220 protein-coding genes, 4 tRNA genes and 1 pseudogene (2 of these 225 cut by a window edge) are annotated in these 225,852 nt (G+C 69.3%); 147 read left to right on the forward strand and 78 right to left on the reverse strand.

Annotated features, from left to right (window positions below; all coding sequences use genetic code 11):
• The 4 genes in view from RBS12_RS05260 to RBS12_RS05275 are tightly spaced (at most 45 nt apart) and all read left to right on the forward strand, a layout consistent with a single transcriptional unit that may run on beyond the window.
• Nucleotides 1–590: the 3' portion of a D-aminoacylase gene (locus RBS12_RS05260; protein ID WP_307965027.1), read on the forward strand. Its footprint begins 1,123 nt before the window's first position; 590 of the gene's 1,713 nt are visible here — the last part of the coding sequence; the start codon falls outside the window, past its left edge; it ends in the stop codon at nt 588–590.
• Nucleotides 583–1,245 carry a bifunctional 4-hydroxy-2-oxoglutarate aldolase/2-dehydro-3-deoxy-phosphogluconate aldolase gene (locus RBS12_RS05265; protein ID WP_307965028.1) on the forward strand — a complete coding sequence of 221 codons (663 nt, stop codon included), beginning with the start codon at nt 583–585 and terminating at the stop codon, nt 1,243–1,245. Before RBS12_RS05260 ends, RBS12_RS05265 begins: the two co-directional genes overlap by 8 nt.
• Nucleotides 1,245–2,636, forward strand: a complete 1,392-nt coding sequence (locus RBS12_RS05270) for a gluconate:H+ symporter (protein ID WP_307965029.1) — start codon at nt 1,245–1,247, stop codon at nt 2,634–2,636. Before RBS12_RS05265 ends, RBS12_RS05270 begins: the two co-directional genes overlap by 1 nt.
• Nucleotides 2,637–2,681: 45 nt before the next feature.
• The gene (locus RBS12_RS05275; RefSeq protein ID WP_307965030.1) at nt 2,682–3,752 is read left to right on the forward strand and encodes a Gfo/Idh/MocA family oxidoreductase; all 1,071 of its coding nucleotides are present in this window, start codon (nt 2,682–2,684) and stop codon (nt 3,750–3,752) included.
• Nucleotides 3,753–3,841: 89 nt separating this feature from the next.
• Here the strand turns inward: RBS12_RS05275 and RBS12_RS05280 are convergent, their stop codons facing one another.
• A complete protein-coding gene (locus RBS12_RS05280) occupies nt 3,842–4,324 on the reverse strand; it encodes a Fur family transcriptional regulator (protein WP_307965031.1) in 483 nt (160 codons plus the stop codon).
• Between the two features lie 166 nt (nt 4,325–4,490).
• Between RBS12_RS05280 and RBS12_RS05285 the strand changes: the two genes are divergently transcribed.
• The 3 genes from RBS12_RS05285 to RBS12_RS05295 are packed head-to-tail and all read left to right on the forward strand — an operon-like array spanning nt 4,491 to nt 7,474.
• Nucleotides 4,491–5,258, forward strand: coding sequence for an alpha/beta hydrolase (locus tag RBS12_RS05285; RefSeq protein ID WP_307965032.1), 768 nt, complete (start codon nt 4,491–4,493; stop codon nt 5,256–5,258).
• A 30-nt stretch (nt 5,259–5,288) separates the two neighbouring features.
• Nucleotides 5,289–6,170: a zinc metalloprotease HtpX gene (gene htpX / locus RBS12_RS05290; RefSeq protein ID WP_307965033.1), complete on the forward strand. Its 882-nt coding sequence runs from the start codon at nt 5,289–5,291 to the stop codon at nt 6,168–6,170.
• A 32-nt stretch (nt 6,171–6,202) separates the two neighbouring features.
• The gene (locus RBS12_RS05295) at nt 6,203–7,474 is read left to right on the forward strand and encodes an MFS transporter (protein WP_307965034.1); all 1,272 of its coding nucleotides are present in this window, start codon (nt 6,203–6,205) and stop codon (nt 7,472–7,474) included.
• A gap of 119 nt (nt 7,475–7,593) precedes the next feature.
• On the opposite strand, the gene RBS12_RS05300 is transcribed toward RBS12_RS05295, so the two are convergent.
• Entirely contained in the window at nt 7,594–8,079 is a 486-nt protein-coding gene (locus tag RBS12_RS05300) for a YajQ family cyclic di-GMP-binding protein (protein ID WP_307965035.1), read from the reverse strand.
• Nucleotides 8,080–8,262: 183 nt separating this feature from the next.
• Here RBS12_RS05300 and RBS12_RS05305 point away from each other — a divergent pair, with 183 nt between their 5' ends.
• The 7 genes from RBS12_RS05305 to RBS12_RS05335 all read left to right on the forward strand — a co-directional run bounded on the left by RBS12_RS05305 (nt 8,263) and on the right by RBS12_RS05335 (nt 13,690).
• Nucleotides 8,263–8,577, forward strand: a complete 315-nt coding sequence (locus tag RBS12_RS05305; protein WP_307965036.1) for a hypothetical protein — start codon at nt 8,263–8,265, stop codon at nt 8,575–8,577.
• Nucleotides 8,578–8,682: 105 nt separating this feature from the next.
• Nucleotides 8,683–8,764: transfer RNA gene (locus tag RBS12_RS05310), tRNA-Tyr, on the forward strand.
• 251 nt (nt 8,765–9,015) lie between these two features.
• Nucleotides 9,016–9,477, forward strand: coding sequence for a MarR family transcriptional regulator (locus RBS12_RS05315; RefSeq protein WP_307965037.1), 462 nt, complete (start codon nt 9,016–9,018; stop codon nt 9,475–9,477).
• Nucleotides 9,474–10,688 carry an MFS transporter gene (locus tag RBS12_RS05320; protein WP_307965038.1) on the forward strand — a complete coding sequence of 405 codons (1,215 nt, stop codon included), beginning with the start codon at nt 9,474–9,476 and terminating at the stop codon, nt 10,686–10,688. Before RBS12_RS05315 ends, RBS12_RS05320 begins: the two co-directional genes overlap by 4 nt.
• 79 nt (nt 10,689–10,767) lie before the next feature.
• Complete coding sequence (trxA, locus tag RBS12_RS05325) at nt 10,768–11,142, forward strand: thioredoxin (protein ID WP_307965039.1); 375 nt, start codon at nt 10,768–10,770, stop codon at nt 11,140–11,142.
• 125 nt (nt 11,143–11,267) lie between these two features.
• Nucleotides 11,268–12,959 carry an AMP-binding protein gene (locus RBS12_RS05330; RefSeq protein WP_307965040.1) on the forward strand — a complete coding sequence of 564 codons (1,692 nt, stop codon included), beginning with the start codon at nt 11,268–11,270 and terminating at the stop codon, nt 12,957–12,959.
• Between the two features lie 158 nt (nt 12,960–13,117).
• A complete protein-coding gene (locus RBS12_RS05335) occupies nt 13,118–13,690 on the forward strand; it encodes a dihydrofolate reductase family protein (protein WP_307965041.1) in 573 nt (190 codons plus the stop codon).
• A 31-nt stretch (nt 13,691–13,721) separates the two neighbouring features.
• Here the strand turns inward: RBS12_RS05335 and RBS12_RS05340 are convergent, their stop codons facing one another.
• Nucleotides 13,722–14,714 (reverse strand): 3-methyladenine DNA glycosylase, encoded by a 993-nt coding sequence (locus RBS12_RS05340; RefSeq protein ID WP_307965042.1) that lies wholly within the window; start codon nt 14,712–14,714, stop codon nt 13,722–13,724.
• A 140-nt stretch (nt 14,715–14,854) separates the two neighbouring features.
• Between RBS12_RS05340 and RBS12_RS05345 the strand changes: the two genes are divergently transcribed.
• On the forward strand, nt 14,855–15,253 hold the full coding sequence (locus tag RBS12_RS05345) for a VOC family protein (RefSeq protein WP_307965043.1): 399 nt from the start codon (nt 14,855–14,857) through the stop codon (nt 15,251–15,253).
• Nucleotides 15,254–15,262: 9 nt separating this feature from the next.
• Here the strand turns inward: RBS12_RS05345 and RBS12_RS05350 are convergent, their stop codons facing one another.
• The 3 genes from RBS12_RS05350 to RBS12_RS05360 all read right to left on the reverse strand — a co-directional run bounded on the left by RBS12_RS05350 (nt 15,263) and on the right by RBS12_RS05360 (nt 21,635).
• On the reverse strand, nt 15,263–19,264 hold the full coding sequence (locus RBS12_RS05350; RefSeq protein WP_307965044.1) for an error-prone DNA polymerase: 4,002 nt from the start codon (nt 19,262–19,264) through the stop codon (nt 15,263–15,265).
• 86 nt (nt 19,265–19,350) lie between these two features.
• Nucleotides 19,351–20,952 carry a DNA polymerase Y family protein gene (locus RBS12_RS05355; RefSeq protein ID WP_307965045.1) on the reverse strand — a complete coding sequence of 534 codons (1,602 nt, stop codon included), beginning with the start codon at nt 20,950–20,952 and terminating at the stop codon, nt 19,351–19,353.
• Nucleotides 20,949–21,635, reverse strand: a complete 687-nt coding sequence (locus RBS12_RS05360) for a hypothetical protein (protein WP_307965046.1) — start codon at nt 21,633–21,635, stop codon at nt 20,949–20,951. Before RBS12_RS05360 ends, RBS12_RS05355 begins: the two co-directional genes overlap by 4 nt.
• A 127-nt stretch (nt 21,636–21,762) precedes the next feature.
• On the opposite strand from RBS12_RS05360, the gene RBS12_RS05365 reads away from it, so the two are divergent.
• From RBS12_RS05365 to RBS12_RS05375, 3 genes are all read left to right on the forward strand, one after another.
• Nucleotides 21,763–23,148, forward strand: a complete 1,386-nt coding sequence (locus RBS12_RS05365; RefSeq protein ID WP_307965047.1) for a cystathionine beta-synthase — start codon at nt 21,763–21,765, stop codon at nt 23,146–23,148.
• Between the two features lie 11 nt (nt 23,149–23,159).
• On the forward strand, nt 23,160–24,329 hold the full coding sequence (locus RBS12_RS05370; protein WP_307965048.1) for a cystathionine gamma-synthase: 1,170 nt from the start codon (nt 23,160–23,162) through the stop codon (nt 24,327–24,329).
• A gap of 89 nt (nt 24,330–24,418) precedes the next feature.
• A complete protein-coding gene (locus RBS12_RS05375; RefSeq protein ID WP_307965049.1) occupies nt 24,419–25,357 on the forward strand; it encodes a cytochrome b/b6 domain-containing protein in 939 nt (312 codons plus the stop codon).
• Here the strand turns inward: RBS12_RS05375 and RBS12_RS05380 are convergent.
• Nucleotides 25,332–25,733, reverse strand: coding sequence for a hypothetical protein (locus tag RBS12_RS05380; RefSeq protein ID WP_307965050.1), 402 nt, complete (start codon nt 25,731–25,733; stop codon nt 25,332–25,334). The genes RBS12_RS05375 and RBS12_RS05380 overlap by 26 nt on opposite strands.
• 173 nt (nt 25,734–25,906) lie before the next feature.
• Between RBS12_RS05380 and RBS12_RS05385 the strand changes: the two genes are divergently transcribed.
• The 9 genes from RBS12_RS05385 (at nt 25,907) to RBS12_RS05425 (ending at nt 34,627) form a co-directional block, all read left to right on the forward strand.
• Nucleotides 25,907–27,466 carry an ATP-binding protein gene (locus RBS12_RS05385; protein ID WP_307965051.1) on the forward strand — a complete coding sequence of 520 codons (1,560 nt, stop codon included), beginning with the start codon at nt 25,907–25,909 and terminating at the stop codon, nt 27,464–27,466.
• On the forward strand, nt 27,463–28,137 hold the full coding sequence (locus RBS12_RS05390) for a response regulator (protein ID WP_307965052.1): 675 nt from the start codon (nt 27,463–27,465) through the stop codon (nt 28,135–28,137). The genes RBS12_RS05385 and RBS12_RS05390 overlap by 4 nt, the downstream gene beginning before the upstream one ends.
• Nucleotides 28,138–28,219: 82 nt before the next feature.
• Nucleotides 28,220–28,867 (forward strand): MOSC domain-containing protein, encoded by a 648-nt coding sequence (locus RBS12_RS05395; protein WP_307965053.1) that lies wholly within the window; start codon nt 28,220–28,222, stop codon nt 28,865–28,867.
• Between the two features lie 307 nt (nt 28,868–29,174).
• Nucleotides 29,175–31,259 (forward strand): DEAD/DEAH box helicase, encoded by a 2,085-nt coding sequence (locus RBS12_RS05400; protein ID WP_307965054.1) that lies wholly within the window; start codon nt 29,175–29,177, stop codon nt 31,257–31,259.
• A gap of 278 nt (nt 31,260–31,537) precedes the next feature.
• Nucleotides 31,538–31,609: transfer RNA gene (locus RBS12_RS05405), tRNA-Thr, on the forward strand.
• 56 nt (nt 31,610–31,665) lie between these two features.
• Nucleotides 31,666–31,739: transfer RNA gene (locus tag RBS12_RS05410), tRNA-Met, on the forward strand.
• A gap of 132 nt (nt 31,740–31,871) precedes the next feature.
• Entirely contained in the window at nt 31,872–32,558 is a 687-nt protein-coding gene (locus RBS12_RS05415; RefSeq protein WP_307965055.1) for an SGNH/GDSL hydrolase family protein, read from the forward strand.
• Between the two features lie 90 nt (nt 32,559–32,648).
• On the forward strand, nt 32,649–33,698 hold the full coding sequence (locus RBS12_RS05420; protein WP_307965056.1) for an acyltransferase: 1,050 nt from the start codon (nt 32,649–32,651) through the stop codon (nt 33,696–33,698).
• Nucleotides 33,699–33,709: 11 nt separating this feature from the next.
• Nucleotides 33,710–34,627 carry an aldo/keto reductase gene (locus RBS12_RS05425; RefSeq protein ID WP_307965286.1) on the forward strand — a complete coding sequence of 306 codons (918 nt, stop codon included), beginning with the start codon at nt 33,710–33,712 and terminating at the stop codon, nt 34,625–34,627.
• A 21-nt stretch (nt 34,628–34,648) separates the two neighbouring features.
• On the opposite strand, the gene RBS12_RS05430 is transcribed toward RBS12_RS05425, so the two are convergent.
• The gene (locus RBS12_RS05430; protein WP_307965057.1) at nt 34,649–35,554 is read right to left on the reverse strand and encodes an NAD(P)H-binding protein; all 906 of its coding nucleotides are present in this window, start codon (nt 35,552–35,554) and stop codon (nt 34,649–34,651) included.
• Between the two features lie 218 nt (nt 35,555–35,772).
• Between RBS12_RS05430 and RBS12_RS20210 the strand changes: the two genes are divergently transcribed.
• On the forward strand, nt 35,773–36,039 hold the full coding sequence (locus RBS12_RS20210) for a PadR family transcriptional regulator (RefSeq protein ID WP_373886480.1): 267 nt from the start codon (nt 35,773–35,775) through the stop codon (nt 36,037–36,039).
• Nucleotides 36,040–36,064: 25 nt separating this feature from the next.
• Entirely contained in the window at nt 36,065–36,646 is a 582-nt protein-coding gene (locus RBS12_RS05435; protein ID WP_307965058.1) for a hypothetical protein, read from the forward strand.
• A gap of 126 nt (nt 36,647–36,772) precedes the next feature.
• Here the strand turns inward: RBS12_RS05435 and RBS12_RS05440 are convergent, their stop codons facing one another.
• Complete coding sequence (locus RBS12_RS05440) at nt 36,773–37,996, reverse strand: ROK family transcriptional regulator (RefSeq protein ID WP_307965059.1); 1,224 nt, start codon at nt 37,994–37,996, stop codon at nt 36,773–36,775.
• A 130-nt stretch (nt 37,997–38,126) separates the two neighbouring features.
• Here RBS12_RS05440 and RBS12_RS05445 point away from each other — a divergent pair, with 130 nt between their 5' ends.
• The 12 genes from RBS12_RS05445 to RBS12_RS05500 all read left to right on the forward strand — a co-directional run bounded on the left by RBS12_RS05445 (nt 38,127) and on the right by RBS12_RS05500 (nt 48,294).
• A complete protein-coding gene (locus tag RBS12_RS05445) occupies nt 38,127–39,827 on the forward strand; it encodes a glycoside hydrolase family 13 protein (protein ID WP_307965060.1) in 1,701 nt (566 codons plus the stop codon).
• Nucleotides 39,828–39,906: 79 nt separating this feature from the next.
• Nucleotides 39,907–40,344, forward strand: a complete 438-nt coding sequence (locus RBS12_RS05450) for a pyridoxamine 5'-phosphate oxidase family protein (RefSeq protein WP_307965061.1) — start codon at nt 39,907–39,909, stop codon at nt 40,342–40,344.
• 113 nt (nt 40,345–40,457) lie between these two features.
• Nucleotides 40,458–40,643 carry a hypothetical protein gene (locus RBS12_RS05455; protein ID WP_307965062.1) on the forward strand — a complete coding sequence of 62 codons (186 nt, stop codon included), beginning with the start codon at nt 40,458–40,460 and terminating at the stop codon, nt 40,641–40,643.
• Between the two features lie 62 nt (nt 40,644–40,705).
• The gene (locus RBS12_RS05460; protein WP_307965063.1) at nt 40,706–41,590 is read left to right on the forward strand and encodes a CoA ester lyase; all 885 of its coding nucleotides are present in this window, start codon (nt 40,706–40,708) and stop codon (nt 41,588–41,590) included.
• Between the two features lie 7 nt (nt 41,591–41,597).
• Complete coding sequence (locus RBS12_RS05465) at nt 41,598–41,837, forward strand: hypothetical protein (protein WP_307965064.1); 240 nt, start codon at nt 41,598–41,600, stop codon at nt 41,835–41,837.
• A gap of 10 nt (nt 41,838–41,847) precedes the next feature.
• A complete protein-coding gene (locus RBS12_RS05470; protein ID WP_307965065.1) occupies nt 41,848–42,297 on the forward strand; it encodes a MaoC family dehydratase N-terminal domain-containing protein in 450 nt (149 codons plus the stop codon).
• Nucleotides 42,297–42,752: a MaoC/PaaZ C-terminal domain-containing protein gene (locus RBS12_RS05475; RefSeq protein ID WP_307965066.1), complete on the forward strand. Its 456-nt coding sequence runs from the start codon at nt 42,297–42,299 to the stop codon at nt 42,750–42,752. The genes RBS12_RS05470 and RBS12_RS05475 overlap by 1 nt, the downstream gene beginning before the upstream one ends.
• A gap of 69 nt (nt 42,753–42,821) precedes the next feature.
• A complete protein-coding gene (locus RBS12_RS05480) occupies nt 42,822–43,886 on the forward strand; it encodes a UDP-N-acetylmuramate dehydrogenase (RefSeq protein WP_307965067.1) in 1,065 nt (354 codons plus the stop codon).
• Nucleotides 43,883–44,584, forward strand: coding sequence for a helix-turn-helix domain-containing protein (locus RBS12_RS05485; RefSeq protein ID WP_307965068.1), 702 nt, complete (start codon nt 43,883–43,885; stop codon nt 44,582–44,584). The genes RBS12_RS05480 and RBS12_RS05485 overlap by 4 nt, the downstream gene beginning before the upstream one ends.
• 49 nt (nt 44,585–44,633) lie before the next feature.
• Nucleotides 44,634–45,815, forward strand: a complete 1,182-nt coding sequence (locus RBS12_RS05490; RefSeq protein ID WP_307965069.1) for an acyl-CoA dehydrogenase family protein — start codon at nt 44,634–44,636, stop codon at nt 45,813–45,815.
• A gap of 205 nt (nt 45,816–46,020) precedes the next feature.
• Nucleotides 46,021–47,145 (forward strand): winged helix DNA-binding domain-containing protein, encoded by a 1,125-nt coding sequence (locus RBS12_RS05495; protein WP_307965070.1) that lies wholly within the window; start codon nt 46,021–46,023, stop codon nt 47,143–47,145.
• Between the two features lie 189 nt (nt 47,146–47,334).
• Nucleotides 47,335–48,294: a hypothetical protein gene (locus RBS12_RS05500; protein ID WP_307965071.1), complete on the forward strand. Its 960-nt coding sequence runs from the start codon at nt 47,335–47,337 to the stop codon at nt 48,292–48,294.
• 95 nt (nt 48,295–48,389) lie between these two features.
• On the opposite strand, the gene asd is transcribed toward RBS12_RS05500, so the two are convergent.
• The 3 genes from asd to RBS12_RS05515 all read right to left on the reverse strand — a co-directional run bounded on the left by asd (nt 48,390) and on the right by RBS12_RS05515 (nt 51,359).
• A complete protein-coding gene (asd, locus tag RBS12_RS05505) occupies nt 48,390–49,517 on the reverse strand; it encodes an aspartate-semialdehyde dehydrogenase (RefSeq protein ID WP_307965072.1) in 1,128 nt (375 codons plus the stop codon).
• A gap of 175 nt (nt 49,518–49,692) precedes the next feature.
• Nucleotides 49,693–50,931: an amidohydrolase gene (locus RBS12_RS05510; protein WP_307965073.1), complete on the reverse strand. Its 1,239-nt coding sequence runs from the start codon at nt 50,929–50,931 to the stop codon at nt 49,693–49,695.
• Complete coding sequence (locus tag RBS12_RS05515; protein ID WP_307965074.1) at nt 50,928–51,359, reverse strand: ester cyclase; 432 nt, start codon at nt 51,357–51,359, stop codon at nt 50,928–50,930. The genes RBS12_RS05510 and RBS12_RS05515 overlap by 4 nt, the downstream gene beginning before the upstream one ends.
• A 171-nt stretch (nt 51,360–51,530) precedes the next feature.
• Here RBS12_RS05515 and RBS12_RS05520 point away from each other — a divergent pair, with 171 nt between their 5' ends.
• A complete protein-coding gene (locus tag RBS12_RS05520; RefSeq protein ID WP_307965075.1) occupies nt 51,531–53,750 on the forward strand; it encodes a helix-turn-helix domain-containing protein in 2,220 nt (739 codons plus the stop codon).
• 16 nt (nt 53,751–53,766) lie between these two features.
• Here RBS12_RS05520 and RBS12_RS05525 read toward each other — a convergent pair whose 3' ends face one another.
• The 6 genes from RBS12_RS05525 to RBS12_RS05550 all read right to left on the reverse strand — a co-directional run bounded on the left by RBS12_RS05525 (nt 53,767) and on the right by RBS12_RS05550 (nt 60,546).
• Nucleotides 53,767–54,339 (reverse strand): dihydrofolate reductase, encoded by a 573-nt coding sequence (locus tag RBS12_RS05525; RefSeq protein ID WP_307965287.1) that lies wholly within the window; start codon nt 54,337–54,339, stop codon nt 53,767–53,769.
• A gap of 5 nt (nt 54,340–54,344) precedes the next feature.
• Nucleotides 54,345–55,199, reverse strand: coding sequence for a thymidylate synthase (locus RBS12_RS05530; RefSeq protein WP_307965076.1), 855 nt, complete (start codon nt 55,197–55,199; stop codon nt 54,345–54,347).
• 9 nt (nt 55,200–55,208) lie between these two features.
• Nucleotides 55,209–56,228, reverse strand: coding sequence for an NUDIX hydrolase (locus tag RBS12_RS05535; RefSeq protein ID WP_307965077.1), 1,020 nt, complete (start codon nt 56,226–56,228; stop codon nt 55,209–55,211).
• Between the two features lie 2 nt (nt 56,229–56,230).
• A complete protein-coding gene (locus tag RBS12_RS05540) occupies nt 56,231–58,459 on the reverse strand; it encodes an RNA degradosome polyphosphate kinase (protein WP_307965288.1) in 2,229 nt (742 codons plus the stop codon).
• A 163-nt stretch (nt 58,460–58,622) separates the two neighbouring features.
• The gene (mshD, locus tag RBS12_RS05545) at nt 58,623–59,606 is read right to left on the reverse strand and encodes a mycothiol synthase (RefSeq protein WP_307965078.1); all 984 of its coding nucleotides are present in this window, start codon (nt 59,604–59,606) and stop codon (nt 58,623–58,625) included.
• A 244-nt stretch (nt 59,607–59,850) separates the two neighbouring features.
• Entirely contained in the window at nt 59,851–60,546 is a 696-nt protein-coding gene (locus RBS12_RS05550; RefSeq protein WP_307965079.1) for a response regulator transcription factor, read from the reverse strand.
• 89 nt (nt 60,547–60,635) lie between these two features.
• Here RBS12_RS05550 and RBS12_RS05555 point away from each other — a divergent pair, with 89 nt between their 5' ends.
• From RBS12_RS05555 to RBS12_RS05575, 5 genes are all read left to right on the forward strand, one after another.
• Nucleotides 60,636–61,382, forward strand: a complete 747-nt coding sequence (locus RBS12_RS05555) for a permease (RefSeq protein WP_307965080.1) — start codon at nt 60,636–60,638, stop codon at nt 61,380–61,382.
• A 247-nt stretch (nt 61,383–61,629) separates the two neighbouring features.
• The gene (locus RBS12_RS05560) at nt 61,630–62,259 is read left to right on the forward strand and encodes an FABP family protein (protein WP_307965081.1); all 630 of its coding nucleotides are present in this window, start codon (nt 61,630–61,632) and stop codon (nt 62,257–62,259) included.
• A gap of 78 nt (nt 62,260–62,337) precedes the next feature.
• Nucleotides 62,338–63,465: a glycine cleavage T C-terminal barrel domain-containing protein gene (locus RBS12_RS05565; RefSeq protein WP_307965082.1), complete on the forward strand. Its 1,128-nt coding sequence runs from the start codon at nt 62,338–62,340 to the stop codon at nt 63,463–63,465.
• A gap of 109 nt (nt 63,466–63,574) precedes the next feature.
• Nucleotides 63,575–65,167: an MDR family MFS transporter gene (locus tag RBS12_RS05570; RefSeq protein WP_307965083.1), complete on the forward strand. Its 1,593-nt coding sequence runs from the start codon at nt 63,575–63,577 to the stop codon at nt 65,165–65,167.
• A 9-nt stretch (nt 65,168–65,176) separates the two neighbouring features.
• Nucleotides 65,177–66,007, forward strand: coding sequence for an aldo/keto reductase (locus RBS12_RS05575; protein ID WP_307965084.1), 831 nt, complete (start codon nt 65,177–65,179; stop codon nt 66,005–66,007).
• Between the two features lie 47 nt (nt 66,008–66,054).
• On the opposite strand, the gene RBS12_RS05580 is transcribed toward RBS12_RS05575, so the two are convergent.
• From RBS12_RS05580 to RBS12_RS05615, 8 genes are all read right to left on the reverse strand, one after another.
• Entirely contained in the window at nt 66,055–66,321 is a 267-nt protein-coding gene (locus tag RBS12_RS05580; RefSeq protein WP_307965085.1) for a hypothetical protein, read from the reverse strand.
• Nucleotides 66,322–66,565: 244 nt separating this feature from the next.
• On the reverse strand, nt 66,566–66,889 hold the full coding sequence (locus tag RBS12_RS05585; protein ID WP_307965086.1) for a hypothetical protein: 324 nt from the start codon (nt 66,887–66,889) through the stop codon (nt 66,566–66,568).
• Entirely contained in the window at nt 66,864–68,297 is a 1,434-nt protein-coding gene (locus RBS12_RS05590) for a hypothetical protein (protein ID WP_307965087.1), read from the reverse strand. Before RBS12_RS05590 ends, RBS12_RS05585 begins: the two co-directional genes overlap by 26 nt.
• A complete protein-coding gene (locus RBS12_RS05595; protein ID WP_307965088.1) occupies nt 68,294–69,034 on the reverse strand; it encodes an ABC transporter ATP-binding protein in 741 nt (246 codons plus the stop codon). The genes RBS12_RS05590 and RBS12_RS05595 overlap by 4 nt, the downstream gene beginning before the upstream one ends.
• A gap of 40 nt (nt 69,035–69,074) precedes the next feature.
• A complete protein-coding gene (locus RBS12_RS05600) occupies nt 69,075–69,329 on the reverse strand; it encodes a hypothetical protein (protein ID WP_307965089.1) in 255 nt (84 codons plus the stop codon).
• A gap of 127 nt (nt 69,330–69,456) precedes the next feature.
• Nucleotides 69,457–69,765 carry a LysR family transcriptional regulator gene (locus RBS12_RS05605; RefSeq protein ID WP_307965090.1) on the reverse strand — a complete coding sequence of 103 codons (309 nt, stop codon included), beginning with the start codon at nt 69,763–69,765 and terminating at the stop codon, nt 69,457–69,459.
• 56 nt (nt 69,766–69,821) lie between these two features.
• Nucleotides 69,822–70,526, reverse strand: a complete 705-nt coding sequence (locus RBS12_RS05610) for a GNAT family N-acetyltransferase (RefSeq protein ID WP_307965091.1) — start codon at nt 70,524–70,526, stop codon at nt 69,822–69,824.
• Nucleotides 70,527–70,562: 36 nt separating this feature from the next.
• Nucleotides 70,563–71,588: a 6-phosphofructokinase gene (locus RBS12_RS05615; RefSeq protein WP_307965092.1), complete on the reverse strand. Its 1,026-nt coding sequence runs from the start codon at nt 71,586–71,588 to the stop codon at nt 70,563–70,565.
• Between the two features lie 201 nt (nt 71,589–71,789).
• Here RBS12_RS05615 and RBS12_RS05620 point away from each other — a divergent pair, with 201 nt between their 5' ends.
• From RBS12_RS05620 to RBS12_RS05645, 6 genes are all read left to right on the forward strand, one after another.
• Nucleotides 71,790–72,359, forward strand: coding sequence for an XRE family transcriptional regulator (locus RBS12_RS05620; protein ID WP_307965093.1), 570 nt, complete (start codon nt 71,790–71,792; stop codon nt 72,357–72,359).
• A gap of 145 nt (nt 72,360–72,504) precedes the next feature.
• Entirely contained in the window at nt 72,505–73,509 is a 1,005-nt protein-coding gene (locus RBS12_RS05625) for a sugar ABC transporter substrate-binding protein (RefSeq protein ID WP_307965094.1), read from the forward strand.
• Between the two features lie 5 nt (nt 73,510–73,514).
• The gene (locus RBS12_RS05630) at nt 73,515–75,047 is read left to right on the forward strand and encodes a sugar ABC transporter ATP-binding protein (RefSeq protein WP_307965095.1); all 1,533 of its coding nucleotides are present in this window, start codon (nt 73,515–73,517) and stop codon (nt 75,045–75,047) included.
• Nucleotides 75,044–76,141, forward strand: coding sequence for an ABC transporter permease (locus RBS12_RS05635; RefSeq protein ID WP_307965096.1), 1,098 nt, complete (start codon nt 75,044–75,046; stop codon nt 76,139–76,141). Before RBS12_RS05630 ends, RBS12_RS05635 begins: the two co-directional genes overlap by 4 nt.
• On the forward strand, nt 76,138–76,371 hold the full coding sequence (locus RBS12_RS05640) for a hypothetical protein (protein WP_307965097.1): 234 nt from the start codon (nt 76,138–76,140) through the stop codon (nt 76,369–76,371). The genes RBS12_RS05635 and RBS12_RS05640 overlap by 4 nt, the downstream gene beginning before the upstream one ends.
• Complete coding sequence (locus tag RBS12_RS05645) at nt 76,364–77,743, forward strand: amidase (RefSeq protein ID WP_307965098.1); 1,380 nt, start codon at nt 76,364–76,366, stop codon at nt 77,741–77,743. The genes RBS12_RS05640 and RBS12_RS05645 overlap by 8 nt, the downstream gene beginning before the upstream one ends.
• A gap of 17 nt (nt 77,744–77,760) precedes the next feature.
• Here RBS12_RS05645 and RBS12_RS05650 read toward each other — a convergent pair whose 3' ends face one another.
• Genes RBS12_RS05650 through RBS12_RS05660 form a run of 3 tightly spaced genes read right to left on the reverse strand, consistent with a single transcriptional unit; the run spans nt 77,761 to nt 80,044 of the window.
• Nucleotides 77,761–78,063, reverse strand: coding sequence for a PspC domain-containing protein (locus tag RBS12_RS05650; protein WP_307965099.1), 303 nt, complete (start codon nt 78,061–78,063; stop codon nt 77,761–77,763).
• Nucleotides 78,064–78,120: 57 nt separating this feature from the next.
• A complete protein-coding gene (locus RBS12_RS05655) occupies nt 78,121–78,474 on the reverse strand; it encodes a hypothetical protein (protein WP_307965100.1) in 354 nt (117 codons plus the stop codon).
• 1 nt (nt 78,475) lies between these two features.
• A complete protein-coding gene (locus RBS12_RS05660) occupies nt 78,476–80,044 on the reverse strand; it encodes a PspC domain-containing protein (RefSeq protein WP_307965101.1) in 1,569 nt (522 codons plus the stop codon).
• A 126-nt stretch (nt 80,045–80,170) separates the two neighbouring features.
• Here RBS12_RS05660 and RBS12_RS05665 point away from each other — a divergent pair, with 126 nt between their 5' ends.
• Both RBS12_RS05665 and RBS12_RS05670 read left to right on the forward strand, forming a co-directional pair.
• Nucleotides 80,171–81,478, forward strand: a complete 1,308-nt coding sequence (locus RBS12_RS05665) for a PspC domain-containing protein (RefSeq protein WP_307965102.1) — start codon at nt 80,171–80,173, stop codon at nt 81,476–81,478.
• The gene (locus RBS12_RS05670; RefSeq protein ID WP_307965103.1) at nt 81,475–82,128 is read left to right on the forward strand and encodes a response regulator transcription factor; all 654 of its coding nucleotides are present in this window, start codon (nt 81,475–81,477) and stop codon (nt 82,126–82,128) included. Before RBS12_RS05665 ends, RBS12_RS05670 begins: the two co-directional genes overlap by 4 nt.
• Before the next feature lie 44 nt (nt 82,129–82,172).
• On the opposite strand, the gene RBS12_RS05675 is transcribed toward RBS12_RS05670, so the two are convergent.
• Both RBS12_RS05675 and RBS12_RS05680 read right to left on the reverse strand, forming a co-directional pair.
• On the reverse strand, nt 82,173–83,081 hold the full coding sequence (locus RBS12_RS05675) for a diacylglycerol kinase family protein (RefSeq protein ID WP_307965104.1): 909 nt from the start codon (nt 83,079–83,081) through the stop codon (nt 82,173–82,175).
• 5 nt (nt 83,082–83,086) lie between these two features.
• Nucleotides 83,087–84,292 (reverse strand): pyridoxal phosphate-dependent aminotransferase, encoded by a 1,206-nt coding sequence (locus tag RBS12_RS05680; RefSeq protein ID WP_307965105.1) that lies wholly within the window; start codon nt 84,290–84,292, stop codon nt 83,087–83,089.
• A 317-nt stretch (nt 84,293–84,609) separates the two neighbouring features.
• Between RBS12_RS05680 and RBS12_RS05685 the strand changes: the two genes are divergently transcribed.
• The 9 genes from RBS12_RS05685 to rplL all read left to right on the forward strand — a co-directional run bounded on the left by RBS12_RS05685 (nt 84,610) and on the right by rplL (nt 91,188).
• Nucleotides 84,610–84,682, forward strand: a tRNA-Trp gene (locus RBS12_RS05685).
• Nucleotides 84,683–84,778: 96 nt separating this feature from the next.
• Nucleotides 84,779–85,045, forward strand: a complete 267-nt coding sequence (gene secE / locus RBS12_RS05690; protein ID WP_307965106.1) for a preprotein translocase subunit SecE — start codon at nt 84,779–84,781, stop codon at nt 85,043–85,045.
• A 98-nt stretch (nt 85,046–85,143) separates the two neighbouring features.
• Nucleotides 85,144–86,001, forward strand: coding sequence for a transcription termination/antitermination protein NusG (gene nusG, locus RBS12_RS05695; protein ID WP_307965107.1), 858 nt, complete (start codon nt 85,144–85,146; stop codon nt 85,999–86,001).
• Nucleotides 86,002–86,135: 134 nt separating this feature from the next.
• Nucleotides 86,136–86,567 (forward strand): 50S ribosomal protein L11, encoded by a 432-nt coding sequence (rplK, locus tag RBS12_RS05700; protein ID WP_307965108.1) that lies wholly within the window; start codon nt 86,136–86,138, stop codon nt 86,565–86,567.
• Between the two features lie 139 nt (nt 86,568–86,706).
• Nucleotides 86,707–87,414: a 50S ribosomal protein L1 gene (gene rplA, locus RBS12_RS05705; RefSeq protein WP_307965109.1), complete on the forward strand. Its 708-nt coding sequence runs from the start codon at nt 86,707–86,709 to the stop codon at nt 87,412–87,414.
• Nucleotides 87,415–87,603: 189 nt separating this feature from the next.
• Nucleotides 87,604–88,689, forward strand: coding sequence for a GNAT family N-acetyltransferase (locus tag RBS12_RS05710; RefSeq protein ID WP_307965110.1), 1,086 nt, complete (start codon nt 87,604–87,606; stop codon nt 88,687–88,689).
• The gene (locus RBS12_RS05715; RefSeq protein WP_307965111.1) at nt 88,686–89,879 is read left to right on the forward strand and encodes a hypothetical protein; all 1,194 of its coding nucleotides are present in this window, start codon (nt 88,686–88,688) and stop codon (nt 89,877–89,879) included. The genes RBS12_RS05710 and RBS12_RS05715 overlap by 4 nt, the downstream gene beginning before the upstream one ends.
• Before the next feature lie 250 nt (nt 89,880–90,129).
• A complete protein-coding gene (gene rplJ, locus RBS12_RS05720; protein WP_307965112.1) occupies nt 90,130–90,735 on the forward strand; it encodes a 50S ribosomal protein L10 in 606 nt (201 codons plus the stop codon).
• A 75-nt stretch (nt 90,736–90,810) separates the two neighbouring features.
• Nucleotides 90,811–91,188, forward strand: a complete 378-nt coding sequence (rplL, locus tag RBS12_RS05725) for a 50S ribosomal protein L7/L12 (protein ID WP_307965113.1) — start codon at nt 90,811–90,813, stop codon at nt 91,186–91,188.
• A gap of 101 nt (nt 91,189–91,289) precedes the next feature.
• Here the strand turns inward: rplL and RBS12_RS05730 are convergent, their stop codons facing one another.
• Together RBS12_RS05730 and RBS12_RS05735 are read right to left on the reverse strand one after the other, a co-directional pair.
• A complete protein-coding gene (locus tag RBS12_RS05730) occupies nt 91,290–91,775 on the reverse strand; it encodes a YbaK/EbsC family protein (RefSeq protein WP_307965114.1) in 486 nt (161 codons plus the stop codon).
• 22 nt (nt 91,776–91,797) lie between these two features.
• Entirely contained in the window at nt 91,798–92,991 is a 1,194-nt protein-coding gene (locus tag RBS12_RS05735) for an acetyl-CoA C-acetyltransferase (protein ID WP_307965115.1), read from the reverse strand.
• Nucleotides 92,992–93,393: 402 nt separating this feature from the next.
• On the opposite strand from RBS12_RS05735, the gene rpoB reads away from it, so the two are divergent.
• The 8 genes from rpoB to RBS12_RS05775 all read left to right on the forward strand — a co-directional run bounded on the left by rpoB (nt 93,394) and on the right by RBS12_RS05775 (nt 110,692).
• Nucleotides 93,394–96,894 (forward strand): DNA-directed RNA polymerase subunit beta, encoded by a 3,501-nt coding sequence (gene rpoB, locus RBS12_RS05740; protein WP_307965116.1) that lies wholly within the window; start codon nt 93,394–93,396, stop codon nt 96,892–96,894.
• Nucleotides 96,895–96,949: 55 nt separating this feature from the next.
• Entirely contained in the window at nt 96,950–100,852 is a 3,903-nt protein-coding gene (locus RBS12_RS05745) for a DNA-directed RNA polymerase subunit beta' (RefSeq protein WP_307965117.1), read from the forward strand.
• Between the two features lie 875 nt (nt 100,853–101,727).
• Complete coding sequence (gene rpsL / locus RBS12_RS05750; RefSeq protein WP_043119407.1) at nt 101,728–102,102, forward strand: 30S ribosomal protein S12; 375 nt, start codon at nt 101,728–101,730, stop codon at nt 102,100–102,102.
• Complete coding sequence (gene rpsG, locus RBS12_RS05755; protein ID WP_307965118.1) at nt 102,102–102,572, forward strand: 30S ribosomal protein S7; 471 nt, start codon at nt 102,102–102,104, stop codon at nt 102,570–102,572. Before rpsL ends, rpsG begins: the two co-directional genes overlap by 1 nt.
• A 90-nt stretch (nt 102,573–102,662) precedes the next feature.
• Nucleotides 102,663–104,777, forward strand: coding sequence for an elongation factor G (gene fusA, locus RBS12_RS05760; RefSeq protein WP_307965119.1), 2,115 nt, complete (start codon nt 102,663–102,665; stop codon nt 104,775–104,777).
• A 201-nt stretch (nt 104,778–104,978) separates the two neighbouring features.
• Nucleotides 104,979–106,169 carry an elongation factor Tu gene (gene tuf / locus RBS12_RS05765; protein WP_307965120.1) on the forward strand — a complete coding sequence of 397 codons (1,191 nt, stop codon included), beginning with the start codon at nt 104,979–104,981 and terminating at the stop codon, nt 106,167–106,169.
• A 151-nt stretch (nt 106,170–106,320) separates the two neighbouring features.
• Nucleotides 106,321–110,532 carry a hypothetical protein gene (locus RBS12_RS05770; RefSeq protein WP_307965121.1) on the forward strand — a complete coding sequence of 1,404 codons (4,212 nt, stop codon included), beginning with the start codon at nt 106,321–106,323 and terminating at the stop codon, nt 110,530–110,532.
• 34 nt (nt 110,533–110,566) lie between these two features.
• The gene (locus tag RBS12_RS05775) at nt 110,567–110,692 is read left to right on the forward strand and encodes a hypothetical protein (RefSeq protein ID WP_307965122.1); all 126 of its coding nucleotides are present in this window, start codon (nt 110,567–110,569) and stop codon (nt 110,690–110,692) included.
• Nucleotides 110,693–110,698: 6 nt separating this feature from the next.
• On the opposite strand, the gene RBS12_RS05780 is transcribed toward RBS12_RS05775, so the two are convergent.
• Nucleotides 110,699–112,129, reverse strand: a complete 1,431-nt coding sequence (locus RBS12_RS05780) for a family 1 glycosylhydrolase (protein ID WP_307965123.1) — start codon at nt 112,127–112,129, stop codon at nt 110,699–110,701.
• A 430-nt stretch (nt 112,130–112,559) separates the two neighbouring features.
• Between RBS12_RS05780 and rpsJ the strand changes: the two genes are divergently transcribed.
• The 25 genes from rpsJ (at nt 112,560) to RBS12_RS05905 (ending at nt 126,888) form a co-directional block, all read left to right on the forward strand.
• Nucleotides 112,560–112,868 carry a 30S ribosomal protein S10 gene (gene rpsJ / locus RBS12_RS05785; protein ID WP_043119398.1) on the forward strand — a complete coding sequence of 103 codons (309 nt, stop codon included), beginning with the start codon at nt 112,560–112,562 and terminating at the stop codon, nt 112,866–112,868.
• Between the two features lie 21 nt (nt 112,869–112,889).
• On the forward strand, nt 112,890–113,540 hold the full coding sequence (gene rplC / locus RBS12_RS05790; RefSeq protein WP_307965124.1) for a 50S ribosomal protein L3: 651 nt from the start codon (nt 112,890–112,892) through the stop codon (nt 113,538–113,540).
• Nucleotides 113,541–113,544: 4 nt separating this feature from the next.
• Nucleotides 113,545–114,168 carry a 50S ribosomal protein L4 gene (gene rplD / locus RBS12_RS05795; RefSeq protein WP_307965125.1) on the forward strand — a complete coding sequence of 208 codons (624 nt, stop codon included), beginning with the start codon at nt 113,545–113,547 and terminating at the stop codon, nt 114,166–114,168.
• The gene (rplW, locus tag RBS12_RS05800) at nt 114,165–114,473 is read left to right on the forward strand and encodes a 50S ribosomal protein L23 (protein WP_307965126.1); all 309 of its coding nucleotides are present in this window, start codon (nt 114,165–114,167) and stop codon (nt 114,471–114,473) included. The genes rplD and rplW overlap by 4 nt, the downstream gene beginning before the upstream one ends.
• Before the next feature lie 30 nt (nt 114,474–114,503).
• Nucleotides 114,504–115,343, forward strand: coding sequence for a 50S ribosomal protein L2 (gene rplB, locus RBS12_RS05805; protein WP_307965127.1), 840 nt, complete (start codon nt 114,504–114,506; stop codon nt 115,341–115,343).
• Nucleotides 115,344–115,355: 12 nt separating this feature from the next.
• Nucleotides 115,356–115,637 (forward strand): 30S ribosomal protein S19, encoded by a 282-nt coding sequence (gene rpsS, locus RBS12_RS05810; RefSeq protein ID WP_043119392.1) that lies wholly within the window; start codon nt 115,356–115,358, stop codon nt 115,635–115,637.
• 57 nt (nt 115,638–115,694) lie between these two features.
• Nucleotides 115,695–116,060, forward strand: a complete 366-nt coding sequence (gene rplV / locus RBS12_RS05815; protein ID WP_138414232.1) for a 50S ribosomal protein L22 — start codon at nt 115,695–115,697, stop codon at nt 116,058–116,060.
• Nucleotides 116,061–116,894 (forward strand): 30S ribosomal protein S3, encoded by an 834-nt coding sequence (rpsC, locus tag RBS12_RS05820; protein ID WP_307965128.1) that lies wholly within the window; start codon nt 116,061–116,063, stop codon nt 116,892–116,894.
• A complete protein-coding gene (gene rplP / locus RBS12_RS05825; RefSeq protein ID WP_307965129.1) occupies nt 116,895–117,311 on the forward strand; it encodes a 50S ribosomal protein L16 in 417 nt (138 codons plus the stop codon).
• A 2-nt stretch (nt 117,312–117,313) separates the two neighbouring features.
• The gene (rpmC, locus tag RBS12_RS05830) at nt 117,314–117,661 is read left to right on the forward strand and encodes a 50S ribosomal protein L29 (protein ID WP_307965130.1); all 348 of its coding nucleotides are present in this window, start codon (nt 117,314–117,316) and stop codon (nt 117,659–117,661) included.
• Complete coding sequence (rpsQ, locus tag RBS12_RS05835) at nt 117,658–117,960, forward strand: 30S ribosomal protein S17 (RefSeq protein ID WP_307965131.1); 303 nt, start codon at nt 117,658–117,660, stop codon at nt 117,958–117,960. Before rpmC ends, rpsQ begins: the two co-directional genes overlap by 4 nt.
• A gap of 415 nt (nt 117,961–118,375) precedes the next feature.
• On the forward strand, nt 118,376–118,744 hold the full coding sequence (rplN, locus tag RBS12_RS05840; protein ID WP_307965132.1) for a 50S ribosomal protein L14: 369 nt from the start codon (nt 118,376–118,378) through the stop codon (nt 118,742–118,744).
• A 3-nt stretch (nt 118,745–118,747) separates the two neighbouring features.
• A complete protein-coding gene (gene rplX / locus RBS12_RS05845; protein WP_307965133.1) occupies nt 118,748–119,110 on the forward strand; it encodes a 50S ribosomal protein L24 in 363 nt (120 codons plus the stop codon).
• Nucleotides 119,110–119,688, forward strand: a complete 579-nt coding sequence (rplE, locus tag RBS12_RS05850) for a 50S ribosomal protein L5 (RefSeq protein WP_307965134.1) — start codon at nt 119,110–119,112, stop codon at nt 119,686–119,688. Before rplX ends, rplE begins: the two co-directional genes overlap by 1 nt.
• A gap of 87 nt (nt 119,689–119,775) precedes the next feature.
• Nucleotides 119,776–120,174, forward strand: coding sequence for a 30S ribosomal protein S8 (rpsH, locus tag RBS12_RS05855; RefSeq protein WP_307965135.1), 399 nt, complete (start codon nt 119,776–119,778; stop codon nt 120,172–120,174).
• A gap of 19 nt (nt 120,175–120,193) precedes the next feature.
• Nucleotides 120,194–120,730 (forward strand): 50S ribosomal protein L6, encoded by a 537-nt coding sequence (rplF, locus tag RBS12_RS05860; RefSeq protein WP_307965136.1) that lies wholly within the window; start codon nt 120,194–120,196, stop codon nt 120,728–120,730.
• Between the two features lie 2 nt (nt 120,731–120,732).
• Nucleotides 120,733–121,116 carry a 50S ribosomal protein L18 gene (gene rplR, locus RBS12_RS05865; RefSeq protein ID WP_307965137.1) on the forward strand — a complete coding sequence of 128 codons (384 nt, stop codon included), beginning with the start codon at nt 120,733–120,735 and terminating at the stop codon, nt 121,114–121,116.
• Between the two features lie 38 nt (nt 121,117–121,154).
• On the forward strand, nt 121,155–121,805 hold the full coding sequence (rpsE, locus tag RBS12_RS05870) for a 30S ribosomal protein S5 (protein WP_307965289.1): 651 nt from the start codon (nt 121,155–121,157) through the stop codon (nt 121,803–121,805).
• Between the two features lie 3 nt (nt 121,806–121,808).
• Nucleotides 121,809–122,015, forward strand: coding sequence for a 50S ribosomal protein L30 (gene rpmD, locus RBS12_RS05875; protein ID WP_307965138.1), 207 nt, complete (start codon nt 121,809–121,811; stop codon nt 122,013–122,015).
• Complete coding sequence (gene rplO, locus RBS12_RS05880) at nt 122,015–122,485, forward strand: 50S ribosomal protein L15 (protein ID WP_307965139.1); 471 nt, start codon at nt 122,015–122,017, stop codon at nt 122,483–122,485. The genes rpmD and rplO overlap by 1 nt, the downstream gene beginning before the upstream one ends.
• A gap of 294 nt (nt 122,486–122,779) precedes the next feature.
• Entirely contained in the window at nt 122,780–124,099 is a 1,320-nt protein-coding gene (secY, locus tag RBS12_RS05885) for a preprotein translocase subunit SecY (protein ID WP_307965140.1), read from the forward strand.
• A complete protein-coding gene (locus tag RBS12_RS05890; protein WP_307965141.1) occupies nt 124,096–124,680 on the forward strand; it encodes an adenylate kinase in 585 nt (194 codons plus the stop codon). The genes secY and RBS12_RS05890 overlap by 4 nt, the downstream gene beginning before the upstream one ends.
• Before the next feature lie 99 nt (nt 124,681–124,779).
• Entirely contained in the window at nt 124,780–125,607 is an 828-nt protein-coding gene (map, locus tag RBS12_RS05895; RefSeq protein WP_307965290.1) for a type I methionyl aminopeptidase, read from the forward strand.
• Nucleotides 125,608–125,689: 82 nt separating this feature from the next.
• Nucleotides 125,690–126,616 carry an NADP-dependent oxidoreductase gene (locus RBS12_RS05900; protein ID WP_373886482.1) on the forward strand — a complete coding sequence of 309 codons (927 nt, stop codon included), beginning with the start codon at nt 125,690–125,692 and terminating at the stop codon, nt 126,614–126,616.
• 71 nt (nt 126,617–126,687) lie between these two features.
• A complete protein-coding gene (locus tag RBS12_RS05905; RefSeq protein ID WP_307965142.1) occupies nt 126,688–126,888 on the forward strand; it encodes a hypothetical protein in 201 nt (66 codons plus the stop codon).
• Between the two features lie 109 nt (nt 126,889–126,997).
• Here RBS12_RS05905 and RBS12_RS05910 read toward each other — a convergent pair whose 3' ends face one another.
• The 3 genes from RBS12_RS05910 to RBS12_RS05920 are packed head-to-tail and all read right to left on the reverse strand — an operon-like array spanning nt 126,998 to nt 130,250.
• Nucleotides 126,998–128,344, reverse strand: a complete 1,347-nt coding sequence (locus RBS12_RS05910) for an ABC transporter substrate-binding protein (RefSeq protein ID WP_307965143.1) — start codon at nt 128,342–128,344, stop codon at nt 126,998–127,000.
• Between the two features lie 59 nt (nt 128,345–128,403).
• Complete coding sequence (locus RBS12_RS05915; protein WP_307965144.1) at nt 128,404–129,309, reverse strand: carbohydrate ABC transporter permease; 906 nt, start codon at nt 129,307–129,309, stop codon at nt 128,404–128,406.
• A complete protein-coding gene (locus tag RBS12_RS05920; RefSeq protein ID WP_307965145.1) occupies nt 129,306–130,250 on the reverse strand; it encodes a sugar ABC transporter permease in 945 nt (314 codons plus the stop codon). The genes RBS12_RS05915 and RBS12_RS05920 overlap by 4 nt, the downstream gene beginning before the upstream one ends.
• A 214-nt stretch (nt 130,251–130,464) precedes the next feature.
• On the opposite strand from RBS12_RS05920, the gene RBS12_RS05925 reads away from it, so the two are divergent.
• From RBS12_RS05925 to truA, 9 genes are all read left to right on the forward strand, one after another.
• Entirely contained in the window at nt 130,465–131,484 is a 1,020-nt protein-coding gene (locus tag RBS12_RS05925) for a P1 family peptidase (RefSeq protein ID WP_307965146.1), read from the forward strand.
• Between the two features lie 173 nt (nt 131,485–131,657).
• Nucleotides 131,658–132,512 (forward strand): type IV toxin-antitoxin system AbiEi family antitoxin domain-containing protein, encoded by an 855-nt coding sequence (locus RBS12_RS05930; protein ID WP_307965147.1) that lies wholly within the window; start codon nt 131,658–131,660, stop codon nt 132,510–132,512.
• Nucleotides 132,513–132,848: 336 nt separating this feature from the next.
• A complete protein-coding gene (gene infA, locus RBS12_RS05935; RefSeq protein ID WP_011775571.1) occupies nt 132,849–133,070 on the forward strand; it encodes a translation initiation factor IF-1 in 222 nt (73 codons plus the stop codon).
• A gap of 64 nt (nt 133,071–133,134) precedes the next feature.
• A complete protein-coding gene (gene rpmJ, locus RBS12_RS05940; RefSeq protein ID WP_011775570.1) occupies nt 133,135–133,248 on the forward strand; it encodes a 50S ribosomal protein L36 in 114 nt (37 codons plus the stop codon).
• A gap of 184 nt (nt 133,249–133,432) precedes the next feature.
• The gene (rpsM, locus tag RBS12_RS05945; protein ID WP_307965148.1) at nt 133,433–133,810 is read left to right on the forward strand and encodes a 30S ribosomal protein S13; all 378 of its coding nucleotides are present in this window, start codon (nt 133,433–133,435) and stop codon (nt 133,808–133,810) included.
• A gap of 34 nt (nt 133,811–133,844) precedes the next feature.
• Nucleotides 133,845–134,249, forward strand: a complete 405-nt coding sequence (gene rpsK / locus RBS12_RS05950) for a 30S ribosomal protein S11 (protein ID WP_043120112.1) — start codon at nt 133,845–133,847, stop codon at nt 134,247–134,249.
• A 127-nt stretch (nt 134,250–134,376) separates the two neighbouring features.
• The gene (locus tag RBS12_RS05955) at nt 134,377–135,387 is read left to right on the forward strand and encodes a DNA-directed RNA polymerase subunit alpha (protein ID WP_307965149.1); all 1,011 of its coding nucleotides are present in this window, start codon (nt 134,377–134,379) and stop codon (nt 135,385–135,387) included.
• Nucleotides 135,388–135,451: 64 nt separating this feature from the next.
• On the forward strand, nt 135,452–136,054 hold the full coding sequence (gene rplQ, locus RBS12_RS05960; RefSeq protein ID WP_307965150.1) for a 50S ribosomal protein L17: 603 nt from the start codon (nt 135,452–135,454) through the stop codon (nt 136,052–136,054).
• A gap of 69 nt (nt 136,055–136,123) precedes the next feature.
• On the forward strand, nt 136,124–137,074 hold the full coding sequence (truA, locus tag RBS12_RS05965) for a tRNA pseudouridine(38-40) synthase TruA (protein WP_307965151.1): 951 nt from the start codon (nt 136,124–136,126) through the stop codon (nt 137,072–137,074).
• 66 nt (nt 137,075–137,140) lie between these two features.
• Here the strand turns inward: truA and RBS12_RS05970 are convergent, their stop codons facing one another.
• Nucleotides 137,141–138,790, reverse strand: a complete 1,650-nt coding sequence (locus RBS12_RS05970) for a PAS domain-containing sensor histidine kinase (protein WP_307965152.1) — start codon at nt 138,788–138,790, stop codon at nt 137,141–137,143.
• A gap of 127 nt (nt 138,791–138,917) precedes the next feature.
• Between RBS12_RS05970 and RBS12_RS05975 the strand changes: the two genes are divergently transcribed.
• Nucleotides 138,918–139,751 (forward strand): response regulator transcription factor, encoded by an 834-nt coding sequence (locus RBS12_RS05975; RefSeq protein ID WP_307965153.1) that lies wholly within the window; start codon nt 138,918–138,920, stop codon nt 139,749–139,751.
• Between the two features lie 42 nt (nt 139,752–139,793).
• Here the strand turns inward: RBS12_RS05975 and RBS12_RS05980 are convergent, their stop codons facing one another.
• The 19 genes from RBS12_RS05980 to RBS12_RS06070 all read right to left on the reverse strand — a co-directional run bounded on the left by RBS12_RS05980 (nt 139,794) and on the right by RBS12_RS06070 (nt 154,971).
• Complete coding sequence (locus RBS12_RS05980) at nt 139,794–140,225, reverse strand: Hpt domain-containing protein (RefSeq protein WP_307965154.1); 432 nt, start codon at nt 140,223–140,225, stop codon at nt 139,794–139,796.
• Nucleotides 140,226–140,255: 30 nt separating this feature from the next.
• Nucleotides 140,256–141,155, reverse strand: a complete 900-nt coding sequence (locus RBS12_RS05985) for a type II secretion system F family protein (RefSeq protein ID WP_307965155.1) — start codon at nt 141,153–141,155, stop codon at nt 140,256–140,258.
• 9 nt (nt 141,156–141,164) lie between these two features.
• A complete protein-coding gene (locus tag RBS12_RS05990; protein WP_307965156.1) occupies nt 141,165–142,097 on the reverse strand; it encodes a type II secretion system F family protein in 933 nt (310 codons plus the stop codon).
• Complete coding sequence (locus tag RBS12_RS05995; RefSeq protein ID WP_373886484.1) at nt 142,088–143,539, reverse strand: CpaF family protein; 1,452 nt, start codon at nt 143,537–143,539, stop codon at nt 142,088–142,090. The genes RBS12_RS05990 and RBS12_RS05995 overlap by 10 nt, the downstream gene beginning before the upstream one ends.
• The gene (locus RBS12_RS06000; RefSeq protein ID WP_307965157.1) at nt 143,536–144,729 is read right to left on the reverse strand and encodes an AAA family ATPase; all 1,194 of its coding nucleotides are present in this window, start codon (nt 144,727–144,729) and stop codon (nt 143,536–143,538) included. The genes RBS12_RS05995 and RBS12_RS06000 overlap by 4 nt, the downstream gene beginning before the upstream one ends.
• Entirely contained in the window at nt 144,726–145,481 is a 756-nt protein-coding gene (locus tag RBS12_RS06005) for an RcpC/CpaB family pilus assembly protein (RefSeq protein WP_307965158.1), read from the reverse strand. Before RBS12_RS06005 ends, RBS12_RS06000 begins: the two co-directional genes overlap by 4 nt.
• A 52-nt stretch (nt 145,482–145,533) precedes the next feature.
• Nucleotides 145,534–146,574, reverse strand: coding sequence for a pilus assembly protein TadG-related protein (locus tag RBS12_RS06010; protein WP_307965159.1), 1,041 nt, complete (start codon nt 146,572–146,574; stop codon nt 145,534–145,536).
• Entirely contained in the window at nt 146,562–146,933 is a 372-nt protein-coding gene (locus RBS12_RS06015; RefSeq protein WP_307965160.1) for a pilus assembly protein, read from the reverse strand. The genes RBS12_RS06010 and RBS12_RS06015 overlap by 13 nt, the downstream gene beginning before the upstream one ends.
• 83 nt (nt 146,934–147,016) lie before the next feature.
• Nucleotides 147,017–147,211, reverse strand: coding sequence for a Flp family type IVb pilin (locus RBS12_RS06020; RefSeq protein WP_307965161.1), 195 nt, complete (start codon nt 147,209–147,211; stop codon nt 147,017–147,019).
• Between the two features lie 320 nt (nt 147,212–147,531).
• Nucleotides 147,532–147,717 (reverse strand): Flp family type IVb pilin, encoded by a 186-nt coding sequence (locus RBS12_RS06025; protein ID WP_307965162.1) that lies wholly within the window; start codon nt 147,715–147,717, stop codon nt 147,532–147,534.
• An 11-nt stretch (nt 147,718–147,728) separates the two neighbouring features.
• Nucleotides 147,729–148,607, reverse strand: a complete 879-nt coding sequence (locus RBS12_RS06030) for a type II secretion system F family protein (protein WP_307965163.1) — start codon at nt 148,605–148,607, stop codon at nt 147,729–147,731.
• Between the two features lie 10 nt (nt 148,608–148,617).
• Complete coding sequence (locus RBS12_RS06035) at nt 148,618–149,559, reverse strand: type II secretion system F family protein (RefSeq protein WP_307965164.1); 942 nt, start codon at nt 149,557–149,559, stop codon at nt 148,618–148,620.
• 8 nt (nt 149,560–149,567) lie between these two features.
• Complete coding sequence (locus RBS12_RS06040) at nt 149,568–151,094, reverse strand: CpaF family protein (protein WP_307965165.1); 1,527 nt, start codon at nt 151,092–151,094, stop codon at nt 149,568–149,570.
• Nucleotides 151,091–152,299 carry an AAA family ATPase gene (locus RBS12_RS06045; protein WP_307965166.1) on the reverse strand — a complete coding sequence of 403 codons (1,209 nt, stop codon included), beginning with the start codon at nt 152,297–152,299 and terminating at the stop codon, nt 151,091–151,093. The genes RBS12_RS06040 and RBS12_RS06045 overlap by 4 nt, the downstream gene beginning before the upstream one ends.
• Entirely contained in the window at nt 152,296–153,054 is a 759-nt protein-coding gene (locus RBS12_RS06050) for an RcpC/CpaB family pilus assembly protein (RefSeq protein ID WP_307965167.1), read from the reverse strand. Before RBS12_RS06050 ends, RBS12_RS06045 begins: the two co-directional genes overlap by 4 nt.
• Before the next feature lie 67 nt (nt 153,055–153,121).
• The gene (locus RBS12_RS06055) at nt 153,122–154,144 is read right to left on the reverse strand and encodes a pilus assembly protein TadG-related protein (RefSeq protein WP_307965168.1); all 1,023 of its coding nucleotides are present in this window, start codon (nt 154,142–154,144) and stop codon (nt 153,122–153,124) included.
• Nucleotides 154,132–154,527, reverse strand: a complete 396-nt coding sequence (locus tag RBS12_RS06060) for a TadE/TadG family type IV pilus assembly protein (protein ID WP_307965169.1) — start codon at nt 154,525–154,527, stop codon at nt 154,132–154,134. Before RBS12_RS06060 ends, RBS12_RS06055 begins: the two co-directional genes overlap by 13 nt.
• A 61-nt stretch (nt 154,528–154,588) precedes the next feature.
• Nucleotides 154,589–154,777 carry a Flp family type IVb pilin gene (locus RBS12_RS06065; RefSeq protein ID WP_307965170.1) on the reverse strand — a complete coding sequence of 63 codons (189 nt, stop codon included), beginning with the start codon at nt 154,775–154,777 and terminating at the stop codon, nt 154,589–154,591.
• Nucleotides 154,771–154,971 carry a Flp family type IVb pilin gene (locus RBS12_RS06070; protein WP_307965171.1) on the reverse strand — a complete coding sequence of 67 codons (201 nt, stop codon included), beginning with the start codon at nt 154,969–154,971 and terminating at the stop codon, nt 154,771–154,773. The genes RBS12_RS06065 and RBS12_RS06070 overlap by 7 nt, the downstream gene beginning before the upstream one ends.
• Before the next feature lie 478 nt (nt 154,972–155,449).
• Between RBS12_RS06070 and rplM the strand changes: the two genes are divergently transcribed.
• Nucleotides 155,450–155,893: a 50S ribosomal protein L13 gene (gene rplM, locus RBS12_RS06075; RefSeq protein ID WP_307965172.1), complete on the forward strand. Its 444-nt coding sequence runs from the start codon at nt 155,450–155,452 to the stop codon at nt 155,891–155,893.
• Between the two features lie 38 nt (nt 155,894–155,931).
• Nucleotides 155,932–156,435, forward strand: a complete 504-nt coding sequence (rpsI, locus tag RBS12_RS06080; RefSeq protein ID WP_307965173.1) for a 30S ribosomal protein S9 — start codon at nt 155,932–155,934, stop codon at nt 156,433–156,435.
• A 230-nt stretch (nt 156,436–156,665) separates the two neighbouring features.
• On the opposite strand, the gene RBS12_RS06085 is transcribed toward rpsI, so the two are convergent.
• The 3 genes from RBS12_RS06085 to RBS12_RS06095 are packed head-to-tail and all read right to left on the reverse strand — an operon-like array spanning nt 156,666 to nt 161,645.
• Nucleotides 156,666–158,618 (reverse strand): glycosyltransferase family 39 protein, encoded by a 1,953-nt coding sequence (locus RBS12_RS06085; RefSeq protein ID WP_307965174.1) that lies wholly within the window; start codon nt 158,616–158,618, stop codon nt 156,666–156,668.
• Nucleotides 158,506–160,401, reverse strand: coding sequence for a glycosyltransferase family 39 protein (locus RBS12_RS06090; RefSeq protein ID WP_307965175.1), 1,896 nt, complete (start codon nt 160,399–160,401; stop codon nt 158,506–158,508). The genes RBS12_RS06085 and RBS12_RS06090 overlap by 113 nt, the downstream gene beginning before the upstream one ends.
• A complete protein-coding gene (locus tag RBS12_RS06095) occupies nt 160,401–161,645 on the reverse strand; it encodes a glycosyltransferase (RefSeq protein WP_307965176.1) in 1,245 nt (414 codons plus the stop codon). The genes RBS12_RS06090 and RBS12_RS06095 overlap by 1 nt, the downstream gene beginning before the upstream one ends.
• A 276-nt stretch (nt 161,646–161,921) precedes the next feature.
• Here RBS12_RS06095 and glmM point away from each other — a divergent pair, with 276 nt between their 5' ends.
• Nucleotides 161,922–163,271, forward strand: coding sequence for a phosphoglucosamine mutase (gene glmM, locus RBS12_RS06100; RefSeq protein WP_307965177.1), 1,350 nt, complete (start codon nt 161,922–161,924; stop codon nt 163,269–163,271).
• Between the two features lie 224 nt (nt 163,272–163,495).
• Nucleotides 163,496–164,572, forward strand: coding sequence for a methyltransferase (locus tag RBS12_RS06105; protein WP_307965178.1), 1,077 nt, complete (start codon nt 163,496–163,498; stop codon nt 164,570–164,572).
• Between the two features lie 63 nt (nt 164,573–164,635).
• Here RBS12_RS06105 and mscL read toward each other — a convergent pair whose 3' ends face one another.
• The 3 genes from mscL to coaA all read right to left on the reverse strand — a co-directional run bounded on the left by mscL (nt 164,636) and on the right by coaA (nt 166,940).
• Nucleotides 164,636–165,025 carry a large conductance mechanosensitive channel protein MscL gene (mscL, locus tag RBS12_RS06110; RefSeq protein WP_307965179.1) on the reverse strand — a complete coding sequence of 130 codons (390 nt, stop codon included), beginning with the start codon at nt 165,023–165,025 and terminating at the stop codon, nt 164,636–164,638.
• A gap of 83 nt (nt 165,026–165,108) precedes the next feature.
• Complete coding sequence (locus tag RBS12_RS06115) at nt 165,109–165,969, reverse strand: M15 family metallopeptidase (RefSeq protein ID WP_307965180.1); 861 nt, start codon at nt 165,967–165,969, stop codon at nt 165,109–165,111.
• 5 nt (nt 165,970–165,974) lie between these two features.
• Nucleotides 165,975–166,940, reverse strand: coding sequence for a type I pantothenate kinase (gene coaA / locus RBS12_RS06120; protein WP_307965181.1), 966 nt, complete (start codon nt 166,938–166,940; stop codon nt 165,975–165,977).
• Nucleotides 166,941–167,001: 61 nt separating this feature from the next.
• Between coaA and glmS the strand changes: the two genes are divergently transcribed.
• A complete protein-coding gene (gene glmS / locus RBS12_RS06125; RefSeq protein WP_307965182.1) occupies nt 167,002–168,879 on the forward strand; it encodes a glutamine--fructose-6-phosphate transaminase (isomerizing) in 1,878 nt (625 codons plus the stop codon).
• Nucleotides 168,880–168,888: 9 nt separating this feature from the next.
• On the opposite strand, the gene RBS12_RS06130 is transcribed toward glmS, so the two are convergent.
• The gene (locus RBS12_RS06130) at nt 168,889–169,449 is read right to left on the reverse strand and encodes a DinB family protein (RefSeq protein ID WP_307965183.1); all 561 of its coding nucleotides are present in this window, start codon (nt 169,447–169,449) and stop codon (nt 168,889–168,891) included.
• A gap of 109 nt (nt 169,450–169,558) precedes the next feature.
• Between RBS12_RS06130 and RBS12_RS06135 the strand changes: the two genes are divergently transcribed.
• Nucleotides 169,559–169,909 (forward strand): holo-ACP synthase, encoded by a 351-nt coding sequence (locus RBS12_RS06135; RefSeq protein ID WP_307965184.1) that lies wholly within the window; start codon nt 169,559–169,561, stop codon nt 169,907–169,909.
• A gap of 23 nt (nt 169,910–169,932) precedes the next feature.
• On the opposite strand, the gene RBS12_RS06140 is transcribed toward RBS12_RS06135, so the two are convergent.
• Nucleotides 169,933–170,229, reverse strand: coding sequence for a hypothetical protein (locus RBS12_RS06140; RefSeq protein ID WP_307965185.1), 297 nt, complete (start codon nt 170,227–170,229; stop codon nt 169,933–169,935).
• A 188-nt stretch (nt 170,230–170,417) separates the two neighbouring features.
• On the opposite strand from RBS12_RS06140, the gene RBS12_RS06145 reads away from it, so the two are divergent.
• Together RBS12_RS06145 and RBS12_RS06150 are read left to right on the forward strand one after the other, a co-directional pair.
• On the forward strand, nt 170,418–171,848 hold the full coding sequence (locus RBS12_RS06145) for an NAD(P)H-hydrate dehydratase (RefSeq protein ID WP_307965186.1): 1,431 nt from the start codon (nt 170,418–170,420) through the stop codon (nt 171,846–171,848).
• Between the two features lie 181 nt (nt 171,849–172,029).
• Entirely contained in the window at nt 172,030–172,590 is a 561-nt protein-coding gene (locus RBS12_RS06150) for a hypothetical protein (protein WP_307965187.1), read from the forward strand.
• Between the two features lie 52 nt (nt 172,591–172,642).
• Here the strand turns inward: RBS12_RS06150 and galE are convergent, their stop codons facing one another.
• Together galE and RBS12_RS06160 are read right to left on the reverse strand one after the other, a co-directional pair.
• The gene (gene galE / locus RBS12_RS06155) at nt 172,643–173,656 is read right to left on the reverse strand and encodes a UDP-glucose 4-epimerase GalE (RefSeq protein WP_307965188.1); all 1,014 of its coding nucleotides are present in this window, start codon (nt 173,654–173,656) and stop codon (nt 172,643–172,645) included.
• Nucleotides 173,656–175,074, reverse strand: a complete 1,419-nt coding sequence (locus tag RBS12_RS06160) for a sugar transferase (protein WP_307965189.1) — start codon at nt 175,072–175,074, stop codon at nt 173,656–173,658. The genes galE and RBS12_RS06160 overlap by 1 nt, the downstream gene beginning before the upstream one ends.
• A 414-nt stretch (nt 175,075–175,488) precedes the next feature.
• Between RBS12_RS06160 and RBS12_RS06165 the strand changes: the two genes are divergently transcribed.
• The 12 genes and pseudogenes from RBS12_RS06165 (at nt 175,489) to RBS12_RS06220 (ending at nt 189,882) form a co-directional block, all read left to right on the forward strand.
• The gene (locus tag RBS12_RS06165; protein ID WP_307965190.1) at nt 175,489–177,264 is read left to right on the forward strand and encodes an ABC transporter ATP-binding protein; all 1,776 of its coding nucleotides are present in this window, start codon (nt 175,489–175,491) and stop codon (nt 177,262–177,264) included.
• A 14-nt stretch (nt 177,265–177,278) separates the two neighbouring features.
• The gene (locus RBS12_RS06170) at nt 177,279–178,223 is read left to right on the forward strand and encodes a glycosyltransferase family 2 protein (RefSeq protein ID WP_307965191.1); all 945 of its coding nucleotides are present in this window, start codon (nt 177,279–177,281) and stop codon (nt 178,221–178,223) included.
• Nucleotides 178,220–179,233, forward strand: coding sequence for a glycosyltransferase (locus RBS12_RS06175; protein ID WP_307965192.1), 1,014 nt, complete (start codon nt 178,220–178,222; stop codon nt 179,231–179,233). Before RBS12_RS06170 ends, RBS12_RS06175 begins: the two co-directional genes overlap by 4 nt.
• On the forward strand, nt 179,230–180,318 hold the full coding sequence (locus RBS12_RS06180) for an RNA-binding protein (protein ID WP_307965193.1): 1,089 nt from the start codon (nt 179,230–179,232) through the stop codon (nt 180,316–180,318). The genes RBS12_RS06175 and RBS12_RS06180 overlap by 4 nt, the downstream gene beginning before the upstream one ends.
• The gene (locus tag RBS12_RS06185) at nt 180,315–181,019 is read left to right on the forward strand and encodes an acylneuraminate cytidylyltransferase family protein (RefSeq protein ID WP_307965194.1); all 705 of its coding nucleotides are present in this window, start codon (nt 180,315–180,317) and stop codon (nt 181,017–181,019) included. Before RBS12_RS06180 ends, RBS12_RS06185 begins: the two co-directional genes overlap by 4 nt.
• Nucleotides 181,016–183,259: an N-acetylneuraminate synthase family protein gene (locus RBS12_RS06190; protein WP_307965195.1), complete on the forward strand. Its 2,244-nt coding sequence runs from the start codon at nt 181,016–181,018 to the stop codon at nt 183,257–183,259. Before RBS12_RS06185 ends, RBS12_RS06190 begins: the two co-directional genes overlap by 4 nt.
• Nucleotides 183,250–184,353, forward strand: a complete 1,104-nt coding sequence (locus tag RBS12_RS06195; protein WP_307965196.1) for a glycosyltransferase family 4 protein — start codon at nt 183,250–183,252, stop codon at nt 184,351–184,353. Before RBS12_RS06190 ends, RBS12_RS06195 begins: the two co-directional genes overlap by 10 nt.
• Nucleotides 184,350–185,507, forward strand: coding sequence for a hypothetical protein (locus RBS12_RS06200; RefSeq protein ID WP_307965197.1), 1,158 nt, complete (start codon nt 184,350–184,352; stop codon nt 185,505–185,507). Before RBS12_RS06195 ends, RBS12_RS06200 begins: the two co-directional genes overlap by 4 nt.
• The gene (locus RBS12_RS06205; RefSeq protein WP_307965198.1) at nt 185,504–186,580 is read left to right on the forward strand and encodes an acyltransferase; all 1,077 of its coding nucleotides are present in this window, start codon (nt 185,504–185,506) and stop codon (nt 186,578–186,580) included. Before RBS12_RS06200 ends, RBS12_RS06205 begins: the two co-directional genes overlap by 4 nt.
• Nucleotides 186,581–187,067: 487 nt before the next feature.
• Nucleotides 187,068–187,427 (forward strand): annotated as a pseudogene (locus RBS12_RS06210) (glycosyltransferase); the annotation flags it as partial.
• A gap of 352 nt (nt 187,428–187,779) precedes the next feature.
• The gene (locus RBS12_RS06215) at nt 187,780–188,718 is read left to right on the forward strand and encodes a glycosyltransferase (RefSeq protein ID WP_307965199.1); all 939 of its coding nucleotides are present in this window, start codon (nt 187,780–187,782) and stop codon (nt 188,716–188,718) included.
• 51 nt (nt 188,719–188,769) lie between these two features.
• A complete protein-coding gene (locus tag RBS12_RS06220; protein WP_307965200.1) occupies nt 188,770–189,882 on the forward strand; it encodes a glycosyltransferase in 1,113 nt (370 codons plus the stop codon).
• Nucleotides 189,883–189,902: 20 nt separating this feature from the next.
• On the opposite strand, the gene RBS12_RS06225 is transcribed toward RBS12_RS06220, so the two are convergent.
• Nucleotides 189,903–190,838 carry a nucleotidyltransferase family protein gene (locus RBS12_RS06225; protein WP_307965201.1) on the reverse strand — a complete coding sequence of 312 codons (936 nt, stop codon included), beginning with the start codon at nt 190,836–190,838 and terminating at the stop codon, nt 189,903–189,905.
• A gap of 45 nt (nt 190,839–190,883) precedes the next feature.
• Nucleotides 190,884–191,225: a hypothetical protein gene (locus RBS12_RS06230; RefSeq protein ID WP_307965202.1), complete on the reverse strand. Its 342-nt coding sequence runs from the start codon at nt 191,223–191,225 to the stop codon at nt 190,884–190,886.
• 183 nt (nt 191,226–191,408) lie between these two features.
• Between RBS12_RS06230 and glgX (RBS12_RS06235) the strand changes: the two genes are divergently transcribed.
• The 4 genes from glgX (RBS12_RS06235) (at nt 191,409) to treZ (ending at nt 200,321) form a co-directional block, all read left to right on the forward strand.
• Complete coding sequence (glgX, locus tag RBS12_RS06235) at nt 191,409–193,511, forward strand: glycogen debranching protein GlgX (RefSeq protein ID WP_307965203.1); 2,103 nt, start codon at nt 191,409–191,411, stop codon at nt 193,509–193,511.
• Between the two features lie 96 nt (nt 193,512–193,607).
• Nucleotides 193,608–196,019: a glycogen debranching protein GlgX gene (gene glgX / locus RBS12_RS06240; RefSeq protein ID WP_307965204.1), complete on the forward strand. Its 2,412-nt coding sequence runs from the start codon at nt 193,608–193,610 to the stop codon at nt 196,017–196,019.
• 1 nt (nt 196,020) lies between these two features.
• Nucleotides 196,021–198,513 carry an alpha-amylase family glycosyl hydrolase gene (locus tag RBS12_RS06245; protein WP_307965205.1) on the forward strand — a complete coding sequence of 831 codons (2,493 nt, stop codon included), beginning with the start codon at nt 196,021–196,023 and terminating at the stop codon, nt 198,511–198,513.
• Nucleotides 198,510–200,321, forward strand: coding sequence for a malto-oligosyltrehalose trehalohydrolase (treZ, locus tag RBS12_RS06250; protein WP_307965206.1), 1,812 nt, complete (start codon nt 198,510–198,512; stop codon nt 200,319–200,321). Before RBS12_RS06245 ends, treZ begins: the two co-directional genes overlap by 4 nt.
• Before the next feature lie 16 nt (nt 200,322–200,337).
• Here the strand turns inward: treZ and RBS12_RS06255 are convergent, their stop codons facing one another.
• Nucleotides 200,338–200,601, reverse strand: coding sequence for a GlsB/YeaQ/YmgE family stress response membrane protein (locus RBS12_RS06255; protein WP_307965207.1), 264 nt, complete (start codon nt 200,599–200,601; stop codon nt 200,338–200,340).
• Between the two features lie 140 nt (nt 200,602–200,741).
• Between RBS12_RS06255 and RBS12_RS06260 the strand changes: the two genes are divergently transcribed.
• On the forward strand, nt 200,742–201,758 hold the full coding sequence (locus tag RBS12_RS06260; protein WP_307965208.1) for an aldo/keto reductase: 1,017 nt from the start codon (nt 200,742–200,744) through the stop codon (nt 201,756–201,758).
• Nucleotides 201,759–201,853: 95 nt separating this feature from the next.
• Here the strand turns inward: RBS12_RS06260 and RBS12_RS06265 are convergent, their stop codons facing one another.
• Nucleotides 201,854–202,111 (reverse strand): PLD nuclease N-terminal domain-containing protein, encoded by a 258-nt coding sequence (locus RBS12_RS06265; RefSeq protein ID WP_307965209.1) that lies wholly within the window; start codon nt 202,109–202,111, stop codon nt 201,854–201,856.
• A gap of 126 nt (nt 202,112–202,237) precedes the next feature.
• Between RBS12_RS06265 and RBS12_RS06270 the strand changes: the two genes are divergently transcribed.
• The 7 genes from RBS12_RS06270 to RBS12_RS06300 all read left to right on the forward strand — a co-directional run bounded on the left by RBS12_RS06270 (nt 202,238) and on the right by RBS12_RS06300 (nt 210,676).
• Entirely contained in the window at nt 202,238–203,323 is a 1,086-nt protein-coding gene (locus RBS12_RS06270) for an inositol-3-phosphate synthase (protein ID WP_307965210.1), read from the forward strand.
• A 372-nt stretch (nt 203,324–203,695) separates the two neighbouring features.
• Nucleotides 203,696–205,030, forward strand: a complete 1,335-nt coding sequence (locus tag RBS12_RS06275) for an MFS transporter (RefSeq protein ID WP_307965211.1) — start codon at nt 203,696–203,698, stop codon at nt 205,028–205,030.
• Nucleotides 205,031–205,154: 124 nt separating this feature from the next.
• On the forward strand, nt 205,155–205,802 hold the full coding sequence (locus tag RBS12_RS06280) for a GntR family transcriptional regulator (RefSeq protein WP_307965212.1): 648 nt from the start codon (nt 205,155–205,157) through the stop codon (nt 205,800–205,802).
• Between the two features lie 70 nt (nt 205,803–205,872).
• On the forward strand, nt 205,873–206,682 hold the full coding sequence (locus RBS12_RS06285; RefSeq protein ID WP_307965213.1) for an aspartate/glutamate racemase family protein: 810 nt from the start codon (nt 205,873–205,875) through the stop codon (nt 206,680–206,682).
• A complete protein-coding gene (locus tag RBS12_RS06290; RefSeq protein WP_307965214.1) occupies nt 206,682–208,190 on the forward strand; it encodes an amidohydrolase family protein in 1,509 nt (502 codons plus the stop codon). The genes RBS12_RS06285 and RBS12_RS06290 overlap by 1 nt, the downstream gene beginning before the upstream one ends.
• A gap of 2 nt (nt 208,191–208,192) precedes the next feature.
• Nucleotides 208,193–208,924 carry an aspartate/glutamate racemase family protein gene (locus RBS12_RS06295; RefSeq protein ID WP_307965215.1) on the forward strand — a complete coding sequence of 244 codons (732 nt, stop codon included), beginning with the start codon at nt 208,193–208,195 and terminating at the stop codon, nt 208,922–208,924.
• 354 nt (nt 208,925–209,278) lie between these two features.
• Entirely contained in the window at nt 209,279–210,676 is a 1,398-nt protein-coding gene (locus RBS12_RS06300) for an FAD-binding oxidoreductase (protein WP_307965216.1), read from the forward strand.
• Here the strand turns inward: RBS12_RS06300 and RBS12_RS06305 are convergent.
• The 3 genes from RBS12_RS06305 to mshA form a co-directional block, all read right to left on the reverse strand.
• On the reverse strand, nt 210,673–211,341 hold the full coding sequence (locus RBS12_RS06305) for a MerR family transcriptional regulator (protein ID WP_307965217.1): 669 nt from the start codon (nt 211,339–211,341) through the stop codon (nt 210,673–210,675). The two genes, RBS12_RS06300 and RBS12_RS06305, sit on opposite strands and share 4 nt — an antisense overlap.
• 235 nt (nt 211,342–211,576) lie before the next feature.
• Entirely contained in the window at nt 211,577–213,253 is a 1,677-nt protein-coding gene (locus tag RBS12_RS06310) for a formate--tetrahydrofolate ligase (protein ID WP_307965293.1), read from the reverse strand.
• A 90-nt stretch (nt 213,254–213,343) separates the two neighbouring features.
• Entirely contained in the window at nt 213,344–214,600 is a 1,257-nt protein-coding gene (gene mshA, locus RBS12_RS06315) for a D-inositol-3-phosphate glycosyltransferase (protein ID WP_307965294.1), read from the reverse strand.
• A gap of 162 nt (nt 214,601–214,762) precedes the next feature.
• Here mshA and alr point away from each other — a divergent pair, with 162 nt between their 5' ends.
• The 6 genes from alr (at nt 214,763) to RBS12_RS06345 (ending at nt 219,870) form a co-directional block, all read left to right on the forward strand.
• Nucleotides 214,763–216,016, forward strand: coding sequence for an alanine racemase (alr, locus tag RBS12_RS06320; RefSeq protein WP_307965218.1), 1,254 nt, complete (start codon nt 214,763–214,765; stop codon nt 216,014–216,016).
• Nucleotides 216,017–216,027: 11 nt separating this feature from the next.
• On the forward strand, nt 216,028–216,681 hold the full coding sequence (gene tsaE / locus RBS12_RS06325; RefSeq protein ID WP_307965295.1) for a tRNA (adenosine(37)-N6)-threonylcarbamoyltransferase complex ATPase subunit type 1 TsaE: 654 nt from the start codon (nt 216,028–216,030) through the stop codon (nt 216,679–216,681).
• Nucleotides 216,678–217,433 (forward strand): tRNA (adenosine(37)-N6)-threonylcarbamoyltransferase complex dimerization subunit type 1 TsaB, encoded by a 756-nt coding sequence (gene tsaB, locus RBS12_RS06330; RefSeq protein WP_307965219.1) that lies wholly within the window; start codon nt 216,678–216,680, stop codon nt 217,431–217,433. The genes tsaE and tsaB overlap by 4 nt, the downstream gene beginning before the upstream one ends.
• Nucleotides 217,433–217,978 (forward strand): ribosomal protein S18-alanine N-acetyltransferase, encoded by a 546-nt coding sequence (rimI, locus tag RBS12_RS06335; RefSeq protein ID WP_307965220.1) that lies wholly within the window; start codon nt 217,433–217,435, stop codon nt 217,976–217,978. Before tsaB ends, rimI begins: the two co-directional genes overlap by 1 nt.
• Nucleotides 217,975–219,048, forward strand: a complete 1,074-nt coding sequence (tsaD, locus tag RBS12_RS06340) for a tRNA (adenosine(37)-N6)-threonylcarbamoyltransferase complex transferase subunit TsaD (RefSeq protein WP_307965221.1) — start codon at nt 217,975–217,977, stop codon at nt 219,046–219,048. Before rimI ends, tsaD begins: the two co-directional genes overlap by 4 nt.
• Before the next feature lie 447 nt (nt 219,049–219,495).
• Nucleotides 219,496–219,870, forward strand: a complete 375-nt coding sequence (locus RBS12_RS06345; RefSeq protein ID WP_307965222.1) for a DUF559 domain-containing protein — start codon at nt 219,496–219,498, stop codon at nt 219,868–219,870.
• A 13-nt stretch (nt 219,871–219,883) separates the two neighbouring features.
• On the opposite strand, the gene RBS12_RS06350 is transcribed toward RBS12_RS06345, so the two are convergent.
• The 3 genes from RBS12_RS06350 to RBS12_RS06360 all read right to left on the reverse strand — a co-directional run bounded on the left by RBS12_RS06350 (nt 219,884) and on the right by RBS12_RS06360 (nt 223,128).
• The gene (locus RBS12_RS06350) at nt 219,884–220,060 is read right to left on the reverse strand and encodes a hypothetical protein (RefSeq protein WP_307965223.1); all 177 of its coding nucleotides are present in this window, start codon (nt 220,058–220,060) and stop codon (nt 219,884–219,886) included.
• On the reverse strand, nt 220,057–221,202 hold the full coding sequence (locus RBS12_RS06355) for a glutamate--cysteine ligase (protein WP_307965224.1): 1,146 nt from the start codon (nt 221,200–221,202) through the stop codon (nt 220,057–220,059). The genes RBS12_RS06350 and RBS12_RS06355 overlap by 4 nt, the downstream gene beginning before the upstream one ends.
• 243 nt (nt 221,203–221,445) lie before the next feature.
• Complete coding sequence (locus RBS12_RS06360) at nt 221,446–223,128, reverse strand: acyl-CoA dehydrogenase family protein (protein WP_307965225.1); 1,683 nt, start codon at nt 223,126–223,128, stop codon at nt 221,446–221,448.
• Between the two features lie 66 nt (nt 223,129–223,194).
• Here RBS12_RS06360 and RBS12_RS06365 point away from each other — a divergent pair, with 66 nt between their 5' ends.
• Nucleotides 223,195–224,055, forward strand: a complete 861-nt coding sequence (locus RBS12_RS06365; protein WP_307965226.1) for a shikimate 5-dehydrogenase — start codon at nt 223,195–223,197, stop codon at nt 224,053–224,055.
• A 184-nt stretch (nt 224,056–224,239) separates the two neighbouring features.
• On the opposite strand, the gene RBS12_RS06370 is transcribed toward RBS12_RS06365, so the two are convergent.
• Nucleotides 224,240–225,475, reverse strand: coding sequence for an SAM-dependent methyltransferase (locus RBS12_RS06370; protein ID WP_307965227.1), 1,236 nt, complete (start codon nt 225,473–225,475; stop codon nt 224,240–224,242).
• A gap of 61 nt (nt 225,476–225,536) precedes the next feature.
• On the opposite strand from RBS12_RS06370, the gene RBS12_RS06375 reads away from it, so the two are divergent.
• Nucleotides 225,537–225,852: the 5' portion of a hypothetical protein gene (locus RBS12_RS06375; RefSeq protein ID WP_307965228.1), read on the forward strand. The gene runs 56 nt beyond the window's last position; the window shows 316 of its 372 coding nt (coding positions 1–316); its start codon is at nt 225,537–225,539; its stop codon lies beyond the right edge, outside the window.

Here is a 225,852-nt window from a genome sequence, read left to right on the forward strand (position 1 = left end):
CGATCGAGGTCAGCGGCGTCCAGAACGCCGCGCTCGCGGGCTACATCGGACGGACGGTCGAGGCGATCGCCGCGGACGAGGGGCGTGAGCCGTTCGACGTCTTCGCCGGGATCCTCGTCGCGGACCGCTGCGGGACGGGCATCATCCAGCACGTCGGGCACGAGGAGAACGTTCGCGCGATCATGGTGCACCGCGCCCACACGGGCGGAAGCGACGGGCTGCTCGTCGGCGGCAAGCCGCACCCGCGGGCGTGGGGCACGTTCCCGCGCTACCTGGGCCATTACTGCCGCGAGCTCGGGCTCATGAGCCTCGAGGAGACCGTCCACCACCTGACCGGCCGGCCCGCCGCACGGCTCAAGCTCGTGCGCCGAGGTCTCGTCCGGGAGGGATTCGCCGCCGACCTCGTCCTCTTCGACCCCGCGACCGTCGCGGACCGCGCGACGTTCGAGGAGCCGCGCCGGCCCGCCGTCGGCATCCACCACGTCTTTGTCAACGGAACCGCCGCGATCAGCGACGGCCAGCCCACCGGAGCGCGCGCAGGCCGCGCCCTCCGGCGTACCCCGGAAGGAACGGAACCCTCCCATGACTGACGAAGAGCTCATCGCGCTTCTCGCCGCGGACCGCACCCTCGCCGTCGTCCGCGCCAACTCGATCCCCGACGTCGCCGGGCTCGCGGGCGCGCTCGCCTCGGGCGGCATCCGCGGGCTCGAGCTGACATTCACGACGCCGGACGTCCTCACCCACGTACGACGCGCCGTCGAGACCGCGGGCGAGCACGGCGCCGCCGTGGGCGTCGGCACGGTCCTGACCGGCGATCAGGCGCGCGCGGCGATCGACGCCGGGGCCCAGTTCCTCGTGACGCCCGGCATCCGCCCCGACGTCGCGCGGGTTGCGACCGAGGCCGGGGTTCCCGTGACGCTCGGCGCCATGACGCCGTCGGAGGTCGCGCAGGCGCTCGACCTGGGATCCTCGATTGTCAAGATCTTCCCCGCGCGCCAGGTCGGGCCTGCATTCCTCAAGGACCTCCAGGGCCCCTACCCGGGTGTGAAGCTCCTGCCCTCGGGCGGGATCGACGCCTCGAACGCCCGGAGCTACCTCGACGCGGGCGCGCTCGCGGTGTGCTGCGGGACGTCGGTGGTCCCGCCGTCCGCCGTCGAGGCCGGCGCCTGGGACGACATCGCGGCCCGCGCCGCGGCCTTCACTGCCGCGCTCTCCTCCACCCCTACCACCACCGGAGACAACTGATGGATGCGTTCCTCGCCTGGCTGCGGCATGACACCGCCGGCCTTCTCCTTCTAGCGGCCGTGGGCATAGCCCTCCTCCTATTCCTCATCATCAAGGTCAAGGTCGAGCCGTTCATCGCGCTCGTGGGCACCGGCGTCCTCGTCGCCCTCGTCGGCGGCGTGAGCGTCAGCGCTCTCGTCGGTTCGGCGTCTGCGAGCAGCGATGCCCTTATTGAGAAGGGCTTCGCCGGGATCCTCGGCCACATCACCCTCATCATCGGCCTCGGGACGGTGCTCGGGGCGATCCTCGAACGCTCGGGTGGCGCGGAAGTGCTGCTCGGCAGGCTCGTGAAGGTCTTCGGCGAGAAGGGCACTCCGCTCGCGATGGGCATCACAGGCTTCGTGCTCGGCATCCCGGTCTTCTTCGACATCGGCATCTTCGTGCTCGCGCCGCTCGTCTATGTCGCCGCCGTGCGCGGCCGGCGCTCCCTCGCGCTCTATGCCCTTCCGCTCCTCGCGGGCCTCTCCGTGACGCATGCCTTCCTGCCCCCGCACCCGGGCCCCGTCGCTGCGGCCGGCCTCTTCCACGTTGACCTCGGTTGGATCATCCTCATGGGCCTCGCGTGTGGGATCCCCGCGTGGTTCGCGTCCGGCATCCTCTGGGGCCGGTGGATCGGCCAGCGGGTCCCCGTCGAGGTTCCCGAGGATCGGGTCATCCCCGAGGCCGAGGAGGCCAAGGGCCACGAGCCGCGCATGGCGGTCGTCTCGCTCGCGATCGGTCTGCCGATGCTCCTCATCCTCGGCGGCACGTTCGGCAACGTCTTCGTTCCCGCCGGTGTGTTCCGCGACACGCTCGTGTTCTTCGGCAACCCGGCGATCGCGCTCAGCGTCGCCGTGCTCCTCTCGATGTGGCTGCTCGGGATCCGCCGCGGCATGACGGCGCGGGAGCTCTCGGAGCTCAGCTCGGCCTCGCTCAAGCCCGTCGGCATGATCATCCTCGTGGTCGGCGCCGGGGCGTTCTTCGGGGCCGTCCTCGCGGCGACCGGCGTCGGCAAGGCCGTCGCGGATTCGCTCGCGGCGGCGGGCCTGCCCATCATCGTCTCTGCCTACGTGATCGCCTGCGGAATGCGCATCGCCCAGGGCTCGGCGACCGTTGCCATCGTCACGACGGGCGGCATCCTCGCCCCGAGCCTCACCGCGGGCCACTACTCTCAGCCCCAGCTCGCTCTCATCGTCATGGCGATCTCCTCGGGCTCGATCATCGCGAGCCACGTCAACGACGGCGGCTTCTGGATCATCCAGAGATACTTCAACATGTCGGTCAAGGACACGCTCAAGACGTGGACCGTGCTCGAGACCGTGCTCTCGGTGGTCGGCTTCGGCGTGGCAAGCCTGATCTACGCGTTCGTGTGACCCTGCGGCGCGGCCGCGTCGCTCCCGTGTGTCAGGAGGTTTCGCATGACCCCGCTCCGCACCGCTCTCATTGGGGCTGGGGCGATAGGCGCCGTCCATGCCCAGCGCATCCGTGCGAGCCGCGACGCCGAGCTGGTCGGCGTCGCCGACCCGTCTCCCGCCTCGCGGGCCCTGGCCGACGATGCCGGGTGCGCGTGGTCGCCGGACTACGTCGAGCTGCTTGAGTCCCACCGGCCCGAGGCGGCGATCATCGCAGTCCCGAACGCGCTGCACGAGGATGTGGCTCGCGAGTGCATCGGGCGCGGGATTCCCGTGCTGCTCGAGAAGCCGATCGCGGACTCGATCGAGGCCGCCGCGCGCATTGCGGAGGCCTCGGAGGCCACAGGGGTGCCCGTGCTCGTCGGGCACCACCGGCGCCACAGCCCGGACATGCTCACGGCCCGCAGGGTCGTCGCCGAAGGCGAGCTCGGACGCCCGGTCACTGCCAACGGAATGTGGATGGCCAAGAAGCCGGACGATTACTTCGAGGCCGCATGGCGGCGCGAGCCAGGCGGCGGTCTCTTCCTCATCAACCTGATCCACGAGATCGACTGCCTCCGGTACGTCTTCGGAAACGTGGCCACGGTGCAGGCCATGGCCTCGAACTCCGTGCGCGGCTTCGATGTCGAGGACACGCTCGCGCTCGTGCTGTCCTTCGAGAACGGCGCGCTCGCCACGCTCGTGATGACGGACTCGACGCCGGCTTCGTGGTTCTGGGATGTCGCGTCAGGGCAGGGGATGGCCTTCCCGTATGAAGCGGGGAACAGCTTCTGGTTCGGCGGCACGAAGGCCTCCCTCGCGGTTCCGTCCATGGAGCTGCGCTGGCACGGACCGGGGGAGGACTGGCGGGATCCTGTGCTGCGCAAGACCGTGCCTATCGAGCGCAGCGATTGCTATGCGAACCAGCTCCGGCAGTTCATCGCGGTGGCCCGGGACGGGGCGGAGCCCCTGTGCACGGCGCGCGAAGGGCTGCTCACGCTCGCGACGACGATCGCGGCCCGCGAGGCCGCCGAGACTGGGGCAGGGGTCGACGTCCGACAACTCCTCGCGACCGTCCCCGGGAAGCCCGCCGTCTAGGCCGGGTTCGGGCTGATAGCCAGAGGCCATGACCGCCGCCTCAGGCGACGGAAGTCCTCTTGTGTCCAAGAAGTCCTCTTGAGGGGGACTCACGGACGAGGAAGGGGACTTCCCTCGTCAGCGGCGGAATGCCCGAGGGCCTGCTTGGCCGCGCAGTCCGAGCAGATCCCGAGGTAGGTCACGTCCGCGATCATGATCGTCATCCCGTGGGTGTCGCTCGGCGTGAGGCAGGGCGCGTGGCCGACGGCGCATTCCACGTCCTCGACGCGCCCGCAGCTCGAGCAGATGGCGTGATGATGGTTGTCCCCGACGCGCGTCTCGTACAGCGCGGGGGAGTGCGGCGGCTCGAAGCGGCGCAGCATGCCGAGGTCCGTGAGGTCGCCGAGCACAACGTACACCGACTGCGGCGTGAGCTCGGGGAGCCCCTCCCGCGCGTGGGCGAGGACCACATCGGCCGGGGAGTGCGGGTGGCGTTCGACGGCGTCGAGCACCGCGAGCCGCTGGCGAGTCACCCGTCGCCCGTGCTCACGCAGGGCCGCGGACCAGTCCTCGATCCCGTGCATCGGTTCCATGACCCCATTGAAGCACTTATTTTGACCGAGTCACAATAAGTTGACCCCCTCTGGGGGTGCGGGGCGTGTGACAGGCGGCGCACAGGAGCGCTCGCTACGCTGTGCGCCGGGGGGGCCGCGAGTCCCTGCAACGGGGCTGAGCCCCTCTGCGTGGAAGGAGCTCTTCATGGACGCTGTGGTGCGCATGACGGCGACGCCGCCCAACGCGCTCGCCGTCGCCGGCGGCATCGCGTGCGACGCCTGGTACGCGCTGGCGCGACACGCCGCCGCGCTGGGCGCCCCGCGGATGCCCGGCGCCCCGGCCAACATGACGGGGGCCAGCACGACGGCGGGCGACCCCGCGCGCGCGACGGCCCCCGCCGTCGTCCTCATTCCGGGGATCTATGAACCCGCGGAGTTCATGTCGCCCCTGCGCCGCCAGCTCGAAGCCCGCGGGCACCGCGTCATCGTGCTCCCCGAGCTCGGCTACAACCGCCGCACCATCCCCGACTCCGCGGCCGCCGTCGCCAACCGGCTCCGGGCGCTCGGAGTGCGCGGCGCCGTCGTCGTCGCCCACAGCAAGGGCGGCCTCATCGGGAAGCTGCTCATGACCGCCTATGCGGACGAAGGCCTCGTCACGCGCATGCTCGCGGTCTCCACGCCGTTCGAGGGGGCCCGCTATTCGCGCTACGCTCCCACCCGGCCGCTGCGCTCGTTCCACGCGGGGCACCCGGTCATGGGTTCGCTCGCGAAGAATCTCGAGGCGAATGCGCGGATCGTCTCGGTCGGCGCCGTCGTCGACCCGCTCATCGGACGCACGACGAGGCTCGACGGCGGGCGCAACATCGTGCTGCCCGTCGTCGGGCACTTCCGCATCCTCGCGGACCCCGGCCTCCTTGGGATCGTCGACGACTTCCTCGCAGATGCGGGGGATTCCGGGGAGCAAGCTGGCTGATTCGTTCGTTGAGGGAGCAGGAGGTTCACTGTGCACAACCATCACAACGGACTCAAGACGGCCGCCTTGTTCGGCGTCCTCTGGGCCGTGCTCCTCGGTATCGGAGCGCTCATCGGCGCAGGCACGCGCAGTGCCGCGCCCATCTGGATCTTCGCCGTGATCGGCCTTGCGACGACGGCGTACAGCTACTGGAACAGTGACAGGATCGCGCTCCGGTCCATGCAGGCATACCCCGTCACGGAGGAACAGGCCCCGGGCCTGTACCAGATCGTCCGCGAGCTCTCGCAGCGAGCGAACCAGCCCATGCCGCGCATCTACATCTCGCCGACGCAGGCGCCCAATGCGTTCGCGACCGGGCGCAATCCCCAGCACGCGGCTGTGTGCTGCACGGAGGGGATTCTCCAGATGCTTGACGCGCGCGAGCTCCGCGGCGTGCTCGGGCACGAGCTCATGCACGTCTACAACCGCGACATCCTCACGTCCTCGATTGCGGCGGCCGTCGCGGGCGTCATCACGTCGATCGCCCAGTTCGCGATGTTCTTCGGAGGCGGCGACAGCCGGGACAATCGCAACGCGAACCCGATCGCGCTGCTCATCCTCGCGCTCTTCGCACCGTTCGCCGCGAGCCTCATCCAGCTCGCCATCTCCCGGACCCGCGAGTACGACGCCGACGAGGACGGCTCCCGCCTCACCGGCGACCCGCTCGCCTTGGCCTCCGCGCTCAACAAGATCGACGGTGGGGTGCGGCAGTACCCGCTCCCGCAGGATCAGTCGCTCGTCAACACGTCCCACCTCATGATCGCGAACCCGTTCAAGCGCGGGGGCGGCCTCGCGAACATGTTCTCGACGCATCCGCCCATGGACCAGCGCATAGCGCGGCTCGAGGCGTTGGCCGGCCAGGCTGGGCGCTGACCCCTTCTGGCACGCCCGGGTAGTCTGTCCCGGTGCGAAGTCTGCTGGCCGATATCTCCCCGCTTCAAGAGAGCCCGGACTTCCGTCGCCTCTGGTCTGGCCAGCTGCTGAGCATCCTCGGCGGCCAGCTCACGCTCACCGCCGTGAGCCTTCAGGTCTACGACCTCACGCACTCCAGCTTCAACGTCGGACTTCTGGGCCTCGTCGCGCTCGTGCCGCTCATTGTGGCCGGCCTGTATGGCGGTGCCGTGGTCGACGCCTACGACAGGCGCCTTGTCGCGATCGCGTCGTCCTTGCTCCTGTGGGGAACGAGCGCGCTCATCGCCCTACAGGCGTGGCTCCGGCTCGACAACGTGCCGCTCATCTACGCCCTCGTGGCGTTGCAGGCGCTGGGATCGGGCATCAACCTGCCCGCGCGGAGCGCGATTGTCCCGCGGCTCATTCGGCCCGAGCTCCTCGCAGCGGCGAACTCCCTCAACATGATCACGTTCGGCCTCGGCGGGGCCGCTGGGCCGCTCCTTGCGGGGGCCCTCGTGGCGAGCGTGGGGTATGGGTGGACCTACACCCTCGATGTCCTGGGCTTCACGGTGGCCATGTGGGCGCTCTTCCGGCTGCCGCCGCTCCCGCCCGAGGGCCTCGTGCGGCGCGCGGGCCTCCGCTCGGTCGGCGAAGGGTTCCGATTCCTCGGCACACGCCCCAACATCCGCATGACGTTCCTCATCGACCTCTGTGCGATGGTGTTCGCGATGCCGCGCTCCCTCCTTCCCGCCGTCGCGGCGCTCTCGCTCGGAGGGGGAGCGGCCGTGGCGGGAGCTCTCCTCGGGGCGATCGCAGCGGGGACGTTCCTCGGCGGGCTGTTCTCGGGGCCCGTCGGGCGCGTGCGGTGGCAGGGCCGGGGCGTCCAGATCGCCGTCGTGGCGTGGGGCGCGAGCATCCTCGCGTTCGGCCTCGTTGTGCTCGGCGCCGGGCGTTCTTCGCCGGGCGGTGCGACGTGGTGGGTCGTGCCCGCGCTCGCGTGCATGATCCTCGCGGGGGCCGCCGATTCCGTGAGTGCCGCCCTCCGCTCGACGATCCTGCAGGCCGCCACGCCTGATGCGATGCGCGGCCGCCTTCAGGGCGTATTCACGGTGGTCGTGGCCGGCGGGCCGCGCCTCGGCGATGTGTTCTCGGGCGGCCTGGCGGGGCTGCTCGGCGAGGGGACCGCCGTCGTCGTCGGCGCCCTCGTGTGCGTCGTGCTGGTCGGCGTCCTGCGGCTAGCCCAGCCGCGCTTCGCCCGCTACGACGCGCTGCACCCGGCACCGTAGGGATGGGGTGACGGGGTGGCGATCCCGATCGGGTGCTGCCTGTTCCGCTATGGCAGAGGACCGCGGCCCCCCAGACGGGCGGCCGCGGTCCTCAGGCTGGTTGGCTCTGAGGCCGATTGTCAGCGGAAGTTGACGAACTGAAGGTCGGCCTCGTCGAAGCCCTTGAGGAGGGCGATCGTGGTCTGCAGGTCGTCGCGCGACTTCGAGGAGACGCGGAGTTCGTCGCCCTGGATCTGGGCCTTGACGCTCTTGGGGCCCTCGTCGCGGATGAGCTTCGTGATCTTCTTCGCGTGCTCCTGCGAGATGCCTTCCTTGATGGAGGCCTCGATGCGGTACTCCTTGCCCGAGGCGAACGGGTCGCCTGCGTCGAGCGACTTGAGCGAGATGCCACGCTTGACGAGCTTCGACTGGAAGACGTCGAGAACCGCCTTGACGCGCTCCTCCGAGTTCGCCTTCATGAGGATCTTCTCGCCGCTGAAATCGATCTCGGCGCCGACTCCCTTGAAGTCGTACCGCTGCGCGACTTCCTTCTGCGACTGGTTGAGAGCGTTGGCGACCTCTTGCTTGTCGACCTTGCTCACGACGTCGAACGTCGAATCAGCCATTGCTGCCTCCTGCCATGCCGCGCGCTTGAATCCGGCGGCGCTCGCGATTTTGTCTGGGCCCAAGCCTAGTGCGTTACGGCGCAGCTCCGCTCTGGATCACAGTTCACTCATAGCCGAAGCCCAGCGGGAGCGCATGGAACGGAGAGAGCGTTGTAGCGGACGGAAGCTCTCGAAGGAGGAACGGTGGCGAGACGTCACGGCTCAAGGTCCCAAGGGTCGGCGACCCCGGGCGACGGCGCACGGCGTGCGCGGGCGACGGCGCGGGCGGTGGTCGGCGGGGTCGCGGCGGCCGCCGGTGGGGTCGTCGCCGCGACGTTCGCGGCGGGCATCGTCATGACCCCGGCCCAGGCCCCGACGGCTAGGCTCGGCGCGATCCACGACGACCTCCAGCGCGCCGTCTCTCTGCGTCAGATCACGCCCGAACAGGCCGCGATGTTCGAGGCCAAGCTCGAGCGTGAGATCTTCGGTTCGGGCTCGGACTCGTCCTCTCAGGCGTAACAGTGGAGCGCGTCGGCTTCGATTCGACTGGTGGCCCGATGTTCTGTAAGGTTGTCTTGCTCGCCCAGCGGAACGAGGCTCAGGCCCGGCCCGTTGTGTGTGCTCGGCAGATTACCCGAGCGGCCAAAGGGGGCTGACTGTAAATCAGCTGGCATTGCCTACGGGGGTTCGAATCCCTCATCTGCCACTTTGTGAAACTGCACCACGGGAACACCCCCGGTCTTCTGGCCGGGGGTGTTCTGCGTCCCCGCACTGGTGCCGCGTCCCCCCAGCTGTGCCGCGGACCCGCAACTGTGCCGCGGACCCGCACTGGTGCCGCGGACCCGCGGCCCAATTGCGAGGAAGGGCGCCCGATGCGCTTCCCGCTCCGCCTAATCCCCCGTGATCTCCCTCTCATCAGATTGAACTTAGGCACCCTAACATTTAGGATTCCTAAGTATGAACGACCAGGAGCTCGCTGACCTCGCGGAACGCTATCGCCGCACGCTCCGTCTCGCCGTCTTCGTGTCCCGTCGCTTCGACGCCGCCACGGGGCTCAGCACCACGCAGACCACGATCCTCAACATGCTCGCGGACGAGGGCCTCCGGATGGGCGCGATCGCCGAGAACCTCGGAGTCCGCGTCCCGTCCGCCACCGAGCAGGTGGGCCGCCTCGAGCGGGCCGGGCTCGTCGAACGGCGCGCCGACCCCACGGACGCACGCGCCGTCGTCGTCCATCGGACCGCGGCCGGGGACGATGCCGCCGCCGACGCCAACCGCCGCCGCACGGCCCGCATGGTCGCCGCCTTCAGCGGCCTCGACCCCGACGAGCTCGAGGCCCTCCGCGCCGCGCTGCCCGTCATGGACAAGATCAACGAGCGCCTCCACACGCTCTCGAACCTCAAGGAGAACATCGTATGACTGCCGAGACCGCAGTCCACACCACCCTCGAGGCCGAAAAGGCCTCCTTCTTCCGCCAGCCGAAGGCCGTCTGGGCGACGGCGGCAGCCGCTGTCTTCGCGTTCATGGGCATCGGCCTCGTCGACCCGATCCTCCCCGCGATCGCGGCCAACCTCAAGGCGACGCCGAGCGAGGTCTCGCTCCTCTTCACGAGCTACTTCCTCGTGACGGCGATCGCGATGCTCGTCACGGGCTTCGTCTCGTCCCGCATCGGCGGCAAGAAGACGCTCCTGGCCGGGCTCGCCCTCATCGTCGTGTTCGCATCGCTCTCGGGCACGAGCAACTCCGTGTGGCAGCTCGTGGACTTCCGCGCGGGCTGGGGCCTCGGCAACGCGCTCTTTGTCGCGACGGCGCTTGCGGTGATTGTGGGCGTCGCGTCGGGCGGAACGTCGACGGCGATCATCCTCTACGAGGCCGCGCTCGGCCTCGGCATCTCGCTCGGCCCGCTCCTCGGCGCCCTCCTCGGCGGCTGGCAGTGGCGGGCGCCGTTCTTCGGCACGGCCACGCTCATGGCTGTCGCGTTCATCGCGCTCATCACGATGCTCCCCAAGACCCCCGCCCCCGCGCAGAAGACCAAGCTCAGCGCCCCGATCCGCGCGCTCGGCCACGCGGGCCTGCGGACGACGGCGGGAAGCGCCTTCTTCTACAACTTCGGCTTCTTCACGGTGCTCGCCTTCACGCCGTTCATCCTCGGCATGAACGCCTACGGCATCGGCGCCGTCTTCTTCGGCTGGGGCGTCGCCCTCGCGCTCACGTCCGTGTTCGTCGCCCCGCCGCTCCAGGCCCGCTTCGGCGACGTCAAGGTCCTCGCGGCCATGCTCACACTCCTCGCCCTCGACCTTGTGGGCCTCGGCATCGCCGCCGCCGCGCACTCGGTGCCTGCCGTCGTCGTCCTCGTGATCGCGGCCGGCGCGTTCCTGGGCGTCAACAACACCGTGTACACGGAGCTCGCGATGGGCGTCTCCGACTCGCCGCGGCCCGTGGCGAGCGCGGGGTACAACTTCGTGCGCTGGATGGGCGGCGCGCTCGCACCGTACATTGCGGCGAAGCTCGGCGAGGATTTCGGTGCGCCGGTGCCGTTCTTCGTCGCGGCCGTCGCGCTCGTCGTGGCGCTCGTGATCGCCGTCGCCGGCAGGGTCTACCTCACGGAGCACGAGCCCGCAGCGGTCTGACCTCGCAGCCGCCCGGGAATGAACCCCGGGCCGAGGCCGTTGACCATATGACCGGTTGCTAGACCCGAGGAGTTCGTTCATGGCTACCAGGAACATCACCGGCGAGCAGTTCGCCGAGACCATCGAGGACAACGACATCGTCCTTGTCGACTTCTGGGCTTCGTGGTGCGGCCCGTGTCGCCAGTTCGCCCCGACGTACGAGGCCTCGTCCGAGAAGCACCCGGACGTCGTCTTCGCGAAGGTCGACACGGAGGCCGAGCAGGTGCTCGCCGCCCAGGCGAACATCACGTCGATCCCGACGCTCATGGCGTTCCGCGAGAAGGTTCTCGTCTTCTCGCAGCCCGGTGCCCTTCCGCCCGCGGCGCTCGAACAGGTGATCACCGCGGTCAAGGGCCTCGACATGGAGGACGTCCACCGCAAGGTCGCCGAGGCCCAGGCCTCGCGCGAGAGCTGACCGAAGCACGTTCGACGGCGCCGCCCCCCGTCCGGGAGCGGCGCCGTCGTCGTCTACGGGTTCCCTGCCTCGCGCCCCGTTGCTAGCCTGCTGCCACATGTGATCGACGAGGATCGGGAGGGCCCATGCTGTCGTCCACCGTTGGAGAGACCGACGTCCCGCTGCTCGACGAGACGATCGGGGCCAACTTCGCGAGGGCCGTCGGGCGCTTCGGCGAGCGCGATGCCCTCATCGAGGCGGCGGCCGACGGCGATGCTTCCGCCGCCCGCCGCTGGACGTTCCGCGAGCTCGACGACGACGTCGACCGGCTCGCGCGCGGATTCCTCGCCGCGGGCTTTGCAGAGGGGGAGCGGATCGGCATCTGGAGCCCGAATTGCGCCGAGTGGACGATCCTGCAATACGCGACGGCCAAGATCGGCGCGGTTCTGGTCAACGTGAACCCCGCGTACCGCGCCCACGAGCTCGTGTTCGTCGTGAGGCAGAACGGCATGCGGACGCTCGTCGTCGCGCCGTCGGATCGCACGAGCGACTACGTGGGCATGGCGCGCGAGGCGCTCGCCGAGTGCCCCGACCTGCGCGAGCTCGTGTTCCTGCCGGCTCCCTCGCGGGCAGCGGATGGCGCCTTCGCGGCCGGGGTCCCGGCGTCCGGCGAGGAGACCACGTGGGAAGCCCTCGCCGCCCGCGCGGGGGAGGTCCCGGCGTCGTCCGTCGCGGAGCGCGCGGCGGCCCTCGCGCCCGACGACCCCATCAACATCCAGTACACGTCCGGGACCACCGGCTTCCCCAAGGGCGCGACGCTCACGCACCGGAACATCCTCAACAACGGCTATTCGATCGGCGAGCTGCTCGGGTACACCGAGGAGGATCGCGTGGTGATTCCCGTGCCGTTCTACCACTGCTTCGGCATGGTCATCGGGAACCTCAACGCGTTCTCGCACGGCTGTGCCACGATCCTGCCGGGCCGAGGGTTCAGCCCGGCCGCGACGCTCAAATCCGTCCAGGACTTCGGGGGAACCTCGCTCTACGGGGTGCCGACCATGTTCATCGCCGAGCTAGCCCTCCCGGACTTCTCGTCGTATCGGCTCGACACCCTGCGCACGGGCGTCATGGCGGGCTCGCTGTGTCCCATCGAGGTCATGAAGCGCGTCATCTCGGACATGCACATGGAGGATGTCGCGATCTGCTACGGGATGACCGAGACCTCGCCCGTCTCGACCATGACGCGCCTCGGCGACTCGCTCGCCCAGCGCACCGGGACCGTCGGCCGGACCATGCCGCACCTCGAGATCAAGGTGATCGACGCGGCCGGGGAGACCCTGGAGCGGGGCCAGATCGGCGAGCTGTGCACGCGCGGCTACGCCGTCATGGCGGGCTACTGGGACCAGTCGGACAAGACCGCCGAGGCGATCGACGCCGACGGCTGGATGCACACGGGCGACCTCGCGCGCATGGACGAGGACGGCTACGTGGTGATCGAGGGCCGGATCAAGGACATGGTGATCCGCGGCGGGGAGAACATCTACCCCCGGGAGGTCGAGGAGTTCCTCTTCCAGCATCCGAGCATCCAGGACGTCCAGGTGATCGGCGTCCCCGACGAGAAGTACGGCGAGGAGCTCATGGCGTGCATCATCCTCAAGCCGGGCGCGGAGCTCGTCGACGCGGCTGCCGTCGCCGAGTTCTGCCGCGGGCGGCTCGCGCACTACAAGGTTCCCAAGTACGTGGACATCCGCGAGAGCTTCCCCATGACCGTGTCAGGGAAGGTCCGGAAGGTCGAGATGCGCGAGGAGGCTATCGAGCGGCTCGGGCTGCGGGGGTAGGGGCGCGGCGCGACGTTCTGGTCCGTTTCTTGGGCCGCTCGCGCAGTGTTTGGCAGTGACACGCCGGGTTTCTACCGATTGGGACGAAACAACTGGACGGGAGCGCGGGCTGAGGGTCGACGCTACGTCGCTTTACCGACGAGAACGGAGAACCGGACATGGCAAAGCTCATCGTGAGCGAGAACGTCTCGCTCGACGGAGTCATTCAGGACCCGGCCGGCGATGAAGGCTTCAGCCGCGGAGGCTGGGTCGGACTGATAGCGGCTCACGAGGACCTGGCCAAGGTCGCGCTCAATGAGGCGCTCGGCGCAGAGGCCTTCCTGCTCGGCCGGCGGAGCTACGAGTGGCTGGCCGCACGATGGCCATCCCGGTCCGGCGCCTTGGCGGACAGGCTCAACAGCTTGCCCAAGTACGTCCTGTCCTCCACCCTCGGAGATCCCGCCTGGAACAACTCGACCGTGCTGTCCGGCGATGCTGTGGATGCGGTCTCGAAGCTGAAGCAGACGCTGACAGGGGAAATCGTCGTCGCAGGCAGCTTCCAGCTCCTGCGCACGCTGCTCGAGCACGACCTCGTCGACGAGCTGAGGCTGAAGGTCTTCCCGGTTGTGCTCGGGGCTGGCAACCGTCTCTTCGGCGAGACGAGCGAGAAGAAGCCAATGCGGCTTGTCGACAGCCGAATCCTCGGCGAGGGCATCGCCTTCCTCACCTACGAGCTGGTCCGGGGCTCCTAGCATCCGGCCGCAGAGGAACACGGGCTTGGTCTCAGTGGCCTCGGTGGTCCTGGATCGTCATGCGCGGGCCGTAGCGCGGCGCCCGCACGCCCGCAAGGCCGAGCATTCGCACGACGCGCTGGCGCTGCCCGCGCCATGGTTCGAGGAGTCGGAGCATCCCGGCGTCGTCCGTGCGCTCGCCCGTGAGCGCGTAGCCCACGAATTTTGCGAGGTGGTAGTCGCCCACCGAGATCGAGTCCGGGTCAGCGTGCGTTCGCTGGGTGATCTCCGCGGCGGTCCACACGCCGATGCCCGGAATGGTCTGGAGGCCCGCGGAGGCCTCGGAGGCCGTCTTCGCGGCCAGGCGCTCAAGGCCCGACGCCGAGCGCAGCGCCCGCATGATCGTCGCCGAGCGCTGGGGCCCGACGCCCGCGCGGTGCCACTCCCACGACGGAACGCGGAGCCACTCCGCGGCCGACGGCGGGACGACAAGGCCCGCCGGAGCGGCGCGGCCCGCCCCCGGGGCAGGCGATCCGAAGCGGCGCATGAGGTACCGATATGCTCGGCGGGCCTCGACTCCCGTGACCTTCTGCTCGAGGATTGCGGGCACGAGCTCCTGGGTCACGCGTCCCGTCGCGGGCAGGCGCAGCCCCGGGTTCCGCCGTCGTGCCTCGCGCACGAGGGGAGGCAGAGTCGAGTGGAACGGCTCGGCGTCGAACGCCTCCCATGAGTCGGTGAGCCCGAGGAGCGCGGGCGCGGATTCGATGGCCGACGCCGCCCCCTCGCCCCATGCGCGGGCCCGCAGCTCACGCCGGGCGTGCGTGAGGAGGAGCGACGCCGGGCCCTCGGGCGTGCGGAACGCCGTCCATAGCCCGGCGGGGTGGGCCGCGAAGGCGGGGTCGCCGTCGCCCCTCTGAAGTGGGAAGCACGTCGCGGCGAGGGAATAGTGCTCGGGGGCCTCCCAGACGTCTTCGGCGTCTGGCTTCCCTGACGCGCCTTCGGACGCGGCCGATGCGGCGCGCGCGAACGGGGGAGCCAAGGTCACCCGAGCATCATGTCACGGCCCGGCGACAATTCCCCGGCACCTCACAGATGCAGACCCTTGACGCCCTTGGGGCGCCCCCGAAGAATCGCCGTAGGGCGCGCATCCGACGCTCGGTCCCCCCACCGACGGAAGGCAACACCATGGCTGGACAAGTTGTGCACTTCGAGATTCCCGCAGACGATTCGACCCGCGCAGGCTCGTTCTACTCCGAGGCCTTCGGCTGGAACCTCATGCCGGTCCCCGGGATGGACTACACGATGGTCGGCACGACTCCGTCGAACGAGATGGGTGCCCCGACGGAGCCGGGGGCCATCAACGGCGGCATGTACACGCGCAACGAGCAGTTCCCGCAGTCGCCCGTGGTCACGGTCGACGTCGAGGACATCGATGCGGCCCTCGCCAAGATCGAGTCCCTCGGCGGGAGCACCGTCTCGCCGAAGATCCCGGTGGGCGAGATGGGCTTTGCTGCCTACTTCAAGGACACGGAGGGCAACACTCTGGGCCTGTGGCAGAACGCTGCCCCGCCCGCGGCCGAGTAGCCGAGAGGTCTAGCGGAAATTCCGGCTCGAGGTCTTCGCCCGCAGCGGCAGGGCCTCGAGCCGGTCCGCGACAAGGTTCGTGACGCCTTCCTTCGACCGCTCGAGCAGACCGCGGACGATCATCGCCCCCGCGCTCTGCGCCACCCTCCGGTAGCGGGTCCAGACGCCGATGCTGCACACGATGTTGAGGATCCCCGTCTCGTCCTCGAGGTTCATGAACGTGATGCCCTGAGCCGTCTGCGGCCGCTGACGGTGCGTCACGATCCCCGCGACCTCGATCCGGGTTCCGTCCTCCGCCGCGCGCAGGGAGTCGATGCGCAGGACGCCGCGGGCGTCGAGCGCCTCGCGGGCGTGCCGCACGGGGTGGTCGTCGGTCGCGACGCCCGTGGCCCACAGGTCGTAGGCCACGGCCTCCTCGTCGCTGAGCTCGGGCAGGAGGGGAGGCTGGACGAACGGCTGCGTCCCCGGCAGCTGGCCCGGCCGCTCGAGCGCCGCGGCTCCGGCCCGCCACAGGGCCTCGCGGCGCGTGAGCCCGAGGGAGTCGAGGGCCCCGGCCGAGGCGAGCGATTCGAGCTGCTCGGCACTCAGGCCCGTCCGCCGCGAGAGCTCGGCGAGCTCCCGGAAGGGGCCGTTGGCCTCGCGCTCGGCGACGATCCGCTCGGCGAGGTCCTTCCCGATACCCGTGACGCTCGAAAGCCCCATCCGCACGGCGCGGGACGCGTCGCGTCGGTGAGCGGCGCCGTCGTCCGGAGCCTCCGGATCGAAGCCCCCGACCTCGGGCTGGAAGATATTGAGGCACGCATCGAGCCCGCGGGGCTCGCCGGAAGGGGCGACGACGTCCGGCCCCTCGCCCGCGAGAGGTTCCAGGCACGCGTCCGCCTGCGAGCGGAGGATGTCCGGGCGCAGCACGGTCACGCCGTGTCGGCGCGCGTCCGCGACGAGCGTCTGCGGCGAGTAGAAGCCCATGGGCTGCGCCCGCAGGAGCGCCGCGAGGAACGCCCCCGGGTAGTGGAGCTTGAGCCACGAGCTCGCATACACGAGCACGCCGAAGGCGATCGAATGCGACTCGGCGAAGCCGAAGTCCGCGAACGCGGCGATCTGGGTGTAGATCGCCCTCGCCTCGTCGTGGCTCAGCCCGTTCGCGGCCATGCCCGCGAAGAGCTTCTCTCGCAGGCTCCCGATGCGTTCGACGCCGCGCTTGGACCCCATCGCGCGGCGCAGCAGGTCCGCGTCCTCGGCGCTGCAGCCGCCGATCGCCATGGCCATCTGCATGACCTGCTCCTGGAACAGGGGGACGCCGAGCGTGCGCTTGAGCACGGGTTCGAGGAGCGGGTGAGGATAGGCCTCCTTCTCCTCGCCCGCTCGACGCCGGATATACGGGTGCACGGCCCCGCCCTGGATGGGTCCAGGCCGGATGAGCGCGATCTCGACGACGAGATCGTAGAAGCTGCGCGGTCGGAGCCTCGGGAGCGTGCTCATCTGAGCACGGGACTCGACCTGGAACACGCCCACCGAGTCGGCCCGGCACAGCATGTCGTAGACCGCAGGCTCTTCCTTCGGGATGTCCTCGATGCGCCAGCGCTCGCCGAAATGCTCGTCCACGAGGTCGAAGCAGTACTGGAGCGCCGCGAGCATGCCGAGGCCCAGGAGGTCGAACTTGACGAGGCCCATCCACTCGCAGTCGTCCTTGTCCCACTGCAGCACCGTGCGGTTCTCCATGCGCGCGTGCTCGATCGGCACGACCTCGCCCACGGGCCGTTCCGTGAGCACCATGCCGCCCGAGTGGATCCCGAGGTGCCGCGGCGCTCCCAGGATCTCCCGCGCGAGGGCCACGACGCGCGGGGGGATGCGGTCGTCGTCGCCTGGAGGGGCCGTGGCTGAGGTGCCGGTGGCACCTTGGGCGCGTGCGCCGTCGTCGTTCGCGGCGTCGCCCGCCTCGGCCTCGGCCCCGGTCTCGGCGGCCTCGGCCGCGAGCCCGTCCCATCGATCGAGCCGCTTGGACCACGCGTCCTGCTGGCCCTGGCTGTAGCCGAGGGCCTTCGCGACGTCCCGCACGGCGTTCTTGGGCCGATAGCTCACGACGTTCGCGACCTGCGCTGCGTTCCCCCGCCCGTACACCTCGTAGACGTGCTGGATGACCTCCTCTCGCCGATCCGAATCGAAGTCGACGTCGATGTCCGGCTCCTCTTCGCGCAGGCTCGAAAGGAAGCGCTCGAACGGCAGCCTGTACCGGATGCTGTCCACGGCCGTGATACCGAGGAAGTAGCACACGGCCGAATTGGCGGCCGAACCGCGGCCCTGGCACAGGATGCCTCGGCCCTTCGCGAACTGGACGATCTCGTAGACGATGAGGAAGTAGCCGGGGAAGTCCTTCTTCTCGATCACCGCGAGCTCCTGCTCGACCCGTTGGCGGACCTCCTCGGGGGAAGCCGTGCTCCTCCACTGACCGCCGGGCATGCCGTAGCGTTCGACGATGCCGCGGTCCACGAGCTCGCGCAGATAGGACATGGGCGTATGCCCGTCCGGGACCTTCTGCTTGGGCAGCTTCGGCCGGGCCGCCCGGAGCGGGAACGCGAGCTCGTCGGCGAAGCGCACGGTGTTCTCGACCGCGCCCGGATAGCGAGCGAAGCGCCGCGCCATTTCCGCCCCGCTGCGCAGATGAGCGCCGTCGCTCGCGGGGAGCCAGCCGTCGAGCTCGTCGAGGCTCCTCCGCGCCCGCACGGCGGCGACGGCGGTCGCGAGCGGATGCCGGGAGGGCTCGGCGTAGTGCACGGCGTTCGTCGCGACCGTCGGAAGGCCGAGCCGCGCGGCGATCGACGCGAGCGCGTCGTTGTGCGCGCTGTCGAGCGGGTTGCCGTGGTCGAAGAGCTCGACGACGACGGCGTCCCACCCGAAGCGGTCCGCGAGCTCCCGGAGCGCGCGGGCAGCCGCGGCCTTCCCTCCCGTCGCGAGGGCGCGCCGGACGGCGCCTTTGCGGCAGCCCGAGAGCACGAGGCAATGGCCCTGCAGCCGCTCCGTGAGGTCGTCGAGCTTGTAGACGGGGCGGCCCTTTTCCGCACCTCCCGCGAGCTGGGCGGCCGTGATCGCCCCGGCGAGCCGGTGATAGCCCTCCTCGCCGCGCGCGAGGACGAGCAGATGCTCGCCTTCCGGGTCCGCGACCCCGTTCTGCGGGCCGCCGAGGCCGAGGGAGAGCTCGGCGCCGAACACGGTCTTGAGCCCATACGCCTCCGCGGCCTCCGCGAGACGGACGACGCCGTAGAAGCCGTCATGATCCGTGATCGCGAGGGCGTGGAGGCCGAGCCGGACCGATTCCTCGACGAGTTCCTCGGGGGCCGAGGCCCCGTCGAGGAAGCTGTAGTGCGAATGCGCATGGAGTTCGGCGTACGGGACGGTGGGTGGGGCTGGCTCGGGGACCGAAACGGACGACGACGCGCGCTCGCCTCCCGATGCTGCCTCGCCGCTCGGGGCGGCGGCGGGGGCACCTGGCGCGTCGGGAGAGCCTGGGGCGCCTGCTGAGTCTGGGGCGCCTGCCGAGCTTGGGGCGCCTGCTGAGCTTGGGGCGCCTGCTGAGTCTGGGGCGCCTGCCGAGCTTGGGGCGCCTGCTGAGCTTGGGGCGCCTGCTGAGCCTGGGGCGCCTGCTGAGCCCGGGGTGCCTGCTGAGCTTTGGGTGCCTGCTGAGCCTGGGACAAGGGGCAGCGGGATGTACGGGCCGCGCTTCCGCGTCCACGCGGGGCTGTCCCCGCCGTCGTGCAGTTCTGGGGCGCGGCCGGTGCCGGTCCGTGGCGTCCCGGTTCGAGGCGCTCCGGTCCGAGGGGTCCCCGTTGAAGGGGTCTGGGACCGGCCCTTCCTGCCCGCCCCGGCCTTTCCAGCGGCTGCGCCGGCCTTCCCGGCGCCCGCCCCAGTTCCAGTGGCCGGCTCGGACGAGGCCTCGCTCGTGGGGAGCGTGACCTCTTTCCCCTCAAGGATGTCGTGGAGCTGCTGCCACGGTATTGGCGGGTTGTTCCAGCCCATTCGTGCCTCCTGGGCTCTTATCCGGTGCGAACCCGCTCAATCGGTGCTGGGCAGCACCGGTTATGCGGGTCCGGGCCGGGCATATCTCAGTCGTAGCGGGCCTCGGCCCGCCAGGCCCCTTCTTCGCCGAGGAGGAGCCAGGCCTCGCCGTCGTCGTCGAGGATCTGGAACCGCTCGGCGTGGCGGCTCTGATCGGCGTCCCACCATCGCTGCCGCAGCGGCCACGGGCCAGCCCAGCTTCGGACCCTTCTGCGGTCCTCACGGGGGCCGGGGCGGAACCACGTGGGCGGTGCCACGAGATCTCCCCGGGGCCCGACGCGGACGGTGGACCCGGCGTCGTCGACGAGTTCCACGGGGAGCGGCTCGGGGAACACCGTGGCCGGGAGCGGCTCGGGGACCGTCCCGGGCCAGGGCTGAGTGGAGAGGGCCGCAGTGCCCGACGGCGGCGCCTCGCCCCACGGGAGCAGGAGGCAGCGCTCGGCGAGGAGTCGGCCCCCGCTCGCGACCGGGTGCAGCACCGAGCCGTGCCCGAGCATGCTCTGGAGACGGCGGAGACCGTGGTCGAGCCGCTCGTCGACGCCCCCGAAGAGGGCCTGCCCACGGCGCCCGAGCTGGTCGGTGCGTTCGGGCGTGAGGCGGATCTGCACGACGGGAGCGGCCAGGCCGTCGCCTGTCGAACGCCAGGTGGTCCTCGGCACGTGCGCGCGAGGATCGGTGGGACCGGACTGGAGCTGCCAGCGGACGCGGTCCACGACGTCGTTCGCGCCGAAATGCTGCGGGTGCCCCCAACAGCGCTCGGAGCGCTGGTCGGCGTCGTCCGTGATCTGGACGCGCAGCTCTGTGCACGCGAGCCCCTGGAGCCTCAGCCCCTCGACGAAGTCCTCGGCTGTGGGCCGCACGGCGAAGGCGATCTGGTCCACACGGTCGAGCCCGGGCTCGAAGTCTGCGACGCGATCGAGGGGCGGGGGCGGCACTCGGGGCGTCACGGCCCGCGCGTCGTGCCCTTGGGCCCGCGCGTGGGCTTCGAGGCCTTCAGCCCCGAAGCGCGAGCGGACGTCCGACGGTGGGAGGGCCGCGAAGTCCCCGAGGGTTCGGATCCCGAGGCGGATGAGCAGCGAGCCGAGCTGGGGATCGCCGAGGACGCTCACCGGCAGCGGCGCGAGGAATGCGGGCGAGGCGCCCGCAGCGAGCACCAGCAGGGGAGAGAGCTCGTCCGCCCTGCGTGCCGCCTGTTCCGCCGCGAAGACGGAATCGGCGATCCCCGCGCGGGCCTCGAGCCCGAGCCGTGAGGCCGCCTCGAGGGCCGCGCCCCCGGCGGCCTCCTCGCTCCCGTAGTAGCGCGCGGCGCCGCGCGCTCGCAGCGCGCAGAGCCCCGGCCGGAGCACCTGGACTCCTGGGAGCGCTTCGTCGAAGCGGAGGAGCGTGGGTTCGAACTCGCGGGCGTCCCGGGCGGCGTCGGCCGGTGCGACGACGAGCGCGGGGCAGCGCGACTGGGCCTCCCGCAGACGGAGTCCCCGGACGACGCCCGCGTTCCTCGCCTCCGCCGAGCACACCGCGACGCGCCCCTTCTCCATGACGGCAGCGGGAACCCGGTCGGGAAGCTCGCCCGCGAGCTGGGCGGCGACGAGCGGCCAGTCCGGGAACCAGACGACGAGGGCGCGTGTCACGCCGTTCCCGGAGCCGCTCACGGCCAGCCCCCCGCAGCCGGGCGCGCGGCACCCGTGCGGAGCGCGACGACGTCCGGCGCGCTGAGGTCGACGACGGCGCTGCGGGCCAGGCCGCGCTGCGTGAGCTCGAGGTCCACGCGGTGTCGTGAGAGATGCCCATAGCCCTCGCCGAGGCCCTCCCAGCTCGTGCCGCGCATCCGCAGGACGGCCTCGCTCTGGGGCCATGGCCCGAGGACGAGGAGCGTCCCGGCCCGCTCGCGCAGCCGCGACCCGAGCTTCGCGGCCTCGCCGGGCGCCACGCGCCCCGGGCCCTGGGCGAGGAGGAGCGGCAGGACGTCGGCGAGGGCCGCGACGACGGGGAACCAGTGCTCCCCGGGATCGGGGACGAGCACGAGCCGGTCGAGGGCGATGCCGAAGCCCGCGGCGGCCTCGGCGCCGAAGTCCGGGAATCCGACGGCTCCGCACCACTGTCCCTCGGACGAGGCGCCCGCGAGCAGGGCCATGGCCACGGAGAGCGGAACGTCGAGCGAGTACGCCGTGCCGCCGCGCAGGCCCGACGGCAGGAGCGGGGCGAAGCACGGGAGCACGGGGTACGAGCCCTCGCGGTTGCGCCGCCCCTGGAGCACGTGGATGCGTTCCTGCAGCTCCTCGAGCGTGCCCGCACCAGAAGGTGTGGGGGGCAGCGTGGGGAGAGGCAGAGACATACCTCTATTTTCGAAAGTATGTTCGATTAAGTCAACCTGCTGAAGTGTCGGTTCGGAGAAATCATCGTGCTACGCGAGGCTTCGCGCGAGACGCCCCGCAACGGCCCCAGCGGATAGAGTTGGGGGCGTGAAATACGCCAACTCCGTCGTCGAGCTCATCGGGCACACGCCGCTGGTCAAGCTGCAGAAGGTGACTGAGGGCATCAAGGCGACGGTCCTCGTCAAGCTCGAGTACCTCAACCCCGGCGGCTCCATCAAAGACCGCATTGCCCTCAAGATGATCGAGGAGGCGGAGCGCTCCGGCCAGCTCGAGCCCGGCGGGACGATCGTCGAGCCGACGAGCGGCAACACGGGCGTTGGCCTGGCCCTCGTCGGCCAGCAGAAGGGCTACAAGTGCATCTTCGTCGTGCCGGACAAGGTCGGCGAGGAGAAGCGCGCGGTGCTCGAGGCCTACGGCGCCGAGGTCGTCGTGACCCCGACGGCGGTCCCGCCCGAGTCGCCCCAGTCCTACTACGGCGTCTCCGACCGGCTCGTCCGCGAGATCGCGGGCGCGTTCAAGCCGGACCAGTTCTCCAACCCCGGCGCCCCCGCGAGCCACTACGAGACCACGGGGCCCGAGATCTGGGCCGACACGGACGGCAAGATCACCCACGTCGTCATCGGCGCGGGCACGGGCGGCACGATCACCGGAACGGGCCGCTACCTCAAGGACGTCTCGAAGGAGCGGCCCGAGTCCGACGGCGGCCAGGTCAAGGTCATCGGCGCCGATCCCGAGGGATCGGTGTACTCGGGCGGCAGCGGCCGGCCGTACTTCGTCGAGGGCGTCGGCGAGGACATGTGGCCCGCGAACTACGACAAGGCCGTCCCCGACGATGTCCTCGCCGTGAGCGACGCCGACTCGTTCGCCATGACCCGCCGCCTTGCGCGCGAGGAGGGCCTCCTCGTGGGCGGGTCGTCGGGCATGGCCGTCGTTGCGGCCCTGCGTGTGGCGCGGGACCTGCCCGAGTCCGCGGTCGTCGTCGTCATCCTCCCGGACAGCGGGCGGGGCTACCTCGCCAAGATCTTCAACGACGACTGGATGCGCTCGTACGGCTTCCTGCCCGGCGAGTCCGAGGCGACGATTGGGGACATCCTGCGCGGCAAGGACGGCAAGCTCCCGGACCTCGTCCATACGCATCCCAACGAGACGGTGCGCGACGTCATCGACATCATGACCGAGTACGGCGTGAGCCACCTCCCGATCCTCTCGAACGAGCCGCCGGTCGTCATGGGCGAGGTGCTCGGCGCCGTCGACGAGCGCACCCTCTCGGCGAAGCTCTTCAGCGGCGAGGCCAAGCTCACCGACAAGATCTCGCAGCACATGGGCCCGAGGCTGCCCGTCATCGGCTCGCTCGAGAGCCAGGCGACTGCGCGCAAGATGCTCTCCCACGAGGATGCCCTCATGGTGACGTTCGTCGGCGCGCCGATCGGCATCGTCACGCGCCACGATCTCCTGGCCAGTCTGAACAAGTAGAGGAGCGCAGCATGAGCGAGAACAGCGCGGAAACGCACAGCACAGGCTTCAACACCCGCGCCGTCCACGCGGGCCAGGCGTTCGAGCCCCGCACGGGAGCGGTCGTCCCGCCCCTGCACTTCAGCTCGACCTACGCCCAGGACGGCATCGGCGGCCTGCGCTCGGGCTACGAGTACGGCCGTGGCGGCAACCCGACCCGCGACGCCCTCCAGGAGCAGCTCGCCGCCCTCGAAGGCGGCCGCCACGCGTTCTCGTTCGGCTCGGGCCTCGCGGCCGAGGACGGGCTCATCCGGGCCCTGTGCTCGCCCGGGGACCGGATCGTGCTCGGCAACGACGCGTACGGCGGCACCTACCGCCTCATCAACCGGGTGCTCGGCGGCTGGGGGATCAAGAACAAGCCCGTCGACATGTCCGCGCTCGACGGCGTGCGCGCGGCCGTTGCGCAGGGCGCCCGGCTCGTGTGGGTCGAGACGCCGTCCAATCCGATGATGAAGATCACGGATATCGCCGCGCTCGCCGAGATCGCGCACGACGGCGGGGCCCTCCTCGTCGTCGACAACACCTTCGCGTCGCCCTACCTCCAGAACCCGCTCGCCTTGGGTGCGGACATCGTCGTGCACTCGACGACGAAGTACATCGGCGGGCATTCCGACGTCGTCGGGGGCGCCGTCGTCGTGAACGACGACGAGCTCGCCGAGAAGATCGGCTTCGTCCAGTTCGCGGTAGGTGCCGTGTCCGGACCCATGGACGCGTTCCTCACGACGCGCGGGCTCAAGACCCTCGGCGTGCGCATGGAGCGCCACTCGGACAACGCGCAGAGGATCGCCGAGTGGCTCGTGGGCCGCCCCGGCGTCGAGAAGGTGCTCTACCCGGGCCTTCCGGACCACCCCGGGCACGAGCTCGCGGCCAGGCAGATGCGGCGCTTCGGCGGCATGATCTCGGTTCAGTTCTCGGGCGGCGAATCCGCGGCGCGCAAGGTCGCGGAGTCCACGACCCTGTTCACGCTCGCGGAGTCGCTCGGCGGGATCGAGTCCCTCATGAACTACCCGTCGGAGATGACGCACGCGTCGGTGAAGGGGACCGAGCTCGCCGTCCCAGAGAACCTCGTCCGCCTCTCCGTGGGCATCGAGGACGCGGACGATCTCATCACCGACCTCGACGAGGCCATCAGCCGACTCTGACGCTTCCACCACCGCCCGAGTTTTCCCCTCCCACCCGCCCCGAGTTTCCCCCTCCCACCGCCCGAACCAACCTGAGAGGACCCCGAACGATGCCGTCGTCGCCCTCGACCGCTTCCGCCTGGACCAAGGCGCCCTGGTTCAAGCCCGCCGCGATCGCCGTCGGCGCGATCATCGTGCTGGGGCTGCTCGTGCTGCTGGCCCGATGGCTGCGCAGCACCGAGGCGATCGCGCAGTTCATCGCGACCTATCCCGGCCACGCGTCGCTCCCGTCGGACGCGCCGACCGGCCTCCCGGCGTGGCTCAACTGGCAGCACTTCTTCAACATGTTCTTCGTCGTGCTCATCGTGCGCTCGGGACTGCAGGTCCGGTTCACGACGCGGCCGCAGGGCTACTGGAAGCGCAACAACAAGGGCCTCATCAAGACCAAGGGCCAGCCCAAGAAGATCAGCCTCGACCTGTGGCTCCACCTCACGCTCGACGCCCTCTGGGTGCTCAATGGGCTCATCTACGTGATCCTGCTGTTCTCCACGGGGCAGTGGAAGCGGATCGTCCCGACGGGCTGGGACGTGTTCCCGCATGCGGTCTCGGTGGTCATCCAGTACGCCTCGCTCGACTGGCCGCTCGAGAACGGCTGGGTCAACTACAACGCCCTCCAGCTGCTCGCGTACTTCGTGACCGTGTTCATCGCGGCCCCGCTCATGATCCTCACGGGTCTCCGCACGTCCGGCGCCTGGCCGGCCAAGGCCCCGCGCCTCAACAAGGTGTACCCGATCGAGGCGGCCCGGGCGCTGCACTTCCCGATCGCGATCTACTTTGTCGCGTTCGTCGTCGTGCACGTCTTCCTCGTGCTCACCACGGGTGCGCTGCGGAACCTCAACCACATGTTCGCCTCGAACGACGGCGAGGGCTGGTGGGGCTTCGGACTCTTCGCGGCCGCGATCGTCGTCATCGTCGCGGCGTGGTTCCTCGCGCGGCCGCTCTTCCTACGGCCGGTCGCGTCGCTTATGGGATCCGTGACCCGGAACTGATCCCGGCCCGCTCGTAGCCGCGCAGCTGCTCCGAGGTGATGTACCAGTCCCCGGCCACCTCGGTGCAGGTGAGCGCGGCGTCTCCCGCGAGGTCGAGCAGGGTGCCGTCCGTCGTGACGCCCGAGACGGACCAGTCGAGGATGATCTCGCCGCAGCCGCCCATCTCGGTGATGCTCCTGAAGGAGATCCCGATCGGGAGGCCGAGCCGTGCCCGGTCGACTGCCGCGTCGTCGGGCGTCGCCTCGAAGCGGACCTTGCCGACGACGAGCACGAGCACTGCCGTCGGGACGTAGAGCGAGCGCAGCGCCCTGGCGTCCCCTTGGGCGAGGGCGTGTTCGAGCGCCGTACACAGGCCTTCGAGTGATCGTCCGGCCATGGCCAAATCCTTCCCGCTTGAGGCGCGCTTTGCGCCTCCTGCCAAGGGAGAGCCGCCTGCCCCGCGACTATGACGCGAAACCCGCCGCCTCCCAACGATTGGCCAGATCCCACCCAACCCGTGGCCACGCCCACGCACCCGTGGCCGCCTCCGCGGTGTGCAAGCATGGTCACATGCCGCAGCGCGCGCCGCTCTTTCCCGCCCCCGAGCACCGTCTCGGGCTCGCGCAGCTCGGAATGCTCGACCGCCGTCGTACGCTCTGGGGGCTCGCCCTCGCGGTTGTCCTGCCGAGCGCCGTCGAGGCGATTGTCGTCGCGAGCGGGTACCACAACGTCGCGATGACGATGCTCGTCCAGCTCGCCGCCGCGGTTGCGGTCGCCGTTGTCGGCGGGCTGTGGCCCGCGGCGTTCGCGGCGGTCGTCGGCGCCGTCCTTCTCAACTACTTCTCGGTCGATCCGATCGGGAGCTTCCACATCGCGGACCCTCAGGTCGTCGGCGAGCTCGCGATCTTCCTCGCGGTCGCGTGTGCCGTCGGGGTCGCGGTCGGCGCCGCGACCCGCCGCTACGAGCAGGCGACGCGCGCCCAGTCCGACGCGCGCGCGATGGCCGAGCTCGCGCGGGGGATGCTCGGATCGGGTGGGAGCCTCGAGGACTTCCTCGAGCGCGTGCGCGCTGCGCTCGGCCTGCGCGCCGTGACGCTCCTCGACCGCCGTGAGCCTGGCACGCCCCTCGAGGTCGGCCCCGGGTGGGAGGTCGTCGCGAGCGCCGGCAAGGCGCCGCCGGTGACGCTGCCGGCCGCCGACGACGTCGTCGTCGCCGACGAGGACTACACCCTTCTCGCGGGCGGCCGCGCCCTCGAACCGGCCGAGCGCCGCATGATGGAGGCGTTCGGCGCCTACCTCGTCGCGATCCGCCAGGGCCGCCAGCTCGCCTCGAGCCGCGAGGCCAACCGTCGCCTTGAGGAGGGGAACAAGATTCGCACATCGATCCTCCGAGCCGTCTCCCACGACCTGCGGACCCCGCTTTCCGGGATCAAGCTGAGCGTGAGCAGCCTGCGCCAGCCGGGCGTCGACTTCGCGCCCGAGGACCGGGCCGAGCTCCTGGCCACGATCGAGGACTACACGGACAGGCTCTCCGTGCTCGTCGGGAATCTGCTCGACATGTCGCGCATCTCGGCGGACAGCGTCACCCCGCTCCTGAGGCCCGTGCGCTGGCGCGAGGGCATCCCGTCATGGCCCGGGGACGTCGCGGCCCGCATCGAGGACCGCGTTGCCGACGGCGGCCCCACGGTCGTCGCCGACCCGGTGCTTCTCGAGCGCATCGTCGCGAACCTTGTCGAGAACGCCGTCAAACATGCGCCCGACTCGCCCATCGAGCTCGAAGCCGGGTTCGGCGAGCCGGGCCCCGATGGCGGCGGCACGGGCGAACTGAGGGTCATCGACCACGGAGCCGGCATCCCGCCCGAGCAGCTTTTCGCGGTCTTCAGCCCGTTCCAGCGCGTGAGCGATTCGGGCGGGCAGGCGAGCGGCATCGGGCTCGGGCTCGCCGTCGCGAAGGGTTTTGCCGAGGCGATGGGCGGGGGAATCGTTGCCCAGCGGACGCCCGGCGGGGGGCTCACGATGCGGGTCGTGCTTCCGCTCGCGGAGCACGACGGCGGCTCCCTCCTCGGCGGCCCGGTGCGCGAGAGCGCGGACGACGGCGGCGCCCCCGCTCCGGCGGGAAGCGCGCCGTGACGCGCGTGCTCGTCGTCGAGGACGAGGCCCAGATCGCGCGCGCCCTCCAGATCAACCTGCGCGTGCACGGCTACGAGGCCGTGACGGCACCCTCGGGCGAGGCGGCCCTCGCGGCGGCGGCGGAGACGCCCGCGGACATCGTCGTCCTCGATCTTGGACTCCCCGGCATGGACGGCGTCGAGGTCATCCGCCGGCTGAGAGAGTGGTCGTCGGTCCCGATCATCGTGCTCTCGGCCCGGCACGGCGCCGAGGACAAGGTCGAGGCCCTCGACGCGGGCGCGGACGACTATGTGACGAAGCCGTTCGGGCTCGAGGAGCTCATGGCCCGCCTCCGCGCGGCGGCGCGGCGCGGCACGACGAGGCCCGAGGCGCCGCGCGTCCAGACGCGCGACTTCGCCGTCGATCTCGCGGCCCGCCGCGCGTCCCGGGACGGGAAGGACGTGCGCCTCACGCCCACGGAATGGAGCATCCTCGCGGTGCTCGTCCGCCAGCCGGGCACCCTCGTGACGCAGCGCGAGCTCCTCATGCAGGTCTGGGGTCCCGCGTATGCGAAGGAGAGCCAGTACCTGCGCGTGTACATGGCGCAGCTGCGCCGCAAGCTCGAGCGGGATCCGTCGAATCCGCGCCACCTCAAGACCGAGGCGGGGATCGGGTATCGCTTCGATCCGTGACCGGGCGCTCAAGCCTGCGTGCGCCGCGGACAGGGATCCCGTGTGGTCCCGCGTGAACCCGTCGGGGGCTAGGCTGTGCTCCATGAAGACCGCCCGCATCGTCGCCGTCTGCCGCGTCCAGCAGCTTCTGCCCGACTCCGGGAACGTGGGGGTCACGGCGATCGACAAGCGCCCGGTCGACGGGCCCGTGCGCGTGCGGCGGCTGGGCATCCACGGCGACGTGCAGGCGGACCGGGCGAACCACGGCGGCGAGAACAAGGCCGTCTACGCGTATTCGGAGGACGACGCCGCGCTGTGGGCTCGCGAGCTCGGGCGCGAGATCCCGCCGGGCTACTTCGGCGAGAACCTTCGTGTCGACGGGATCACGGCGAGCCGCGCCGTCATCGGGGAACGCTGGCGGTTCGCGGGCGGGACCCTTCTCGAGGTGACCATGCCGCGCGTTCCGTGCGCGACGTTCGCGCGCCGCGTCGGCGAGGACGGCTGGGTCAAGCGGTTCATGGCTTCGGGCCTGAGCGGCGCCTATCTCCGCGTGATCACGCCGGGCGACATCGAGGCCGGCGAGCAATTCGTCGTCGAGCATGTCCCCGACCACGGCGTCCGCGTGGGGAAGTGGCTCTCCGATCCGACGCCCGAGATGGCCGAGGCTCTCCTCGATGCCGAATCCGAGGGGACGCTTCGGATCGCGTCCGAGCTGCGCCCTTACATCGAGCGCGTTCTGGGCCGCGTCTAGCGTCTGTGCCCAAGCTCACGGCGCGACAGACGACGACGGCGAGCGGCGCCGTCGTGCGTCCTGTACGATAGTTGCATCCCCCACTGTGCCGGTATTCCCTCTCTCTGCCCAATTCTTGAGGCAGGGAAGCACGTGTAGGGGCCCGCAGGGGCGGGCAGTTTCATAGGGGAGTCCGGCTGAAGAAAACGCTGAGTGTGCGCATGCGGCGCCGAGCGCAGCGAGAAGTCCTGCCACGGGATTGAGAGAGCGCCGGGCTTCGGTATTGACCGACGAGCCACCCGAGGCTCCCCAACCCGAGGACACACCTATGTCTGAAACCCTCGACACCGCCATCGAACCTGACACCATCAGCGACGAAGCCCCGGCTTCGGAGACCGCCTCGCAGGAGGGCGAAGAGCGCGGCGTGCTCTTCACCGACCTCGGCATCGACGCGCGCGTCCTGACCGCGCTCAGCGACGTCGGCTACGAGAAGCCCTCGCCGATCCAGGCTGCGACGATCCCGCTCCTGCTCGAGGGGCGCGACGTCGTCGGCCTCGCCCAGACGGGCACCGGCAAGACGGCCGCGTTCGCGATCCCCGCGCTCTCGCGCCTCGCCGAGCTGCACGACGTCAACGGCCCGTCCCGCGCGACCCAGGCCCTCGTGCTCGCGCCGACCCGCGAGCTCGCGCTCCAGGTCGCGGAGGCGTTCACGTCGTACGCGAAGCACCTCGAGGACTTCACCGTCCTGCCCGTCTACGGCGGCTCCGCCTACGGCCCCCAGCTCGCTGGCCTCCGCCGCGGCGCCCAGGTCGTCGTCGGCACGCCGGGCCGCGTGATCGACCACCTCGAGAAGGGCTCGCTCGACCTCTCCGAGCTCCAGTACCTCGTGCTCGACGAGGCGGACGAGATGCTGCGCATGGGCTTCGCCGACGACGTCGAGCGGATCTTCCAGGAGACGCCCGACGGCCGCCAGGTGGCGCTCTTCTCGGCGACCATGCCGTCGCAGATCCGCCGCATGTCGAAGCAGTACCTCAACGATCCCGAAGAGGTCACGGTCAAGTCCAAGACCACGACGGGCACGAACATCCGCCAGCGCTTCGTCCAGGTGGTCGGCTCGCACAAGCTCGACGCGCTCACCCGCATCCTCGAGGTCGAGGACTTCGATGGCGTCATCGCGTTCGTGCGGACGAAGATGGCCACCGAGGACCTCGCCGACAAGCTCAAGGCGCGCGGCTTCCAGGCCGCCGCGATCAACGGCGACATCGCCCAGGCGCAGCGCGAGCGCACCGTCGAGGCGCTGCGCGAGGGCAAGATCGACATCCTCGTGGCGACGGACGTCGCGGCGCGCGGCCTCGACGTCGAGCGCATCAGCCACGTCATCAACTACGACATCCCGCACGACACCGAGAGCTACGTCCACCGCATCGGCCGCACGGGCCGCGCGGGCCGCAAGGGCGACGCGATCCTCTTCATGACCCCGCGCGAGAAGTTCCTCCTCCGCGCGATCGAGAAGGCGACGCACCAGGCCGTCGAGCAGATGTCGCTCCCGACGGCGGAGACCGTCAACTCGCTGCGCATGAGCAAGTTCGCGGACCAGATCTCCGAGACCCTCGAGTCCGAGGACGTCTCCCTGTTCCGCGACCTCATCGCCTCGTACGAGGCCGAGCACAACGTGCCGGCGGCCGAGATCGCGGCGGCGCTCGCGGTCATGGTCCAGGGCGACGCCCCGTTCTTCGTCGAGGAGCTCCCGAGCGTTCCCGACTTCGCGAAGCGCGGCGAGCGTGGCACCCGGGACGCGCGCGACGGCGGTCGCGCCGACCGCGGCCAGGGCGGCCGCGGCCAGCGCGGCCCCGCCGAGGGCAGCGCAACCTACCGTATCGCCGTGGGCCGGCGCCATCGCGTGCAGCCCGGCTCGATTGTGGGCGCGCTCGCGAACGAGGGCGGCTTCCACTCGAGCCAGATCGGCGGCATCGACATCCGCTCGGACTTCTCGCTCGTCGAGCTTCCCGCGGACCTCACGGGCGATCAGTGGAAGGCCCTCTCGAAGACCCGCATCGGCGGCGAGCTCATCAAGCTCGAGCTCGATTCGGGCCGTCGGCCCGCGCGCGACGGCGACGATCGCGGCGGCGACCGCGGCTTCGGCGGCCGCGGCGGGCGTGGCGGTTTCGACCGCGGTTCGCGCGGCGGCGACTGGGGCGACCGCGGGTCGCGTGGCGGGTTCGGCGACCGCGGCGGCTTCGGCGGGCGCGATCGTGGTCCGCGCGACGGCGAATGGTCCGACCGTGGTCCGCGCGGCGGCGACTGGGGCGGCGCGCGTGAGGGCGACCGAGGAGGCCGTGGTGGCTTCGGCGGGAGCCGCAAGGGCGGCTCGGGCTCGGGCGGCGCTCGCCGCTTCGGCGGCAGCCGCGGCTGATATCGCGTGATCTGCAGTGCGGGCCGGCCACTCTTCGCGAGTGGCCGGCCCGCCGTGCCTCTTGGCTGCCTCTCCTCAGCGGTTCGCCGCGCAGCGCGCCGATAGTTCCGCCGGATGGTGGGAGTTCCGCCGGATGGTGGGAGTTCCGCCGCAAACAACCCCCGTCAGGGCGGGAAACCGGCTGAACGGTGGGCCATCGGCGGCGTTCTGCCGGACCACACCCTGGGGCGGCGCGATTTGTTCAGAGGCTGGTGGCTCCGGTAAAGTATCTGTCTGTTGCCCCCCTAGCTCAGTGGTAGAGCGCCATCTTGGTAAGATGGAGGTCACGGGATCGATTCCCGTGGGGGGCTCTCTGAAAAGGGTTAGCGTTCACGGCTGTGGCCGGAACGTGTGGCCCTTTTCGTATGGCGGTGTAGCTCAGTTGGTTAGAGCGCACGACTCATAATCGTGAGGTCGGGAGATCGAGCCTCCCCACCGCTACGACTCAAAGCCCCGGTTCGCCGGGGCTTTCGTCGTCTCGAGCCATCCGCCTGTCCGGGCGGGTGGGGCGAGCCCTTGCGAGAGATGGGGGCCGAGATGCGGCGTCGGCGCGCGCAAGCCATCGGGGGAGTCGTGATCGCCCTGGTCGCAGTCATCGCTGTCGCGTGGGCGACGATTCCGACGCTCGGAGGCTCCGCCGTCGTACAAGCCGGTCCCGCCCGCCCCTCGGGGACGGCGGAGCAGGACGCGCCCGGGGAGCCCGTCTGGCCCGCGCCGCAGCACGTCGCCCGATTCGCCGCCATCGGCGACTCGATCACCTACGCGAACAGCCCCGATTTCCTCGGAGGCAGGACGAGCTCGCTCTCGTGGATCACGTACGCCGTCGGCCCGGAGCTCCGCTTCGTCGGCGGCTGGGCGCGGGGCGGGGCCACGACGGCCGTCATGGCGGCGAACGCCACACCGGAAGACGCGGACGTCCTCGCGATCATCGCGGGGACCAACGATCTCGCCCAGCAGGTGCCGTTCTCCGCGACCGCCGCGAATCTCGAGAAGATCGTCGCGACGGTTGGGACGAAGCGCGTGGTCGTCTCCGCGATTCCGCCGCGGAACGACAATCCGCAGGGCACCGCGGCGTTCAACCAAACCCTTGAGCGCTTCGTGGTCCAGCGCGGCTGGACCTTCGTCGACGCCGTTGCCGGTGTTCGGGACGGCGAGCGCTATGCCGCGGGAATGACCGACGACGGCGTGCACCCCTCCGAGCGGGGGGCCCGGATCATCGGGCGCGCACTGGGGCTTGCGCTCCTTGATCCGGTCAGCTGACCCGGCGGCGTCGGCTGGCATCCGCCCTCGCCCGCCCGTGGAAGCGTTTCCTGTGAGTGGCTCCCAGAGTCGCTGGTTAGGCTGAATCAGGTGACCGTTACCGAATCGTTGCCTGTTGCCCGAGTACAAGCCTCACGGCTCGGCCACGTTCCGGCGCTCGACGGGCTCCGGGCCGTGGCCATCACCCTCGTCGTGGTGTACCACGCCATCATGCCTGCGCACTTCGGCGGCGCGGGCGGCGTGGACGTCTTCTTCGTCCTGTCCGGCTTCCTCATCACGACGCTCTTGCTCGAAGAGTACGACGCGCGGAAGGCCGTGTCCTTTCGCCGCTTCTACTTCCGGAGGCTCGCCCGGCTTGGGCCGCCGCTCGTTCTCATGCTCGCCGTCGTCCTCGTCCCGATCGCGATCACCATGGGCCTCACGACGGCCCTCGGCGGCACTGCCCTCTCGCTCTTTTACGTCATGCCGATCGGCGCAGAATCCGGCGCGACGACGCTCTCGCCCTATGAGCACACGTGGTCGCTCGGGGTCGAGGAGTGGTTCTACGCCCTGTGGCCGCCTGTTCTCGTGTGGATCCTGCGGGGCCGCCGGCGCTGGGCCCTTGTCGGTGCCGCCGCGACCACGGGAATCCTGGTCCTCGCGGCGTTCGCGGCCGAGGCCCAGTCGGCCGAGGTCTCGTTCATTCTGCGGGCGTGCGGCCTCATGGCCGGATGCGTCGTCGCCGTCGCGATGCATCGGACGAACGTGAAGGTGGGCCGATGGGCCGGAATCGCCGGTCTCGCGCTGCTCGGCCTGAGCGTCCTACGATCGTCGATCGAGCCGTTCTCGACGATCGATGTCGTGAGTTCCGATCTCGGGACGCTTCTCCTCGTCCTGGCGATCGTGCGCGGCCCCGAGGGTCCGCTGTGGCGGGCGCTCTCGCTCCGCCCCGTGGCCTACGTTGGCCGCATCAGCTATGAGATCTATCTGTGGCACTACCCGGTCCTGTGCATCCTCGGCGTCCTGAACCACTCGGACTGGCTCGAGGTCGGCTGGATCGCGATTGCCGCCTCGTTCGTGCTTGCTGTCATCGCCCACCGCGTCACGCGGCCCGTTGCCTCGGCCCTGCGGTCTAGGATGGCGAGGTGGATTCCCGCCTGATCTATGGATGCATGGGCCTTGGCGGCCCGTGGGACGCGCCCGACTACGGGCCTGAGCACATCGATTCCGCCGCGGAGGCGGTCGAGGCCGCGCTCTCACTCGGCATCACACGCTTTGACCATGCCGACATCTATGGCCGCGGCAAGGCCGAGGCGGTCTTCGGCGAGCTCCTGGCGCGGGACGCCGGGCTGCGCGAGCGGATTCGAATCCAGAGCAAGGTGGGCATCCGGCTCGGCGAGGCGGGGGGCTTCGGCCACTACGACCTGAGCGGGCGGGCGATTCTCGACGGCGTCCAAGGCACCCTGCGGCGGCTGCGCACCGACTATCTCGACGTCCTGCTCCTGCACCGCCCGGACCCGCTGCTCGACCCCGCGGAGGTGGGCGACGCCGTCGGACGGCTCGTCGCGGACGGCGCGATTCGCGCAATCGGCGCGTCCAACATGTCGGCCGCCCAGATGGACGCGCTTCAGGACCACCTGCCTGTCCCGCTCGTGGCGGACCAGCTCGAGCTGAGCCTTCGGCATCACGCGTTCGCCGAGAGCGTCGTGCTCGTCAATCACGGCGACGGTGCGGGGGTCAGCTTCCCGCACGGCACGCTCGAGCATTGCGTGCGGGAGGGGATCGAGCTCCAGGCGTGGTCGCCGCTCGCGGGGGGCCGCTACACGGGGCGCCCGCCGGCCGAGGCGAGCGACGCCGACCGCGCGACGTCGGCACTCGTCGCCGAGTTCGCGGCCGCGAAGGGAGCGACGCCCGAGGCGGTCGTCCTGGGCTGGCTCATGCGGCACCCGGCGCGGATCGCGCCGGTCATCGGCTCCGCGAACCCGGTTCGCATCCGGGCGTGCGCCGGCGCCGAGGCGGTCGCGGAAGCGATGACGCGGGCCGAATGGTTCGCGCTGTTCCAGACGGCACGCGGCAAGCGCGTGCCATAGGCGGGCGACGACGGTCCGCCCTCAGGCGCGGAGCGGGTGCCCGAGGCCGGTGATGAACCTGGCGATCGCGTCCTCGGCGGTGGGAACGCCGAAAACCTGGGCTTGGCGCGTCGTGTCCGCCACGTAGCGCCCGGTCTCGAACCAGGCGAGCATCGAGCCCATGTCCCTCGCCATCGGCACGACGGGGCCGAGCACGCGGCCCGCCGTGCGCATGAGCCCGGACGGCCCGGAGCGAACCGTGATCGGCCGGCCGAGGAGCTTGCTGGAGATATCGGCGACGTCCCGCATGCTCACAGCGCGATCCCACCCGATGTCGATGCGCTCGCCGGCGGCGATGTCGGCGTCGACTGCCGCAGCGAGGTACGCGGCGACGTCCGCCGTGAGGACGTACGTGAGCCGGGTTCCGGGAGAACCGAACGACGAGAGCCGGCCCTTGGCGAACGGGTCTCCGCCGAACCTCAGGATGCCATCGAGGAAGGCGCCGGGACGAAGGGCCACGAACGGCACCTGCTGCTGCTCGAGCCGGTCTTCCATGAGCTTCTTGTGCCAGAAGTGCGGCAGGTCCGGCGTCTGGTCGCACGTGAGGATGCTCGTGAGGACGAAACGGTGCACCCCTGCCCGCGCGGCAGCGTCGGCGAGATTGCGGTTCCCGGTCACGTCGATCTCAGCGGTGTCGCCCTTGCTGTGGCGCGTGTAGCCGGCCGCCGTCGTGACGACCGCGTCGACGCCCTCCATCGCCCGCATGAGCGAGTCGAAGTCCATCATGTCCCCGGGGGCGATCTCCACGCCCGCCGTCTCGAGCCGTGAGGCGTCCGACGCCGGCCTCACAAGTGCTCTCACGCTCTTGCCGCGATCCTGCAGGGCACGGACGACCTGGCCGCCCACAAACCCCGTGCCGCCTACCACCAGAACCGGTGAACTGTTCATGGTCGGCTTCCTGTCGTTTTGCCCGCCCGTTGGCACGCTACGCGCGCGGCCGCGAGCCCACAAGGCCCGACGGAGCCAGTTCAGGAGCTGCGTCGCTGATCCTCCGAGGGCTTCTTGCCGCACCCCCACATGATCCGACTGGTCTTGGCGACCCTACCAACCATGCTCGGGAGAGGAACGGCCTTCCCCTCGCCTGTTCCTACATATATAGTATGAGCATGGGCACCTACTTGCGGCTCACGCCGGCGCTCCGGGCGGTCTTGACGTGCTTTTTGGAGTCGGACGACGCGCTGTGGGGGCTGCTGATCTCCGCCAGGTCTGGGAAACCGACGGGGACCATTTACCCCCTTCTCGAACGGTTGGAGAGAGCCGGGTTTATTGCTTCATTCTGGGAGGGCGACGCTGGGCATCGCGGGCCCCGGCGTCGCCTCTACTCCCTGCTTCCCGAGGGTCGCCTGTGGGCGGAAGAACGCCTGGGACGGTAACTGCCAAGAAAGTTGAGGGGACAACATGGGCAACTCGGAACGCAAAATCCGACGAGCAGTCAAGAGGACGCCGATCGAAGAGCGCTCGCGCTATGCCGAAGAGTGGCGACGCGATGTGGCTGAGGCCAAATCCGTGGGCCCGCATGCGGAGGCCGAAGTCAGCCGCGGGGCGATGCGTATGGCTACACACCTCAGGCAGCGCTGGTTGGGTCGGCTGCTGCTCGGTGGCTTAGGGCCGGTTTGGGCGGTTATCGGCTGGGCTGCGCTGGCTCTGTGTGCGCTTGCCGCATTCCTGTTCGGCGGCCCGGTGATAATCCTTGGCCTCATCGTCTTCGTCATCGCCGTGCTCGTCCTTTCCCGGGCGGGAGTCCATACATTCTGGAGCTATTTCGCGATGGTTGCCCCGGTCATCGTCGGGACGGCGGCCGCAGCCTTCGCCTGGTGGGTCTTGGGTCTGGCGATCGATGCGGCCGATGCGAACACGCCAGCACCTGAGATCACCCATTGGGGCGGAGCGGCCCTGAGCTTGATGGGGCTCTGTGCCATCGTCTTCATCACGTCTGTCATCTTCGCGGCCGTGAGACAACACAGAATTGGTCCGTTGTAGAGAAGCAAGAAGGGCCATCCCGCGGATAGGCTCCGCGGCTGGGGCGATGCGCGAATGTCCGGGATATGGCTTCGTGACCAAGTGGATTCTTGCACAATTGTCACATTTGCCCCTGTCGCAGGGGAATTAAATGTGTCCGGGGGGACCTGTGTGGGTGGCCCCCGGCAGCTCGATCTCGAGCGCCCGCTCGGCGACGTCGTCGAGCGCGCGCCGCACGGCGCCCAGGGCAACGGCCTCGCCCCCGAGCGAGGACACCTCGACGCGCGCGGGCGTGTTCGTGAGCAGCGGAAGCTCGGCCCTAATCTGGGGGAGCAGCCGGGCTGTCGCCGGCGAGATCGCGCCTCCGAGCACGACGAGCTCGGGGTTGAGCAGCGTGCAGAGGACCGCGACGACCCGGGCCATGCGCCCGCCGAGCCGCGCGAGGACCCCGCGGGCGGCCGGGTCGCCGTCGTCGGCCGCCGTGAAGACCGCCTCGGCGGTGACGTGCGACGGCGCGAGGCCGCCGAGTCCGCCCGAAGCAGCGGCCGCCTCGGCCCCCCACGCCCGCGCGAGCGGTGCAATGCCGTGCGGGCCGACGGCGCCGTCGACGAGCGCGAGGAACGCGAGCTCGCCCGCGCCCCCGCTCCGCCCGCGCAGGAGCCGGCCGGATTCGATGAGCCCCGCGCCGAGGCGCTCGCCCGCGAGGAGGACGGCGACGTCGTCGACGCCCTGCGCGGCGCCGCGCCACTGTTCGGCGAGGGCGGCGAGGTTCGCGTCGTTCTCGAGGAGCACGTGCCAGCCGTGCCGTTCGAGCAGCGCCTCGGCGAGGCCGACGTCGAACATCTCCCAGAAGCTGGAGCCTTCGGCAACGCGCCCACTGCGGTCGACCGGCGCGGCGACCCCCGCTCCCACCGCGAGCACGCTTCCGGGCCCGGCGCCCGCCGCGGCGAGCGCAGCCAAGGCCGCGCCGCCCACGCGGTCGAGGCGGGCCTCGGCGGTCCGAGCGCCGCGGGGGAGGGCACGCGACGCGGTGCCGAGGAGCGTGCCGCGGAGATCCGCGACGAGTGCGGTCGTCTTGTGGGCGCCGATGTCGAGGCCGACGACGACGCCGGCGCGCGCGCGGAACGTGAACGTCCGCGGGGGCCGCCCGCGCTGGGGACCGGTGCGGTCGGGGTCCAGCTCTTCGGCCCACCCGCGGCGCACAAGGTCCTCGCACACGGCGATGACGGTCGCCCGCGTGAGGCCCGTGAGCTCGACGAGCTCGGTGGCCGTGAGCGGTCCGCCGCGCCGGAGCTCGCCGAGCACGGTGCGGGCCGTCACGAGGCGAACAACGTGGGGTCCGACTGAACCCGTTTCGCTTCTTTCCTGCACGGGCTGGCAACCTCCTTGACGTGCTCCGCACGGCGTCACAATAATGGACTCGCGACTCTATATTTAGAGTCTAAATTATTCCAACCGAAGCCAGGAGTCCAGTGACTCCGCCCATCCCCAAGGAGAGCCGGTGCCCACGTCCGCCGAGACCGCCGCCACCACCACCCACGACGCCGACTGGTGGCGCCAGGCCGCTGTCTACCAGATCTATCCGCGCAGCTTCGCCGATGCGAGCGGCGACGGCATTGGCGACATCAAAGGCATCACGTCGAAGGTCCCGTATCTCAAGGCGCTCGGGATCGACGCCGTCTGGCTGAGCCCGTTCTACCCCTCGGCCCTCGCGGACGGCGGGTACGACGTCGACGACTACCGCAACGTCGACCCCCGCCTCGGCACGCTCGAGGACTTCGACGAGATGGTCGGTGCGCTGCACGAGGCTGGAATCAAGGTCATCGCGGACATCGTCCCGAACCACACCTCGGATCGCCACGAGTGGTTCACGGAGGCCCTCGCCTCCCCGAAGGGCTCTGCGGCCCGGAATCGGTACATCTTCCGCGACGGCCTCGGAGCGAACGGCGAGCTCCCGCCGAACGACTGGACGTCGATCTTCGGCGGCGGCGCGTGGGAGCGCGTCACGGAGCCCGACGGGACGCCCGGGCAGTGGTACTTCCACCTCTTCGCGAAGGAGCAGCCGGACCTCAACTGGGACAACCCGGAGGTCCACGAGGACTTCCTCGCGACGCTGCGCTTCTGGTCCGACCGTGGTGTGGACGGCTTCCGCGTCGACGTAGCCCACGGCCTCAAGAAGGACATGGACGCCGAGCTGCCGAGCCTCGAGACCATCCACCGCGCCGACCTGTTCAAGGACGGCGAGCACCCGCTCTGGGACCGCGACGAGGTCCACACGATCTACGCCGAGTGGCGCAAGGTCTTCAACGAGTACAACCCGCCCCGCACGGCCGTCGCCGAGGCCTGGGTCCACGCCGACCGCCGGGCGCGCTACGCGTCTCCCGAGGGCCTGGGCCAGGCGTTCAACTTCGACCTCCTCCAGGCCGACTTCGACGCCGACGTGTTCCGCGCGATCATCACGAAGAACCTCGCCGAGGCCGCCGCGACGGGCGCCTCGTCGACGTGGGTCTTCTCGAACCACGACGTCGTGCGGCACGCGACGCGCTACGGCCTGCCGAAGGGCACGGGCCGCCGGGGCGGTGGCCCCGACGGAACGGATTGGCTGCTCGAGGGCGGCGACCCGGCCAAGGTCGACGCCGCGCGGGGCTTGCGCCGCGCGAAGGCCGCGACCCTGCTCATGCTCGCCTTGCCGGGCTCGGCGTACCTGTACCAGGGCGAGGAGCTCGGCCTCCAGGAGGTCGGCCAGATCCCCGACGAGGATCGCCAGGACCCGACGTTCTTCCGCAACAAGGGCGTCGAAGTCGGCCGCGACGGCTGCCGCGTGCCGCTGCCGTGGGAGGCCACGCCGGCTGCGGGTTCGTCCTTCGGCTTCGGCGCGAACGGCGCGCACCTGCCCCAGCCCGAGTGGTTCGCCGGCTACGCCGCGAGCGTCCAGGCCGACGACGAGGGCTCGACCCTCGCCTTCTACCGGCGCGCCCTCGCGCTGCGGCACGAGCTCCAGGGCGCCGAGGCGCTCGGCTGGCAGGATTCGGCCGACGACGACGTCCTGCACTTCGTGCGTCCCGGTGGCTGGCACGTCGTGGCCAACTTCGGGACGACCCCCGTCGAGCTTCCGGCCGGCGAGGTGCTCCTCGCGAGCTCCGACGTCGAAGGCGGCAAGCTCCCCGGCGAGGCGACCGCCTGGGTCCGCGCCGCGCGCTGATCCGGTTGCCCAGGCCGAAAGGCCTTCCCCGGAAGCCCGTAGCCGTGTAAGCCTGACCATGACTCATGAGGAGGCAGTCATGTCGACGGTGGATTACGGCTACGGGCCCGGGGCCCGGCATCAGGACGTCGAGCTCGACGAGGAGAAGTGCTGGGCGCTGCTCGGCTCGTCGGGGATCGGTCGCTTCGCGTCCCTGCATGAGGGATGCATCAGTGTCTTTCCCGTGCATTACGTCGTGCTCCGCGGCGGCGTGTACTTCCGCACGTCGCGCGCCGGCGCGATCGCTTCCGCGGTCCCGCAGGAGAAGATCGCGCTCCAGATCGATTCCGCGTCTCGCGATGTCCAGGCCGGATGGTCCGTCCTCGTCTCGGGAGACGCGCGCCCGGTCGAGGACGAGGCGCTCGCGACGGAGCTCTTCGGCCTCTCGGCATCGGAACCCTGGGCGGGCGGCGTGCGCGACTTCTACGTCGGGATCGTGCCGAGCGGCCTGACCGGACGCCAGGTCTTCCTCGGCTGATTGCCGTTTCTCAAATCGCTTGACATACCCGGGTTTCCGGGAGTCCACTTGTACTTGGATCGTCGCGCTGGGGAGCGATTCGTCGAACCGTTCGAGGAATCAGGAGATCAGCTATGGCTGACGTCGAGTCCCAGCCTGCCCAGAACGCTGCGAGCGAGGCGCGTAATTCTGCCGGCGAGCGGGAGGCGTCCGCGACGTTCCATTCGTCGGCGGGGTCAAGGCAACAGCCGAAACGGTCCGGGATCACGTGGTGGGAAGCCTGCGGCGGCTGGAACTCGAGGTACGCGCTGAGCATGTGAGCCTCGGCGTCTCTCGGAATGCGGAATAGGACGAGGGCGCGCGTGCGGGATACCGTTGACCCATGACGTCATTGACCGCCGCCGATTCTTCACGCCCCGCCCGCGCTGATTCCTCCCGCCCAGCCCGCGCCGTGAACCCCGAGATCGCCCGCTCGTGGCTGCTGGTCAACGCGATGCGGGCCGAGACGTTCAACGAGGCGTCCTCATCCCGCGCGGACGCCGTCATCCTCGACATCGAGGACGCCGTCGACCCGTCGCACAAGGACGAGGCGCGAGAGAACGTCATCCGCTGGATGCAGGCCGGCGGCCAGGCATGGGTCCGCGTCAATGACGCGACGAGCCCGTTCTGGGCGGACGACCTGGCGGGCCTGCGCGGCACCCCCGGCCTCCTCGGCGTCATGCTCGCGAAGACCGAGTCTTCGGACCAGGTGACCGAGAGCTTCCACCGCATGGACGGCAAGGTCCCGGTCATCCCGCTCGTCGAATCGGCGGTCGGGATCGAGGAGGCCAACAACATCGCGAAGGCGCAGGGCGCGTTCCGCCTCGCGTTCGGCTCGGGCGATTTCCGCCGCGACACGGGGATGGCCGCGACCCCTGAGGCCATGGCGTACCCCCGGGCCAAGCTCGTCGTCGCGAGCCGCGTCGGGAACCTGCCGGGGCCGATCGACGGCCCGACGGTCGGGACCAACCACCCGATCCTGCGCGAGCAGAGCGCGATCACCGTCATGATGGGCATGACGGGCAAGCTGTGCCTCGCGATCGACCAGACCGCGGTCATCAACGAGGTCATCAGCCCGACCCCGAGCGACGTCGCGTGGGCGTCCGACTTCATGCGCGACTTCGAGGCCAACGGCCGCGTCATCCGGGATGGCTCGGACCTGCCCCGCCTCGGCCGCGCGGAGAAGATCATGAAGCTCGCGACCGCTTTCGGCGTCCGGCCCGCGTGAGCTTCACGTGCTCGACTGGGAGAACGCCTCGCCGCTCTACAAGGGGTTCGTGCTGTCCGGCATGGCCTTCTTGGCCGTCGGCCTGATCCTCAACATCACGGCGAATCTCGCCCACATCCCGTGGCTCCTGTACGCGTCGATGGCGATCATCGGCGTCGGCCTCGTGGCGCATCTCGTGGGCCTCGGGATCCGCTCGCGCGATGCGCGTCGCAGGCTTCGCGCGCAGGAGCCACCCAAGGGCCGCTAGGCTACTGGCCATGGCCATCAACCCCGACCTCCAGGGCCGCGTGTACCCGCCCGCCGAGGTGTACGACGTCGCCCGCGAGAAGATCCGCGAATTCGCACGAGCCGTCAAGGCCGAGCACTCCGCCCATTTCGACGTCGACGCCGCCGCCGCGCTCGGCTACACCGACCTCGTGGCCCCGCCGTCGTTCGCGATCATCGTTGCCCAGCGCGCCGACGCGCAGCTCATCGCTGACCCCGAATCCGGCATCGACTTCTCGCGCGTTGTCCACGCGGAGCAGCGCTTCACACATCACCGCCCGATCGTCGCGGGGGACCGCCTCACGGCCGAGCTCCACGTCGACCAGGTCCGTGCGATGGGCGGAGGAGCGATGATCACGACTCGCGCCGAGATCTCGAGCGAGTCCGGCGAGAAGGTCGCCACCACGACGTCGTCCATCCTGGTCCGAGGGGAGGGCCAGTGATGGCCGCGCAGAGTGCAGCAGTGCCCGTGTTCGACGCGCTCGAGACGGGCCTCGAGATCGGCCGGCGCGAGATCGCCGTGACCCGTTCGGACCTCGTGAAGTACGCGGGCGCATCGGGTGACTTCAACCCGATCCACTGGAACAACGACTTCGCAGTGGCCGTCGAGCTTCCGGGCGTCATCGCCCACGGCATGTTCACGATGGGCGCGGCCGTCCAGCTCGTCGTCGACTGGGCGGGCGATCCCGGACGCGTGGTCGATTACCAGACCCGCTTCACGAAGCCAGTCCCCGTCGCGGACACGACCGGGACGGACGAGCCGGGCGCGGTCCTCGAGGTCGTCGGCACGATCGGGGCGATCGACGCCGAGGCCCGGACCGCCCGCGTGGACCTCGCCGTGACGAATGCCGGCCAGCGCGTCCTCATGAAGGCCCAGGCCGTCGTCCGGCTTGCGTGACACACCGCTTCGGAAGGTACGGTCTACGCCCGAGGCGCCGTCCGCCGTCGTCCGACTAGGCTAGTCTCCGTGAGCCAGACCCTTCTCTCCTCCCTGACGACCTCCGGCGTGGGCGGGCCTGCGGCCCGCTTCGAGGAGGCCCGCACCGAGGCGGAGATCATCGACGCCGTGCGGACGGCGGATGACGCCGGGGAGCAGCTCCTCATCATCGGCGGCGGATCGAACCTTGTCGTGTCCGACGACGGGTACCCCGGAACCGTCCTGAGGATCGCCACGGAGGGGCTCGCCGTGAATTCGGCGGACGCGTGCGGCGGCGTCTCGGTCGCGGTCCAGGCGGGGCACGTGTGGGACGACTTCGTCGAGCACGCCGTCCGGCACGCGTGGAGCGGTGTCGAGGCCCTCTCGGGGATTCCGGGTTCGGCGGGGGCCACTCCCGTGCAGAACGTCGGCGCCTACGGCGCGGACGTCGCGCAGACCATCTGGCAGGTGCGCACCTATGATCGCGTGGCGCGCGCCGTCAGGACCTTCGTCCCGTCCGAGCTTGCGTTCGGCTACCGGGATTCGCTCCTCAAGCAGACGACGGCGGCTGGCTCGCCCAGGTTTGTCGTCCTCTCGGTCGAGTTCCAGCTCCCCCTCGGGCGCATGAGCGCGCCCGTGCGGTACGCCGAGCTCGCACGGGCGCTCGGCGTCGAGCCGGGGGAGCGCGCCTCGGCGCTTGACGTGCGGCGCGAGGTGCTGCGCCTCCGCGCCTCCAAGGGCATGGTCCTCGATCCCGAGGACCGCGACACGTTCTCGACCGGTTCGTTCTTCACGAACCCGATCCTTGCCGTCGAGGACGCCGGGGTCCTGCCGGAGGGTGCGCCGAGGTACCCGGCCGGCGATGGGCTGGTCAAGACGTCGGCCGCGTGGCTCATCGAGCATGCGGGATTCCCGAAGGGGTACGGCCTCGCGCCGGACAGCGTCACGGGCGGCCGCGCGTCCCTCTCGACGAAGCACACGCTCGCGCTCACGAACCGCGGCGGCGCCACGGCCAAGGATCTGCTCGCGCTCGCGCGCGAAGTGCGGGACGGAGTGCGTGCGCGGTTCGGGATCCAGCTCACGAACGAGCCGCTCCTCATCGGGATCGAGCTGTGAGCGCGGCCGCCGAGCCCGGAGCCGGCAAGGGCGGCGCGCAGCGCGAGCGCGCGCTCTTCCGTCACGACGTGGCCGCGGCGGCGGTTCGGCTGTATGCCGAGCAGGGGTACGAGGCGACGAGTGCCGAGCAGGTTGCGGCTGCGGCCGGCCTCTCGCGCAGCACGTTCTTCCGGCAGTTCCGCTCGAAGGAGGACGTCGTCTTCGCCGACCACGACGCGCTCCTCGAGGAGGCAGAGGCGTTTCTCGCGCAGCGGCACGAGGATCCGTGGGAGGCCGTGTGTCAGGCCGCCGAGCTCGTGTTCGCCCATTTCGACGAGCAGCGCGAATTGGCACAGCTGCGCTACCAAGTGGTCAACCGGGAGCCGAGCCTCCGGGACAAGGAACTCGTCACGACGTTCCGCTACGAGCGGCTCTTCCGGCGCTATCTGCGCTCGGCCGTCGCGGGCATCGAGCCGCTCGACGCCGTGCGCTTCGCGGCCACGGTCATCGCGACCCACAACTACCTTCTCCGGGGCCTCATGCTCGGAGAGCCGGGCTCCGACGTCGCACGCCTGCGCAGCGAGCTCGACGGAGTGAAGCGGCTCTACCGGGTTGGTTCGGGCAGTGCGGACGACGTCGTCGTCGCCGTCTTCCCGCGCTCGATGCCGTCCGCCGATGTCGCGCGCCGGGTCAGGGAAGCCCTCGAGCACCCGGTCTGAGATTCAGTCTCGCTTGACGTGAGACTGAGTTTCAGGATACAAGTGGACCGTGCCTGACTACGACGTCTCCGCTGCTCTCGACACCGACTACTACGGAGTGTTCGCCGACATTCCCGCGGCCGATCGCGCCGCGTGGGACCGCGCGCGCGGGTTCGTCGACGAGGCCCTTCCGGACATGAACGGCTACTGGGACCGCGCGGAGTACCCCGTGCATCTCGTCAAGCGCATGGGCGAACTCAACCTCCTCACCGACGGGATCGAGGTTCCCGGGCTTGAGCCCATGAGCCCGCTCGCCGCGGGACTCGTGAACATGGAGATCTCACGCGGAGACGGTTCGCTCGGCACGGTCGTCGCCGTCCAGGGCGGCCTCGCGCTGCGCTCTATCGCGTTCCACGGCTCGGACGCCCAGAAGGAGCGCTGGCTCGGGCCGCTCGCGCGCGGCGAGGAGCTCGGAGCCTTCGCGCTCACCGAGCCCGACCACGGCTCAGACTCGGTGAGCCTCGAGACGACGGCTCGCTTCGAAGGTGGGCACTGGGTGCTCGACGGCGAGAAGAAGTGGATCGGGAACGGCGCCTCGGGCGGCGTGACGGTCGTGTGGGCCCGCGACGAGGAGGGCAACGTTCGCGGCTTCCTCGTCGAGCAGGACACGACCGGCTACGAGGCGGAGGTCATCGAGGGCAAGGGCTCGCTCCGTGCGATCCATCAGGCGCGCATCCGGCTCGATGGCGTGCGGATCCCGGCGGAGAACCTGCTGCCCGGGGCGAAGACGTTCAAGGACACCTCTCGCGTGCTCGTCGCGACGAGGCTCGGCGTTGCGTGGTCCGCACTCGGGCACGCGACCGCGGCGTACGAGGCGGCGCTCAGCTATGCGACGCAGCGCTTGCAGTTCGGCAAGCCCCTTGCGAAGTTCCAGCTCGTGCAGGACCGGCTCTCGCAGATGCTCGCCGAGCTCACGAGCATGCAGCTCCACTGCGTCCACCTCGCGCGTCTCGACGCCGCCGGCCTCATGAGGCCCACGCAGGCGTCGATGGCGAAGTACCACAACACCCGCAAGGCACGGTTCATCGCCTCGACCGCGCGCGACCTGCTCGGCGGCAACGGGATCCTCCTCGAAAACCATGTCATCCGCCATCTGGCGGACATTGAGTCGATCCACACGTACGAGGGGACCGAGAGCGTCCAGGCACTCCTCATCGGCCGCGACGTGACGGGCGTCGGCGCGTTCGTGTAGCCCTGTTGCGCCGTCAGATCCGCGGGGTGTCTTCGATTGCGCCGTCACCTCCGGCGGGTCCCCTGCGGTTGCGGCGGCCCCGGCGCCCGGGGGGCCCCCGGCGTGGGCGCGGGCAGGTCCGCCGGGGGCCCCCCGCGGGGACGGGACGGCGCAAGGGGACGACTGCGGACTGATCCTGTCCGCCTCCGCAGGGCATGATGGTCCCATGACGACGCCCGCCCCGAGTGCCCGCAAGGTGACGACGACGGCGGTGGCCCGCCTCCGCTTGGCCGCGCAGTGCCTTCTGCCAGGCGGTTCCGACGCGAACGGCCTCGCGCAGGCACAGGACCCCGCCTCCGCCGTGCGCCGCATGGGAGCCATCCAGAGCCAGGACCTAGGCTCTGGCCTCCTCGCCGTCGGCGTCCGGACCCGGGCGGGGACCGCGTCCGGCGTCGCGGCCGCCCTGGCGAGCGGCGCCGTCGTCCGCACGTGGACGATGCGCGGCACACTCTTCCTCGTCCCCGCGGAGGACGTGCGCTCCTTCGTCGGGCTCGCGGCCGACCGGGTCATGCGCTCGGCGGCGACCCGGCACCGGGGGCTCGGGATCGCCGAGGAGGACGTCGCCGTGGCCCGGAAAGTCGCGGAGGAATGGCTCGCGGGGGACAAGGGGCTGACCCGCCCCGAGCTCTTCGAGGCGTTCGAGGCGGCGGGCCAGCCGACCGCGGCCCAGCGGGGTATTCATCTCCTTTCCATCCTGAGCCATCGGATGGTGCTCGTGCAGGGACCGCTCCGCGGGCGGCAGCAGGAGTTCCGCCTCGCCGACGAGTGGCTCCCGCGCGGCGAAGGCCTCACGGGCGACGACGCGGTCGAGTACTTCGCGCGCCGGTACCTCGCGTCGCACGGACCCGCCGACGAACGGGACTTCGCGTGGTGGCTCGGCCAGCCGCTCGGCGTCGTGCGGGGCCCGTTCCGAGCTGCCGCGGCCGATTGCGTCCCCGTGGAATTCGACGGGCGCGAGCTGTTCTGCGCTCCCGAGGTCGCCGCGCTGCTCGATGCGCGGACCGGGGCCCGCGCGGTCGTGGCTCTTCCGGGCTTCGACGAGCTCGTCCTCGGGTATCAGGACCGCTCCGCTGCGGTCCCCGACGCGTATCTCGACCGGGTGATCCCGGGCACCAATGGGGTGTTCAAGGCAACCTTCGCGCTCGGAGGGCGAGCCGTCGGGACGTGGGTCAAGGGTGGCACCCCCGCGGCGCCCCGCGTCGTGCCCGAGCTGTTCGAGGAGCTCACGGCTTCGGCCGCGGCAGGCGTCGAGCGCGCGGCGGCACGCATCGAGGCCTACTGGGCGGGGTGAGTCCCTGGTGAGGCGCCTGCCCTTCGGCCCGCCCGCCGATCCACGCGCCCCATCATGACCGGCCCTTACCCGCTTAACAGGTGTTGGGCAGCACCGGGCATGCGGTCGAGGGCCGTTTGACCGTGTGGTTATCCACATACGGCCGAACGCGCTCGCGCGGCGCTGTGCGGGTCGGGAAGACTGATCGGCATGGAGCCCGAGGAGATTCGTTCGCGCGTGGAGACCTGCTGGCCAGCGAGGGCAGTCGCGCCGACTTCAGAATTGGTGCGTGCAGGGATCGGGGATCGGTTGCTTACCGGTGCCGTCCGAGGGGGTAGCGTGATTCGCCTCTGTCGCGGCGCCTACATCCTCGGACGGGCATGGCGTGCTGCGACTCCTTGGGAACAGTCCCTCTATCGCCTCGACGCTCATGCCGCCTCGACGTCGGGCCGGACGATCTATAGTTACGCCTCTGCCGCGAGGCTCCTCGGCTGCAGCACGTGGAACGTCGGCGAGAAGGTGCATGTCACGGTGCCGTACTCGTCGTCGTCGCGTAGCCATGGTCCTGATGTCGCGGCGCACGTCGGATCTGTCGGCGACACCGACTTGGTGGAACTTGTGCGGGAGGGGCGTGTGCTGCGGTTGACCTCGTTGAATCGCACGGTGGCCGACTGCGCCCGGATTCTCGATTTCGAGAGGGCCTCGGTCATTGGGGATCATGCGTTGCGCCTCGGAGCGACTGTGGACGGCATTGCTGAAGCCGCCCGCCGGACTGGTGCGACGCGTGGGTCCCGGCGAATCGAGCGATTGCTGCCGGTCTTGGATGCGCGCTCGGAATCGGCAGGAGAAACGAGGACGCGATTGCTCCTCGCGGGGACTAGCCTGGCGCGGCCTGAGCTGCAGTTCGAGGTCTATACCGAGGAGGGGATTTACCGCGCAGACTTCGCATGGCCCAAACTGAGGGTCATCCTTGAGTTCGACGGCGATGTCAAGTACTTCAACTATCGCCCGACTCCCGATGTTCTGCTTGCCGAACGCCGTCGGGAGAACGCCCTCCTTGCTGCAGGATGGGTCGTCGTCCGGATCCGGTGGGCCGATCTCGCCGTGCCCGGGATGGTTCTCGCGAAACTGCGGGCCGCCTTCGCTCGGGCGGCCAAGCTTGCTGGATGACAGAGTGCCGAAACACAACCGGCCCGGAACCGCAGAATCGGTGCTGGGCAGCACCGCCTTTGCGGCTCCGGGCCGGTCATACGCTGGAAGCTCGCCTACAGCGTTCCCGTGGCGATCTTGAGCATGCGGCGCAGCGGCTCGGCCGCGCCCCACAGGAGCTGATCGCCGACCGTGAAGGCCGAGATGTACTCCGGCCCCATCTCGAGCTTGCGGATGCGGCCCACGGGGATGTCGAGGGTACCCGACGCGGCCACCGGGGTCAGCTGCTCCATCGACGCCTGCTTCTCGTTCGGCACGACGCGCGCCCACTCGTTGTCCGCGTCGATGAGCTTCTCGATCTCCGCAACCGAGAGGTCCTCGCGGAGCTTGAGCGTGAGGGCCTGAGAATGCGAGCGCATGGCCCCGATCCGGACGCAGAGCCCGTCCATGATCACGGGATCGATCGAGCCACCGGCGCGGGTGCCGAGGATCTTGTTGGTCTCGACGCCCGCCTTCCACTCTTCCTTGGACTGGCCGTTGCCGAGGTCGGCGTCGATCCACGGGATGAGCGAGCCCGCGAGCGGCACGCCGAACTGGGTCGCGTCGACGCCGCCGCGCTGGGCCGCGAGCACCTTGCGGTCGATCTCGAGGATGGCCGACGCCGGGTCGGACAGTTCCGCGGCCACGGCGCCGTTGAGCGTGCCGAACTGGGTGAGGAGCTCGCGCATGTGCCGCGCACCGCCGCCGGAGGCGGCCTGGTACGTCATCGACGTGCCCCACTCGACGAGGTTGTTCCGGAACAGGCCGCCGAGGCCCATGAGCATGCACGAGACCGTGCAATTGCCGCCGACGAAGTCCTTGACCCCGGACGCGAGGCCCTCGTCGATGACACTGCGGTTGACGGGGTCGAGCACGATGATCGAGTCGTCGTTCATGCGCAGCGTCGAGGCCGCGTCGATCCACAGGCCGTCCCAGCCCGCCGCGCGGAGCTGCGGGTGCACCTTCTTCGTGTAGTCGCCGCCCTGGGCGGTCACGATGATCGGCAGCTTGGCGAGGGTCTCGACGTCGTACGCGTCCTCGAGCGACCCCGCACCGCCGGCGAATGCAGGAGCCTCACCGCCGGCGTTGGACGTCGAGAAGAACACAGGGTTGATCGAGGCGAAATCGCCCTCGTCCTGCATCCGCTCCATGAGCACGGAGCCCACCATGCCGCGCCAGCCGACAAAGCCCACCGAAGAAGTCATAGGCTCCATTCTACGGGCGGGCGGCCCCACGCCGATGTGGGCTGCGTCTCACAGCCCGCGCCCGGCCGGCCACGGCAGCCCCCGGCCCCTTCGCAGTGCCGCGGCCCGATGCTCGCGCCGTGCGGCAGCGAGCATCCACGTCGGCTTCGTTCGGTTGCCCCGCGGTGGCCTGCGGCTAACGCGATACCGCGGGGGCGGACCACCCCGTGAGGACGCTCAGCAGCGCCCGGCACAGCACTCTCGCGGTCATCAGAACGGCCCGTTCGTCTGCCTCGAAGCGCGGGTGATGGTGAGGAGCGCTCGCGGGCCCGCCGCATCCGACCCCGAGGAAGAGCCCGGGAACGCGGGTGGAGAACTCGGCGAAGTCGTCGCTTGCCGTGAGCGGCGGGACCTCCGTGACCTCGGCAAGCCCGTCCGACATGATCGCGCGCCGGGCGACGGCGGCAAGCCCGGGGTCGTTGACGAGGACCGGCGCGTGGCCCGTCCACTCGATCTCCGCGCGGCAGCCGAGCGCCGCTGCCACCCCGGAGCAGACCTCCTCGACCCGCCTCACGGCGCGCCTCGCCGTCGCTGGCTCGAGCCACCGCACGTTGCCGAGCAGCGTCACGTCCTCCGGCGCAGCGTTCGCGGCGTCCCCGCCGTGCACCGCGCCAATTCCGAGCACGAGGAGCTCATCCGGCGGCGTTTCGCGCGCGCTCACGGCCTGGAGCGCCGTCGTGAGGTGAGCCGTGGCGAGGATCGCGTCGGCGAACTGGCCCGGGGTTCCCGCGTGCCCGGCCCCGCCCGAGACGGTCGTGTGGAAGAAATCGGCTCCCGAGAGCACAGCGCCGGGATTGACGGTGACGGTCCCGTATGGAACCCCCGAGAGAACGTGGGCGCCGAGCGCGCCGTCGACCCCCTCGAGAACACCGTCGGCGAGCATCGGCGCCGCGCCCGCGAGAAGCTCCTCGGCTGGCTGGAGGCAGAACCGGACGCTGCCGGGCAGGCGGTCCCGCAGCCGGGAGAGGACCGTGGCGACACCGAGTGCGGCGGCAAGATGCACGTCGTGACCGCACAGATGCGCCGCTGAGCCGGTCGCGGCGAACTCGAGTCCCGAGGCCTCGCGGATCGGGAGGGCATCGAGTTCGGCCCGCACGAGGACGCGGGGTCCCGGCGCGGTGCCGTCGAGGTCGGCGATCACCCCCGCGCCGCCAACGCCGGTCCTCACCGACAGACCCAAGTGCCTCAGCTCGACGGCCATGAGGCCCGCGGTGCGGCTCACGTCGAACCCCACTTCGGGATGGGCGTGGACGTCGCGCCGCACGGCGACGAGCCTCGTCTCGAGGTCCACGAGCTCGCGGTCGGCCTCGGCGGCCAGCGCGGAAGGTCCCTTCCGCGCGGAAGGCCGGAGCGCCGTCGTCCGTTCAACGCTCACGACGACGCGGCCTCCGGAGCCGGGAAGAAGCCCAGCTGCATGAGCATGGCGAGCTGATCCACCACATGCCAATGCTCGGCGAGGCGACCGTCCGCGACGCGGTAGATGTCGATGCCTGCGATGTCGAACGGCTTGCCCGAGGCGGGGAGCCCGAGGAACGGCTCGACGTGCGTCCCTCGATTGCGCCAGCGGACGACGACGCGATCGCCTTCCGCGACGACGTCCTCGACCGTGAACCGCGGCTCGAGCGCCGTGACGAGCATCGATACGCGATCGCGAAGGCCCGACCGCCCTTCGCCCTGGCCCGGCATCGGATCGTTTTCGACGTAGTCCTCGACCGCGATCTGGTCGATGACGTCGAGGGACCGCCCGTTGAGCACCTCGTGGTACAGGCGGTCCACGAGGCTGCGGGATGTTTCGGATGACATGGCGTCCTCCTTCTGATTTCTGAGTTCGTAGCGACCTGGTACGGAACAGCGTGCGCCGTCGCGCGGCGCGGGGCCACGACGCGAACTCACCGAGTGGCCCACCGACTTCGACGGTGAGGTCCCCGGCTGGCGGTCCGCCGCCTTAGCCTTGGCGTGGAAGGAAGGTGTCGCATGGGCGCAGACACGGCGTTGTCCTACGAACTCCGACGGCTGCGCGCCGCGGCGGGACTGACCCAGGAGGAACTCGCCGAGCGCGCGGGGATCAGCGTTCGTGCCGTGAGCGACGCTGAGCGCGGTCTTCGCGGACACCTCTATCCCGCGACGGCGGCGCGGCTGGCCGACGCGCTCGGCCTCGCAGGCTCTCCGAAGGACCGGTTCACCGCCCTCGCCCGCGGGATCGCCGGACCTGGCGGCCAGCTGGTCCCGCTGCCGGCCCCCGCGACGCCGCTGCTCGGCCGCGACAAGGCTCTGGACGAGCTCACCGCCAGCCTCGGGGATCCCTCGACGCGACTCGTCACGCTCATCGGTCCGGGCGGCGTGGGCAAGACGCGGCTCGCCGTCGCGGCGGCCGAAAGGTGTGCGCCGCTGTTCGACGACGGCGTGGCCTTCGTCCAGCTCGCAAGCTGCCGAGATGCGGACGCTGCCGGCCTCGCGATCGCGACCGCCGTGGGTGCCAACGTGGCGCACGGCACGGTCACGGACATGCTGTGCGCGGCGATCGGGGAGCGCCGGATGCTGATTCTGTGCGACACGTTCGAAGGAGTCGTCGGGGCCGCGCCCCTCATCGCCGAGGTCCTCGCGCGCTGCCGGGGCACGAGCGTCCTCGCGACGAGCCGGACCCCGCTGCGGCTCCTCGCCGAGCGCCTCATGCGGGTGGATCCGCTCGAAGCCCCCGCGGCGCACGAGCTGTTCGTCGAACGTGCCCGGGACGCGCGGCCGGGCGTCGACCTCTCGGGCTCGCGCGAGCTCGTCACGGATATCTGTGCGCGGGTTCAAGGGGTTCCGCTCGCGGTCGAGCTCGCCGCGGCGCGCGTGGCCCACCTCGGACTCGGAGAGCTCAGAGAGCGTCTGAGCCACCAGCTCGCGATTCTCACCGGGGGACCGGTCGACGACGACGCCCGGCACCGGACGATCGAGGCGACCGTCGCGTGGAGCTACGGGCTGCTCGGAGACGCGCCCGCGGATGCCCTCGCCCAGCTCGCGGTGTTCGACGGCTGGGACCTCGCCGCCGCCAGCGCTGTCCTCGGCCGCGACGCGCTCGCGGACGTGACCGCCCTCGTCGATCAGAGCCTCGCCGTCGCGCCGTCGCCGACCGACATCCACGGCCGGTACCGGATGCTGGACGCAGTGCGGGAGTTCGGTGCCGCCCGGCTGGTGGAATCCGGCGAGGACGCTGCCGCCCATGATCGCCACGCGGCATGGTTCCTCCGCGCCGCGGAGTCGGCGGCCGTCGCGATGCGGCAGGCCGGCCAGCACGGGGCGCATTGGGAAGCGTCCGCGGACCTCGGCAACCTCCGGCTCGCCTTCCGGTGGTTCACCGATGCCGGCCGCGCCGTCGAGGCCTTGCGTGTTGCCACCTCGCTGTGGATGTTCTGGCTCTGGGAAGGGGGATTCTCCGAGGGCCGTGCGTGGCTGCGCACGGCCCTGGCCTCCGCGGACGATGCCGACGCGGCGCTCGCCGCGCGGGCGAGGTGGGGAGCGGGCTGGCTCGCGTACCACCAGGGCGACTATGCCGAGGCGCGCATCCACGCGAGCGCGCTGCGGCACCTCGCGGACGCGGGCGGCCCGGGGGAGCGCCGCAACGCGCTCACGCTCCGGGGCATGATCGCGCTCGCGGATCGCCGCACCGCCGAGGCTGCCGGGCTGCTCGGCGAGGCGCTCGCGGTGGCGCGGGAGATCGTCGGAGACCCGTGGCTCGTGGCGGTCTCGACGCTCAACGATGGCGCCGGGCTCGCGCTTTCGGGCCACCGCGACGAAGCGGAGCGCCGCTTCGTGGAGGCGCGGGATCGGTTCGCCGCGCTCGGCGACGAGACGTACCGGGCTCGCGCCCTCCGTCACCTTGCGGCGGTCCGGCTCCTCGCGGGGGATCCCGGCACAGCGCGCACATGCCTCGACGAGAGCCTCGAGATTGTCAGGGCTGCCGACGATCGCTGGGGCCTCGCCGAGACCCTCGAGAGCCGTGCGCATGCCGCCGCAGTGGCGGGCGACGTGCGAGGAGCGGGCACGCTCGCGGCGAGGGCCGCCGTCCTGCGTCGCTCTCTCGGCGTGGCTCCGCATCCGTTCGACGCGATCCTCGCCGAGCGCCACCTCGGCCCCCTCCGCGGCGCGGAAGCGTTCGTGGCCGGCTCGCGCGAGGGCACCGACGGCGGCGAGCTGGCCTGGGAGGCCTGAACCCGTCGCGTCGGGGTCAGCGCCGGTAGAGCTCGATCCGGTAGCGGATGCCCGTCCGCGACTCGAGCCACGCGCCGTCGGCTGGCTCGGCGGAGGCGAGAGCCCATTCGGGGCCGAGCTTCGGGGCGAACGCGTCTCCCTCGAGGTCCAGGTCGAGATGCGTCACCACCGCGGTGTTGACCGCGTCGAGCGGGAGCGCCTGAGCGAACAGCTCCCCGCCGCCAATGAGCCACGTGCGCGCTCCGCCGGGCGCGGACGTCGCCGCTGCGAGGGCCTCGTCGAGCGAATGGACGACGACGGCGCCGTCCGCCTCCCAGCCCTGCCGGCGGGTCACGACGATATTCGTCCGTTCTGAGAACGGCCTGAACCGAGGTGGGATCGAGTCCCACGTCTTCCGGCCCATGACCACAGGGTGCCCCTTCGTCACGGACGCGAAGTGGGCCATGTCCTCGGGGACGTGCCACGGCATCGTCCCGTCGCGGCCGATCACGCCGCCGTGGGTCTGCGCCCAGATGAGCCCGACGCCTTCGCTCAGGTTCGCGTCCGCGGGCGTCGGGGCGAGGTCGGTCGCGCTCAGAGGATCGTTCATCCGGCTCACACCGCGATGGGCGCCTTGATCGTCGGGTGGTGCTCGTAGCCGACGATCTCGAAGTCCTCGTAGCGGTAGTCGAAGATGCTCTCGGGCTTACGGGCGATCTTCAAGGTCGGATAGGGGTACGGCTCGCGCGAGAGCTGCTCCCGGACCTGCCCGACGTGATTGTCGTAGATGTGGCAGTCGCCGCCCGTCCACACGAACTCGCCGACGTTGAGGCCGAGCTGCTGCGCCATCATGTGCGTGAGGAGCGAGTACGAGGCGATGTTGAACGGGACCCCGAGGAACATGTCCGCGCTGCGCTGGTAGAGCTGGCACGAGAGCTTCCCCGGGGCTGTTCCTTCGCGGTCTCCCGCAGGCTCGACGTAGAACTGAAAGAAGGCGTGGCACGGCGGGAGAGCCATCTTGGAGAGCTCCGCGACGTTCCACGCCGAGACGATGTGGCGCCGCGAATCCGGGTTGTTCCGCAGCGAGTCCACGACCGCCGCGATCTGGTCGATGTGCTGGCCGTCCGGCGTGGGCCACGAGCGCCACTGGACGCCGTAGACGGGGCCGAGCTCGCCGTCGTCGTCCGCCCATTCGTCCCAGATCGTGACGCCCTGCTCCTGCATCCAGCGCACGTTCGAGTCGCCGCGCAGGAACCAGAGGAGCTCGACCGCGACGGACTTGAAGTGCACGCGCTTGGTGGTCACGAGCGGGAAGCCCTCGGCGAGGTCGAAGCGGATCTGACGCCCGAACACGCTGCGCGTGCCCGTCCCCGTGCGGTCCGACTTGTGCGCGCCGTGCTCGAGGACATCGCGGAGGAGGTCCTCATAAGGGGAGGCAGTGCGCGTGACCGGGCGCGTGAAGGTGGGCATGAACACAGCCTAGTCGTCGTACGGCTTGAACTGCTCGATCGCAACGACCCGCGCCGGCCCCTCGACGGGGACGTGGAACACGATCATCTCGCCGGCCGCGAGGAACGGGTCCTCGGTGGGCAGCTCAGTCTCGAGCCCCGGCTCGCAGCGGAGAACGAAGGACGCGAGGAGCGTGGGCAGCACGGGCCGGTGGGAGCACAGGACCACGCTCTGGCGCTTGTCGAAGAGACGGTCGACTGCCGCGGCCGCCCGGTCCGGCTTGCGCTTGTGCGAGGCTTCCGTGAGCCGGTCGTCGAGCTTGACCTTGACGCGGCCGTTCGCCGACGCGATGTAGGGGCGGACGGTGTCGACGCAGCGCCGCCACGGGCTTGTCACGACGCGTTCGGGGCTCCACACGCCGAGAAGCCGGCCGACGGCGGCCGCCTGACGGACGCCGGATGCCGCGAGCGTGCGGTCCCCCTCGGCCTTCGTCCACGACGCGCGGGGCTTGGCCTTCGCATGCCGAAGGAGCACGAGGGGCCTCGTGTCGAGCTCGCCGCGTCGGTGCGCTTCGGCGAGCCAGCGCAGGGGGACGACGTCGGTCTGGTTGGTCAGGAGCGCCGCAGCTTCTTCGAGTCCGCACCAGTGCGTCGCGTCAACCTCGGTGCCGTCCGGGCTGACGACGGCGGACTGGGGCACCTTGAGCGCCCAATAGTGCACGATCTTGGGCCCGAGCGCCACGTGATAGCTCGTGGACGGGAGCGGGATGCCGAGCGGCTCCTCGAGCCCGATCTCCTCGCGCACTTCGCGGGCTGCGCACTCCGGCATCGTCTCGCCTCGGTCGAGCTTGCCCTTGGGCCAGGACCAGTCGTCGTAGCGGGGTCGATGGATGAGGAGGACTTCGAGTTCGGCCGAGCGCACACGCCACGGGATGGCCCCGGCGGCGTAGACGGCCACGGGCTCGCCCGCGTGGTCCACCTGCTCGGCCGTGTGGTCCACCTGCTCGGCCGTGCGGTCCACCGGCTTGGCGGTTTCGGGCTGATCAGTCATCGTCACCGGAGCGCGGCGGATCGCTGTCGTGCGCGGGACGCGAGCAGCCAGGACTGGACGTCTTGGAGGACCCGTCCGTCGCCATCGAGATGGTGGCGCGTCCACGTGCCGGACTCGTCGAGGTGCCAGCTCGCCGTGCCATCGTCCATGTATCGGTCGAGGAGTGCGATGAGGTCGTTGATGTCCTCGCGGTTCCTCAGCTGCACGAGGGCCTCGACGCGGCGGTCGAGGTTGCGGTGCATCATGTCGGCAGAGCCGATGTAGACGACAGGGTTCCCGCCGTTGGCGAACGCGAACACCCTCGAGTGCTCGAGGAAGCGGCCGAGGACTGAACGGACCGTGATGTTCTCGCTCAGACCGGGCACACCCGGGCGCAGCGAGCAGATCCCGCGCACGATGATGTCCACCTTCACGCCCGCCTGCGAGGCGCGGTACAGCGAGTCGATCGTCGCCTCGTCGACCATCGAGTTGACCTTGATGACGACCCGAGAGCGGAGCCCTGCGCGCGCATTCTTGATCTCTGTCTCGATGCGGTCGATGAGGCCCGAGCGGATCGAGCGGGGCGCGACGAGGAGGCGCTTGAACGTTGACTTCGGCGCGTAGCCCGAGAGCTGGTTGAAGAGCCTCGAGAGATCCTCGCCGACCTGCTCGTCGCACGTGAGCAGACCGAAGTCCTCGTAGTAGCGGGCCGTGCGCGGGTGGTAGTTGCCCGTGCCGATGTGACAGTAGCGGCGAAGCCCGTCGTTCTCCTGCCGCACGACGAGGGAGAGCTTGCAGTGCGTCTTGAGGCCCACGATGCCGTAGACGACATGCACCCCGGCCTGCTCGAGCTTGCGGGCCCATGAGATGTTGGCCTGCTCGTCGAAGCGGGCTTTGATCTCGACGAGGGCAAGGACCTGCTTGCCCGCCTCGGCCGCGTCGATGAGCGCGTCGACGATCGGCGAATCCCCGGACGTGCGGTAGAGCGTCTGCTTGATCGCCTGGACCTTGGGGTCCGCGGCGGCCTGCTCGAGGAAGGCCTGGACCGACGTCGAGAACGAGTCGTAGGGGTGCTGGAGCAGGATGTCGCGCCGCCGCATCGCGGCGAAGACGTTGGCCGCCTTCGCCGTCTCCGACTCGTTGAGGAAGCGCGACGTGTGGGCGAGCTGCTTCGGGTAGTGGAGCTCCGTCCGGTCGATCCCGCTGATGACGGAGAGGCCGCGCAGGTCGAGCGGAGCGGGCAGCGAGTAGACCTCGGACTCCTCGACGCCGAGCTCGCGCACGAGGAGCGCACGGATGTTCGGGTTGATGTCCGTCGTGACCTCGAGGCGGACGGGCGGTCCGAACCGACGCCGCAGGAGTTCCTTCTCGAGCGCCTGGAGGAGGTTCTCGGCGTCGTCCTCTTCGACCTCGAGGTCCTCGTTGCGCGTGACGCGGAACGTGTGGTGCTCGACGACTTCCATGCCCGGGAAGAGCTGGTCGAGGTGGACGGCGATGAGCTCCTCGAGCGGGATGAACCGCGCGAGCCGTCCCGCGACATTGCCCGCGCGCGGGCCGTCGACCGAGATGAGGCGCGGGAGCTGGTCCGGCACCTTGAGGCGCGCGAAGAGATCCTTGTCGCTCACGGGATTCCGGACGACGACGGCGAGGTTGAGGGAGAGGCCCGAGATGTACGGGAACGGGTGCGCGGGATCGACCGCAAGCGGGGTCAGGATCGGGAAGACCTGCTCGGCGAAGAGCTCGCTCAGGCGCTCGTGCTCCGACTCCCCGAGGTCGTCCCACGAGACGAGCTTGATGCCCGCGTTCTCGAGCGACGGGCGGATGTGGTCGGCGAACGCGCGGCAGTGCCGCTCCTGGAGCTCGTAGGCCGCGACGGAGATCTGGTCGAGCACCTCGTGGGGGCTCAGGCCGGACGCGGACGGGACCGCGAGGCCCGTCGCGATGCGCCGCTTGAGGCCCGCGACGCGCACCATGAAGAACTCGTCGAGGTTGGACGCGAAGATCGAGAGGAAGTTGACGCGCTCCAGGAGGAACAGCTCGGGGTCCTCGGCGAGCTCGAGCACGCGGGCGTTGAACGCGAGCCAGCTCAGTTCGCGGTCGAGGAAGCGATCCGGGCCGATCTCGCCCTCGGGGGAGGGGCTCGGGAGGAACTGCGGGATGTCGATCCGGTCTTCGGTGGCCCGCGACGCCGGGACCTCCGAAGAGCCGAAGACGGGCACCGCCGTCGTGCGCAGCGTCGGTCGGGTCGACACGGCGACGGCAAGGTCGGTGATCTGCGGCGCCGTTGCTGCAGGGCTCTCGTGCTGGGATTCGGTCACTGTTCCTCCGCTGGAGCTCTGATGTAGTCCGGATCCAGCCTACAAGGGCTTCCGGCCTGATGCGCGGGCGGGCCCCGCCTCACGCATGCGTTCGGCGTTACGCCTCTTCCGGATCCCCCGGGCCGTAGAGGACGTCCTTGTCCCACAGGGTGAAACCGAGCTTGCGGTAGAGCGCGACGGCGGCCGGGTTGTCCGCGTCGGTGTACAGCATGACGGTCTTGAGCCCCTTGCCGCGCAGGTAGTCGATTCCCGTTCGGGTGAGCGCGAGCCCGAGGCCACGCCCCTGCGCCGCCGGGTCGACGCCGACGACGTAGACCTCGCCGACCGCCCGGTGCTCGCCGTGGGCCGGATGCACCTTCGTCCAGTGGAAGCCCAGGATGCGGTCGTCGTCGTCGACCGCGAGGAAGAAGCCGGCGGGGTCGAACCACGGCTCGCCCATGCGCGCCTCGAGGTCGCTCCGGCGGAGGGCCCCTTGCTCAGGGTGATCGGCGAACGCCGCCCGGTTCGCCGCGAGCCACGCGTCCTCGTCGAGTCCCGGCTCGAACGTGCGGATCGTGACGCCCTCCGGAAGGGTCGGCGCGGGGCCGTCCTCGTGCCGGACGAGCACCATCTTCCAGAGCTCCCGCAAGGGCGCGAACCCGTAGAGGGCCGCGAGCTCGGCGGCGGCCTCGTGGTTGCCGTGCGACCACGCCGTGAGCCGCGCACGCCCGCCGGGACCGCGCAGATCGCGGATGGCCTCGACGAGCCGCACCCCCACGCCCTGGTTCCGGTACGTGGGGTGCACGGCGAGCTCGAGCACGCCCTCGCCGGCCTCCCTGAAGGCGATGGCCGCGATTCCCGCGAGGTCCTCGGGCGCCGACGAGCCTGACGTGTCGTCGAGAGCGTGGACCGCGATCGTCAGGATTTCCTCGGCTCGGGTCTCGGGCGACCGCATGAGGACGGTCGTCTGCTCCGAAAGGGACGGGTTGCCGTCGGATTCCTCCGCGGCGGCGAGGAGGGCCTCGATCTCCGTCCAGAGTGCCCGGGGTACACGGCCTTCGACGACGGTGGCCGGCCAGTCCTGCGGGTAAGCGCTCGTCATGGAGCAAGGCTAGCGAATGCGTCCGCCGCGTGGGCGGTTTGCCCGGCTGCGAGGCTCCTGTGTACAGTGGATGACCGCGGCTCGCCCGCGCGAGGGGGATCCACCAGTGGGGTGGCCTCGATACGTTCGACCCGTATGTCCTCCACAGAATGACCCAGAAGACCCCGCACCGGGAACGGGTGCGGGGTCTTCTGCGTCGTGGCCCCGGGGCATCGGGGCCTCCTGTGCCTGCGGTCGTCGGGCCCTACGCGTCGCTGAGCTCGTCCTCGCTGAGCCGCGTGAGTGTGAGGCGGTAGCCGACGTTGCGGACCGTTCCGATGAGGCCCTCGTGGTCCGGGCCGAGCTTCGCGCGCAGGCGCCGCACGTGAACGTCGACCGTGCGCGTGCCGCCGTAATAGTCGTAGCCCCACACCTCGGTGAGGAGCTGTTGGCGCGTGAACACGCGGCCGGGATGCTGCGCGAGGTACTTCAGGAGCTCGAACTCCTTGAACGTGAGGTTCAGTGCCTCTCCGTTGACCCTCGCCGTATAGCTCGCCTCATCGATGACGACGCCCGCGGCGCGGATCTCCGTGTCGGGCTCCTCGACGTGCGCGCTGCGGGAGATGGCGAGGCGGATGCGGGCCTCGATCTCTGCAGGCCCGGCCGATTCGAGGATGATGTCATCGACGGCCCACGCCGCCGACACCGCGGCCATGCCGCCCTCCGTGAGGATGAGCAGGAGCGGCGAGCTGAGCCCCGTGGCCTTGAGGAGCTGGGTCAGCGAGCGGGCGCCGACGAGGTCCTTGCGGGCGTCGAGGAAGATCACGTCGGCCGGATCGGCGTCGAGGAGGGCGGTCGGTTCCGCGGGGAGGATGTGAACCTGATGATTCAGAAGTTCGAGCGCAGGTAGAACGTCAACCGAGGAGCCTCGGCTGTTGGTCAGCAGCAAGATGTGCGACATGGTTCCTCCCCAATAGCAGTCTGCGCGGCGTCGGGCAGGGCGTACCTTTGCCGACGATTATACGGGGACGCCTATGGAAGGATGGCAGGGTGAAGACATGGATCGGGGGCGCGGCGGCGGCGGGCATTGGCGTGGCCGGCACCGCGGCACTCATCGTGTCGAGCCTCGGGGGGCCGATCGCCCAGGCTGTTGTCGCCGTCGTCCTCGCCGCTCTCGCGGGCATCGGGTGGCCCTTCTTCCTTGGAATTCCGGCGAAGAAGACGAACGGGACGATCCTCGCGATCGCGGGTGCCGCGGCCGGGATCTCGGCGGCTTCCGTGGCCGGGCCAGAGTTCCTGTTCTGGACCCCCGCCGCGATCGCTTTCGGCGTCATGGCCGTGACGATTGTCCAGCTCATCCGCGGCACGGGCCAGAGTCACCGGCTCGAATCGGCCCTCGGGGCCAGTGCGGGTGTCCTCCTGTGCTGCCTCGGCGCCGGCTGGATCGCGACCGCGCGTCTCACGGGCACCGGTTCGATGCTCATCGTGGCTGGTATCAGCACGGCCGTCGCGTTGCTCGTGGGGGCCATCAACTGGCCGGACACGATCGTCGCCCCGCTCGCGATCGTCTTCGCGGGCCTCGCGGCCCCTCTCGCGGCTCTCGTCCTGACGGACATCTCCGTGATTCCCGCCACGATCGCGGGGGCCCTCATCGGGGCCGTCCTCGCCGCCGTGCGCCGACTCAACCGGACCCGGTCGCGGCCCATGCCGCCCGCGGGCCTCATGGCACTCGCCCTCGCGCCCGTTCTCGCCGTCGGCTCTCTCGCCTACTTCATCGACAAGCTGCTCCTCTACTAAGAGGCCACTGCTACTAAGAGGCCACTGCGCAATTAAGAGGCCACCACACACTCAGAGGCCTCTGAGTGGCGTCATACGCGGCGGGGAGGCCCTAGCCGAGGCGCTACGATGGCGCTATGTCTGTTCTTGCGTGGGAAATCCTCTTCATCGTCCTTCTCGTGATCGCCGGCGTCTCCATGGCGTGGTTCGCCGTCTACACGATCCTGGGCCTCTTCCGCGGCCAGCGCTGACCGTCCCGGAGAGCGCGGTGCCCATCGAGATTCCCACCGGACTCACTCCCGAACTGGTCCCGCTGTCGTGGCTCATCGGGGAGTGGGAGGGCCATGGGCGTCTCGGCGCGGGCGAAGCGGCGGACGAGCACTTCGGCCAGCACGTCACCTTCGCCCACCACGGCTTCCCGTACCTCGAATACACGGCCGAGAGCTGGCTCTGCGACGAAGCCGGCATTCGGCTGCGGCCCCTCTCGATCGAGACAGGGTTCTGGCAGCTCGACCGTCCGCTCCAGGAGGCCGACGGCGGCCCCGGCCTGACGCCCGCCGACATCGTCCCGGCGTACAAGACCGCGGATGAGGTCGAGGCCCTCCGCAACGGCGATGGCGGATTCGACATCACGGTTTCGGTACTCCACCCGGCCGGGATCGCCGAGCTGTACTACGGCCAGATCAAGGGGCCACAGATCCACCTCAGCACGGACGCCGTCCTCCGCGGTGCCAACAGCCGGGACTATTCGGCCGCGACGCGCATCTTCGGCCTCGTCAACGGCGACCTCTTCTGGCGGTGGGACGTCGCCGCGGGAGGGGCTCCGCTCGCGCCGCACGCCTCCGCGATCCTGCGCCGCGTGGCTGCGCCCGTGCCGCCCCAGCAGCCCACGGAATGATCCGGGCCGAAACCGGCTGATACCGGGCACTTTCTGCGCCGGTGGACTGAATCCGACTTCTTGGACGTTGAACAGATCATGAGCTTCACTTCCCCTCTTCTTGCCCGTCCCGGCGCCGTCGCGGCCTCGGGGGCTAACGCCGGGGCCGCCGCCCACTACGGTGACCCGCTGCGGGAGCAGCGCGCGCTCGCCGAGGGGCGCGCCGTCGTCGACCTCTCCTTCCGCGGCGTCGTCACGGTGACCGGGCCGGACCGGCTCACGTGGCTCACGACGCTTTCGTCGCAGCAGGTCGCGAACCTCGCCCCGGGCGAGTCCGCCGAACTTCTGCTCCTGAGCCTCCAAGGCCGCATCGAGTACGACGCGCGGATCGTCGACGACGGCACGACGGCGTGGCTCCTCGTCGAAGCGGGCGAGGCTGTGGGGCTCACCGCATGGCTCGATTCGATGCGCTTCATGCTTCGGGTCGAGGTTGCGGACGTGAGCGACGCGTGGGGCGTGCTTGCCGCGACCCGGCGGCTCGACGAGTTCGCGGGGCTGGCCGGAATCGGGCCCGTGTGGCAGGACCCGTGGCCGCACGTCGCGCCGGGGGGCTACAGCTACGCGACCGTGGCCGAAGACCGCCATCCCGGGCTGGAGCGGCCGTGGTTCGAGCAGCTCGTTCGGGCTGACGAGCTCGAGGTGGTCGCGGACGCCCTTGACGCCTCGGGCGTGGGCCTTGCGGGGTCGATGGCGAGCGAGGCCCTCCGCATCGCCGCATGGCGCCCACGCGTCGGCTTCGAGACCGACGACAAGACGATCCCGCATGAGCTTGATCTTCTTCGAACAGCCGTGCATCTTTCCAAGGGCTGCTACAAGGGCCAGGAGACGATCGCGCGCGTCCACAACCTCGGGCACCCGCCGCGGCGGCTCGTCATGCTCCAGCTCGACGGCTCGGCCCACACGCTGCCCACGGCAGGCAGCCCGGTGTTCCTCGCGGGCGACGGCGGCGCGAAGGCCGTCGGCCGGGTCACCTCGGCGGCACTCCACTACGAGATGGGCCCGATCGCCCTCGCCGTCGTCAAGCGCAGCACGGACCCCAGCGCGGCCCTTGTCGTCCACGGTGAGGCCGAGGGCGAGACGTACGCTGCAGCCCAGGAGACCATCGTCGCGCCGGACGCCGGGCAGGTCGTCGATCGGCCTGCGGGGCTTCTGCGCGGCCACCCCTGACCGGCCGCGAGCCATGGCCCACGAGCGCGCAACGTGATGTTTCTCTCTGATCGCGGCGGGCGAACACTTGCGGACATCCGCTGTCCGCAGGAAGTGAGAACCTAGTTCGGTGGAACGCATCGAACGGCCGTGGGCGGCCCTCTGGTCTCTTGTCATCGGCTTCTTCATGATCCTTATCGACACGACGATCGTCTCGGTCGCCAACCCCGCGATCATGCGAGGGATCGGCGCGGACATCAACGAGGTCATCTGGGTCACGAGCGCGTATCTGCTCGCATACGTCGTGCCTCTGCTCATCACGGGTCGTCTGGGCGACCGCTTCGGGCCCAAGAACATGTACCTCGCGGGCCTCGTGATCTTCACGCTCGCGTCGCTGTGGTGCGGGCTCTCGGGGAGCGTCGCGTCGCTCGTTGCGGCGCGCGTCGTTCAGGGCCTCGGCGCGGGCCTCATGACCCCGCAGACGATGGCCGTCATCACGCGCATCTTCCCGCCGGAGCGCCGTGGCGCGGCGATGAGCATCTGGGGCTCCACCGCGGGCGTCGCGATGCTGGTGGGCCCGATCCTGGGCGGTGTCCTCGTGGACAGCCTGGGCTGGCAGTGGGTGTTCTTCATCAACGTCCCGGTCGGCGTCGTCGGCTTCATCCTCGCGTTCCGGCTCGTCCCGCGCCTGACGACCCATTCGCATCGCTTCGACTGGCTCGGCGTTGCCCTGAGCGGCGTCGGGATGTTCCTCCTCGTCTTCGGCATCCAGGAGGGCCAGACGTATTCGTGGGGCACGATCTCGGGCCCGATCACGGTGTGGGGGATCATCATCGCGGGCATCGTCGTCATGGCCGCGTTCGTCGTGTGGCAGGCCGTCAACAAGGCCGAGCCCCTTGTGCCGCTCGGCCTCTTCCGCGACCGGAACTTCTCCCTCGCGAACCTCGGCATCTCGACGGTCGGCTTCGCCGTGACGTCGTTCGGCCTCCCGACGATCTTCTACTACCAGCTTGTCCGCGGCATGACTCCGACCCAGTCCGCGCTCATGATGATCCCGATGGCCGTGCTCTCGGGCGGTCTCGCGCCGGTCGCCGGTAAGTTTGTGGACCGCGGCCACGCGAAGGCCATGAACATCGGCGGCATGCTCCTCTTCGCCGTCTCGCTCGTGCTGTACTACGTGCTCCTCACGCCTGACCAGCCGATCTGGCTGCTCCTCATCCCCGGCACGGTGCTGGGCCTCGCGAATGCGGGGATCTGGGGTCCGCTCGCGACGCTCGCGACGCGCAGCCTCCCGCCCCAGCTCGCGGGCGCCGGTTCAGGCATCTACAACACGACGCGCCAGATCGGCTCCGTGCTCGGGAGCGCCGCGATCGCCGCCCTCATGCAGGCCCGAATCAAGGCCGAGCTTCCCCCGCTTCCTGGTGGCGGCCAAAGCACGAGCGCCCTCGCGGCCGGCCGGCTTCCCGCGTTCATCCAGGGCGGGTTCACGACGGCGATGGCCCAGTCGGTCCTCTTGCCCGCCGGCGTCGTCGTCATCGGCCTCGTCGTCGCCTTCTTCTACGTCAAGGTGCGTCCGGCGGCCCAGGCTCCTGCCGGCGGCCCGCAGGCGGCCGGGGCGCGCGGGGCGGCCACGTCCGGGGCGGCCTCCGCGGACGCCAAGTCGGGCCCCGCGGACGCTGGAGCCGAACGCGAAGGGTCGCCTGTCGACGCAGAGCGCCCTTAGGCTGGGGCCATGACCGCTGCGCCGCTGGTTTCGCTGTCCTCTGGCCACCACATTCCCCAGCTCGGCCTCGGCACGTGGCCGTTCGACAACGCTCAGGCGGCTGACGTCGTCGCGACGGCGCTCGAGCTCGGCTATCGGCTCGTCGACACCGCGGAGAACTACGGCAACGAAGAGGGCGTGGGGGAGGGCCTGCGCCGATCCGGCGTGCCCCGCAGCGAGATCTTCCTGACGACGAAGTTCAATCGCGCGTGGCACAGTGTCGCCGGTGTGCGCGAGGCGTGGGAGAACAGCGCGAGGCGCCTCGGAGTCGACTACCTCGACCTGTTCCTGATCCACTGGCCGAACCCGGATCAGGGCACGTACACCGAGGCCTGGGAGGGGCTGCTCGAGCTTCGCGACGAGGGCAAGGTCCACTCGATCGGGGTCTCCAACTTCACTCCCGAGCACCTCGGCACGATCATCGAGGCCACGGGGGTTGGGCCCGACGTCAACCAGATCCAGCTCTGCCCCTATTGGGTCCAGCATGAGGCCCGCGCGTACCACGGGGCCCACGCGATCGCCACCGAGTCGTACAGCCCCCTCGGCAAGGGGCAGGACCTCCTTGCCGAATCGGTGGTCGTGGCGGCCGCCGAGGCACACGGGGTTACGCCGGCCCAGGCCGTCCTGCGCTGGCACACGCAACAGGGCCTCGTTGCCATCCCGAAGTCCTCCTCGCGCGAGAGGCTCGCGCAGAACCTCGACGTGTTCGGCTTCGAGCTCAGCGCGGCGGAGATCGCGGCATTCAACGCCCTCAACGGCTCAGGGCCGAAAGCTGCGGATCCCAACACTTTCGGCCACTGACACATCGACTGCTCCGTAACTGTCGTTTTGGAGCCTCAAAACGACAGTTACGGAGCAGTCGATGGGGTGTGACCAGCCCTGAGGCGGCGCACGGCGGCGACCACGGCTTGGCCATCGCCGAAACAGGGCAGGAGAAGGACGATGTGCGCGAGGTACCACCAAGCCAAGCCAAGCTGCGGGACGGCCACCCAGAGCACCACGCCCGGGACCACGCAGGCGAGGGGACCGGCGAGGGCGACGGCGATGGCTTGGCGCGCGGTGATCTCGCCGTGGGGCTTGAGCGAGACCCGAAACGCTATGGCTTCGACAGACACAGCACGGATGCCTCGACACAGTCCCAGCGCGGCGAAGTGGCCGCATTCGTGGACGACATACGATCCGAGCATTCCCATCGAGGCATGTAGCAGTATTCCCAGCGCAAGGGGAAGCGCTCCCCACGCCCTATGGGCGAGGCCAAGCCAGACGGCTGTGGCAACAAACAGCGCAGGCGCGGCCAGAATCCAGCTGTAGCGAAGGGCAAGTGCCGATCCGAAACGGAGCGTGCGGACGAGCACTGGCTTACCTGATATCTGGCCCGTGTTCGACCAGCGCTTCCCTATAGCGGCGAAGCCAGCCGAAGATCAGGATCGACACGAAGGCCAGCACCGAGAGCACAAGCCACAACGCGACGAAGACCGTCCAGTTCTCGACTCCGAGTTCGAGGGACATCGAACCGTCGGAGCGATCAATGGCTTCGAAATAGACGCCGCCGAAAAGGCCGACGGCCCGAACGCCTGGCCCCCGGGTCGAAAACATGAGCACGAGGATTGCCGTCGTCGCGACGATGAGGGTTCCGAGGAACCCGGCCAGCACCGCATTAACTACCTGTAACAGCCGTTTCATGGCGCTTTCTCCTCGTGATCTGCTTCATGCCGACGATGGAATAGACGACCGCGAGGGCTTGAGCGCACGCGGCACCGAACCCGAGCCACGGGCCGGGAACCTGGAGCAGACCTACCATTGCGCCGATCGAGACCAGGGCCCCAATGCAGACCGCGTAGCCCGTGAACACCACAATCGGGCTGTCGTTCTCCGCGACGAACACGATGGCAATGAGGGTTGTCAGTACGACTCCGCTCACGAGTGCGATGGCGACGATGCGTAGATCGGCCAAGGCTTCGGGCCGCGCCGCCGCGAACAACGAGATTGGGACGGCGTGGACCGTCGTCACGATCGTCTGCCCGAGCAGCATGTGCACGACTTCCTTGGCCGCGGATCTCGAGTAACCGGGCATGAGCCGGAGTCGATTCGTGGCCGCATAGACATAGATGCCTTGGGAAAGCAGGATCAGCGCCGCGTACACGAATGCCGTGCCCCCGTCGAGCCACAGCATGACCGAGCAGATGTAGGCCACGACGACAGCGATCCACCATTCGGACCGGCGGGCGAGCGCCGTGACGGTTGGCCAGACGGGCAATCCGGGGAGAGGCACAGCCGCCCTCACGAAGCGACGGCGAATGGGAAACGCCGCTGGCGAAGTCAGGGCGGCAAGGACGACCATCACCGTAGTGAGGGCGAGAAAGGCTGCGGCCGCAACGGGCCAGCCCAGTCGTTCGTGCAGAAATGGAAAGAGGTTCACGACATGGAATTCAATGCCGCCGCGCAGGAAGTCGCTGCTCATGTCCCGAATAAGGGTCATGGATGCCCCGTTGTACCACAGAGTCAGGGCTGCCATGAGCGAGAGGACCACGACGTGAACCAGCCGAGATCCTCCGAACGCCTGCACGACCCGGGAGACGACGTTGTACAAGACCGAGAGCACCAGGTACGCAGTGACAGCAGTCATGGCGATTCCCGCGAGCAGGCCCGGGACAGCGTCAGGTCCGAGCCTCACGAGCGAAGCAATAGCGATGGGCAAGAAGAGGCCGCCAACGCACACTCCAACCATCGCGAACTCGTACAGGGCGAGCGCCGCGGACCGCTCGCGCTGACTCACTGGTAGGAGCATCGTGTACCGGACGAGATCGTCTGACGTCACGAAGAGGATCTTGACGAAGATGAATGCAATGAGGCTCCAGAAGACGACCGTCGTGGTCGAGATCTGGATGACGAGGAACAGCTCGCGCCGTCCAGGGACTATCTCCCGGAAGACCGACGTCGCGACTGCGCCAAGGACGACGACGCCTGCGAGAACTCCGACACCGAGGAAGATTCTCGCGAGCCGGCTCCGGAGGACACCTGCCGAGAGTGCTTTGCGAACGAAGTAGCGGAAGAAGAGCCGGGCGACAATGAGGACCTTGGCGACGCTCACGCCAACTCGCCGCAGTCTAGTGCCTCGCGAATGGTACGGCTCAACCGACTCCCGCCCGCGAGTTCGGCTCCCACGTCGAGATCAGCGACGAGTTTGCCGGCCCTGAGAACGAGAACTCGATCGGCGACGTCTTCGAGAAGACTGAAATCATGGGAGCAGAGCAGCACGCTCTGTCCACGGGATCTCATGTCGCGGAACTCCGCCTTGCACACATCGACGGCATCGAGGTCAATGCCGTTGAGTGTCTCATCGATGACCGTCAGCCGGCGCCTCAGCAGGAACGCGCTGCTGAGCAGAAGCTTCTTCTGCATTCCGTGGGAATAGTCCTCGATGAGATGGCTGGATCTCCCGGCCATGCCGAACGTCGAGAACTGCTCCTGAATTCTCTCGTCGGTCGGGCCAATTTGGCGATAAAGGCCTGCAAGCACTCGAATGTACTCGACTCCCGTGAGGAATTCGGGCAACTCGTTGTCGCTAGGAAGATGGATCGCCCCGATGCGTGCTGTTTCGCTGCGGTGATCGACGCCATTGACGAGAACGGCTCCTTCTTGCCGCTCCATGAGGTTGAAGATCAACCGGATGAGCGTCGATTTTCCAGAGCCATTCGGCCCGACGAGCCCGACGATTTCGCCGGCCTCTATACAGAAGCTGACTCCTGTCAGGGCTGGCGCGTTCGACGAGGGGTAGACGAAGCCTACATCGTGAACATTCAGCGGAAAGTCGTCTTTTTCGAGCATTCGTGTTCTCTGGCCGAAGATCCCTCGCTGCAGGGCGCGATTAACGGCATTCGAAGGAGACGTTGACGCCCCAGTCTTTATACTGCCATGCGCCCGTGAAGTTTTTGCCCTGATTCACGACACACCAGATCGCGAGTCCGACGAGCAGTCCGACGCCGATTGCGAGGATAACCGCCAGGAATACCAAGAACCAGGCGTCGTATCGAAGCACGGCAGCGTCGAAGCGGGTCTTCGAACGCTCAGCGAGCTGAGCTGCCCAAGGAGTTGTCGGCATAACAGCAAGAATTGTTGACATATCCCCCACCTCTATCGGGTTGTCGCCGCCTATTCGCCGGCGTCTGAGTGGTATGTCATCGATATTTGCTGAGCGCCGGATCTCCGTCAAGAGAGGCGGGTCCCATATGCCCACCTGTCATAAATGCCTAACATTTTCGGTGACTTGGCAGGCTGTGCGCGAGGGCAGCATTCGAGGCTGCCATCCCCGTCATCGACTCGGCGAGCCGCAGGATCTCGACGGCGGCGGGGAAGACCTCCGTCCCCGCAGAGTTCAGCCTCATGCCGCCTTGGCGGCGCCCGAAAAGCTTCGTTCCTACGAAACGCTCGAAGTCCGCGACTTGCCGGCTGACAGCCGACTGGGTGAACCCCAGCTCGGCGGCCGCTTCAGTAGTGCTTCCGCACCTGGCCACCGCCACGAAGGCCCTGACTCCGCTCAGATGCACCGTACCCCCCACGGTCGCCTCTACCGATATATCAATACACGGTACACGACTTCGGAAGCATCAATTGATCAATGGCCACCCAGCCGCACCGAGGCTAGGCGGCCGGACGGGACAACCCCGAGGGCGTCGGCCAGCCTCAGTGCCCCCACGTTCTGGGACTGCGCCTCGACTTGGATGAGGTAGCCCTCGGCGAGCGCCTCGTGTGCCGCGAGCCGCGCCATGAAGGCCCCGAGGCCGCGGTTCCGGAGTCCTGGCACCACGAGGACGCCGAGGTCCGCGAGCAGTCCCTCGTGCACGCCGTACGCCGAGCAGGCTGCGGGGCCGTCGCCGAGCATGAGCGTGAAGCGATGATCGCGCCGATCGATCCCCGCCGAGCTCACGTCGTCGGGAGGGCAGCGGGTCTCAAGCTCGATCGCCTCCGGATTGCCGCGGGACACCTCAGGTTCCTCGTCGGGCTGGAAGACGGGCAGATCGTCGGCGAAGCCCAGGACGCCGGAGCTGAGCCCGTGCGCGCCGGGTCCGGCGAGGCGCAGCAGCGCCCCGCCGGAGAGGAGTTCGTCGTCGGGCAGCTCCGCGGCAGCCTTGACGAGCTCGGTCGGCCCGCTCAGTGCGAGCTGGCCGAAGAGCTCGACCGCGACAAGCTCGGGGGAGGAGTCTCGGAATCCAAGGAGGCGCGCGCCGTCGTCCGAGAAGGCAAGGTCCGGCAGCCCGAGCCGCCGTGCCCACGCGAGCCGGACGATGCCCCTGCTGCCGTCATGGAAGGTCTCGCCCACGTCTGCCCCGGTTCGCCGCTGGTGTCCCCGCCCGTCCTAACCGAACAGGACGCGGGCCTCGTCGTAGCGGTCCTGGGGGACGGTCTTGAGCCGGCCGAGGGCGGTCTCGAAGCCGACGTGCACGATATCCGTGCCATTGAGGGAGACCATCGTGCCCCACCGGCCCTCGACGACCGAGTCGATCGCGGCCATGCCGAGGCGCGTCGCGAGGACGCGGTCGAATGCGGTGGGGACGCCGCCGCGCTGGATGTGGCCGAGGACCGTCGCGCGGGTCTCGATGCCCGTGCGCGCCTCGATTTCGGGGGCGAGCCGTTCGCCGATGCCGCCGAGCCGCGGGCGGCCGAACGTGTCGAGGCCGCGCTCGGAGTGGGCCTGCTCCATCATGTCGGTCGTGAAGCCCTCGGCGACGACGACGAGGGGCGCGCGGCCGCGGTCGTGGGCGAGCTTGACCCATTCGGCGATCTGGTCGATGCTCACGCGCTGCTCGGGGATGAGGATCGCGTGCGCGCCGGACGCCATGCCCGAGTGGAGCGCGATCCAGCCGACGTGGCGGCCCATGACCTCGGCGATCATGCAGCGGTGGTGGGACTCGCCCGTCGTGCGGAGGCGGTCGATCGCCTCGGTCGCGATCTCGACGGCGGTGTCGAAGCCGAAGGTGTAGTCCGTCGCGTCGAGATCGTTGTCGATCGTCTTGGGGACGCCCACGATCTTGAGCCCCACGTCGGTGAGGCGCTTCGCCGCCGCGAGCGTTCCCTCGCCGCCGATGGCGATGATCGCGTCGATCCCGAGCCGGTCCATGTGGGCCTTGATGACGTCCGGCCCGCCCCCGTTCTCGAAGGGGTTGGTCCGGGACGTGCCGAGGATCGTCCCGCCCTGCTTCGCGATGCCCCGCACGAGCGTGCGCGGGATCTCGATGATGTCGCCCTCGACCACACCGCGCCAGCCGTCCCTGAAGCCCACGAACTCCTGCCCGTGCACGGCGATTCCCTTGAGGACGGCCCCGCGGATCACCGCGTTGAGGCCGGGGCAGTCGCCGCCGGAGGTGAGGATGCCGATCTTCATACAGGGCCTTTCCGCTGTGGATGCGACAGGTCCGCGCGTGTCGAGGCGGGCCGTCGGTGGGTGTCGTGCTTGAGGCGCCCCGTTGAGCCCACGCCGATTCTAGCGGCGCGCTGTTCGTGATGCACACCACAGCTAACGACGGCGATTGGCAGCGTCACATGGAGCTCGGAACCCTGTGCGCGCGGGTACTACTGTGATCGGGTGACCCGAACCGAATCGAATCCGGCCGACAGTGATGCCCTGCTTGACCTGGGCCGCGCAATTCGCGCCCGCCGCCGGGACCTCGGACTCACGCTCGTGCAGATGGCCGCCCTCTCCGGGTTGAGCCAGCCGTTCCTGAGCCAAGTGGAGCGAGGCCAGGCGCGCCCGAGCATGCGTTCGCTCGGCACGATCGCGCAGGCGCTCGGCACGACGGCGCCCTCGCTCCTTGCGCTCCCGCGCTCGGCCGGCGTCTCGCTCGTTCACGCGGGGGACGTGCCGAGTATCGACAACTCGGCCCAGGGCACTGCGCGCTCGATCGCCGTCGGGGCTCGCGAACTGCTGCCGATGGAGTTCCTTGGCGGACCGGCGGAGTTCGAGGAATACCTCGAGCATGAGGGTGAGGAGATCATCTACGTCGTGTCCGGAACGATAGAGGTGGACCTCGCGGGGGAGGAGCGCAAGACCCTCTCGGTGCGCGATTCGCTCTATTTCGATGCCCGGGTGCCTCACCGATGGCGCGTCGTGTCCGAGCCCGTGTGGGTCATCGCGGTGTCGACGCGCGCACATTGACGTCCCTCTGGGTTCGGGCCCCGGATGCCGGGTTTTCCCGTCGGAGAGGAAGACTTAACGAGAACGACATCCTGCCGGTCTTTGGGTGAAATGGCCCTTGAGGAATATTGATGACATCAATATTCCTCATCCCCCGGAGGACCTCATGTTCCGTTCCCTCACTCCTCGCCGCGTCGCACTCGCTGCGACGGCGATGCTCACTGCTGGCATCCTCACGGCGTGCAGCACAACTCCAGGCACGGGCTCGGCAGCGGCCGGCGCGGCCCCGGGCGACGTCAAGCACACGATCGCCGTCAGCTTCCCCAACGCCTCGGCGGCGCCGGTGGTCCAGAACCTGTTCCGCATCGCGAAGAACGAGGCGAAGGCCAAGGGCTATAACCTCGTGATCGACGATCCCGGAAGCGACGAGGCAAAGCAGGTCAACACGATCCAGACCTGGATCCAGCAGGGCGTGGGCGCGATCGTCGCCTCGACGCTCGACCCCAAGGTGCTCGACGGCGTCGCGAAGCAGGCGCGCGCGGCCGGCATCAAGTGGGTCACGTTCGGAGACAGCATCCCCGATCAGGATGCGACGCTCGGCTTCCCGCACTCCGAGGCCGGGCAGAAGCTCGGGCAGGCCGCCGGCGACTGGATCACGAAGCAGCTCGGCGGGCACGCCAAGGTCGCCATCCTCTCCTGGGCGCCTGCCGAGTACGCCCGCCAGCGCCAGGACGGGATCACCTCCGCGCTCAAGGCCGCCGCGCCCGGCGTCGAGATCGTCGCGACACAGGACGCGCTCTCCTCAACGGACGGGCTCGCGAAGGTCTCGACGATCCTCCAGGCGCACCCCGACCTCAACATGGTGCTCGCGGTCGAGGACGCCGCCGGGCAGGGCGGCTACCAGGCCTTCCTCAACGCTGGGCACGCCGGCAACGACCCGAAGGTCTTCGTCGGCGGCATCGACGGTGCCCAGGACGAGCTCAAGCTCGTCCAGCAGGGAACGATGTACCGCGCGACGTCGGCCTTCAACCAGCAGCTGCTCGGCGAGGGATTCGTGACGCTCCCAGACGCTCTCCTGCACGGCGAGACCAAGAGCTACTACACGCCCGTCGAACTCGTGGAGAACGGAAACCCGGACATCACGAAGCTCCTCGGGTACTACGGCGGATGACGGCCTTGAATGCAGAGGCGGCGGCACCGGCCGCCGCCTTTGCGGTCCGCTCGCTGCACAAGTCCTACGGCGGGGTCCCCGTGCTCCAGGGAGTCGACCTCGACGTGCGGCCTGGGGAGATCCACGCGCTTCTCGGCGCGAACGGCGCGGGCAAGTCGACCCTCATCAAGTGCATCGCGGGGGTCACGCAGCCAGACTCCGGCGCGATCGAAATCGGCGGGTCGAGCTACGCCCAGCTCTCGCCGTCGTCGTCCCGCGCCGCGGGCGTCGCCGTCATCTACCAAGAGCTCAGCGTCGCTCCGACGCTGAGCGTGACGGCGAACGTCTTCCTCGGCAACGAGCGCCGCTTCGGGCCCTTCGTCAGGCACCGTGCGCAGGCCCGCGAGGCGAAGCGGGCGCTCGCCGACCTCGGCATGGACCTCGATCTCGCGCGGCCGCTCGGCTCGTACGGCGCCGCGGAATCGCAGGTCGTCGAGATCGTCAAGGCGCTCCGGAGCGAGCCTCGAGTGCTCATCCTCGACGAGCCGACGGCGTCGCTCACCCAGAAGGAGGCCGAGCAGCTCGCGGACAAGATGCGCGCCCTTCGGGCCCAGGGCGTCCCGCTCCTGTTCGTCACCCACCGCCTCGACGAGGTGTTCGCGCTCGCGGATCGCGTCTCGATCCTCCGGGCCGGGAAGATCGTGCTCTCCAAGGCAACGCGAGACTGCACGCCCCGCGAGCTCGTGACGGCGATCGTCGGGCGGGATCCCGAGACCCTCGCGCGGACGGGCGCGGCCGCGAGCACGGGCACGCCTCCGCTCCTCGCGGTCCGCGACCTCGTTGGGCCTGACCTCGGCCCGCTCGACCTCGACGTGTTCCCCGGCGAGGTGCTCGGCCTCTACGGGCTCGTCGGCTCGGGACGCACGGAACTGCTCGAATCGCTCTTCGGGGCGCGGCTCACCGTGCGGGGGCAGATTGTGCTCGACGGCAAGGAGCTTCGCCTCTCGGGCCCGGGCGCCGCGATCGGAGTGGGCATCGCGCTCGTCCCCTCGGACCGCAAGCGCAAGGGGATCATCGGCGAGCTCTCCGCACAGGCCAACGTCATCCTCTCCTCGGGCCGCGCGCTTGGGCGCGCTGGATTCCGCCGCCGCGCGGCCGAGGGCCGCTCCTTTCGCTCCGTAGCGGCGGACCTCGACCTGCGGCCCATGAGCCCAAGGCTGGAGGGGCGCCGCTTCTCGGGCGGCAATCAACAGAAGCTCGTCGTGGGCCGATGGCTCCAGCCCGAGCTCGGATGCCGCATCTTGCTCCTCGACGAGCCGACGCAGGGCGTCGACGTCGGCGCACGCGCAGACCTGTACCGCGCTGTCCGTGCATTCGTCGGGACGGAGCGCGCCGCGATCGTCGCCTCGTCCGAGCCGACCGAGCTCCAGCAGCTTGCCGACCGCGTGATCGTGCTGTCGCGCGGCCGCGTCGCGACGACGCTTCCCGTGGCGGAGGCCACCGAGCACCGCCTCATCGAACTTGCCCACCTGTCCGAAATCCCCGGAGGGACCCCATGAACCTCAGGCGCCTCACGTCAGCGCAGGGCTTCAGGCCCGAATGGATCACCAACAACGTCCTCCTCGTCGCCCTAGTGCTCCTGTGCTTGTACTTTGCAGCGCAGACGCCCTTCTTCCTCGACGCAGGCAATGCGAAGGTCGTCCTGCAGAACAACGCAACGCTCGGCATCGTCGTCGTCGCGCTCACGTTCCTCGTGATCTCGGGCGGGGTCGACCTCTCGGTGGGTTCCGCCGTCGGCCTCTCGGGCACCCTCACGGCGCTCGCGTCCGTCGAATGGGGGCTCGGGGACGTCCAAGCGGCCAGCATCGGCATCCTCGCGGGCGTCGGGGTGGGCCTCGTCAACGGCATCCTGTGCGGCCTCCTCGAGTTCAACCCTGTGATCGTGACACTCGGCATGCTCGGCGCCGTCCGCGGCCTCACGCTGCTCATCCACCACGACCAGGTTTTCGGTCTCAACGGCAGCCTCCCCGCGCTCGCCTCGGCCCAGATCGCCGGGATCCCGGTCATCGCCGTGATCGCGCTTGCCGCGTTCGCGGTGGGGGCCATCTTCCTCCGCACGACCATATGGGGCCCGTACCTCTTTGCAATCGGGACAAACCGTGAGGCCGCATTCCTCGCGGGGCTCCCTGTTCGGGCCCTCCCGTTCGCCCTGTATCTCCTCTCCGGAACAACCGCAGGCATCGCGGGGGTCCTTCTTGCGGCCCGCCTCAACGGGGCCGCTCCGGGCCAGCAGGGCATCAACCTCGAACTCCAGGCGCTCACGGTGGTCCTGCTCGGCGGAGTGGCGTTCTCCGGCGGCCGCGGTCGGCTCCTCGGCGTTTTCACAGGGTGGATCTTCCTCGGCGTGCTCGAGAACGGCCTCACGCTCACGAATGTCACGCCCTTCGTCGAGACGCTCGTCGAGGGGCTCGCGCTCGTGTTCGCTGCCGGCCTCGAGGCCCTCAGCACGGTGCTCGCGACGCGCCTTGCGGATCGCCGCAAAGCCGTGGCGCGCCTATCCGCGGGCCCTGATGCGAGCCCGATGGCGCGCGATGGCGACGCGGCCGACGGCGAGACCGCCGATGGCGAGACGGCCGTGGCGGCGGGCCTGTGACGGGCGCGCCGGGCGGGGCCGCGCACGAGCCGCCCACCGGGCCGCGGCCGGTGACGGGCGCGACGGTTCGCGCGGCGGCGTCGCTCGTCGGCCTGCCGCTCTCGGACGCCGAGTGCGAGGCGCTCGTTCCACGGGTGGCCGACTACGTGCGGATGGGCCTCCTCATTGCGCGCGCGGCAGACAGTGACGTGCTCCCGACCGACGACCCGAGGTGGTTCTTCCGTGACTGATCCAGCCGACCTGACCCTCAGCGAGGCGAGCGCCCTCGTAGCGGCACGCGAGCTCTCCTCGGCCGAGCTTGTGCAGGCGACCCTGCGCCGCCTCGACGCCACCGAGCCCAGGGTGCACGCGTACGCCCACCGCTTCGACGAGGCGGCCCTCGCGGCCGCGCGGGACGCGGATTCCACTCCTCGGCGCGGGCCGCTCCACGGCCTTCCGTTTGCCGTCAAAGACACACTGTCCACGCACGGGACGCCGACCGAGGCCGGTTCGCGCTCGCTCGCGGGGAGGATCGGCACGTTCGATGCGACCGCCGTCGCCCGTCTCCGCGCGGCGGGCGCGATCATGCTCGGCAAGCATGTCACGCACGAGTTCGCACAGGGCCAGGAAGAGGCGGTGACGCGCAACCCGTGGGCGCCGGAGCGTTTCGCGGGCGGCTCGAGCGCCGGGAGCGGGGCATCCGTCGCGGTCGGCTCGTCGATGCTCTCGGTGGCGACCGATGCGGGTGGATCCACGCGGATGCCCGCTGCGCTCACGGGAGTCGTGGGACTCAAGCCCACGTACGGCCGGATCAGCACGTACGGCACGGTGCCCGGTGCGGCCGTCGCGGGCGCCGAGCACATCGGCCTCGTGACCCGTTCGGTTGCGGACCTCGACCTTGTGCTCCCCGTCGTCTCGGGCGCAGATCCCCACGACGCGCGCACGGCGGACCAGCCTGTCTATCGGCCTTCGCTCGCGCGCGGTGCCGCGGGACGCCGCATCGGGGTCATCCGCCGCGTGCGGGCCGGCCAGCGGGTCGAAAGTGCCGTTGACGAGGGGTTCGAGCGTGCGCTCAGCGCTCTGCAGGGCCTCGGCGCGACACTCGTCGAGCTCGACCTTGACCTAGCCCTCGCGTCCCCGGCGGCCGCGCTCCTCGTTGGCGCCGCGGCGTCGGCCCCGCATCTCGGGACCCTCCAGCAGGGCGGGGACGGGATCCGCCACGAGGTCAGGCTGCACCTTGCGGCGGGCCTCCTCATCCCCGCGCAATTCGTCCACGCCGCCCGCAGCGTGCGAACGCTCCTCCGCCGTCAGGTGGGCGAGGCGTTCGCGACGCACCGGCTCGACGCCCTCGCAACTCCCACCCTCCCGTCCGTGCCGCCGCTCCTCGCGGACTTCGACCCGGCCACGGACATGGGCGCGCTCACCGACTTCGTCTCGCCGTGGAACCTCACGGGCCAGCCTGCGATCAGCGTCCCGGCCGGCCTCTCGCCGGGAGGCCTTCCGCTCGCGGTCCAGTTCGTCGGGGTGCCGTTCGGCGAAGCGGACCTCGTGGCGCTCGCGGTGGCCTTCGAGGCCGTCATGACGCAGTCACGGCCCGCGCCCCTCGCGGAGCGCGTGCCGTGACTGGCGTTCCCCCTTCCCTACGCGGTCGGGGCTCCCGGGCCCTGCGAGCCCGGGCCGGCCGAATCGCCGCGGCCGGATCGCGGGCCACCGAGCAGGTTCTCGAGGATGATCGAGCCGTTCTGGTCCGGGATGAGCGCCCACCCCACGAGATACGCGAAGACCGCGGGCCCGGGGAGGAAGCACAGGACGACGAAGATGATCCGGAGGAAGGCGACATCGACGTCGAGCCGGTCGGCGAGTCCGCCGAGCACGCCGCCGACGATGCGCCGCGGCCCCCGGCGGAGTCCGCCAGAGCGGAGGGCGTTGAAGAACGAGTCCATGGTGATCTCCTTCAAGCTGCTGATTCGGGGTGGTCGTGGGTCGGGACAGGCGGCGCGTCAGAGCGCGTCGGACGGACCGCTCTCGTACGGGTTGGAGCGGGGCGCCTCGCCGCCCGTGTCGTCTCCGGCCGGGTCAGCGGACGACGGCGAGTGGTCACCGGGGCTTCCCAGCGCACCCGGGTACGCGGCGCCGTCGACCGCCTTCCGGCGGCGCGCCCCCGCAAGGGTCCCCCCGACGACGAGGCCCACGCCCGCGATGACCAGGAGCGAGACCGCGGCCACGCCCGGATCTACGGCGAACCAGCCGAGCCGGCTCGCGAGGAGCAGACCTGCTATTGCCACGACCACAACCCCCCAGACCATCGTGCCCACGCTCGGGCCCCGCGTTGCGTCCTGCTCGGGAATGCTCATGTCACCGCTCCTGCTCGATCGTGATGTTGCTCATGGTGGCGTCCAGCTTCAGGACGAGCGTTCGGCCCGCCGCGGACGTGTTGTAGCTTTGCGAGTCCTGGGTGTTGAAGCCCGAGATCGATCTGCTGCCGAACTGGACGCTGCTCATCGTCGCGTCCGCCTGGACCGTCACGGGGATGTCCTTGGGGATCTCGATGGCGAGCTGGCTCATCGTCGCGTCGACCGGAATCGTGGCGTCGGACGTGAGCGGGCCGGAAGAGTCGAGCTGCCGCAGATCGAGCTTTCCGGCTGATCCCGTGACGTGATACCCGGTGACGGCCTGCTGAACCGAGGTCGGTGCGAAGTTGACCGTTCCACGGGGGCGGCCGAACTGGGAGACCGGCTGAGTCACGGCCGCTGCAATGAGCGCGATGATGGCGAAGAGGGACAGGAGTCCGCTCGTGCGGCCCAGCAGGCCGGCGACGATGATGCCGAGGCCGATGATCCCCGCGCCGATTGCCCACAATGCGCCGGTCGAGGGCGCGACGAGCGTGGTTCCGGCGACGTTGAGGGCCATGAGCGTTCCCGCGACGAGCACGGCGAGGCCGAGGACGACGGCGGTGTAAGGCCCTCCCGGGCCACGTCGCCGAGGCTTGAGGGCAGTCTGCTGGCGGGCCCACTGGGCCGAGGTCCCGTGGTGCCTCCTCGCGGGCCCCCCGTAGGGGCCGCCGTACGGCGAGCCTCCGTACGGCGAGCCGGCGTACGGGCCTCCATAGGGGGCTCCGTAGGATTGGCCGCCGGACGCAGCCGGGTCGTAGGCCTGCGAATGGTAGGTCTCAGCGCCGTAACGTCCCTGGCCGTAATTTCCCTGGCCATAGCCCCCTTGGCCATAGGGCGCGGGGCCATAGCCTCCCTGGCCGTAGGACGCGGGGCCATAGGGATCCTGTCCGGGAGAGGCCTGCGGGCCTTCCGCGGCGGTCGGTTCCGTGGAGGCCTCAAACCGTGGCGACCCCGACCGGCGTGCCCGGCGCGACCGGGCGATGCTGAAGAAGACGAGGCCCACGATTCCGATCCAGAACAGAGCCCACAGCGGTTCGGTCCCGCGCATCTCTCCGAACCAGAAGCCGGCGCGGGCACCGCCGAGGCCCAGGATGGTTGCGACGAGGCCGCCCGTCATCCCAGCGGTCCAGCGGCCTCGCATCGCCTCTTGCAGGTGGATCCTGCCGTCTGGCTCGGGGAGCAGGAGCCACAGGACGCCGTAGGCGAGGACGCCGATCCCCAGGAAGATCGCCGCGACGATGAAGAGTCCGCGCACAATGACGGGGTCGATGCCCCAGCGGTGCGCGAGGCCGCTCGCGACGCCGCCAGCCCAGCGATCGGGGCCGCGGGTCACACCGAGTCCTCGGATCCAGCTGAAGAAGTCGCCGCCGGTCTTGCCGGGGTGCCCAGCGCCGGGGTGTTGCCCCGAGCCGGGGTGTCCAGCGCCGGGGTCTCCGGAGCCGGTGCGTCCGGTGCCAGGGCCGCCAGTGGGCTGGCCCGGCGTGCCGGGGAGTGGGGAGTCGGAGCTCCCAGGGGTCTGTTCGGTGCTCATGCCTCCATCCTTCCCGGCCGCATCCCGCCGGGCCCATGGGGTGAACCCCTGATCCGACCCTGATTTGGCCCCGGGTTCCCCGGATCTACGCCCCTGAGCGGGCTGAAGCGTGCTTGGATTGATGGCATGAGCATTGCCCACGCCAGGCCACCCCTTGTGCGGTCAGAGGACCGCCTGGTCGCGGGCGTCTGCTCGGGCCTCGCCCGACATCTCGGGCTGCGCACCGACGTCGTCCGGTGGGCGATGGTCTTCGCGACGCTCCTCGGCGGCGCGGGAATCGTGTTCTACGGCTGGCTGTGGATCATGGTTCCCACGGCGGCGGAGGCGGCTCGGCGCGGCGCTCGCCGTCCGGCGTCGTCCATTGCCCCCGCCGTGAGCGAGCCGGCCGGGCAGGCGCGGACGACGGCGCCGCCCGCCTTCCCGGGCGCGCCCGAGCGCCCGCTGCGGCTCGGCGGGCACGGCCGGGAAATCCTGCTCGGGACGGTCCTGCTGCTCGGGGCGCTGGCCGTCGGAACGGGGCTCCTCGGGCTCACGGTGCCGCTCGGCGTCGTGGTTCCCGTTGCGGCGATCCTCGGCGGCGCCGCCCTCGCGTGGCTCCAGCTCGACGAATCGCGGCGCACGCAGCTTGTGCGCGGCGCGGGTGCTGGCCGGTGGGTCGGCTGGCTGCGGCTCGGGGCGGGGCTCGCCCTCGTCGTCGCCGGTGTGACTCTCGCCATCTCGGGCAGCCAGTGGAACGTGCTCGGCCTTGCACTGCTCGCGTCGCTCGCGGTCCTCGCGGGGGTGGCGCTCGTCCTGTTGCCGTGGGGCCTCAAGTTCTGGCGCGATTTCGGGGCCGAGCGGGCCGCACGAGTGCGCGAGGCGGAGAGGGCCGAGATCGCGGCGCACCTCCACGATTCCGTCCTCCAGACGCTCGCCCTCATCCAGCGGCGCGCCGGGAGCGAAGCGGACGTGACGCGGCTTGCGCGTGCCCAGGAACGCGAGCTGCGCGAGTGGCTGTACCGCGACGAGCGGCGCTCCGGGGGAGCGTTCGCAGACCGGCTCAAGGCGCTCGCCGCCGAGGTCGAGGACGCGCATGGGCACGCGGTCGACGTCGTCTGCGTCGGCGACGCGTCGCTCCTCGAAGGGCAGCGAGAGCAGCGCGAGCGCATCGAGGCACTCTTGCAGGCCGCGCGAGAGGCCATGTTGAACGCCGTCCGGCACGCCGGAGGGCCCGTGTCCGTCTATGCGGAGGCCTCGCGCGATGCGATCGACGTGTTCGTGAAGGATCGCGGACCGGGGTTCGAGCTCGATGCGGTGCCCGAGGACAGGCTCGGAGTGCGCGAATCGATCGTGGGGCGCATGCGCCGCCACGGCGGCGAGGCGACCATCGTCTCGGGGCCGGACGGCACCGAGGTGCGCTTGCGGCTCGCAGGCATCGGAACGGAGGAGTCATGAGCGAACCGGTCAGCGTCGTCATTGTCGACGACCACACGATCTTCCGGTCGGGGCTCAAGGCAGATCTCGACGAGCGCGTGCGCGTCGTGGGGGAGGCCGGGACCGTCGAGGAGGCCGTCGCGGTCATCGAGCAGGTCGAGCCTCAGGTGGTACTCCTCGATGTGCACCTTCCGGGCGGGCTCGGCGGGGGAGGACGCGAGGTTCTCACACGGTCGACGGCGTTGCTTCCCCGGGTGCGCTTCCTCGCCCTGAGCGTCTCCGACGCAGCCGAGGACGTCGTGTCCGTGATCCGCGCGGGGGCCCGCGGCTATGTGACCAAGACGGCGTCGGGTCCCGAGATCACGGAGGCCGTCCTGCGGGTCGCCGAGGGCGATGCCGTGTTCTCCCCGCGGCTCGCGGGCTTCGTCCTCGACGCGTTCGGCACCGCAGCCGTCTCGGACGTCGCCGACGACGAGCTCGACCGCCTCTCCGCCCGCGAGCTCGAGGTCATGCGGCTCATCGCGCGGGGGTACTCGTACAAAGAGGTCGCGAAGGAGCTGTTCATCTCGGTCAAGACGGTCGAGACCCATGTCTCCGCGGTGCTCCGCAAGCTCCAGCTGACGAATCGCCACGAGCTGAGCCGCTGGGCCGCCGACCGCCGCATCTGGTAGCCCGCCCACGCCACCACCCCCGTCGCGTGGCCACGGGGGCGTGCCTAGGGGGAGATGAGCCGCAATGCCCCCGGCCGGATCGCGACGTGGACGGGGAGCGCTCCTGCTCCGTCGCCGTCGACGCACAAGGGCACGGGCCGATCCGCGGAGATGGTGATGCTGCGCCCCGTGAACCGCCGGACTCCCGGCTCGGTCACGTGGGAGCCTGTCGCGGCGAGTCTCATGAACCGGGCCACGTGCCGCTTGGGGATCTCGGCGCCGGCAACGAGCACGTGGACGAGCCCGTCGTCGAGCACGGCGTCCGGGACGATGTCGAGGCCGTGTCCGTAGCGTCCCGAGTTGGCCATGACCACGAGGTGTGCGAGGAGGGAGTGGTGAGAGCCGTCGATGTCCAGTTCGAAGCGTGCGGGCTTCCACCGCACGATGGCGATGACGGGCGCCACGCGGTAGGCGACGGCAGACGGGATGCGCGAGTCGTTCATCATGAGGTTTGCGATGGCATCGAGCCCTGAGTAGGCGTTGCCCGGCGCGAGCCGGCCGCCGACGTCGAGCAGGTCCACCGCACGCTCTCGGCCCGAAAGGAGTACCCGCGCGATCGCCGAGGGCTCGCGCGGCATGCCGAGCTTGCCGGCGAAGCCGTTGCCGCGGCCGGCCGCGACGAGCGCAAACAGGCCGTCCGCCTGGGCTACGGCCTCTGCGACATCCCGCGCGATCCCATCGCCGCCCACGGCGACCACGACGTCGCCGTGTGCAGCAGCCGCTGAAGCCAGCCGCGCGCCGTCGTCCGCCGAGCGCGTCGTCTCGGTCCGCACGCGCGCCCCCGCAGCCTCGAGCAGGCCGGCGACGGGAGCCCACACCGAGGGGGCGCGCCCGCCGCCCGCAACGGGATTCACGACGGCGGTGAACGAACGACGGCCGGCGGAATCCTCCGCCGGCCGATCGATGTCGGTCATTCCGCTCAGCGCGCGGTGCCGAGGAATTCCTGGATGCGGCTGACGCCCTCTGCGAGGTCGTCGTCGCCGAGGGCGTAGGAAAGACGCACGAAGCCGCTCGGGCCGAACGCTTCACCGGGCACGATGGCGACCTCGACCTTGTCGAGGATGAGGGCCGCGAGCTCGGCCGACGTGGCCGGGCGGACTCCGGCGACCTCCTTCCCGAGGAGGCCGCGCACGTCGGGGTACGCGTAGAACGCGCCGTGCGGCGTCGGGCAGTCGACGCCCGGGATCGCGGAGAGCCCTGCGACCATCGCCTTGCGCCGCCGGTCGAACGCGACCTTCATCTCCGCGACGGCGTCGAGCGGGCCGGCGACGGCGGCGAGCGCGGCCATCTGGGAGACGTTCGAGACGTTCGACGTCGCGTGGGACTGGAGGTTGGTCGCCGCCTTGATGACATCGGCGGGGCCGATCATCCAGCCGACCCGCCAACCGGTCATGGCGTAGGTCTTCGCGACTCCGTTGAGGATGACGACCTTGTCGGCAAGCGCGGGCGCGGCCGTGGCGATCGACGTGAACGGCACTCCGTCATACGTGAGGTGCTCATAGATCTCGTCCGTGACGACCCAGAGGCCCTTCGCCGCGGCCCAGTCGCCGATCTCCTTGACCTGCTCGGGAGAGTAGACCGCGCCGGTCGGGTTCGAGGGCGAGACGAAGAGCAGGATCTTCGTGCGCTCGGTGAGCGCGGCGTCGAGCTGGTCGACCGTCACAAGGTAGCCCTGTTCCGGCCCTGCGAACACCTCGACTGGGACTCCGCCCGCGAGACGGATCGCCTCCGGGTAGGTGGTCCAGTACGGCGTGGGCATGAGCACCTCGTCGCCCGGATCCAGGAGCGTCGCAAAGGTGTTGTAGACCGCCTGCTTGCCGCCGTTCGTCACGAGGACCTGGGACGCCGATGCCTCGTACCCGGAATCGCGCAGCGTCTTCTCGGCGATCGCCTGCTTGAGCTCGGGGAGTCCGCCGGCCGGGGAGTAGCGGTGGAAGCGGGGCTGGCGGGCCGCCGCGATGGCGGCCTCGACGATGTAGTCCGGCGTCGGGAAGTCCGGTTCGCCCGCGCCGAAGCCGATCACGGGCCGCCCGGCGGCCTTGAGTGCCTTGGCCTTCGCGTCGACGGCCAGAGTCGCGGATTCTGCGATGGATCCGATGCGCTGGGAGACACGGGCGGAGGTCATGGGCTGTCCTGACTTTCGGTCGGCGGGAAGGGGCGCAGGCGCGGGGCCGTCCCCGCACGTCTAACTCTAGGCGCTTCGGGCGCGGCCACTTCGGTGTGACGCCCGGCGCGACGAAGCCGTTCCGCCCCGCACCGCCCGTCAGTTCGACGCGGGCCGGGAATATGCGTAGACTAGACCACCGGTATCAGAAACCGACCCCCAACCATTTAGGGACCCCATTCAAGGATGCTGTTGGGCCGTGCCTCGGCGCGGTGCAAGGCTTTCGAGAATTGCGGGAGCGATTCCTTGATAAGCTGGGAACTCGGTGTTCTGACCGAAGGGTAGTGGCGCAATTGGTAGCGCAGCGGTCTCCAAAACCGCAGGTTGCAGGTTCGAGTCCTGTCTGCCCTGCGCACGGCGTGCTGCGGATGAAACCGGGCGTTCCAGTGCCCACAGAGCGGAACCGGCGGGGAAGTCCTGCGGGTACACAGGATGAGCGAGGAATAGGTGACCGAAACAGCTGCAAGCAGCTCTCAGGGCCGCCCAGCCAAGCAGGCGAAGAAGCTCGGATTCTTCGGCCGCATCGCTCTCTTCCTCCGTCAGGTGATCGGAGAGCTTCGCAAGGTCGTCACGCCGACCCGCCAGGAACTCCTCAACATGACGTTCGTGGTGCTGGCGTTCGTGGTGGTCATGATGGTGGTCGTCTTCGTCCTCGACTTCCTCTTCGGGCTCGGCGTCGGCTGGGTCTTCGACGGGTCGTCGCAGGGCAAGTAGGGCCAGTCTCCGCAGACCGCGTCCGATCCGGGAAAATGGGTCCTGGGGCGCGGTGTGCGGATTCGTATTTAAGTCGCAAGAGGAGAGCAGGAGACTAAGTGTCTGAGCACGAGCTCGAGAGCGAGACCGAGCGCGAGGCCACGGCCCCCGAGGCCGCGGTCTTCAGTGACGCTGCCCCGGTGCCGGCGGCGCCGTCCGCGTCAGACGTCGAGCCCGCGTTCGACGACGAAGCCTCCTCGGAGGGCGACGCGGAGGAATTCGAGGCCGAGGAATTCGAGGCGGAGGCCGCCGAGGAAGAGCCTCACGAGGCCGAGGCTCACGTCGATCCGGTCGAGGCTGCGGCGAAGGCCGCCGAGGAGTTCAAGGCGAAGCTGCGCCGCCAGCCGGGCGACTGGTACGTCATCCACTCCTACGCCGGCTACGAGAACCGCGTGAAGGCGAATCTCGAGACCCGCATCCAGACCCTGGACATGGAAGACTTCATCTACGAGATCCAGGTCCCGATGGAGGAAGTCGTCGAGATCAAGAACGCGCAGCGCAAGATCGTCAAGCGCGTTCGCATCCCCGGCTACGTGCTCGTCCGCATGGACCTCACCGACGCATCGTGGGGCGCCGTTCGGCACACGCCGGGAGTCACGGGCTTCGTGGGCAACGCCCACAACCCGGTCCCGCTGCGCCTCGACGAGGTCTTCACGATGCTCGCCCCCGTGTTCGAGCAGGAGCAGCAGGCCGAGGCCAAGGCCGCCGGCAGGGCCGGCGTGCGCCAGCCGAGCGCTCCCGTCACCATCGACTTCGAGATCGGCGAGTCGGTCATCGTCAAGGAGGGCCCGTTCGAGACCCTTCCGGCCACGATCTCGGAGATCAAGCCCGAGTCGCAGACGCTCGTCGTGCTCGTCTCGATCTTCGAACGCGAGACGCCTGTCACGCTCGCGTTCAACCAGGTCTCCAAGATCTGATTCGACAATTGAAGATTTCGCCCCGGGGTCGGCCCGCTTTGCCGGCCCCGGGGCGGCCGACTGTCTAGCCAGGGCAGTCACCACCTGGACGGCGCTCCTGCTGCCCAGGAAGCAAAGGAAGAAAAGGATCCTCAATGGCTCCCAAGAAGAAGGTCACCGGCCTCATCAAGCTGCAGATCCAGGCAGGCGCCGCCAACCCGGCCCCGCCGATCGGCCCTGCGCTTGGTCAGCACGGTGTCAACATCATGGAATTCTGCAAGGCGTACAACGCCGCGACGGAATCCCAGCGCGGCAACGTCATCCCCGTGGAGATCACGGTCTACGAAGACCGCTCCTTCACGTTCATCACGAAGACCCCGCCGGCCGCCGAGCTCATCAAGAAGGCTGCGGGCGTCCAGAAGGGCTCCGCGACCCCGCACACGGTCAAGGTCGCCAAGCTAACCGACGCTCAGGTCGAGGAGATCGCCAAGACCAAGCTCGAGGACCTCAACGCGAACGACGTCGACGCCGCGAAGAAGATCATCGCGGGAACGGCTCGCAGCATGGGTATCACCGTCGAGGGCTGAGACCCTCATCCGGTGCGGTTGGGGCAGCCTCCAACGCACCACCTGAAGTAAACGACGCACGGCGATCCCCGCCGTCGTCCGTGGCAGGGCCCGGCGCGGCCCATTGAGACCACAACTGCACAAGGAGAATCAGAGCAGCATGGCAAAGCGCAGCAAAGCATACGAGGCAGCGGCCGCGAAGATCGAGGACGGCAAGCTGTACGCTCCGGCCGAGGGCATCGCCCTGGCCAAGGAGATCAACCCGTCGAAGACGGACGCGACGGTCGAGGTCGCGTTCCGCCTCGGCGTCGACCCGCGCAAGGCGGACCAGATGGTCCGCGGCACGGTCAACCTCCCGCACGGCACGGGCAAGACGGCCCGCGTCGTCGTCTTCGCGACGGGCGACAAGGCCGCGGCCGCCGAGGCCGCCGGTGCCGACGTGGTCGGTTCGGATGACCTCATCGAGCGCATCCAGGGCGGGTGGACGGACTTCGACGCCGCCGTCGCGACCCCGGAGCTCATGGGCAAGGTTGGCCGCCTCGGCAAGATCCTCGGCCCCCGCAACCTCATGCCGAACCCCAAGACCGGCACGGTGACCCCGGACGTCGCGAAGGCGGTCACGGACATCAAGGGCGGCAAGATCGACTTCCGCGTCGACAAGCACTCGAACCTGCACTTCATCATCGGCCGGACCTCGTTCGAGGCCCGCGCCCTGGCCGAGAACTACGCGGCCGCGCTCGATGAGGTGCTCCGCCTCAAGCCGTCCGCGTCGAAGGGCCGCTACATCCAGAAGGCGACCGTCACGACGACGTTCGGCCCGGGCATCCCGGTCGACCCGAACGTGACCCGCGTTCTCCTCGAGGGCTGAGGAACGCACGGAGGGTGAGTGCCGAAGTATGAGGTGCTCGCCCGCAGTAAGTCCCGGAAGCCCGAGAAGATCGGGCACCGAGGGCTGACCTTCCGGCGAACCCACCGTTGCAGCGCCCCCTCCCGTCCGCGGGAGGGGGCGCTGTTCTTTGCATTGCACTTTGCTTGCACCGTCCGTGAAACTGGGCCCATGACCGCCCAGTACCGCGTGCAGCGTCTCCGCCTGCCGTCCTCGGTGCAGGGCGACGACGCGCGGGAGTTCCGCGAGTTTTCCGACCTCACCGACGCAGTCGAGCGGCAGATCTGGGGCCACGACGATCGATGCTCGCCCGCGGACTTCCGGCTCGGAGTGTGGCGGGATACGCGGTACGAGCTCACCTCGCTGTTCTTTGTCCGCGACGGCGAGCGCATGGTCGGCCGCGCGTGGTGCCAGCTCCCGCTCAAGGAGGACCTCACGCGGGCAACGGTCCGGGCCGAGGTCCTCGATGCGTACGCGGGCCGCGGAATCGGCCGGCTCCTGCTCGCCGCGGCGACAGAGGAGGCCACGCGCCATGGTCGGAGCGTCCTCAGTTCGTTCACCGAGCATCCGGCGGGCTTCGACGCCGGGGCGCCGGACGCCGTCGTCCCTTCAACGGGGACGGGTGCCCTTCCCGCGGCGGCCCGCTCGGTCGCGTTTGCGCTTGCCGCGGGCTTCCAGCTGAGCCAGGTCGAACGCTTCAGCGAGCTCCTTCTCGCGGAGCACGACGCCGGCTGGCCGGCCCTCGAGGCGGCTGCGGCCGCGGCGGGAGCGGACTATGAGGTGCTCGTGTGGGAGGGGGTGCCGCGCGAGGGCCGCGAGGAGATGGCGGGACTGCTCAGCCGCATGTCGACGGACATACCGTACGGAGTCGATCGCTACGAGGCCGCGACGTGGGACGCCACGCGGGTCGAGGCGCTCGAGGAGCAACTCGCGGACGCGGGCACGCTGCCGCTGTACGCGGTCGCACGCCATCGCGCGAGCGGCCGCCTCGTGGCCTACACCGCCCTGTGGATCCGGGCGGCCAAGGCAGAGATCGCGGACCAGGACGACACGCTAGTCGTCGCCGAACATCGTGGCCATTCGCTCGGCATGCTCATCAAGCTCGCGAATCTCCGGGCCTATCGCGAGCGGTTCCCGGAGGCACGCAAGGTCATCACGTTCAACGCCGAGGAGAACCGTCACATGCTCGCCATCAACGAGGCCTTGGGCTTCCGTCCGGCGGGGTACGACGGCGAGTGGTACAGGAGGCTTGCATGACCACCGAGCGGCGTCCGGTCGCCGTCGAGGGCGGGCGGGCGAGGCGGCCCGAACGGCGGGCGACGCGCGGGGACTCGCCTCCCGGGTCCGTCCCGCCGACGTCGGCCGTCCGCACGGAGGCCAGGGCCCCGCAGGTGGCGGGCCTCGCCGTCGTCGTGAGCTTCGTCGTCGCCTTCTTCGCCTTCTCGGGGCGGCGCCCCGCGCTTTCGGGCGACTACGGTGTGGGGGACGTAGCGGCGATCGTCGGGGGCGTCGTCGCCGTACTCGTCCTCCCGGTCGCGTATCGGCACACGTACGACCACCCGCAGCATCACTGGCTCGCCGAGCGGCCCGCGTGGCGCCGATATCTCGGCGTCGTCGCTCTCGCCGCCGCTCACGGGGCGATCGCCTACATGGCCACGTGGGCCGGGTTCCGCATCTTCCAGGGGACGTTCAAGGGGCTCACTCTCGATGCCTTCGCCGGCGGTCTCGCGACGGCCGTCGTGGGCGGGCTCGCCGCGTATGCGACGTACCAGTCGGGCGCCCGCATGAACAGCTACCTGCTGTCGAACTTCCTCGCGACGTACCTCGCCGCCGGCGTCCTGACATCGATGGTCACGACCATGAACACGAATTGGTGGGAGGTCAACTTCAGCGTCCTGGGGGCGCGGGACAGTGGGATGGCCTCGTGGACCTTCAACATGACGCTCATCACGTCGGGGATCGTCATTACGATGCTCGCCGAGTACGTCACGCGCGACATCCAGGCCCTCGCGGCGTATCGCGAGGACTGCCCGGCCGAAGAGCGGAAGGGCTCGGCCGCGATCGTGCGGACGAGGCCGATTCTCGTGTGCCTTGTACTCATCGGGATCTTCTTCGCGGGCACGGGGCTTGTTCCCGTTGACTTCTACATGCCCGCGCACAATTCGATGGCGACGGCGATGACCGGCGCCTACACGCTCCTCGTCCTGTGCCTCCCGTGGTGGCTGCCCGGGCTGAGCCGAACGTTCCACGTGACGGGATTCGCGATGCTCGGCGGGGCGATTCTCGCCGTCTTCCTGTGGTTCCCGTTCGGCTACTACAACATGACGGCCATGGAGTTCTTCGTGGCCGGCGTGATTCTTGCGTGGCTCGTGCTGTTGATCCGGAACGTCGCCGCCGCGCTCGAGGACGCGCGTCGGGAGGCGCTCGGGAGGCTTCTGCGGGAGTGAAGCGTGCGGCCGCGATTTGGCGGAAGCGGGCCCCGTCCCCTAGTCTGGAAAAACCAAAGACCGCCGGTCGCTGCTGTCGTGCGCTCAGCACGCTTCAGCTTAAGGTCCCCGAAGGGGGCGGCCTGCGCAGGTGAACGAGCGAAAGCTCCGACTGGGTTTCAGCCCGTCGGCCTCCACGCCCCGTGCATCTGCGCGGGGCGTTCGTATTTCCGGGACCGCGTATCGGCCTAGTTTCCCCGGAAGGAGGGTTATGGCAACGCCTGCCAAGGTCTCAGCTGTTGCGGAGATCACCAAGGACTTCGAGGAGTCGGCTGCTGCTGTCCTGACCGAATACCGTGGGCTCTCCGTCGCCCAGCTCAAGAAGCTGCGTCGTGCGCTCGGCACCGAGAACAAGTTCTCGGTCGTCAAGAACTCCCTGACCGCCATCGCCGCGAAGGAGGCCGGCGTCGACGCGTTCGACGGCCAGCTCGCCGGACCGACCGCGATCGCGTTCATCAAGGGTGACGCCGTTGCGGCCGCCAAGAGCCTGACCGACTTTGCCAAGGAGAACAAGCAGCTGGTCATCAAGACCGGCTACTTCGAGGGCAAGGCGCTCGACGCGAACGAGGTGGCCGCCCTGGCCGCCCTGGAGTCCCGCGAACTGCAGCTCGCGAAGGTTGCCGGCGTCCTCAAGGCGCCCATGGCTGCCGCCGCGCGCATCATCGACGCTCTGCGCCTCAAGCTCGAGGAGGAGGGCGGCGCTCCGGCTGCTGCCGCTTCCGAGGCCGAGGCCCCCGCAGAGGCCGAGGCCCCTGCCGAGGCTCCTGTTGAGTCGGCTCCCGCCGACGCTGCCGAAGCCGCCGCCGAAGAGAACTGATCTCTTCCCCACCCCACACACTCGGCGCACTGAGGGACTGCCTCGGAAGCGCCACTGAATGAAAGGACGCCAATCATGGCGAAGCTCACCCAGGACGAGCTGATCGAGGCCTTCAAGGAGCTCACCATCATCGAGCTCTCCGAGTTCGTGAAGAAGTTCGAGGAGGTCTTCGAGGTCACCGCTGCTGCCGTTGCCGTTGCCGGCCCGGCTGGCGGTGCCGAGGCCGCTGTCGAGGAGGAGAAGACCTCGTTCGACGTCGTCCTCGAGGCCGCTGGCGACAAGAAGATCGCGGTCATCAAGGAGGTCCGCGCCCTCACGTCGCTCGGCCTCAAGGAGGCCAAGGACCTCGTCGACTCCGCTCCCAAGGCCGTCCTCGAGGGCGCCACCAAGGAGGCGGCGGACAAGGCCAAGGAGGTCCTCGAGGCCGCTGGCGCCACCGTCACCCTCAAGTAAGCTCCCGCTTGCTCGGGCAGGCCTCGCGCCTGCAGCAGGGCCCCCGGTTCCCATGTGGAACCGGGGGCCCTTCCCATGCCCGACGCGTGGCCAAGCGTCGGTCAGAGCGGATCGCTGATATCCGCCACGGTCGCGTCGAGGGAGCGGAACAGCTCGGCGGAGTCCACGAACGCGCTCCGGCCGTGCTGCCCGGCCCCCACGGAGATGCGCCCCGCGATGGTCTCGTCCGCGACCACTGGCCACGGGGTCGTCGAGCCAAGCGGCGTGATCGTGCCCCGCTCGAAGCCGGTTGCCTCGAGCGCGACGTCCGCGGCCGGGAGCGAGAGCCGGTTGACTCCGAGGAGCTTCCGGAGCTTCGGCCACGAGATCTGCCGATCTCCCGGGATGAGGGCGAAGACGAAGCTCCCGTCCGGTCGCCGCACGACGAGGGACTTCACGATCTCGCGCGGCTCGATCCCGAGAATCGCCGCAGCCTCCTCGAGGCTCCGTGCGCGCCCGCGCTCGACGACTTCGACCCGCAGGCCGCGCGCGGCGGCGTCGTCGAGGAAGCGCGCGTGCCCGCCGTCGTCCGGCTCGGTCTCACTCATCGGCTCAGTCACACGCATCGCCTCAGTCCCGGTAGAGCAGGAGTGCCTCGCCCTGCCCGCCGCCTCCGCACAGCGAGACGGCCGCCCGGCCAGAGCCACGCCGCGCGAGCTCGTGCGCCGCATGCCCCGCGAGGCGGGCCCCCGAGGCTCCGATCGGGTGGCCGAGGGCAATGGCGCCGCCGTGGATATTGGTCTTCTCGAGCGGGTACTTGAGTTCCTTGAGCGACTGGACGGCCACGGAGCCGAAAGCCTCGTTGATCTCGATGAAGTCGAGGTCCTCTGTCGTCCACCCCGCCCGTGAGAGTGCCTGTGCGATCGCGTTGGCCGGCTGGGAATGGAGCGAATTGTCGGGTCCCGCGACCTGCCCGGGCTTGCCGACGACGGCGAGCCAGGAGAGGCCGTGATCCTCGGCGTACGCGCGGCTCGTCACCACGAGGGCCGCCGCACCGTCCGAGAGCGGGGACGAATTCCCTGCGGTGATCGTGCCGTCCGACGCGAACGCCGGCTTGAGCGGGGCGAGCGTCTCAAGGGTTGTGTTGAGCCGGATGCCCTCGTCGGAGGTGACCACGAGGGGATCGCCCTTGCGCTGCTTGACGCTCACGGGCACGATCTCGTCGTCGAACACGCCGTCCTTCTGGGCCGTCGCGGCCCGTTGATGCGACGCCACGGCAACCTCGTCCTGGGACTTGCGGTCGATCCCGAGAGTGAGGTTCCGGGTCTCGGTCGACAGGCCCATCGACTGGCCGTCGAACGCGTCCGTGAGCCCGTCGTGGGCGGCGACATCGAGGGCACCCACCGTTCCGTACAGCCATCCCTGACGCGATCCCGGGAGGACATGCGGGGCGCGGCTCATGGACTCCTGCCCGCCGGCGACGACGACGGTCGCGTCGTCGGCGCGGATCATGCGGGCGGCGTCGATCACCGCCGTGAGGCCGGAGAGGCACACCTTGTTGATCGTCACGCAGGGGATGTTCCAGCCGAGTCCTGCCGCGATGGCTGCCTGCCTGGCAGGGTTCTGCCCCGCCCCCGCCTGGAGCACCTGTCCCATGATGACGGCGTCGACCTCGCTCGCCTCGACGCCGCCCCTCGCGAGTGCCGCCCGGATGGCCTGGGCACCGAGCTCAGCGGCCGTGAAGGTCACCAATTGGCCGTTGAGGCGGCCGAACGGAGTCCGTGCGGCCGAGAGGATGACAACTTCGTCGATGCCGTTGCTCATGGCGTCTCCTGTCACGTCGTCGTGAGGGCTCTGTGAACCGGTCGGCTCAAGGAGCCAATGGCCGCGGGTCCGCGGCCCTCGTGTGTTCAGGCTACCGCCGTTCACGCCCGGCGGCTTTTGCCAATCTCGTGGCGGCCTTCGACGTTCGCGCGGGGTGTACAGTGTTTGCGACGCGTCGCTGCGGGGGCCCCGGACGGGGCCACTTGACCGTGGCCGAGATGTGCGCTAGACACGCGCGCCTAAAGCAGCTATGCTGGATCTTTGCGTTCTCCCTTTCTGACCTCCAGCCTTCATATAGCGGTGGGCTCGTGGGCGGTCGCCCTTTTAACAGAACAGTTGCTGGGCGACTGCACGGTTGGGGGAGGGTGCGGACAATCCTGAAGGTCTGTGGAAGGATCCCTCTTGGTCGCCTCGAGCACCTCTGACACCCAAACCGCTAACACTGACGGCGCACGCAGCCGGCTCTCTTTCGCCAAGATTCACGAGCCCCTCGACGTCCCGAATCTCCTGGCCCTCCAGACCGAGTCCTTTGACTGGCTCGTCGGCAACGAGCGCTGGCAGGCGCGCGTCGCGAAGGCCGCGGAGGAAGGCGACGCGAGCGTCGCGACGACGTCCGGCCTCGCCGATATCTTCGAGGAGATCTCTCCGATCGAGGACTTCCAGGGCACCATGTCCCTGAGCTTCTCGGACCCTGAGTTCGCGGATCCCAAGTACACCATGGAGGAGTGCAAGGAGCGCGACGCCACCTACTCGGCCCCGCTGTACGTCAAGGCCGAGTTCATGAACAACAACACGGGCGAGATCAAGCAGCAGACCGTGTTCATGGGCGACTTCCCGCTCATGACGGACAAGGGCACGTTCGTCGTCAACGGCACCGAGCGTGTCGTCGTCTCGCAGCTCGTCCGTTCGCCGGGCGCCTACTTCGAGCGCGCGGCAGACAAGACGAGCGACAAGGACATCTTCACGGCGAAGATCATCCCGTCGCGCGGCGCGTGGTTCGAGCTCGAGATCGACAAGCGCGACCAGGTCGGCGTCCGCCTCGACCGCAAGCGCAAGCAGTCGGTCACCGTCCTCCTCAAGGCGCTCGGCTGGACCGAGGGCCAGATCCTCGAGCAGTTCGGCGAGTACGACTCGATGCGCGCGACGCTCGAGAAGGACACGACGGAGACCCGCGAGGACGCGCTCCTCGACATCTACCGCAAGCTCCGCCCGGGCGAGCCGCCGACAGTCGAGGCTGCCCAGTCGCTCCTCGACAACCTCTACTTCAACCCGAAGCGCTATGACCTCGCCAAGGTCGGCCGCTACAAGATCAACCGGAAGCTCGGCGTCGACCGCCCGCTCTCGGACCGCGAAGCGTCCGTCCTCCACATCGAGGACATCGTCGCGATGATCAAGTTCCTCGTGGCCCTCCACGCCGGCGAGAAGTCGATCAAGGGCGTCCGTGACGGCCAGGAGATCGAGGTCCGCGTCGATGTCGACGACATCGACCACTTCGGCAACCGCCGCATCCGCGCCGTCGGCGAGCTCATCGAGAACCAGGTCCGCACGGGCCTCTCCCGCATGGAGCGCGTCGTGCGCGAGCGTATGACGACGCAGGACGTCGAAGCGATCACGCCGCAGACCCTCATCAACATCCGTCCGGTGGTCGCCGCGATCAAGGAGTTCTTCGGAACGTCCCAGCTCTCGCAGTTCATGGACCAGAACAACCCGCTCTCGGGCCTGACCCACAAGCGCCGTCTCTCGGCGCTCGGCCCCGGCGGCCTCTCGCGCGACCGCGCGGGCATGGAAGTCCGTGACGTCCACCCGTCGCACTACGGCCGCATGTGCCCGATCGAGACCCCTGAAGGCCCGAACATCGGCCTCATCGGCTCGCTCGCGTCCTACGGTCGGATCAACCCGTTCGGCTTCATCGAGACCCCGTACCGCAAGGTGACGAACGGCGTCGTCTCCGACGAGGTCGACTACCTCACGGCCGACGACGAGGCCGAGGTCCAGATCGCCCAGGCGAACTCGCCGCTGAACGAGGACGGCAGCTTCGCCGAGGACATGGTCCTCGTCCGCCAGCGCGGCGGCGGCGGCGAGCCGACCCTGATCCCGGCCGACGAGGTCGAGTTCATGGACGTCTCCCCGCGCCAGATGGTGTCGGTTGCGACCGCCCTCATCCCGTTCCTCGAGCACGACGACGCGAACCGCGCCCTCATGGGTGCGAACATGCAGCGCCAGGCCGTTCCGCTCGTCCGCTCCGAGGCGCCGTTCGTCGGCACCGGCATGGAGCGCGCGGCGGCGGTTGACGCGGGCGACGTCGTCGTGGCCGCAAAGCCGGGCGTCGTGAGCGAGGTCTCCGCGGATCTCGTCGTCGTCCTCAACGACGACGGCACGGAGACGAACTACCGCATCGGCAAGTTCGACCGCTCGAACCAGGGCAACTGCTACAACCACCGGGTTCTCGTCAACGAGGGCGACCGCCTCGAGCTCGGCGGCATCATCGCCGACGGCCCGGCGACGGACCAGGGCGAGCTCGCGCTCGGCCGCAACCTCCTCGTCGCGTTCATGTCGTGGGAGGGCCACAACTTCGAGGATGCGATCATCCTCTCGCAGCGCCTCGTGGCCGAGGACGTCCTGTCCTCGATCCACATCGAGGAGCACGAGATCGACGCCCGCGACACGAAGCTTGGCGCAGAGGAGATCACCCGGGACATCCCGAACGTCTCCGAGGAGGTCCTCGCCCAGCTCGACGAGCGCGGCATCATCCACATCGGCGCCGAGGTCGAGGCTGGCGACATCCTCGTGGGCAAGGTCACCCCGAAGGGCGAGACCGAGCTCACCCCTGAGGAGCGCCTCCTGCGCGCGATCTTCGGCGAGAAGTCCCGCGAGGTCCGCGACACCTCCCTCAAGGTCCCGCACGGCGAGTCCGGCACGGTCATCGGCGTGCGCGTGTTCGACCGCGAGAACGACGACGAGCTGCCCCCGGGCGTCAACCAGCTTGTCCGCGTCTACGTGGCCGCGAAGCGCAAGATCACGGACGGCGACAAGCTCGCCGGCCGCCACGGCAACAAGGGCGTCATCTCCAAGATCCTTCCGATCGAGGACATGCCGTTCCTCGCCGACGGAACGCCCGTCGACGTCGTCCTCAACCCGCTCGGCGTCCCCGGCCGCATGAACGTCGGCCAGGTCCTCGAGACGCACCTCGGGTGGGTCGCGAAGACCGGCTGGAAGATCGAGGGCGAGCCCGAGTGGCTCGACGCCCTGCCGAACCTCCCGCGCGAGACCGGCCCGAACCAGAAGGTCGCGACCCCGGTGTTCGACGGTGCGCGCGAGGAAGAGATCGTGGGTCTCCTCGACTCGACGAACGTCACGCGCGACGGCGATCGGCTCATCAACTCCTCGGGCAAGGCCCAGCTGTTCGATGGCCGTTCGGGCGAGCCGTTCCCGGACCCGATCTCCGTGGGCTACATGTACATCCTGAAGCTCCACCACCTCGTCGACGACAAGATCCACGCTCGGTCGACCGGCCCGTACTCGATGATCACCCAGCAGCCGCTCGGTGGTAAGGCACAGTTCGGCGGCCAGCGCTTCGGCGAGATGGAGGTGTGGGCGCTCGAGGCCTATGGCGCGGCGTACACGCTCCAGGAGCTCCTCACCATCAAGTCTGACGACATCCACGGACGTGTGAAGGTCTACGAGGCGATCGTCAAGGGGGAGAACATCCCCGAGCCTGGCGTTCCCGAGTCCTTCAAGGTCCTCATCAAGGAAATGCAGTCCCTGTGCCTGAACGTGGAGGTCCTCTCCACCGACGGCCAGACGATCGAGATGCGCGACTCCGACGACGCGGTGTTCACCGCTGCGGAGGAACTGGGCATCGACCTCTCCCGCGACGAGCCCAGCTCGGTCGAAGAGGTCTAGTCCTTCACGTATCGGCGTTACGAACGACTTAGAGAACGAGAGAACAGGGACCATATTGTCCAGCGAATCCTCCTTCGGCCTCATGCAGATCGGCCTCGCCACCGCGGAAGACATCCGCAACTGGTCGCACGGCGAGGTCAAGAAGCCGGAAACCATCAACTACCGCACGCTCAAGCCCGAGAAGGATGGCCTCTTCTGCGAGAAGATCTTCGGCCCGTCCCGGGACTGGGAATGCTACTGCGGCAAGTACAAGCGCGTCCGCTTCAAGGGCATCATCTGTGAGCGCTGTGGCGTCGAGGTCACGCGCGCCAAGGTGCGCCGCGAGCGGATGGGCCACATCGAGCTCGCCGCCCCCGTGACCCACATCTGGTACTTCAAGGGCGTCCCGTCGCGTCTGGGCTACCTGCTCGACCTCGCCCCGAAGGACCTTGAGAAGGTCATCTACTTCGCCGCGTACATGATCACGAGCGTCGACGACGCGCGCCGCCACGAGCAGCTGCCGAACCTCCAGGCCGAGCACGACCTTGAGAAGAAGCAGCTCGTCGACGCGCGCGACGCCGACATCGCCGCCGTCGCCCGCGACCTCGAGGAGGAGCTCGGCAAGCTCGAGGCCGAGGGCGCCAAGGCCGCGGACAAGAAGAAGGTCCGCGACTCCGCCGACAAGACGATGGCGACGATCCGCAAGCGTGCGGACGCCGACATCGAGCGTCTCGAGGCCGTGTGGGACCGCTTCAAGAACCTCAAGGTCGCCGACCTCGAGGGAGACGAGGCGCTCTACCGCGAGCTCCGCGACCGCTACGGCATGTACTTCGAGGGCTCGATGGGCGCCGAGGCGATCCAGCGTCGCCTCCAGGCCTTCGACCTCGAGGCCGAGGCGGAGAACCTTCGCGACATCATCCAGAACGGCAAGGGGCAGCGCAAGACCCGTGCGCTCAAGCGCCTCAAGGTCGTCAACGCGTTCCTCACGACGGACAACAAGCCGCAGGGCATGGTCCTCGACGCCGTCCCGGTGATCCCGCCGGAGCTGCGCCCGATGGTCCAGCTCGACGGTGGCCGCTTCGCGACCTCCGACCTCAACGACCTGTACCGTCGCGTGATCAACCGCAACAACCGCCTCAAGCGACTGCTTGACCTCGGTGCGCCGGAGATCATCGTCAACAACGAGAAGCGCATGCTGCAGGAAGCTGTCGACTCGCTGTTCGACAACGGCCGCCGCGGCCGCCCGGTCACGGGCCCCGGCAACCGTCCGCTCAAGTCGCTGTCGGACATGCTCAAGGGCAAGCAGGGCCGGTTCCGCCAGAACCTGCTCGGCAAGCGCGTCGACTACTCGGGCCGTTCGGTCATCGTCGTCGGCCCGCAGCTCAAGCTGCACCAGTGCGGCCTGCCCAAGCAGATGGCGCTCGAGCTCTTCAAGCCGTTCGTCATGAAGCGGCTCGTGGACCTCAACCACGCGCAGAACATCAAGAGCGCCAAGCGCATGGTCGAGCGCTACCGTCCGCAGGTGTGGGACGTGCTCGAGGAGATCATCACCGAGCACCCGGTGCTGCTCAACCGCGCACCTACCCTCCACCGCCTCGGCATCCAGGCGTTCGAGCCGCAGCTCGTCGAGGGCAAGGCCATCCAGCTCCATCCGCTCGTGTGCGCGGCGTTCAACGCCGACTTCGACGGCGACCAGATGGCTGTCCACCTTCCGCTGAGCCCGGAGGCCCAGGCCGAGGCCCGCATCCTCATGCTGTCCTCGAACAACATCCTGAAGCCGTCGGACGGGCGTCCCGTGACGCTCCCGTCGCAGGACATGATCATCGGCCTGTACCACCTCACGACCAAGCGTGAGGGTGCTGCCGGCGAGGGCCGGGTGTTCTCCTCGGTGGCCGAGGCGATCATGGCGTACGACAACCGCGAGCTGCACCTCAACGCGCAGATCAAGATCCGCCTCGAGGGCTTTGTCCCGTCGGCGGAGGCTCCTGCGCCCGAGGGCTGGGAGCCCGGCGAGCCCGCGCTCGTCGACACGTCGCTCGGCCAGGTCATCTTCAACGAGACCCTGCCCGCGGACTACCCGTGGGTCGAGGCTGTTGCGGACAAGGGCCAGCTGTCCAAGATCGTCAACGACCTCGCGGAGCGCTACCCGAAGGTCGTCGTCGCGGCCACGCTCGACAACCTCAAGGACGCCGGCTTCCACTGGGCGACCCGCTCGGGCGTCACGGTGGCCATCTCGGACATCGCCGTGCCTGCCGCGAAGCCAGCCATCCTGGCCGGCTACGAGGATCGTGCGGCGAAGATCCAGAGCCAGTACGACAAGGGTCTCATCGACGACGAGGAGCGCCGCTCCGAGCTCATCGAGATCTGGGACAAGGCGACCACCGAGATCGCGGGCGTCATGCGCGAGTCCATGCCGAAGATGAACACCATCAACCGCATGGTCTCCTCGGGCGCACGTGGTAACTGGATGCAGGTCCGCCAGATCGCGGGTATCCGCGGCCTCGTGGCGAACCCGAAGGGTGAGATCATCCCGCGTCCGATCAAGTCCTCGTACCGTGAGGGCCTCTCGGTCCTCGAGTACTTCATCGCGACGCACGGTGCGCGCAAGGGTCTCGCCGACACGGCTCTCCGTACGGCCAACTCGGGTTACCTCACGCGTCGTCTCGTCGATGTCTCGCAGGACGTCATCGTGCGCGAGGAGGACTGCGGCACCGAGCGCGGCCTCATCGTCCCGATCGCCATCGCGGACCACAACGGCGAGCTCGTGCGCGAGGAGAACGTCGAGAACACGGTGTACACCCGCACCCTCGCGGTCGACGTCGTCGACTCCGAGGGCAACGTGCTCGCCGAGGGCGGCGCGGATCTGGGCGACGTGCTCATCGACCGCCTCATCGAGTCGGGCATCACCGAGCTGCGCGTCCGTTCCGTCCTGACGTGTGAGTCGGCGGTCGGCACGTGCGCGAAGTGCTATGGCCGTTCGCTTGCGAGCGGCAAGCTCGTGGACATCGGCGAGGCGGTCGGCATCATCGCCGCGCAGTCGATCGGCGAGCCGGGCACCCAGCTCACGATGCGTACGTTCCACACCGGTGGCGCCGTCTCGGCGTCCGGCAGCGAGGACATCACGCAGGGCCTCCCGCGTATCCAGGAGCTCTTCGAAGCCCGCACCCCGAAGGGTGTGGCTCCGATCTCCGAGGCCGCGGGCCGGGTCGCGATCGAGGATACGGAGAAGCAGCTCCGCATCGTCCTCACGCCGGACGACGGCACCGAGGAGATCGCGTACCCCGTGTCGCGCCGTGCGCGCCTCCTCGTCGAGGAAGGCCAGCACGTCGAGGTCGGGCAGAAGCTCGTCAACGGCCCGGTCGACCCGAAGCAGGTGCTCCGCATCCAGGGCCCGCGCGAGGCGCAGAAGTTCCTCGTCGACGAGGTCCAGGGCGTGTACCGCTCGCAGGGCATCGGCATCCACGACAAGCACGTCGAGGTCATCGTCCGCCAGATGCTGCGCCGCGTCACCGTCATCGAGTCGGGCGACACGGAGCTGCTCCCTGGCGAGCTCGCCGAGGCGCGCCGCTACCGCGACGAGAACCGCCGCGTCGTGTCCGAGGGCAAGAAGCCGGCCTCCGGCCGTCCCGAGCTCATGGGCATCACCAAGGCGTCGCTCGCCACGGAGTCCTGGCTCTCGGCCGCGTCCTTCCAGGAGACCACCCGCGTCCTCACGCAGGCGGCCATGGAGGCGAAGAGCGACCCGCTGCTGGGCCTCAAGGAGAACGTCATCATCGGCAAGCTCATCCCCGCCGGCACGGGTCTTCCCCGGTACACGGAGATCGCGGTTGAGCCGACCGAGGAGGCGAAAGCCACCCTGTTCACGGGTCCGAGCGCGTTCAGCGACTTCGCGTACGACCCGCTGAACGGCGACGGCGTCCAGGAGTTCCACGCGATCCCGCTCGACGACTACGACCTGGGCGGCAGCGACTACCGCTGACGGTCCCGCCGTCGTCGTCCTCTCCTGAGACGGACGACGACGGCGCTCGCCCACTCCGCGCGGCCGGTACCCCCTCGGGGGTGCCGGCCGCGCGGCCGTGTGGGGGTCACCTTCGGGGGGTGGTGGGGCGTTTGGGGGTCACCTTCGGTGGGTGGTGGGGCGTTTGGGGGTCACCTTCGGTGGGTGGTGGGGCGTTTGGGGGTCACCTTCGGTGGGTGCCGAGCAATGGGCGACGACGCCTGCCGCCCGGGCGAGCTGCGCCGTCGTCCCCTGAGGCGGCGGCCACCCGCGGGTGGTGACCCTTGAACGGCCGCGCACCCGCGGGAGGTGACCCCTGGGCGGGCGCGGACCCGCGGGAGGTGACCCTTGAACGGGCGCGGACCCGCGGGTGGTGACCCTTGAACGGGCGCGGACCCGCGGGTGGTGACCCCTGGGCGGGCGCGGACCCGCGGGTGGTGACCCCTGGGCGGGCGCGGACCCGCGGGTGGTGACCCCTGGGCGGGCGCGGACCCGCGGGAGGTGACCCCTGGGCGGGCGCGGACCCGCGGGTGGTGACCCTTGAACGGGCGCGGACCCGCGGGTGGTGACCCTTGGATGGGCGGGGGTGGGGCCCGTTTAGGGGGAGTCCTGACCCGCGTGCTACCATTTCTACGATTGTTTCTGTGTGGCAGAGGATGATGGCCGCTCGCGCGAGAGCGCGGATGGAGCCTGTTTCCGGGTTGCGGGTTTGATGCGCGACAAATGCCACACTTTCGCACGCCTACGGTCGAACACCGCAGCGAAGTGTGAATCGACCGTCAATGCTCGTCGCGGCACGCCCGGCCTTTGGGTGAGCCTGCCCGGGCGAAGTTCAACGAAGTACGGAGAACACGAAAGTGCCTACTATTCAGCAGCTGGTCCGCAAGGGCCGCACGCCGAAGGTCTCCAAGACCAAGGCTCCTGCCCTCAAGGGCAGCCCCATGCGCCGCGGCGTGTGCACCCGCGTGTACACGACCACGCCGAAGAAGCCGAACTCGGCCCTCCGCAAGGTGGCCCGTGTCCGCCTCAACGGCGGCGTCGAGGTCACCGCGTACATCCCGGGTGTCGGCCACAACCTGCAGGAGCACTCGATCGTGCTCGTCCGCGGCGGCCGCGTGAAGGACCTCCCCGGTGTCCGCTACAAGATTGTCCGCGGTGCACTCGACACGCAGGGCGTCAAGAACCGTCAGCAGGCCCGCAGCCGCTACGGCGCGAAGAAGGAGAAGAAGTAATGCCTCGCAAGGGTCCTGCCCCGAAGCGCCCGCTCGTCGTCGACCCCGTCTACGGCTCGCCGCTCGTCACGCAGCTCATCAACAAGGTCCTCGTGGACGGCAAGAAGTCCACGGCCGAGCGCATCGTCTACGGCGCCCTTGAGGGTGCACGCCAGAAGACCGGCGCCGACCCCGTCGCCGCGCTCAAGAAGGCCATGGACAACGTCCGCCCGACCCTCGAGGTCAAGTCCCGCCGCGTCGGCGGCGCGACCTACCAGGTTCCGGTCGAGGTCAAGCCGGGCCGCGCGACGGCGCTGGCCCTCCGCTGGCTCGTGGGCTACTCGAAGGCCCGCCGCGAGAAGACGATGACCGAGCGCCTCCAGAACGAGATCCTGGACGCCTCGAACGGCCTCGGTGCCGCGGTCAAGCGCCGCGAAGACACGCACAAGATGGCCGAGTCGAACAAGGCCTTCGCTCACTACCGCTGGTAATCGCTTCATTCGCCGCCGGCCCCACGAGGGCCGGCGGCGAATGCGCAGCCTACAACGGACAACCCTGCACGGGACAACATAGGAGACACCGTGGCACTCGACGTGCTTACCGACCTCAGCAAGGTCCGCAACATCGGCATCATGGCGCACATCGATGCCGGCAAGACCACCACGACCGAGCGCATCCTCTTCTACACGGGCGTGAACCACAAGATCGGCGAGACGCACGACGGTGCTTCGACGACCGACTGGATGGAGCAGGAGAAGGAGCGCGGCATCACCATCACGTCTGCCGCCGTGACCTGCTTCTGGAACCAGAACCAGATCAACATCATCGACACCCCCGGCCACGTGGACTTCACGGTCGAGGTTGAGCGCTCGCTGCGCGTGCTCGACGGTGCCGTTGCGGTCTTCGACGGCAAGGAGGGCGTTGAGCCCCAGTCGGAGACGGTGTGGCGCCAGGCGGACAAGTACGACGTGCCGCGCATTTGCTTCGTCAACAAGATGGACAAGCTCGGCGCCGACTTCTACTTCACGGTCGACACGATCGTGAAGCGCCTCGGCGCGAAGCCGCTCGTCATGCAGCTTCCGATCGGTGCCGAGAACGACTTCGTCGGTGTCGTCGACCTGCTCACCATGAAGGCCCTTGTGTGGCCCGGCGACGCCAAGGGCGACGTGACCATGGGTGCTGCCTATGAGGTCCAGGAGGTCCCCGCGGACCTCCAGGAGAAGGCCGAGGAGTACCGCCACCAGCTCGTCGAGACGGTTGCTGAGGCCACCGAGGAGCTCATGGAGAAGTACCTCGAGGGCGAAGAGCTCACCGTCGAGGAGCTCAAGGCGGGCGTCCGCAAGCTCACGGTCAACTCCGAGATCTACCCGGTGTTCTGCGGTTCCGCGTTCAAGAACCGCGGTGTCCAGCCGATGCTCGACGCGGTCATCGACTACCTGCCCGCCCCCCTCGACGTGCCCGCGATGATCGGCCACGACCCGAAGGACGAGTCGATCGAGCTGACCCGCAAGCCGAGCGAGTCCGAGCCGTTCTCGGCCCTCGCGTTCAAGATTGCGGCGCACCCGTTCTTCGGCCAGCTCAACTTCATCCGTGTTTACTCGGGGAAGGCGACGTCGGGCCTCCAGGTGCTCAACTCCACGAAGGGCAAGAAGGAGCGCCTCGGCAAGCTCTTCCAGATGCACGCCAACAAGGAGAACCCCGTCGAGGAGCTCCACGCTGGCCACATCTACGCCGTGATCGGCCTCAAGGACACCACGACGGGCGACACGCTGTGCGACGTCAACGCCCCGATCGTCCTCGAGTCGATGACGTTCCCGGAGCCGGTCATCTTCGTGGCCATCGAGCCGAAGACGAAGGGTGACCAGGAGAAGCTCTCGACGGCCATCCAGAAGCTGTCCGCCGAGGATCCGACGTTCACCGTCACGCAGAACGAGGAGACCGGCCAGACCGAGATCGGCGGCATGGGCGAGCTCCACCTCGACATCCTCGTGGACCGCATGCGCCGCGAGTTCAAGGTCGAGGCCAATGTGGGCAAGCCGCAGGTCGCGTACCGCGAGACCATCAAGAAGAAGGTCGAGAAGGTCGACTACACGCACAAGAAGCAGACTGGCGGTTCCGGCCAGTTTGCCAAGGTGCAGGTCACGTTCGAGCCGCTCGACACGGCCGAGGGCACGTTCTACGAGTTCGTGAACGCCGTCACGGGTGGTCGCGTCCCGCGCGAGTACATCCCGTCGGTCGACGCCGGCATCCAGGACGCCATGCAGTTCGGCATCCTCGCCGGCTACCCGATGGTCGGCGTGAAGGCGTCGCTCACCGACGGTGCCTACCACGACGTCGACTCCTCGGAAATGGCGTTCAAGATCGCCGGCTCGCAGGTGTTCAAGGAGGGTGCGCGCCGCGCCAACCCGGTGCTCCTCGAGCCGCTCATGGCGGTCGAGGTCCGTACTCCCGAGGACTACATGGGCGACGTCATCGGCGACCTCAACTCGCGCCGTGGCCAGATCCAGTCCATGGAGGACGCGGTCGGCGTGAAGGTCATCCGCGCGCTCGTCCCGCTGTCCGAGATGTTCGGCTACATCGGCGACCTCCGTTCGAAGACTCAGGGCCGCGCTGTCTACTCGATGCAGTTCGACAGCTACTCCGAGGTCCCGAAGGCCGTTGCCGACGAGATCATCCAGAAGTCGCGCGGCGAGTAGTTCTGGAAGGCGGTGAGCCCGCCGTCGACCTTTCGGGATATTCGCCCCGAAAGCGGACGACGGCGGGCCCCCGCCGCCCGTGTGGGGCCGGTAGCCCCGCGAATTTCATGAAAGATACAGCCCCAAGTAGACTTGCAAGAGTTTCAGTTGCGACAAGCGCGGCTGGAGGCAGTCTTCTTAAGAACCTTCTAGGAGGAACCAGTGGCGAAGGCAAAGTTCGAGCGGACTAAGCCGCACGTCAACATCGGCACCATCGGTCACGTTGACCACGGTAAGACCACGTTGACCGCTGCCATTTCCAAGGTGCTTGCCGACAAGTACCCGGACCTGAACGAGAAGCGCGACTTCTCGTCGATCGACGCCGCTCCCGAGGAGCGCCAGCGCGGTATCACGATCAACATCGCCCACATCGAGTACCAGACGGAGAAGCGTCACTACGCTCACGTCGACGCTCCGGGCCACGCCGACTACATCAAGAACATGATCACCGGTGCGGCTCAGATGGACGGCGCGATCCTCGTGGTCGCCGCGACCGACGGTCCGATGGCGCAGACCCGCGAGCACGTCCTCCTTGCCCGCCAGGTCGGCGTTCCGTACCTCCTGGTCGCGCTGAACAAGGCTGACATGGTCGACGACGAGGAGCTTCTTGACCTCGTCGAGATGGAGGTGCGCGAGCTCCTCTCCTCGCAGGGCTTCGACGGCGACAACGCTCCGGTTGTCCGCGTCTCCGGCCTCAAGGCTCTCGAGGGCGACCCCAAGTGGGTCAAGTCGGTCGAGGACCTCATGGACGCTGTCGACGAGAACGTTCCGGACCCGGTTCGTGACCGCGACAAGCCGTTCCTCATGCCGATCGAGGACGTCTTCACGATCACCGGTCGTGGCACCGTCGTCACCGGCCGCGCCGAGCGTGGCACGCTCGCCATCAACTCCGAGGTCGAGATCGTCGGCATCCGCCCGATCCAGAAGACCACGGTCACGGGTATCGAGATGTTCCACAAGCAGCTCGACGAGGCGTGGGCCGGCGAGAACTGTGGCCTCCTGCTCCGCGGCATCAAGCGCGAGGACGTCGAGCGTGGCCAGGTCGTCGTGAAGCCGGGTTCGATCACCCCGCACACCGACTTCGAGGCGAACGTCTACATCCTCTCCAAGGACGAGGGTGGGCGTCACAACCCGTTCTACTCGAACTACCGCCCGCAGTTCTACTTCCGTACCACGGACGTGACCGGCGTCATCACCCTCCCCGAGGGCACCGAGATGGTCATGCCCGGCGACAACACTGAGATGACCGTTGCGCTCATCCAGCCGATCGCTATGGAAGAGGGCCTCGGCTTCGCCATCCGCGAGGGTGGCCGCACCGTTGGCTCGGGCCGCGTTACCAAGATCATCAAGTAAGACCTTGACGATCCGCCGGCGCTGAGCCGGTTCACGGAAGCCCCGCCGCAATCAATTGCGGCGGGGTTTTCTTTTGACCTATTATTCCAACAAGTGGATTTAATCCACCGCGCTGTGTCGAGCGCGGGGTCGCGCACACGGGGGAGAAAGCATGGACGGACGTACGCCCGAGGCCGAGGACGCCTACCGCGAGGGATTCGACGCGGGTCGCCTTGCCGGCTATCGCGAGGGCCATCGAGCTGGCTACTTCGACGGCCACCGGGCCGGCTGGGAGCAGGGCGTCCACGACTCCGGTCCAAGAAGGGGAGGGCCCGCGGGCGCTGCGACGGTCCCCCCGCCAGCGGCGCTCTCGGGCGCGTCTGGAGCGGTGTCGGCTGCCGTTGCCGGAGCTGCACTGGCTGGCCGGCCCGCTCAAGCCCCGGGGCCTATCCCCGAGCAGGTGCCTACGGACGGCTCTCCCGCTGTGGCACCGGCCGTGTTCGGCCCTGGGTCGACAGCCCCACGGCCCGTGCAGGGGAGCGTTCCCGCGGGCCCGCCCGTCTTCCGTTCGGCGTCGATGCGCGCTTCCGCGGCGGAGGAGGACCGCCGTCGCCGGCGCCGCGGCGTCCAGAACGCGAACCTCGCGCTCTACGCCGCATCACTGCTGATCGTTGCCGCCGCTGCCCTGTTCCTTGCGAGCGCCACGGCGGCGCCGGTGCGCCTTGCCGGGCTTGGCGCACTCACGGCCCTCTTCTATGGCGCCGGACTCGCCGTCCATGCGCGTGTTCCGCGACTGCGTCCCGCAGCTGTCGCGTTCACGGGAACGGGGCTCGCCCTTGTCCCCGTCGTCGGGCTCGCGGTCGACGTCATCCTTGTGCACAGCCCCGCCATGACGTGGCTCGTGACCAGCGTGGCGGGTTTCGCCGCGTTCGCCGTTGCTGCCGTCCGTCTCGCGAGTCGCGTGCTCGTCTACCTTTCGCTCACGTTTGTCTTCTCCGCGGCATGGTCCGGTGCATCGGTTCTGAGCGGCGCTTTGGCCGCTGACTTCGCCGCGGTGCTTGCGGTGGCAGTCGTCCTCGGGCTCGCGACGGTTCTCCGCCCCCGCTGGATTCCGCCCATCATGCTGCGTTCCGTCGTACGCCTGCATCCGTTCATCGCCCCCGCGACGTTCTGCGCTGCCACGCTGGCCGCAGCGAATCTCGAACGGTGGCAGTACCCTGGACTCGTCGCCGCCATGTCTGGCTACTTCGTGGTCGCGGCTGTGATTCGCGGTCCCCGCTTCGTGCGGCGGGGATCGTGGTGGGCGGCGAGGACGACGGCGATCGTCGCCGCCGGCACAGGGTTCGCCCAGGCCGCGGATGCTGGGTTCCTCGGGCCCGACGCTCGTGCCTTCGAAGCGGGGGCCCTCGCCGCGAGCGCGATGTCGGCCGTTCTGATCGTCGCGGCCGGTCTTGTGGAGCGACGCCTCGTCGCGGCGCTCCGCGTCTCTCCGCGGGCCGTCGTCGCCGAACAGCTCATGGCCTCCGGGGTGCAGCTCGTCATCGCAATCTTCGTGATGGCGGAGGAGACACTTCGCGGATCCGGTGCTGCGGGTGCGGCGTTCGCCGCGACGGTCCTGCTGGTGCTCTCCGCCCAGTTCATCGCGTGGTGGCACGGCCGTGCTGGAGAGTTCGCCGCGATCGCCGCCTTCGCGTTCGCGGTGGTCGCGCGGGGCACCGAAACGCCTGCCCATTATGCCGTCCTCACCGGGTGGGGGATGCTGTTTTGGCTCATGCGTGCTGGATGGTCCGATCCGCGGTCCGCGGCCCGTTCGTCGTGGAGGCCTGCCCAGCTCCTCGCGGCGGCGAGGTTGGCGTCGATCGTCGCGGTGCCCGCCGTCGTCGACGTCGTCCTCCCTTCCGCGATGCCGACGGGGGAGCGGTCGGCTGTGATCTCCGGCGCCGTCGCGGGGACGGCCGCACTTCAGCTCATCGGGAGCGCGGTTGCCGGTTTGCGTGGCCGCACAGAGTTCGCGCGAACCGCGGTGGTATCCGCCCTGGCGTCCGTGTGCGCGGTGGCGAATCTCGTGCTGGGCCTCCACCCGGGGCGCTGGGCCGACGCCGTGGATGCCGTCGTCGTCGTGCTCGCGTGCCTCGCGGGCGCGGCCCTCTCGGCGGGCCTCTTCCCCACCCGCGAGCTGCGCGCAGCCTCGGCGCGCATCCAGCCGGGAGTCGGGGAGATCGCGGCGCCGCTGCTCCTCGCGGCGGTCGCCGGCGGCGCGCTGGTGACCGGCCGATGGGCCGCCGGAGACACCGTCCTCGGCGTGCTGGCCGGGGTGCTCGCTGCGTGTGCCTTCCGGTCTGCGCCGCGCATGCGGCGCTGGGTGTATGCGTGGGGCGCGCGGGCCGCCGCGACGCTGCTCGCCCTCACCCTGTTCCACACGGTCGAGCGGGACGGCTGGGTCCTTGTCGTGTTCGGGGAGTCCCTGACCGCATGGCACGTCCTCGCCGCCGTGCTCCTCGCCCAGCTCGCCGTCCCGCTCGTGGCCGAGCACCGAGGCCTCCGCCGTCGTTCGCCCTTTCCGTGGAACCTCGCGGACGCGTCGGCTCTGCTCTCCCTCGCCGCCGCGGCGCTTGCCGCCCTGCGCCTCGCGGTTGCCGGCACGCCCGGCCCGGCGACCGCGACGCTCGTGGTGGCGTTGGCCGCGGGAACCGCTCTCGTGGGGATCGTGCTGACGCGACGCCCCGCGTCGATGGCCTCGGCGCCTTTCGGACTGGCCGCGGGGACCGTTCTTTCCGTCGGGAGCGTCCGGACCCTCGAGGTCCTCGCCGGGCTCTTCGCCGTCTACTCCGCCGTGATGGTCTACCTCGCCGCGGGCCGCACGGCGAAGGGAGCCCATCTCGTTGCCGCGCGGGCCCTTCCGCTTGTCCTCGCCGTTCTCGTCGCGCACGACGCGACCGCCTCGCCGACTGTCGTGAGCCTGGTCCTCGCGTTCGGACTCGCCGCCCAGCACGGGGTGCGGAGGCTCCTGAAACGAACGACGTCGGGACTTCCGTTCATCGAGGCCGCGTACTGGAGCGGACTGGTCGCCCAGCTTGCTCTTCCGATCGCCTACGCCGTCACCGCGCGCGGCGAGGCTGGCGGCGGGCGATGGGTGCTCATCGTCGAGTCCCTTCTCGCACTCGTGAGCGTCCTCGCGACCGTCCGGGAGCGTCCCCGCGCTGGATTCGTCGGAGTCGGTGCGGCCCTTCTCGTGCTCGTGTGGCTCGGACCCGCCGCGGCCTTCCCCACGGGCCAGCTTCTCGCGGCGCCCGTGCTGAGCGGGACCGGTCTCGCGCTCGTTCTTGCGGTCGGTGGCGCCGCCCACGCCGTCGGCATGCTGCGGTGGGAGCGGCGCAAGGCGGGGCTTCCTTGGCCGTGGACGGCCGGGGCCGCGGCGTTCGCACTGGTTTCGGCGGCCGCGGGCCTCGCTGAGGCGCCGTGGGTCCTGGGGGTTGGGCTTGCGTCCTGCTCGCTGGTGCTCCTCGTCGCAAGCTGGACGTGGGTGCGCGCACCCGGAGTCACCTACGCGACGTTTCCCCTGGGACTCCTCGCAGCGGTCGGGGCGGGCATCTGGATCGGGCGCAGCGTCTTCGCGGACCAGGCGGCCCCGTGGGACGGCCTCATGCCGGTGCTCGTGGGCGGTGCCATCCCCGCAGGCATCGGGATCGCTCTGCGCTGGGCCGTGGTGTGGGCTCGCGAGGACGCGGCCCGTCTGGGCCCGCTCGTCGCGCTCGCGTCGGACCCCGTGCGTCGCGGGGCCCTCGCCGTGACGGGTGTCCTCATCCTCGCCGCAGCGGCCCGCATCGCGTGGGAGCCGCCCGCCGTCGTCGTGCTTCCCGGGCTCGCACTCGCGGTGGGTGCCGTCGTTGTGCCCGAGCTTCCCCGCTCGACGCGGCGGCTCGGGGCCGAGCTGGGCTCGGTCCTTGGCGTGGCCGCGATCCAACGGGCGATCTTCGCGGGCGACGACACGGCGAGCTTCTTCTGGCTCGCCCAATGGTACGTGGTGCTCGGATACATTCTAGCCCTGCTGCGCTATTACGCCCGGAGCCGGCGTCCGGGGCGGTGGTGGCTTGCCGGCGCGGCCGGAGCCGGCAGCCTCACGGCCCTGTGGATCGCGTTTGACGCGGAAAGCGACTCGGCCCAGCAGGTGTGGCTCCTCGTGGTATTCGCCGTGCTCGTCGCGGCGGGAGTCGTGACGACGGAACGCCGCTTCACGGCGTGGGGTGCCCTAGGCGTCCTCGCGTGCGTCCTCTGGGCCGCGCGCGCCTACCCGTACGTGCTTCTCGGGGTCCTAGGGCTCGCCCTCATCGGCGCAGTGGTCTGGTGGCTCGTACGCTCGCCCCGAGGCACCCTGCTACCGTAGGAGGCCACAGCACCTCATCTCCGCGGAGGACCTCGTGGCCTGGATCATCGTCATCGCGCTCATCGTCGTACTCGTCGCCGGCTACTTTACGGTGCGGAAGAACTTCAAGAACGAGATCGAGCGCTTCAAGCGGATTCGTCGCGCCAACCGCGACGAATAGCCGGCGTCAGCGGCGCGCCGCGTTGAGCCGCCGCAGCCATTCGAAGGATGCCTTCGGCGTTCGCTCGAGCGTCTCGAAATCGACGTGCACGAGCCCGAAGCGCTGCGAATAGCCCGCGGCCCACTCGAAGTTGTCCAGGAGCGTCCACACGAACCAGCCCATGAGGCGCACGCCTTCCGCCGGTCCGCCGGGACGCACCGCGAGGAGCGCCGATTCCAGGTGCGAGGCGAGATAGCCGATGCGGAGGCCGTCGTCGATCGGGCCCTCCGCGCGGTCGGGCTCGGGGAAGCTCGCGCCGTTCTCGGTCACGACGATCGGCGGCAGCATACGACCGTAACGGCGCCGCAGCTCGGCGAGCTGGATCGCGATATGCCCGGGCGCGATCGGCCAGCCGAAGCCCGTTCGGGGGAACTCCGGGAATTCGGCGAGGTGGAACGGGACGCGCTTGAGGGTGGGCAGATGGGAGTGGTGGCCCGCCGAGGCCGCGCTGCCGGGGCCGCTGCCCGCCGCGATCCGCAGGGGGTAGTAGTAGTTGAGGCCGTAGAAGTCGAGCGGCTGGCGGATGATGCGCAGATCGCCGGGGCGGATGGCCGAAGCGAGGGGGCGGAAGTCCCGGCGCGTGAGCCAGGGTATGCGCGGGTAGCGTCCGAGCAGCACGGGGTCCGCGTAGAGCCGATTGAAGATGAGGTCGAAGACCCCCGCGTGCAGGCGGTCGAGGGGGTGGCGCGAATCGGGAAACACGGGCGCGTGCAGGTTCGTGATGCCGACGCCGCCAACGACGCCGGCCGCGCGGAGCGCCTGGGCGGCGAGCCCATGGGCCAGCAGCTGGTGGTGGACGCACGGCAGTGCCCCGAACAGGAGCTCGCGACCGGGTGCGTGGATGCCGAGCCCGTAGCCGTTGAGGGTGACGGTGACGGGTTCGTTGACGGTGACCCATTGCGAGACCCTGTCTCCGAACCGGCGTCCCGCCTCGGCCGCGTACTCGGCAAAGCGTTCCGCGGTCGCCCGGGCGAGCCAGCCGCCGTCGTGCTCTAACGGCAGGGGAGTGTCCCAATGGTAGAGCGTCACGACCGGCCGAATTCCCGCCGCCAGGAGGCGATCCAGGATGCGATCGTAGAACGCCCAGCCCTTCTCGTTCCACGGTCCGCGACCGTCCGGCTGGACGCGTGGCCACGAGATCGAGAGGCGATACGCGTCGACGCCGAGGCGCTCGACGAGGGCGAGGTCCTCCTCCATGCGGTGATAGTGGTCGGCGGCGACGGCGGGGGAGGCGCCGCCCGCGATGACGCCGGGCCGATGCGCGAACTCGTCCCAGCCGGACGGTCCGCGGCCATCGTCGTCGACCGCCCCCTCGATCTGGAACGCCGCCGTCGCGACGCCGAGCGAGAAGTCCTGTGGGAGCAGGGCTGCCAAGCGGTCGACGGCGGTGGGCGGCATGGGCCTATCATCGCGCCGCCCGCGGCGGAGGGCCACCGTTGGAGGTTGACGATCGCGAAGGCGGGGGCGGGAGGCCGGGGCGGGGTCCGTGCCGCGAGGATGGGGCGTGCGGCGTCGATTGGTCTTCTCGATGGATCTCTGGCACACTAGATGAGTTGTTCAAGCGCTCCTTCGCGTCCCGATCCGGATAATGCCGGGTGCAGGGTCCAGGCTGGAGCCCAAATATGACCCACCTCCGCAATGAGCTACGGATACGTGCGTGCGAAAATCGCGACACGCCCGACCGCGGGGGTCGGATGGTCGGCTGGTTGAGGAACCCGGAGACTCCGGATTCAGCCAGTGCGGCCTGTGGTGGTTACGACCTTGAATGCCTCGGCAGCCACGGATAGCTGAAACCGAACAGTGCACCGACTGAATGCGAGTTGAGGATATGGCGGGACAGAAGATCCGCATCCGGCTGAAGTCGTATGACCACGAGGTCATCGATACTTCGGCCCGGAAGATCGTTGAGACGGTCACGCGCGCAGGCGCAACGGTGGTCGGCCCCGTGCCGCTGCCCACGGAGAAGAACGTGTACTGCGTGATCCGCTCTCCGCACAAGTACAAGGACAGCCGCGAGCACTTCGAGATGCGCACGCACAAGCGGCTGATCGACATCATCGACCCGACGCCCAAGGCCGTCGACTCGCTCATGCGTCTCGACCTGCCGGCCGACGTCAACATCGAGATCAAGCTCTAGTAGGGAGGTGCTGAGAGAACTATGACCGCAACCCGCAACGTCAAGGGCCTGCTGGGCACGAAGCTCGGCATGACCCAGGTCTGGGACGAGAACAACAACGTCATCCCCGTCACTGTCGTCAAGGCTGACACGAACGTCGTGACCCAGCTCCGCAACGCTGAGACCGACGGCTACACGGCCGTTCAGATCGGCTACGGCCAGATCGATCCCCGCAAGGTCACCAAGCCGCTCGCCGGCCACTTCGAGAAGGCTGGCGTGACCCCGCGCCGCCACGTCGTCGAGGTCCGCACCGCGGACGCCGAGACCTACTCGCTCGGCCAGGAGCTCTCCGTCGAGCAGTTCGCCGCCGGTCAGAAGATCGACGTCGTCGGCACGACCAAGGGCAAGGGCTTCGCTGGTGTCATGAAGCGCCACGGCTTCGCCGGTGTCTCCGCCTCGCACGGTGCCCACAAGAACCACCGCAAGCCCGGTTCCATCGGTGCTTGCGCCACCCCGGGCCGCGTCTTCAAGGGGCTCCGCATGGCTGGCCGCATGGGCAACGAGCGTCAGACGACGCTCAACCTCACGGTCCACGCCGTCGACGCCGAGAACTCGCTGCTCCTCATCAAGGGTGCCCTCCCCGGCGCCCGCGGCTCGGTCGTCCTCGTCCGCACCGCTGTGAAGGGAGCCTGAACTCATGGCTAACGCAACTGTGAAGGTCGATCTCCCCGCCGAGATCTTCGACGTCCAGACCAACGTCCCGCTTCTGCACCAGGTCGTCGTCGCCCAGCTGGCCGCTGCACGCCAGGGCACGCACAAGGTGAAGAACCGCGGCGAGGTCGCCGGCGCCGGCCGCAAGCCGTTCAAGCAGAAGGGCACCGGCCGCGCCCGCCAGGGTTCGGTGCGCGCCCCGCACATGACCGGCGGTGGCGTTGTCCACGGCCCGACCCCGCGTGACTACTCGCAGCGGACCCCCAAGAAGATGAAGGCCGCCGCTCTCCGTGGCGCCCTCTCGGATCGCGCCCGCAACGGCCGCATCCACGTCGTGGAGTCGCTCGCCGGTGGCGAGAAGCCGAGCACCAAGGGTGCTATGGCCATCCTGAAGTCCATCACCGACCGCAAGAACATCCTTGTCGTCCTCGAGCGCGCCGAGGAGCACGCGGCCCTCTCGGTCCGCAACCTCACCGAGGTCCACGCTCTCTACGCCGACCAGCTCAACACGTACGACGTGCTGGTCTCCGACGATGTGGTGTTCACCAAGGCGGCCTTCGACGCGTTCGTCGCCGATCGGGCGCCCAAGAACGAGGAGACCTCCAAGTGACTGCATCGAGCTACAAGGACCCGCGCGACGTCATCATCGCTCCGGTTGTCTCCGAGAAGAGCTACGGGCTGATCGACGAGGGCCAGTACACCTTCCTGGTGGACCCGCGCTCCAACAAGTCCGAGATCAAGAACGCGGTCGAGCAGATCTTCTCGGTCAAGGTCGACTCGGTCAACACGCTCAACCGGGCGGGCAAGCGCAAGCGCACCAAGTTCGGCTGGGGGCAGCGCAAGAGCACCAAGCGTGCGATCGTCACTCTCAAGGACGGCGCCACAATCGACATCTTCGGCGGTCCGCTCGCCTGAGCGGAGACCACTTTAACGAGGAACAGGTAAATGGGAATCCGTAACTACAAGCCGACTACCCCGGGCCGCCGCGGCTCGAGCGTGGCCGACTTCGCAGAAATCACGCGCTCGACGCCGGAGAAGTCTCTGGTTCGCCCGCTCCCCAAGAAGGGCGGCCGCAACAACACGGGTCGCATCACGACGCGCCACAAGGGTGGCGGGCACAAGCGCCAGTACCGTCTGATCGACTTCCGTCGCCACGACAAGGACGGCGTCAACGCCCGCGTCGCGGAGATCGAGTACGACCCGAACCGCACGGCTCGCATCGCGCTCCTCCACTTCACGGACGGCACGAAGCGCTACATCATCGCGCCGAACAAGCTCGCCCAGGGCGACTTCGTCGAGTCCGGTCCGGACGCCGACATCAAGCCCGGCAACAACCTGCCGCTCCGCAACATCCCGGTCGGTACGGTCATCCACGCCGTCGAGCTCCGCCCGGGTGGCGGCGCCAAGCTCGCCCGCTCCGCGGGTGCCTCGGTCCAGCTCGTCGCCAAGGAGGGCCGCTACGCGCAGCTCCGCCTGCCGTCGGGCGAGGTCCGCAACGTCGACGTGCGCTGCCGCGCGACCGTCGGCGAGGTCGGCAACGCCGAGCAGTCGAACATCAACTGGGGCAAGGCCGGCCGCCTCCGCTGGAAGGGCGTCCGCCCGACCGTGCGCGGTGTCGCGATGAACCCGGTCGACCACCCGCACGGTGGTGGTGAGGGCAAGACCTCCGGTGGTCGCCACCCGGTCAACCCCAACGGCAAGCCCGAGGGCCGCACCCGCCGCCCGAACAAGGAGAGCGACAAGCTCATTGTCCGTCGTCGTCGTACTGGCAAGAACAAGCGATAGGAGCCTGGACACATGCCACGCAGCCTGAAGAAGGGTCCTTTCGTTGACCAGCACCTCTTTGTGAAGGTCGCCCGGGAAAACGATAAGGGCACCAAGAACGTCATCAAGACCTGGTCCCGCCGCTCGATGATCATCCCCGACATGCTCGGGCACACGATCGCCGTGCACGACGGCCGGAAGCACGTCCCGGTCTTCATCACCGAGTCGATGGTCGGGCACAAGCTCGGCGAATTCGCCCCGACGCGGACTTTCCGCGGCCACGTGAAGGACGACAAGAAGGGCAAGCGCCGCTGACCCTGCCTCACGGCAGAGTGAAGCAGTGCTTGTACTTCGAGAAAGAGAAGGAAAGCAATGGAAGCCAAGGCAATTGCGCGCCACATCCGCGTAACGCCGATGAAGGCCCGGCGCGTCGTCAACCTTGTTCGTGGCAAGCAGGCGAATGAGGCTCTGGCGATCCTGAAGTTCGCCCAGCAGGCGGCTTCGGAGCCGGTCTACAAGGTGGTCGCGTCCGCGATGGCCAACGCGCGCGTTCTGGCCGACCGCGACGGTCTGCCCTTCGACGAGAGCGACCTCTACATCAGCGAGGCGTTCGTCGACGAGGGTCCGACCATGAAGCGGTTCCAGCCGCGTGCCCAGGGCCGCGCCTACCGCATCAAGAAGCGCACCAGCCACATCACTGTGGTCGTGGCGACCCCGGAGAACGAGGAGGCCCGCTAAATGGGACAGAAGGTCAACCCGCACGGGTTCCGACTCGGCATCACCACCGACCACGTCTCGCACTGGTTTGCCGACAGCAACAAGCCCGGCCAGCGCTACAAGGATTTCGTCCGCGAGGACGTCCAGATCCGCAAGCTCATGACCAACGGCATGGAGCGCGCCGGCATCGCCCGCGTCGAGATCGAGCGTACCCGTGACCGCGTCCGCGTGGACATCCACACGGCCCGCCCGGGCATCGTCATCGGCCGCCGCGGCGCCGAGGCCGACCGCATCCGCGGCGAGCTCGAGAAGCTCACCGGCAAGCAGGTCCAGCTGAACATCCTCGAGGTCAAGAACCCCGAGATCGAGGCTCAGCTCGTGGCCCAGGGCATTGCGGAGCAGCTCTCGAGCCGCGTCGCGTTCCGCCGCGCCATGAAGAAGGCCATGCAGTCGGCGCAGCGCGCCGGCGCCAAGGGCATCCGCGTGGCCTGCTCCGGCCGCCTCGGCGGCGCGGAAATGTCGCGCTCGGAGTTCTACCGCGAGGGCCGTGTGCCGCTGCACACGCTTCGCGCGAACATCGACTACGGCTTCTACGAGGCCAAGACGACGTTCGGCCGCATCGGCGTGAAGGTCTGGATCTACAAGGGCGACGTGACGTCCAAGGAGCTTGCGGCCCAGGCTGCCGCCGCTCCGTCGTCGCGCGGCCCCCGTGGTGACCGGGGCGACCGCCCGGGCCGCCCCGGTGGCGAGCGCCGTCGTCGTCCGCAGGGCGACCGCCCGGCCCAGGCTGCTGACGCGGCTGAGGCCCCGGCCGCCGAGGCTGCCTCCCCGGCAGCGGAAGGAGGAGAGGCTTAAATGCTTATTCCCCGTCGTGTGAAGCACCGCAAGCAGCACCACCCCGGCCGTTCGGGCGCTGCGACTGGCGGCACGAAGGTCAGCTTCGGCGAGTACGGCATCCAGGCCCTCTCGCCGGCGTACGTGACCAACCGCCAGATCGAGGCGGCCCGTATCGCGATGACCCGCTACATCAAGCGTGGCGGCAAGGTCTGGATCAACATCTACCCGGACCGTCCGCTCACGAAGAAGCCCGCCGAAACCCGCATGGGTTCCGGTAAGGGTTCGCCCGAGTGGTGGGTCGCCAACATCAAGCCGGGCCGGGTTCTTTTCGAGCTCGCCGGTGTGTCTGATGAGGTGGCTCGCGAGGCGCTTCGCCTCGCCATCCACAAGCTCCCGTTGAAGGCGCGCATCGTGCGTCGCGAAGGTGGTGAATGAGAATGGCAGTCGGATCCAAGGAACTGACCGCTGAGAAGCTCGACCAGCTGGACAGCGAGCACCTCCTCGAGGAGCTCAAGAAGGCGAAGGAAGAGCTGTTCAACCTGCGCTTCCAGTCCGCCACTGGCCAGCTCGAGAGCCACGGGCGTCTTCGCTCTGTGAAGAAGGACATCGCGCGCATCTACACGATCCTTCGCGAGCGCGAGCTCGGCATCCGCGTCGAGCCCGTCTCGGTCGTCGAAGAGCCGAAGGCTGCGAAGAAGTCCAAGAAGGCCGACGCGGCCGCTGAGGCAAAGCCAGCCGCGGCGGAAGCTACTGAGGCTGAGGCCACTGAGGAGGCCGCCAAGTGAGCGAGCAGGAGAACAACGTGACGGAAAGCGCCGCCACGGCAGCAGACGAGCGCGGTCACCGCAAGACGGCCCGCGGCTACGTCGTGTCCGACAAGATGGAGAAGACCATCGTCGTCGAGGTCGAGGACCGCGTGAAGCACTCGCTCTACGGCAAGGTCATCCGCCGCACCTCCAAGCGCAAGGCCCACGACGAGAACAACACCGCCGGCATCGGCGACCTCGTTCTCATCGCGGAGACCCGCCCGCTGTCCGCCACCAAGCGGTGGCGTCTCGTGGAGATCCTCGAGAAGGCCAAGTAGGCCTTCCGGCTCTCCCGTTCACGACGAGCGGCCCGTCCCTTCTCGAAGGGGCGGGCCGCTCGCGTGTTCGGACAGGCGGGTTCGGGCGGGCGGCGTCGGGCGCGCAGCCCGTTCCGTGGTACGATATTGAGCTTGTACGGCTGCATTCGGCGTGCCCTCTGAAGTCCTCGCGACTTCGGCGTGTCCGGCGAGAGCGGACGTGCAGTACCTCGTGAACCATCGTGCCACTGCATAATGCCCTTCAGTGTGCCCCCATGCGGGCGCTGCGGAAGGGGTCGATTGCCTCTGGCACGGTGATTCAGGCCCGTTCTGGCCACATCCAGGCGGGTCGAGAGACACCCCGACAATCCGTTCCGCAAGGCTCGGCGCAGGCTTCAGGCGCGGTCCGAGAACCAGCGTGACGTAAGGAGTAGAAGTGATTCAGCAGGAGTCGCGGCTCAAGGTCGCCGACAACACGGGTGCGAAGGAAATCCTGACCATCCGCGTTCTCGGTGGTTCGGGCCGCCGCTACGCAGGCATCGGCGACGTCATCGTCGCCACCGTCAAGGACGCGATCCCTGGCGGCAACGTGAAGAAGGGCGACGTCGTCAAGGCGGTTGTCGTCCGCACCAAGAAGGAGCGCCGCCGCGCGGACGGCTCCTACATCCGCTTCGACGAGAACGCGGCAGTCATCCTCAAGAACGACGGCGACCCCCGTGGCACGCGCATCTTCGGCCCGGTCGGCCGCGAGCTGCGCGACAAGAAGTTCATGAAGATCGTCTCGCTGGCTCCGGAGGTGCTCTGACTTATGGGCGCAAAGATCAAGAAGGGCGACCTGGTCCAGGTCATCACCGGCACCAAGCAGGAAAAGGGCGGTGACAAGGGCAAGCAGGGCAAGGTCCTGAAGGTGTTCCCCGAGACGGGCCGCGTGCTCGTCGAGGGCATCAACCGCGTCACCAAGCACACGAAGGTCGGCCAGTCGCAGCGCGGCACGAAGACCGGCGGCATCGAGCAGGTCGAGGCTCCGATCCACGTTTCGAACGTGGCCCTCGTTGACCCCGAGACCAAGAAGCCCACGAAGGTTGGCTTCCGCGTCGAGACCGTGGAGAAGGACGGCGCCCAGAAGACGGTGCGCATCCGCTACTCCAAGGCCACTGGGAAGGACATCTGATGACTGAGACTGTCGAGACTCCGGTCAAGATCGTGCCCCGTCTCAAGGCGAAGTACGCGGAGACCATCAAGGGCTCCCTCCAGGACGAGTTCAAGTACGCCAACGTCAACCAGGTCCCGCGCCTGGTGAAGGTCGTTGTCAACATGGGCGTCGGCGACGCCGCGAAGGACTCGAAGCTCATCGAAGGCGCTGTGCGCGACCTGACCCTCATCACGGGCCAGAAGCCGCAGGTCACGAAGGCCCGCAAGTCGATCGCCCAGTTCAAGCTCCGTGAGGGCATGCCGATCGGCGCCTTCACGACGCTTCGCGGCGACCGCATGTGGGAGTTCGTGGACCGCCTCGTGACCCTCGCGCTGCCCCGTATCCGCGACTTCCGCGGCCTCAGCGGCAAGCAGTTCGACGGCAACGGCAACTACACGTTCGGCCTCACCGAGCAGGTGATGTTCCACGAGATCGACCAGGACAAGATCGATCGCCTCCGTGGCATGGACATCACGGTTGTCACGACCGCCAAGACCGACGACGAGGGTCGCGCGCTGCTCAAGGCGCTGGGCTTCCCGTTCAAGACCGAAGACTGAATCACTACGTGAAAGGTCCGCGCTGCGCTCAAGGGCGCACGGCCAGGTGCCGAGCGGAAACCAGCACGAGGAAGGGCACGAGCCCACATGACTATGACTGATCCCGTCGCAGACATGCTTACCCGTCTGCGCAACGCCAACTCGGCCTACCACGACGAGGTTTCCATGCCGTCGTCGAAGCTCAAGGTCCGTCTGGCCGACATCCTCAAGGCCGAAGGCTTCATCGCCGGCTGGAAGGAAGAGGACGCCGAGGTCGGCAAGAAGCTGACCCTTACGCTCAAGTTCGGTGAGAACCGCGAGCGTTCGATCGCGGGTGTCCGCCGCATCTCCAAGCCGGGCCTCCGCGTGTACGCGAAGTCCACGAACCTCCCGCACGTGCTGGGCGGCCTCGGCATCGCCATCCTGTCTACCTCTTCTGGGCTCCTGACTGACCGTCAGGCCGCCAAGAAGGGCGTGGGCGGCGAAGTCCTCGCGTACGTCTGGTAAGGGAAGGAAGGAAGAAGATATGTCCCGCATTGGACGTCTCCCCATCACCGTCCCCGCTGGCGTCGAGGTCAAGATCGATGGCACCGTCGTCACCGTCAAGGGCGGCAAGGGCGAGCTTGTGCACACCGTGGCGAGCCCGATCGAGGTCAACCTCGAGGACAGCACGCTCTCGGTGACGCGCCCGAACGACGAGCGCCTCTCGCGTTCGCTGCACGGCCTCACCCGTACGCTCCTCGCCAACATGATCGAGGGCGTCACGAAGGGCTACGAGAAGAAGCTCGAGATCGTCGGCACCGGTTACCGCGTGCAGGCGAAGGGCTCGGACCTCGAGTTCGCGCTCGGCTTCTCGCACCCCGTCACCGTGTCTGCCCCCGAGGGCATCGCGTTCACCGTCGAAGGCCCCACGAAGTTCACCGTGTCCGGCATCGACAAGCAGCGGGTCGGCGAGGTTGCGGCCAACATCCGCAAGCTCCGCAAGCCTGACCCGTACAAGGGCAAGGGCATCCGTTACGCCGGCGAAGTTGTCCGCCGCAAGGTCGGAAAGGCTGGTAAGTAACCATGGGTCTGAGCATCAACAAGAAGCGCCCGGCCAAGTCGCGCGCAGCGTCCCGTTCGCGTCGTCACATCCGCCTGCGCAAGCGCGTTGTCGGTTCCGCCGAGCGTCCGCGCCTCGTCGTGACGCGTTCGGCGCGCCACGTGTTCGTCCAGGTTGTCGACGACAGCAAGGGCGTCACGGTCGCGTCCGCCTCGACGCTCGAGGCTGACCTCCGCGCGTTCGACGGCGACAAGACGGCCAAGGCCAAGCGCGTCGGCGAGCTCGTGGCCGAGCGTGCCAAGGCTGCTGGCGTCGACGCGGTCGTGTTCGACCGTGGCGGCAACAAGTACCACGGCCGCGTTGCTGCGATTGCAGACGGCGCCCGGGAAGGCGGGTTGGCACTGTGACCGTCGAGAACAACGAGAAGGACAACGTGTCTGAGAATGTGACCGAGGGCGCCGCCGAGGCCGCCGCTCCCGCGAGCGAGGACCGCCGCGGCGGTCGTCGCGGCGAGGGCCGCGGTCGTGGCGACCGTGGTGGCCGTGGTGGCCGCGACGGTGGCCGTGACGCCGAGAAGAGCCAGTTCGTCGAGCGCGTCGTGACGATCAACCGCGTTGCCAAGGTCGTCAAGGGCGGCCGCCGCTTCAGCTTCACCGCCCTCGTGGTGGTTGGCGACGGCAACGGCACCGTGGGCGTCGGCTACGGCAAGGCCAAGGAAGTTCCCGCGGCCATCGCCAAGGGCGTCGAGGAGGCCAAGAAGTCCTTCTTCCGCGTCCCGCGCATCGGCACGACCGTTCCGCACCGCGTTCAGGGTGAGGCCGCCGCTGGCGTCGTCATGCTGCGCCCGGCTGCTCCGGGTACCGGCGTTATCGCCGGCGGCCCGGTGCGCGCCGTGCTCGAGTGCGCCGGCATCCACGACGTGCTGTCGAAGTCCCTCGGGTCCTCCAACGCGATCAACATCGTCCACGCGACGATCGAGGCGCTCAAGGGCCTTGAGGAGCCGCAGGCTGTGGCCGCCCGTCGTGGCCTGCCTCTCGACGAGATTGCGCCGGCTGCGATGGTGCGCAACATCGAGAACCAGAAGGCAGGTGCATGAGTCATGGCTAAGAACCTGGCTCCCTCCGACGCGACGTTGGAGATCACCCAGATCAAGGGCGTCGTCGGCGCCAAGCAGAACCAGCGCGAGACCCTGCGTTCCCTCGGCCTCAAGCGCATCGGCCACACCGTCGTCCGCAAGGCCGACGCTGTGACGGTGGGCATGATCAACACGGTTCCGCACCTCGTGAAGGTTGAGGAGGCGAAGTAATGGCTGAGAACGAAACTGAGAAGAAGAGCACCGCTCTTAAGGTCCACCACCTGCGTCCCGCCGCCGGCGCCAAGACCGCGAAGACCCGCGTGGGTCGCGGTGAGGGCTCCAAGGGCAAGACCGCGGGCCGCGGTACCAAGGGTACGAAGGCTCGCTACCAGGTTCGCGCGGGCTTCGCGGGCGGGCAGCTGCCGCTGCACATGCGCCTGCCGAAGCTCCGCGGCTTCAAGAACCCGTTCCGGGTCGAGTACTCGATCGTCAACCTCGAGCGGCTCGTCGAGCTGTTCCCCGAGGGTGGCACCGTGGGCGTCGACGAGCTCATCGCGAAGGGCGCGGTCCGCAAGAACCAGCCCGTCAAGGTGCTCGGCAACGGCGACATCGAAGTGAAGTTCGACGTCACCGCGCACGCGTTCTCGGCCTCCGCGGCCGAGAAGATCGCCGCGGCCGGCGGCTCCACGACCGTCCTCTGACGTTCCCGGAGCGCTTCAACGCTGTGACCTGAAGGCCTCGGCCGCCGTCGTGAGTTAAAACCACGACGGCGGCCGGGGCCTCTCGCTTTCGGCGCGAGCAGTCTTCGGAGGGAAAACACAGCCCACGACGGCGGCCGGGGCCCTTCGCGTTAAGCCGCGCCCGCAACTCCGCCGCAACCCCGGGATTATCGGCTGAGCCGTGGGTGCCGTTAGACTCGGTAGCTGGACCTTGCTCGCGCCGCATCCTCTGCGCGGGCCATACCCTACGCTCCTGAAGGATCGGGGAGGAGAAGCGTGCTTTCTGCCATCGGCCGGGCATTCCGTACGCCGGACCTGCGGCGCAAGCTGCTATTCACGCTGGGGATCATCTCCATCTTCCGTCTCGGCGCATTCATCCCTGCGCCGGGCGTGAACTACAGCAACGTCAAGACGTGCCTTTCGCCGCTGGTGACGGGACAGGATCAGCCGGGCATCTACCAGCTCATGAACCTGTTCAGCGGAGGCGCGCTCCTGCAGGTTTCGGTGTTCGCGCTGGGGATCATGCCCTACATCACGTCGAGCATCATCGTGCAGCTTCTCCGCGTGGTGATCCCGCGCTTCCAAGAGCTCTACGAGGAGGGCCAGGCGGGGCAGACGAAGCTCACGCAGTACACCCGCTACCTCACGATCGCGCTCGGCCTGCTCAACGCGACGACGCTCGTGTCGCTCGTGCGCTCCGGCCAGCTCTTCCCGAACTGCAACCTGCAGATCATCCCGGACCAGAGCATCATCGCGACGATCCTCATCATCATCACGCTCACCGCGGGCACGGGCCTCATCATGTGGATGGGCGAGCTCGTGACGGAGAAGGGCATCGGCAACGGCATGTCGCTGCTCATCTTCACGTCGATCGCCGCGAACTTCCCTGCGTCGCTCGGCGCGATCTGGACGTCGAAGGGCCCAGGCACGTTCTTCATCGTGCTCGCGATCGGCCTCGTGACGATGGCCCTGGTGGTCTTCGTCGAGCAGTCGCAGCGGCGCATTCCGGTGCAGTACGCGAAGCGCATGATCGGCCGGCGCACGGTCGGCGGCACGACGACGTACATCCCGGTCAAGGTCAACATGGCCGGTGTCATCCCGGTCATCTTCGCGTCGTCGATGCTGTACCTTCCCGCCCTCGTCGCGCAGTTCAACACCCCGCGTGACGGTTCCCAGATCCAGCCGTGGGTTGAGTGGATCAACAACAATCTGACCAAGGGCGACCACCCGGTCTACATGGTGATCTACTTCCTGCTGATCATCTTCTTCACATACTTCTACGTCGCGATCACCTTCAACCCCGAAGAAGTCGCCGACAACATGAAGAAGTACGGTGGCTTCATCCCGGGCATTCGCGCCGGCAAGCCGACTGCGGACTACCTGCAGTACGTACTTTCGCGCATCACGTTGCCGGGCTCCCTGTACCTCGGCATCGTGGCTCTCATCCCGCTCATCGCGCTCGTGCTGGTGCAGGCCAACACGAACTTCCCGTTCGGCGGCACGTCGATCCTCATCATGGTGGGCGTGGGCCTCGAGACGGTCAAGCAGATCGATGCGCAGCTCCAACAGCGACACTACGAAGGACTACTGCGATGACGAGAATGCTTCTCATTGGCCCTCCCGGATCCGGCAAGGGCACCCAGGCCGAACGGATTTCGGACCGACTCGGCATTGTCGCCATCTCGACCGGGGATATCTTCCGCTTCAACGTCAAGGAGCAGACGCCGCTCGGCGTCGAGGCCAAGAAGTACATGGACGCCGGCGACTTCGTTCCGGACAGCGTCACGAACAGCATGGTGCGCGACCGGCTCGCGCAGGACGACGCCCGTGAGGGCTTCCTGCTCGACGGCTACCCGCGGACGGTCGCTCAGGTCGAGTACCTCGACGGGATCCTTCACGAGAGCGGCCTCGAGCTCGACGTCGTCCTCCAGCTCACCGCCGATGACGAGGAGCTCGTTGCGCGCCTCCTGGGCCGTGCGAAGGAGACGGGACGCAGCGACGACAACGAGGCCGTCATCCGTCACCGCCTCGAGCTTTACCACACGCAGACCGAGGCAGTCGTGGCGCGCTACGGCGAGCGCGGCATCCTGACGAAGGTCGACGGCATCGGAGCGATCGACGAGGTCACCGAGCGCGTGCTCGCGGCCATCAAGAACGGGGCGCCGGACCTGGCCTGAGCCGGGTCGGCGCACACCGCGCACTAGAGGACCAAAGGACGACGGCGCGTGGCCCAGAGCGGGCAGGCGCCGTCGTCCGCTGTTAAGGGGAGGGAAGCCGTGATCGGCCAGCGGAAGATCGAGTACAAGAACAACGGGCAGCTTCGGATCATGGCCGAGGCGGGCCTTCTCTTGAGCCGTGCCCTCGACGCCGCAGTGGCTGCCGTCGCCCCAGGCGCGACGACCGACGAGCTCGACGCGGTCTTCGCCGACGTCGTGGACGCGGCGGGCGCCCAGTACAACTTCCTCGGCTACTACGGCTACCCCAAGCACATCTGCGTCTCGATCAACGACGAGGTGGTTCACGGCATCCCCGGCGCGAAGAAGCTTCGTGACGGGGACATCCTGTCGATTGACGGAGGCTGCGTCGTGCGCGGGTGGAACGCCGATTCGGCGCGCACTGTCATCGTGGGAGACGGCAACCCCGAGGACCACCGCCTGTCCGAAGTGACACGCCAGGCCATGTGGCGCGGCATCGCGGCCTTCGCCCAGGGGACGCACGTGGGGGACATCGGCGACGCGATCGACGACTTCGTCTCCGAGCAGGACGGTGCCCCCCTCGGAATCCTCGAGGACTACGTGGGCCACGGAATCGGCTCGCAGATGCACATGGCGCCGGACGTCCTGAACTACCGCACGGGTCATCGCGGCGCCAAGATCAAGCCGGGCATGGCGCTCGCGATCGAACCCATGCTCGTGCGCGGCTCGATCGAGACCCGGGTGCTCGACGACGAGTGGACGGTCGTGACAGTCGACGGGTCCCGATCGTGCCAGTGGGAGCACTCCGTGGCGCGGCACCATGACGGCATCTGGGTGCTCACGGCCGAGGACGGCGGGGCGTCTGAGCTTGCGCCTCTCGGGGTCACGCCCGTGCCGATTCCCGCCTGACAGCCCGTGCTGAACCCGCCTGAGCGGGGGCATTTCGGCCAGCGCGGGAATTGGCACTGCGGGACGGACGTTGGCTTCCTTCGTGAAGGCGATGACGTATGAGAAGTTCGGCGGACCGGACGTTTTGAAGCTCAGGGACGTGCCCGAGCCGCATATCGGCCCGGACAGCGTTGTGATCAAGGTCGAGGCCGCGGCCCTGAACCCGGTCGACTACAAGATCCGGGAAGGGCACGTGCGCCGGGTCATTGACACGGTTCTGCCGGCGGTCCCCGGTTGGGACGTCGCAGGGGTCGTGGTCAAGCCGGGGCTCGACACGCCTGAGTTCGAAGTCGGCGACGAGATCCTCGCCTACGCCCGCAAGGATGTCGTCTCCTCCGGAACCCTTGCCGAGTTCGCCTCGGTACCCGTTCGGACGGCCGCGAAGAAGCCCGCCGGGCTCAGCTTCGAGCACGCGGCGGCCCTGCCGCTCGCGGGCCTCACCGCGCTGCAGACGGTCCGCCGCGCTGGCGTCTCGCGCGGGGCGCGCGTGCTGATCCACGGGGCGGCCGGGGGCGTCGGCTCGTTCGCGACCCAGCTCGCCCTGCTCGAGGGAGCGGCAACGGTTGTCGGCACCGCGTCCGAGCACAATCACGACTATCTGCGCGCGCTCGGCGCGGTCCCCGTGCGCTACGGCGAGCATCTCGTCGACCAGGCCCGCACTGTCATGCCCGACGGCTTCGACGTCATTCTCGATTTCGCCGGCGGCTCGTCGCTTGAGACGGTTCCTGAGCTCCTGCGCGCCGGCGGCATGGTCGCCTCCGTCGCGGATCGCCGCGCGCGGGACGAGTTCGGCGGCCAGTACGTCTGGGTCCGCCCGGATCCGACGCAGCTCGCCGAGCTCGCGGGGCTGGCCGCGAGCGGAACGCTCCGCGTCGAGATTGCGGGCGTCTATCGCCTTGAGGACGCCGCCGCGGCCTATCGCGAACTCGAGGGCGGGCACGTACGCGGGAAGCTCATCGTGCGGCCGTGAAGAACGGAGCTGTCCGAGGCCTTTCGCCTGAACTGTCGGACCGGCGGTCTAGCGTGGGTAGGGGGTCGACCATGGCAGTGGCGCACGACGCCAAGCACAAGCAGTCCCGCCGCGAGAGGCAGATCGCCCCCTCGCGCCGTCCCGCGTCGGTGAGCCCGGAGGACCGCAGGGTGCAGATCGCCGCGGCCAGGGCGCGCATCGAGATCGACAAGCTGACCGGCGACGCCACCCCCGACTGGATTATCGCCCTGTCCAAGGAACAGCCCGAGTAGCGGGCGCCCGCTGAGTTGGCTGATCGTACACAGACGACGGCGCCGCCCACCTGAGGTGAGCGGCGCCGTCGTCGTTCGCTGCTTTGCTTCGTGAAGCGGCCCGGAAGGGTCAGGCCGTGAGCTTCGGCTTGACGTCCTTCTCGTAGATGCCCTGGAGGGTCTTCTTGAGCGCGGACATCTCAGACTTGACGTCGCCCTGCTGGGTGAGGATCTTCGCCGCGGTCTTGCCCATCTCCTGATCGGCGCCCGGGAGGAACGCGCGCGCGTTGTCCTGGACACGCGTGACGGCGAGCTGGTCGATCGCCGTCTGGATCTGCGGCGTCTTGGCGAGGACGGCCGTCATATCGGCGGACTTGCGCACGGGCATGTAGCCGGTCGCGGCCGAGAACAGGGCGGCGTTCTCGGGCTCGCCGACGAACTTGATGAATGTCGCGGCCGCGAGCTGCTGCTCCTTCGAGATGCCGGACGGGATGCCCAGGCCGGCGCCGCCGGTGGGGCAGACGTTCGTCGTCGCCTTGGGGCCGCCCGGGAGGAAGCCGACACCGACGTTGAACTTGGCGTTCTTGAGGACGCCCACGAGCGAGCCCGTCGACGCGAGGGTGGCCGAGGCGATGCCCGCCGCGAAGTCGTCGGCCTGGTCCTTCGACGAGACGCCGGCCCACTTGCCCTTGTATACCGTGTCCTGGATCCACTGCATCGCGGCCACGGCGTCGTCGGAGTCGCACGTGATGTCCCAGTCCTTCGACCAGCCCGTGCCCCAGCCCCACAGGTTGTTCTGCATCGTCCACCCGGCGTAGCCCGCCATCGGACCGTACTGGAACGCACGCTGGGCCAGCCCGGCAGCCATGAGCTTCGGGGCCCACTCGCCGAACTCGTCCCACGTCTTCGGGGCGCGGTCCGGGAGGCCCGCGGCCTTGAAGTGGTCCTTGTTGTAGTAGAACAGCGGGGTCGAGCGCGCGTACGGCATGGCCCACTGCTTGCCGCCGTACTGGTAGTCCTTCACGAGCGAGTCGCGGTAGTCGCTCACCTGAACGCCGAGCTGCTTGATGAGCGCGTCCACCGGAATGATGTTGCCGTTGATGTAGTAGCGGAACCACCACACGTCGGAGAGGACGACGACGGCCGGGAGCCCGGACTTCGCGGCCTGGGCGGTCTGGAACTTCTGCGCGATGTCCTCGTAGGACGAGCCCGCCGTCACGAGGTTGACCGTGATGCCGGGGTTGGCCGCCTGGAACTTCTCGACGAGCTGCTTCTCGACGTCCTGCGACTTTCCGGGGTGGTTCGTCCAGAAGTCGATGCTTGCGGCCGGCTTCACGCCGCTGAAGTCGGCGTCCGCCGTCTTGGTCGCGCCCGCGCCGCCCGAGGTGTCGGGACCGCCGCACGCGGCGAGGGCGAGGGATCCGGCGCCAGCGCCGGTGAGGGCCAGGAAGTGCCGGCGGGGGAGGGGGAATGACATGGTGCGCCTTTCAGGGTGGATGGGTGCGAAGGGGAGGGAGGGTGGGTGAGGAGGCACAGCTAGTTGGAGACGCTGCCCTGGGTCAGGCCCGCGACGATGTAGCGCTGGAGCATCGCGAAGATGACGAGGACGGGCAGGATGACGAGGACGGCGCCGGCCATGAGGATGCCCCAGCCCGAACCCGTGTTTCCCTCGGAGTTCTGGAGCAGCGTGAGGCCCACGGGCAGCGTCATGGTCTCGGGGCGGTCCGTGATGATGAGCGGCCAGATGTAGTCGTTCCACTCGTTGACGATCGTCACGAGCGCGACGGTGGCGATGGACGGCAGCGAGACGGGCGCGACGATCCGCCACAGCCGGCGCCAGTGCCCCGCGCCGTCGATCTCGGCGGCCTCGAGGATTGAGCTCGGGAGGGTCATGAAGTGCTGGCGGAGGAGGAACGTGCCAAACGCGGTGCCGAGGCCCGGCAGGATGATCCCCCACAGGGTGTTCTTCCCGCCGATGCCCGCGATGAGCACGTAGTTCGGCAGGATCGCGACTTGCGGCGGGACCATGAGCGCGACGAGGATCAGGATGAAGATGACGTTCTTGAAGGGGAACCGCACGAACACGAGCGCGTAGGCCGTCAGGATCGCCAGCGTGACCTTGATGGCCGAGCCGACGAACGTGACGATCGCCGAGTTGAGGAAGAACCGCCCGAACGGCACGGTCGTCATGGCCTCCGCGTAGTTCTGGCCGTAGAGCTGCTCGGGGAGGATCTTCAAGTCCGTCGTGACGATCTCGCCGGGGGTCTTGAACGAGCTCAGCACCATCCACGCGAGCGGCAGGAACACGATGAGGGTCGCCAGGACGAGCGGGATGTACCCGCCGGCGATGGTCTTCGCGAAGTTGGCCTTCGAGAAGAGGCGGTCGCGGGCCGGAATGCGGTCGGCCGCTGGGGAGGGGGCGATGGTCGCGGGAGCGCTCATGCGTAGTGCACCTTCTTCTCGACGAAGCGGACCTGGACCACGGTGACGATGAGCAGGATCGCGAACAGGATCACCGAGATCGACGCCGAGTATCCGGCGCGGTTGTAGGCGCCGAACGCCTGGAGGTACGCCTCGTAGATGAGCGTGCTCGTGCCGTTCCCAAGCGGGGTCATGATCCGGATGAGGTCGAAGGCCTGCAGGCTCGAGAGGATCGTCGTGATCAGGAGGAAGAACGTCGTCGGGGACAGGAGCGGGAGCGCCATGTTCCAGAACCGCCGCACCGCTCCCGCGCCGTCGAGCGCCGCGGCCTCCATGACGTCGTTCGGAAGCGACTGGAGCCCCGCGAGGTAGACGACCGCGCAATAGCCCAGGTTCTTCCACACGTAGACGATCGTGACCATGGTGAGCGCTAGCTGCGGGTCGTTGAACCATTCGGGGCTCTTGCCCCCGAGCCCCCTCAGCATCCACGCGAGGACCCCGTATCCCGGGTCGAAGATGAACATCCAGACGAGGCCGACGCCGACCCCCGACAGCACGTACGGGGCGAAGACCGCGGCCCGGGCGAACGTCGTGCCGCGCACCTTGGAGTTCAGCGCGAGCGCAACGAGCAGGCCCAGCACCATCGACAGGCCGACGGTGAACACGGTGAACACCGCCGTCGTGCCGAGGACGCGCGGGGCGTCGTCGCTCGTGAAGAACGTGACGTAGTTGTCGAGCCCGACAACGCGTGCCGTCGTCGAGCCGAGCGTCCAGTCGAGCGTCGAATACTGCATGTTCGCGAAGAGCGGCCGATACGTGAAGACCGCGATGAGGATGAGGTTCGGCAACGCCATCGCGAGGAATATGAAGAAGTCCCGGCGGCTCCGCGCCGACCACCTCGGGCGGCGCGGCGGCGCCCCCTCGGCGACCGCAACAGGACGGTCAAGCTCAAGTTTGCTCATGATTGATTGGTGCTCCTCACCGTGGCCCCCACCGCAGATCTCAGGCACCGCGCAGCGACGCCGCAACGGTGGCATCCAACAGTGCAGCACAGTCCTTGGCCCCGAAAATCCGAGAACTGGGATTCTCGGAAAGAGTTCCGCGGCGCGTAGCCAAGAGTTAACTCTTTGTTTTTTTCGAAGACGATTCGGCTGAGACGTGCGGCACAATGTCCCCATGGGATCCCTTCTTGACGTCCCCGGGATGCGGGTGGGCCACGCCCAGCGCGTCGGCGATGGCTGGCTCACAGGCGTGACAGCGGTCCTCGCGCCGCCGGGATCTGCAGGCGGCGTCGACGTGCGGGGCGGCGGGCCGGGCACCAGCGAGACGGATGCCCTCGACCCCTCGACGCTCGCCCAGAACGTCGACGGCGTTGCGCTGTGCGGGGGAAGCGCGTACGGTCTCGCGGCCGCGGCGGGGGTCCAGTTGTTCTTGGAGTCCGAAGGACAGGGCTTTGGCGTCTTCGGCGGCGTCGTGCCGATCGTTCCGGCGGCCGTCATCTTCGACCTCGGCCGGGGCGGCGATTTCTCGAAGCGGCCGGACGCGGCGATGGGCTACGAGGCCGCGGCAGCCGCCGTCTCGGCGGGGCAAGCGGACGACGGCGCCCTCCGAGGCTGCGTAGGCGCCGGCACCGGGGCGGTGCTCGCCCGGGGCCGCTTCAAGGGCGGCGTGGGGATGGCTTCCGTCGCGATTCCGGGTGGCCCGGTTCCGGGCCCGCCCGGCGGGCCCGAGGTCGTGCTGCCCGAGGGACTCGTGGTGGGCGCCCTTGCCGTCGTCAATGCCGCGGGAGCGCCGGTCTTCCCTGGCGAGTCACCCCTCGGTGAGCCGGCAGTGACGGGCGCCCCGGCGCCGTCGTCCGCCGATAGGTCTCTCAACACGACGCTGGCAGTCGTCGCGACCAATGCGGCCCTGACGCCCGCCGAGTGCAAGCGGACGGCGACGGCCGCGCATGCCGGGCTCGCCCGAGCGCTCAACCCGGCCCACACGCTCGTCGACGGCGACACCGTCTTCGCCCTCTCGACGGGCGCCATCGGGATGGACCGGTCACGGGACGCCGAGCGGATCGCCGTCCTGATGTCCGTTCAGATCGCGGCCGCAGAGGCGGTTCGACTCGCGATCCTCGACGGGGTCCGGTCCGCAACTGCCGTCTCGACGCCGGCGGGAACCTGGGAGCCGTACCCCGCGCCACCGGCGTGAGCCGGCGTAGGACTCTCACCACGTTCCGGCGGCCCAACGCGGTGCGCCGCGTTGAGACGTCGGCGAGTTGCGCCGTCGTCCGCCTGAGAACTGGTGAGACTCCGGCGTCGGAGTTATCCACATAGGCCCCGGGGAACGGCCCGAATGGGTCGGCTCCGCGACACGATGACGTCATGGAGTCTGTGACAGCGCTTCTGCGCGACCGCGGCGGCATCGCCCGGACGCGTCAGCTCCTCGAGGCCGGCGCCCGCGAGCGCGATCTGGCTCGAGCCGTCGCGGCCGGATTGGTGGACCGGGTGCGGCCCGGAATCTACAGTGTTCCGGAGGCCGACCCCGTGCTGGTCCGCTGTGTTGCGACCAATTCACGGCTCACGTGTCTCTCCGCCGCCGAGCATTACGGCCTCTGGATGCTGCGGAAGCCGGACAAGGTCCACGTGCTGAGGCCCGATGGCGCCTTCGCGTCCGAGCGGGCCGTGGTCCACCGGAGGAGCTGGGTGCCAGGGGAGCCGGCAGCGTGGATCGCCTCCAAAGCGGACGTTCTTCTCCATGCCCTCGGGTGCCTGCCCGAGCTGGAGGCGCTGGTTCTGGTTGAGTCGGCCTCCCGGCAGGGCTTCTCCTTGGATTTTCTCCGCGACCGGCTGCCCGGACGGAGGAACGCGGCGGCTCGCCGAGTCCTCGATCTCGTCGACGTCGGGTCCGAGTCGCTGCTCGAGACCCTCGCTCGCACCCATCTCCGCCGGGCTGGCTTCCACGTGCAGCCGCAGGTCGACGTTCGCGGGGTCGGATCGATGGATCTCCTCGTCGAGAGTTGCGTGGATGTTGAGACCGACGGGAAGGAGCACGAGGCGCCCAGCCGTCGGTTCAAGGATTATCGGCGCGACAACGTCGCGCAGTCCCTTGGCTTTGCGGTGGCGCGCTTCGTCTACGCCGACATCGTCCATCGACCGGAGGACTTCGTGCGGCAGGTGACCGCGGTAGTTGAAACCCGCCTTGCGCTGGGGGGACTTCCGAGGCTCGACGAGCTGTAGGAGTCCCACCAGCTCTCAGCGCACGACGGCGGTGCTCCGCCGGCGTGGCGGCCGAACTCGCCGACGCCGGGCTGCTGAAAGTGGTGAAGGTCCGACGGCGGCCGCGCCGGGAGCAGGCCGTGTACGAGAGGTCGACTGGCGTCGCGGTGTACGAGAGGTCGACTGGCGTCGCCGTGTACCATAGGCGGATTTAACTTCCCGGCCGAGGTGGCGTACAGTTGTGTGTTGGCTGTCGGCCCAGTCGTGCCCTTTTCGGGGTGGCTGCCGCCGGCCGAATCAATCAATGAAGACCACGGGGCGCACGTGTGCCCGGTGGCACGACAGATAGCGGAGGCTATGGCCAAGAAGGACGGTGTCATCGAGATCGAGGGCGTCGTGACTGAAGCGCTGCCCAACGCGATGTTCCGCGTTGAGCTGACGAACAAGCACGTCGTGCTCGCACACATCTCCGGGAAGATGCGTCAGCACTACATCCGAATCCTCCCCGAGGACCGCGTGGTGGTGGAGCTCAGCCCTTACGACCTGACCCGCGGCCGGATCGTCTACCGCTACAAGTAAGCAGCGCGGCCGGGGGCACCCGGCCGTCTTTGCTGACCACCTGCAGAACACGCAAAGGAAAGCCATGAAGGTCAAGCCGAGCGTCAAGCAGATCTGCGACAAGTGCAAGGTGATCCGCCGTAACGGCCGGGTCATGGTGATCTGCGAGAACCCGCGCCACAAGCAGCGCCAGGGCTGATTTCCCTTCGGGGAAGCAGTCAGGGCGGGCGCCCACGCAATAACTAGATAGAAGGCAGCACAAGCTGCGCTGGGACGAAATTGAGAGCCCGGACAGCTAACCCCCGGCCCGGAGGCTGGGGCCGCACAGCACAGTGCGGGTGTACTGCCTACGACCTCCGGACAACACAAGGAGAACCGCCACTATGGCTCGTCTCGCTGGCGTTGACATTCCCCGCGAAAAGCGGCTGGAAATCGCGCTTACTTACATCTACGGCGTGGGTCGCACCCGTGCGAAGGAGACGCTCGCTGCTACCGGCATCAGCCCTGACGTCCGCGTGAAGGACCTCACGGACGCCGAGCTGGTCCAGCTGCGTGACTACATCGAGGGCAACTACAAGGTTGAGGGTGACCTTCGCCGCGAAGTGGCCGCCGACATCCGCCGCAAGGTCGAGATCGGCAGCTACGAGGGCCTGCGTCACCGCAAGGGCCTTCCGGTGCGCGGCCAGCGCACCAAGACCAACGCCCGTACCCGCAAGGGTCCGAAGCGGACCGTCGCCGGCAAGAAGAAGGCCGGCCGCTGATAGCGGCTAGCGTCACCAAGAAGTAGGAGACCTCATGCCCCCGAAGACTCGTGCGACCTCGGTCCGCAAGCCGCGTCGCAAGGACAAGAAGAACATCGCGCTCGGCCAGGCGCACATCAAGAGCACGTTCAACAACACGATCGTCTCGATCACCGACCCCTCGGGCGCCGTGATCTCGTGGGCCTCGGCCGGCGAGGTCGGCTTCAAGGGCTCGCGCAAGTCCACGCCGTACGCGGCACAGCAGGCCGCGGAGTCGGCCGCGAAGCGTGCGCAGGAGCACGGCCTCCGCAAGGTCGACGTGTTCGTGAAGGGCCCGGGCTCGGGCCGCGAGACCGCGATCCGCGCGCTCCAGGCCGCCGGCCTCGAGGTTGGCTCCATCCAGGACGTCACCCCGAGCGCCCACAACGGCTGCCGCCCGCCGAAGCGCCGCCGCGTCTAACTGGTTGTCGATGGGCCTGGCCGGCCGTGGGGGAACCGCGGCCGGCCACCGGTCCGTTACTTAGTCAGACCGTTTTCCATCCATCTGTGTTGCGTCATATAGCGGATGCTCGCTGAAAGGAAACTCCGTGCTTATTGCACAGCGCCCCACACTGTCTGAAGAAGTGGTGTCCGACAACCGCAGCCGATTCGTGATCGAGCCGCTCGAGCCCGGCTTCGGCTACACGCTCGGCAACTCGCTGCGTCGTACTCTGCTCTCCTCTATCCCGGGTGCCTCGGTCACGAGCGTCCGGATTGACGGTGTGCTGCACGAATTCACCACGGTTCCCGGGGTCAAGGAAGATGTCACCGAGATCATCCTGAACCTCAAGAGCCTGTCCATCTCCTCGGACCAGGACGAGCCGGTCGTCGCCTACCTGCGCAAGCAGGGCCCGGGCGTCGTCACGGCTGCGGACATCGCTCCGCCGGCCGGCGTGGAGATCCACAACCCGGATCTCCACATCGCGACGCTCAACTCCAAGGGCAAGTTCGAGCTCGAGCTCACGATCGAGCGCGGCCGCGGTTACGTCTCCGCGGCGCAGAACAAGTCCGCGGACGCCGAGATCGGCCGCATTCCGGTCGACTCGATCTACTCGCCGGTGCTGAAGGTCACCTTCCGCGTCGAGGCGACCCGCGTTGAGCAGCGCACCGACTTCGACCGCCTGATCGTGGACGTCGAGACGAAGCCGGCCATCAAGCCGCGCGACGCCGTCGCCTCCGCCGGCACGACGCTCGTTGAGCTCTTCGGCCTCGCCCGCGAGCTCAACACGGCGGCTGAAGGCATCGAGATCGGCCCCTCGCCGACGGATGCTGCCCTGGCGGCGGACATGGCTCTGCCGATCGAGGACCTGGACCTCACCGTGCGCTCGTACAACTGCCTCAAGCGCGAGGGCATCCACACCGTGGGTGAGCTCGTGGCGCGCTCCGAGGCTGACCTGATGGACATCCGGAACTTCGGTGCCAAGTCCATCGACGAGGTCAAGGCCAAGCTCACCGAGCTGGGCCTCTCGCTCAAGGACTCGCCTCCCGGATTCGACCTCGCCGCGCGCGCTGCCGCGATCGACGAGGACGAGGCCCCGTTCGGCGACGACGACCTCTAAGCCACCACAGTATTGACCGCTGCCGGGCCTCCCCCGGCAGCGGCCCACCCGAGGAGAAACTACTATGCCTGCACCCGCCAAGGGTCCGCGCCTGGGCGGCGGCCCGGCGCACGAGCGCCTCATGCTCAACAACCTTGCCGCCGCACTGTTCGAGCACAAGCGCATCACCACCACGGTGACGAAGGCCAAGCGCCTCCGCCCCGTGGCCGAGCGCCTCATCACGTTCGCGAAGCGTGGCGACCTCGCCTCGCGCCGCCGTGTCCAGGCCGCCATCTCGGCCCGTACCGCCACCAACAAGGGCATCGTGCACGAGCTCTTCACCGAGATCGCGCCGCAGATGGCCAACCGCGAGGGCGGCTACACCCGCATCACCAAGATCGGCAACCGCAAGGGCGACAACGCCCCCATGGCCGTGATCGAGCTCGTGCTCGAGCCGGTTTCGCCGAAGCAGGCCGTCGTGGCCGAGGCGACGAAGGCCGCGGCGCGCGCCGCCGCCCCGACTGCCGAGCCGATCGTCGAGGCTGAGGTTGTTGCCGAGGAGGTCGTCGAGGAGACTGCCGCTGCCGAGGCTCCGGCCGAGGCCGAGGCTGAGGTCGAGGAGACGGCTGCTGCCGAGGCTGAGGCTCCCGCTGAGGAGACCGAGTCCAAGGACGACGACGCGAAGTAAGCCCCGCCGTCGAGCGCCACTCGACTGGGCCGGCTCACGAGACTGTGCCGACTCACTAGACTGGGGCGCATGACTGCAGCGAAGGCCCCCGTTCCGGAACCAGGGAACGGGGGCCTTTCCGCATCTGGCCACCCTTCGTCGCCGGGTGGGGCAGCGGGCGGCGGTCGGGTCCGCGTGCGTCTCGACATCGCGTACGACGGCGGCCCGTTCAGCGGGTGGGCCGTGCAGCCGGGTCTGCGCACGGTGCAGGGCTCGCTCGAGGAGGCTCTTGAGCTCATCCTCCGTCGCCCGGTACGTGTCGTCGTCGCGGGCCGCACCGATGCGGGCGTCCACGCGCGCGGCCAAGTGGTCCATCTCGACCTCGGCGCCGACGAGTGGGAGTCGCTGCCGCGCCGCTCCGACGACGCGCCCGAGGAGGTCCTCGCGCGGCGCCTCCGCGGGGCGCTGAGCCGAGTCCTCGCCGAGGAGACGGGCGCGCTCGAGGTGCGTCGCGCCGTCGTCCCTCCCGAGGGGTTCGACGCGCGCTTTTCGGCGCTGTGGCGCCGCTACTCGTACCGGATCGCCGACCGTGCCGAGCACTGGGACCCGACGCTCCGCGGGATCACGCTGTGGCACAAGGCGGCCCTCGACGTCGGCCGCATGAACGGCGCGGCCGCCCAGCTGCTGGGCCTCCGAGACTTCCTCGCGTTCTGCAAGCCGCGCGAAGGGTCCACGACGGTCCGCGAGCTTCAGGAATTCACGTTCGAGCGCAGCCACGAGGGCGTGGTCGTGGCCCACGTGAAGGCCGACGCGTTCTGCCACAACATGGTGCGGGCCCTTGTCGGCTCGGCGCTGCGCGTCGGCGAAGGGCTCGAGCGGCCCGAATGGCTCCACGAGCGCATGCTTGCTCGGATCAGGGACGCCAAGACGCGTCTCGCGCCGGCCCATCCGCTCGTCCTCGAGGCGGTCGGCTACCCGGAGACGGCGGGGGAGATGGCCCTGCGGGCCGAGCAGACGCGCGCGCTTCGAGACCCAGCCTAGGCCCGCGTCGGCGCGCTGGCCCGGCTACACAGGCCCGGCTACGCTGGCCCGGCTACACAGGCACGGTTACGCTGGCCCGGCGACGGGGAGCGTGAGGGTGAAGACGCTGCCGCGGCCGGGCTGGCTCTCGCACGCGAGGCCGCCGCCGTGCCGCTCGGCGATCCAGCTGCTGATCGCGAGGCCGAGCCCCACGCCCGGAATGTCCGAGCGGCGCGCCTGGGAGGTGCGGAAGAAGCGCTCGAAGACGCGCTGGCGCTCATGCGACGGGATGCCCATGCCGCTGTCGCGCACCTCGACGGTGATCCAGCCGTCCTTGAGGGCCCCTCGCAGGGTGACCGTTCCGCCGTCGGGCGAGTACTTGATCGCATTCGAGAGCAGGTTGTCGATCACCTGCCCCACGCGCAGGGGATCTGCGCGTGCCCAGAGTGGTTCGCCGACCTCGACCGCGAGCTGCACCCCTGCCGCGACCGCGGTGAGGCGCGCGGCTTCCGCGCGTGCTGAGACGACGGCGCCGACGTCGGCGTGCTCGAGGCGGATCGGCACCGAGTGCGACGACGATGCGACGAGATCCGTCGCGAGCTCGAGGAGCCGCTCGGCGCTGCGCTGGGCGACGTCGAGGCGGAGCCGGTCGTCGCTCGCGAGGGACTCGGACTCGAGGACGAGATCGACGTTGCCCAGGACGGCCGTGAGCGGCGAGCGGAACTCGTGGGCGACCGTGCGCACGAGCTCGGCCTTGTCCTCCGCGGCGTTGGCGAGTGCCGTGACGTCCGCGAAGGCGACGACGGCGCCGCCCCTCGGCCCGTCGACTGCACGCGAGGACACGGACAGGGCGGCCGAGTCGGAGCCCTCGCCGAGCCACATCACCTCGCCGTCAATGCGCTCGCCCTGCGCAGCCCGCTCGAGCTGCTGCTGGAGGGGAGCGAGCGGGGTTCGGTGGTCGCGTGCGTAGAGCTGAAGATCGGCGTCGACGGGGGCGGCGGCCGGGAGGTCGAACGGGCTCACGAGCTCGCGGAATCGGCGGTTGGTGCGCACCGGGGTGCCGTAGCTGTCGACGGCGACGATCCCCACGCTCACGGCCTCGAGGATGGCCGCGAGGAGCCGCTCGGTCGACTGGGATTCGAGCAGGAGGCGCCGGAGCCGCGCCCGCTGGGCGCGGAGCTCGCGTTCTTGGAGATGGAGGCCCGTCGTGGCGGCCCGGATCGCCACGGCGACCGCGAGGAGGAGGACGGCGAGGAAGATCGACGAGTTCGCGCCCGCGGGCGTGCCGTGGGCGAAGGCTTGGATGAGGGACGGCAGCGTCATCACGAGCGGTGCCGTGAAGCTCACGAGAAGCGCCCACAGCGCCGAGCGCATCGACGCGGCAATCCAGATGATGGGGAAGATCGCGAGGGCCGCGATTCCCTGGAGGGCAGCCGAGGCGTTGCGCATGAGGCCGAGCGCGACGAGGTCGAGGACGGGAACCGCAAGGACCAGCTGGTCCGGCAGGCGATCCCAGGGGAGGGCCAGGGCCCCGACGCATGCGACGCCGAGCACGACGATCGAGGCGACGACGAGGGGCCGCGCCGCGGGGTCCGCCCAGCTCGCCGGGGAGGCGAGCGCAACGAGGAGCACGGCGATGATGGTGGGAAGCTGCCACAGGGCGATACGCGAGCGCGCACCCGCATGCGCGAGGTAGCGCCGAGCCCTGCGGACGATGGCCTGCTCGCCGGTAGACACGTTTCTCCTTCCCGTATGCAGCAATGACAGATCGGGCAGTGTCATATTCGTCTTCAGAATGAGAATATGACACCGAATCTAAGTCCGAGTGACAAGACTGTCGATGGTTGTGGCAGAGGAGACCGAGATGGAAGATCCTGGGCTTGCGCTCGTCGTTGAGGACGACGACGACGTGCGTCACCTCGTCGAGGACGTGCTCCGGCAGGCGGGCTTTGAGGTCCTGAGCGCGTCGACGGGACGTGAGGGCGCCGAAATCGCGCGCCGCGAGGACCCCGCCATCGTCACGCTGGACCTCGGGCTCCCCGACATCGACGGCTTCGAGGTGCTGCGGCGGATCCGGAGCTCGAGCGACGCGTACGTCGTCATGCTCACGGCCCACGATGAGGAATCCGACACGCTCTTGGCGCTCCAATCCGGCGCCGACGACTACCTCACGAAGCCGTTCCGTCCGCGCGAGCTGCGGGCGCGGATCACGGCCATGATGCGCCGGCCGCGCACGACCGCGACGTCGTCCGCCGAGCTGCGCGCGCCGTCGGCACTCGCACCGGCGAACGCGGGCGCCGCAGCGAGGACGACGGCGGCCGCGCCCCCGCGCGCCGACGCCGTCCCGCGCGGTGGCCTGCCCGCGGCTGGGCCCTTCCGGCACCGCGGCCTCACGCTCGACCCGCGGACGCGCACTGCCGCGCTCGCTGGGGCCGCGCTCGACCTCACGCGCACCGAGTTCGATCTCCTCCACGCGCTCCTGCGCGCGGGCGGAGCCGTGTTGACCCGGGCCGAGCTCGTGCGCGTTGCCCGGGGAGAAACCGTCCGGGACGACTCCTACGTGAGCGAGGCGGACGCGCGCGCGATCGAGGTGCACCTCGGGAACCTCCGCCGGAAGCTCGGCGACGACCCGCGCCAGCCGAGGTGGCTTGTGACGGTGCGCGGCATCGGCTACCGGTTGGCTCCCGCGACGTCGTAGGTCCGCCCCCCGCGGGAGGTGACGGCGCGACGAGGCGCGGGGCTAGACGTGCTCGGGGGCGCCGTCGTCGTCGGCCGGGTCTTCGGTGCGCAGGCCGTCGTGGGGCACGAGAGCGCGGACGGTGCGCTCGCCACAGTCAGAGACGGCCGGCAGAAGCCGGGCCGCCGCCGCGAAGCCCTCCGAGCGCAGGGCGCGCTCGAGCTCCTCGGACAGGCCCGCGAGGCGCGACGCGCCCACCATGGCCGACGACGTGCGGAGGCTCAGTGCGGCGTCGATGGCTTTCGGGAGGTCGTCGGCGCCGAGGGCTTGAGCGAGGGCATTGCGCCGGCGGGGCCAGATCCGCGCGAAATCGCGCGCGAAGGACGCCGCGATCTCGGGGCCTACGTCGTAGGCCAGCAGATGTAAGGCGCCGTCGTCGATGAGCGGCAGGACACTGCTCGGATCGTTGGCCGGAACGCCGGGTGACGCCGTCATGATCCTCCCTCTCCTGTCGCTCATGAAGACCTACCGTCCCGAGAATGTAGCAATTGTATTGATGACCGCCGGCCCCAGGATCGCGATGAACAGCACCGGGAAGATGAAGAACAAGAGGGGGAACAGGACCATGACGGGGAGCTTCATGGCCTGCTGCTCGGCGCGCTGGCGGCGTCGGACGCGCATCGCCTTGGCCTGGACGCGCAGGACGCGCGCGATCGCGATGCCGTACGCGTCGGCCTGAACCACCGCCTGGACGAACGTGCGGACCTCCGGCACCGTGGTCCGTTCGGCAAGGCCCAGATAGGACTCGCGGCGAGAGCGGCCGACCTGCATGTCCTGGAGCGTCCTCGTGAGTTCTTCTGCGAGCGGGCCGCGTCCCGTCGTGCTGGCCCGGGCGAGCGCGGCCTCGAACCCGAGGCCCGCCTCGACCGAGATGAGGAGCTGGTCGAGCGTGTTGGGCAGGTCCCGCTGGATCGTTGCCTGGCGCTCCATGCCGCGGCTCATGAGCAGGAGATCGGGGAGCATATAGCCGAGGACCACGAGGAAGACAGCGATGAGGCGAAAGGTCGGAGAGGGCCCCAACGACACGAACAGCGCGCCCGCTCCCACGCCCACAGCGCCGAGCGCGGGTTTGGCGGCGAGGAGCCGGCCGAGCGGCATCGACGACGGTCGGCCCGCGAGGGCGAGGAGGCGATCGAGGCGGCGGACGTATGCCGCTGGCGTGAGCTTGCGGGCGATCGTCTCAAGGGTTGCCATTGCTCCCGAGCCGGCCTCGACCTCGGGGACGGGGACGGAGGGCGTCGCGATGCCGCGCTCGAGATTCCGACGCACGGCTCGCGCCTCGCGCCGGTCCACGGCGAGCATCGACCAGCACAGCGCGGCGAGCGGCACGGCCACAAGAACGGACGCGAGCAGCGGAATGGTCATGGCTCCCTCCTAGAACTTGATGGTGACGATCTTGCGCAGCCAGAGCGCGCCGATGGCCATGAGCACGACCGACACGCCGATCAAGACCCAGCCGAGCGAGTGGGTGAACATGACGTTCATGTAGCCCGGATTGACGGACATGAGCAGGAGGACGATGCCGAACGGAAGAGCCATGAGAATGTAGGCGGAGAACTTGCCCTCCGCGGCGAGAGCGGCGATGTGGCCCTTGATCTCGGCGCGTTCGCGGATCGTCTCGTTGACCTGGTCGAGCACGTCCGCGAGATTTCCGCCGACTTCGCGGTTGATCTGGATGGCCTGGGCGACCCAGAGGAAGTCTTGGCTCTCCATGTGGCGCGCGGCGTCTTCGAGCGACGCCTGGAGGTCACGGCCCAGCGACGTCTCATGCACCACGCGGCGCATCTCGTGGGCCGTGGGCTGGGGGCTTTCGGCCGCCGCGGCGTCGATGGCGCGCAGGACGGAGTGCCCGGCCCGCAGCCCGCCAGCGAGCAAATGCAGGGTGTCGGCGAGCTGATCGTTGAACCGTTTGCGCCGTCTGGCGATGCGGCCGCTGACGACGACGCGCGGGATCACCGGCGTGAGGGCCGCGAGCAGGATTCCGAGCACGAGGTTGCCGGACAGCCACCCGAAGGCGATGCACAGCACTGCGCCGGCCGCGACGAGCAGGACGATATCCGCCTGGCGGAGGCGCAGCCCGGCCAGTTCGAGGGACTCGGGGGAGACGATGCTGAGCTTTCGGCCCGCGAGCCAGCCCTGCAGAGCGTCGGAAGCTCCCGTGGCCGCGCGGCCGAGCGCGGAATCGCCGTCGGGGGTCTCGAGCCGACGGCGCGAGAGCGGGAGCGCGCGGTGGCCGGGACGCAGCGCGAGGATTGCCGCCGCGATGCCGGCGACGACGATGAGGCCGGAGCCGATCATCACCTCCATGGCTGCTCCTGACCGTAGCGAATCGGCGTCGCGAAGATACCCGGGCGGACGTGGATGCCAAGGTCTTCGAAGCGCTCGATGAAACGGGGTCGCACCCCAGTCGCCACCGCGCTGCCGAGGAATTTCCCGTTCTCGTCCACGCCCGCGCCGTAGTCGAACACGAACGCGTCCTGGAGCACGACGACGTCGCCCTCCATGCCCTGCACCTCCGTGATGTGGGTGATCCGGCGCGTCCCGTCCCGGAGGCGCGAGATCTGCACGACGAGGTTCACGGCCGAGGCGATCTGCTCGCGGATGGCCCGCAGAGGGAGGTCCATGCCCGCCATGAGGACGAGCGTCTCGAGGCGCGCGATCGCGTCTCGCGGCGAGTTGGAGTGGACCGTCGAGAGCGAGCCGTCGTGGCCCGTGTTCATGGCCTGAAGCATGTCGAGCGACTCGCCGCTGCGGACCTCGCCCACCACGATCCGGTCCGGGCGCATGCGGAGGGAGTTCTTCACGAGGTCGCGGATCGTGACCTCGCCCTTGCCCTCCGTGTTGGGCGGCCGGCTCTCGAGCCGCACCACATGGTCCTGTTGGATCTGCAGTTCGACGGCGTCCTCGATCGTGACGATCCGCTCTTCGTCGGGGATGAACGAGGAGAGCACGTTGAGCAGCGTCGTCTTGCCGGTGCCCGTGCCGCCCGAGACGATGATGTTGAGCTTCGCCTTGACGCAGGCCTGCAGCAGCTCGGCCATCTCGAGCGTCATGGTCCCGAAGCCGATGAGATCGCGGACTGTAAGGGGTACCCTGCCGAACTTGCGGATGGTGAGCGAGGAGCCGCCGACGGCGAGCGGTGGGATGATCGCGTTGACGCGCGAGCCGTCGGCGAGGCGTGCGTCGACGAACGGGGAGGACTCGTCGATGCGCCGCCCCACTCGGGAGACGATGCGCTCGATGACGACCCGGAGCTGCTCCTCCGACTTGAACCTGAGCTCCGAGAGAATGAGGCGGCCCTTCCGCTCGATGTAGATGCGGTCGTGGCGATTGACCATGATCTCGGTGATGTCGTCGTCGTCGAGCAGGCGCTGGAGCGGCCCGTAGCCGAGCACGTCGTCCTCGATGTCGCGGAGCAGGCGGGATCGCTCGCTTGCACTCATCGGAACGCGTTCTTGGTCGATCACCTGGATCAGCTCGTCGCGTGCGGCGGAGCGGAGTTCGTCTTCCGTGGCTCCGGAGTCGCCGAAGCGCGCGCCCATGCGCTCGAAGAGGGCCTCCGCCGCGCGCTGCTTGAGCCCGGCCAGCGCGTCCGGCTGGATAGACCGCGGGGCGGGCGGCTGCGGCGCGGCCTGGAGTGGCGAGGGGACGGGCGTTTCGGGAGCGAGAGCCTCGGCCGGCTCGGGCGGCGGCGGGGCAGTTGGCACCGGCCGACCCTCGGCGATGTTGACGCGGTCTGAGAGCTTCACGAGACGACGACCCTTCTGTGCAGTCGGCGGGCGCGGACCGAGCCATCCGGACTGAGCCGCTCCACGACCTCGCCCAAGGCGCTTGTCGCCCTGTCGCGGCGGGTCGCCTGGAGGACTGGAATCCCGCGGTTGGTGGAATACGAGATCAGGCGCGAGCGCGGAACGCTCACGTCGACGGGCACGCCGATGGTGGCTTCGACGTCACGCACGCTCAGCCCAGACTTCGCGTCGGCCATGTTGAGGACCAGATGACGGGTTTCCGGGAGCAGGCCGAGGCGTCCCAGGACGTCGAGGCTCGAGCGGAGGCCGCGGACTCCGGGCACGTCCATGCCCGTGACCCAGACCCCGTCCGTGCACTCCTCGAGCGCCGCAAGCGTGCATTCGCCGAGGCCCGGCGCGGTGTCTACCACGACGTAGTCGAACTGGGCCGAGAGCTGGCGGATGAGCCGACCGATCTGTTCGGCGGTGATGGAGTCTGCCTCGACGGGGTCCTTGGGCGCGCACAGCGCGTAGATGCTCGCGGGGTGGAGCGTCAGGAACGCCTTAAGCACGAGCGAATCCTGGACGGCAGCGGGCGAGACGGCGTCGGTGACGGTGTGCTCGGGATCGAGGTCGAGTCCCGAGGCCACGTCGCCGAACTGGAGGTCGAGGTCCACGATCACGACGCTGAGCGGTGCGATCTTGCCGAGCCCGACGGCGATGTTCGTGGCGAGCGTCGTCTTGCCCACCCCGCCCTTCGGCGAGAAGACGCCGACCACGCGGCCTCGGCGGCTCTCCGAGGCGGAGGCCTCGCCGTCCCTGCGGCGGCCCTCCGTGGATTGGACGGAACGCTGGATCACGACGCGCAGCTGTTCGGGCTCGACCGTCTGGGAGACGACGTCGCGCACCCCGGCGCGCATGGCCTGGAGCATGAGGTCGGCGTCCGCCTCCGCGCAGAGGAGCACGGCGATGTCGGGGAAGCGGACGTCGAACACGGTCGCGAGCCGGAGCGCGCCGTCGAGGGAGACGCCCGGCCCGAGGACGACGACGGCGGGGCGCACCCCGCCGAGGAGGGCGAAGAGCTGCTCGGGCTGCTCGGGGAGTTCCGCGGTGGGGACGGTTGCGACGCCGCCCGGGAGGACGCCGTCGACCGCTGCGCGCATGCGCTCGGCGAAGTCCACGCTCGGGGAGATCAGGACGAAGCGGCTCACTGGTACACCTTTCCGCGGTCGACGGGACCGGGATTGACCTGAGGCGTGCCCGCGGGCTGCTTGCTGACCCAGATCTTGCCGTATTCGGCGGTGAAGACGATCTTGGACGCCTGCGGGGCGGTCACGGCCACGGTGACAAGGATCGGCGCCGTGGACGCCGTGGTGCCCGACGCGTTGGACGGGCTCGCGGAACTGCTGTTCGAGCTGCTGCCCTGTTGAAGGGTCTGGACTGATGTGATGAGAACCGAGTTGAACGTGAGATTCGTGCTTTCGGGGCCGCCGCTTGCGACGGCGCCCTTGTCGAACGAGAGGAAGACGCCGATCGTGTCGCCCGCCGCGAGGCGTCCGCCGACAGCGCGCTGCGGATCGAGCTGGAACGAGACCTCCTGGAGCCCAGCGGGAACGGGGACCGTTCCGGGCAGGACGAGCGATTCGGGCGACGCGAGCCGGTTCGCCAGCAGCTGCTCGCCCGGCTGGAGGGCCGCCGCGACGACCTTGCCCGCCGTGCCATCGAGGGAATGCAGGGCCGACGGCGCGACCGCCTCGGCCGGGAGCGAGCGCAGCTGCACCGAGTCGCCGAGCTTGTCCGCCGCGGTGCCCTGCGCGACAGCCTTCGTGACGACAAGCACTTGGGTCGGCTGCATCCCGGCCATCGCACGGGCGTCCGCGCCATTGGCGTACGCGATGACGAGCACGACGCCGAGGATGGCCACCGCGAGGGCGGCGACGCCGGCTACGAGTCTTGACTTCACGGAGGTGCTCCAGAGATTCGGGCGGATGGGGCGACTGGGCCGGGGAACGTGACTACTGGGTGAGCTGCACGACGTTGGCACCAAGGCCTGTCGAAGGTCCGAGCTGGAAACTCGCGTCGAGGGAGACATACGTGACGAAGCTGCCGATGATTCCCCGGCAGTTCCCCACGCACCATAGGGTGTTCAAGAGGGTGGACGGCTGGTTGTTGTAGACGTAGGGGGCCGACGTACCACCGCTGAACTTCCATCCAATGACCTTGTAGGCCGCGAAGCCGATGAGCGTGTAAACCGCCGAGCTGCCCGTCCCCGTCACGGAGGTGAAGACAGGCAGGAGGACGATCTGGGTTTGGCCGCTCTGGATCGTGGTGATCCATTGCTGGAGGACTTGGCCGCAGTTCTGGGGTGGGTTGCTGCCCGGATTGCTGCCGGCCTCCGATTGGGCGATGTTGATGGTGGCGCCGCATTTGCCGGGGTCCTGGACCAGCCAGCCGAACCCACCCGGAACCACCTGGCCCGAGGGACCGTAGAGGCAGCTCGCGTTGGCGCCGAGCCCGTGGTCCACGAGCAATTGAACAGGGCCGTTCACAAGGCCTTGGACCTGGCATACGGAGAACGTGAGCGGGAAGACCGCCAAGCCCTTGCTCGGGCTGCCCCATGCGGCCTGCGCTGTCGCACCGACCGTGGCGCTCGAGATGCCGAGCGCCTGGGCGAAGAACAGCGCGACACTGCCCGGCTGCTGACCGGGCTGGAGGGGCTGGGTTGAGGCCGTGACGGTCCCAGCGGCCGTGTTGACGGTGAGGCCTGCGATCCCCGCCTGGCCCGCGGTGACGTTGCTCTGGGTGAGCGACGTCGCGAGAGTCGAGGCGGCCGAGCACTGCGGGTCGACGACGCTCGCGGCGCATTTCTGCGCGACCGCGAGCGCGGCGGCGTCCGCCGCGCTCTGCAGCTTGGCCTTCTCCGCGTAGAGCATTCCGCCGTCGACGGCGAGGGCCGCTGCCGCGAGCAGCACGACCAGGAGGAGCACCGTGATGACGGCGACAGCCCCGCGCTCGCGGTGAGCGCCGTCGTCGTACGCCTGCCTCAGCCGCCGCATAGCATGACTCCTTGCCCGGACAGGACGAAGGTCCCGAAGAAGCCCGTGCCCTGAAGCGTGTAGGCGACCGCAAACGTGACTTGGGCGCCCGAGCTGCAGGTCGAGGGCGAGATCGTGAACGCCGAGGCCGGCAGCGCGCCGAGTGGCGACGCAGCGCTCTGGGCGGCCGCGATCGCGGCTGTCGGGCTGTTCTGCAGCACCATGACGCGCGCGCCGACCCTCGCCGCGTTCGTGAGGGTCTGCTGCGCGCTCAGGGCCCGGCCGAAGTCGATGATGCCAAGCACGAGCACGAGCAGGACCGGCAGCACGAGTGCGAACTCGACTGCGGCGGCTCCGCGCTCGCGGTGGGTGCTGGGCATCGGGGCTCCTCGGCTGCAGTGCGGACTGGCGCGCGCGCCCGGGCCGGCGGGGCGCCGGACCGGGCGCTGACAACCGTTTCTGATCAGACCTTGCCGGCGACGTTGTTGAACAGCGTGCTGAGGTTTCCGCCCAGGAGAGTCACCGCGACGATGATGACGACGGCGATGAGGGCGACCATGATGCCGTACTCGACGGCGGTGGCACCCTTCTCGCCAGAGAGGAGGCGCTCCTTGGCGGTGATGCCCAGCGTGTGCAGCGTGGCGATGAACGAAAGCATTTCTGGCTCCTACAGGGGGTGGTGTCGGCTGGCCCGACTGCCAGCTCCACGATCGACGGTAGGAGCCCTCGGCCCACGAGGGTACGTTCCTTGCGAAAAGCTTGCACAAGCCTCAGGAAGCCCTTCGGAAGGGCCCTGTTCTTTGGTTTTTCTTGGGCAAGCCTTGAGTTTCGCCGGCGTTGAGGCCCCCTCGCTGAGGGGTTGCGGCGACTCGACAGAATCACAGGAGTGGAGCCCCCTCCCGGTTCTGGGTACCAGGAGGGGACTCCGGCAGGAGGGTGCCGCGGGCCTGGGGGCCTCGGGCAGAGGGGAGCAGGAGCTTACGGAAGGCCCAGCGCGGCCTTCACGCCGCCTGCAAGCTGGTCGAAGTAGCCGTTGAGGGACGAGCCGAACGCTCCAACCCCCGCGACGATGACCAAGGCGATGAATCCGCACAGGAGGGCGTATTCGGTGGCCGTTGCGCCCCGTTCGCGGCGCTCCATCGGCAAGGCGTCTGGAGTTTCCATGACGACCTCCTTTACGAGAAGGCTTTGATGATATTGAGGACCGTGGGGCCCAGGATGATCACGAACAGCGACGGGAGGATGGCGAAGATGAGCGGGAAGAGGATCTTCACGGGGATCTTCATGGCGTGTTCCTCGGCGCGCTGACGGCGCTTGATCCGCATCTCGCGGGCCTGGGACCGCAAGACGTTCGCGATTGCGATGCCGTACTGGTCCGCTTGGACGACGGCCCGCACGAACGATCGCAGTTCCGGGACGTTGGCCCGTTGCGCCATGTCGAGGTACGCCTCGCGGCGCTGGCGGCCCACCTGGATGTCTTGGAGGGTGCGGACGAATTCATCTGCGAGCGGCCCGGTCGAGCTCCTCGCCGCTTTGTCCATGGCGGCCTCGAAGCCGACGCCCGCCTCGACCGAGATCAGCATCTGATCCAGCATGGTCGGCAGGGACCGCTGCATCGACAGCCGCCGTTTCTGGGCCGTGTTGTGAAGCAGGACGTCGGGGACGAAGTACACGAACGCTGTCCCGGCGGCCACGATGAGGAAGGCCTGTGGCGTGGGGTTCTGGGTGACGAGGACGACGCCCAAAGCGAAGAACACGAACGCAAGCAGCGGCTTGACGACGAGCAGCCGATTGAGCGGCCATGCCTTCGGCCGGCCGGCGGCCGCGAGCTTGCGGTCGAGCCATGCGGCGTAGGACTTCGAGGTCATACGGCGTGCGATCCCGGTGAAGGCGTCCGGGAGCGATGTGGGAGCCGCCTTCTGCGGGGCCCGCGAGAGGCCGAGATTCTGCTTGATGGTCTTGCGGACGCCGCGGTCGGCACCCACGAGGGACCACGTGAGGTAGGACAGGGGCAGGACGATCGCGGCGATCGGCCCGAAGGCAAGGAAGGACATGGGGATCACCTCAGTACTTCGGCTTGATGAGTCGCATGAGCCACACGCTGCCGACGGTCAGCATGAGGGCGGACGCCGCGAGCATGCCCCAGCCCGGCAGGGTCGTGAAGAACACGGCCGCGTAGGAGGCGTTGATCAGCGAGATCATGATGAGCATGAAGATCGGCAGCGAGACGAGCACGAGTGCGGAAACCCGGCCTTCGGCGCTGAGCGCCTTGACCTGACGGAAGAGCTTGGCGCGATCGAGGATCGTCTCGTTGACGTTGTCGAGGAGTTCCGCAAGATTTCCCCCGACCTCCCTCTGGGTCTCGATGGCCTCGGCCACCCAGAGGAAGTCCTGGCTCTTCATGCGGGCCGCGGTGTCCGTGAGAGACTCCACGAGCTCCCGGCCGATGCGGTTCTCGTTGACGACCCGACGGAGTTCCTCGCCCATCGGTGCTTCGGATTCCTCCGCGGCGCCGTCGACGGCGCGAAGCAGGCTGTGCCCCGCGCGCATGCTTCCGGCCAGCATCTGCAAGGTGTCGGGGAGCTGCTGGGCGAACGCCGACTGCCGCCGCGCGGCGGTGAGGTTGAGCCACGCGAGCAAGATCGTCGGGCCCGCGCAGGCGGCGAGGACGGCAATGCCCAGTCCCCCGAAGATGAACCCGATGAGGCCGAGGGCGAAGAACGAGGCGGCGCACATGAGCAGGAAGTCCGCGGCGCGGATCTTGAGCCCTGCCTGCTCGAACTTGTCCACGGGGATGAAGCGGACCTGGCGACCGTGCAGGGTCTTGTTGATCGCGCCGACGGCCCCGTCTGTCAGTTTCGTGAGGGTCGAGGCGGCGTCCTTGGCCAGCGGGCGCCGTCGTGCGAGTGGAACACCCCGGTTCGACCTCAGGACGAAGACGACGAAGCACGCCATGGCCGCGTACACGGCCGTGAGGCCGACGGTGAGGATGATGGGCGAGTCCATGGCGTCGATCACCGCCGCGCGAACTGCTGGCCGAACAGGGTGGGGCTGATCTTGATGCCAAGGTCCGCGAACCGCTCCGTGAAGCGCGGCCGGACTCCGGTCGGGATCGGCTTCCCGAGGAAGCGCCCGTTCGCGTCCACGCCCGCACTGAAGTCGAACAGGAACGCGTCCTGGAGCGTCACGATGTCGCCCTCCATGCCTTGGACCTCGGTCACGTGGGTCACGCGGCGAGTGCCGTCGCGAAGGCGCGTGAGGTGCACAATGAGGTTGACCGCGGAGGCCACCTGTTCGCGGATCGCGCGGAGCGGAAGATCCATGCCGGCCATGAGCACGAGCGTCTCAAGGCGAGAGATCGCGTCGCGTGGGGTATTGGCGTGGACCGTCGAGAGCGAACCGTCGTGCCCGGTGTTCATCGCCTGGAGCATGTCGAGCGTTTCGCCGCCGCGGACCTCCCCGACCACGATCCGGTCGGGCCGCATGCGGAGTGAGTTCCTCACGAGGTCGCGGATCGTGATGGCTCCGTTGCCCTCGATGTTGGGCGGCCGGCTCTCGAGCCGGACCACGTGGTCCTGCTGGAGCTGGAGCTCGACGGCGTCTTCGATCGTCACGATCCGTTCGGTGGACGGGATAAAGGAGGAGAGGACGTTGAGGAGCGTCGTCTTCCCGGTGCCCGTACCGCCCGAAACAATGACATTCATGCGCGCCTCGACGCACGCCCGGAGGAGCTCGGCCATCTCGGGGGTCAGAGAGCCGAGTTCGATGAGCCGATCTACTGAGAGGGCGTCCCTGGAAAACTTGCGGATCGTGAGAGCGGCGCCGTTGACGGCGAGCGGAGGGATGATCGCGTTCACGCGGGAGCCGTCGGCGAGGCGAGCGTCGACGAGGGGCGAGGACTCGTCGACGCGGCGCCCGATCCGGGACACGATGCGGTCGATCACGCGGCGCAGCGCCTCCTCGGAGTCGAAGGTCGTCTCGGTGGCCAGCAGCCGGCCACCGCGCTCGACGTAGACCTGATCCGCACGGTTGACCATGATTTCCGTGACGCTCGGGTCTGCGAGGTAGCGCTGGAGCGGCCCGAGACCCAGGACGTCGTCCATGACCTCGTTGATGAGCCGCTCCCGCTCGCTCGCGGTGAGAGGCACCTGCTGGTCCGCAACGACCGAGCGGAGTTCGGTTCGGACGTAGTCCCCGAGATCGGCCTCGCTGAGCGCGGAGTCCGTGATCCGGCTTCCGACCCGCTCGTAGAGATCCGCCGTCGTCTTCTCCTTGAGTTCGCGAAGGGCGTTGCTCGAGCGCACGCTGCCGACCGGCTGATGTCCCGCCAAGCGGGCTTCGGCCTCCGCGGCGGCGAATGCGGCTTGGCGTCCCCTGAGGGTCGCAGAGCTGCCTTCGACGAGCGGCGCCTCGGCGGGTGGGACATCGGACGACGGCGGCGCTAGGGGAGCCGCGGGGATCGGCGCGGGAGCGCCTTCCGGGTCCTTCGACGGTGCGTCGAGGGAGGCATGGCGCGACTGGAGACGTTCGCTGAGGCTCATTGGAACACCACCCTTCTGTGCGTCTGGCGGTGGTCCCTGTCCTGCCAGCTGGGCTGGAAACGCTCGACGAGCCGCCGGAGGGCTTTGACGGTCGAGTCGTGGAGGCTGTCCTGGAGGGCGGGAATGCCGCGATTTGTGCTCAGGGGGAGGGCCCGGGAGCGCGAGAGGATGACATCGACGGGCACGCTGATCGTGGCCTCGATGTCTTGGACGGTAATGCCCGACTTGCGGTCGGCCATGTTCACCACGACGTGCCGGTGTTCGGGCAGCATGTCGAGCTCGCCGAGGATGTCGAGACCCGACTTGAGTCCCTTGATGCTCGGAAGGTCCATGCCGCACACCCAGACCACGTCCGTGGCCTGATCGAGCGCCGCGAGGACGTGCTCGCCGAGTCCGGGCGAGGTGTCGATGACGACGTACTGGAACTCAGCCGCGAGCCGGGACACGAGATCGCTCACCTGCTCCGACGAGACCCGATCGGCGTCGGCGGGGTTGAGGGGAGCACACAGGGCGTAGAGCTTGGTCGAGTGGGGCATGAGATACGTCTTGAGGGACAACGCATCCATGGGGCCCTTGACGGCGTCCACGATCGAGTGATCCGGGTTCATCATGAGTCCGCTCGCGACATCGCCGAACTGCAGGTCGAGGTCGACGATGACGACGGACATCGGGGAAGACTTGGCCAGGCCGACCGCGATATTGGTCGCGATCGTCGTCTTGCCGACTCCTCCCTTGGGCGACATGACCGCGATGACGCGCCCGCGCCCTCGGCTCTGGTGCCCGACGCCGCCGGACATCGCCGCGGGCGAGGAGTTCGCGAGCCGATACGCGGCCGCCGACGCGGCCTGTTCGAGGTGGACCCTCAGCGCCTCGACGTCGGCCCCCGGAGTGACGAGGTCCCGAACGCCCGAACGCATGGCGGCGAGTGCGAGGTCCGGGGAGGCGTCGGCCGCGTAGACGACGCTCACGTGCGGCGAACGGACATCGACCGCCGCGGCGAAATTGAGAACATCCGAGGACGCGAGGTCCGGGCCGAGGACGAGCACCTCGAGGGGCTCGCCCACCAGCTGGACGAACATCTCGTCGATGGTCGACGGGAGGAAATCCGCCCGGAACGTCTGGAGCGTGCCCGGGAGTCCGGCGGCCGCGAGGCGGATCCGCTGGTCGAAATCGGGCTCTGCGGTGACTAGGGCGAAGCGGCTCATCGGAGGACCTTTGCCCGATCGACCGGGGCCGAGGTTCCGTCCGTTGCCGAGGCCGGCTCCTTGGTCAAGTAGACCTGGCCGTTCTGCATCGCGAAGACGATCCGTTCGATGTCGGATGCCGGACGCGCAAGCGTCACGAGGTAGTCACCCGTCGCCGGGGCGTTCGACGACGCCCCGTTGGCGTTCAGGGCTCCCTGACCCGGCGTCGTCGTCGTCGTTTGAACGGAGCTGGAGCTCTGGACCACGGCGCCATTCGACATTTGGACCGCGGTCACGAGGACCTTGTTGAATGTCATCTGTGTCTGGGCCGGGAGGGGCTCCTCCTTGGGGAGAGAGACGACGATGCCGACCGTGTCGCCCGCCGCGATGTTGCCGCCGACCACTCGTTCCATCGGCAGCTTGATCGTGACTTCCTGCATGCCGGCCGGGACCGCGACGCGGCCCGGGGTCTGGAGTGCGGCGGTTTCGGTGAACCGGCTTGCGAGCAACTCCTCGCCCGGCTTGAGGGCGATCGAGGCGACCTTGCCCTGGATCGACGCGAGGTCCGTGACCGGATTCTCGGGGACCGCCGACTTGGGGAGGGGCTTCTTGGTGGCGTAGTCGCTGAGGCTCGATGCCGGGGTACCGGCAGGGATCTCCTTCTGGACGACGTAGACGTCGACGGTGTCGACATTGGCGAGCGCGCGACGGTCAGCGCCGCTGACGTAGGTGAGAAGAAGGACGGTGCCGATGATTGCGACAATCAGTGCAGCCACGCCTCCCAGTAGGCGGGTCCTCACGGTGACTCCTTCGTTGTTTTCCGATGCCGTCGCGAGAGGCGGCTTATTTGATGAGCTTCGCGATCCAGAGGTTGCCTTGGGCGCCCGGGTCCGTCGTGAAGCCACTGAAAGCGGCCGGATCGGCGGAGAAGCCTACGAACTCGCCGTAGATACCCTTCTCCGAACCGGTCCAGACGGGCGGGCCGGCAAAGTTGCCCGGGAACTTCCACCCCATGACGTGGAAGCCGGCCCACTTGGCGATGTGGTAATTCACGTTGTTGCCCGTACCGCGGACGTCGTCGTAGATCGGGATGGCCACGGTCTTGTTGAAGACGTTCCTTGGGTCGCTCAGGTTGAACAGGTAGGTGCAGGCTGCGGGTATGGCTGCGCCCGGACTCGTCTGAGCCCAGTCCCCTACGGCAAGATTGACGTCGCAGGGTCCGGGACCCGTAGGAGTGAGCCATGCGAAGCCGCCCGGGACGATTTGGTTGGACGAGTTCCTTCCGTTGCAGTCGGGGTTGCCTCCGCCTTGAGTGATGATCTTCTGAGGCACTGGGATGGGGGACGAGCCGAAGACGGCGAGCTCGCAAGCCTCCATGGTGAGCGGCAGGATCGACTGACCGCGGGTCGGGATGCCCCACTGGGCCGTTGCCGTTGCCCCGACTAGGGCATTCGAAATGCCGAGGGCCTTGGCTAGGAACAGCGTCAGGGAGTTGTTCCCGTTGGGCTCCTTGACCGTGGCGGTGACCGTGACGGTCCCGCCAGGCCCGCTGACGGTGATGATGGGCTGCTGGACGTTCGCGGTCGAGGTGAGCGAATTGTCCTGTGCATATTGGAGTGCCCTGTTCATCGGCAAGAGGCCGGTGTTGCACCCGCTGGTCAAGGCATAGCGTTTGCAGTTGTCCGCGATGGCCAGGGCTGCGGCGTCCGCTCCGTTCTGGAGCTCGGCGCGCTTGCTGTACACACGCCCCATGTCGACGGCGATCGCGCCGGCGCCGATGAGAACGACGGCGAGGATCGCCACCATGACAGCGACAGCGCCCTGCTCGCGCTCACCCGGACCGCGTGAAATGGTCAGCCGCCGCATTGCATGGCCCCCTTGCCAGTCAGCGTGACGGAGCGCCCGAAGAAGCCCGTCAGCGTCGAGTAGGTGTACGTGATGGTCGCGTTGGCCTCTGTGCCCGCGCCGCATGAGCCGGATGACGGGGTGACCGAGACGTTCGACGCCGAGAGGGCGGGGGAGAGACCGGGAGCGGCGGTGATCGCCTGGCTCTGGGCGGTCGCCGTGTCATTGTGGACGGCCATGGCCCGCGCGCCTTCTCGGGCCGCTTGGTTGAGCGTGATCTGCACGTTGTAGATCCGCGAGAACTCCACGATGCCGACGATGATCAGCAGGAGGAGCGGGACGACGAGCGCGAATTCAACCGCGATGGCCCCGCGCTCGCGCTTCCGGGTGCTCTTGCGAAACATCTTGTCCTCCTGGCGGGGTGAAGTGGAGTGGGGGCGGACTGTGAAGCCCACCCCCAGCTGTTCACCAAGTGCCGACCGTTGAAGCCAGGTTGCTGAAGAACGTCTCGAGGTTGGTGCCGAAGGCAGTGACCCCGATGACGATGACGAGGGCGATGAGGCCCACGAGCAGCGAATACTCCGTGGCGGTCGCGCCCCGTTCACTTTCGGTGTCTTCGTGAATGAGGTCGCGAACGAATTGGGAGGTCACCATGTTCCGACGGTCACGGCGAGGTTGCTGAAGAACTTCTCGAGGTTGCCGCCGAAGGCGGTGACCCCGATGACGATGACCAGGGCGATGAGGCCGACGAGCAGCGAATACTCGGTGGCCGTTGCACCCTTTTCGCCCTTGGCGCGGTCGGTGAGGTCGTTCCAGAAAGTCATCAGGGAGATCAGGAAAGCGTTCATGGCGGTTTGTCCTTTACTAGAGAAACGTTGTCCGGCTCCAAGTCGATGGCCCCCATTTCAAGCGCCTTCGGGTGCCGGCCACCACTAAATTCCCATACCCCATGAATGATCACCATCCGTATTGGTACTCGTCTTTCTCGCCGAGGAATACGGAAGGGTACTTGGCTTCGCTACGTGGTACTCAGTAGGTACTCGCAGTCGGTGGGTGGCGGGCAGGTCGAGGGCCTCCGCCCTGCCGTCGGTGCCCCGCTTTGACCCGTCTGCGGCCAGCGGGGTACTCTTGATAGTCGTTGTGCGTGTCCTACCTCGATGGGACGTGTCCCGCGGGTGTCCAGTTGCAGGACCCACCAGCCCGCAGGCGCATTCGAGGCCTTGGGATGACTGGTCGGTAGAGCCCTCACCTCTTCTCCGGTAACGCACCGAAGTACACGGGTGCATCTCACGGCGCCTACCAAGACCGAGAACGAAGGCAATAACTGTGCGTACGTACACTCCGAAGCCGGGCGACGCCAACCGTCAGTGGCACATCATTGATGCCACCGACGTCGTCCTTGGTCGTCTTGCCAGCCAGACCGCAACACTGCTGCGCGGGAAGCACAAGCCGACCTACGCCCCCCACATGGACATGGGCGATTTCGTCATCATCATCAACGCTGACAAGGTGGCCCTCACCGGTGCCAAGCTCAGCCAGAAGCGCGCCTACCGCCACTCCGGCTTCCCGGGCGGTCTGACCAGCGTCACCTACGCCGAGCTCCTCGAGAAGAACCCGGTTCGCGCCGTTGAGAAGGCCGTCAAGGGCATGCTTCCGAAGAACAAGCTCGCCGACCAGCAGATCTCGAAGCTCAAGGTCTACGCGGGCCCCAACCACCCGCACACGGCTCAGCAGCCGAAGACCTTTGAGATCACCCAGGTCGCTCAGTAGTCCTGGCCACTACCCGAGAATTCACCAAGGAGAACACTGTGGCTCAGAACGACGAGCTGAACACGGCCGCTGAGGCCGAAGAGAACCTGACCAGCTACACGAGCGAGAGCGCCCCGGTCGCCGAGGCTGCCAAGCGCGAGCGCCCGGCCCTCACGGTGTCCGGTGCCGCCGTCGGCCGCCGCAAGCAGGCCGTCGCCCGCGTGCGCGTCATCCCCGGCTCGGGCCAGTGGACCATCAACGGCCGCACGCTTGAGAACTACTTCCCGAACAAGCTCCACCAGCAGGAAGTGAACGACCCGTTCAAGCTCCTCGACCTCGAGGGCGCCTACGACGTCGTCGTCCGCATCCACGGCGGTGGTCCCTCGGGCCAGGCCGGTGCCGTGCGCCTCGGGGTGTCCCGCGCGCTCAACGGGATCGATGTCGATAACAACCGTCCGGCCCTCAAGAAGGCCGGCTTCCTCACCCGCGACGCCCGCGTGGTCGAGCGCAAGAAGGCCGGTCTCAAGAAGGCCCGCCGCGCTCCGCAGTACTCCAAGCGCTGACACGCGCCTTCCCGAAAGGGCCGGGTCGCTTCGCGGCCCGGCCCTTTCGGGTCCCGCGGCGCGCGCCGGCGGCTTGGCTCCACAAGCGCTGGAGCGCCTTCCCGAGGGCCCGGACGCAGAGCGTCCGGGGCATGGGGGCCCTCGTCGACTTCTAGGCGCTTTGGATCCACAAGCGCCGATTCCAGCGCTTTCCCAGGGCTCGTTCCGCTGACGCGGGGCGGGCCTTTCGGCTAGGTGGCGCCATTCAACTGGTAGATGCTCAGTCCGCCCACTACTTGGGGGAGGTAGGTGGAACGAACCCAGGACACGACCGAGGCAGTGGTCGGTTGACTCGCGATGATCGGGTCCATTTCTGGATAGTCGATGAAGTAGCAGACTGAGCCCGATCCAACCAGGGCCTTGAATTGCTCCAGCGTGGGGTACGGGTCAACGCCGCTGAATCCGCCGACGGGCATGATGGCCCTATCTGACGCGAGCTGCCAGTTGGCTGCGGTCTGTGCCGGGAAGGTCGCGGCGGCCCAGCGGCACGTCGGAGGCGAGTGCGCGAGGAGATCCAGCACGTTCGCCGTCGGGGCGCCCCCAAATGCGGTTTCCCGCGCCCACGCTGGGTCGTTGTTCCGGATGTCTTCGAGGAAGCGGCTTATGGACGTCGGAGACTTCGTCACCGATCCCGACAAGGGGTTCGAGCCGGCCTGGTCGTGTCCGAGAGTCGCTAGATCCGTCGCGGCGGGCCCGATGAACAGGCCAGTCGCGACGGCGGCCACAGCGACCCCGTTGATCCACGCCCTCGGTGGCGGGACAGCCACCAGAACGGCGCCAGACAGTCCGGCGGCCAAGGCAATGGCCCCCAGTGTCGAATTAAGGGCTCCACCGTCCAGGGAATGTAGGGTCAGCCACGACGTCAGGGTGCTCAAGCCGATCCCTACGGCAATGACAATTCGTCGAGCCGTGGCTTCGGGGCGTCTCAAGATCGCTTCTAACCCCAGCCCCACGGCAAGGGCGATCGGTGTCGCCAGGCTGATCGTGTAATACGTATGGATATCATGGCCCATGAAGGACAGCACGAAATATGACGTACCGAGCCATGTCGCCGAGGCGGCAGCGAATGGGGCGAGTGGTGTGCGTCGGAATGTCCACGTGATAACTGCGCCGCTCACGAGTGCCAAAAGCAGCAGCCATGAAGCCTCTTGATTGAAATTGGCGTTGAAAAGCCTCAGAAGCCCGGCGTCGTTTTGCCCGCCGATGAATTGTTCCGGGAGGAAGTCAATTGAGATGTTCCTGTGGTCGATGACTCGGTTGAGCCCGTTGTAGCCGAGGCTCAGTTCGGTGAGACTGTTGGAGGTCGATCCGCCCACGTAAGGGCGGCCGCCTGACGGTGTGAGGTCGACGAAGGCCAGCCAGCTCCCTGCGATGGCGGCGAAGGCGCCCGCGGCTCCGAAAGCAGCAAACAGTGTCTTCCGCCCTTCGAGACGCAGGCCCCACGTCCCCGCCACGATCAAGGCTGGAACGACGAGGAATGACTGCAGCTGCTTCGTGAGGAATGCGAGCCCTAGAAGAGCGCCGGCCGCGACGAACCACCTGATCCGCTGAGATTCAGCGCCTCGGAGTGCCGCCTCCAGACCGGCCAGCATCAGAAAGATCATCAGGGGGTCGGGGTTGTTGTACCGAGAGAGGAGAACCACGATCGGAGTGGTTGCGAACGCGAACGCTGCGACCGCGGCCGCGGAGAAGCTAGCTCGTCGGCGGACGACGGCGTAGATGAGAGCTGTCGTGGCAAGGCCCAGCAACGCCTGGGGAAGCAGGACCCCCCAGCTGTTGAAGCCGAAGACGCGCACGGAGATCCCCATGAGCCAGAGGCTCAGCGGGGGCTTGTCGACGGAGATCGAGTTGCCCCAGTCACTCGAACCGAACAGGAAAGCCTCGCCATCGTGAAGTCCTGATTGGACGGCAGCCGTGTAGAAGGCATTGGCCCATCCATTGGAGCCGAGGTTCCACGTGTTGAGGAGGGCACTCGCGGCCAGGATGCCCGAGAGAACGGCGAGCTCTCGGTGCCGGGGGTGGAGAAAATGCCTACTTGCTATGGGCGCTGTCGAGACGATAGACGACCGCATCGTTGACCTTCTTTCCCTCGTAGGTCGCTTCGACCCACGCGGCGATAGCGGCGGACTGCCTTCCAATGCCATATGCGCGCATCGCGGGGTGATCGACGAAGAACTCGATGTCACCATGAGCTGCCCAGCTCTTGAACTGGTCGAGCGTCGGGGCTGGGTCGAGGCCGAGCCATCCGCCCAGGGCAAGCGTTGGCCGGCCGGTGGTCAGCTGTGTCATGGCCGCGTCTTGAGCGGGGTACGTTGCGGCTAGCCAGCGCCCGGTGCCGCTGCCTTCCGAGGCGAACAGCGCGAGCAGGGAGGCGGACGGCGCGACCCCGTAGGCAATGTGGGGAGCCCAGTCAGGCTGGCCGGTAGTCCGAATGTCTTGGAGGTGCCGGGACATCGCATTCGGGTTGTTGCTGATAGGACCTGACAGTGGTTGGGTTCCCTGGACCGGGGTCGTCGCAGTGAAGACGTCTGTTCCCACGGGGCCTGCTGCGAGCGCGACGAGCGTGATCGACCACATGAGCACGGTAGATGCCCGGCTTGAATGGTTGAGCCAGAGTCCAGCTGCGGCCAGGGCGAGCACCCCGAGAAGCGTTGGACCCCACCAGCCCCACGCGTCGCTGTACTGCATGATCCGGATACCCATGTAGGCGGTGGCGCCGATGAGGAGAATGCTGTACAGGCGCCCGATCATGCTGCCAGGGTTGAGCCACAGTGCGTGAAGTGCGAGCGCGACCACCAACGCTGTAGGAGCCGCAAGCGAGTACGTGTAGTAGGTGTGCACCATCGATCCCATGAAGCTCAGGAGGAGCCACGCGGAGACGAACCATGTGGCCGAGGCCAGCCCGAGCAGAATGTGCACCCGCCCGCCGAGCCTGCGCCGGTAAAGGGCGAGGAGAACCACCGAGATCATTCCCGTGGTGAGGAGCCAACCACTCTCGGGTGCGAAGTTGCCATTGAACAGGCGGGTGACGCCTCCGTCGTACGCAACCGCGCCCGAGCTCGCGTTCGCAGCCTCGGCGCCGCCCGCGGACGTGATCTGCGCAAGGCGCGCGAGCCCATTGTAGTTAAGGGTCAACTCGACGACGCTATTCGTCAGGGACCCGCCAACATAGGGCCGGGCCGTCGCGGGAGTCAGTTCGACAACTGCGACCCACCAGCCGGCTGCCACCATCATCGCGGCGGAGGCCCCGACCAACCGGACAATGCGATCTTTGAGCTTCCCCGCACCCAGAAGGAGCAGCGCGAGACCCAGCGCAGGGACCGGGAGGAGGCCCTGGAATTGCTTCGCCAAGAATGCGAGGCCGAAGGACGCGCCCATGAGTAGGTACCACCGCCACCGTGGTTCTTGGGCCGCACGAACACCGAAGTACAGCCCGAATCCGATGAGTAGCCCCATCATCGGCTCTGGGTTGTTGAACCTCGTCATGAGGAAGAACACCGGAGTCGTTGCGCACAGGATGGCCGCAGCGAACGCGACGCGCGCCGTGAAGACCCTTCGGACCGCCGTATAGAGCAGCCAGACAGTCGCGGTGCCCATGAGAGCCTGCGGAACGAGGATCGACCACGAGCTGAGGCCAAACAGTCGCACGGACAGGGCCATCGGCCAGATCGCTAGCGGCGGCTTATCGACTGCGATGACGTTGTTCCAGTCCTGGGAGCCGAAGAAGAAGGCCGTCCAGTCGCGGGCCCCGGCTTGAGCGGTGCCTGCGTAGAAGGGATTTCCCCACCCGTTGTGGTCGAGGCCGAGCAAATAAGAGAGCAACGTAGCCGCTAGCAGCGCGGCAAGGAGCCAGCGTTCGCGAGCGCTGACGGCACCCGCAGTCCGCCGGGATTCGACAACTCGCGGGATCTCCGCGAGCGCGACCACTACGCGGCCTCCGTCGCGGGAAGGACCTCGGCGACCTGATCGCGGGAGCCGCGCGTCGCCGTCGTCCGTGCTCTGAAGACCCACGCCTTGAGGAGCCCGAACCGCAGGATCGTCGCGACGACATTCGCGGCGGTGAGCGTCACGAGCTCGGCCGTGGCGCCCGGCTGCGAGGCCACGGCGTGCAGGACGACGAGCGACGACGCGGTGAGTCCCCACGCGAGGCCGAACACAATGAGTCCCTGGAACTGCTGGACGCTGTAGTGCTCGGGGCCGCGGATGCCGAACGTGAACCGCCGGTTGGCGGCGGTGTTGAGCACGGCCGTGACGAGGAGCGCGGAGAAGTTCGCGAACTGCGCCCCGAGGCCCGGCTGGAGGAGCAGGTATAGGAGCGCGAACGCGAGGGTCGAGAAGACTCCGACGGCGCAGAAGCGCAGCACTTGGCCGAAGAAGGACGGCGCCCTCCCGGGCAGCAGCGGGCGCCGTCCAAGCTCCGCGTAGATGGCCGCGAGCGGCACTTTGCCGCGGGCGAGGGAGCCCGCGACGCGCACGATGCCGCGCATGTCGTCGAGCGCGGTCTGCCTGATGTCGACGGTGCTCGTGGGATCGTCTGTCCAGTCGACGGGAATCTCGTGAATGCGCAGTCCGGCGCGCTCCGCGAGGACAAGCAGCTCGGTGTCGAAGAACCACTTGTTGTCCTCGACGTGGGGCAGGAGCGCCCGCGCGACCTCGGCCCGCATCGCCTTGAAGCCGCATTGGGCGTCGGAGAAGCGCACGCCGAGGGCACCGTGCAGCATCGCGTTGTAGGTGCGGGAGATGAACTCGCGCTTCGCACCGCGGACCACGCGGCAGCCGCGGCGAAGGCGCGTGCCGATCGAGATGTCCGAATGCCCCGAGAGGAGCGGGGCGATGAGGGGCGGAAGCGCGGCGAGATCGGTCGAGAGGTCGACGTCGAGATAGGCGACGACCTCCGCGGGCGACGCCGCCCACGCGTCGCGAAGCGCGTACCCGCGCCCCTTCGTGGCGAGCCGGCGGTAGACGACGCCGTCGAACTCCTCGGCGAGCGCCTCGCCGATCGCCCGGGTGCTGTCGGTGCTCGCGTTGTCCGCGATGGTCACGCGCCACGGGACGTGGAACGCGTCGTCGAGGTACGCCACGAGCGTCGTGACGCACGCGCTCAGGCTGAGCTCTTCGTTGAAGACCGGAACGACGATGTCGATCGCCAGGGCCCCGTTTCCACTGGTCATGCCGATCAAGGTAGGGGCCGGACGATGGCTCCCACCATAGCCTCTGGGAAAGACGAGTACCGGACGCGGGGAAGTCAGGTAGTGGCCCCTTCCACTCGACTTCACTCTCGTGTCGATGCCCCAAAATCGAGTACTTGACCGCGCGATCCAAGTAGTGCGTCCGACCCCGCCGCCCGCTAGCCTCACATCACCCGGACAGGCATCGAATGCGGCATGGCCTTCGGCTCCGAGGTCACGGGACTGCCCCTTGTCCGGCTCCACGTACACTAGGACGCGATGACTAGGCTTTTCGGAACGGACGGCGTCCGCGGCTTGGCCAATGGCCTCCTCGACGCGCAGCTTGCACTCAGGCTTTCTCAGGCGGCCGCGGTCGTGCTCGGGCACCGCGAGGTCCCGGAGGGGGTTCGGCCGCGTGCGGTGCTCGCGAGGGATCCGCGGGCGAGCGGGGAGTTCCTCAGCGCGGCGGTGGAGGCGGGCCTGGCAAGCGCGGGCGTCGACGTCTATGACGCGGGCGTGCTCCCGACCCCGGCTGCGGCGTACCTCGTGGCGGACCTCGAGGCGGACTTCGGGGTCATGATCTCGGCGTCGCACAACCCTGCCCCGGACAACGGGATCAAGTTCTTCGCGCGCGGCGGGCACAAGCTCCCGGACGAGGTCGAGGACGCGATCGAGGCCGAGCTCGCGAGCGAGCCGGTGCGCCCCACGGGCGCGGGGGTGGGCCGGGTGCGCCGTTTCGCCGACGCCGAGGACCGCTACGTCGTGCACCTGCTCACGACGCTCCCGCACCGCCTCGACGGGCTCACGGTCGTCCTGGACTGCGCGCACGGTGCGGCGTCGGGCTGTTCGCCGCAGGTCTTCAAGGACGCGGGGGCCAGGGTCATCGTGATCGGCGCGGACCCGGATGGGCTCAACATCAACGACGGCGTGGGCTCGACGCACCTCGAGGTGCTTCAGGCTGCCGTGCGCGAGCACGGGGCGGATCTGGGCATCGCGCACGACGGCGACGCCGACCGGTGCCTCGCGGTCGACCACGAGGGCAGCGTCGTGGACGGCGACCAGATCATGGCGATCCTCTCCCTGGCCCTCAAGGAGGCCGGCAGGCTGCGGGACGACGTGCTCGTCGCGACGGTCATGAGCAACCTGGGCCTCAAGCTGGCCCTGCGCGAGGCGGGCGTGACGATCCGCGAGACCGCCGTCGGCGACCGCTACGTCCTCGAGGAGATGCGGGCCAACGGCTACTCCCTCGGCGGCGAGCAGAGCGGCCACGTGATCTTCCTCGACTACGCGACGACGGGCGACGGCGTCCTGACGGGCCTCCAGCTCGCGGCCCGGATGGCCGGGACGGGCAAGACGCTCAAGGAGCTCGCCTCGGTCATGACCCGGCTTCCGCAGGTGCTCATCAACGTCAAGGGCGTGGACAAGGCGCGCGTCACGGCGGACGACGGCGTGCGCCTCGCCGTCGCGGAGGCCGAGGCCGAGCTCGGGGACACCGGCAGGGTCCTCCTGCGCCCCTCGGGCACCGAGCCCCTCGTGCGCGTCATGGTCGAGGCGGCCGACCAGGCGACGGCGCAGGCCATCGCCGAGCGCCTCGCCGCCGTCGTCCAGAGCCAACTCGCCCTCGCCTGATTCCTCCCGCACCGTCGTTTGGGGGTCACCTCCCGTGGGTGTGCCGTCGTTTGGGGGTCACCTCCCGTGGGTGTGCCGTCGTTTGGGGGTCACCTCCCGTGGGTGTGCCGTCGTTTGGGGGTCACCTCCCGTGGGTTGGACCCGCAGGAGGTGACCTCTGGATGGCGGGCGACCCGCAGGAGGTGACCCCTAGACGGGAGGGGGACGGCGCGTAGGCTAGCCGCATGCGCACGCCGCCTCCCGCCGTCGTCCGCTTCGTCCAACGGCTCAGCCGGACGCTCGGCCGCGCCGGGGCCGCGCTCAAGCCGCGGCAGGCCAGACTCCTCGACCTCACGGGTGGCGTCGCCGCGATCATGCTCATGCGCGCGGCGGTGCAGACACGATTGGTCGAACCGCTCGCGGCCGGGCCGCTCACGGCAGGCGAGGTCGCGCGGCGGCTTGGGCTCCACGCCGACACGGTCCACCGCGTGCTGCGCGGGCTCGCGGTGTACGGCCTCGCCCGCCTGGCACCGGACGGGCGCTTCTCGCTCACGTCCACGGGCCGCCTGCTCCTCGACGGCGATCCGCATTCGATGGCGGGGTGGATCCGCTACGTGACGTCGCCCATGGTCATCCTCGGTTGGTCCCGTCTCCCGGAGACGCTCCGGGACGGGCGTCCCGCGTTCAACGCGGCGACGGGCACGACGATCTGGCAGCACCTTGCCGAGCACCCGGAGGAGGAGGAAGGCTTCGCCCGCACGATGCGCGAACTCACCCTCCTCGCAGCGCCGCTCATCATCGCCGCCTACCCTTGGCCGCGTTCGGGGACGGTGTGCGACGTCGGCGGGGGAGCGGGCGGCATGCTCGCCGAGGTCCTGCGCGCTCGCGAGGGCCTGAGGGGCCTCCTCGTCGATCAGCCGGGCCCGCTCGCCGCCGCGCGTGACTACCTCGCGTCGCAGGGAGTGGCGGACCGCGTTGACCTCGTCGAGGGGGACCTGTTCGACGGTCTCGAGGCGAGCGCGGACGTCTATCTGCTCAAGGACGTCCTCCACGATTGGGACGACGCCCAGTGCGCACGGATCCTCGGCACCATCCGGGCCGCCGCCCCGCGCGGAGCCCGCGTCCTCATCCTCGAATGGCTCCAGGAGCCGAATCGCGCGGAGTTCCCCGTCTCGATCTCCGACCTCATGATGCTCGCGCAGACGGAGGGGCGGCAGCGATCCGCCGATGAATTCTTCGCGATCGCGGCCGAGGCGGGCTTCGCCGCCGGGCGGGTCATCGATTCGGGAGCCTACGGAATCGTCGAGCTGACGGCGGTCTGAAGCGCCGGGCAGACGGACACGGCCGCCCACCTCGTGGTGGACGGCCGTGCGAGCCTCTCGGCCCTAGTTCTGGCGCGCCTGCAGGGAGTCGCGGATCTCCGTGAGGAGGGCGATCTGCGGATCGACGGCCTCGCCGTCCGCCTCCTCCTTGATGCCGAGCTTCCGGTTGCGGCGCTCGATCAGGTGGTTCATCGGCACGACGACCACGAAGTAGATCGCGGCCGCGATGATGAGGAAGTTGACGACCGCCGTGAGGAACACGCCGATCTTGACCGGGCCGAACACGAGGAAGCTGTCGAAGTTCGGCTGCCCCACGATGAGCGAGATGATGGGCATGAGCACGTTCTGCACGAGGGCCGTGACAACCGCGCTGAACGCTGCGCCCACGATGACGGCGACGGCAAGGTCTACGACGTTGCCCTTCATGATGAATTCTTTGAAACCGTTGAGCATGGCGACAAGACTAGCCGGACCATAGTGGCTGTTATGTGAACCGCGAGTAACTTCTTGCCCTCCGTGTCGGTCGGGTGACCGGCTCAGTACGTCGGCGCGGCCGGGAGACCGAAGTACTCCTCGAGGGTCGCAACGCCTCGGCGCTTCATGTCCGTCGAGGCCTCGATGCCGATGAATCGCACGTGCCAGGGCTCGTAGTAGTAGCCCGTGATGTCGTGGAGCATGAACGGATATCGGACGATGAATCCGAATTCGTACGCGTGCTCGGCGATCCATCGCGCGGCCGAGGTGCCCGCGAAGCAGGGCGCAAAGTTGCACCCGCCGGGGGCGCCGACGTCGAACGCCCATCCTGTCTGGTGTTCCGAATGCCCGGGCCGCGCCGACGCGACGTCCGCCATCGCCTGTCCATGCGCGGCGACCTGCGCGTTGTACGTCGCAACCTGCGTTGCGTACGAGCGGTAGCCGCTCGCGAGGGTCATGCTCGCGCCAGCGCCCGCGGCGGCCGCGAAGAGCGCCTCGGCCGCGCGCGCCGTCGTCGGATGCACCTGAGCGCTCTCGCCGCTGACCTCGAGGGGAACGTTGGGGCGCGCGAGCGGCGGGGCGTAGTCGATCGGGTTGAGCGGCCTGCGCTTGTTCACCACGACCCACTGGCTCGCCGGGTCGGTGAGCGAGTACGCGAGAGAGCTTGCGGTGGCGGGAGCCGACGTAAGCGGGCCCGCGGCGGGCGGCGTCGACGACGGCGCGACGCTCGGTGAGGCGGACGGGGCGAGGGAGGGCCCGGGAGCAGACGACGATGGCGTGGGGCCCGCCGACGTCGGCGTCGCGGTTCCCGACGGGGCTCGCTCGGCGGGCGCGCACGCCGTGAGGCCGAGGCTGAGCGTGGCGAGTGCGACGGTCCGGCGGGAGACGATTCGGGGCGTGGGTTCGTGTGGGCCGTCGCGCATGCGCGTCACACCTTTCTCAAGAGCATCCTGCGCATCGAGTGGTCCGCGTCCTTCGTCAGCACGAGCTGGGCACGGCCGCGGGTCGGGAGGACGTTCTGGATGAGGTTCGGTTCGTTGATGCCCTTCCAGATGCTACGCGCGGTGGCCACGGCCTCGGAATCCGAGAGCGAGGCGTAGCGGTGGAAGTAGCTCTCGGGCTGGGCGAACGCTCCCGAGCGGAGCTTGAGGAAGCGCTGCACGTACCACTCTTCGATGTAGCTCGTCTTGGCATCGACGTAGACCGAGAAGTCGAAGAAGTCGCTCAGGGCCAGCCCGGTCGTGCCGTCGTGGCGGGGGCGGGCCGGCGCGAGGACGTTGAGCCCCTCGACGATGAGGACGTCGGGACGCCGCACGACCGTCTCCTCCCCGGGCACGATGTCGTACGTGAGGTGCGAGTAGCGCGGCGCGCGGACCTCTTCGGCTCCAGACTTGATCTCGGCGACGAAACGCAGGAGCGCGCGCCGGTCGTAGGACTCCGGGAAGCCCTTGCGCTCGAGCAGCCCGCGCCGCGCGAGCTCGGCGAGGGGGTAGAGGAAGCCGTCGGTCGTGATGAGCTGGACGTCCGGCGTCGAGGGCCAGCGCCGGAGCATCTCCCGCAGGACGCGCGAGATCGTGGACTTCCCGACGGCTACGGAGCCCGCGACGCCGATCACGAACGGGGTCCTCTGCGTCTGCTCCCCGAGGAACGTCGACGTGGCCGAATGCAGCTGGCCGGACGCTTCGACGTAGAGCGAGAGAAGGCGGCTGAGGGGAAGGTAGACCTCGCGGATCTCGCGCATGTCGAGCGGATCCCCGAGACCGCGCAGACGCTCGATGTCCTCCTGGTTGAGCGGCTGCTCCATCCGGTCGGCAAGCTGCGACCAGCGGGCGCGGTCGAGCTCGACGAACGGGGTGGCGCCGTCGCCGTCGAACTCGCTCCTGTACAGACTCACTCAGGTGATTCTGCCAACACCTCAGCGCGGAGCGAAATGCGTCGCCGGTAGGATGGAGCGCATGTGTGGAATCGTCGGCTATGTCGGGAGCGCCTCGGTGCGCGGTGAAGGCGAGCGGAGCGCGCTCGATGTCGTCATCGAGGGCCTGCGGCGCCTCGAGTACCGCGGGTATGACTCGGCCGGGGTCGCCGTCCTCTCGGACGGGGCGATCGAGTCGCGGAAGAAGGCGGGCAAGCTCGCGAACCTCGTGGCCGAGCTCGAGGAGCGCCCGCTCCCGGAGAGCCTCACGGGCATCGGGCACACGCGCTGGGCCACGCACGGCGGGCCGACGGACGCGAACGCGCACCCGCACCTGGCGGACAAGGGCCGCCTCGCGGTGATCCACAACGGGATCATCGAGAACTACGCCTCGCTCAAGGCCGAGCTCGTCCGGAAGGGCGTCGAGTTCGTCTCGGAGACGGACACCGAGGTCGCCGCGGCGCTCCTGGGCGACCTGTACCGCGGGGCGGCCGACGGCGACATCACCAAGGCGATGCAGCTCGCGGCCCAGCGGCTCGAGGGGGCGTTCACGCTCCTGGCCGTGCACGCGGAGCAGCCCGGCGTCGTCGTGGCGGCGCGGCGGAATTCGCCGCTGGTCGTCGGGCTCGGCGACGGGGAGAACTTCCTGGGCTCGGACGTCTCGGGCTTCATCGACTACACGCGCCGAGCGGTCGAGCTCGGCCAGGACCAGATCGTGACGATCCGGCCCGACTCGTTCGAGGTGACCGACTTCTTCGGAAACCCGGCCGAGGGCAAGGAGTTCGAGGTCTCGTGGGACGCCGCCTCGGCCGAGAAGGGCGGCTTCCCGTCCTTCATGGAGAAGGAGATCCACGACCAGCCGGCCGCCGTCCACGACACCCTCCTGGGCCGCTCGGACGCGCAGGGCCGCCTCATCCTCGACGAGGTCCGCATCGACCCCGAGGAGCTCAAGCAGGTCAACAAGATCATCGTCCTGGCGTGCGGGACCGCCGCGTACGCGGGCCTCGTGGCGAAGTACGCGATCGAGAACTGGTGCCGGATCCCGACCGAGGTCGAGCTCGCGCACGAGTTCCGGTACCGGGACCCGATCGTGGACAAGAACACCCTCGTGGTCTCGATCAGCCAGTCGGGTGAGACGATGGACACCCTCATGGCCGTCCGCTACGCGCGCGAGCAGGGCGCGAAGACGGTCTCGATCTGCAACACGAACGGCTCGACGATCCCGCGGGAGTCGGACGCGGTGCTCTACACGCACGCGGGCCCCGAGATCGCGGTCGCCTCGACGAAGGCGTTCCTGGCCCAGATCACCGCCGCGTACCTGTTCGGCCTGTACCTGGCCCAGCTGCGCGGGAACATCTTCACGGGCCAGATCAAGGACGTCCTGGCGGACCTGAACAAGATCCCCGAGAAGATCCAGAAGGTCCTCGACACCGCCGGGCCGCTGCGCGAGCTCGCCCGGAGCATGAAGGACGAGAAGTCCGTGCTGTTCCTCGGCCGCCACGTGGGCTACCCCGTGGCCCTCGAGGGCGCGCTCAAGCTCAAGGAGATCGCCTACCTGCACGCCGAGGGCTTCGCCGCGGGCGAGCTCAAGCACGGCCCGATCGCCCTGATCGACGAGGGCCAGCCCGTGTTCGTCGTCGTCCCCTCCCCGCGCGGGCGCGACTCGCTGCACTCGAAGGTCGTCTCCAACATCCAGGAGGTCCGCGCCCGCGGGGCGCGCACCCTCGTGATCGCCGAGGAGGGCGACGAGGCCGTGCGCGAGTACGCCGAGCACGTCGTCTACGTCCCGGAGACCCCGCCGCTGCTGATGCCCCTCCTGACCACCGTGCCGCTGCAGATCTTCGCCGCCGAGCTCGCCGCGGCGAAGGGCTACGACGTCGACCAGCCCCGCAACCTCGCCAAGTCCGTCACCGTCGAATAGCGGCGACGGTCACCGGCCGACGACGAGACCCCGCACGTAGGCCGCCTGGCCTACGTGCTGGGTCGCATCGTTGAGAATGCTCACGAGGCGAACGCCCGCCGTCACGGGAGGAGACCAGCGGTAGTCCACGATGGTCTCGAAGTCTCCGACCCTGAGCCCTCGGAGGATCTCGATGGACCGAGCGTGGACGGCGGCGTGATAGCCCGCGAGGAGCTCGGCAGTGACGTGCGGGAACGCCGCGACCTCGTCCGACGAATGGCCGTAGCCCGTGCTTCCCTCCGGATAGGGGGTTCCCAGCCTCGGCCGCCATTCCGGCCAGAGTTGGCCGGGCGGCACGGTGTGCCCGCGGCCTCGCGGCGGTTCGGCGCCAGCGAGGACAGCCGCGAGGCCCGCGAAGTGATCATCGACGATGCGCGAGAGATGCCAGACGATCCAGCCGATCGAGTTCGCCTTCGGGCCGGGCCGCGCGGCGATCTGGTCCGCAGAGAGGCCGAGGAGTGCGTGCTCGACTCCCTCGCGGACGCGCCCGAAACCGTCCTCGAGGATTCTCAGAGCCCAGTCCTGCGTCATGCGACCAGTCTCGCAGGGCCGCTGAGCGGAACGCGATGGCGCGTGCGTCATCCGTTCCGTGGGAGTCGTCCGTTCCGTGGGGAGCGCGGGCGGACGTTACAGTAGCCCCATGGCTATCATCGGCATCGGCGTGGACGTCGTGGACATCGACCGGTTCGAGCGTCAGCTCGAGCGCACCCCGGGTCTGAGGGACCGTCTTTTCGTCCCGGCCGAACGTGAGCTCAATGCCCGTTCGCTTGCCGCACGCTTCGCCGCGAAGGAAGCCGTCGCCAAGGTTCTTGGCGCACCCGCCGGCATGAACTGGCAGGACTGCTGGATCGGCCTCGATGCCTCGGGCCCTACGATCCAGATCACGGGTACCGTCCTCGCCGTCGCGAAGGACCGCGGCGTGCGCAAATGGCACCTGAGCATGTCGCACGACGGCGGCATCGCGACGGCGATGGTCGTCGCCGAGGGCTGAGCCGGGCTGGCGAGGGGAAGGTCTCAGACCGGTTGAGGGCGGGGCGCGTCCTGCCGCACCGCTCGCGCCGGCTCGGGGGAGACATGCATGGCGCCGGCGCCCGATGACTGGATCCGGCCGAGCGGGCTCGGCCCGATCGGAAAGAGGCTCCGCCCCGCGCTGCGGAAACGGTTGAGCGTCGCGAGCCCGAGCGCGGCCCCGAACACGCCCGAGGCTCCCCACACGAGGAGCGCGGGATCGGATGACCCGCCGACGGCTAGGTACATCCCGAGATAGGCGCTCGCAGCAACCGCTGCGGCGATGACAAGACGAATCTTCACTGTGCCCCCATGGCTCGCGGCACCGGATTCCCGCGGACGCGTTCTCGCCTCCGCAGACTGTTTCGCAGTAGCCCAGCTGGGGAGGTGCCGCCCCCGCCAGACCCGAGCGCCAGTCTAGCCTTGCGGGGATTCGCTCTCGGACCGATCCTCAGCGCAGCCGGGCGGCGCGCGTCACTACACTCGACTCTGTGATCACCGCCTTCACCGGCAGCCAGATTCGGGACGCCGAGCGCCCGCTGCTCGAGCGCGGGCGCGGCTCGGAACTCATGTCGCGCGCGGCACACGGCCTCTGCCGAGTGCTCGTCTCCGAGCTGTTCCGTTCGAAGGGCCGGCTTTATGGAGCCAGCGCTACCGCCGTCGTCGGCAAGGGGAACAACGGCGGCGATGCCCTCTTTGCCCTCGCCGAACTCGCCGCGCGCGGTGTGCGGACGACGGCGGTGCTTGCGTCGTCGTCGGCCCATCCGGAAGCGCTCGCGGCCTTCGTCGCCCGCGGCGGGCGGGTCGAGACGAGGCTTCGGGCTGCGGATATCGTCGTCGACGCGGTGCTCGGCACCGGGGCCTCGCGCGACTATCGGGCTCCGTTCGAGAGGCCTGCCGGTCTCGTTGTCGCGTGCGATCTCCCGTCGGGCGTGGACGCCGACACCGGGTTCGCTTCGGACGCCGTCTGGCGGGCGGACGTGACAGTCACTTTCGGCGCGCTCAAGACGGGGCTCCTCGTGGGCCGCGGCCGCGCACTAGCGGGGCGCGTCGAGGTGGTGGACATCGGGCTCGGGCCCCATCTCTTCGAGCCGGACGCGTTCATCCTCGAGCCGCGCGACGTCGCGGCGCTCCTCCCGACCGCCCGCGACGATTGGCACAAATATGTCCGCGGCGTGCTCGGGATTGTCGCCGGCTCCGAGCAATATCCGGGTGCCGCGGTCCTGACGGCTGCCGCAGCCCTCTCGACCGGCGTCGGCATGGTTCGGCACGTGGGCCCCCCGCGCGTGCGGGACGGCGTGCTGGCCGCCCTGCCCGAGGTCGTCGCCTCAGATTCCGTCGAGGGGCGCGTCCAGGCGTGGGCGATCGGGCCGGGCATCGCGGACGACGCCGCGCAGCACCGCGCGTTCGATGTCGCCGTCCAGTCGGGCCTCCCCGTCGTGATCGATGCCTCCGGGCTTGAGCGGATTCCGGGCCCACGCCTGGGCGGACGCGCTGTCCTGACGCCACATGCGGGCGAGCTCGCGCGCATGCTCACGCGCGCGGGCGTCGACGTGGAGCGAGAAGACATCGAGGCCCGGCCCATCCGATGGGCGCGGTTCGCGGCGGAACGGCTCGGCGCCACGATCCTCCTCAAGGGACCGGCCACGGTCTGCGCGGCACCCGACGCGACCGTGTGCGTGCAGTCCTCGGCCCACCCGTACCTCGCGACGGCCGGCTCGGGCGACACCCTCACGGGGGTGCTCGGCGCGCTCCTCGCGACGGTCCCCGAGGCCAGGCCTGTTCACCTTGCGGCCGCCGCATCCGTCATCCACGGGCTTGCGGGTCGGCTCGCGGCCGAGGAAGGGCCGTTCGGGGCGGGGGAGCTCTCCCGAGCCGTGCGCCGCGTCGTCGCACGTTTGACCGCGCCCGCGGGAGCCTGATCGCACAGGGACCCCGACTCGCTCTGAGGCCCGTGATCGTCACGAAAGGCAAGACGCGACGGATTCGCGGGCACAACGCGTCAGGACGCCGAGTGGAATTGTTCCTCGGCGCTTTGCCCGGTACAACTAGGCGGAAGGGAACGCTCGCGCGGCCCTTTCCAGCTCAGTTCGGGGGGACATCATGGGAAATTCTGAAGGCACGGGTGTGCCTGCTGTCGAACGCCGCCAGGTCGTGAAGGGCGCGGCCTGGGCGGTTCCGCTTGTCGCCGCCGCCGCGGCGGCCCCCGCGTCGGCCGCGTCGCTGCCGCCGTGGGACGTCGGCGTCACGGGGTCGTGTTCGACCGGCCTTGTGGGCGTTGTTGGCCGGGCGAAGCTCCAGTTCACGATCACGGCGGTGAGCGGGACGGTTCCGTCGGGAACGAGCTTCACGCTCACGTCATCCGAGAAAGTCGATCTCGCGGCACTGGTCTCGCGCCCGAGCGCTGGATTCACCGTCGCAGCGCTGAGCGAGACCTCTGCCCTCGTGACGCTTGTGGCCTCGCTTGCCGAGGGCAGCACCGTGACGCTCGATCTGCTCGAAATGCAGATGGCCATGGGGGTGTCCTATACCTTCGCGCTCCAGCTCAACGGAAACGACCGGGCCGCGAGCCCGAGCGCCGACGCGCCGGACTCGGCAACGCTCTCCGCCGTGCTCCGCACCAACGTCGGCGGGACGACGCTCGTGAGGCCGTCGGGGCCGTAGCCGAAGGCGTGCGACGGGGCGAGGGGCGGGCGCTCGGCGAGCGGCCCTCGTCTCAGCTCCGGTAGCCCGACGGATTGAGCGACTGCCAGCGCCAGTGGTCTTCGATCATCTCGAGGAGCCCGCGCCGGGCCCGCCAGCCGAGTTCGCGCCGGGCCTTCGCGACATCGGCGCGACTCGTGGCAACGTCCCCGTCGCGTCGGCCGACGACGCGGTAAGGGATCTCCCGTCGCGAGACCTTTGCGTACGTGCGAATGATCTCGAGGACCGAATGGCCACGACCCGTCCCGAGGTTCCACGTGCCGACGCCGCTCAGTCCGAGGACCCGCTCCAGTGCCGCCAAATGGCCCGCCGCGAGGTCCATGACGTGAATGTAGTCGCGCACGCCTGTCCCATCGCGAGTCGGGTAGTCGCCCCCGTAGACGTCGACGTGGGCCCTCGTTCCCGCGGCAACCTGGCCGACGAGCGGGACGAGATTGCTGGGCGTGCCCTGCGGCGCCTCGCCGAGGCTGCCCGACTCGTGGGCTCCCACCGGATTGAAGTAGCGGAGCACGGCGATCCCCCAGCGCGCGTCCGAGGCCGCGAGATCGCGGAGGATCTCCTCGACCATGAGCTTCGTGCGCCCGTACGGGTTCGTGACGGCGAGGGGGTCCTCCTCGGCGCAGGGCCCCTCGCCTGCCGCGCCGTAGACGGTCGCCGAGGAGGAGAAGATGAAGCGGCGGACCCCGGCGGCATCCATGGCGTCGAGCAGGTTGACCGTCCCGCTCACGTTGTTCGCGACGTAGAGCAGGGGGCGCGCGGTGGATTCGCCGACGGACTTGAGCCCCGCGAAGTGCACGACGGCGGCGGGCTTGGCCTCATGGACGGCCGCAGCCACCGCGGGGCGGTCCCTGAGGTCGCCCTCGATGCAGGAGACGGTCCTCCCCGCGAGACGCTCGACCCGGTCGAGGGAAATGCGCGTCGACGTCGCAAAATTGTCGAAGACGGTGACGTCGTGCCCCTTCTCGAGAAGGACGAATGCGGTGTGGGAGCCGATATAGCCGGCGCCCCCCGTGATCAAAATGCGCATCAGTAGGCTCCGGTCTTTCCGACGACGGCTTTGATGGTCCGCAGGAGGATGATGAGATCTTGGACCATCGACCAATTTTCGACGTAGTAGAGATCGAGCCGAATCGAATCGTCCCACGAGAGATTGCTTCGCCCGCTGACCTGCCAGAGTCCCGTGATGCCGGGCTTGATGAGGAGTCTGCGATGCGCGAATTGATCGTATTGCTCGACTTCGCTCGGAAGAGGCGGGCGGGGGCCAACGAGGCTCATGCTCCCGTTCAGCACATTCACGAGCTGAGGGAGTTCGTCAAGCGAATATCGTCGCAGGAATCGGCCCGAGCGGGTCACCCTCGGATCGTCCTTCATCTTGAAGAGGAGTCCGCTTCCCTGATTCTGCCCGCGAAGGCTTTCGAGCCGGGATTCGGCGTCCGCGACCATCGAGCGGAATTTCAGGATGTCGAACGGTTCCCCGGCGCGGCCTACTCGGGCCTGGCGGAAGATGACCGGCCCCGGGGAATCGAGCTTGACCCAGAGGATGATGGCCACCATGGGGAGGCCGAGCATCGCGAGGAGCGCAAGGGACGAGACGATGTCGAAGCCGCGCTTGGCGATTCGCTTGAGCCCGTCGAGCTTCGGCGTGGTGACATGAATGAGGGGAAGCCCCGCCACCGGCGTCGTATGGATGCGCGGTCCGGCCACATCGGTGAGGGCCGGCGCCATGACAAGGCTCACGTCGCGGGCTGCGAGCGCCCATCCGAGCTCGCGGAGCGTTGTCGGGGGAAGTGCTGCACCACTCGAGACGACGACGGTGTCCGCCCCTTTCGATTCGACGGCGGCGAGGATGTCTGCGAGCTCAGGCCTCGTGCCGACCACGGGAACGCCCGCGCTCACGACGACCGGCGCCGCGCGGTCTCCCGTCGTGACATAGAGGGCGACGGGGGAGTACCCGGCCTCGGGGTGGCTGCTCAGCTGGCGATTGAGGTGCGCAACAGTCTGCGGCGCGCCGACGAGGAGCACGCGGCGAAGCCTGAGGCCCGCGTTGCGTTCGTGGACGAGGACGTTCCGGAGGATCCACCGGCTGAAGAGCAGGGCCGCGACGCCGAGCGGGAGGGCGACCGCGACGTATCCGCGGGCGGTCTCCAGCTGGAACACATAGGAGACGACGGCGATCGCCCCGAAGAGCCATAGCGACGTCGAGGTGACGCGCTTGTACTCCTCTGGACCGTAGCCGAGGATTCGCGAGTCCCTCGTCCCGGAGAGCCCCAGGGTGAGCCACCAAACGCCCGCGAGGACGACGCTGACGGCACCATACGGGACCTGCACACCGCCGAGGTCGACCGTCGTCGCGTCGATTCCGAAACGGAGAAGTTGGGCCCCCGCGACGGCCCATATGACGCTCGCAAGATCCGAGAAACCAAGCCGGAACCGATGGCTCGTCACAAAAGCACCAAAGGTCCTCGGCGCTTTGTTCTCTCCCCGACGTGGCGTTGTCACAACCGTGCGCCGGTCATTATCGAGTTTGTTTCCGATCTCGCTGGGGACATTTGTGACGGGCGGTCGGATCCATTTGTTTCGAGAGCCGGGAGACAGCCTGCTCTCTTTCGACTCAATGCCCATCCGAATCCCCCCAGAATGAAGCCAAAACCGTCCACGGCGCGCGTTCGGCGGTGCCGCCCAGAGGATATCCGAGGATTCCGGGATGCCGTTCCGGCCCAAGGGGTAGGTAATCGTGCGAATGGCGCGAAGCAGAGTTCGGCGAGGCATTTCCGCGCTACGATTCCGAACGCGTAAGCCGATGTCCGCGGCAGTAAAGCCGCGCAGTCGGGCACGGCTGTGAGTACGTATGGGGGAATCGTGATCAAAGAGCTCAAGGCCGTTCGGGGGCTCGTCCGACGACCGGTTGCGGTCTGGGCGGCGGCTTCGATCCTCGGCTCGATCATCGTCTCTGGGCTCGACATGCTGGGTGTGGCGGCGATGCTCCCGCTCATGCAGGTGGTCACCGGGCTGTCGACGACATCGGGTCCGGCCGGGATCGCCGCCAGCCTCGTCGGCTCGTCGGAGCCGCGAGACCTCATCCCGGCGATCGCGGCCTTCGTGGCCTCAGCCTTCGTCCTGAAGAGCCTCCTGACCATTGCCTTCCGCTGGTGGCAGCTCGGGCTCACGTCGCGACTCGAGGCCGAGGCCGCGACCGAGCTCATGACCCGCTACGTGCAGTCGCCGTACTCCTCGCATCGCGAGCGTCGGCTCGGGGAGATCCACCGCAGCATTGAGGCGTGCGTTCCCGAGACGTTCGCGCGCGTCATCCAAGGTCTCCTCAACTGGGCGACGGACGCACTCACGGTGCTCTTCGTCGTCGTCGTGCTCTTCTTCGTCTCGCCCGTCGCGACGGTGCTCGCAGCCCTCGTCTTCGCCGGAACCGGCTGGGTTGTCCAGCGCCGGCTGCGACCCCGGTTCGCGCGGCTGGGGGAGTCGCTCGCCCAGTCCAGCATCGACGCGTGGGCGGCTCTCATGCCCAGCCTGTCCGGATTTCGGGAGGTACGCCTCTCCGGAGCAAGCCGGGCCTTCATCGATCGCTTCGCCGTGGCGAAGGCTGCGAAGGCCCGCGCGAACCGCGAGCTGTCGCTTATCTCCGAGCTCCCCAAGTACGTTCTCGAGGTCGCGTTCGTCGTGGGCATCGGAGTCATCGCGGTCGTCCTCTTCGCCGTGAGCTCGTCGGGGGAGGCGCTCTCGGTCATTGGCGTCTTCGCGGCGGGGTCCGTGAGGATCCTGCCGACGGTCAACCGCCTCGTCGCCACAACCGGGCTCATCCGGTCCGGGCAGAAGAGCCTCGAGATCCTGTCGACGGAGATCTCCGGGCTCGAGCGGCATGGGACGCACGTCGCCGAGACACCTCTCGTGGAGTTCGACGGCGACATCGTGCTCGATCGGCTCTCGTTCTCGTTCCCGGATTCCGACGAGCTCGTCCTGAAGGGCGTGGCCACGACCATCGAGCGGGGGAAGACGACGGCGTTCGTCGGGGCGAGCGGTGCCGGGAAGAGCACCCTCCTCGATATCCTCCTCGGTCTCCTCGAGCCGACGACGGGCAGCGTCCGGTGCGGCGGGCGCGACATCCGCGACGACCTCAACGGCTGGTATGCGGGACTCGGCATGGTGCCCCAGGATGTCTTCCTCCTCGACGGAACTCTCGAGGCCAACATCACGCTCGGGAACGAGGATCCAGACCCGATCCGTCTCGAAGAAGCGCTCCGGCTCGCGGAGCTTGACGCCGTCGTCGCCGAGCTCCCGGATGGACTTGAGACTCGGGTGGGGGAACGCGGCGTCCGGCTCTCGGGCGGGCAGCGTCAGCGGGTGGGCATCGCCCGCGCGCTCTACCGCGGGCCTCGCGTGCTCGTCCTCGACGAGGCCACGTCCGCGCTCGACAACGCGACCGAGCACCGGATCACCCGGACGATCGAGCGGCTGAGCGGGCACCTCACGGTGATTGTGGTGGCCCACAGGCTCTCGACGGTGCGGAACGCGGACAAGATCGTCTTCCTCTCGGAGGGTTCCATCGAGGCCGAAGGCACCTTCGCGGAGGTCCAGACGCTCAGCCCGGACTTCTCCCGGCTCGTGACCTTGGGCCAGCTATGACGGACTCAACGCCCATGGAAGCAACCATCGGATTCGCCGAGAGCGGGCCCCATCCCGCGAAGCCCTCGCGTTGCGTGAGCGTCGTCATCCCGCACTACGGCGATCCCGCGCCGACCCTTGCCCTCATCGACGCTCTCGAGAAGGGGAACACGGCTCCGCTCGCCCGGATCATCGTGTCCGACGACCGATCCCCGATCCCGTTTCCCGAGCGCGACGGCGTCGAGATCGTGCGCCGTGCGAGCAACGGAGGCTTCGGGTCGGCTGTCAACTCCGGCATGGAACTCGTGGACAGCGAGCTCGCCCTCGTCCTCAACAGCGACCTCGAGATCGGCCCCGCGTTCATCGCGGACCTTCTCGCGGCGGCCTCGCCGTGGCAGCCGGCCGTCGTGAGCCCTCAGGTCCATGACCCGGACGGCTCGTGCCAGTGGGTGGGACGCCACTTCCCGACGGCGTCCCACCAGGTAGTCGAGTGGCTTACGCCCCTTGCCCGCTTCCGGCATCGGCGCCCGCTGCACGAGTTCGTGGGCCACGACACGCGCTGCGCGGACGGCGCCGTCGTCCCGGTCGACTGGGTCGTCGGCGCGGCGATGCTCATCCCAGTGGCCGAGTTCCGCGCAGTGGGCGGCTTCGACGAGCGCTTCTTCATGAACGCCGAAGAAGTCGATCTCCAGCGGCGGCTCCGCGAACGCGGCGTGCCCTCGGTGTTCGCCGGGACCGTCGCTGTTGTCCACGAGGGCGGCGGATCATCGGACCCCGCGCGGAGGCGCCAGTGGCTCGTCGAGTCGCGGCTCGCCTATGCACAGAAGTGGGGTGGCGAGCGTCGGCTCCGCGCGGGCCTCGCGGCGGCCTCGGTCGCGAACTGGGCGGTCAACGTGATCCGCCAGGCTGCCGGTCGCGAGGTCGATGCCATCGGGACCCTCGGCCGCGAACTCGCGTATCTGCGCGGGAGGTCGCGATGACCTTCAGCCACCGACTGCTGCTCGTGACGCCGGCGTTCCACGGTTACCACCGGTCGATCGCGCGTGCTTTCTCCGCGCGCGGCTACGACGTCGTGACCCATTGCTATGACGCCTTCGCCACTCTCGGGGAGAAGTTTCGCAACAAGGCGCTCATCGAGCTTCCGTCCCGCTTCGGAGCGGACACCTACGAGGCGGCGCGGGCATGGTCGACGGCGAGGGCGCTCGCGGCGCTCACGGAGGCGAACCCGACGCGCCTCGTCGTGATCAAGGGCGACACCCTCGGGGGCGACTTCTGGCACGAGGTCGCCTCACGCGGCCTGCCCCGCATCCTCTGGCTGTACGACGACGTTGCGCGGCACCACTTCGACGACAGCTTCCTGCGGTGGATCGGTCCTGTCGTGAGCTATGCGAGGTCCGAGGCGGCCGAACTCGTGGCCCGGGGAGTGGCCGCATCCTTTATCCCGAACGCCTTCGACCCGGACCTCGCCCGGCCCTCGTCGCGTCGATCCGGCGAGGTCGTCTTTGTGGGATCGAGGTATCCCAACCGCGTGGCGCTCCTGGCGGCATTGCGGGAGGCGGGGCTGCCGATCCGAGCCTATGGCCGGCAGTGGTCGCACCATCCCTTCGACCGGCTCCGGACGTGGGAGCTTTCTCGGCCCGCGCTGCAGTCCGAGCGAGACATTCCGCTCGCGAGGGCATACTCCGTTCAAGCTGAGGCCGCCGCGGCGCTCAACGTCCATGGGCTCCAGGCGGGGCTTGCGATGCGGAGCTTCGAAGTTCCTGGCATGGGCGGCCTCCAACTCGTCGACCGCCCGGACATCGCCGAGTTCTATGAGGTCGGCACGGAGGCGCTTGTCTTCGGGAGCACTGACGAGCTCGTCGACCTCGCGACGCGCTCGCTGCGCGATCGGGCATGGTCCGAGCGGATTCGGGCTGCGGGGCGACGGAGGAGCCTCGCCGAGCACACGTTCGCCCATCGGATCTCTCAGGTGGACTCGCTGTGGGCGTGACTTCAAGCGGGCTGCGGTACCCGCGCGATCTTGGGGCGTGGCGGCGCTGGCACGAGGCCCGGCACCCGCTCCGCCGGCTCAGAGCTGCGGTCCGTCCCTCGCCGCCGCGGCCCCTGTGGCTCGCCATGAGAGGCGAGGCTCCCCGCCTTCTCGTCGCGATCGACGCCCCGACGCCGACGCAGATCGCCGCACTCGCAAGGCCGCTTGAGGCTCTCGGGCCGGTCGACGCGGCAGTCCTCGCGCCGAACCGCCTCGACGGGCTGCTCTCGGGCGGCTGGCAATGGACAGCCCTCGCAGCGGGTCCGGAAGCGGCGGTCCCCGATCGGCTCGGCGCGGTGAGAGCGATCCTCTCCGCAGGGCACCACCTCCCCGCCGGGGCCCTCGCCGACCGGTGGGGCGCGGACCTCGGGGCCGAGCGGCTAGTGGCGCAGCACGGCCTCCTGACGCCCTACGCTCCACCCATCCCCCACGGTGCGACGCTCTTCGCCTTCAGCGACGCCGACGCCGAGTTCGTCACGAACGGGCGGGACGACGTCGTCGCCGTCTGCACAGGCTCCCAGCTCCTCTGGGCGGCCGGGTCCGCGCGGGCCCGAGCGGCCGATGCTCAGGGCCGTCCCGTGTACCTCGGCCAGCTCCACGGCGCCGAGCTCCCGAGGTGGGGGGCCGCGCGCGCGGCGCGCGAATTCTGCCGATCCACGGGCGCGGTGTATCGGCCGCATCCTGCGGAGGCGGACCTCTTGTCCCGGATCCAGCACCGCGCGTGGGAGCTCTCGGGACTCGAGATCGACCGAGGCGGTGCGCCGATGAGCAGGGTCGACCGGCCGGTCGTCTCGGCGTTCTCCACGGGTGTCCTCGAGGCCGCCGCATGCGGGCTCCCAGCGTGGGTCTTCTATCCGAACCCCCCGCGCTGGCTGCGGGAGTTCTGGGAACGGTACGGCATGGCGCCGTGGGGCGGCGAGCCGACGCGGCCGCCGTTCAGGGACGAATTGGAGCCGGCTGCGCTCATCGCAGAACACATTTCACGCCGGCTCGGCTGCGAGGTGCGCCCGCACGCCTGGCGTCGGGCCCAGGAAGGAACGCCATGAGAATCCTCTGCGTGATCCCCGCCCGCGGCGGTTCGAAGGGGATACCCCGCAAGAACCTCCGTCACGTCGGGGGGAAGCCGCTTGTCGTCTGGACGATTGAGCAGGCCCTCGGGGCGGCAGCCGGACTCGATGTCCTCGTCTCCACGGACGACGAGGAGATCGCGCTCCTTGCGGCGGGCGCGGGCGCCGATGTGCCCTTCGTGCGGCCGAGCTTCCTCGCCCGTGACGAGTCGCCAACGGAGCCCGTCGTCGAGCATGCGATCGCCTTCCGCACGGAGCAGGGGCGCCGCCCCGACGCCGTCATGCTCCTCCAGGCCACGTCTCCGATCCGGCTTCCGGGCACGATCGACCGCGCCGTCGGGCAGTTCGTCGCGACGGACGTCGATTCGCTCGTCGGCGTCGTGCCCCAGACGCCCTTCCTGTGGACGATGGGCGAGAAGCCGGGCGCCGCGTACGCCGTCGACGCGCGGCCGCGCCGTCAGGACCTCGCCGAGCGGGACTACGTCTACCGCGAGACGGGTTCGCTCTACCTCACGAGGACACGCGTCTACGAGGAAGCCCACAACCGCCTCGGCGGGTGCATCGGACTGTTCGTCATGGACGAGACCGAGGGCATCGACATCGACACGCACGTTGATCTGGTCGCCGCCGACCTTCACCTGAGTCACTTACACGCCCCTGGGGGAGAGCCGAACCGATGATCGTCGACCGCAACATCGCACCCTACGTCGTCTTCTCGGAGGACCCCCTCCTGAGCGCCCTTCAGAAGATCACGGCGAACCAAGAACGCATCGTCTTCTGCGTCGACGAGCGCGGAATCCTGCGAGGTTCGCTCTCCGACGGGGACTTCCGGCGGTGGATCGTCGAGAATCCCGGCGCTGACCTCACCAGTTCCGCGCTCGACGCCGCCAACCGGAGCGTCCGCAGCGTGGAGCATACGACGTCGCCGGCGGACCTGCGCGCGCACCTGACCCGAGGCGTCACCCACCTGCCGCTTGTGGATGACCGCGGGCACCTCGTGGCGGTCGCAGTCGACCGCGCGGACGTCATTCGCATCGGGGCCCGCGAGATTGGCGAAGGGAATCCCGCGTTCGTCATCGCCGAGATCGGCAACAATCACAACGGCTCGGTGGCCCTCGCCAAGCGCCTCGTCGATCTCGCCGCGGAGGCGGGCGCGGACGCCGTCAAATTCCAGCTTCGCGACCTCGACTCGCTGTATCGGCAGACGGGAGGCTCAAGCGCCGGCGAGGATCTCGGTGCCCAGTACACGCTCGATCTCCTGACGCGCTTCTCCCTTCCTGCCGGGAAGCTCTTCGAGGTCTTCGACCACTGCCGGGCTCACGGCGTCGAGGTCATGTGCACACCGTGGGATCTGCCGAGCGTCGAGGCGCTCGCCGACTACGGCATTCCGGGGCTCAAGATCGCCTCCGCGGACCTCACGAACCACGGTCTCCTGCGGGACGCAGGGTCGCGCGGCCTCCCGCTCATCCTCAGCACCGGGATGTCGCGGGAGGACGAGATCCGGGAAGCCGCCAGCCTCTTGCGCGGCCTCGGGACGAGCTTCGCGATGCTCCACTGCCAATCCACCTACCCGGCGCCGTTCAAGGACATCAACCTCGCGTACATGGACCGGCTCGCGGAAATCGGCCAATGCGTCGTCGGATATTCGGGCCATGAGCGCGGGTTCCACGTGCCGATCGCTGCCGTCGCGCGCGGCGCAAAGATCATCGAGAAGCACTTCACCGTCGACAGGTCGATGGAAGGCAACGACCACAAGGTTTCGCTCTTGCCCGAGGAATTTGCGGAGATGGTCCGGCGGATCCGGGAGACCGAAGAGTCCATCGGGGGCCGGGGGCCGCGCGAGGTCTCGACCGGCGAGCTCATGAACCGCGCCAATCTCGCCAAATCCCTCGTGGCCGCGCGGCCCCTCGCGAAGGGGCACGTCGTCCGGGCCGAGGATGTCGACGTCAGGAGCCCAGGGAGGGGGCTTCAGCCGAACGCCCTCCCTCAGCTGCTCGGCCGGACCCTCCGGCGGGACTTCGCGCGCGGAGACTTCTTCTTCGACGGCGATCTGGCCGATGCGGTTCCGGCGGGAAGGCCCTTCCAGTTCCGCCGCCCGTGGGGGCTTCCCGTCCGGTACCACGACCACGCGACCCTCATGGGGGACTGCACGCCCGACTTCCTCGAGTTCCACTTCTCCTACAAGGACCTCGAGATCGACGTCGATTCTGTCTTCGAGACCCCGCTCAAGGTCGGCTTCACGACACACCTCCCGGATCTCTTCGCGGGCGACTTCCTCGTCGACCTCGCCTCGTTCGACCGGGGCGTGTGGGAGCGCTCGATTGCCGAGGTGCAGCGCACGGTCGACATCACACGCTCCCTCGGCCGGTGGTTCGCGCTGGACGACGAGCCGATCATGGTCGCGACGATGGGCGGCTTCACGAAGGACAGCCACGTGGCGCCCGAGCGGCGCGAGTCCATGTACGGGCGCATCGGGGACGCGCTGGGCCGCCTCGACACGGCCGGCGTGCGGATCGCAGCGCAGACCCTCCCGCCGTACCCATGGCTCATGGGCGGGCAGCAGTTCCACAACCTCTTCCTCGACCCGGCCGACACGGCAGCGTTCGCCGCGGCGACCGACACGTCCCTGTGCCTCGACGTGTCCCATTCGAAGCTCGCCGCGAATCATCTGGGGATGCCGTTCACCGAGGCCGTCGAGCGCCTCGCCCCCCACTCGATCCACCTCCACCTCGTCGACGCGCGCGGGGTCGACGGCGAGGGCGTCCAGATCGGCGACGGCGAAGTCGACTGGGCCGCCCTTGCAGGCCAGCTCGATCGGCTCGCGCCCGGTGTGGGCTTCATCCCGGAGATCTGGCAGGGCCACGTCAACAGCGGCGAGGGCTTCTGGACCGCCTTGGACAGGCTCGAGCGATGGTTCTGAGTACTCCGGGTCGGTGCCCGCGGGAACGCGGCCTCCCCACTGCCCTGTGGGTCGTTCCCGTGAGCGACCTCGGCGGCGTCGCGCGACACGTGCTCGACGTCGCCGACGTCGGCCTGCCTGGGTGGAGGCTCGTCGTCGTCTGCCCGGCCGGTCCACTCGCCGAACGCCTGCGGGAGGCGGGCGCCGCGGTCGCGACCGCCCGATTCGGACCGGCCGCAGGCTTCGGCGCCTCGGTGCTCGCACTCAGGCAGACCGTCCGGGCCCTGCGCACGAGCATCGTGCACGCACACCTCGCGTACGCGGATCTCGCCGCGGCCGCGGCCGTCGCCGGGACGGGCGCCCGGCTCGCGACGACGGAGCACGGCATCGCGTACGACGACACTGTGTACCACGGCTCGCCCTTCAAGGCGCGGCTCATGGCCGCTGCCCACCGCGCGCGCTTCGCGACGACCGACGTCGCGATTGCCGTGTCTGCCGCGACCAGGAGCGCGATGGTCGAGAAATGGCGGCCCGGGCGGGAGATCGCCGTGATTCCCAACGGGGTGGACGCCGCCGTCGTCCGTTCTCGCGTCGAGGCCCATCGCACCGCGGGGAGAAGCGGTGGCCTCCGGGTGCTGTCCCTTTCCCGCCTCTCCGCCGAGAAGCGCCTCCTCGAGCTGCTCCAGGCCTTCGCCATGCTGCGCCGAAGCCGTCCCGACGCGACGCTCGTCATCGCGGGGGAGGGGCCCGAGCGGGCTCCGCTCGAAGCCGCGGCATGCGCCCTCGGCCTCGGCGAGTCGGTGGCCTTCCCCGGCTTCGTCGAGCCCTACGCGGCCATGGGGGCCGCCGATGTGGTGGTGCAACTCTCAGTATGGGAGAACTGCTCTTACACCCTCCTCGACGCAGCCGCCGCAGGGCTTGGCGTCGTCGCGACGCCGGTCGGGGGAAATCCCGAGATCCTGCCGCAGGAATGCCTCGTCGATGCGGACGACGCCGAGGGCGTCGCCCGGGCCATCGAGCGGCAGGCGGTCGACGGCGCGCGCAGGCCTTTCGCGTGGGTGTCGCGCCGTGAGATGGCCGACCGGATTGCGCGGGCCTATGGCGGGCCTTCATGATCGCGGCTCCTGCCCTTGCGGTGCCCGCGTGGTCGGCCGGGGTGAGGCGTCCACGGGTCCGCCTCCTCCAGGCCGCCCTGTTCGCCTTCTTCGTGTTCGACGGATACGCCGTCCCCGGCCTTCCGGTCCCCATTCCAGGCGCGGACCTTGCCGCCATCGTGCTGGTAGCGCTCGGTGCGTTCCGGGTCCGCGAGCGTTTCCTGGGGCCCACCGCGTGGTACGTGCCGCTCTGGGTTCTCCTCGTGGCGTACCTCGCGCTCGAATCGTGGGTCAACGAGGTCGACTGGTTCCGGAGGGCTGTCCGTCTCGGGATCATGGTCGTGCTGTCCGTCCAGCTGGGCACCGGTCGGCTCGACCTCCGGTCCGGGCTCCTGGGCCTTCTCACGGGCCTCGGCGCCAACGCGGTCCTGTTCTACCTCCGGCTCGCGCCGGACACCTATTCGGGCGTGCTCACGGGATTCCTCGGAGACAAGAACGTCGCGGGCCTCTACTACGCCCTCGTTCCACTGCTCGCGCTGCCGTTCATAAGATCGCGGAGGCGGCGCGTGGGTCTTCTCGTCTTCGCCTCCGGGCTCACCTACCTGACCGGGTCCCGGACCTCGATCGCGGCGCTCGCGCTCGCGGGGCTCTGGGTGCTCTTGCGGAAGCGCCTCCCGACGATCCTGCACGTCCCCGTGCTCGGCGGCCTCTACTTGGCCGACCGGTACGCCGAGGAGAACTTCGCGAACGCGCTGTTCAGCGACCGCGAGGGAAGCGACCTCCTGCGCTCGCGCATCGGCGAGGCCGCGTCGGAGAAAGCCGCCTCCGCGCCCCCGTATGGCCTGGGGCTCGGCCAGGCGACGGTGGAGATGGACAACCGTTCGTGGTTCTTCCATGATTCGTTCCTCGCGCTCTATGTCGAGGGCGGCTGGGTGGCGCTCCTGGTCGTCGTCGGCCTCTTCGCCGTCCTCGGCCTTCCGCTCTTCACCGCCCCGTCGCGGCGTCCGCATCTGGCGTTCGAGGCTGGGACCGTCGTCGTCATGACCTGCGCGTCGAAGCTCGGCGAAGTCTTCCTCTCCCTCCCGGCGTTCCTCCTGCTCGGATGCCTCCTGATGGCCCACGCGCTGCGCGGGAGCCCCGAACCGACTGCGGTGGCGGCCGGTGAGCCCGCATGACGCGCTTCAGGGAGCTCGACGGGCTCCGGGGGATAGCGGCGATCGTCGTCGTCGGCTCGCATTTCACGGGCGCCTACAACTCGCGCTATCCGGACGATCCCGTGGCCATCGTGGACCTGGGCTGGGGCGCCTACGGGGTCCAGCTGTTCTTCCTCATCAGCGGCTTCGTCATCCTCATGTCAGCCTCTCGCGCCCAGAGGCCCAGCGATTTCGTCATCTCACGCGCCGCGCGCCTCTATCCGGCCTATTGGCTCTCGCTCGCGCTTGCGGTGGGCGTGGGCGCCCTCGCACGCGTCCCCCACGTCCCGCTCGATCCGTGGGTCATTGTCGCGAACCTCTCCATGGTTCAGCGGTGGTTCCTCGTCGAGAACGTCAACGACGTCTATTGGACGCTCGCGATCGAGATGCAGTTCTATGCACTGATCGTGGTGCTGCTCGTCGCGACCCGCTCTCGGATCTCCGACCGGCTGGTGGCGTGGCTCGTCGTCGTGTGGCTCGTGGTGGCTCTCGCCGTTGCGTGGTGGGCGGGTCCCTTCAGCCGGGGCACGAGTCCCCAGAACGTCATCGCGCCGGTCAAGATGGTGCTCAACGTGTCGCTCGCGGAATTCGGCCCCCTGTTCTCCCTGGGCATGCTCGCCTATCTCTCGCGGCGGGAGGGACGGCTCCACCCGCTTGTCCCGGTCGCCGCCGCAGTCGCTGCCGCCGTCGCGTGGATTCTGCACTCGTGGGTCGATGGCTTGTGGGTCGCGGGCATCTGCGCGGGATTCATCGCCGTCGTGCTTCGCCCGACGACGAAGCCGCTCACCACGCCTCCCGTGCAATGGCTCGGAGCGAGGAGCTACTCCCTCTATGTCGTGCACTCGATCCTCGGATTCGCGCTCATCCGCTGGTTGTGGCCGGTCACCGGCCGTGATCTCGCGATGCCTGCGGCATTCGCCGTCGTGCTTCTGGCAACGTGGGCGTGCCATGCCGTGGGCGAGCAACTGCTCAGTTCGCTCATGCGGCGGGCAATGCTCCGCTGGCGGGACCGGAACCGGGAGTCGGATCGACCTGCGGAGGGGCAACATGGCTGAATCGGGCCTTTCAATCGCCATTGCGGCGAACAACGGAGAAATCGGCGGGGGCGAGGTGATGCTGCTCGCGATCGCGGACGCGCTCCGGGGGCTCGCCGTCGAGGTGCGCGTCCTCGGCCCCGCGAACCCTGGCGGGCTTGTGGGCGCCGCGCGAGAGCGGGGCTTCGCCGTCGAGGCGCTCGACGGCGCGAGCCGGCTCGACTACCTTCGGGCCCTTCGCGGCTGGCGCTCCGTGAACCCCGAGCCCGTCCTGTGGGGCAACGGCCTTCTCCCGGTCGTCGCGACGGCCGGAATGCCGCGTCGGATCGCGCACCTGCACCGCCTTCCCTCGTCGTCCCAGCGAGCCGTCGCGGCACTGGCACGCCGTGGCGCCCTCGCGACGCTCGTCCCGTCGGACTACATGGCCTCGCGCGTCCGCGGCGCGGCCGTCCTCCCTAATTGGTCCCCCCAACTCGAACGGGTCCTCGTGCCTCGGGGCGACGGCCCGATGCGCGTCGGCTTCCTGGGCCGCCCGTCCGAGGCCAAGGGGGTTCCCGTGCTTGTCGAGGCCCTCTCCCTCCTCCGCCGGCGGGGGGTCGGGCGGTACATCCTGAGGATCGCGGGGGAGCCCCGCTTCGTCGATGCGCGCGAGCGGGCCGTCGTCGAGGCGCGGCTCAGGAGCCTCGGTGCCTCTGCCCAGCGGCTCGGCTGGATGCCTCCGGACGAGTTCTTCGGAACGATCGACCTCCTCGTCGTCCCGTCCGTGTGGCAAGAGCCGTTCGGCCTCGTGGTGACGGAGGCGATGTCCGCGGGCGTGCCCGTAGTCGTGAGCGACGCAGGTGCGCTCCCCGAGGTCGTCGGCGCGGGCCACCCCTGGATCGCGGCGGCGGGCGACGCCGAATCCCTCGCCGAAGCCATCGCGGCGGCTGCCTCGGCGCTTCCCGCCGAGGACGTCACCGCAGCGGCCCGCGCCCGGTGGGCCGAGCGGTTCTCGCCTGACGCCGGACGCGACGGCGTTCGGCGCGTGCTCGAATCCCTCGGACGCTCCCCGGCGCCCCCGCGGGGCAAGCCGCCGCAGGGCGGGCTGTCGCGGGGCAAGCCGCCGCAGGGCGGGCTGACGCAGGGCAGGCTGACGCAGGGCAGGGACCGGCAGCGCAGGGCGCCTCCCCTCGTGGCGCCGGCCCTGGCCCGGATTCGGCCGCCGATGCGGGAGCCGCTCCGTGACGGGCCCCGCGGCGTCGATCATCGTGCCGACGCGGGGCGGAGCGGCCCGGCTTCCCGTGCTCCTCGGCGCGCTCGCGAGGCAAGACACGCGGGACTTCGAAGTAATCGTCGTCGTCGACGGCGATGTCGACGGAAGCGCCGACAAGGCGCGCCGCTGGTCCGCGGTGCTCGATGTCAGGCCCATCGTCTTCGCCGAGAACCGCGGGCGGGCGGCGGCGCTCAACGCGGGCGCGGAAGCGGCGCGCGGGAATCTTCTCATCCGATGCGACGACGACCTCGAGCCGGCGAGCACGTTCGTCTCGGGGCACATCGCCCGGCACATCGGAGGCCCCTGCGGCGTCGTCGGCCTCACGACCAACGTCCTGCCCAACACGCCGTACGCTCTCGCCTACGGCCGCCGCGCGGACGAATCGTCGATCGCCTACGCGCTGACCTTGCCCGGCGACCGCACATGGCGCCTGTGGTCTGCCAACGTCTCGGTGCCGCGGGACGCGCACTTCCGCGTGGGCGGCTACGACGGCCGCTACCGCCGCTACGGCTGGGAGGACGTCGACTTCGGCTACCGCCTCCGCGCGGCGGGCTATCCGATCTGGGTTGCGCCCGAGCTCATGGCGCGTCACCACGGCGCCTCGACGACGACGGCGGTCTGGGCTCTTCGCGCGCTTCACTCGGGTGCCGCACGCGAAACGTTCCTCGAGATCCATGGGCGGGACGCGCTGCCGGGCGCGGACGCTGGGCGGGGCGCGTGGGACCGCATCGTGCGCGCGGCGAGCACGGCCGCGAGCGAGCGGACGCTCCGGGCCTACGGTGGCGCGGTCGACGCCGTCGCCCGCTTCATGCCGCGGCCCGTCGCCGAAAAGCTCATGGCGCTCGCCGTCGAATCCGCCGGCCTCGCCGGGATCCGCTATCCGGAACGAGCCAAAGCCACCTTCTAGCACTGTTTCAGACCAGCACCCAGTTCAGACCAGCACCTTGGGGGAAACACCATGGGGGACAAGGAACCCGTCGTCGCCATCGCGCACGACTATCTGACGCAGCGGGGCGGGGCTGAGCGGGTAGTCCTCGCGATGCACCGCGCCTTCCCCGACGCGACGATCTACACGACGCTCTACGACCCCGACGGGACCTATCCCGAGTTCCGCTCGGCCAGGATCGTGACGTCGCCACTCAATCGCGTCGCGCTGTTCCGCCGCGACCATCGGGCCGCCCTGCCGTTTCTCGCGGCGGCGTCGAGCGCGCTCAAGGTGCGGGCCGACGTCGTCATCGCGTCGACGAGTGGCTGGGCACACGGATTCCGCTCCGACGGGCGCATGCTGGTGTACTGCCATTCGCCGGCCCGATGGCTCTACCTCACGCGCCAGTATCTCGGGGAGGCCGGGCGGCGCAGCCCGCGGGGCCTCGCGCTCGCGGCGCTGCGCCCGCTGCTCGTTAGGTGGGACCGGCGCGCGGCCGCGGGGGCAGACCGGTACGTCGCGAACTCGACCGTCGTGCGGGACCGCATCACCGAGGTCTACGGCGTGGAGGCGGACATCGTCCACCCGCCCCACAGCGTCGATACGGGAGCGAGGCTAGAGCCCGTGCCCGGCCTCGAAGGCTTCGTGGGCGACGGTGGGCACTTCCTCGTCGTCTCTCGCCTGCTCCCGTACAAGAACGTCGACCAGGCCATCGAGGCGTTCCGCGGCCTCGACGAGCGCCTCCTCGTGATCGGCGCGGGGCCTCTCGCTGAGGCGCTCGAGGCGGCGCGGCCGCGCAACGTCCGCCTGGCCTCGCGCCTGAGCGATGCCCAGATGCGGTGGGCCTATTCGTCGGCGAAGGCGCTCGTGGCGCCGTCTCACGAGGACTTCGGGATCACCCCACTCGAGGGCGGCGCGTGGGGGCGGCCGACCATTGCCCTCCGCGCTGGCGGCTACCTCGACACGATCGTCGAGGGCGTCACCGGAACGTTCATCGAACGGCCGACGGCGGCGGCAATCCGCGAGGCCGTCCGCGCGTTCGACCCCGCGGCCTGGGACGGCGCGCGCATCCGCTCCCACGTCGAGGGGTTCTCCGAGAGGCGCTTCCGCGAGCGGCTCCGGGCCGAGGTCCTGCGCCTCGCCTAGCTCGGTACGCGAGCGCGGTATCACGCGCGGCTGCGGCGCGCTCGGCGGCGCCTGGGCACCGCTCGCACAACCTCGATGATCCGCGACCGCAGTTCGGCCCCGTAGTCGGACGCCGTGGGCTCCCGGAGCAGCTTCATCCGCAGGTGGTCCCGATTGACGACGACGGCGGAGCGCACGAGCGCGAACCGCTCGCGCGCCGTCCGGCATGCCCGCCATCGCGCGCCGAACAGCTCGACCCGCGTCCCGCCGCGGGACACCACATCCCACACCCCGCGTTCGGGATGGCCCTCCCACTCGTCCAGCCGCCCGGTGGCCGCGGCCAGACCGAGCTGCGCGTCGACGTCGCCCGCAAGCGCTTCGAGCCGGGCCCACCCCTCCGAGCCCACGGCGTCCCGCACGAAGCGGACGTCGTCCGGACCCCTGAACGGGTCGCGCGCGCCGTGCAGGACGATCATGAGGGCTTGGTGGTCGAACGAGGGCACGCGGCACTGCCGGTTCGCGATCGCCTTGTGGGAGCGTGCGGACCATAGCAGGTCGAAGTAGAGGTCGGGGGAGAGGCCAACACCCGGAAAGGCCCGGTGGATGTCGACGTGGCCCCATTGGCCGTTCCAGAGGGTCATGGCGTGGTGGAAGAGCGAGCCGCTCTCGAAGGTTGCTGCAATCTCCCACCCGCGGGCGAGGAGCGCCTCGATGAGGCGGGTGGTGTGCGACGGGCGGACGAGGAGGTCGACGTCGGAGCTTGCCCGCCCGGGCGCGTACAGCCGACCGTCGGCCGCGTAGCCCTTGATGTGGAGGAGATCAATGCCTGCCTCGGCCGAGATCCATTCGATCAACGCGTGGGCGAGCTGGATCCGCTCGGCCAGCGGGAGATCGGCCAAGGGGAGATCGGCCGGGTGCAGCCCCGAACGCGGCGCCTCGGCGCCGTCGTCTGCGGTTCCCCGGTGTTCCCCCAACACAGAACCATCATTCTGGCTCGAGGGCGTGTTGGCAAAACGGCTGTTCTAGGGCTTGCCGTTCACGGCCTCGATGGAGATGCCCACCCAGTTGGTGAAGTCCATGACGGTCTGCGTTGAGGGGGCGTCGGTCGTGACGCCGCGGAAGAATCGCCACAGGTTGCGGTGGACTCCCGATCCAAGGAGATGGCCGCGCCCGTGCGTGCCGTCGAGGCCGCGAGCGTCGCGGTCCCAGTCGATCATCGTGTACTCGACCGCGCTGCCGTCCTCGACCGGGCGGCTCAGGATGACCATCCTCTGGTCCGGTGAGATGGCGCGCACGTTGAATGGCCTGGGACCGGTGTCACCGAACGTGACCTTGTCCCCGAGTGCGAGGTTACGGAAGGTCATGGTGCCCCTTGCTACTACGGCCCCCGCCGAAAATCCGGAACCAGTGTAAGCGGTTACGCAAACATGTGTCATTCGCGTTACGCAAGCTTCACCTTGTGACGCCCCCTGTGCCAACTGTGACGAGCCACGTGGCCGGTGGACTGTCCCGGTCACACTGTCGGCCCCTTGGGATAGGGTCGCCTCATGGAGCCAAAGCCGTATGGTGCGCACCTTGCCGAGGCGGGAACCTCCTTCTCGCTCGCGACCGCCCCGGAGGCGGAACGCGTCGAAGTCTGCCTCGTCGACGAGGCGGGCGGACAGACGTGCGTCGACCTCGCTCGGGCGGGCGAGGCCGACGGCGCGGTCCGCTGGGAGGCCGACGTCCCGGGGGCCGGCGAAGGGCAGCTCTACGGCTACCGGGTCCACGGGCCATGGGACCCTTCACACGGCCTCCGGTTCAATCCCGCCAAGCTGCTCCTCGACCCCTATTCCCTGGCTGTCGCCGGCATCTACCGTGGCGAGCAAGAGGTTCACGCGCACGTCTTCGGCCAGCCCGAGACGATGGACGTCCACGACTCGCTCGGCCGGGCCATGCTCTCGATCGTGTGCGACCACGGACAGTACGACTGGGAGGGGGACGCGCCGCCTCGCCGCCCCTACAACGAGACGATCGTCTACGAGACCCACGTCAAGGGCCTCACCGCGCTCCACCCCGACGTGCCGCAGGAGCTCCGGGGAACGTACCGCGGCGCCGCGCATCCCGCCGTCGTCGGCCATCTCGCGAGGCTCGGCGTGACCGCCGTCGAACTCATGCCCGTGCACCAATTCATCGAGGATCCTGTCCTCGTCGACAGGGGGCTCTCCAACTACTGGGGCTACAACACGATCGGCTTCTTCGCCCCGCACAACGGCTACTCCTCGAGCGGAGATCGCGGCCAGCAGATCACGGAGTTCAAGGACCTCGTCAAGGCGTACCACCAGGCGGGGATCGAGGTGATCCTCGACGTCGTCTACAACCACACCGCGGAAGGCAACCACCTCGGCCCGACGCTCTCGTTCCGGGGGATCGACAACGCGGCGTACTACCACCTCGTGGCCGGGGACGAGTTCTACTACATGGACTACACAGGCACGGGGAACACCCTCAACGTCGGGCATCCGCTCGCGCTCCGGCTCGTCATCGACTCGCTCCGCTATTGGGTCACCGAGATGCATGTGGACGGCTTCCGCTTCGACCTCGCCGCTGCCCTCGCCCGCGAGGACGGCAATGTGGACATGGTCTCGCCCTTCTTCGAGCTCATCGCCGCGGATCCCGTGCTCTCTCGGGTGAAGCTCATCGCCGAGCCGTGGGACGTAGGCCCCGGCGGGTACCAGATCGGCAACTTCCCCCGGCAGTGGGTCGAGTGGAACGGCAAGTTCCGCGACTGCATGCGCGATTTCTGGCGGGGCGATCCCGGCACCCTGCGCGAGCTCGCGACGCGGCTCGCCGGATCGGCGGACCTCTACGAGGACGAGGGCCGGCGACCCTCCGCCTCGGTCAACTTTGTGACGGTGCACGACGGGTTCACCCTTCGCGACCTCGTCTCCTACAACGCGAAGCACAACGAGGCCAACGGCGAGGGCAATCGTGACGGAACGGACGACAACCGCTCATGGAACTGCGGCGTCGAAGGGCCCACCGACGACCCTCACATCCTCGAGCTCCGCGCGCGCCAGGAGAGGAACTTCCTCCTCACCCTCATGCTCTCGCAGGGTGTGCCGATGCTTTCTCACGGCGACGAGCTCGGCCGGACCCAGAGCGGCAACAACAACGCCTATTGCCAGGACAACGGCACCACGTGGATCGATTGGGAGTACGGCGACCACGACCTTCTCCGCTTTCTCGGGCGCCTCGTGGAGCTCAGGAAGCAGCATCCGGTATTCCGGCGGCGCAGCTTCTTCGACGGAACGCCTGTCGCGCCCGCGGAAGGGGATCCGCTGCCGGACGTCGTGTGGCTCGACGCCGACGGCGCGACGATGGGGACGAACGACTGGGACGAGGACTGGGCGAAATCGCTCGCGTTCTTCCTCAACGGCGACGCCGTACCAGGTGTTGGCGGGGCGCCGCGCGACTCGGACATGCTCGTGATCCTGAACGCCGCGGACAACGACGTCGATTACCTCGTCCCCGCCGGGCCCTTTCCCGCCAAGTGGGAGACGATCCTCACGACGTGCACGGCCGCCCTCGTCGGGGAGCGGACGGGGGCGGGCGAGCGCTTCGTGGTTCCGGCGCGCAGCGCCGTCGTCCTCGAGGCCGTTCCGGACTGACACGGGCGCATGCGGGTAACAGGAGCGTCATCACCCCTCGCTAAGATGCGAGGCACGGGGCCTCGGGACGGCCCACCGTCATCCGCAAGGAGCCCTATGGAGATCTGGCCCGGAACGTCCTACCCGCTGGGCGCAACGTTCGACGGCACAGGGACCAACTTCGCCATCTTCAGCGAGGCCGCCGCGAACGTCGAGCTGTGCCTCTTCGACGCGGAACGCCGAGAGACCCGAGCGCCCATGACCGAAGTCGATGGGTTCGTGTGGCACTGCTATCTGCCGGACATCCAGCCCGGCCAGCTCTACGGATACCGCGTGCATGGCTCGTACGATCCCGAACAGGGGCAGCGCTGCAATCCGTCCAAGCTCCTCCTCGACCCCTATGCGAAGGCGGTCCACGGTCAGCTCGACTGGGCGCAGCCGCTTTTTTCGTACACGTTCGGCGACCCCATGAGCCGCAACGACGAGGACTCGGCGCCCCACATGATGCTCGGGGTCGTGACCAACCCGTTCTTCGACTGGGCCGGAGACACCCAGCTCAAGGTCCCGTACCACGAGACCGTCATCTACGAGGCCCACGTCAAGGGGCTCACCCAACTGCACCCCGAGGTTCCCGAGAACCAGCGGGGAACGTACGCGGGAGTCGCGCACCCCGCCGTCGTCGCCCATCTCAAGAAGCTCGGCGTGACCGCACTCGAACTCATGCCCGTGCACCAGTTCGTCGACGACAACACGCTCCAGGAGAAGGGCCTGCACAACTACTGGGGCTACAACACGATTGGCTTCTTCGCCCCGCACGCGGGCTACAGCTCCGCCGGCGACCTCGGGTCCCAGGTGCAGGAATTCAAGGCGATGGTCCGCACCCTGCACGAGGCGGACATCGAGGTGATCCTCGACGTCGTCTACAACCACACGGCGGAGGGCAACCACCTCGGTCCGACGCTCTCGCTCAAGGGCATCGACAACGCGCGCTACTATCGGCTCGTCGACGACGCGCCGCAGTACTACATGGACTACACGGGCACGGGCAATTCGCTCAACGCGCGGCAGCCGCACTCCCTCCAGCTCCTCATGGATTCGCTGCGCTATTGGGTCACGGAGATGCACGTCGACGGCTTCCGCTTCGACCTCGCGTCAACGCTCGCGCGCGAGTTCTATGACGTGGACAAGCTCTCGAGCTTCTTCGAGCTCATCCAGCAGGACCCCGTCGTGTCCCAGGTCAAGCTCATCGCCGAGCCGTGGGACGTGGGGCCCGGCGGCTACCAGGTGGGCAACTTCCCGCCGCAGTGGACCGAGTGGAACGGCAAATACCGGGACACGGTGCGCGACTTCTGGCGCGGCGAGCCGGCGACGCTCGGCGAGTTCGCGTTCCGGCTCACGGGCTCCGCGGACCTCTACGAGCGCAGCGGCCGGCGCCCGGCTGCATCCATCAACTTCGTCACGGCGCACGACGGCTTCACCCTGCGAGACCTCGTCTCCTACAACGAGAAGCACAACGAAGCCAACGGCGAAGGCAACCAGGACGGCGAATCGCACAATCGCTCGTGGAACTGCGGCGCCGAGGGCCCGACGAAGGACGAGAAAGTCCTCGAACTGAGAGCGCGGCAGCAGCGGAACTTCCTCGCGACGCTCTTCCTCTCCCAAGGCGTCCCCATGCTGAGCCACGGCGACGAGCTCGGCCGGGCGCAGCAGGGCAACAACAACGCCTACTGCCAGGACTCCGAGCTCACGTGGATCGACTGGGGCGCGGCGGACAAGCCGCTCGTCGAGTTCACCGCCGCAGTCGCGAGGCTGCGCGCCGAGCACCCGACTTTCCGGCGGAGCACGTTCTTCATCGGCAAGCCCGTGCGGCACGGCGAGGGGGAGCGGCTATCGGATATCGTGTTCCTCCGGCCGGACGGCGAGACGATGGTCCCGGAGGACTGGGACACCGCGTTCGGGCGCTCCGTGGGCGTGTTCCTCAATGGGGACGGCATCAACGGCGTCGACCGGCGCGGCCGGGCCATCACGGACGCGCATTTCCTCCTGTACTTCAATGCGCACGACGGCGAGGTCGCGTTCCGCGTCCCACCGCGCGACTACGCCCCCGGCTGGGACGTGCTCCTCGACACGTCGGGAGCGCTTCCGAACGGCAAGGAGGTCCGGGCCGGGGCTGAGCTCGGGATCGCCGCGAAGAGCCTCGCCGTGCTCCGCGCCCACGAACCGGCCGTGGTCGACGTCGACCACTCCGTCGCGGCGTCCCTTGCAGCGCTCGCCCGGAGCGAGGGCCAGCGTCTCGCCTCCGATCCCACGCGGCATGCGGTGATCGAGCGGCACGCGGGGCCGGGGCCGGCCGGCAGGGAGCCGGAGCCGACGGGCCTCGCGCCCGAGCCCACGGGCGGAGAGCCTCAACCGACGGCCCCCACGCCGAAGGACGACCGGCCCGAGCCGGCGCCACCGGAGCCCGGCTCTCCCGCGCCGAAGCCGCGGCCCGTCCGCCCGGCACCCACGACCCGCCGGGGAAGGCGCTGACATGCTCGTTCCGTCCTCGACGTACCGCCTTCAGATCCGCCCGGGCTTCACCCTCGATGACGCGGCCGGCCTCGTGCCGTACCTGCACAGGCTCGGCGCGGGGTGGCTCTACCTTTCGCCGATCCTCACGGCCGTGCGCGGTTCGGAGCACGGCTATGACGTCGCGGACCCGACGCGCGTTGACCCCGACCGCGGCGGGCGAGAAGGCCTCGAACGGCTCTCTGCCGCCGCACATGCCCTGGGAATGGGAGTGCTCGTCGACATCGTCCCGAACCACGTGGGGATCGCCGTCCCCGAGCAGAACGCGTGGTGGTGGTCGCTTCTCGCCGAGGGGCGGGACTCGGCGTGGGCGGAGGCGTTCGACGTCGACTGGGACGCCGGCGACGGGCGCGTGCTCCTTCCGCTCCTCGCGAGCGACGACGATCTAGACCGGCTGCGCGTCGAGGGGGATCGGCTGCTCCTCGGGGACCTCGCGCTCCCGATCGCCACAGGCTCGGCAGCACCGGGGGACTCGCCGCGAGAGGTCGCGGCCCGGCAGCATTACGCGCTCATCCCGTGGCGCGAGGGCGACGAGCGCCTCAACTATCGGCGCTTCTTCACGGTCAAGAGCCTCGCGGGCCTACGGGTCGAGGATCCGAGCATCTTCGAGGCCGCCCACGCCGAGATCGCGCGGTGGTTCAAGGAGGGCCTCGTCGATGGCCTGCGCATCGATCACCCGGACGGACTCGCGGACCCGATCGGCTACCTCGAGAGGCTGCGTGGCGTGACGGGCGGCGCCTACACGATCGTGGAGAAGATCCTCGAGGCGGACGAGCAGCTCCCGGACGCGTTCTCGTGCGAAGGCACAACGGGCTACGACGCCCTCGGACTCGTCGATCGCCTCTTCACCGATCCGGAGGGCGAGGCCGTGCTCGACACCCTCGACGCATCGCTCGGCCCCGCCGCGGGGGCGGAACGCGCGGAAGGCGGCGAGCCGGCGGCCGGGAGGGGAACCCGTGCGGCTCGGGACCGGTTCACCGAGCTCGCCCGCGGTACCAGACGGCAGATCGCCGCTCAGGACCTTCGAGCCGAGATCCTGAGGCTCGCGCGGCTCGTGCCCGCGGCCCACGCGGCGACGGCGTCGCTCGCCTCGCCCGCGGTCCTGGGCGCGGGGGCCGGCCCGACGTCGTCGTCCGGCGTGACCAGCGCGCCGCTCGGAGGCCGGAGCGAGCTTCCGGCCGCGCTCGCGGAGCCGCAGACGACGGCGGAAGCCCTCGCCGAGATCGCTGCCGCGTTCTCCATCTACCGCACGTACCTTCCCGAGGTCCCCGAGGGGATTGCCGTGATCCGCGAGGCCTGCGACGACGCCGCGAAGGAGCGCCCGGACCTCGCGGACACGATCGCCGCGCTCGAGCCTCTGCTCGCCGACCCCCACACCGAGCTCTCGCGCCGCTTCCAGCAGACCACGGGCATGATCATGGCGAAGGGCGTCGAGGACACGGCATTCTACCGGTTCACGCGGCTCGGGACCCTCACCGAGGTCGGCACGGACCCGGCCCGCTTCGCGATCGGCCTCGACGAGTTCCACGCCCGCACGGGGGAGCGCGAGCGGAAGGCCCCGCACTCGATGACGACCCTCACGACCCACGACACGAAGCGGAGCGAAGACACCCGGGCCAGGATCAGCGTCCTGTCCGAGCTCGCGGACGAATGGGCGGAGCTTCTTCCACGGCTCCTCGGGCGCTTCCCGCTCGAGGACGGGCAGTTCGCGAACCTCGTGTGGCAGGCGGTCGTCGGGTCATGGCCGGCCGACGCCGAACGCCTGGCGGCCTACGCGATCAAGGCCGCGCGCGAGTCCGCCCTGCACACGACGTGGACCGACCCCGAGCCGGGCTTCGAAGCGCGCGTCCGGGCGATCGCGGAGGCTGCGGCCAGCGACCCGGCTGTCCATGATCTCGTGGGCGGATTCGTCGCCCGCATCGAGCCGTTCGCGGCGTCGAACGGACTGTCCGCGAAACTCGTCCAGCTCGCCGGCCCCGGGGTGCCCGACGTCTACCAGGGGGCCGAGTTCTGGGACCGCTCCCTCGCGGACCCCGACAACCGCCGTCCAGTGGACTTCGCCGCACGCGAGGCGGCTCTCGAGGCGCTCGACGCTGGCGCCCCGGTACCGTCCCCGACCTCTCCCGAGGCGAAGCTCCTCGTCGTCTCCCGGACCCTGCGGCTCCGGCGCGACCGGCCTGAACTCTTCGACGGCTACGTTCCGCTCGACGCCGTCGGCCCTGCGTCACGGCACGCGGTGGGGTTCCGGCGCGGGGCGCGGGGCGCCGTCGCCCTCGCGACCCGGCTCCCCGCGGGACTCGAACGCGGCGGCGGATGGGGAGACACCGGCGTCGTGCTTCCGTGGCCGACTCGCGACGAGCTCACGGGAGCCGAGCACGAGGCGGGTCGAGTGCACCTTGCGGACGCGTTCGCGGCCCTTCCCGTCGCGCTCCTCGTCCCGGAGGCGACGCCATGACCGCTCGCTCTGCGGACGGCTCCGCGCACAACGCCGCGGCACGCGGGACTGGGGCGGTCTGGGCGCCGCGGCCTCGCTCGATCGCGCTCGTCCTGGGTGACGAGCGGATCGCGCTCGACGATCTTGGTGGGGGATGGCGGGGCGTGCCGGCCGGGCACACCGAGCGCGTCGCGGCCGCGCTCACGGCCGGGGCCCGTTATGGGTACGTCGTGGACGGAGACGGGCCGTTCCCGGACCCGCGGTCCCTGCGACAGCCCGACGGCGTCCACGCCCTCTCGGCAGGCTTCGACCCGGGACGGCACGCGTGGCTGGATGCCGCATGGACGGGCCGCGCGCTCGCGGGATCGGTCCTGTACGAGCTGCACCTCGGCACGTTCACGCCCGAGGGGACGCTCGACGCCGCCGCCGGCCGCCTCGCCTATCTCGCGGATCTCGGCGTCGACTTTGTCGAGCTCCTGCCCGTCAACGCGTTCAACGGGCCGCACAACTGGGGCTACGACGGCGTCCTGTGGTCGGCCGTGCACGAAGGGTACGGCGGTCCGGCCGCGTATCAGCGGTTCGTGGACGCCGCGCACGCGCACGGAATCGGCGTCATCCAGGACGTCGTCTACAACCACCTGGGGCCCAGCGGGAACTACCTTCCGCGCTTCGGACCCTATCTGCTCGACGGGATCGGGACCGGGTGGGGCGAGGCCGTCAACCTCGACGGGCCGGGTTCGGACGAGGTGCGCGCGTTCATCCTCGACAACGCGCGGCTCTGGCTTGAGGACTACCACGTGGACGGCCTCCGGCTGGACGCCGTGCATGCCTTCGTGGACCGACGCGCGGTCTCGCTCCTCGAGGAGTTCTCGCGTCTGGCCGACGACGTCGAGGCGGCCACGGGGCGGACCAAGGTGCTCATCGCCGAATCGGACCTCAACGATCCGCGCGTCGTGTCGCCGCGGGAACGCGGAGGGTGCGGCATCGACGCGCAGTGGAACGACGACTTCCACCACGCCGTCCACGTGGCTCTCACCGGCGAGACCCAGGGCTACTACGAGGACTTCGCCGACGAGGGCGCGTTGCCGAAGGTCGTCCGGGACGGCTACTACCACGACGGCACGCATTCGAGTTTCCGCGGCCGCCGTCATGGCCGCCCGCTCGACCCGGCGGTCATCAGACCCGAGCGGCTTGTTGTGTGCAGCCAGAACCACGATCAGGTGGGGAACCGGGCGGCGGGCGACCGGCCGGGCGCGCTCCTCGGCTACGACGGGCTCGCCGTCGCCGCCGTGCTCACGCTCGCCTCGCCGTTCACGCCCATGATCTTCATGGGCGAGGAGTTCGGGGCCCGCACCCCGTGGCAGTTCTTCACATCGCACCCGGAGCCGGAGCTCGCCCGGGCCACGGCCGAGGGGCGCCTGCGCGAGTTCGAGCGCATGGGATGGGACCCCGCCCTCGTCCCGGACCCGCAGGATCCTGCCACGCGGCTGCGCTCGACGCTTGACTGGGGCGAGGCGACGACCGACGACGGCGCGCGCCTTCTCGCGCTGTACCGGCGGCTCATCGCGGTGCGACGAGAGCTGCCGGGCCTGTGGGATGCGCCGCTCGACGCAACCACCGTGCGGTGGGGCGGTGCAGAGGGGAACCGCTGGATCGCGTGGAGCCGTCCCGGCGCATCGGTCGCGGCGTGCCTCGGCCCAGGCGGCGCAGAGGTACGGCTCGACGGCGGTTCGGACCGGCGCGCCGTCGTGGCCACGCACGAGGCGATCCGCGCGGAGGGCACGCTGATCACGTTTCCGGGACGCGGCGCCGTCGTCCTCGCCGGATGACGCGCGGGCCGCTCGCTCAGACGCGGCGCTTCGTGATGACACCCCAGATCAACAGGACGATGAGCGACCCGACGATCGCGGTGATCCACGTCGTGACGCTCCAGAAGGACCTGATGAGGTCCTCGTGGAAGATGAGGCCGCCGAGCCAGCCGCCCACGAATGCCCCGACGACTCCCAGGATGAGCGTCGAGAACCAGCCTCCGCCCTGACGTCCCGGCATGATGGCCTTCGCGATGGCCCCGGCGATGAGGCCGAGGATCAGAAATCCAAAGAATCCCATGACTTCTCCTTGTGCGTTGTGCGCTTGACGAAGAGAGCTATCGTTTTCCGGCTGACTTTGCGTTTCTAGCACGGCCACTCCGATGAGTCACGCTTCGGTCGCACTCTCATGGTGAACCTTTACCCCCTACGATGAACGCCGTGACGTACATCGCAGACTCCAGCCGCTACGGATCCATGCAGTACAACCGGGTCGGGCGCAGCGGACTCAAACTCCCCGCCATCTCCCTCGGCCTCTGGCACAACTTCGGCGACGACAAGCGCCACGAGGAGCAGCGCGCCATCCTGCGCCGTGCCTTCGATCTCGGCGTGACCCATTTCGACCTCGCCAACAACTACGGACCGCCGCCCGGAAGCGCCGAATCGAACTTCGGGCGCCACCTGCGCGAGGACTTCCGGCCGTATCGCGATGAACTCGTGATCTCGACGAAGGCCGGCTACTTGATGTGGGACGGCCCCTACGGCGAATGGGGGTCACGGAAGTACTTGATCTCGAGTCTCGACCAGTCGCTCAAGCGCATGGGCCTCGAGTACGTGGACATCTTCTACAGCCACCGCCCCGACCCGGACACGCCGCTCGAGGAGACGATGGGGGCACTCGACTACGCCGTGCGCTCGGGGCGAGCCCTGTATGCGGGCATCTCCTCGTACACTCCCCAGCAGACGCTCGAAGCCGCGCACATCCTCGCGGATCTCGGAACGCCGCTGCTCATCCACCAGCCGCGCTATTCGATGGCCGACCGGTGGACCGAGCAGGGGAGCCCCAACCTGTACCAGGCGCTCGACGAGGTCGGGGCAGGATCGATCGTTTTCTCGCCACTCGCCCAGGGGCTCCTCACGAACCGTTACCTCCAAGGCGTGCCCGAAGATTCGCGCGCCGCGAAGGAACACTTCCTTCGGTCCTCGTCGCTCACGGAGGACAAGCTCGCGATGGTGAGGGCGCTCGACGGCGTCGCGACCGGCCGCGGCCAGACCCTCGCGCAGATGGCCATCTCGTGGGTCCTCCGCCCGCAGCCCTCGGGAGCCGCGCCCGTGACGTCGGCGCTCATCGGGGCGTCGTCGGTCGCGCAGCTCGAAGACTCGCTCGGCGCGCTCGCCGGACCCGAGTTCCTCGACGACGAGCTCGCCGAGATCGATCGGATCCTCGCGGGCCGCTGATTCGGGCGGTCTGGCCACGCGTCGGGCGGGACGTGGCCGCGGGTTGCCTGGGGGCAACGCGTGGCCAGATCTTCCCCAACGCGTGGCCGCCTCCGTCAGCGGTGCGTCACCTTGACCGGGGTCGACGCGGGCCGCTTTCGGCCGAACAGGAAGTAGGCGATCGGGCCGAAGGTGTTGACGAACGTGGCCGCGAACCACGCGGCCTTGGGCCCGTGCACCTCGTCCGGCTGCCGTCGGGCAAGGTCTCGCCACGCGAGGACCTTGAGAGCGAGCTCGGCTCCGGCGGCCAGCGCGACTCCGAAGCGCCTGCCTGGGCTGAGGTCTTTCCATTTCTTTTTCGTGCGGCGTGCCATGACCCCTCCTCATGAACCATCTGTGACGAGTGTAGGCCCGCCGCGCGACGCGTGGTTCGTTACGATGGCAGTGCGCCCTCGACGCCGAGCTGTGTGCGGCGAGGTCTTTCATCTGCAAGGAGAACCGTGTCTGAGAATCCGATCCGTGTGGCCATCGTCGGCGTGGGCAACTGCGCCGCTTCGCTCGTCCAGGGCGTGCATTATTACCGCGACGCGAACCCGGAGGACACGGTTCCCGGCCTCATGCATGTGAAGTTCGGCGACTACCACGTGAGTGACCTCGAATTCGTCGCGGCCTTCGACGTCGACGGCAAGAAGGTCGGGGTGGACCTTTCCGAGGCGATCCTCGCGAGCGAGAACAACACGATCAAGATCGCGGACGTCCCGCCGACGGGCGTCATGGTGCAGCGCGGCCATACGCTCGACGGCCTCGGCAAGTACTACCGCGAGACCATCGAGGAGTCGGACGCTGAGCCGGTCGACGTCGTCGCCGCCCTCAGGGAGGCCGAGGTCGACGTCCTCGTGTGCTACCTCCCGGTCGGTTCGGAGAGGGCCGCGAAGTTCTACGCGCAGGCCGCGATCGACGCGCACGTCGCGTTCGTGAACGCGCTGCCCGTCTTCATTGCCGGTACGCCCGAGTGGGCGCAGAAGTTCACCGAGGCCGGGGTGCCGATCGTGGGAGATGACATCAAGAGCCAGATCGGCGCGACGATCACGCACCGCGTGCTGGCGAAGCTCTTCGAGGACCGCGGCGTGACCGTCGACCGGACGTACCAGCTCAACGTGGGCGGCAACATGGACTTCAAGAACATGCTCGAGCGCGAGCGGCTCCAGTCGAAGAAGATCTCCAAGACCCAGGCCGTGACCTCGAACGTCGAGGCCGAGCTCGCCGAGCGGGACGTGCACATCGGCCCGAGCGACTACGTCGAGTGGCTCGACGACCGCAAGTGGGCCTTCGTGCGGCTCGAGGGCCGCAACTTCGGCGACGCGCCGGTCTCGCTCGAGTACAAGCTCGAGGTGTGGGACTCGCCGAACTCGGCCGGCGTCATCATCGACGCCGTGCGTGCGGCGAAGATCGGCCTCGACCGTGGGATCGGCGGTCCGCTCACGTCCCCGAGCGCGTACTTCATGAAGTCCCCGCCCGAGCAGCGCGCCGACGACATCGCCCGCGCCCAGGTCGAGGCCTTCATCCGCGGCGACCTGGAGCGCTAGGCCTCTCGGCCGCCGAGTCGCGTGCCGCCGTCGTCCGCTGAACGGGCCACGGCGGCGCGCGCCATCCGGGCGCAGGCCCTCGTATCCCTTCCGAGGGGGGGCGGGGGCCTCTTCTCTTCTTCACGCGGTCACGTCCGCAGGGTGTGCACCCTGCGGACGTGACCGCGCAGCGGAGGGAACCACTGAAAGGTGACGGCGCAACGGGAGTTCGGGATCCCAATTGGGGATCCCAAAGTCTTGACTGTGGTCCGGGTCACGGTCTATCGTTCATTTGGGATCCCGACTTGGGATCCCAAATCTCCGTTGCGCACCTCCCTTGGCCGGTCGGCCCTCAGCCCGTCAGGCCTTTCCCATTGTCGTGAAGGAGGACACGTGTCCCTTCAAGAGGAAACCTCGCCGAAGCGCTCCGCGGGCACCGCGACCGCTGCCTCGGCCAAGCGCACAAACGTTCGCTGGAAGCTTTTCGTCCTGCTGCTCGTTCTCGTGTCGGTCAACTACGTTGACCGCGGCTCGATCTCGGTGGCCCTTCCCATCATCCAGAAGGAGTTCAATCTCACGCCCGAGCTCGTGGGCCTTCTGCTGTCCGCGTTCTTCTGGACCTATGCGCTCATGCAAGTGCCCGTCGGCTGGCTCATCGACCGCTTCGGCCCGCGCAAGGTCGTCACGGCGTCGTGTGTCGGCTGGGGCGCGGCGACCGCTGCGTCGGGCCTCGCCGGCGGGTTCGTGAGCATGTTCATCGCGCGGATGGGCATCGGCGTCACGGAGGCCGGCGTCATGCCCGCCGGCGGCAAGCTCAACGCCATCTGGATGCACTCGAAGGAGCGTGGCCGTGGCGCCACGATCCTCGACGCGGGCGCGCCGCTCGGCGCCGGCGTGGGCGGCATCCTGATCACGTGGCTCATCGCCTCGTTCGGCGGCTGGCGCATGGCGTTCATCATCGCCGGCATCGCGACCGCGGCCCTCGGCGCGTTCATCTGGTGGTACGTGCGGGACAACCCGCGCCAGCACCGCGCGGTCAACGACGCCGAGGCGGAGTACATCGAGGCGTCGCACGCGGCCGAGGATGAAGCGGCGAAGGCCGTTGGCGGCACGTCCCGGCGGGCGCTTCTGCCGTACCTCAGGTTCCGCTCGTTCTGGGCCATGTGCCTCGGCTGGCTCGGCTTCAACGGCGTGTTCTACGGCCTCCTCACGTGGGGCCCGCTGTATCTGTCCCAGGCCAAGCACTTCAACCTCAACTCGATCGGCTGGTCGACGTTCGTGATCTTCGGTGCGGGCTTCGTGGGCGAGATCCTCGGCGGCTCGCTCGCCGACCGGCTCCGCGCCAAGGGCTACGGCGCGAATGTGGTCATGCGTTCGCTGCTGGGCGCCTCGAGCGTCATCGTCGCGGCGGGCCTCGTCGGGGTGACCATCGTCGGGGACCCGATCACCGCCGTCGCCCTTCTCTCGGTGGTGCTCTTCTTCCTCCGCTGGGTCGGCCTCTTCTGGTCCGTCCCTGCGACGCTCGGCGGCCGCACGAACGCGGGCGTCCTGGGCGGCGCCATGAACCTGAGCGGCAACATCGCCGGCTTCGTGACGCCGATCGCCGTCGGCTTCATCGTCGGCGCGACCGGCGGGTACACGTGGGCGCTCCTGTACTTCGTCGGATCGGCGATCATCATGGGCGTCTCCGTCCTCGCCCTTGACTACAGCAAGCGGCTCCCGGTGTGAGCCCACGGCGGGCGGCGGCCGCCGCTGGCGTGGCGTCAGCCGGTGGCCGGCCGCCCGGATCGTGGTCGAATGGAACCATCACCGCGCTGCGCGCGAACGCAGCCTGACCCGAGGAGGAGCCGGCATGGCACAGCCTGTTGAGGAACCGCAGCGCGATCGACCTCTGCGCGAAGTCATCCGAGACACGCTGCGGACCCGGATCTTCGAAGGCCACTACGCGCCCGGCACGCGACTCATCGAACGCGATCTCGCGGCCGAGTTCAACGTCTCGCGGCTCCCTGTGCGCGAGGCCTTGAGGATGCTCGTGCAGGAGGGCATCTTGGCTGAGCGGGCTTCGCGCGGCTCGGTCGTCGCCTCGTTGAGCGAAAAGGACGTCGAGGATCTCTTCGACGTGCGGCTTTCGCTCGAGGTGCTCGCGTGTCGGCTTGCCGCGCAGCGGGCCACGCCCGAGGACATCGCGAAGCTCGGTGCTCTCCTTGACCGCGCCGCGGATGCCTTGGCCCGCGGCAGCATCAACGAAGCGCATCGTGCGAACAGCGAGTTCCATGACGAGGTCACGCGGATCGCGGACAACGGCTTCCTCCGTTCGGCCCTCGAGCCCCTCCAGGGCCGCATGCACTGGCTGTTCCGCCACGTCACGGACCTGCCCGAGCTCGTGCAGGAGCATCGCGATCTCCTCGCGGCGATCGCGAGCGGCGACCCGGAGCGAGCCGCAGCGCAGTCGGCTCATCACATTGGCAAGTACCGGGAGCAGTACCCGGAGACGACCTGACATCGCTCAGCCGACCCGACACTACGGGAGGCGGCCTGCCGCCCCTACATCTTCACGCAAGGAACCACGCATGAGACTTCTCGTCGTCAACCCCAACATCAGCGAAGAGGTGACCGACCTCATCCGCGCCGAAGCGGAGCGGTCGGCCGGCCCTTCGACCGAGCTGACGGTGTGCACCGCGCCCAGGGGCGTCGAATACATCGAGACCCGCTTCGAATCACTTCTTGCGGCGACGGCCGTGGCGGAGGTCATCGCCGAGCACTGCGGCGAGGTCAGCGGAATCGACGGCGTCGTCGTCGCCGCGTTCGGCGACCCGGGCATGCCGGCGCTCAAGGAACTCGTCGACGTCCCGGTCATCGGGATCACCGAGGCGGCGCTGTGCGCGGCCGCGCTCCAGGGGCATCGCTTCTCGATCATCGCGATCTCGGATCGCATCACGGCGTGGTACCGCGATTGCGTCGAGCGCTTCGGCTTCGGGAGCAGGCTTGCGTCGATCCGATCGATCAAGGAGGCGCTTCGGGGCATCGGGAGCGTCCAGGACGACTTCCGCCCGACCCTCGTCGAGCTCGCGCGACTCGCCGTCGCGGAGGACGGAGCCGACGTCGTCATCCTCGCCGGGGCGCCCCTTGCGGGCCTTGCGCGCGACGTCGCGTCGGAGATCCCGGTCCCGGTCGTCGACGGGATCGGCGCGGGCGTGCGCCTTGCCGAGGCTGTCGTGGGGCTCCGCTCGGGTGCGCATCGCGCGGGCTCGTTCGCGGCGCCGCCGCCCAAGCGGCGCGCTGGCCTGAGCCCCGCACTCGACGCCGCGCTCGACGCCGCCCAGCTCGCCGTGCAGGGGCAGCCGCCCGTCGCGGCCCCGTCGGCGGCGGGGAGCGTCTGATGGCCGATCTCGTCATTTCCAACGGCCTCGTCGTCAACTCGTGGGGCACCCAGGCCGCGCACGTCGTCGTCGACGGGGGCCGCATCGCGGCCGTCCTCGACGCCGCCGCCCCGGTTCCCGCTGCCGAGCGCGTCGTTGATGCGGCCGGCCGCGCCGTCATCCCGGGCGGCGTCGACGGCCACTGCCACGTGGCTCAGACGACGGGCCGGTTCCGCACGCTCGACGACTTTGCCGTCACCTCGACGGCCGCCCTCTGGGGCGGCACGACGACGATCCTCGACTTCGGCATTCCGCGCGACGAGTCGGAGACCCCGCTCGAGGCCGCGAAGAACAAGCTCGCCTTGGCCCAGGCGGCGCGGTGCGACGTCGCGCTCCACGGTTCGGTCGTGCGCTGGGACGAGACGGTGCCTGCCCAGCTCGAGGAGCTCGCGGCGCTCGGAATCCGGTCCGTCAAGATGTACATGACGAACCGGGGCACGACGATCGCGGACGACGACACCGTGCTCAAGGTCATGCGCGAGATGGTCCGACTCGATGGGCTCACGTACATCCACGCCGAGCACGACGCGATGATCGTCGACTGCACCCAGGCGCACGCCGACGCCGGCACGATCGGGATCGGCCACCTGCACGAGACCCGCCCCGAGCTCGCGGAGGAGGCCTCCGTGCGCGAGGTCATCGCGATGGCCGAGTACACGGGCGCGCCGGTCTACTTCGTCCACCAGTCCACGCCGGGCGCCGTCGACCTTGTCTCGGAGGCCCGCGCGCGCGGCCTCGACATCCTCTCCGAGACCTGCCCGCACTACCTCGTGCTCGACGACGGCGTGTACTCGTCGCGCTTCCCCGAGTGGTTCGCGTGCTGCCCGCCCATGCGCTCGCCCGAGGCGGTCGCCGCGCTCCGCGGGCGCTTCGCGGGCGGCTCGATCCACACCGTTTCGAGCGATCACTCGTGCTACGACCTGACGCAGAAGCGAGAGCGCACCGACGACGTGCGGCAGATGCCGCACGGCCTGCCGGGCGTCGAGACCCGCATGGCCGTCGCGTTCACGGCGCTGGCCGAACGACTGGGAAGCGCGGACTTGGCGGCCGACGACGCGGGCCTCCTCGAGCGCTTCGTCGACGTCTTCTCGGCCGCGCCCGCGAGGATCAACGCCCTCCCGGGCAAGGGAGCGATCGCTCCCGGCTGCGACGCCGACCTCGTGGTCTTCGACCCTGCCGAGGCCCGAACGGTCGACGGCGGGGCCCTCCACATGGGCACCGACTTCTCACCCTTCGACGGGCGTGAGCTGCGCGGCTGGCCCCAAGTCGTCGTCGCTGGCGGCCGCGTGGTCCTCGACGAGGACGGCTTCCACGACCCGGGGCCTGTGGGGCGCTTCGTGCCGCGGCGCGGCTACCGGGAGGCCAACGCAGCGGCGGCATCCGTCGCGGGGCTCGCCGGGGACGGACGGACGGCGGCGCTGGGCGAGTTCGCCGTCGTCGTCGGTTCTCGCGCGGGGGAGGGGGAGTGACGATGCTGCGCACGAAGCCCGCCCGCCGGACGCGCATCGGCATGATTGTGCCGTCGTCGAACACGTGTCTCGAGCCCATGAGCTATCGCATTCTCGGCGACAGGGACGATGTGACGATCCATTCGACGCGCATCCCCGTGACCCGGATCGCGCTCGACTCGGGCTCGGACCAGCAGTTCGACGTCGAGGGCATGCGCCGCGCCGCGGAGCTTCTTGCGACGGCGGACGTCGACGTCATCGCGTGGAACGGGACGTCGGGCTCGTGGCTCGGGCCCGAACACGACCGCGAGATCGTCGCCGAGATCACGGCGGCCACGGGTGTCCCGGCGACGACCTCGACCCTCGCGTACCTGGACGCGTTCCGCGAGTTCGGCACGCGGTCGATCGGTCTCGTGACCCCGTACACGGCGGACGTCAATCTCGAGGTCGCGGTTCGCTTCGCGGCGGAGGGGATCCGCGTGGCGGGCCATCGCGCGCTCGGGCTCAGCGACAACGAGTCGTTCGGGCGCGTCGCCCCGGCGGAACTCGTCCCCGGGTCCCTCGAGCTTGCGGCGGAACATCCGGACGCGCTCGTCTACCTGTGCACGAACCTTTACGGCGCTCCGGTCGTGGCCCGCGTCGAGGAGGAGACCGGGGTGGCTGCGCTCGACTCGGTGGCCGTCACGCTGTGGCGCTGCCTCCAGCTCGCGGGCGCCCCGCTGCTCGACCCCCGCTGGGGAAAGCTGCTCGCGTAGCCGAGCCCCGTCGTCGTCCGCCGCTCTCCCCAACTCTTGCGCGAAGCTCCCCGGCTTCAACCTTCAAGGCGCGCCGTGTCGTGTGGAATCGTCGGCGTGTCGCGCCGTCGACCCTTTTGAAGTAGGGGAGTTCGGAATGGAACATGAGGAGGTTGGCGTCGCCCCACCCCTGCGGAGGTGACGGCGCAACCGTGGGGGAGCTCCGGCGTCGCCCGTGCCGGGGAAAACCGCCGCGTCCCTCATTGACGCCGCGCCGGGCGCGGCGTACACCGTTCCTGTCACCGCGCGTCGTCTGGCTGGGGATGCTACGGGCGCGCGCGCCAATCGGTCTCATGAGAAGTTCTGGAGCGAACCATGGGCACCGAGCGGTTTGACGCGCTGCGCGAACAGGTGCGCGGGCAGGTCATCGAGAGCGGGGATCCCGAATACGACGCGGCGCGTGCCGTCTTCAACGGCATGGTCGACAGACGCCCTGCCGCTGTGCTGCGCGTCTCGCAGGTCGCAGACGTCATGGCTGCGATTCGCTTCGCGCGCGAACAGGGCCTTGACCTCGCGCTGCGGGGCGGCGGGCACAGCGCCCCCGGCTTCGGGACGGTCGACGGCGGGCTCGTCCTCGACTTCTCGGCGCGCCGCGGCGTGCGCGTCGACCCCGCGACCCGCACTGCCCGGGCCGAGGCCGGGACGACGTGGGCGGACTACAACCACGCGACCCACGCCTTCGGCCTCGCAAGCACAGGCGGCATCATCGGGTCCACGGGGGTCGCCGGCCTCACGCTCGGCGGCGGGATCGGCTACCTCGCCCGGAAATACGGGCTCGCGTGCGACAACCTCATCTCCGCCGACGTCGTGTTGGCTGACGGGAGCTTCGTCACGGCGAGCGAGACGGAGAACCCAGACCTGTTCTGGGCGTTGCGTGGCGGCACGGGGAACTTCGGGGCCGTGACGTCGTTCGAGTTCCGGCTCCATCCCCTCGACATGGTCTACGGGGGAGTCGTCATCTTCCCCGCGTCCGAGGGCATCGCGGTGGGCGAGTTCTACCGGGAATGGCTCGCGTCCCAGCCCGAAGAGTTCGGTGCCTTCTACGCCTACCACCTCGGGGCACCGGTGCCCTTCCTTCCCGAGGAGTGGCACGGCAAGCCCGTCGCCCAAATCGTCGGCATGTGGACGGGCGATGTGGCGGAGGGCGAGGCCCGGTGGAAGCCGGTCTTCGACGCGGCCCCGTCGGTCGGGTCGATGGTCGGGCCCATGCCTTACCCGGCGCTCAATGTCGCCTTCGATCCGTTCTTCCACCCGGGTCTGCTGGCCTACTGGAAGGCCGACTTCGCACGGGAATTGTCTGACGACATCCTGCGGGTCGCGTCGGAATTCGCGAACACCATGCCCGGCGCGGTGACCGCCAACCACTTCTACCCGATCGACGGTGCTGTCCAAAGAGTCGCTCCCGACGCTACAGCGTTCCCGTACAGGAACGCCGCGTTCGCTCCCGTGATTGCCTCGCATTGGGAGGACGCCGCGGACAGCGAGTCCAACATCGAGTGGACTCGCAGCTACTGGAGCGCGCTGCACGAGTACTCAGAGCCCGGCGGCTACATCAACTTCCAGGACGCGGACGACCGGTCCCGGATCGAGGACAACTATGCCGCGAACTACGCCCGGCTGGCTCAAGTGAAGGCGAAGTACGATCCGGACAACTTCTTCCACATCAACCAGAACATCAAGCCGGACGGGGCGGCCGTGGTGGCCGACGCCTAGGCAGTGACCTGGCTCGTCGGCACGTCCGGGCCGGGCGGGAGCGCCCCGTTCGGACCGGGCGCGCGGCCGTACATCGCGATGGATCGGCTGGTCTGGGCGAGGGCGAGGAGTTTGAGGACGAGCTCGCGGCGCATGTGCATGCCGACGGCGACGCGGGCGACGAGGGCGTCGAGGTTCTCGGCGGAGGCGGCGTCGTCGAGGTCGACGTGGGCGATGAGGTCCACGGCCCGGCTGTAGACGTCCAGGGCCGAGAGCGGGACGGCGATCCCGAGGCGGTCCATCTCCTCGAGGTGGGCGTCGAGGGCGCCTCGGGCGGCGGTGGGCACGTCGGGCCAGCCGCGCAGGGCGACGACGGCGTTGCCGGCCTCGGTGCGCCCGGGCACGGGCTCGCCGAGCGACTGGACCTCGCGCTGGAGCGACTTCATGATCTCGACCCGGCTCGCGCCGGCGTCGATGAGGGCGGTGATGGCGCGGATCTGGGCGATGCTGAGGTCATTGACCCCGCGCAGGGTCTGGATCGTGGCGATGCGGCGCGCGTGCGCCTCGCCGTAGTCCGAGCGCGTCGCGGTGAGCCGCCGCCCGGGCGGGAGCAGGCCCTCGCGCAGGTAGAACTTGATGCTCGCGATGGGCACGCCGGTCAGGCCGCTGAGTTCGCGCAGCTGCATGTCATTCGCCCCTCGGGCCATCCCCCATGTGGATAGCTGTGTCTCATATGACGATACAGGTCACCGTTGGAGAGTGAACCCCGTGGCCGATATCCTCGTGGCGGAGCATGGATAGCGCATGTATCTTCGTGTCCAGGCACCAACGGGAAAATGCAGGAAAAGAGGTCGAGGGAGCGCTGCATATGGGGGGCGTTCCCTCGGCCTCCGCCTTGTCCAGCGCCGCGTCGAGGCCGGGTCAGAAGAGGCCCACCGCATTGCCGTCGTCGTCGAGCCGCATGCGCAGCGCGGCCGGATGCGTCGGGAGCCCGGGCATCGTCATGAGCGCTCCCGTGACGGCGACGACGAAGCCCGCGCCGGTTCTTGGCCACAGCTCCCGGACGTGCACGGTGAAGCCCTCGGGGGCGCCGAGCCGCGACGCGTCGTCGGTGAAGGAGTACTGGGTCTTCGCCATGCAGACGGGAAGCGTGCCCCAGCCGTTCTCCTCGATCTGGGTGAGCTGGCGCCGCGAGAGGTCGGAGAACTCGACGTCCGCGCCGCCGTACACCTCGCGCACGATCGTGCGGATCTTCTCGTCGAGGGGGAGGCTGAGCGGATAGAGCTGGCGGCATTGCCCAGGGGTCTCGAGCGCGGCGAGGACCTCGCGCGCGAGCTCGTCGCCGCCGTCGCCCCCTCCGCCGCGGCCCCACACATCGGCGATCGCCGCGCGGACCCCGGCCTTTGAGCACCACGCGAGCACGGCGGCGAGTTCGTCGGGGCTGTCGGAGGAGAACTTGTTGACGGCGACGACCGGCTCGAGGCCGAACCGGCGAACGGTCGCGACGTGCCGCGCCAGGTTCGGGACTCCCCGGAGGAGGGCGTCGACGTCGGGCTCGCCGAGGCAGTCCTTCGGCACGCCGCCGTGCATCTTGAGGGCACGCACCGTCGACACGAGGACGACGACGGACGGCGCCACGTCCGCGTACCTCGCCTTGATGTCCACGAACTTCTCCGCGCCCAGATCCGCTCCGAACCCCGCCTCGGTCACGACGATCTCGGCGAGGCGGCGCGCCGTCGTCGTCGCGATGACCGAATTGCAGCCATGGGCGATGTTCGCGAAGGGGCCGCCGTGGATGAGGGCCGGCGTTCCCGCGATGGTCTGGACGAGGTTCGGCTTGATCGCGTCCTTGAGCAGCATCGTCATGACGCCTTGAGCTCCGAGGTCCGCGACGGTGATGGGCTTGCGCTCGTAGGTGTAGCCGAAGGTGATGCGCGCGAGGCGGTCCGCAAGGTCCGCGGCGTCGGACGCGAGGCAGAACACCGCCATGACCTCGGACGCGACCGTGATGTCGAACCCGTCCTGCCGCGGGACCCCCTGCGTTGGCCCGCCGAGCCCCACGACGATCTCCCGAAGCGCCCGGTCGTTCATGTCCATGACGCGGCGGAACGTCACGCGCCGCGGATCGATCCCGAGTTCGTTGCCGTGGAAGATGTGGTTGTCGATGAGCGCGCACAGGGCGTTGTTCGCGCTCGTGATGGCGTGGAAGTCGCCCGTGAAATGGAGGTTGATGTCCTCCATCGGAAGGACCTGGGATCTGCCGCCGCCGGTCGCGCCGCCCTTGAGGCCGAGGATCGGCCCGAGGCTCGGCTCGCGCAGGGCGACCATCGTCCGCTTCCCCGCGCGCGCGAGGGAGTCCGCGAGCCCCACGGTGAGTGTGGACTTGCCCTCCCCGGCCGGCGTCGGCGAGAGCGCCGAGACGAGCACGACCTGTCCGAGCGTCGCCGGTGCGGGGAGCCGCGAGACGTCGATCTTCGCCTTGTAGCGGCCATACAGCTCGAGTGCGTCCGCAGGGATGCCCGCTGACGCCGCGATCTCTTCGATGGGACGGAGGGTGGCGGCGCGGGCGATCTCGAGGTCGCTCGGCGTCGCTGCCATGGCGCTCATGGGGCTCACCCTATCGTTTGGGGGTCACCTTCTGCGGGTGCTCATCCGTTCGGGGGTCACGTCCCGTCGGCGAGACCCGCGTCAGGTGACCCTTGGAACAGGCGCGACCCGCGCCAGGTGACCCTTGGATGGGATGAGGTCGAGGTCGCGGACCGCCTGGCGGTACGCCGCGCGGGTTCCCTCGGCCGTCTGGTCCCAGCCGAAGCGCTGGGCGTACATCGACGCCGCGCGCCCGAGGTCCACGCGCGTCGCGGGATCGTCGTAGAGCTGCTCGAGCACCGAGGCCCAGTCCGCCGCCGCGTGGCCGTCGACGAGGAACCCGGTCCGCCCGTCGCACACGGCCTTGGGGAGCCCGCCCACGCGCGCCGCGACGACCGGCGTCCCGCACGCCTGAGCCTCAAGCGCGACGAGCCCGAAGGACTCCGAGAAGCTCGGCATCGCCAGCACGTCCGCCGAGCGGTACCACTCGGCGAGCACCCCGGCCGGGACGGGCGGGAGGCGCCGGACCGCGTCGTCGACCCCCACCTCGTGCGCGAGCTCGTCGAGGTCGAGGCCGAGCGAGCCGCTCGGCGCGCCGATGATGGTCACCCGCAGCGGGATGTCCGGACGACGACGGCGCAGCTCGCCCGCCGCGGCGACGAGCACCTGGGGTCCCTTGAGCCGCTGGAGCCGGCCCGCGAACAGGACATGGAACGTCGAGGCTGGAACGCCCGACGCGACGCGCGACCGCGAGCGGAACGCGGGTCGGAACACGTCGAGGTCGACGCCGGGGCTCACGACGTCGATCCGCTCCTCGGCCACCCCATAATGCCGCACGAGTTCGTCCCGCTCCGCCGCGGTGTTGGCCGTGAGCCGCGCCGCGGCGTCGGCGATGAGCTGCTCGCCGCGCTCGCGCCACGTCGGCTCGGGCACGTCGCCCGCGGCGAGGTGCCGGTTCTTGACGCGCGCCATCGTGTGCATCGTGTGGACGAGCGGGACGCCCCACGCCGTGGCTGCCTGGAGGCCTGCGAGTCCAGAGACCCAATAGTGGCTGTGGACGACGCGCGGGAGGTTCTCGCCGTCCATGCGCCGGACGATCCCCGCGGCGAATTCGTCGACGATCGGGGGCATCTGCTCCTTCGCGAGCCGCCGCCGCGGCCCCGCTTCGATGTGGTGCACCGTGACCCCCGGCGCGATGAGCTCGACGTCGGGCTGAGCCGGGTCGGTGGCGCGCGTGAAGATGTCCACGCCGAGCCCGTCGGCGGCGAGGGCCTTCGCGAGGTGGCTGACGTACACGTTCATCCCGCCGGCATCGCCCGCGCCGGGCTGCTCGAGGGGCGAGGTGTGGAGGCTGACCATCGCCACACTGTTCTGCTCTTGCTCCTGCACTGTACAAGGCTACGGTTTGCGGCGGGGCGCGCGCTCGCCGGGCCCGGCCGTCCTCTCGCGGGGTCGGGGCACGGCCGCTCCCGCACGGGCGCCGCCGCTCCCGTGGGGGAGCCCGCCGGTAGACTCGTGGGCGTGACTTCCACGCCCGCCCCCGCATCCCACCCCCTCGCGGATCTTCCGGAGCGCGCCGCCGTCGTCGATCTCGAGGCGATCCGCCACAACGTCCGCCTCGTGCGGACCGTCGCGGATCCGGCCCGCGTCATGGCTGTCGTCAAGGCGGACGCCTACGGCCACGGGGCGGTACCGGTGGCCCGTGCGGCGCTCGAGGCGGGCGCGTCGTGGCTTGGGGTCGCGCACATCAGCGAGGCTCTTACCCTTCGCGCGGCGGGCATCGAGGCTCCGACCCTCGCGTGGCTCCACACACCCGAGAGCAACTTCTCGGCGGCCGTGGGGGCCGGTGTCGACCTCGGCTGCTCAGGCTGGGAGCTCGGCCGCATCGTCCAGGCGGCGCGCGAGCAGGAGCGCCCGGCCCGCGTGCACCTCAAGATCGACACGGGCCTCGGCCGCAACGGCGTCACGCCCGACCGGTGGGAGGCCGTCCTCGACGAGGCCGCCGAGTACCAGGACGCGGGCCTTCTGCGCGTCGTCGGCGTCTTCAGCCACCTCGCCGTCGCGGACGAACCCGACCGCCCCGAGACCGACGCGCAGCTCGACGTCTTCCGCGACGCCGTCGCACTCGCCGAAGACGCGGGGTGCGACCTCGAGGTGCGGCACATCGCGAACTCGCCCGCGATCTTCTCCCGCCCGGACACGCATTTCGACCTCGTGCGCGCGGGCATCGCGATCTACGGGCTCTCCCCGTTCGTGGACCAGTCCTCGGCCGATCTGGGCCTCCGCCCGGCCATGACCCTCCGCACGCTCGTGTCCCAGTGCAAGCGCGTGCCCGCGGGCCAGGGCGTGAGCTACGGCCTCACGTACCGCACACCGGGGGAGAGCGCTCTGGGCCTCATCCCGCTCGGCTACGCGGACGGCGTCCCGCGGACGTCCGAGGGCGGGCCCGTGCGGATCGCGGGCACGACCTACCGCGTGGTCGGCCGCGTCGCGATGGACCAGACGGTCGTGGACCTTGGGCCGGACGCGGATCCGGAAGCGCTCGCGGGCGCGGAGGCCGTCCTCTTCGGGACGGGCGACGACGGCGGCCCCACCGCCGATGACTGGGCCCGTGCCGCCGGGACCATCAACTACGAGATCGTCACGCGCATCAGCCCGCGCGTACCCCGCATCCACGTCGATTCGGCGGTGCCAGCCGAGCCCGCCGCGGCCGAGGACATCCCGGTGGAGGCTGCGCTGGGCGACGTCGCGCGGGCCGCCGGGGGCGCCGCATGAACGGAAGCACCATGCACCCCGCGTCCGCGCCGGATGCGGCATGGGAGCTTCGGGCCCGGCCGACGACGGCGGAGGAGACCCAAGCGCTCGGCTCGGCCCTCGGCGAGGTGCTCCGTGCGGGCGACCTCGTCGTGCTGACCGGCGGGCTCGGGGCCGGGAAGACGACGTTCACGCAGGGCCTCGGCGCGGGCCTGGGCGTCCGCGGCGGGGTGATCTCGCCGACGTTCGTGCTCGTGCGCATCCACCCGAACCTGCCGTCCGGGCCCCGTCCGGGGGGACCCGATCTCGTGCACGTTGACGCGTACCGGCTCGAGGGCGAGGACGAGATTGACGACCTCGACCTCGAGAACTGGGCGGACACCTCTGTCACGGTCGTCGAATGGGGGCGCGGGCGCGTCGAGCACCTCGCCGAATCGTGGCTCGACATCGAGCTCGTCCGCGGGCCGGCCGGCGATCCGCCGGGGGAGACGGCCGTCGGCTCTGCTGTCGGCGCGGATCCCGACGTCGACTTCGACCCGCAGTTCGCGGACGCCTCTGTCGACGAGGAGTACGACGACGACGAGCCGCGCCTCGTCGTCGTCCGCGGCTTCGGACCGCGCTGGGCGGAGCTGCCCGCGCTGCCCGGTGCTGAACAGGCCTCGGCTTGGACAGGAGGCGCGCGATGATCCTCCTCGCGATCGACACGTCCGCGATCGCCTCGGCCGCGCTCCTGCGCTGGCACGACGGCGACGCCGAGGCCGCACTCCTAGCGCAGTTCGCGACCGAGGACACGAAGTCCCACGCCGAGGTACTCGCGCCCGGCATCCGCGCCCTCCTCGACGAGCAGGGCCTCACGGGCGCCCACGTTGACCGCATCGTCGTGGGCGTCGGGCCGGGGCCGTTCACGGGCCTCCGCTCGGGCATCGCGACGGCCCGGGCCCTCGCGTTCGCGTGGGACGTTCCGCTGGGAGGGCTCATGAGCCTCGACGCGGTCGCGTGGGACGTCGTCGCGTCGGGCTCCTCCGTCCAGACGATCCGCGGGCCCCGCTCGACGCCCGCGTCCGGCGAGACGGACGCGCGGCCCCTTGCGGCGCCGTCGTCCGATTTCCTCGTCGCGACGGACGCGCGCCGCCGCGAAGTGTATTGGGGACGGTACACCGCCTCTGGGGCACTCCTCGACGGTCCCCACGTCGCGTACCCCGACGCCCTCCCGCCGCTCCCGGCCTACGGGGCCGGAGCCGGGATCTACGGCGAGAAGCTCGCGGCGGCAGGCGCCGTCGTCGTCCCCGGGTTCGAGCGAGCCCAGCCGACCGCCGCGTCCCTCGGCCTCGCCGCCGTCGAACGGCTCGCGCGCGGCCAGGCACTCCTCGACACGGCACCGCGCTACCTGCGGGAATCGGACGCTCAGGTGCCCGGCCCCCGGAAGAAAGCCTTGTGATGGGCGCGCTTCCCGCGGGAGTCGTGCTCCGCGACATGACGGAGGCGGACGTTCCGGCAGTCCACGCCCTCGAAGTCGAGCTGTTCCCCATCGACGCGTGGCCCGAACGCATGTTCCGGGACGAGCTCTCGCAGCCTGAGACGCGGCGCTACTACGTCGCTGAGGAGCGCAGCGGGGACGTCACGCCGACCGGGCCGGGCCGGATCGTCGCGTACGCGGGGGTCATGTGCGTGCCGCCGATCGCGGACGTGCAGACGATCGCCGTCGTGCCCGAGCGCGAGGGGCGGGGCATCGGCTCCGCCGTGCTCGACGAGCTCATCGCGGAGGCGCGGCGCCGCGGCGCGCGGGACGTCCTGCTGGAGGTCCGCGCCGACAATCCGCGCGCCCAGGCGCTGTACCGGCGCTTCGGGTTCGTGCAGATCCACACGCGTCGGCGCTACTACCGGGACGGCGTCGACGCGCTCATCATGCAGCTGCCGCTCGAGGCCGCGCCCTCGGGCGGGGCTGAATCGGGCGGGGGAGAAGCAGTGGGAGGAGCCCAGTGAACCAGCCGCTCGTGCTCGGCATCGAGTCCTCGTGCGACGAGACGGGCGTCGGGATCGTGCGCGGCACGACGCTGCTCGCCAACACCGTGTCCTCGTCCATGGACGAGCACGTGCGCTTCGGCGGCGTCATCCCCGAGATCGCGTCGCGCGCGCATCTCGACGCGCTCGTGCCGGCCCTGCGCGAGGCGCTCGAGACGGCCGGCGTGACGCTCGACGAGATCGACGCCCTCGCGGTCACCTCCGGGCCCGGCCTCGCGGGCGCCCTCATGGTCGGCGTGTGCGGCGCCAAGGCGCTCTCCGTCGCGACGGGGAAACCCCTGTACGCGATCAACCACCTTGTCGCGCATGTCGGCGTAGGGCTCCTCGACGGCGGCGTCTACGGCGGTCGGCTGCCCGAGGACCTCGGCGCGCTGCTCGTCTCGGGCGGGCACACCGAGATCCTGCGCGTGCGGAACATCGCGTCTGATGTCGAACTGCTCGGCTCCACGATCGACGATGCCGCGGGCGAGGCGTACGACAAGGTCGCGCGCCTCCTCGGACTCGGCTACCCCGGCGGGCCTGCGATCGACGGGCTCGCCCGCGAGGGCGATCCGAAGGCCTTCCGCTTCCCGCGCGGCCTCACGCAGCCCAAGTACATGGGCACGGCCGAGGTGCCGGGACCGCACCGCTACGACTGGTCGTTCTCGGGGCTCAAGACCGCCGTCGCGCGGTGCGTCGAGCAGCACGAGGCCGCGGGGAAGCCCGTGCCCGTCGCGGACATCGCCGCCTCGTTCCAGGAGGCGGTCGTGGACGTGGTGACGGCGAAGGCCGTCCTCGCGTGCCGCGAGCAAGGCATCCGGAACCTGCTCCTCGGCGGGGGAGTGGCTGCCAATTCGCGGCTGCGCGAGCTCACGGCGTCCCGGTGTGCCGAGGCGGGGATCTCGCTCGCCGTGCCGTCGTTCTCGCTCTGCACCGACAACGGGGCGATGGTCGCGGCCCTCGCGGCCCGCGTGATCATGGACGGCGGCGCGCCGAGCGACCTCGCGTTCGCCCCGGACTCGTCGCTGCCCGTGACGACCGTCTCCGTCTGAGTACGGCTTCGATCGCCACAATTCACCGAGGTTTGGCGTCGAATTCGACCGCTAGCGCCGTGAATTGTGGCGAATCTCGGGCGAGACGGGCGGCCCAGGTTATCCACATACGGGCAATGCGCTTTGCCGACGCCACGTGAGTCGGGGCAGGCTGTTTCCTATGGGGGGACCGGAACAGCTCTTAGCTAGCCTCGGCGGAAGCGCCGCAACACGGGACCTGCGTCGGTGCTTCACGCAGAGCCAACTGGAGCGGGCGCTGCAGGCCGGTGAGCTCGTGCGGCCGCGGAAGGGCGTCTACGCCTTGGCCTCTCTCGATGAAGCGCATCGGGTTGCGCTCGAGTGCGGCAGTGTGCTCTATGGTCGCTCGGCCGCATTGGCGCATGGGCTCGGCGTTCTGGAGAGGCCACGGGCCGGAACAAGCGAGCGCTGCGACGGGTCCTCGCCCACATGGACGGACGCGCGGCAAATCCGTTTGAGTCGGGCCTGCGGGCGGCGTGCCTCGACGCTGGCGTCAAGCTGGAGCCCCAGCTGCGGATTGCCACCCGTGGGGGCACCTTCGTCGTGGACCTCGGGTCAGCGCTCTATCGCGTGACGGCCGAAGCAGACAGCTTTGAGTGGCATGGCGGACGCGAAGCCTTGCACCGAGACTGCACCCGGTACAACGAGCTGGTCCGAGATTCCTGGACCGTGCTTCGGTTCAGCTGGGAGCACGTCATGTTCGACCGGGTGTGGGTGGGCCAGCTCGTCGCCGATGTCATCGAAGATGCGAAAGGCCACAAGTCGCGCGCGAAACAAGCCAGATCAGCGCCCTCGGCGCCCTGAATTGTGTCCTTCGCTACCGCCGCCGGCGCCACGCGATGATGGCCTCGACGCCCGCGTAGACGATCGCGATCGCCACGACCGCGAGGGCAGCCTGGCCGTGCGACGTCGCCGCGAGCAGTCCGGCGACCACCGCGAGGACGAACACGAGCCGCCCAGGCGAGCGGCGTCGTCGTCCGTCGTTGGGGCTCACGCTGGATGGCCCTCGCGCATGAGGCGGGCTTCTTCGAGGACGACGGCGCGAAGGTCGCCCGCGTGCTCCTCCGCGATGCGGCGCTGGCGCTGATAGCCGGCCCCGCGGCGCACGATGCCTTCCACGTCGCGGAGCTCATCCTCGCAGCCGAGGTCCCGGGCAATGGGCTCGAGCCGGGTGACGGTCTCTGCGAGGTGCTCGGTCACGAGCTTCTCGTTGCCCTGCGCGTCGAGGATGATGATCGCGTCCAGGCCGTAGCGGGCCGAGCGCCACTTGTTCTCCTGGACGTGCCACGGCGGCATCGTCGGGATCGTGCCGCCCGCGTCGAGCGTCCGGGACGCCTCTTCGACAAGGCATTGGGTGAGCGCCCCGATCGCGCCGACCTCCTCGAGGGTCGAGAGGCCGTCGCACACACGCATCTCGATCGTTCCGAGGCGCGGCACCGGACGGATGTCCCAGCGGATCTCGCTGATGATGTCGATGACGCCGGTCGTGAGCATGTCGTCGACATAGCGCTCGAACCCGGCCCAATCGGGGAACTGGAACGGGAGCCCCGCGGTCGGAAGCTGCTGGAACATGAGGGCACGCTGCGACGCGTAGCCCGTGTCCTCGCCGCTCCAGAACGGGCTCGACGCCGAGAGGGCCTGGAAGTGCGGGAAGTAGTTCACGAGGGCGTCGAGGACGGGCATGGCCTTCTCCCGCCGGTCGAGTCCGATGTGCACGTGGACCCCGTAGATGACCATCTGACGGCCCCACCACTGGGTCCGGTCGATGAGCTTCGCGTATCGCTCCTTGTCCGTGACGGGCTGGAGGCGCGGCGGGCTGAAGGGGTGGCTTCCTGCCGAGAAGAGCTCGACGCCGATGCGGTCCGTCACGGCGCGGACCGCAGCCATGGTCGTGGCGAGGTCGGCCTTGGCCTCGGATACCGTGTCGTGGACGCCGGTCACGATCTCGACCGTGTTGAGGAGAAGCTCCTGATGGACGCGGGGGAAGTCGCCGTTGAGCTCTGGACGCTCGGTGAAGACCCGCTGGAGCACTTCGGGGGCCACCGAGACGAGTTCGCCGCCGTGGCGGTCGACGAGCGCGAGCTCCCATTCCATGCCGATCGTGGACTGCTTCGACGCGGCGAAGTCGATGTGCATGGCTTGCCCCCGCGTGCTCGAGCTCCGGCAGGGGCCGCAGCATCCGTACAGAATGTGCCCAGTCTAGGGCAGGGCATGGGTGCGCCTCGTAGGAGTGACTGTGCGTGACGCGAGGCGTCGGTCACGTCCCCATGCCGGGTCCGCGGCTGTCGTGCCGCTTCCCCGCAGTAGTGCCGCTTCCCCTCTATTGGGCTGCGGGTCCGCAGCCCAATAGCGGGGAAGGGCGCCCGGTGCGAGGCTCTATCAGACCCGCGCGAGGATCTCGGCCGTGCGGGCCGTGTCCGGGAGGCACCCGAACCCGAGCGTCCGCTTCTCTCCGAGCCTCGCGGCGAGGAACGCCTCCGCAACGCACGACGGCGCGTGCCCGACGAGGAGGGTGCCCTGCAGGGCGAGGGCGAGCTCTTCGGCCAGCCGGCGGGCCCACGCGTGCGCCTCGCCCGGCTCCCGGGCCGCGTCCCACATGAGCGAGAGGGCCCGGCCCAGCTGCGCGTCGAGGACCGGGTCGACGCCGCGTTGCTGCTCGAGCTCGTCTGCGAGCGCTTCGGCCGAGTCGGGCTCCCGCTCGAGGGCCCGGAGCACGTCGAGCGCCACGACGTTGCCCGATCCCTCCCAGATCGCCATGACGGGCTGCTCGCGATACCGCATCGCGAGGGGGAAGTCCTCGGTGTACCCGTTCCCGCCGAGGCACTCGAGGGCCTCGGCCGCGTGGGCGGGTCCCCGCTGGCAGACCCAGTACTTCGCGACCGCCGTCGCGATCCGTGCAAACGCCTGTTCACGCCGAGCGTCGTTCGTCCCGGTGCCATGAGCAGCCCCGTCCTCGGCGCCGCGGCGCTCGGAAGCCGGCTCCGCGCCGTCGTCGGCCGCCGCAAGCCGCAGCCCAAGCCACGTCGCGGCCTCGGCCTCGAGCGCGAGGTCGGCGAGCACGGACGCCATCGCCGGCTGATCGACGAGGAGGCGGCCGAAGGCGCGGCGGTGCCGCGCGTGCCATACCGCTTCGACCACGCCCTGCCGCATGCCCGCGGCGGTTCCGAGCACGCAGTCGAGACGCGTTTCGTGGACCATGTCGATGATCGTCCGAACGCCGCGCCCTGCGTCGCCGACCCGCCAGCCGAAGGTGTCCTCGAACTCGACCTCGGCCGAGGCGTTTGAGCGGTTGCCGAGCTTCGACTTGAGGCGTACGAGCCGGATCGGATTGCGCGCGCCGTCGTCGAGCACACGGGGAACGAGGAAGCATGAGGGCCCCGCGGGTTCCTGGGCGAGGACGAGGAACGCGTCGCTCATGGGAGCCGAGCAGAACCACTTGTGGCCGGTGATGAGTCCTGTGCCGTCGCCCGCGTCGACCGCCGTGGTCGTGTTCGCGCGGACGTCGGAGCCGCCCTGCCGTTCGGTCATGGCCATGCCCATGAGCGCCCCCGGCTTGGCGGCGGCGGGCAGGAGTCTGGGCTCGTAGCCCGTTCCGTACAGGCGCGGGAGCCACGCCTCGGCGAGGGCCGCCTCGCGCGCCACGACGGGCACCGCCGCATGCGTCATCGAGACGGGACACGCGTGACCGGGCTCGACCTGCGCGAAGAGCATGAATGCCGCCGCGCGGGCCACGTGGGCGCCGGGGCGCGGATCTGCCCATGCGGAGGTGTGGGCGCCGTGGGCCACGGCGTCGCCGAGCACGCGGTGATAAGCGGGGTGATATTCGACTTCGTCGAGGCGCTCGCCGTAGCGGTCGAGCGAGCGCAGCACAGGAACGTGGAGGTTGGCGAGCCGGGCGTTCTCCTGGAACTCGGCCGAACCGACAAGGCGCCCCGCCGCCGCGAGTGCACCGGCCGCCCAGCCCGCACCGTAATGCCGCACGCCGTCGACCAGGCCGGTGTTCGTCGAGAACTCGTCGATTCCCACGCGGGGCGGCGGCTGATTCGCGGACGGCGCTCGCATGGGTCCATTCCACACCCGTCCGATTCACGGGAGCCAGATGGCGCAGAGCCCGGCTAGCCTTGTCGCGTGCCGATCCTGAACAAAGACATGACGCTCTGCATCTCCCTCTCGGCCCGGCCGAGCAACAATGGGACGCGTTTCCACAACTTCCTCTACGAGGCCCTTGGACTCAACTGGATCTACAAGGCGTTTGCGCCCACCAATCTCGAGCAGGCGATCGCTGGCGTCCGCGGGCTGGGCATCCGCGGCTGCGCGGTCTCGATGCCGTACAAGGAGGATGTCATCGCCCTCGTGGACCGCATGGACGCGTCGGCGTCCGCGATCGACTCGGTCAACACGATCGTGAACGACGGCGGGGTCCTCACCGCCTACAACACGGACTACACGGCGATCGCCCAGCTCATCGAGCGCAACGCCCTGGACCCCGCGTGGTCCGTCCTCCTGCGCGGCTCGGGCGGGATGGCGAAGGCGACGGCGGCCGCGTTCCGTGACGCCGGCTTCCGGAATGTGACGATCGTCGCGCGCAACGAAAACGCCGGGCGACCGCTCGCCGAGCTGTACGGCTTCGATTGGGCCCCGGAGCTCGGAGATACGACGGCGGACGTCCTCGTCAACGTCACCCCGATCGGCATGGCCGGCGGCGCCGAGGCGGATTCGCTGTCCTTCCCCGAGACGACGATCGACGCCGCGCGCGCGGTGTTCGACGTCGTCGCCCTCCCGGCGGAGACGCCGCTCGTCAAGGCCGGCCGCGCCGCCGGGGAACCGGGGCGGGGGGAGGGAAAGCCGGGGCGGGGGGAGGGAAAAATCGTGATCAGCGGAGCAGAGGTCATGACGATCCAGGCCCTCGAGCAGTTCGTGCTCTACACGGGCGTGCGCCCGACCGATGAGCAGGTGCGCGCCGCCGAGGAGTTCATGCGGGCGCAGTGAGCCCCTCCGTTTGGGGGTCACCTCACGCGGGTGGGACCCGCAGGAGGTGACCTTTGAATGGGGTGGGACCCGCGGGAGGTGACCTTTGAATGGGGTGGGACCCGCGGGAGGTGACCTTTGAATGGGGTGGGACCCGCGGGAGGACGACGGCGTCGGCGCCCCTCAGTGACGACGGCGGCGCGCGTCAGGCGGGCTCGACGACGGCCGCCACGCGGTCCTCGCCGATGCGGGTGAGCACGAGGGTCGCGCGCTTGTGCGGCGCCTTCCGCGCGGCCCTGCCCAGGCCCGCGAGGAGCAGCTTCCTGAGCTCGTCCGGCGCGACGGCCATTCCGCGCTTCTTGATGTCGAGCGTCGTGATGCCCTCGTCCCGAACCCACTCGCGCAAGGCCCGCACGCTGTAGTGCCGCACTTCGAGGACGCGGTAGGCCCGCGCGAACGGCGTCGGCACGAGGTTCGGCGCGCAGATGTACGCGATGTGGGGGTCCACGAGGTGACCGCCGAGCCGGTCCGCGAGCTCGGCGACGAGCCCCGCGCGGATCACGGCGCCGTCCGGCTCGTAGAGGAAGCCCTCGAGCGGCCCGACGGACGCAACGACGCCTCCGCCGAAGTCCGTCTCGGCCACGAGCTCCGACGCGGAGCCGCCCGCGATCACGAGCGCGGCGCGGCGCACGCTCGGCCGCTTGAGCGCGTTGAAGTACAGCGCGACTTCGGCGACGTCGCCGTCGACCGACACCCATTGCGCTTCGCACCCCGCGGGGACGGACTCGTGGGGGATTCCGGGGCCGAGCTTGACGCCCACCGGCAGGCCGCGGTCGGCGAGGCCGGCCACGAAGCTCAACGGCGGCGAGAACTCCTCCGGGTCCCACAGGCGCGTGGTGCCGGATGTCGTCGTCGTACGACGCGCGGGGTCGAGCCAGACGCCGTCGATCCCCTCCAAGGAGACCGACTGCGCGTCGGCGTGGACGACGCGCGCGTGGGGGAACGGCATGAGGTTGACGGTCGCGCACGCGGCGGTCGCCTCGTCGAGCTCGACGGCGGTGACGTCGAGGTCAAGCGAGGCCATCGCCATCGCGTCCGTGCCGAGCCCACAGCCGAGGTCGGCCACGCGGCGCACCCCCGCGTCGACAAATCGCCGCGCGTGCCACGCCGCGACGTTCAGGCGGGTCGCCTGCTCGAGGCCGGCGCGCGTGAAGAGCATGTGGCGCGCGAACTCCCCGAACTTCGTCTCGGCCTTGAGCCGGAGCCTGGCCTGGCTCAGCACCGCCGCGACGAGGTCGGGGGCGTGGCCCGCCTTGCGGAGTCGGGCGGAGATCGCGAGCGCGTCGTCCTCGCGGTAGGGGCCAAGCGAGTTGAGGAGGTCCCAGCCTTCCGAGGTGAGCAGGGGCGCGAGCTGCTCGGGTGCCTGATGATCGCTGGGCATGGATCAAGCCTAGTTCAGCGCGATTCCCGGCAAGCCCGCCCAAGCCGGATAAGGTTGACGCATGGAGACGACGCCTGCAGACGCCTCACCCGGAGCCGGCAACGGCGGACTCGACCGAATCGCCCGGCCCGTCCTCATCGTCGGGATCGTCCTCGTGGCGCTGTGCGCGGTCCTCCTCATCGTCGTGATCGGCCTCGACGCGTTTACCGCGACCGTCTATTCCGTGGGCGGCAAGAGCATCAACGACCAGACTCCCGAGGCGCAGGCCCTCCGGGACCAGTATCTCGGCGCCAAGATCTTCGCCATCGTCGGGCTCGTGGTCGGCGGCCTCGCGCTCGTGGGCTCCGTTGCGGTGATGTACCTCCACCGCGGACGCG

Source organism: Sinomonas sp. ASV322 (assembly GCF_030908245.1).
GTDB lineage: Bacteria > Actinomycetota > Actinomycetes > Actinomycetales > Micrococcaceae > Sinomonas.

Bases quoted from the DNA above. Each gene is read 5' to 3' on its own strand.
- RBS12_RS06015 (WP_307965160.1), bottom strand. From the start codon at position 146,933: ATGCCCAGCACCCACCGCGAGCGCGGAGCCGCCGCAGTCGAGTTCGCA.
- RBS12_RS06295 (WP_307965215.1), top strand. From the start codon at position 208,193: ATGCTGCGCACGAAGCCCGCCCGCCGGACGCGCATCGGCATGATTGTG.
- RBS12_RS06085 (WP_307965174.1), bottom strand. From the start codon at position 158,618: ATGGCATTGGAAGGCAGTCCGCCGCTATCGCCGCGTGGGTCGAAGCGA.
- RBS12_RS05530 (WP_307965076.1), bottom strand. From the start codon at position 55,199: ATGCCCACCTTCACGCGCCCGGTCACGCGCACTGCCTCCCCTTATGAG.
- RBS12_RS06300 (WP_307965216.1), top strand. From the start codon at position 209,279: ATGGGCACCGAGCGGTTTGACGCGCTGCGCGAACAGGTGCGCGGGCAG.
- RBS12_RS05575 (WP_307965084.1), top strand. From the start codon at position 65,177: ATGACCGCTGCGCCGCTGGTTTCGCTGTCCTCTGGCCACCACATTCCC.
- rplJ (WP_307965112.1), top strand. From the start codon at position 90,130: ATGGCAACGCCTGCCAAGGTCTCAGCTGTTGCGGAGATCACCAAGGAC.
- RBS12_RS05470 (WP_307965065.1), top strand. From the start codon at position 41,848: ATGGCCATCAACCCCGACCTCCAGGGCCGCGTGTACCCGCCCGCCGAG.
- RBS12_RS05680 (WP_307965105.1), bottom strand. From the start codon at position 84,292: ATGACCTCCGCCCGTGTCTCCCAGCGCATCGGATCCATCGCAGAATCC.
- RBS12_RS05425 (WP_307965286.1), top strand. From the start codon at position 33,710: ATGGGCCTTGGCGGCCCGTGGGACGCGCCCGACTACGGGCCTGAGCAC.
- rplQ (WP_307965150.1), top strand. From the start codon at position 135,452: ATGCCTGCACCCGCCAAGGGTCCGCGCCTGGGCGGCGGCCCGGCGCAC.
- RBS12_RS05550 (WP_307965079.1), bottom strand. From the start codon at position 60,546: ATGTCGCACATCTTGCTGCTGACCAACAGCCGAGGCTCCTCGGTTGAC.
- RBS12_RS06195 (WP_307965196.1), top strand. From the start codon at position 183,250: ATGGTTCTGAGTACTCCGGGTCGGTGCCCGCGGGAACGCGGCCTCCCC.
- RBS12_RS05265 (WP_307965028.1), top strand. From the start codon at position 583: ATGACTGACGAAGAGCTCATCGCGCTTCTCGCCGCGGACCGCACCCTC.
- RBS12_RS05985 (WP_307965155.1), bottom strand. From the start codon at position 141,155: ATGACCATTCCGCTGCTCGCGTCCGTTCTTGTGGCCGTGCCGCTCGCC.
- rplE (WP_307965134.1), top strand. From the start codon at position 119,110: ATGACTGAGACTGTCGAGACTCCGGTCAAGATCGTGCCCCGTCTCAAG.
- RBS12_RS05430 (WP_307965057.1), bottom strand. From the start codon at position 35,554: ATGAACAGTTCACCGGTTCTGGTGGTAGGCGGCACGGGGTTTGTGGGC.
- RBS12_RS05665 (WP_307965102.1), top strand. From the start codon at position 80,171: ATGAGCATTGCCCACGCCAGGCCACCCCTTGTGCGGTCAGAGGACCGC.
- RBS12_RS05350 (WP_307965044.1), bottom strand. From the start codon at position 19,264: ATGGGCTGGAACAACCCGCCAATACCGTGGCAGCAGCTCCACGACATC.
- RBS12_RS06355 (WP_307965224.1), bottom strand. From the start codon at position 221,202: ATGCACATCGACTTCGCCGCGTCGAAGCAGTCCACGATCGGCATGGAA.
- galE (WP_307965188.1), bottom strand. From the start codon at position 173,656: ATGCGCATTTTGATCACGGGGGGCGCCGGCTATATCGGCTCCCACACC.
- asd (WP_307965072.1), bottom strand. From the start codon at position 49,517: ATGACTTCTTCGGTGGGCTTTGTCGGCTGGCGCGGCATGGTGGGCTCC.
- rplB (WP_307965127.1), top strand. From the start codon at position 114,504: ATGGGAATCCGTAACTACAAGCCGACTACCCCGGGCCGCCGCGGCTCG.
- RBS12_RS05360 (WP_307965046.1), bottom strand. From the start codon at position 21,635: ATGTCTCTGCCTCTCCCCACGCTGCCCCCCACACCTTCTGGTGCGGGC.
- RBS12_RS06230 (WP_307965202.1), bottom strand. From the start codon at position 191,225: ATGACCTTCCGTAACCTCGCACTCGGGGACAAGGTCACGTTCGGTGAC.
- RBS12_RS05675 (WP_307965104.1), bottom strand. From the start codon at position 83,081: ATGACCGACATCGATCGGCCGGCGGAGGATTCCGCCGGCCGTCGTTCG.
- RBS12_RS05655 (WP_307965100.1), bottom strand. From the start codon at position 78,474: ATGAGCATTCCCGAGCAGGACGCAACGCGGGGCCCGAGCGTGGGCACG.
- RBS12_RS05780 (WP_307965123.1), bottom strand. From the start codon at position 112,129: ATGCCGCCCACCGCCGTCGACCGCTTGGCAGCCCTGCTCCCACAGGAC.
- RBS12_RS05320 (WP_307965038.1), top strand. From the start codon at position 9,474: ATGACTGCCGAGACCGCAGTCCACACCACCCTCGAGGCCGAAAAGGCC.
- RBS12_RS05710 (WP_307965110.1), top strand. From the start codon at position 87,604: ATGACCGCCCAGTACCGCGTGCAGCGTCTCCGCCTGCCGTCCTCGGTG.
- RBS12_RS06010 (WP_307965159.1), bottom strand. From the start codon at position 146,574: ATGCGGCGGCTGAGGCAGGCGTACGACGACGGCGCTCACCGCGAGCGC.
- RBS12_RS05910 (WP_307965143.1), bottom strand. From the start codon at position 128,344: ATGTCATTCCCCCTCCCCCGCCGGCACTTCCTGGCCCTCACCGGCGCT.
- RBS12_RS06370 (WP_307965227.1), bottom strand. From the start codon at position 225,475: ATGCCCAGCGATCATCAGGCACCCGAGCAGCTCGCGCCCCTGCTCACC.
- RBS12_RS05600 (WP_307965089.1), bottom strand. From the start codon at position 69,329: ATGTCAACAATTCTTGCTGTTATGCCGACAACTCCTTGGGCAGCTCAG.
- RBS12_RS05385 (WP_307965051.1), top strand. From the start codon at position 25,907: ATGCCGCAGCGCGCGCCGCTCTTTCCCGCCCCCGAGCACCGTCTCGGG.
- RBS12_RS05730 (WP_307965114.1), bottom strand. From the start codon at position 91,775: ATGAGTGAGACCGAGCCGGACGACGGCGGGCACGCGCGCTTCCTCGAC.
- RBS12_RS05735 (WP_307965115.1), bottom strand. From the start codon at position 92,991: ATGAGCAACGGCATCGACGAAGTTGTCATCCTCTCGGCCGCACGGACT.
- RBS12_RS20210 (WP_373886480.1), top strand. From the start codon at position 35,773: ATGGGCACCTACTTGCGGCTCACGCCGGCGCTCCGGGCGGTCTTGACG.
- RBS12_RS05515 (WP_307965074.1), bottom strand. From the start codon at position 51,359: ATGTCATCCGAAACATCCCGCAGCCTCGTGGACCGCCTGTACCACGAG.
- RBS12_RS06305 (WP_307965217.1), bottom strand. From the start codon at position 211,341: ATGCAGCTGCGCGAACTCAGCGGCCTGACCGGCGTGCCCATCGCGAGC.
- RBS12_RS06060 (WP_307965169.1), bottom strand. From the start codon at position 154,527: ATGTTTCGCAAGAGCACCCGGAAGCGCGAGCGCGGGGCCATCGCGGTT.
- rpsC (WP_307965128.1), top strand. From the start codon at position 116,061: ATGGGACAGAAGGTCAACCCGCACGGGTTCCGACTCGGCATCACCACC.
- trxA (WP_307965039.1), top strand. From the start codon at position 10,768: ATGGCTACCAGGAACATCACCGGCGAGCAGTTCGCCGAGACCATCGAG.
- RBS12_RS05450 (WP_307965061.1), top strand. From the start codon at position 39,907: ATGTCGACGGTGGATTACGGCTACGGGCCCGGGGCCCGGCATCAGGAC.
- RBS12_RS06035 (WP_307965164.1), bottom strand. From the start codon at position 149,559: ATGGACTCGCCCATCATCCTCACCGTCGGCCTCACGGCCGTGTACGCG.
- RBS12_RS05565 (WP_307965082.1), top strand. From the start codon at position 62,338: ATGAGCTTCACTTCCCCTCTTCTTGCCCGTCCCGGCGCCGTCGCGGCC.
- rpsK (WP_043120112.1), top strand. From the start codon at position 133,845: ATGCCCCCGAAGACTCGTGCGACCTCGGTCCGCAAGCCGCGTCGCAAG.
- RBS12_RS05495 (WP_307965070.1), top strand. From the start codon at position 46,021: ATGACGACGCCCGCCCCGAGTGCCCGCAAGGTGACGACGACGGCGGTG.
- RBS12_RS06070 (WP_307965171.1), bottom strand. From the start codon at position 154,971: ATGAACGCTTTCCTGATCTCCCTGATGACTTTCTGGAACGACCTCACC.
- rplR (WP_307965137.1), top strand. From the start codon at position 120,733: ATGGGTCTGAGCATCAACAAGAAGCGCCCGGCCAAGTCGCGCGCAGCG.
- RBS12_RS05535 (WP_307965077.1), bottom strand. From the start codon at position 56,228: ATGACTGATCAGCCCGAAACCGCCAAGCCGGTGGACCGCACGGCCGAG.
- RBS12_RS06345 (WP_307965222.1), top strand. From the start codon at position 219,496: ATGGACGGACGCGCGGCAAATCCGTTTGAGTCGGGCCTGCGGGCGGCG.
- mshA (WP_307965294.1), bottom strand. From the start codon at position 214,600: ATGGTCAGCCTCCACACCTCGCCCCTCGAGCAGCCCGGCGCGGGCGAT.
- RBS12_RS05715 (WP_307965111.1), top strand. From the start codon at position 88,686: ATGACCACCGAGCGGCGTCCGGTCGCCGTCGAGGGCGGGCGGGCGAGG.
- rplP (WP_307965129.1), top strand. From the start codon at position 116,895: ATGCTTATTCCCCGTCGTGTGAAGCACCGCAAGCAGCACCACCCCGGC.
- RBS12_RS06290 (WP_307965214.1), top strand. From the start codon at position 206,682: ATGGCCGATCTCGTCATTTCCAACGGCCTCGTCGTCAACTCGTGGGGC.
- RBS12_RS05435 (WP_307965058.1), top strand. From the start codon at position 36,065: ATGGGCAACTCGGAACGCAAAATCCGACGAGCAGTCAAGAGGACGCCG.
- rplL (WP_307965113.1), top strand. From the start codon at position 90,811: ATGGCGAAGCTCACCCAGGACGAGCTGATCGAGGCCTTCAAGGAGCTC.
- rpsM (WP_307965148.1), top strand. From the start codon at position 133,433: ATGGCTCGTCTCGCTGGCGTTGACATTCCCCGCGAAAAGCGGCTGGAA.
- RBS12_RS05915 (WP_307965144.1), bottom strand. From the start codon at position 129,309: ATGAGCGCTCCCGCGACCATCGCCCCCTCCCCAGCGGCCGACCGCATT.
- RBS12_RS05315 (WP_307965037.1), top strand. From the start codon at position 9,016: ATGAACGACCAGGAGCTCGCTGACCTCGCGGAACGCTATCGCCGCACG.
- RBS12_RS06150 (WP_307965187.1), top strand. From the start codon at position 172,030: ATGGGAAATTCTGAAGGCACGGGTGTGCCTGCTGTCGAACGCCGCCAG.
- RBS12_RS05330 (WP_307965040.1), top strand. From the start codon at position 11,268: ATGCTGTCGTCCACCGTTGGAGAGACCGACGTCCCGCTGCTCGACGAG.
- RBS12_RS05270 (WP_307965029.1), top strand. From the start codon at position 1,245: ATGGATGCGTTCCTCGCCTGGCTGCGGCATGACACCGCCGGCCTTCTC.
- RBS12_RS05380 (WP_307965050.1), bottom strand. From the start codon at position 25,733: ATGGCCGGACGATCACTCGAAGGCCTGTGTACGGCGCTCGAACACGCC.
- rplO (WP_307965139.1), top strand. From the start codon at position 122,015: ATGGCTGAGAACGAAACTGAGAAGAAGAGCACCGCTCTTAAGGTCCAC.
- RBS12_RS06065 (WP_307965170.1), bottom strand. From the start codon at position 154,777: ATGGTGACCTCCCAATTCGTTCGCGACCTCATTCACGAAGACACCGAA.
- RBS12_RS05925 (WP_307965146.1), top strand. From the start codon at position 130,465: ATGGGATCCCTTCTTGACGTCCCCGGGATGCGGGTGGGCCACGCCCAG.
- rpmC (WP_307965130.1), top strand. From the start codon at position 117,314: ATGGCAGTCGGATCCAAGGAACTGACCGCTGAGAAGCTCGACCAGCTG.
- RBS12_RS05400 (WP_307965054.1), top strand. From the start codon at position 29,175: ATGTCTGAAACCCTCGACACCGCCATCGAACCTGACACCATCAGCGAC.
- rplD (WP_307965125.1), top strand. From the start codon at position 113,545: ATGGCTAACGCAACTGTGAAGGTCGATCTCCCCGCCGAGATCTTCGAC.
- RBS12_RS05525 (WP_307965287.1), bottom strand. From the start codon at position 54,339: ATGAACGATCCTCTGAGCGCGACCGACCTCGCCCCGACGCCCGCGGAC.
- glgX (WP_307965203.1), top strand. From the start codon at position 191,409: ATGGAGCCAAAGCCGTATGGTGCGCACCTTGCCGAGGCGGGAACCTCC.
- RBS12_RS05500 (WP_307965071.1), top strand. From the start codon at position 47,335: ATGGAGCCCGAGGAGATTCGTTCGCGCGTGGAGACCTGCTGGCCAGCG.
- RBS12_RS06255 (WP_307965207.1), bottom strand. From the start codon at position 200,601: ATGGGATTCTTTGGATTTCTGATCCTCGGCCTCATCGCCGGGGCCATC.
- RBS12_RS05520 (WP_307965075.1), top strand. From the start codon at position 51,531: ATGGGCGCAGACACGGCGTTGTCCTACGAACTCCGACGGCTGCGCGCC.
- RBS12_RS06190 (WP_307965195.1), top strand. From the start codon at position 181,016: ATGATCGTCGACCGCAACATCGCACCCTACGTCGTCTTCTCGGAGGAC.
- RBS12_RS06265 (WP_307965209.1), bottom strand. From the start codon at position 202,111: ATGGCACGCCGCACGAAAAAGAAATGGAAAGACCTCAGCCCAGGCAGG.
- RBS12_RS06170 (WP_307965191.1), top strand. From the start codon at position 177,279: ATGGAAGCAACCATCGGATTCGCCGAGAGCGGGCCCCATCCCGCGAAG.
- RBS12_RS06045 (WP_307965166.1), bottom strand. From the start codon at position 152,299: ATGAGCCGCTTCGCCCTAGTCACCGCAGAGCCCGATTTCGACCAGCGG.
- RBS12_RS06095 (WP_307965176.1), bottom strand. From the start codon at position 161,645: ATGACCAGTGGAAACGGGGCCCTGGCGATCGACATCGTCGTTCCGGTC.
- glmM (WP_307965177.1), top strand. From the start codon at position 161,922: ATGACTAGGCTTTTCGGAACGGACGGCGTCCGCGGCTTGGCCAATGGC.
- RBS12_RS06020 (WP_307965161.1), bottom strand. From the start codon at position 147,211: ATGCTTTCGTTCATCGCCACGCTGCACACGCTGGGCATCACCGCCAAG.
- RBS12_RS06200 (WP_307965197.1), top strand. From the start codon at position 184,350: ATGATCGCGGCTCCTGCCCTTGCGGTGCCCGCGTGGTCGGCCGGGGTG.
- RBS12_RS06030 (WP_307965163.1), bottom strand. From the start codon at position 148,607: ATGTCCTTCCTTGCCTTCGGGCCGATCGCCGCGATCGTCCTGCCCCTG.
- RBS12_RS05345 (WP_307965043.1), top strand. From the start codon at position 14,855: ATGGCTGGACAAGTTGTGCACTTCGAGATTCCCGCAGACGATTCGACC.
- rplX (WP_307965133.1), top strand. From the start codon at position 118,748: ATGGGCGCAAAGATCAAGAAGGGCGACCTGGTCCAGGTCATCACCGGC.
- RBS12_RS05285 (WP_307965032.1), top strand. From the start codon at position 4,491: ATGGACGCTGTGGTGCGCATGACGGCGACGCCGCCCAACGCGCTCGCC.
- RBS12_RS06130 (WP_307965183.1), bottom strand. From the start codon at position 169,449: ATGACGCAGGACTGGGCTCTGAGAATCCTCGAGGACGGTTTCGGGCGC.
- RBS12_RS05460 (WP_307965063.1), top strand. From the start codon at position 40,706: ATGACGTCATTGACCGCCGCCGATTCTTCACGCCCCGCCCGCGCTGAT.
- rpmD (WP_307965138.1), top strand. From the start codon at position 121,809: ATGGCTAAGAACCTGGCTCCCTCCGACGCGACGTTGGAGATCACCCAG.
- RBS12_RS05650 (WP_307965099.1), bottom strand. From the start codon at position 78,063: ATGGACTCGTTCTTCAACGCCCTCCGCTCTGGCGGACTCCGCCGGGGG.
- RBS12_RS05395 (WP_307965053.1), top strand. From the start codon at position 28,220: ATGAAGACCGCCCGCATCGTCGCCGTCTGCCGCGTCCAGCAGCTTCTG.
- RBS12_RS06175 (WP_307965192.1), top strand. From the start codon at position 178,220: ATGACCTTCAGCCACCGACTGCTGCTCGTGACGCCGGCGTTCCACGGT.
- rpsG (WP_307965118.1), top strand. From the start codon at position 102,102: ATGCCTCGCAAGGGTCCTGCCCCGAAGCGCCCGCTCGTCGTCGACCCC.
- mshD (WP_307965078.1), bottom strand. From the start codon at position 59,606: ATGACGAGCGCTTACCCGCAGGACTGGCCGGCCACCGTCGTCGAAGGC.
- RBS12_RS05375 (WP_307965049.1), top strand. From the start codon at position 24,419: ATGCCGTCGTCGCCCTCGACCGCTTCCGCCTGGACCAAGGCGCCCTGG.
- RBS12_RS06040 (WP_307965165.1), bottom strand. From the start codon at position 151,094: ATGAGCCTCAGCGAACGTCTCCAGTCGCGCCATGCCTCCCTCGACGCA.
- mscL (WP_307965179.1), bottom strand. From the start codon at position 165,025: ATGCTCAACGGTTTCAAAGAATTCATCATGAAGGGCAACGTCGTAGAC.
- RBS12_RS06285 (WP_307965213.1), top strand. From the start codon at position 205,873: ATGAGACTTCTCGTCGTCAACCCCAACATCAGCGAAGAGGTGACCGAC.
- glmS (WP_307965182.1), top strand. From the start codon at position 167,002: ATGTGTGGAATCGTCGGCTATGTCGGGAGCGCCTCGGTGCGCGGTGAA.
- RBS12_RS06105 (WP_307965178.1), top strand. From the start codon at position 163,496: ATGCGCACGCCGCCTCCCGCCGTCGTCCGCTTCGTCCAACGGCTCAGC.
- RBS12_RS05615 (WP_307965092.1), bottom strand. From the start codon at position 71,588: ATGAAGATCGGCATCCTCACCTCCGGCGGCGACTGCCCCGGCCTCAAC.
- RBS12_RS05280 (WP_307965031.1), bottom strand. From the start codon at position 4,324: ATGGAACCGATGCACGGGATCGAGGACTGGTCCGCGGCCCTGCGTGAG.
- RBS12_RS06205 (WP_307965198.1), top strand. From the start codon at position 185,504: ATGACGCGCTTCAGGGAGCTCGACGGGCTCCGGGGGATAGCGGCGATC.
- rplK (WP_307965108.1), top strand. From the start codon at position 86,136: ATGGCTCCCAAGAAGAAGGTCACCGGCCTCATCAAGCTGCAGATCCAG.
- RBS12_RS06135 (WP_307965184.1), top strand. From the start codon at position 169,559: ATGGCTATCATCGGCATCGGCGTGGACGTCGTGGACATCGACCGGTTC.
- truA (WP_307965151.1), top strand. From the start codon at position 136,124: ATGACTGCAGCGAAGGCCCCCGTTCCGGAACCAGGGAACGGGGGCCTT.
- rpsH (WP_307965135.1), top strand. From the start codon at position 119,776: ATGACTATGACTGATCCCGTCGCAGACATGCTTACCCGTCTGCGCAAC.
- RBS12_RS05635 (WP_307965096.1), top strand. From the start codon at position 75,044: ATGAACCTCAGGCGCCTCACGTCAGCGCAGGGCTTCAGGCCCGAATGG.
- RBS12_RS05275 (WP_307965030.1), top strand. From the start codon at position 2,682: ATGACCCCGCTCCGCACCGCTCTCATTGGGGCTGGGGCGATAGGCGCC.
- RBS12_RS05370 (WP_307965048.1), top strand. From the start codon at position 23,160: ATGAGCGAGAACAGCGCGGAAACGCACAGCACAGGCTTCAACACCCGC.
- rpsS (WP_043119392.1), top strand. From the start codon at position 115,356: ATGCCACGCAGCCTGAAGAAGGGTCCTTTCGTTGACCAGCACCTCTTT.
- rimI (WP_307965220.1), top strand. From the start codon at position 217,433: ATGGGCGCGCTTCCCGCGGGAGTCGTGCTCCGCGACATGACGGAGGCG.
- RBS12_RS06185 (WP_307965194.1), top strand. From the start codon at position 180,315: ATGAGAATCCTCTGCGTGATCCCCGCCCGCGGCGGTTCGAAGGGGATA.
- rplF (WP_307965136.1), top strand. From the start codon at position 120,194: ATGTCCCGCATTGGACGTCTCCCCATCACCGTCCCCGCTGGCGTCGAG.
- RBS12_RS05300 (WP_307965035.1), bottom strand. From the start codon at position 8,079: ATGGCTGATTCGACGTTCGACGTCGTGAGCAAGGTCGACAAGCAAGAG.
- RBS12_RS05625 (WP_307965094.1), top strand. From the start codon at position 72,505: ATGTTCCGTTCCCTCACTCCTCGCCGCGTCGCACTCGCTGCGACGGCG.
- infA (WP_011775571.1), top strand. From the start codon at position 132,849: ATGGCCAAGAAGGACGGTGTCATCGAGATCGAGGGCGTCGTGACTGAA.
- RBS12_RS06220 (WP_307965200.1), top strand. From the start codon at position 188,770: ATGGGGGACAAGGAACCCGTCGTCGCCATCGCGCACGACTATCTGACG.
- rpmJ (WP_011775570.1), top strand. From the start codon at position 133,135: ATGAAGGTCAAGCCGAGCGTCAAGCAGATCTGCGACAAGTGCAAGGTG.
- RBS12_RS06360 (WP_307965225.1), bottom strand. From the start codon at position 223,128: ATGCGAGCGCCGTCCGCGAATCAGCCGCCGCCCCGCGTGGGAATCGAC.
- RBS12_RS05595 (WP_307965088.1), bottom strand. From the start codon at position 69,034: ATGCTCGAAAAAGACGACTTTCCGCTGAATGTTCACGATGTAGGCTTC.
- RBS12_RS05660 (WP_307965101.1), bottom strand. From the start codon at position 80,044: ATGAGCACCGAACAGACCCCTGGGAGCTCCGACTCCCCACTCCCCGGC.
- rplV (WP_138414232.1), top strand. From the start codon at position 115,695: ATGGAAGCCAAGGCAATTGCGCGCCACATCCGCGTAACGCCGATGAAG.
- RBS12_RS06025 (WP_307965162.1), bottom strand. From the start codon at position 147,717: ATGGAAACTCCAGACGCCTTGCCGATGGAGCGCCGCGAACGGGGCGCA.
- rpsJ (WP_043119398.1), top strand. From the start codon at position 112,560: ATGGCGGGACAGAAGATCCGCATCCGGCTGAAGTCGTATGACCACGAG.
- tsaB (WP_307965219.1), top strand. From the start codon at position 216,678: ATGATCCTCCTCGCGATCGACACGTCCGCGATCGCCTCGGCCGCGCTC.
- RBS12_RS06310 (WP_307965293.1), bottom strand. From the start codon at position 213,253: ATGGCAGCGACGCCGAGCGACCTCGAGATCGCCCGCGCCGCCACCCTC.
- RBS12_RS05905 (WP_307965142.1), top strand. From the start codon at position 126,688: ATGGCAGTGGCGCACGACGCCAAGCACAAGCAGTCCCGCCGCGAGAGG.
- rplA (WP_307965109.1), top strand. From the start codon at position 86,707: ATGGCAAAGCGCAGCAAAGCATACGAGGCAGCGGCCGCGAAGATCGAG.
- glgX (WP_307965204.1), top strand. From the start codon at position 193,608: ATGGAGATCTGGCCCGGAACGTCCTACCCGCTGGGCGCAACGTTCGAC.
- RBS12_RS05930 (WP_307965147.1), top strand. From the start codon at position 131,658: ATGGAGTCTGTGACAGCGCTTCTGCGCGACCGCGGCGGCATCGCCCGG.
- RBS12_RS05980 (WP_307965154.1), bottom strand. From the start codon at position 140,225: ATGACGGCGTCACCCGGCGTTCCGGCCAACGATCCGAGCAGTGTCCTG.
- RBS12_RS05890 (WP_307965141.1), top strand. From the start codon at position 124,096: ATGACGAGAATGCTTCTCATTGGCCCTCCCGGATCCGGCAAGGGCACC.
- tsaE (WP_307965295.1), top strand. From the start codon at position 216,028: ATGCACCCCGCGTCCGCGCCGGATGCGGCATGGGAGCTTCGGGCCCGG.
- RBS12_RS06115 (WP_307965180.1), bottom strand. From the start codon at position 165,969: ATGCGCGACGGCCCACACGAACCCACGCCCCGAATCGTCTCCCGCCGG.
- RBS12_RS05770 (WP_307965121.1), top strand. From the start codon at position 106,321: ATGGACGGACGTACGCCCGAGGCCGAGGACGCCTACCGCGAGGGATTC.
- rplC (WP_307965124.1), top strand. From the start codon at position 112,890: ATGACCGCAACCCGCAACGTCAAGGGCCTGCTGGGCACGAAGCTCGGC.
- RBS12_RS05670 (WP_307965103.1), top strand. From the start codon at position 81,475: ATGAGCGAACCGGTCAGCGTCGTCATTGTCGACGACCACACGATCTTC.
- RBS12_RS05920 (WP_307965145.1), bottom strand. From the start codon at position 130,250: ATGAGCAAACTTGAGCTTGACCGTCCTGTTGCGGTCGCCGAGGGGGCG.
- RBS12_RS05990 (WP_307965156.1), bottom strand. From the start codon at position 142,097: ATGGAGGTGATGATCGGCTCCGGCCTCATCGTCGTCGCCGGCATCGCG.
- RBS12_RS05335 (WP_307965041.1), top strand. From the start codon at position 13,118: ATGGCAAAGCTCATCGTGAGCGAGAACGTCTCGCTCGACGGAGTCATT.
- RBS12_RS05475 (WP_307965066.1), top strand. From the start codon at position 42,297: ATGGCCGCGCAGAGTGCAGCAGTGCCCGTGTTCGACGCGCTCGAGACG.
- RBS12_RS06245 (WP_307965205.1), top strand. From the start codon at position 196,021: ATGCTCGTTCCGTCCTCGACGTACCGCCTTCAGATCCGCCCGGGCTTC.
- treZ (WP_307965206.1), top strand. From the start codon at position 198,510: ATGACCGCTCGCTCTGCGGACGGCTCCGCGCACAACGCCGCGGCACGC.
- RBS12_RS05455 (WP_307965062.1), top strand. From the start codon at position 40,458: ATGGCTGACGTCGAGTCCCAGCCTGCCCAGAACGCTGCGAGCGAGGCG.
- RBS12_RS06055 (WP_307965168.1), bottom strand. From the start codon at position 154,144: ATGCGGCGGCTGACCATTTCACGCGGTCCGGGTGAGCGCGAGCAGGGC.
- RBS12_RS06280 (WP_307965212.1), top strand. From the start codon at position 205,155: ATGGCACAGCCTGTTGAGGAACCGCAGCGCGATCGACCTCTGCGCGAA.
- RBS12_RS05975 (WP_307965153.1), top strand. From the start codon at position 138,918: ATGGAAGATCCTGGGCTTGCGCTCGTCGTTGAGGACGACGACGACGTG.
- RBS12_RS05585 (WP_307965086.1), bottom strand. From the start codon at position 66,889: ATGAAACGGCTGTTACAGGTAGTTAATGCGGTGCTGGCCGGGTTCCTC.